The following is a 229,601-nucleotide window of genomic DNA, read 5'->3' as shown; positions in this document are numbered from 1 at the left end:
CACGCCCAGTGCAGCGCGAGCCCGGTCTTGCCGGCCCCCGCAGGGCCGCTCACCGCGAGCACCGTCGGCCCGCCCCGCCCGGCCGTCATCCCGTCGAGCAGGGCCAGCTCGGCTTCGCGTCCCACGAACGTCAAGGGCGGAGGCGGCAACGCGGCGGGCGCCGCCGGTATCGCCCCGCCGCGCCACTCGGGGGCTGCCGCCGCGGGGCTCGGGAGCGCGTCGTTGAGGATGGCGTGTTCGAGGCGGCGCAGCTCGGGCCCGGGCTCGACGCCGAGCTCGTCCGCCATCAGACGGCGCCCCTCGCGGAAGGCGGCGAGCGCGTCGGAGGCGCGGCCCAGGCGATACCACGCGACCATGAGCTGACCACGCAGCCGTTCACGGTACGGGTGGGCCGCCACGAGCGCCGCGAGCTCGTCGACGACCTTGTGGTGACGGCCCAGGTCGAGCTCGATCGCGAGCCGTTCCTCGATCACGGTGTGACGCAGCTCGTTGAGCCGCGCGGCCTCCTCCCGGACCAGTGGCAGCCCGTCGCATCCCTGGAAAGCGGGCCCCCGCCACAGGTCCAGCGCCTGCCGCAGCAGCTCTCCCCCCTCCTGCGCCCGCCCCGCCTCGGCTGCCGCCCGGCCTCGGCGGACCAGGCTCTGGAACCGGCCCGCGTCCCATTCGTCGGCGTCGATCCGCAGCCGCCAGCCGTACGCGCCCGAGCACAGACGCGGTCCCAGGTCCTTGCGCAGCCGGTACAGGTAGATGCGCACGCTGCGCACCGCGGAGGCCGGCGGGTCCTCCGGCCACACGGCGTCGATCAGGGACGGCATCGCGACCTCGGTGTTGGCCCTGGCCAGCAGGGCGGCAAGCAGACCACGTGGTTTGGGGGCGAAGGCAGCGAGCTCGGCCTCCACCGGGCCCAGCACCCGGAATCTCATCGGTGGCGGCCCGCCCGCCCTGGTTCCCTGTACGCCCTGGGCGAGTCGGCGGTCCAGCCGGAAAGGCTCGATGTCTCGTCCCGTTGTCAGTCGTTCCGTCATCCGCGTCGCCGGTCCCCCGTGTGGCAGCGTGAGACGTCGCCGGATCCACGGCACAGCGGCGTCTCCCCCGTAAGGCAACGCGTCCGCTCTCCCAGCGTCGGGTTGCCCGCCGCCCCGACATGGTCCCGCCCCGCGGGCCGATCGGGCCAGAACTTTCGGTTGAGCCCAAAACACACAGGTCAACGGCACGGCATGCCGCCGTCGAGGCGAGTGGCGCCGCACGAGCGGTGAGACCCCGCCTCTCGCCACCCATCGGCAAGGGGCCTTCCGAACGTTTCGCATAAGTCGGTCACGCGAGAGGGCGGAGATACTGGTAGGCATGATGGGTGGCCTGCTGAGGATCGTTTTCACCGCCGAGGATCTCGCCCGGGTACGCATCGCCTCCCGCGTCGATGTCATGTGGGAGACCGTGATGAGCCTCTACCGCCTGCGCGACCGTGGCGGCGGCCCGGACATGACCGGCTGGCGGCGTCGAGCGCGCACGAACCTCGCCTCGGCGGGCTTGCTCGAACCCGTACGGCGCACCCTGGTCCCGCTGGCCCCGACGGGCGCGTACTTCCCCGACTTCCTGACCCCGATCGAGGCTCAGGGCGGATTCGACGACGGCATCGCGGCGCTGGTCGACACGCCACGGGAACGCGTCCGGCAGGAGATGACCGTCCTGCACGCGCACGCCGGTCTGCCGGGCGGCCTGGACGACCTGGCCAGGGGCGATCAGCGAGCCATCCGCCGGCTGGCCGACCTGGTGGCCGGCTACAGCCGCACGGCGCTCGGCCCTCTGTACACGACGCTGGAAAGCGTCCTCGGCCACGAGCGCTCCACGCTGGCCCGCCTGCTGCTGGACCACGGCGTGGAGTCCATGCTCGCGGGCCTGGCGCCGGCGCTGCGCTGGCGCCCCCCTGCGCTGGAGGCCTCCTATCCCGCCGGCGACAGGGAGATCCAGCTGGGCGGCCGGGGCCTGACTCTCATCCCGTCGTACTTCTGCCAGATCACCCCCGTCGCGCTGGTCGACGAGCGGCTGCCCCCGGTCCTGGTCTACCCGGCCGTCAACCGCCCGGAGCCCGTGCCCGCGGCCGCTCCCCGGGACTCGCTGTCCGTGCTCCTCGGGGCCACCCGTTCCCGGATCCTGCGGTGCATCGCCTCGGGGATGGGTTGTACCACCACCGAGCTCGCACGGCGTACCGGAACGTCGCTCTCCAACGCCAGCCAGCACGCGCAGGTGCTGCACGGCGCCGGGCTGATCACCAGCACCCGTCACGTCAACATGATGGTGCACCAGATCACCGACCTGGGCGCCGGGCTGGTCCGCGGCGGCCGCTCCCGCGACGAGCGGCCTCTCTCGTCCTGACCCGGCGACCGTCGGCGGGGTAGGGCACGCGGGCCGTGACACCAAGGCGGCCGGGCCCCCTGCCGAGGTCATTCGAGGGCCGCGGCACTCCCCGGCGGCGCGGCGTCTTCCCTCCGGGCGGCCCGCAGGACGACGGCCATGAAGATCAGGCCCACGCCGATGCTCAAGGAGTGCTGAACGATGGCGAGCATCGTGTACTCGGCGGTCACGAAGCCTCCGGGTCGGAGGATGACCATGGGCAGCTTCCAACCGCTCCACGCGAACATCGAGCCGGAAGCCCCGAAGGCCAGCGTCATCGGCACCCACCGCCGAAGCCGGGCAGGCCGGCGGCGGATGATCGCCCAGATGCTCCAGGCTCCGAGCAAGGCCCACAGTCCCGCGCTCGCGTTCAGCAGCCGCCCGTGGAGATCCCCGTGTTCGCGGTGAGCCGGATCGAGGCCCAGCGTCCCGCCCAGCGCCCAGGAGGACCACAGCAGCCCCAGCCCGGCCGCCACGACCACTGCCGCCGTGACCAGCCCCGATGAGCGGGACGGGCCGTCTTCGACGTGGCCGAGGAAGGCCCGCGGCCACCGTTCCCGCAGATAGATCGGCAACGCCACGGCCAGCCCCACGGCCATCCCGGTGAAGCCGATGGTGAGGAAGACCGTATCCTCTCGCGCAGCCGATGCGATGCCGTCGCCTCCACCCGGATCGGCCTCGAGCACGCCGAGGACGCCGCTGATCACCGTGTAAGGAAGCATCGGGACCAGGAAGCCCGCACCCACCCAGGAGAAGAAGATCACCGGAGCGGCGGGCAGCCGGCGGCCCCATCGCTGGGCCAGCGCCAGCCCCAGCGCGATCCCGGTCACCGCCATCACCACGGTGACGGCGTTCAGCAGCACCCAGCCGGCGGTGCCGTAGGTGCCCGGCCCGTGGCCGAGCAGAGCTGCGGCGATCCAGACGATCTTCACTGCCAGGTAGAGCGACATGCTGAACGCCGCGGCGTAGCCCGCGAGCCTGCGCACCGCGCTCCATCGCGCACCCGTACTCATAGCAGCGGGGAACCCGCCCGACCCTGCGTCACCCGCACCCGAACCTCCCGAACCCACCGAACTGGACGCCGCCGAATCTCCCAGGATCGTCGTCCGGACGGGATCCCCCGACGGTGTGAAACACCGGCGGTCCCTTCCCCCGCGCAGGGGAGAGTGCAGGTCCGGCAGCGCGCGGTGGATCGGGCGCAGGACGCCGGCCAGGAAGAAGCCGGGCGTTCTGCCGCCGGCGTGCGATCTTCTCCCGCCTTCTCCCGCGTCCGGGCCGTGTCCGCTGGAATCGCCGTCGGCGCATACGTCCGCCTCGTCGGCACGCCCCTGTAAGGTGAGCGGCCATGGCGAGAAAGCTCGGCGTCCTGCTCGTGTCGCTGGCGCTCACCGGCTGCGCCGCCTCGGGCCCGGCCACGTCGCGGCCATCACCGTCGCCGCCCGTACCGCCGCCAGTACCGTCGCCCGGCGCGTCTTCTCCGGCCGCGTCTGCCCCGGCCGCGTCCAGCCCGGTTGTGGCCAGCCCGGTCGCGGTCACCCCTGCCGCTTCGCCGCCCGCGCCGCCGCGGTGCGCCGGGGATGCGGAGCCCGGTGACCTGAACGGCGACGGGTACGCCGACCTCGCCTTCGTCTGGACGGGCGCGACGGGCCAATCGCTGGAGCGGGGTCAGCTCGTGGTGGTGCACGGATCGGCGCGCGGGCTCGACCCGTCCACGGCGTACGTCGCCGGCGAGGCGAACATGACGGGTGAGGTGCTCCCCCAACTCGCGGATCTCGACGGCGACGGTTGCGCCGACGTCGTCATCCCGGACCGTTCGCTGTCGATCTTCTGGAGCGGCCTGGGCCCGGCCACCGTTCTGCCGTACGGCAGCCGCTCCGGCCTGGCCGACCTCGACGGGGACGACGCGATCGACATCCTGGCGGCCAGGTCGCGCGAAGGCGACACGGACGGCTCCCCGCTCGTCCTCCTCCACGGCCCGTTCACCAGGTCCGGCGGACCGGCCCGCGAGGCGAGCCGCCCGCTCCCCGAAGGCGAATGGCCCGGCAGGCTGGTCACCGATCCGCGCGGGTCCGGCGCCGTCCTGTACGGGCCCGACGACGGCGAGCAGGCCGACGCCTGGCTCCTGACCGGCGAAGCGTTCCGCGAGGTGGCCACGGGCAGCGCGGCCGTGTTCGGCGACTTCGACGGCGACGGACGCCGCGACGTGGCGATCGGCGACAGCGGGGCGCGCAACAACGAGCCCGGCAGCGACACGGAGGCCCCGTCCGTCGACGGCATCACCCGCGTCTTCTACGGCCGCGACCGCGAACCGCAGATCCTCACCGGCCTGCGGGGCAGCCTGGCCTGCGGCGACCTGAACGGCGACGGCCGGGACGACCTCGTCTCCGGCGAGGTCACCGGCAAGAACGCCGTCATCACCGGCAAGGCCGAGATCCTCACCGGCTCCCCGCAAGGCCTGCGCCGCCCCGGCCTGGTCACCACCCACGGCGGACCCGACCGCGCCTCCGCCGGCAAGCCCCTCAAGGAGTGGCAGCGCGGCGCCGTGAAGACCTGGGCCCTGGCCGACTACGACGGCGACGGCAAGGACGAGTTGCTGCGCGTCTGGCGTGGCGGCCTGGACCTCGCCCGCTTCTGGCGGCTCGACGCCGGGGGCAGGACCCGGCAGACCTTCGATCTGGGAGGCAGCGAGGCCGAGGGCCGGAACAGAGAGATGGGCGTCCGGCAATAGCGGGGCGGGCATCCATCCTCACTCCGGTCGCGCCGCGGCCTGGACCTGGCGGACCGCCTCCTGCACGCCCCCGCTCCAGGGTGCGCCGTGCCCCGGCAGCACCCACTTCGCCCGCACCTCCGCCAGCCGGTCGAGCGAGGCCAGCGCCTGCTCCCGATCGTCGGTGAACGGCGCCGGCTGCGGCCCGCGCCGTCCGGTCAGTACGTGCCGGGTCGTGAGCCCGTCGCCGACGAACACCGCGTCGGCCTCGGTCACGTGAACGGCGACGCTGCCCGGCGAGTGACCTGGCAACCGCAGGATGCGGGGCGAGCCCGGCAGGTCAAGAACGTCGCCGTCGGCCACCTCCGACACCTGGGTCAGGTACGTCGTGCGCAGGCCGCCCTTGCGGGCGGCGTACCAGAGGAAGCCGGCCGTGGCGCCGAGCCTGGCATGCCCCCAGCTGTTCTTGACCTTGACCTCGCCCCGGGCGCGCGCGGCGTCGGCGCTGTGGACGAAGACCGGGACGCCGTGGTCCCGGCGGAGCCGTTCGGCGAAGCCGAGATGGTCGGTGTCGCCGTGGGTGAGCACGACGCCGCGGATGTCAGCCGGGGTGCGGCCCAGGGCGGCGAGCTCGGCGGTCAGCTCGCGGAAGTGCCCGGCCAGCCCGGCGTCGACGACCGTCACGCCATCGTCGGTGACGACCAGATAGACCGCCACGATGTCGTTCCCGATGCGATGCAGGTGCCGATCAAGCCTCATGATCCGTCTCCTCGTCGATCCGCCATGATGGCTACGGTACATAGCCATCATGGCTAATGTCCATAGCTATACTGTGGAGGCGACACCGCACCGCCGGAGGAGAACGTATGCCGACGCCCGACCGCACCTCGCTGGACGCCATCGTCGAAGCAGCCCGCGACATCCTGGAATCGCACGGGCTCGCGCAACTGACCATGCAGGCGGTCGCCGGCCGGGTCGGCGTGCGCGCCCCCTCGCTCTACAAGCGGGTGCGCAACCGCGACGCCCTCGTCCGCCTCGTCACCGAGGCCACCCTCCTCGACCTGGAGAAGCACCTCGACGCCGTCCCGGCGACCACCGATCCCCGTGAGACGCTGGCGGCCCTGCTCCGCGCCTTCCGCGCGTTCGCCCACGCCCGCCCGGCCGCCTACCGCCTGATCTTCACGAACGTTCCGGCCCCGGCCAGACCCGATCCGGCCCTCCTGAGCCGCACGGCGACCCCCCTCCTGCAGATCGCCGCCGACCTGACCGGCCCCGGCCAGGCCCTCGAGGCGGCCCGCACGATCACCGCCTGGGCGCACGGCTTCATCAGCATGGAACTGGCCGCCGCCTTCAATCTCGGCGGCGACGTGGACCGCGCCTTCGAGTACGGCCTGACCCACCTGACGGCCGCCATCACCAAGCCGGCCTGACTCCACCCGACCGCGCACCGAGCCGTCGACGCCCGAGCGGCCATCGCCGAATGCAGCAAGCTTGTCTTTTACAATCATGCTTGGTCAATCCAAGCCAGCGGTACGATCTGCAGTATGGCGGCTCGCGAATACGGCCAGTTCTGCGGCCTGGCCCGTGCCCTCGAGATGGTCGGCGAGCGCTGGACCCTGCTGATCGTCCGCAACCTGCTGTCGGGGCCCCAGCGCTACACCGACCTGCGCAAGGGCCTGCCCGCCATCCCGACCAACATCCTGGCGGCCCGCCTCAAACAGCTCGAAGAGGCGGGTCTGGCCGTCCGCCGCGCGCTCCCCCACCCCGAGCGCGCGGTCGTCTACGAGCTCACCGACTACGGGCTCCAGCTCCAACCGGCGCTGATCGCGCTCGGCCGCTGGGGCGCCAGGACGATGACCGGGCCCCGCCCCGGCGAGATCGTCACCGCCGAGTCGGTGGCCATGGCCTTTCGCACCACCTACCGGCCGGAAACAGCCCGGGACACGACCATCGGCTACGAGGTCCGCATGGGTGGCTTCACCCTCCGCCTGCAGATCACCGACGGGGCACTGACCGTCGGCATCGGCCCGCATCCCGCCCCGGACCTCGTCATCGAGAGGCTGTCCGATCAGGGAATCCACGCCCTGATGACCGGCACCAGGACCGCCGGCCAGGCACTGGCCGACGGCAGCGTGCGGGTGGAGGGCGATCCCGAGCTTCTCCACCGGTTCGCCGAGACCTTCCGCTTCTGACCGGCCACTGGGCCGGTCACTGGGCCGGTCACTGGGCCGGCCGGTGACCGCCGGCCCGCCCGCACCCGGCCGTGGGTCATACGGGCTGCCCGATCGGCCGGATGGTCAGGGTGTTGAGGTCGACGCCCGCCGGCTGGTCGAGGGCGAAGCAGATGGACTCGGCGACGTGGTGGGGAGGCATGGCGAAGGAGGGTGCGCTGTCGCCTGGCCAGAAGGGGGTGTCGATCATGCCGGGATTGACGAGGGTGACGCCGATGCCACGGGTCGTGGCGTACATCCGCAGGTTCTCGGCCAGCCCGGTGACGGCCCACTTGGTGGCCGAGTAGAGGTTGGCGGGGCTGTTCTTCAGTCCGGCGACGCTGCCGACGAGCACCAGCCGCCCGCCGGTGGCCTCGAGGTGGGGCAGGGCGGCCCTGGCCAGCAGGGCGGGGCCGAGGACGTTGGTGAGGACCATGGGCGGCCACAACTCCGGGTCGCCGTCGCCGAGGGTCGCGCCCGCGGTGTGCTGGTAGTCGCTGGAGACGAATCCGGCGTTGGCCACCGCGGCGTGCAGGGCGCCGAAATGCTCCACGGTGCGGGTCACGGCGGCCTGGGTGGCCGGCCAGTCGGCCGCGTCGGCGATGACGCCGAGCAGCCGGTCGGGGTGGCCGGTCTCGTCGAGGAAGGCCCTGAGTCTGCTCTCGTCGCGGCCGGTGACGGCCACGCGGTGGCCGCGGTCGAGCAGCAACCGTGCGGTGTGGGCGCCGATGCCGCTGGTCGCGCCGGTGATCAGTACGGTCTTGCCGGTCATGGACATGCTCCCGGGTGATGGAGGTGGACGGTCTGCTGGTGGGGCGTCGCCCCGGTGGCACGCGGACGGTCTCCTCGTGCCAGGCGGACTGCCGGCGGCCGAGGTGGGCCGCGAGCCGCTTGACGCGCCGCGCCCCGAGCTTGATCGACGCCCACACCACGGTGAAGCCTGCTGGACACCCAGGTCGTGCTGTCCGCGACGCCATGGGCAATTCCAACAATCGTGTTGTTACTACGACCCTAACCCGGGCCGGTTCCAACTGCAACGTTGGTGTTGGACTAGGATGTGCCGCATGGCCTGGGATGTCGAGGGTACGAAGCGCCGCATCTACGAGGCGGCGCTGGCCGAGTTCGCCGAGCACGGACCGGACGGGACGACCGTCGACCGGATCGCGAAGCGCGCCCGGATCAACCGTGAACGGGTCTACAACTACTTCGGCGACAAGCCCAAGCTGTTCTCAGCGGTGATCCGCAGCGAGCTGGACAGGATCGCCGCCGCCGTGCCGCTGGTCATCACCCGCGCCGCGGACGTCGGCGAGTTCGCCGGCCGCACGTTCGACTACCAGCGGGCTCATCCCGACCTGGCCCGGCTGGTGCTGTGGGAGGGTTTGTCGGACACCGGCAGCGTGTCGGACGAGGTCGTGCGCACCGAGCTCTACTCCGGCAAGGCCCAGGCCGTGGCAGCGGCGCAACAGGCCGGGCTGATCGACGACACCCTCGACCCCGCCCATCTGATCTTCCTGGTCATCGCGCTGTCGAGCTACTGGTCCGCGGCGCCGCAGATCGCCCGGATGTTGTCCGGCAGCGACGTCCAGGACGGCGCCGAAGCCGCCCGCCGCCGTGCCGCCGTGGTCCACGCCGCCCAGCGGATCGCCGCGCCCCGACCGACCGACGGCACCACGACCGGCTGAAGCCTCTTCGAGATACGCCTCCTTACGCCGCACCGGACCGGCGGGCGGCTCTCAAGCGGGCCGGCTCGGGTTCGAGAGCGTTTGACCGAGTGCGCCCGCATTCTCTGCGACGCCTCGGAAACGTTACCGACGACACCCCCAAAACAGCAGGTCAGACACTGTGCCGCCCGGCCATGCCCGGGCCGTCGGCCTATCTGAGATCTTCGCTTCTGTGCCTGCCGCGCCCCTGCCCTGCCGGCACGGACCCGCTACGGCGAACCGAGACAGGAGCACCACCTCGTGCGACACATGACCGCAGCCGCCCTCACCGCCCTCACCCTCACCGGCGCCTTCGCCGCGGCACCTCCGGCCACCGCCGCCGCGCCGGCGGGCAACGCCCCCTCGTGTGTGGCCGTCTGGCAGACCACGGGCACCTTCACCAAGAAGGGATACGCGCGCAACGACTGCGACCGCCGGCTACGGCTGAAGATCAAGTGGGCGCGCGGCACCGACGGCGCCTGCCACACCGTCGACCCGGGACGCACCATCTACTCGCAGGTCGCTCGGGGCCCGCGCACCTTCGACGGAGCCGACACCTGCTGACCGGCACGCCCGGTGGAGGAGGCCGCCCGCCACGCGCGCTCAAGCCGCCCGGCGGCTCATGAGGAGATCCGCGGGGATGCGCACCGGCAGGCACAGGGTTTGACCGTGCTCGTCGAACAGGTCGTCACGGGAGCCGAAGAAGCCCAGGTCGGCCAGGACGTGACCTGAAAGGTCACATGAGGAGCAGGTGCTGCCGTCCCAGTCCACGGCCGTGCGCGCGATCGCGTCGAAGAGCGTCTCCCCACCCGCGTTGGTGAATCGGCCTCCCGCCCGCAGCATGCCGAGATCGCCGTAGAGCTCGGAAGCGGTCACCCACCGGCCATCGAGAAGGAACTCCGGCCAGGCCAGCACCACCCGCCGGGGAATCAGCGCGCGCAGCCGGGGGAACCGCGGATGCCAGAAGCGCCCGTCGAGCAAGAATCCTCTGACCCGAGTGGCGATCCCGCGGCCGCGCGCCACAGTGTTCGCCCCCGCTGTCCGCGAGGAGACGGCGGTGCGACAACCCCGTGATCGTGAAGGCGCCTGTCCCACCCGGCGATCCTAACGTGCCCCCTGCCGGTCAACACGTTACGACCTGGCGGAATGCATGGGATCGCCGACGCGTACGTCCTGTACGAGATCCTCGGACAAGACGTCGCCAGAACAGGGGGACATGCATGGGCACGTTGCAGCGGGTGGTGGTGCTCGATCACCCGGAACCGCACGGGCTGGATCCCGCGCTGGTCGGCTCCCAGGCGGAGCTGATCGACGCTTCCGGGCGGGCCGACGCCTTCGAGCTGTGCCACTCGGCCGACGTGGTCGTCACCGACGCCGTCCCGGTGACCGCCGCGCTGGTGGACAGGATGGAGCGCTGCCGGCTGATCTGCGAGTACGGCGTGGGCGTCGACAACATCGACGTGGCCGCCGCGACGGCGGCCGGGATCCACGTCTCGCGGGTGCCGTCTTACTGCGTCGAGGAGCTGGCCGACCACAGCCTGGCGCTGATCCTGGCGTCGACCCGGGGCATCGTCAGATACCACGATCACGTACGGCACGGCGGATGGGACTACCGCCAGGCCGGGACGCTCCGCCGCACGCGTGGGCAGGTCCTCGGCCTGTTCGGGCTGGGCCGTGCCGGCGGCGCCGTCGCGGCCCGGGCCGCCGCGCTCGGGTTCCGCGTCCTGGCGACCGACCCCGTGGTCGAGCCGGGCGACCCGCACGCGGCGTTCGCCGAACTGGTGCCGCTCGAGCGGCTGGTGGCGGAGGCCGACGTGCTCAGCCTGCACGCGCCGCTGACGCCCGCCACCCGGCAGGTCATCTCCGCCGCGAGGTTGGCGGCGATGAAACCGACGGCCTACCTCGTCAACACGGCACGAGGCGCCCTGGTCGACCAGCCGGCCCTGCTGGCGGCGCTGCGGGCGGGCCGGCTGGCGGGCGCGGCCCTCGACGTCCTGGCGACCGAGCCGCCGGGCGCGCACGAGGAGCTCCTCGCCCTGCCGAACGTGATCGTGACCCCGCACGCGGGCTTCTATTCGGAAGAGTCGCTGGCGGACGTCACCCAGGAGGTGTTCTCGGAAGTCCGTGCGGCTCTGAACGGACAACGGCCGCGGAACGCGATGAACCAACCCGGCGACGGGGGAAGGGTGCGATGACGCCGCGGACGGCTGCTCCCCCGGCGGAGTGACGACGCGGGCTGCAGGGCGACGGCGGACGCCGTCGACCTGACGCCGTTCACGTGAGTCAGCTCTTCTGCGTGCCTTGCCCGCGCGATCGCTGGATCCGAAGAACGTGCCTGCCCTCTTGATGAGTGCATACTGCGTATGCATACTTAGTACGCATGCCGGTCAGACACGGGTTGCTCGCCCTCCTCAGCACAGGGCCCCGGCATGGCTACCAGCTGCGCATCGAGTTCGAGGCGTCGACAGGGGCGACCTGGCCGCTCAACATCGGCCAAGTCTACACGACGCTGTCCCGCTTGGAGCGTGACGGCCTGGTCAAGCCGGGCGAGTCGGACGAGCAGGGCCGGGTCGTCTACATGATCACGGAGGCCGGCCGGGAGGAAACCGCGCGATGGTTCAGCACCCCGGTCGTCCACTCCGACCGGCCGCGGGACGAGCTGGTCATCAAGCTGGCCATGGCCGTCGCGGCCAGGAACGTGGACGTCGCCGAGGTCATCCACCGGCAGCGGACGGCGACCATGCGGGCTCTCCAGCAGCTGACCATGGCCAAGCGAGCGGCCACGGCAGGCGCGGCGCAGCGGCTGGTGCTCGACTCCATGATCTTCCAGGCCGAGGCCGAGCAACGGTGGCTGGACCACTGCGAGGCCGTTCTCGAGGAGGAAAGATGACGTTCCTGCGGCTGGCCGAGGTGGCCAGGGTCCATGGGGAAGGGGCGGCAGCCGTACACGCGCTGAAGGGCGTGAGCCTCGAAGTCGGCGAGGGAGAGCTGATCGCGGTCATGGGCCCGTCGGGGTCCGGCAAGTCGACCCTGCTCCACGTCGCGGGCGGGCTCGACCGGCCCACGTCGGGAACGGTGCACATCGGCGAGCACGACCTGGCCACCGTGCGCGACCTGGCGGCGCTGCGGCGCCGCGGCGTCGGCTACGTCTTCCAGGACCACAACCTGATCGCGTCGCTGACGGCGGCGGAGAACGTGATGCTGCCGCGCGAGCTGGACGGCGTGCGGCAACGTCCCGCCCGCGAGCAGGCCTTGGGCGTGTTGAGGGAGATCGGCGCGGAGCACCTGGCCGACCGCTTTCCCGACGAGCTGTCCGGTGGCCAGCGCCAGCGGGTCGCCATCGCCCGCGCTCTCGTCGGCGAGCGGCGCCTGCTGCTGGCCGACGAGCCGACCGGCGCGCTCGACACGCGCACCGGCGACGAGATCCTGCGGACATTACGCGCCCGCTGTGACGCGGGCGCCGCGGTCCTGCTCGTCACCCACGAGCCGCGCTACGCCGCCTGGGCCGACCGGGTGGTGTTCCTGCGCGACGGGGAGATCACGGATTCCACGGACGGCTCGCTGGTGAGCGCCCGATGAGCGCGCTCGTCGCCGCGCTGCGCATCGCCCGCAGGACCGCGTGGCGCTCCCGAGGACGAAGCGCGCTCATCATGGTGATGATCGGCCTGCCCGTCCTGGTGATCACGGGAGTCTTCACCCTCACCGAGACCATGTACGTCACCGCGCGGGAGGGGGTGGTGGCCGAGCTCGGCACGGCCGACGCCCGCCTCGTCCGGACGCCCGAGGGCACGGTGCTCCGGCAGCAGCCGAACGGAGCGGGCTGGAGCAGGGGCGGCGGCGACGGAACGGCCGCTCCGGAGCTCGGCAGCGCCGAGGTGGCGGCCCTGCTGGGACCTGGCACCCGGTTGGTCCCCTTCAGCACCGGCGTGCTCCGGCTGGGCGCCGAACGGGTCGACGCGGTGGAGACCGACCTGCGCGACCCCCTCACCAGGGGGATGCTGGCCTTGACCGAGGGCAGGTTCCCCGCCGCCCGCGAGGTCGCCGTGACTCCCGCGCTCGGCCTGCGCCCCGGCGACCTCCTGCGGCCGTCCGGCGCGGCGCCGCTCACGGTGGCGGGCGTGGTCGAGCATCCGCACCGGCCCTCGCTCCGCGAGGTGGTGGGCCCGGATCTGCCGCTGGAGCCCATGGATGACGGCTTCTCCTTCTCCAGGTACGGGCCGGGCTGGCTCGCCGACACCGCCGAGCCCGTGACCTGGGTCGACGTGCCCGCGCTGAACGCGGCCGGCCTGTACGTCACCTCCCGCGCCGCGCTTCCTGACTCTCCGCGCTCCCTCGTCAGGTTCTCCTCCTTGGACGTCCAGCACACGGTCGGGCTCGGCGCCATGGTGATCATGCTGGTGCTGGAGACGGCGCTGCTGGCCGGGCCCGCCTTCGCGGTCGGGCTCAGACGACGGCGACGCGAACTGGCCGAGATCACGGCGCAGGGTGGTTCGGCCCGGCACCTGCGGACGATCGTGCTGGTCGACGGGCTGGTCCTCGGGGGCGCGGCCACCGTCGTGGCGACGCTGCTGGGCGTCGGGGCCGGGGTGCTGGGCGCCCAGGTCGCCGCGCGATGGGGAGGCCAGGTCGGCCCGGCGGAGGTGCCGTGGGCGCCGGTGCTGGGCGTCGCCACCCTGGGGTTGATCACCGGGATCGCGGCGGCGCTGGTGCCCGCCGTGCAGGCGGCCCGGCAGGACACGGTGACCGTGCTGTCCGGACGCGCGTCCGGGGTGGCCGACCGGCCGGGGTGGCCCCTGGCGGGAGCCGTGCTGGTGCTGGCCGGTCTCGGAGCGACCGTGGTGGCGCGGCGCCAGCCGGGCCTGGTGTGGGTGTGGGCCTCCGCGCTGCTCGTCATGATCGGGCTGGTGGTGCTGACGCCGTGGCTGGTCCGCTGCACGGGACGGGTGGCCACACGGTTGCGGCTGCCGCTGCGGATGGCCGTCCGCGACGCGGTTCGCCACCGATCCCGTACGGCGAGCGCCGTGGCGGCCGTCATGGCGGTCACGGCCACGGTGGTGGCGATGGGCATCGGCGCCCACAGCGAGTTCATGGACCAGCGCGACGCCTACACCTCCGCGCGTCCGACCGGCACGCTGGCGATCTGGGGCGGGCCCATGGGCGACGCGACCTGGGACAGGCTGCGCGCCGAGGCGGTCCGCAGGTTGCCGGGCGTGCCGCTGGCCGCCGGCTACCACGCCGAGGACGCCCAGGGTCACCGCTACGCGTTGCGGTACAAGGTGCGTTGGAACGGCACCAGGACGCGCCGTACGGCGGCCATCGGGGACCAGGCTCTGCTGAGGCTGCTGCAGGGACGCCACGATCCGCGGGCGGCCGCCGCGCTGGCGAGCGGCAAGGCCGTGGTGTTCGACCCGGCCGCGGTGCGCGACGGCAAGCTGGCGCTGCGGGCGAGCTCGACGTCCGGCCCCGCACGCAGGCTCGAGGTGCCGGCGGTGGCGGCCACACCCGCCGGCGAGCACCAGGGCGGAGCCCTGCTGCCACGCGCGCTGGTCGAGCGGGCCGGGTTCGCGACGGCGGAGCGTCAGCTGTATGCCATGCACCAGCCGCCGGCCGGCTCGACGCTGGCGCGCGACCTGGCCAGGGTGACCCCTCGCGTGACGGTCGCCTCCGAACAGGGCTACCGCAACGTGCCCGAGCCGGGCTTGTGGGGCTGGCTGGCCGGAGCTCTCGTCCTCGTCGTCGGCGGCACGCTTGCCGCCACCCGCCTGGCGGCCGCCGACATGCGGCCCGACCGCGCGACGTTGCTGGCCGTCGGCGCGCGGTCAGGGACGTTGCGGATGGTCGTGGCCGGTCAGGCGCTCTACATCTCCGGGCTCGGCGCGCTGGTGGGGCTGGTCGCGGGGACGGTGACCGGCGTGGCGCTGACCCGGCCGATGACGACGCACGGCGCCGGAGATCCCGCGACGATCGCCGTACCGTGGCCCTTCGTGATCGCCGTGGTGGTGGGACTGCCCGCGCTGGCGACCGTGGCGGCCCTGATCACCCGCACCCGGCTGCCTCTCGCCCGCCGGCTCGTGTGAACACCGGGCCGGGGCGCCGGCGGTGCGGCGGGCCCGCCAGGCGTAACGGTCGCTCGCCGGAACTTCTCAGGCGTTCCTGACGCCCGGACGGGGACGTCCGACCTCCCGCCGCAGAGCATCCACTGTCGGCCGGCGCCACCGTGGCCGCCTTCCCCGGCCCGGCACGGTCTGGAACGCCAGGTCAGCGACCCTGCGACAGCCACGGCACCCGGGCACGCCGTTGCCGGTCCGCGCCGTATCCGTTCACTGGCGACCATTCCCTGTTCACCGATTTTTTGACATCCTCCGTTGGACGTAGGACGTCCCCTCACACTCTCATGCCAGGAAGGGCGAAGACATGCACGATGGTCACCCCCCGCAAAGCCGTGCCCGGCGCTCGCCGCGCCGCCGGGCGAGCGCCGTGCTGGTGCTCGCGGGCTTACTCGTCGGCGTGTTCGGCGCGCCCGCGGCGGCTGCGCCGGCAGAGGACTCCGCGACCGGCGGCACCGCACCGTTCGTGGACGAGCAGGTGCTCTACGAGCGGGGCGACTTCGGATACGCCTGCTTCCGGATCCCCGCCGTGGTGCGGGCCGCGGACGGCACGCTGCTGGCCTTCGCCGAGGGGCGGGTGAAGGACTGCGGCGACGACGAGGACATCGACCTCGTGCTGCGCCGTTCCGCCGACGGCGGGCGGACCTGGGGGCCGCTGCAGGTGGTCTCGGAGGGGAACGGCACGACCCACGGCAACCCGGTGCCGATCGTCGACGAGCGTACGGGGCGGGTCGTGCTGGTGAGCACCCACAACGGCGCCGAGCCGTGCCCGGACGGCTGTGACCGCGATCCCTGGGTGCAGGTCAGCGACGACCACGGGGCGACCTGGTCGGCCGCAAGGGAGATGACCGAGGGCAAGCGTCCGGAGTGGAACCACTGGTACGCCACGGGCCCCATGCACGGCATCCAGCTCAGGCACGGCCCGCACGCCGGCCGGCTGGTCGTCGGGGCGAGTTACGAGAGCTGGGACCGGGTGGGCGCGCACGCCTACGGCACGCACCTGCTCTACAGCGACGACAGCGGGGTGACCTGGAACATCGGAGCCGAGACGTCCTCCGACGACGGCACGATGATCGCCCAGGAGGTCACCGTCGTCGAGCTCGACGACGGGCGGATCTACGCCTCGGCCCGCGAGCGCGGCACCGACGAGGGCAGCCGGGCGTACGCGACCAGCAGCGACAGCGGCGAGACGTGGGACGCGCCGTTCCGCACCATGCCGGCCCTGGCGACGACCGACGTCCAGGCGTCGCTGCTGCGGTTCGGCGAGAAGCACATCCTCTTCTCCTCGCCGATGCACCCGGGCGCCCGGGAGGCGATGGGGATCCGGTCGTCCCACGACGAGGGGCGCCGCTTCGAGAGCTGGAACGAGGGCAAGGTCTTCCACTGGGGGCCGTCGGCGTACTCGGACATGGTGCGGCTGGACGGCGCCGAGGCGGCCCTGATGTACGAGGCCGGCGACGTGTCACCGTACGAGCAGATCCGGTTCGCCCGGTTCAACGAGGCGTTCCTGGAGACGCCGAACGGCACCCCGCCCGGGATCCCGGGGCCGCCCGCGCCCGGCCCGACGACGCCGGACAGGTCGCCGCACGGCAACACGGCGTACGTCCGCGGCGGCGCGCAGACCGCCGACGGGCGGTTCGGCGGCGGGCTGGCCCTGGACCGGGTGGACGACCGGGCGGAGGTGGCGTTCGACGCGTCCATCGACCTCGGCGCGAAGGACTTCACGCTGACCTCCTGGATCCGGTACTCGGAGACGGCCGGCTCGCACGCGATCCTCTGGTTCCACCGCGTGGACCGGGGCACCAACCCGCCTGGGCTGTGGCTGCGGGCGGAGCCGGCGAGCAACCGCATCCGGGCGGTCCTCGCCGTCGACCGGTTCGACGTGACCGTGCAGTCGCCGAGCGCGTACAACGACGGGCAGTGGCACTTCGTGGCGCTCCAGCGGGTACGCGGCGAGCTCAGGCTCCTGGTGGACGGCGTGCAGGTCTCGTCGGCGCCGGTGCCGGCCGGTTCGCTGACGCTCGGCAAGGAGTTCGGGCTCGAAGGGATCCACGTCGGGCAGCGGCTGGACGGCGCGGACCGGTTCCGCGGGACGCTGGACGAGGTACGCGTCTACCGGCGCGCTCTCACCGGCGCCGAGCTGGACCTGGTCCGGGAGCGGAACCTCCCGATCGGCGGCCGGCTCGGGCTGCGGCTGCCGTTCGACCACGTCGGCTGAAGGGCGCGAGCCGCCCGGCGACGGCGCCCGCGGAGACCCGCGGGCGCCACCGCCGCGCCCGACCATGCCTCCGGGACGTAGGACGTCCAGCGGGTTGAACGAGCGGCGTGCGTCCGGTGGCCCGTCCGTGTAGTCGGCGTAAAATCTCCTCCACCGCCTGGCTTTCGCAGACCGAGAGGTGGGATGTTCGACACGAGGTCTTCGACGAGCCTGGAGGCAGCATGCCTACGCGTGACGGCGCGTCGCTTCAGGAGCGCATCATCGCCCTGATCCACGAGCGCGGGCTGGCCCCCGGGGCGCCGATGCCCACCGAAGTGCAGCTGATGGACCTGCTCGGGGCGAGCCGCAACAGCGTGCGTGAGGCCGTGCGGGCCCTGCGGGCGCTGGGCATCGTCGAGATCCGGCACGGACATGGGACGTTCGTCGGGCACGCGTCGCTCGACGTGCTGACCCCGTCGCTCGCCTTCCAGGTGCGTTCGGGCCAGGGCGGCGGGATCCGCGCGCTGCACGATCTGGTCGAGGTTCGGGAGCTGCTCGAGACCGGGCTGATCGGCCAGGTGGCCCGGAGCACCAGCGTCACCCGCCTCGCCGCGCTGGACGCCCTGGTCAACGGCATGGACCGGGACCCTGGAGCCGATCGGGCGTTCCACGCGCTGCTGTACGAATCGTGCGGCAACGAGCTGGTGCTGCAGCTGATCGGCCTGTTCTGGGACGTCTACCACGAGGTCGAGCCGACGCTCGGCCCGCCGGAGGAGCGGACCGCGGAGATCGTCGTCAACCACCGCCGGATCGTGGCGGCGCTGCGCGCCCGTGACACCGAGGCCGCCCGAGAGGCGATGCGGCTGCACTTCCGCGACGTCAAGGCGCGCATCGCGCGGGCGAAGGCCCGGCCGCTCCCCGCGCCGACCTGACCCGGGCCGCACCCGACCCGGGCCGCACCCGACGCGGGCCGTACCCGACCCGGGCCGACCTGATCCGCGCCGACCTGATGCGGGCCGGGTGTTCTGGTGGTCAGGGGTCGCCCACGCGGAGGGCGTCGAGGTTCCGGCGCCGGCCCATGGCGATGTGCGCGTACGCCCCGAGCACGGCGCACAGGCCCATCCCGGCCACCAGCGCCACGGGCGTGAGCAGGCCCGGCGTGTGGCCGGCGACGGGCAGGCCACCCGCGAACGCGGACACGTCCACGCCCGGTCCGAGCGCGGCCGGCAGGACCAGCCCCAGAGCCAGGCCGACCGGCGCGGTGACGAGGACGACGGGCAGCAGCTCCAGCAGGACCAGCCGCCTGGCCTGCCTGCCGGACAGCCCGAGCGTGCGCAGGAGCGACACCGTCCTGGCCCGCCCTGCCGCCCCCGCGACCAGCGACAGGACGATCGCGACCAGCGCGTACGCCCCCAGCGCCACCGTCACCACGACCATCGTCGTGCGGACCGTGCCGGTGAGCGGGTCGGCCTGGATGGCCGCCAGCGCCGCCTCCTGCGTCTCCACGGTGGCCGACGGGACCAGCCGCGCCAGGTCGGCGGGCGAGGCGTCGCCCCTGATCAGCAGGGTGTTGGCCGCGGGCCAGGGCAGCACCTCCCGCGGCACGAGGAGGAACTGCCCGCTGGAGTAGAAACCCGGCACCGCGTCGATCATGCCCTGAGCGGTCAGCCGTACCGGCGACAGCCACATGATGTCGAAGGCGTCCCGGTCGCCCAGGGCGGGCGAGAGCAGCGCGGACCTGTCCCCGGACAGCGCGGGCAGGCTGATGGGCGCGTCCTCGTTGACCCGCCGCCACCGCGCGAGGTCCACGGCGACGGCGTACGGCCGCTCCCCCGTGGCCCCGATCTGCACCCGGCCCGTCAGCGCGAGCGCCACCTCCTCGACCCCGGGGGCCCGGCGTACGCGCTCGATGGCGCCGGGCGGGATGTCCGCGACGGACGTCAGCTTGATCGGCGCGCCCACCTTCTGCCAGGACGCGAGCCGCTGCGTGGTGGTGATCCCGTCGTGGACCACCGCGGCGTACACCGACAGGCTCAGCGCGGGCAGCAGGACCAGCACCGTCAGCGCGCCCGTGGATCGCCCTCTGGCCGCCCCGGCCAGCGCCAGGAACGGCACGGCCGCCCGCCCCCGCGCGGTCAGCCGGACGAGCAGCCGCAGCGGGTACGGGTAACACCGCAAGGTGATCAGCGCGGCCGCGAGCGCCAGCGCCACCGGGATCACCAGCAGGAACGGATCCTGCTGCGTGCCGGACGGTCCTCGGGCCCGCAGCAGGTACGCTCCCGCCAGCGCGAGCACGACGACCAGCGCCTCCACCGTCACCCGCCGCGCGGACGGCCGGGCGGTGACCAGGTCGGCACGGCGCTCCCCCAGCGGCGTGCGATGCGCGAGCACCAGGCGTGCCGCGGCGAAGGTCACGGCGGCGACGACCACGACCGCCGGTCCGAGGTGCACGATCGGCGGCACGGGCCCCGGCAGGAGGAACGACAGGGCGTACCCGGCCAGGGCCGCGGGCCCCACGGTGAGCGCGGTCAGCGCGGCCCCGGCCGCCGCCACCTGCCGCAGCGCGGCGCCGCGCGCCCGCGCCAGGGCCATCGTGCGCTCCATCCGGTCGGTCAGCAGCCGCACGCCCAGCGCGATCACGCCGAGCGCGACCGCGAACAGGCCTCCGAGCACCAGGTACATGACGGTCCGGGCGGCGGACAGCGTGGTCAGGAAGCCGGCGAGCAGAGGGGGCAGGCCGGTGACCAGGCGGTAGCTGATGCTGCCGGTCCCCTGGACGTCCACCTGCCGCCGGAACGCGGCGACCGCGGCTTCGACGCCCGGCACGCCGGCGGCGCTCGCGGCCCGCCCGTCGAGGGGAAGGACCCAGCGGTAGGCCAGCGTACGGGCTTTGTTGGTGAGCGCGCTGAGCCCGTCGTCCGACATCAGGGTCGTGGTGTGGAACTCCTCCGGCCCGTCCGCCGGCACGACCCTGGTGACGTGCAGGACGTCGGCGTCGTGGCTCCAGGATCGGTCGGCCGGGTCCTTGGCCCTGAAGACGCCGACGATCTTCGCGGCGGTGTGCGCGCTCTCGCCGAGCATCCTGGTCTGGCCGACGCGCAACCCCATCCGCTCCACGGCCTCCTCCACGACGCCCACCTCGATGACCGGGATCGTCGCACCCCGGTACCGCGTGGTGGACGGCTTGCCGGGCGGGCGGCCGCGCACCCAGTCCACCCGCCGATCGGCGTCGGACAGCCAGCCGAGGTTGACGAAGGTTCGGGTGTCGCCCGTCTCGTTGACGGGCGTGCGGAAGGTCTTGGCGCTGATGTGGCCGCCGCGCCCGACCAGGGGCCGCAGCTCCGCCGGGAGGAGCCGGCGCCAGTGGAGGCCGGCGCCCTCGAACTCCGCGCGTGAGTGCAGCTCCCCGGCGGGCAGGGCCGGAGCCGCGGTGACGGTCAGGTCGGTCCGCACCGCGACGGTCGCGGCCAGCGAGCGGCGCAGCGCCTCGTCGAACGACGCCTGCATCGTCCTCGGCAGCCCGGCGACGAGCAGGCAGGCGACCGCCGTCAGCACGACGAGCAGCGCCGACGTGCCCGCGTGCGCCCGGACGCCCAGGGGGATCCTCACCGCTCCTCCAAGGTCTGCCCCCGCCACATGCGCCGGGCCAGCCCGGCGACGATCGTGACCAGCACCGCCGTCACCAGGGCCAGCATCGCCGCGACGGCCGCCCACGGGATGTGGAACAGCACGCCGGGCGTGACCGCCGACGCCTGCCCGGTCATGACGACGCGCGGGACCACCAGGTTCCCGACCACCACGGCGAGCGCGGTGCCGGCGGCGAGCGACAGCCCTATGACGAACGCCTGCTCCGTGGCCAGCATCCCGAGCACCTGGCGGGGGCCGATGCCCAGCGCGCGCAGCACGGCGAACTCGGCCCGCCGCTCCCGCGCCGCGACCACGGCGTTCACCAGGAACCCGAGCACCGCGAACCCCAGCGCGGCGGCGAACGCCAGGGTCAGCGCGCCCTGCAGGGCGCCCGCCAGCGGATCGTCGCGCAGTTCCGCCGCCAGCTCCCGGCGGTCGACCGCGGTCACGTCCCACTGGGGGGTGCGGCGGAGGATCTCCCGCGCGGGAGCGGTGTCGGGGGCGGCGAGCCACCATTCGGTGGCGGGCCTGGACGGCTGAGCCGCGGCCAGCTCGTACGCCTGCAGCGTCTCCCAGTCGGCGAGCACGGCCTGCTGGTCCGGGGCGCTCGTGGGCATGCTCGTCACGATGCCGGCCACCTCGACCCGCACGACCCGGCCGGCGAGGCGAACCGTCCCGACCTGCCCGACGTCCAGCTCCAGGGTGGCGGCCAGGCCGGACGTGAGCACCACGGGCAGCGGGCCCGGCTCACGCGGCGGGCCGAAGGTGATCACGCCCCGCGGGCGGGCGACGGCCCCGGCCACCGGCACGTCCCGGCCGTCCGCGCTCAGCCCGGTCAGCCTCAGGGCGGCCTGCTCGCCCGCCACGAGGCCGCGTACGGACAGCGGATAGGTGATCGTGCCGGCGCGTCCGGCGAGCGGGGCCAGGTCGGCCTCGACCCGGTTGCCGCCCTCCCGCAGCTCGCCGAGCGGCAGGTCGAACCACACGCCCAGCGCGTCGGACAGCACCAGCCTGGCCGGCACGGCGGCGCGTGACTCGACCCGCACGGTGAGGGCGCGCGGCCGTCCGGGCAGCTGCAGCCGGGCCGCCCGGTCTCCGGCGAGCGCCGCGGACAGCTGCGGCACCGTCCGCGCCGACAGGTCGGGGCGCAGGCGGAACAGCTCGCCGAGCCTGCCCGCGTCCAGGGCGACGAGCAGCGCGCTCTCGCCGCCCACCCCGGTCGGCGCCCGGAAGGCGGGGGAGGCGGCGGTGACGCCGGGCAGCGCCGTGAACGCCGTGCCGCGGCCGAGCGTCCCCAGCTCGGGCCCCTCGGACGGGCCCGACAGGCGCAGGTCGGCCGCCGCCCGGTGGTCGGCCTGGTCGCGCTGCGAGGCCTGCCAGGTGGCGGTGGTGGCCATGGAGACGACGCCGATGGCGATCGCCAGGGTCAGCAGCAGCGCGGGGCCGGCGTACGTGAGCGGCCGCCTGCTGACCTGCCAGGCCCCCAGAGCGGGCGCGAGGTCAGGCCGGCGCGAGGTCAACCGCTCGGCCAGCCGCGACACGCGCGGCACCAGCCGCAGCCCCAGCAGGCCGCCCGCGAGCAGGGCCAGGGCCGGGCCGGAGACGATCAGCGGGTCGATGCCGAGCCCGCCCGCCGCCGTCGCGGTGACCGGCGCGCCGTAACGCTGGAGCTGCCAGATCGCCAGCCCGGCCACGACCAGCAGCGCCAGGTCCGCGCCCGCCCCCTGGACCAGCCCGCGCCGGCCGCCGCGCCCGCGCGCCGACTGCTCCTCCACGTACGTGCGCCGCGCGCCCGCCACGGCCGGCAGCGCCAGCAGCGCGGCCGCGGCCAGCGCCACCCCGGACGACACGAGGAACGTGCCCGCGTCAACCCGCGGCGCCAGCCGCACTCCCGAGGCGCTGATCCAGGGCAGCAGGCCGATCAGCGCGAGCAGCGGCGGCCCGAGGAACGGCGCCACGATCGCGCACGGCACCGCCACCAGCAGCGCCTCGCCCCCGGCCAGGCTCGCCAGCCGCGTCGTGCCCGCGCCGCGCGAGCGCAGCAGCGCCATCTCCATGCGCCGGTGGTCGGCGAGCAGCCGCGCGGTGAGCATCAGCGCGTACGCGGCCAGCACCAGCAGCTGCAACACCGGGATCAGCACCGTGGAGCGGGCCACCAGGGACGCGGTGTCGAGCTGGGTGAGGAGTTCGGGCAGGTCGCCGGCGGTCAGGCAGTTCACGCATCCGGCCGCCGCCAGCCGCTCGCCCACCCGGCCGACGGCCTCGGCCAGCGGGCGCAGCCGTTCGGGCGTCAGCGCGCCGAGCTCCGGCTCGGCCGCCCACACGGCCCGCACGCCGGTGGCGAAGCGCGCGACGAACGTCTCCTGCGTCACCATCAGGGGCCCGTACGTGGTGTACTCGCCACGCTCCACTCCCCTGCTCAGCAGCTCCTCACCGCCCCACCGCTCGCCCACGGGGTCGTCGAGCCGGAAGACGCCGACGACGTGGACCTCGACCGGGCGCCCGTCGAGCCGCGCCTTCGTGACGAGCTCCTCGCCGATCTCGAACCCGGTGGCGGCGGCGGCCGGCTCCGAGATCGCCGCCTCGACGGCCGGCCCGCCGGCCCGCGGCCACCTGCCCGCGGCCAGCCGGGCGTGCCGGTCGAGCCCGTCGTGGCTGCCGAACCGCAGCAGCTCGGGCCGCTCCTCGCCGTCCTGGCCCGGCATGACGTACGAGTCGGAGCGCAGGCTGGTGGTGACGGCCGGTGGGGCAGCCGGTGGGGCCCCGTGGGCCGCGGCGAGCTCGTCGCGCACCATCCGGTCGTACTCCGGGAAGGTCCCGGCGTTGACCTGGGCGGTGATCGTGGTGGTCGTCTGGCGGTACGAGGCTGTCTCCATCGCCCTGCGCACACCCGCGCCGGCGATGGAGGAGGCGTACATCGTCAGCGCCACCAGCGTGGTCGTCGTCAGCAGGATCGAGCAGAGCGCGGCCAGGAGGAGCAGCGGCTCGCCGAGCGCCCGCTTGACGACCAGCGGCCCCCGCATTCCTCTCTCCTTCCCCGATGTTTAGACCTTCGGGGCCCGGCGGGGCGGGGGCAAGGGTGACGGCACACCTGATATGCGCATGTGATCGTCCGATCTCCGGACGGCGTGAGCGCGCGGGAACGGCGGCGCCCGCCTGCCCGGTCGAAGGGCTCACCGTGGCCGTCGGGCGTTGACACCGACGGAGTTCCGCCCCCGGTTCGGGCAGCCGGAGTTCTACGCCGTCACGCTCTTCCGCGAGGGCCCGGGGGAGGCTGTTCGCGCTGCCGGCGCTGGTGGGCGCGCACCTTGGTCCGGTTGCCGCAGCGCGCCATCGCGCACCAGCGCCGGTTGTGCGCGGGTGAACGGTCGACGAAGCGCAGGGCGCAGCGGTCCGCGCCGCAGAGGCGGACCCGGCGGACCTCGTCCGACACCAGCAGGTCCACCGCGTCATGCGCGACCAGGCCCAGCCCTGCCGCGGCGCCCTCGGCCCTGTCGCGCGACTCCCCCGGAGCCAGGCGCCCGTCCACGATGGCGACCTGGGGTGCCGGACGGAGGGCCGCCATGGCCGCTTCGTTGATCAGGGACAGGTCTCCCGCGTGGGGGAGCTCGCCGCTCGCGGCCGCCATGACCGCCCGGTCGATGGCCTCGCGCAGTCGCCGGGCGAGAACGAGCACGCCCTCGGGCTCGGCGTGGGGCAGGGCCGGTTCGCCGGCCACTCCCGCGGTGTACAGCCAGCGCAGCACGTCTCCGGGCTCCCGGAGCGTCTCACGAGGTTCCTTCCAGCGGTCGCGCAGGGTGTTGACGAAGTCGAGGCACACGCTGCCGCCGTGCCAGAGCCACTCGTCGTCCGCGGTCACCTGTGCCTCCTGTCCACCGAATCGACGGAGGCGCACCGTGTCCTCTCCGGGACACGATCCTGATCGCCCACGCGTGGGACCACGAGGCCTTTCACGAAGGCGCGTCCTCTTCCTCCCGGTCTGGGGACGCACGCCGGGACGGGCGAGCGTCCTGCGCTCACGGGTGACTCCCCCGGGTGAGGAATCCGCGAAGGTGGTCGAGGAGGATGTCCGGACGCTCCTCGGGGATGAAGTGACCGCAAGCGGGGATCTGGCCACCCGTCACGTCGTCGGCGTACTCGCGCCAGATCTCCAGCGTCGGAAGGCGGGCGGGCAACCCGGCGGAGCCCCACAGGGCCAGCACGGGCATGGCGAGCCTGCGCCCCATGGCCGCGTCGGCGTCGTCGTCCACGAGGTCCTGCTCCTGGGCGCGGTAGTCGTCGAAGCCGGCCCGCAGGGCGCCCGGCCGGGAGAACGCGCGGACGTAGGCGTCCACGGCATCGGGGTCCAGGCCGTGACGGTTGTACGTCCAGCGTTCGAAGAAGTACTCCAGATATCCGCGTACGTCGTTGGCCACGAGGCGTTCCGGCAGGTCCGGCTGCATGTGGAACAGCCAGTGCCAGTAACCGGAGGCCACCGAGGCGTCCAGCCGCCGGAACATCTCCCGCGTCGGGACCACGTCCAGCACGACCAGCCGCTCCACCTGCCCGGGGTGGTCGAGCGCCCAGCGATGCGCGACGCGGGCACCACGGTCGTGCCCCACGACGACGGCCCGCTCGAAGCCGAGCTCCTGGACGAGCGCGGCCATGTCGGCGGCCATCTGACGCTTGTCGTAGCCGGTGGCCGGTTTGTCGCTGAGCCCGTATCCGCGCAGGTCGGGCGCGACGACCGTGTGATCGGCGGCCAGCGGCCCGAGCACCGCCCGCCAGCAGTGGCTCGTCTGCGGCCACCCGTGGAGCAACAGGATCAGCGGGCCGGAGCCCGCTCGGGTGTAGTGCACGCGGATTCCGTTCACGAAAGCCACGCCCGTCGTCGTCACGGCGCCGCCCATGGTGCCCCCGTCCCTCTTAACCGTCTTAGATGGTTAAGCTAGCCCTCACCCCTCCGGCGCGGCAAGGAAGCCGGCGCCGGGCGCGGCGTCACCAGCGCGGCAGGGGTTCGGCCTAGCCAGCGAGGTAGCCGCCGGTGGCGTCGAGGTCGTGACCGACGACGGCGCTCGAGTCGTCCGAGGCGAGGAACATGACGACCCTGGCGATCTCCTCGGCCGCGACGATCCGCTTGACGGGGTAGTCCTGGGCGATCTGCTCGTACGTCACCCCGAACGCCTCGGCCGCACGCCGCAACATGGGCGTGTCCACGGCGCCCGGCGCCAGCGCGTTCACCCGGATGCCGTCGGCCGCGTACTCCAGGGCCGCCACCTTCGTCAGCGACGCGACGGCGTGCTTGCTGGCGTTGTACGGCGCGATCGTGGCCCACCCGACCTCGGCGGAGACCGACGCGGTGTTCACGATGGCGCCGCGGCCCCGCTCCAGCATCCTCGGGACCTCGTACTTCATGGCGAGGAAGACGCCCGCGGCGTTGGTGCGCCACACGGCCTCCATGTCGGCGAGGGTCTGCTCGTGCACGCGGACCGCGCGGGGGCTTTCGATCCCGGCGTTGTTGACGGCGATGTCGATCCGGCCGTGGCGGCGTACGCAGGCTTCGACGAAGTCGCGCACCTGGCCCTCCTCGCGGACGTCGGCCCGCCGGAAGGTGGCCCTGCCGCCCGCGGCACGGATGCTCGCGGCGACCTTGTCGCCGAGCGCCTCGCGCCGGCCGCAGAAGAACACCGCCGCCCCCTCGGCCGCGAACGCGCGGGCGGTGGCCTCTCCGATACCGGACGTGGCGCCCGTGATCAGGACGACCTTGCCGGCGAACCGGTCACGTGGCTGCTGGAGCGTGCGGGCGGCGGCGCCGGGGGTGAGGGCTGTGGCCGCCGCCGCGGTGGCGCCCGCGGTGAGCAGGGCCCTTCTCGACGGCGTGCGGAGGTCTGGCTTGCGCGTGGTCATGCCGACAGGCAACCAGCCGGGGGACTCCACGGGCCAATACCTGTGCCCATACATTTCAGGCATGGACGTGGACACGCGGGTGCTGCGCTACTTCGTCACGGTCGCCGAGCGGCTGAGCTTCACGCAGGCCGCGAAGGAGCTGTTCGTGGCGCAGCCGTCGCTGTCCCGGCAGATCCGGCAGCTGGAGGAGCGGCTCGGCGCCGACCTGTTCACCCGGCCCGAGGTCCGGCTCACCCCCGCCGGCGAGCAGTTGCTGACCGCGGCACGCCGCCACATCGCCGAGTGGCAGGAGACGACGAGGCTCGTACGGACCACCGCCGCGGCCACGCGGAACGTGCTGCGGGTCGGGTTCGTCGTCGCGGGCGGCGGCCCGCTCGCCCGGCGGGCGCGGGCCGCGTTCGCCGTCCGCCGCCCGGAGGCCGCCGTCGAGCCGAAGCGGTTCGAGTGGGCGGGTGAGACGCGGGCGCTGCGGGACGGGCAGGTGGACGTCGCCTTCGTGTGGCTGCCGGCCGACCTGTCCGGGCTGCGCAGCGAGGTGGTCGCCAAGGAGCGCAGGTGGGTGGCGGTGGCCGCGGACCACCGGCTGGCGGGGCGGGAGTCCGTGGACATGGCCGACCTGCGTGACGAGCCGATCGGGTGGACCGAGGTGGCGCCGGCCGCGTGGGTCGACTGGTGGGCGGTGAACCCCCGGCCGGACGGGTCCGCGCCGGTCTGGGGGCCCAAGAACGACAACGTCGACGAGATGCTCGAGCACGTGGCCGCAGGAGCGGCGGTGTGCATCGGCGCCCGCTCGATGGCGGAGTACTACGCGCATCCCGAGCTGACGTGGCTGCCCATCACCGACGTGGAGCCGCTCCGGATCGCGCTGGCGTGGCCGCCCGGCACGGTGAACCCGCTGGTGGGCGAGTTCGTGCGGGTCGTGCGCGAGATCGTCGCGGAATGACCGGTACGGCTCGCCCGCCGGCGCGCGAGATCGCCACGCGGTGGCCTCGATCCCCCGTCGCCTGACGGCCGGTACGGCCGTCAGGCCCGCTGGTCCGGCTCCGCCGTCACGAGGGCGAAGGTCGCCACCGCGCAGGCGAACAGGCAGATGACGCCGAGAGCGAAGAGCCAGCCGGGTTCGGCGAGCACGGTCGCGCCCGCGCCGACGAGCAGGGTGGCGAGGGCGAAGCCCGCGAGCCGGCGGCGTCCGGCTCGGCGGGCGGCGGCGGGCGGGGAGGGGGTTCCGGTGTCGGTGGCGGCGCCGGGGTCCAGGGTGCCGCGGAGGAAGAGGCGGAACAGCAGGACGAGCGAGGGAACCAGCACGATCGCTCCGCCGGCGACGGCGACGACGACGGCGAGCAGCGTCGACGGGCCGGCGGCTGCCTGCTCGACCGTGAGACCGGGCAGGAAGCGCGGCCTCTGCGCCATCGCCCAGCCCGCCACGATCGCGGCCACGGCGACCGCCGCCGAGGCGCGGGCCAGGCCGAAGCGCTCGCGCCAGACGAGCAGCAGGGTCGCGATCCCGGCCACGCCGGAGACGGCGACCATCACGGCGCCGCCGTCGCTGGTCAGGCCGGCGAACAGCAGCGGGGCGTCGTACCTGGCGACGATGAGACCGGCCAGCGCGAAAGCGCCCGCGCACCCGCCCGACACGAGGGCGCGGGCGCGGAAGTCGTGCTCCAGGCGTCTGGAACCGAACCGGCGCGCGTCGGCGGCGAGGTAGACGGCGGCGAGATATCCCCCGGCGGCGACCGCGAGCCCGCCGATGAGCAGTGAGGTGGGGTTCAGCCAGCTGGTGACGAGGTTCCCCGCGGCGTTGCCCACCGGGACGCGGCCGGAGGCGATCGCGCCCGCGACCGTGCCCAGCGCGAACGGCGTCAGGATCGAGGAGAGGGCGAACAGGTACTCGATCGGCCGCTCGCCGGCGGCGCCCTCCAACTGGCCGCGCAGCGCGTATGAGGCGCCCCGGAGGATGATCCCGACCGCGGCGGCGAACAGCGGCACCGCCAGCGTGGACGTGATCGAGCCGAAGGCCACGGGATATGCCGTCCAGCACACGACCAGCACGAAGATCAGCCAGACGTGGTTGGCCTCCCACACGGGTCCCATCGCGTGGCGCGCGTGGTGCCGGATCGCCTGGTGACCGGCCTCTCCCCGGCCGGCCAGCAGCGTCCACAGCCCCGCGCCGAAGTCCGCGCCGGCCAGCACGGTATAGGCGGCAAGGCCGGCGAGGATGAACACCATGGGGATCTCAGCCATCGTGGTCCTCGATCGGCACGCGGCTGAAGCGGTGCAGCAGCCATGCGACGCCGCCGGCGAGTCCCAGGTAGACCACGATCAGGGTGCCGTAGCCGACGGGTATCCCGGACGCGTCGGTGACCGCCTGGCTGGTTCGCATGATCCCGTACACGATCCAGGGCTGGCGCCCGACCTCGGTGGTGATCCACCCGCAGATGAGCGCGACGACCGACAGCGGGCCGGCCAGGACGACCGCGCGGAAGAACCAGCGTGAGCGGGGCAGCCGTTTGTGACGCAACCGGACATAGAGGTAGACGAGGCTGAGCAGGGCGAGCAGCGTCCCGATGCCGACCATGCCCTGGAAGGCCAGGCGTACGACGTTGACCGGCGGCTGGTCCTCGACCGGCACCGCGTTGAGGCCCTGAACCGTCGCGTCCGGGTCGTGGAAGGCCAGCAGCGACAGCAGGCGCGGGATCGCGATGCCGTAGTCGACCTCCTTGCCGTCGTACCAGCCCAGCAGGTGCTCGGGCGCACCGCGGGTGGTCTGCCCCAGCCCTTCCAGCGCGGCCAGCTTCACCGGCTGGTGCCGCGCGACCTCCCGCGCGGCCCAGTCACCGATGATCACCTGCAGCGGCGCGGCCACCGCCGCGGCCGACAGCGCGACCGTCAGGGCCGTGCGGCGGTAACGGTCCCGGCGTCCGCGCAGGAAACCCCACGCGTACGGGACGGCGACGAGAAACCCCGCGACGATGAAGCCCGCGAAATACATGTGGACGAACTCGTGCCAGAAATAGCCGTTGGCGAACAACGCCGACCACGGGTGCGCGTCGACGGCGCGACCGTCCTGCATCCTGAACCCCACCGGGTGGTTCATCCAGCCGTTGACGGAGATCACGAACAGTGACCCCATGACCCCGGCGATCGCCACGGGGATGCCCGCCAGGAAGTGCGGCAGTGGCCGCAGGCGGTCCCAGCCGTACACGTAGATGGCGATGAAGATCGCCTCGGTGAAGAACGAGAACCCCTCCAGCGTGAACCCCAGCCCGAACACGTCGCCGAAGCCGGCCATGAAACCCGGCCACAGCAGCCCCAGCTCGAAGCTGAGGATCGTCCCGGTCACGACGCCGATGGCGAACAGCGCCAGCATCACCTTCGACCAGCGCCTGGCGAGCGTGCGGAAGAGCATGTCCCCGGTCCGCAGGTAACGCCACTCGCAGAACAGGACCATCGCGGGAAAGGCGATCCCGAAGCACACCAGCGGGATGTGCACGGCGAGCGACAGCGCCTGCATCTGCCGCGCCTCGAACAGGTAGTCCTGGTCGACGGATGTGAACGCGCCCCCGAGAGCCGCGATCGTCGCGCTCATGTCGTCTCTCACCTCTGGCCGTGTCGACCACGCCCACCGCCGACAGCTGGGTCCGGTCCGTGACGAAGACCTCCGGCATGGTGGAGGTGCCGGCGATCGACACTATAGGCAGCCTTTCGTTACTCTCTGCGAGACTCGCCGGGCCGTCGACCAGGCCGCGGACGCCTCATGCGCCGCAACGGACCTGATGACCGCCGGGCGGCAACCGCCACCGGCGGCTCACGCCTGGCGCGTCCGGGGGCGTACCACGGCCACCGGGCAGGTCACGTGGTGCAGCACCGCGTGGCTGACCGAGCCGAGCACCGCGGAGGCGAAGCCGCCCCGGCCGCGCGAGCCCACCACCAGCAGATCCGCCGTCCCGCCCGCCCGGATCAGGACGTCGGCCGGATGGCCGACCACCTGCTCGCCGACGATCGCGACGTCCGGGTTCTTCTCCTGCCAGGGCGCCACGCGCTCGGCCGCCCTGCGGATGTCCTCCTCGCGGCTGCTCTCGATGAGCATGCCGTATCCGGCCACCAGCGGCGGGGCGATCGGGATCTGCCAGGCGAACACGACGTGCAGCGGCAGGCCGCGGACGCGGGCCTGGTCGACGGCGTACTTCATGGCGGCCTCGGAGTCGTCGGAGCCGTCGTCCCCGACGACCACCCGCCCGTACTGCACGACGGACGGCCCGCGGACGAGCACGAGCGGTCCGGTGGCGTGCCCGGCGACCCCCAGGCCGACCGAGCCGAGCACGAGCCCGGCGAACCCCCCGAGTCCCCGGCTGCCCAGCACCACGCTGTCCGCGGACACCGACTCACCGATCAGGGTGTCGATCACGTTGCCGGGCAGCAGTTCCGTGGTGACCTCGACGTCGCGCGTCAGGCCCCGTGCCCGGTCGGCGGCCGCGGCCAGCGTCCCGGCACAGTACTTCGTCCCCTCATCCCCGTAGCGCCACTGCTCGCACACGTGCACGATCCGCAGGCCCAGCCCTCTGCGCTGGGCGTCGGCGGCGGCCCATTCCACGGCCGCCCTCGCCGGTACGGACCCGTCCACGCCTGCCACGATGTGTCCGGCCATCACGCACCTCCTCCGCTTTCCTCCAGCCTCGCGCGGCGCCGGCGCCCGGCGCAGGAGCACGAGGTCCCCGACCAGCAGGGCCATTGGTCCTCACCGGCCGCCCGCGGCGCACCCGGTGCACGGACCGGCGCCCACCTCCGGTCGCCGGAGGTGGCGCGCGGGCGTTCGCCCTACTTCAGGTAGGGGTTGCGCCGGATGATCGGCAGGTTGCCGAGTCCGAGCGTGGTGCCCGCGTCGGCGAGGGCGAGGCCGACGAGGACGATCGAGTAGACGATGTGGTCGTCCATGAAGGGGTTGGTGGCCAGGGGCAGCTCCGCCGCCCACATCAGCACGAGCATGAGGCTGCCCGCGCCGGCGGCGATGCGGGTGCCGGCGCCCAGGACGAGCGCCAGGCCGACTCCGAGCAGGCCGGCCATGAACAGCCAGTCCACCCACGCCTGTCCGGCGAGGATCGAGAAGAAGCCGCCGAGCGCGTGGTCGCCGGTGCCCTTGAGGAAGCCGGTCGTGGGGCTGCCGCCCGCGATCCAGGCGCGTCCGGCCGGGGTGGCTAACCCCCAGCCGAAGGTCTTGTCCAGAAACGCCCAGAGGAAGATCCAGCCGATCGAGATCCGGGCGATCGCCCAGACGTGGTCGACCGGCCGGCGTGCGGCGGTGGTGGCGCCCGTCTCCCCGATGGGCCTGGTGTCGGCGGCGGCCATGGCGGTCCCCTTTCGGTGCTGACTCGTCGTCCCTGTCGCACCTCCATCACACCGTTGGCGGCCCTCGCGAAGCAGTGCCGTAGGACCCGGGGACGAAGGACCTTCGTCCCGCCGTGGCCCCGGCAGGCGGGTTGACGTGAAGCTTGGGCGGTCCCGCGTCTTTGACTAGTGTCGGAGGCATGATTCGTGTGTTCCTCCTTGACGACCACGAGGTCGTACGACGCGGGGTGGCCGCCCTGCTGGAGTCCGAGGACGACATCGAGGTCGTCGGCGAGGCAGGAACCGCCGAGTCGGCCACCGCCCGCATTCCCGCGCTCCGGCCGGACGTGGCGGTGCTGGATGTGCGCCTGCCCGACGGCAACGGCGTCGACGTGTGCCGGGAGGTCCGCTCGCAGTTGCCCGGGCTGGCCTGCCTGATGCTCACCTCGTTCGCCGACGACGACGCTCTGTTCGACGCGGTGATGGCCGGCGCCTCCGGCTACGTGCTCAAGCAGATCCACGGCTCCGACCTGGTCGGCGCGGTCCGCACGGTCGCCTCCGGGCAGTCCCTGCTCGACCCGCAGACCACCGCGGCGATGTTGCAACGGCTACGCGAGCAGGCCGCCAGGAAGGACCCGCTGGCCGAACTGACCGAACAGGAACGCCACATCCTCGACCTCATCGGCGAAGGGCTGACCAACCGGCAGATCGGCGAGCGGCTGTTCCTGGCCGAGAAGACGGTCAAGAACTACGTGTCCAACCTGCTGTCCAAGCTCAACATGCAGCGCCGCACCCAGGCGGCCGCGTTGTCGGCCCGGCTGCGGGCCGGCAAGCGCGAATGAGCCTGGCGCCGTGCTCAGCACCTCACTGGTTGCCTCACTGCGTTGCCTCACTGGGCGCCGGCCCGGCACGCGTCAAGGGAGGGGGACGTGCCAGCGCAGCCTGGTGCCGCCGTCGTCCGGAGCTTCCAGCTCCGCGGTCCCGCCCAGGCGGCCGGCCCGTTCGCCGATGTTGCGCAGGCCGCTGCGGCGAGCGCTGTCTCCCAGGCCGACGCCGTTGTCGGTGACCACGAGGGCGAGCCGGCCCTTGGAGGTTTCGACTGAGACCTCCGCGCGGGTGGCGTGGGAATGGCGCACGACGTTGGACAGGGCTTCGCGGAGCACGGCGAGCAGGTGCTCGGCCACGGCATCGGGCACCAGGACGTCGATCTGGCCCTCCATGCGCAGCCCCGGCATGAAACCCAGGTGGCCGCTCGCTCCCTCCACCAGGTCGACGATCCGCGCACGCAGGCTCGGAGCCGCCTCCTCGCGCGGAGTCTGCAGGGCGAAGATGGACGAGCGGATCTGCCGGATCGTCTCGTCCAGCTCGTCGATCGCGTGCTGCAGCCGCTTGGCCGCCTCCGGCCGTTCCACCAGCCGGACGGTGCTCATCAGCGTCATCGCGGTCGCGAACAGCCGCTGGATGACCACGTCGTGGAGGTCCTTGGCGATGCGGTCCCGGTCTTCCAGCAGGCCGAGCCGTTCGGCGTCCTGGCGGGCCTCGGCCAGCTCCAGCGCGAGCGCCGCCTGGCCCGCGAACGACTCGACCATCTGCTGGTCGGCCCTGCTGAACGGCAGCCGTCCGCTCCGCTTGGCCAGCATGAGGACGCCTCGCACCCGCGGCGGCGTCCCCAGCGGCACCGCGAGGCCGGGCCCGTATCCCGGCCGTCGCAGCGGCGAGTCGGGGTAGGCGGCCAGATCCGGATCGGACCTCGGCTCGCCCCGGGTGAAAGCCTCGCCGGCCAGCGTCGCGCCGACCTCGAATCTCATCGCCAGCGACTCGTCCGCTCCCTCGCCCTCCGCCACGTCCACGGTCAGTGCCTGGCCGGACGGCTCGGGAAGCAGGAGCTGGACCAGGTCCGCGTCGCACATCCGGCGGGCGCGCGCCGCCATGGTGGTGAGCACCTCGCGGGAGCCGACGCCGGACAGCAGGCTCGTGGTGATCTCCGTGGACGCCTGCAGCCAGGTCTCGCGCCTGCGCGACTCCTCGTACAGGCGGGCGTTCTCCACCGCGACGCCCGCGGCGGCCGCCAGCGCGACGACGACGGCCTCGTCCTCCTCGTCGAACTCGCCGCCGCCGCGCTTCTCGGTCAGGTAGAGGTTGCCGAACACCTCGTCCCGCACGCGTACCGGCACTCCGAGGAACGTGCCCATCGGCGGATGGCCCGGCGGGAAGCCGTACGACTCCGGGTGGTCCGAGATGCGGCCGAGCCGCAGCGGCCGCGCGTCCTTGATCAGCAGACCGAGCAGGCCGAGCCCGTGCGGCCAGTGCTCGATCCTCGCGATCTCCTCCTCGCTCAGTCCCACCGGGATGAACTGGATGAGCGTGCGTTCCTCCCCGATCACCCCCAGCGCTCCGTAGCCGGCGTCGACCAGCCTGGTCGCGGTCTCCACGATCCGCCGCAGCACGGTCTCCAGGTCCAGGTCGCTGCCCACGGACACGACCGCCTCCAGGAGGGCGTGCACCCGATCGCGCGTGGCCAGCACGGCGTTCAGCCTCGTCTGCAGCTCGGCCAGCAACTCGTCGAGCCGCATCTGGGGGAGCAGCGGATGCTGCTCGCTCTCCGACATACCGCTCAGTTTCGCACCTGGACGGCACGTCGCCCACCGCGGGCCACGGGCTGGGCGGCGAGGTCAGGCGCGGACGACCGCCACCGGGCATCGGGCGTGGTGCAGGACGCCCCTGCTGACCGAGCCGAGCAACATCGCGCTCAGTGCGCCGCGTCCGTGCGAGCCCACCACCAGCAGGTCCGCTCGTTCGGAGGCGTCGGTGAGCGCGTCCACGGGATGCGCGGAGGGAACGTCCTCGATGGTCTTCACGTGCGGATGGCTCTCGGCGAAGGCTGCCAGCCGGACGCGCACGACCTGGTGCTGCGCCGTACGGATCTCGTCCATGTCGTAGACGAGCTCCGGCGCGTAGACGTGCACCGGGAGCTGCCAGGCGTGCACCGTGCGCAGGGCGGCTCCCCGCAGTTCCGCCTGCTGGAAGGCGTAGGCGAGCGCGGGCTCGCATTCGGGTGTGTCGTCCACGCCCACGACGACCTCCCCGTGCACCGGGCGGTTCCCGCCGCGCACGACCACGACGGGGCAGTGGGCGTGCCCGGCCACGTGCGTGCCGACCGAGCCCACCAGGGCGCCGGCGAATCCGCCGAGACCGCGGCTGCCCACCACGACCTCGGTGGCGCCTGCGGCCTGCTCGCGCAGGACCGCGGCGGGCCTGCCCTCGACGTGCCGGATGGTCACCTCGACGGTGGGCCGGCGCTCGTGAACGAGCTCCTCCGCCTCGCGCAGGATCGTCAACCCTTCGCGCAGCAGCAGATCGGGCAGGCCGATGCTCGCATATTTGCCGATCTGGTACGGGCTGCGGTCGACCGCGTACACGATCCGGAGCGGCACCCCCATGCGGAAGGCGTCGCCCGCCGCCCATTCCACGGCGGCTCGTGCGGCCACGGAGCCGTCCACTCCCACGATGATCATGACGTGTCCTCCTTCGTCGCACCTCCATCGGAACCCGCCCGCCCCGGCAGGGTGCAGGGCCGGAGGTCGGCTTTCCCCGGGCCGAAGGACCCTGTCTGCCGCGAGGGCACGTGGGTAGCGTCATCGTCGTGACCACCACCGGAAGGGAGACACCCGCATGACAAGCAGTGGCGACTTCGGGACGTCGCGCACGGGTACGGCCGGATCCCCACCGGAAGTGCTCGATCGCGAGGAGTGCCTGCGGCTGGTGGCGCCCGGCGGCATCGGCCGCGTGGCGTTCACCGGCTCGCAGGGGCCGACGGTGCTGCCTGTCAACTACACGGTCCACGACGGCGCCATCGTCTTCCGCACCTCCTACGGCGGGCCGATGGACCAGGACCTGCGCACGGGCCTGGAGGGCGTCGACATCAAGATCGGTTTCCAGGTGGACCAGATCGACGTGGCCCGGCGGGAGGGCTGGAGCGTCCTCATCCAGGGTCCGGCCCACCATGTGCCGCACGACGAGACGCCGGATGCCGACATCACCCCGTGGGCGGGCGGCGAGCGCCACCTGTACATCCGCGTCGTCCCGCACCAGGTCACCGGCCGCCGCATCCACGGCCTCTGAGGATCCCCGGGGTCAGCCCCGCTCGGCCCTCACCACACGACCTCGGACAGGGGACGGCGCACCGAGCCCTTCTCGTCGAAGGTGACGCCCAACCTCATGAGCATCTGCGGGTGCTCGCCCGAGCAGAGCCCCTGCCTCATGAACTCGCGCAGCAGGCCCATCTCCAACGCCTGGGTGTGGAAGGCGGCGCTGACGCCGTACGCCGAAGCACGCAGCAGAACGTGCTGCAGCGCCTGCCCCGCGGCGATCCACTCCTGGCGGCCGTCACCCCGCGTGGTGAGCAGCGCCACGACTCCGACGGCCGCCGCGCCGCGCGGGTCGGCGTCGTAGCCCCAGTCATGCCGCCAGGCGTAGTCCCGCTGGGGGAAGCGCGGCCCGGTCGGCGCCGCCGCGCGGGGGTAGCCGTCCGCGGGCACCCCGTCGGTGCGGCTGCTGCCGGGTGGCCTGGCCCAGCGGATCACCTCGAGGCTGAAGCGCCGGTCCTGCGCCTGGACGCCCTGGGCGGCCTGGGTGAGCGCGGCGAGCACGTCGACCGCCTCCGGGGCGCGGACGGGCGTCAGCTTGGCCCCTTCGCTCAGTGCCGCCGCGCTCAGCCGGTCGATGAGCCTGTCGGGCACCGGCACGTCGGCGAAGCCCGCCCGGTGGGTACGGCGGTGCCGGATCTCGCCGGCCAGCACCGCGGTGGACTCGTCGGGCTGGATCCCGGCGCCCGGCCGGAGCGTGGCGAGCAACGACGGGCGGTCCGGGTCCGGCAGGACGCGTACGACGGGCTCGAAACCTTCGTGGCGCAGCACCGTACGCATCGTGAACAGGGCAGCCCCGCAGCTGATCAGCACCTCGCGGCCCGTGGTGTCGCTGACGCGCAGTCTCCTGTCCGGGTCGGCCCGCAGGCTGATCGTCTCCTCCGACACCGAGAAGGTCCAAGGTTGCGTGTTGTGCACGGACGGTGCCCAGCGCGCCGCCTCCACCGCGGCGTCAAGCACCCGCTTCGCCGAAGGGATGGCCATGACTCTCACCTCCATAGGGGGGTCAGGCTCAGCGCATCACGCGGGAGGGGTGCCCGGTCAGGGCCGAAGGTCCCGGCCTGGAGGGCCGTCGGCCCTCCGGTCCGCGAGAGCCGCGGCGGGAACCAGCATGAACCCCGTGACGATCTCCGGCTCGATGCGGATCACCTGGTCCATCTCGCCCGCCACCCACGGGAGCAGCATGGCCTTGAGCCGGGTGGCCTCCCGGGGATCGGTCACGAGGCGCGCCACCCCGGTGACGATCACGCTCCAGCCCAGGCGCTCGTGCCCGTCCAGCTCGTCGGCTTCGAAGGCCACCACGGCCTGCGCGGGCGCCACATGGGTGCTCACGATCGTGCCCGGGTTGGACCGGATGACGATCCGCCCGTCCACCACGAGGTGGTTCACCGGCCGGACCGCGGGCAGGGCGTGGCGGGTGAAGACGATCCGGCCGAACGGCACGCCCGCCAGCAGGCGCATCGCCTCGCCCTCGGGCAGTTCCCGCAGGCGCCGAGCGCTCGCGCCGTCGAGCCGTTCGCCGGAGTGGTACGTCACCCCACCACCCTGCCGCCCCGGCCGCGGCGGAGAACAGGGACCAAAGTCCCTTTCCGCGGGAAAGCTCCTTGTGTGTCATCCAACGGCCGGCCAGCGACCGGTGATCAAGGCGGCGGTAGGCGTGAAGCGCCGCCGCCACGGTCCTGGCTTCCGTGGACCTACGTGAGCACGGCGCGGCAGGCGGACACCAGGGGCGAGCGCGAGGCGCGGGGCGGCTGCTGCGCGGATATGAGTCCAGATTCTAGAATATCGCTACCAGAAAGGGGATGACATGTCCACGACGACCGCTGTGGTCGAGCGGTCCGGGCACTACCGGGGCACCGCCCGCTGGCACCAGGCGCTCTCTCCTGAGGCGGCATGAAAGCTCGGACATCGGGTGGGAGGCCACGCCGGTGCGCGCGCTGGTGCTGACCGGCCCGGGCCAGGCCGACGTCCACGAGGTCGAGCCGCCGGCCGCGGCACCCGGGGAAGTGATCGTGGACGTCGAGCGGGTCGGCGTGTGCGGGACGGACGTCGAGCTGTTCACCGGCGGGATGAGCTACCTGCGCAGCGGCCGGTCCTGGTATCCGCTACGCCCCGGCCACGAGTGGTGCGGGCGCGTCGCCGCGGCCGGGCAGGGCGTGGACGGCGACTGGCTCGGCCGCCGCGTCACGGGCGACACCATGCTCGGTTGCGGACGTTGCGAACGCTGCCGCGGCGGCCGCCACCACGTCTGCGCCGACTCGGCCGAGATCGGCATCAGCCGGGGCCGCCCGGGCGCGCTGGCCGAACGGCTCGCGGTCCCCGTCACGGCCCTGCATCCCCTGCCGGACACCGTGGATCCCACGCTCGGCGCGCTCGTCGAGCCGGGAGGCAACGCGCTACGGGCCGTCCGCGCCGCCGAGCTCGGCTCGGGCGAGCGGCTGCTGGTCCTGGGCACGGGCACGATCGGCCTGCTCGTGGCGTTGTTCGCGCGCGCTGAGGGAGTCGACGTTCACCTGATGGGCCGCGACGAGGAGGCCCTGTCTCCGGCCCGGCGGCTCGGCTTCGCCAACGCCTGGACCCGCCCCTCGCTTCCGTCGCTGCGCTGGGACGCCGTCGTCGACGCCTCCAACGCGGCCGGGTCGCCCGGCCTCGCGGCGCGGCTGGTCGAACCCGCGCGGCGCGTGGTCTGCATCGGGCTGGCCGGCGCCCCGTCCACGATCGACAGCCGCGAGCTGGTGCTCAAGGACGTCACCGCCGTCGGCATCCTGGGCGGCTCAGCCGGGCTGGAGGGAGCCATCGCCGCCTACGCCCGCGGCTCGGTGGACGCCCGCCCGCTCGTGGCGGCCACGGTCGGCCTCGCCGAGACCGCCGGAGTCCTCGCCGGCCACCGTCCTCCCGGCGCAGGCCCCGGCCCAAAGATACACATCGACCCACGGCGCTGAACCGGCCGCGGCTGGACGGTCCCTGGCGTGGAGATCGTTTATGGCGTAAAAAGCCCATATGAGATCGTTTGCGCGTCGTTTATCTTCCCTGTCGGCCGCCGGGGTCGTCGCAGTGACCCTCGCCTCGGGCCCGGTGGCCGCCACGACCCCCGAAGGGGGCGACGGCCTGCGCTTCACCGTGCTCTCGTCGCGGCCGCAGGTCGTCTCAGCCGGTAACGCCCTGGTCCGGCTCGACGTCCCGGACGGATCCGCCCAGAAGGTACGGGTGACACGCGACGGGACGGACGTGACCTCGAGCTTCCGGCCCGTCGACGGCGGCAGGGCGCTGGAAGGGCTGGTGACGGACCTGCGGGCCGGGCGCAACGTTCTCACCGCGTCGGCGCGCGGCGTCCGGCCGGCGCGGATCGTTCTCGACGACCACCCGGTGACGGGACCGGTGTTCTCGGGGCCGCACGAGCAGCCGTTCATCTGCGACACGGCCGAGTTCACGACGGTGACCGGAAGCAAGCTCGGCCCGCCGGCGGACGAGGACTGCTCGATCGCCACCCGGGTCGACCACGTGTACCGCACCACGGCCGGGAAGTTCGCACCGCTGCCCGCGGGCCAGCCCCGTCCGGCCGACCTCGCCTGGACGACGACGAGCGAGGGCCGCCGGGTGCCGTACATCGTGCGGGTGGAGACCGGCACCGTCAACCGGGCCGTCTACGAGATGTCGATGCTGGCCGATCCCGCCGCCGATGAGCCGGATCCGTGGCGGCGCTCGCCCGGCTGGAACGGCCGGCTGATCTACACCTTCGGCGGCGGCTGCTCCAGCGGATGGTACGTCCAGGGCCGCAACACCGGCCACGTGATGGACGACAGGATGTTGCGCCAGGGGTATGCCGTGGCGTCGTCCTCGCTCAACGTCTTCGGCAACAACTGCAACGATCTCCTGGCCGCCGAGACGACGAGCATGGTCAAGGAACGCTTCGTCGAGGCGTACGGCGCCCCGGCGTTCACGATCGGCTGGGGCTGCTCGGGCGGGTCTTACCAGACGCACCAGATCGGCGACAACTATCCCGGCCTGCTCGACGGCATCGTCTCGGGATGCAGCTTCCCCGAGGTCGGCTTCGGCACGGTCAACACGATCACCGACGCGCGCCTGCTCGACCACTACTTCCGCGAGGTCGCGCCCGACGCCTTCAGCCGGGAGCAGCAGCAGGCGGTCTCCGGCTTCGGGCGCTGGGAGAGCATCGCGAACCTCGGCCGGGGCGGCGGCCGGATCGACCCGCGGATCTTCTGCCCCGGCCAGCTGCCCGCGCCGTTGCGCTACCACCCGGAGAGCAACCCGACCGGCGCCCGGTGCGACGTGTACGACCACACCGTGAACGTCTACGGCCGCGACCCGCGGACCGGGTTCGCCCGGCGGCCGCTGGACAACACCGGCATCCAGTACGGGCTGGGCGCCCTGCGGGACAAGGCGATCACGGTCGAGCAGTTCCTGGACCTCAATGAGCGGATCGGCGGCTTCGACGCCGACGCGAACCACGTGCCGGAGCGGACGCGGGCCGACCTGGCCGCGACGCGCGCGGCGTACCGGAGCGGGCGGCTGCTCAACGCGGGCGCCGGCCTGGCGCGCATGCCGATGATCGACTACCGCGCCTACACCGACGACGCGCCGGGCGGGGACATCCACATGCGGTTCCAGTCGTTCTCGACCCGGGAGCGGCTGCTGAAGGCGAACGGCACGTTCGACAACCAGGTCATGCTCGTCGAGGACAACCGGTACGGCGGGTTCTCGCTCAACAGCCCCGTCCTCCTGGACGCGCTGACGCAGATGGACCGGTGGCTCACCGCGATCGCCGCCGATCACGGCCCCGGCCGCCCTGCCGACAGGGTGGTGCGGAACAAGCCGCGCGAGCTCACGGACGCCTGCTGGACCCGTGACCCCGAACCCCGGAAGATCACCGAACCCCAGGTCGCGGGCAACGGCACGACCACCTGCAACACGCTGTACCCGGTGTGGACCTCGCCGCGGCTCGTCGCGGGCGGCACGATGGCGAACGACATCGTCAAGTGCCGGCTGCGGCCGATCGATCCCGCCGAGTACGGGACGCCCCTGACGAAGCCCCAGCTCGACCGGCTGCGGAAGATCTTCCCCGGCGGGACCTGCGACTGGAGCGCGCCCGGGGCCGGGCAGCAGGGCCTCGCGGGTACCTGGCAGTCGTTCGGCAAGCGCTGACGTGAGTCCGGCGCGGCGGCCGGCGCTCCGGCCGCCGCGCTGACATGTGACATTCGTCAGGGTTCGGCGGGAATGGTCGCTGGCTAGAGTGGAACGCATGAAGGGCCGCCTGTGGACCTCCGTCTATCTCGTCGTCCTGGTGTGGCCGGTGCCCGCGTTCCTGGCGTCCGCCCCTTCGGGCGTCATGGCCGGGCTGATGTTCGCGGGCGTGGCGTGCTTCGTGCTCCTCTACCTGCGGGTCGTGTGGACCGCGCTGGAGCGCCCGCACCGCAACGCCACCCCGTACGCCCTGATCCTGCTCTACCTGGTCGCGGCCGCGGTGGCGCCCCTTCTCGGTGAGATGTGGGTGTTCGCGACGTCGTACTTCCTCATCACCGCCGCGGCCACGGCGCTGCCCGCGCGGGCCCTCCCGGCGGTGACCGGGGCGGTCGTCGGGGCCGTCGCGCTCGCCCTTCCGCTGCTCGGCAGGTCGCTGGCCGACTACTGGTGGATGCCGCTGCAGACCGTCGTGTTCGCCGCCGCCATGCACGCCTTCCTCCAGCTGAACGCCGCGAACAGGGCGCTGAGCGAGGCGAACGTCGAGGTCGAGCGGCTGGCCGTGGACAACGAGCGCCTGCGCTTCGCCCGCGACATGCACGACCTGCTCGGACACAGCCTGGCCGTGATGACGGTGAAGAGCCAGCTCGCGGGCAGGCTCGCCGTCGCCGACCCGGAACGGGCCGGAGCCGAGATGCGGGACGTCGAAGAGCTCTCCCGGCAGGCGTTGTCGGAAGTGCGCGAGGCGATCGCGGGTTACCGGGAGCTGTCGCTGCCCGAAGAGCTCGACGGCGCGCGCCGCGCGCTCGGCACCGCGGGCGTGCGGCTGGAGGTGGCGGCGGACCCGCTCCCCGCCGACGCCGAACCCGTTCTGGCCTGGGTGGTCCGGGAGGCCACGACGAACGTCGTCCGGCACAGCGGCGCCCGCCGCTGCCGCATCCGCCTCGGCGTCGAGGGCGGGCAGGCGTACGCGGAGGTGCTCGACGACGGCCGCGGGCCCGCCGCGGCCGCGGACGCCGGCGGCAACGGGCTGCGCGGCCTCGCCGAGCGCATCCACGTGGCGGGCGGCACGTTGCACGGCTCGGCCGCCGAGGGCGGCGGTTTCCTGCTGACCGCCCGGCTGCCCGTGGCGGACGTGCCGTGATCCGCATCCTGCTGGCCGACGACCAGCACCTCGTACGCGAGGCGCTGGCGGCGCTGCTCGGCCTGGAGCCCGACATCGAGGTCGCCGGCCAGGTCGGCCGGGGCGACGAGGTCGCGGACGCCGTCGCCCGGCTCCGCCCGGACGTCGTGCTGCTCGACATCGAGATGCCGGGCCGCGACGGTCTCACCGCGGCGGCCGAGCTCACCGGCGTACGCGTGATCATCCTGACCACCTTCGGCCGCCCCGGCTACCTGAGGCGGGCCATGGACGCCGGTGTCGCCGGCTACGTGGTCAAGGACGCCAGGGCCGGGGAGCTGGCCGACGCCGTCCGTCGGGTGCACGCCGGCGAGAGGGTGTTCGACCGCAAGCTCTCCGCCGCCAGCCTCTCCGCCGGCACGAATCCGCTCACCAGCCGCGAGCGCGACGTGCTGCGCGCCGCCAACGAGGGCGGCACGATCGCCGACATCGCCCGCCGCCTCTACCTGTCCGACGGGACCGTACGCAACTATCTGTCGTCGGCCATCGGCAAGCTCGGCGCCCGCAACCGGGCCGAGGCGGCGCGCGCCGCCGAGTCCAAGGGCTGGCTCTGACGAATGTCACTACCGGCCGCACCCCTGGCCTGGCGAGGCTGGGAGGCATGGGAAGACGTATCGCGCCCGCGCTCGGGCTCTTCTTGCTGTCGCCGCTGATCGGCGAGTTCCTGCTGGGCAACCTGCCCGTCACCATGCTGGTCGCGCTGATCACGCTGGCCCCGCTGTACGGGGGCGGCGCGCTGCTCGTCCGTGAGCTGGCCAGGCGCCGGGGCGCCGGCTGGCCGGGCATCGTCCTGCTCGCCATCGCCTACGGTCTCGTCGAGGAGGGCCTGGCCACCCGTTCCCTCTTCGACCCCGGCTACGCCGGGATGGACCTCGTCTCGTACGCGTGGATCCCCGGCCTGGAGGTGAGCGCCTGGTGGGTGAGCTTCGTGCTGGGCGGCGTGCACGCCGTGGGCAGCATCTGCGTCCCCATCGCGATCATGGAGTCTTACGTGCCGGCCAGGGCGACGGAGCCGTGGCTCCGCCTTCCCGGGCTGGTGACCGCCGGGCTCCTGTTCGTCTGCGGGGCGGTGGCCGCCGCGCTGTTCGACCCGGCCGCGTACGAACCCTCCATCGCGCAGGCCGCCGCCGTCGTCGTCCTGGCCGGGCTGCTGGTCCTCCTCGCCCTGCGCCGCCGCGGCCGGGCCGTCGGGGCTCAGGTCCTGGCTCAGGGGCGGGCTCCCGGGCCGTGGCCGGTCCTCGGCTTCTCCCTGGCGGCCGGGGCGGTGTTCTGGCTGGCGGCCCTGGCTCTCGACACGCTCGGCGCGTGGCCCGTCGTGGCCGTCAACCTCGCCGTGTACGCCACGGTCTGCACCCTGGTGACCCGCTGGTCCGGGCGGCACGGGTGGGGCCCCGTCCAGACGTTCGCGCTGGCGGCCGGCGGCGTGCTCACCTACGCCTGGCACGGCTTTCCGCAACCGCCCGCCGTACCCGTGGAACCGGCGATCGACCTGGCGGGGAACACCGTCTTCGCGCTGGCCGCCGTCGCGCTGCTCGCCGTGGCCGCGGCCCGGCTGCGAGCACCGCGGCCGGGCCGGGAGGGAGCTCCCGCGTCCATGGAGGGATCTCCATGAACGCCTTGTTCCCCTGGATATAGTCACACCGTGTTCACCCTTCGTTCGCTGGTGGCTCGTTCGTCCCTCCACCTCACCGTGCTGGTCACGGGCAGGCCGGACGCGATGGACGAGCCGGTCGCCTGGGTGCACAACACCGAGCTGCCCGACCCGTCCCCCTACGTGCGCGAGCGGGAACTGGTGCTGACGAACGGCCTGTGGCTCGACCGGGTGTCACCCGCGCGGTTCGTCAGGAGCGTCAAGGGCGCCAGGGGCAGCGGCATCGTCTTCGGCCTGCGCGCCGAGCTGCCCGCCACTCCCCCGGACCTGGTCGAGGCCTGCCGGGAGGAGGAGCTGCCGCTGCTGGAGATCTCCATCGAGGTGCCGTTCACGGCGGTCTCCCAGGCCGTCGCCGACATGCTGGCCGACGAGCGGAAGCAGGCGCTGGTCGGCATGGTACGCCGGGGCGACGCGCTGGCCACGGCCATCTCCCGGGGAGCCGGCGCCTACGGGGTGCTCGACGTCATGCGGCGTGACTACGACCTGCCCCTCGCCGTGGTCGACAGGATGGCCCGCTCGCTCGCGGCGGTCGGCGCCGACCTCGACGCGGACCAGCTGCACGCGGTCGCCACGGGGCTGGCCAAACGCCCGCCGGCTCTGGAGGTGGAGCTGGGGGACGCGGGGCGTGCCGCGCTCTTCCCCGTAGGCGCCGTCGGCGACATCGACGCCGCCCTCATCTGCCTGCGACCCCTGCGCCGGCTCACCTCGGCCGAGCGGGAGGGGCTCGAGCAGGCGGCCAGGTTCCTGAGCCTGGAGGTCGCCAAGCAGCAGGCCGTCCAGGCGATCGAGATGCGCTTCGCCAGCGAGCTCCTGGAGATGGTCCTGTCAGGGGGCAGCCGGGCGGCCGAGGTGCCCGGCAGGCTGCGCGCCTTCGGCGTGGACCCGGGCGGCCCGCTGGCCGTGTGCGCCGTGGCGTTCGCCCAGCACGAGACCGCGACGATGCACGGGCTCGCCGAGGCGATCGGGGAGTTCTTCGCCGCCGAGGGTGTGCCGGTGGTGGTCGCCGGCGGCACGCAGGACGTCGTCGCCGTACTGCCGTGGCGCCATCCGGAACACGGGCTGCCGCCGTTCGCGCAGCGCCTGGTGCGCGGCGTCGAGCGGCGCTTCCCCGGCCTGCGCCCGGTCGCGGGGCTGGGCGGCATCGCCTCGCAGGCAGCCGAGCTGCGGCCCGCCCTCCTGCAGTCCAGGGAGGCCTGCCGCGTGCTCCTGCGCGCCCGCACCGGCCCCCGCGTGCGCGCCTTCTCCGAGCTGGGCACGCACCGGCTGCTCCTCGGGCTGCTCGACGCGGAGACGTCCCGCCGGTTCTCCGCCGGGCTCCTCGGACCGCTGAAGGACCACGACGCCCGGCGGGGCGGCGACCTGGAGCTGACGCTGCGCACGTTCCTCGATCACGACGGGCAGTGGGCGGCGACGGCCACGGCGCTGCATGTCCACGTCAACACCCTGCGCAACCGCCTGGCCAAGATCACCGAGCTCACCGGCAGGGACGTGGGACGCACCGAGGACCGGGTCGACCTGTTCCTGGCTCTGACCATCGACGCGATGGACTGAGCTCAGTCCGGGTAGACGTCCGGCGAGACCTCGGGCGGCCGGTGGCGGCGCACGGCCAGCCCGGCGTCCGCGGCGGCCGACTCGGCGACGTCGCGGCAGCGGGCGAACGACACGTCGGCGCAGCTTCGCGCGTACTCCAGGAAGCGCCGCAGCGCCAGGGCCCGCCCCGGCCGTCCGGACAGGAACGGATGCACGCACAGGTTGAACAGGCCGCCGTAGTGGCGCATCCCGTCCAGCTCGGCCCGCCACACCTCCAGCACCTTCGCCGGGGACTCGATGACCGAGCCGACGTGCGGAGCCGGCAGGAACGCGTACTGCTCCCAGTCGTCGAGCGACCAGTGGACGGGCAACTCGACGATCTCGCCCGCCGGCGTCCCCACCTTGTACGGCCGGTCGTCCCCCATGAGGGAGGAGTCGTAGTGCAGCCCGTGCTCCGCGACCAGGTCGCCGGTCTGCCAGGACGCCTCCCACAGGGCGGCCCGGTGCCCCCTGATCTCGATGCCCTGGCGGTCGAAGACGGCCAGCGCCCGCTCGAAGTCGGCGCGCTCCTCGCCGGCCGTCATCGACGTGGGCGGGCGATGGCTGTAGGAGTGGTGCGCCACCTCATGGCCCCGCCCGGCGATCGACGGCGCCAGCCACGGGCGGTGCTCGGCCACCCAGCCGGGCACGAAGAACGTGGCCGGCACGGACACCTCGTCGAGGAGGTCCAGGATGCGCGGCAGGCCGACCTCGGGCCCGTACGCCTGATGGGACATCGTGCTCGCGTGGCCGGCGTACCGGCGGCCCCGCGCCAGCACGGGCGTCTCGGCGTCCACGTCGAAGGTCAGCGTGACCACCGCGGCGAACCCCGCACGCCAGCCCGGACCACCGGGCCCCGAGTCCGCGCCCGGACGATCGCCCTGGACACCGGATCCCGGGGCCGCGCCGTCACCCCGGCCACCGGACCCCGGGGCCGCGCTCAAACCGTCACCCCGGCCGCGGGACGCCACAGCCTGGCGTTGTTCAGCGTCGCCATCGGCTGGAGCATGTGGTGGTCGAAGTCCGCCATGGGCAGCCCCTGAGCCAGGCGCCGCGGGAAGTCCGGGTTGGCGAGCGCGCCCCGGCCCAGGGCCAGCACGTCGGCGTGGCCGTCCGCCAGCACCGTGGCCGCCTGGTCGGCGTCGTGCATGCCGCCGTTCGCCAGCACCGGCAGCCCGGTGACCTTCCTGGCCAGGCCCGTGATCGTCATTCCCCCGTCCAGGGTCGCCGTCTCCACCCAGTCGCGTCCTTCGCTGGCGATGTGCAGGTAGCTCGCGCCCGCCTCGGCGAGCGCCGCGAAGATGATCTCCGCGTCCCTGGCTCCGCCCGCCCATCGGTGGGTGTGGTCGTTGACCTTGCCCTGGGACAACCGGATGCCCACGCAGAAGCGCGGGCCGACCTCCTCCCGGATGGCGGAGACGATCTCCGCCGCCAGTCGTACCCGGCGGGAGACCGCGCCACCGTATCGGTCGTCACGGGTGTTGGTGTAGTCGGTCAGGAACTGGTCGATCAGGTATCCGTTGGCGCCGTGCACCTCGACTCCGTCGAAGCCGGCCCGCTCGGCGCGGACCGCTGAGGCCACGAAACCCCGCACCGCCAGGTCGATGTCGTCCTGGCGCATCGCGCGGGGCGTGGACCAGGGCCCGTGACCGCCGTACTCGGGCATCTTCTCACCGCGCGGCGGCACCGCCGACGGCGCCATCGTGTCCTCACGGTAGCGGTTGCCCTGCGACAGCGCGCCCGCGTGCATCAGCTGGAGCACGATGGCCGCACCGGCGGCGCGCACCCTGCCCGCGATCTCCCGCCAGCCGGCCTCGTGGCCGTCGCTGACCATGCCGGGCTGGTTGAAGTATCCCTGGCTGTACCAGGTGTCGGTGTAGGTCCCCTCGGTCACGACGAGGGCGAACCCGCCGCGGGCGAACGCCGCGTAATAGTCGGCCATCTCCTCCGTCGGCGTGCCGTCGGAGGCGGCCGACACCCTGGTCATGGGCGAGACCGCCAGCCGGTTGGCGAGGCTCAGCTCGCCGATGGTCTCGGGACGCAGGGCGGGGTGCTGGACGTCCTTCATTTCACTCGCTCCTTGGCTGGTGTTCGTGGTCGCTGAGGAGATCGATCGCCAGCGGCGTCGGCCGGTGACCGTTGATCTCCACCAGGTCCTGGGGGCAGGCCGAGACGGCGAGGACGCAGTCCACGGCCGCCTCGAACGTGATCGCGTCACCCGGGCGGCTGATCGCGCTCAGCCAGCTCAGCCGGCCGTCGCCCGACACCGGGATCCTCATGAACAGGTTGACCGGCTGCGGGGTGCGCGGAGTCGCCAGGCCCAGCGAGGCCAGGCTCCGGCGCAGGTTGTCCGCGCACGAGGCATGGAATCCGGTCACGCCGAGGGCCCGGTAGCGCTCCGGGTCGCAGGCCGCGATGAGCATGTCGTGACAGCCCGGCGAGGTGTCGCCCACCAGGGTGAGAATCGGCCTGCGCCGATCGGTCACGAACTGCTCGCCCACCGCCGGGAACAGGCGGCTGGTGGCGGCCCGCGTGTGAGACGCGCTGAGCTGCTCGGCCGGGTCGTCGGCGGCGAACGCGAACAGGTCGCCCACCTGACCTCCTTCGAGGTCGGTGACGCGTACGCGCTGGCCGGCGCCGACCTTTACCGCCCGCCCTTCGGCGGCGGGCACGATGACTCGCATGGCCCCACACAACCAGCCGCCACCCGCCCACACCATGGAGATTCCCACCACGTCCAGCACCGCCGATGGACGAACCTCCACCACGGGTGCTCACCAGAGGCGACGCTCGCCCGCGCCGCCGTCCTTGCACGTGCACCTACCTACGGTAGTCACCGGTCGTGACGTCCATGAGAAATCACCCTATAAGTACACAAATCACGCGCCATCCATCCCTGACAGGAGAAGATCCTCATCCCTCGGAGGAAAATCCGTATCTGCACATGCATTAGCACGTGCGTCCGAGCTCCCCAACCGCCATAATTTGGGACCACGACGGACGAGAGCACCCAGAAGTACGGTTATCCATTCACGATTCATTTGACCGAAATGAGAAGAAATGAGCGTAACCACACGTATCGCGCTCTGCCTGGCCATCGACCTGCTGCTTTCGCTGGTGATAGCACTCATCGCACTCATCGTCGCGAGGGAGAACGACGTCCTGATGGCCGGAGCGCTTGTGTGGAGCGGAGGCACGTTCATCGCGACGGCCACCCTGGTGACATCGATCATGAACCATACGGGGGCATTCGACCGCGGACAGACGAGCCCCTGACCGGGCACCGCCCGGCCCGGGCGCACTACAGTGGAGCCGGATCCGGCGGGTGGGGAGCGAGGCCATGCAACGTGTGCTGACACCGAAAGGGCAGGCCACCCGGGCGCGCATCGTCGAAGGCGCCGCCGAGGTCGTCCGGGACAAGGGCGTCACCGACGTCACCCTGGACGACGTACGGTCGCGGACCGGCACGAGCAAGAGCCAGCTCTTCCACTACTTTCCCGAGGGCAAGGACGCCTTGTTGCTCGCGGTGGCGCAGTACGAGGCGGATCAGGTGCTGAGGGATCAGCAGCCCCACCTGGCCTGCCTCGACACCTGGGAGGCCTGGTACCGCTGGCGCGACGCCCTCGTGGAGCGTTACGAGTCGCAGGGCGACCAGTGCCCGCTCTATACGCTGTTCCTGCAGGTCGGGCGTAACACGCCGGGCTCGCGGGCGATCGTCGGCGAGCTGATGAGACGCTGGCAGCAGAGCCTGGCCGGCGGAATCATGGCGTTGCAGCGTAACGGCCTGCTGTCCGCGTCCGTCGACGTCGACGAGAGCGCCGCCGCGCTGCTCGCCGCCATCCAGGGCGGCGTGTCGATCATGCTGTCCACCGGGGAGTCCGCCCATCTGCGCACCGCGCTCGACTGGTGGATCGCACGGTTGCGGGCGGCGGCACCCCTGGCCGGATGACCTCTCGGTTCACGGCAGGAGCAGCAGCTTCCCGACCGTACGGCGGGATTCGAGGTCCGCGTGCGCCCGCGCCGCGTCCGCGAGGGCGTAACGCCCTCCGACGACCGGCCTGAGCCGTCCGTCGCCGACGAAGCCGAACACCTCGGCCGTACGCGTGAGCAGCGCCGTCGGGGTGGGCACGTGATCGCGGACGAGGGGATAGGACAGCAGGACGCTGTTGGGCAGTTCCGCCGGGGTGAGCGTGGGGACGCCCATGAACGGGCCGTAGAAGGCGTGCACACCGTGCCGGCGCAGGGCCGCCAACGACGACCGGAACGTCGGCGCTCCGCCTCCGTCGTACACCACGTGCGCGCCCTCCCCGCCGGTCAGGTCCCGCACCCGTTCCTCGAAGCCGCCGCCGCTGGAGACGATGACGTGGTCGGCCCCGGCCTCCTTCGCGACCGGCACCTTCTCCTCCCGCGAGACCAGCCCGATGACGGAGCCGCCCCTCGCCTTGATCAGCTGGGTCAGGACGAGCCCCACTCCCCCGGCGGCGGCGTGCACCACCGCCGTGTCACCCGGCCTGATCGGGTAGGTCTCGGTGGTGAGGTGGTTCGCGGTGAGACCCTGCATCATCACCGCCGCCGCCGTCTCGTCGTCCACGTTCTCCGGGACACGCACCAGCGACTCCGCCGGGATCGCGAGCCGCTCCGCGTAGCTGCCCCGGTGGTAGTACCAGGCGACCCTGTCACCGGCGGTGAAGCCCTGCACGCCGTCGCCGAGGGCGGCGACGTACCCCATGCCCTCGACTCCCACGATCGCGGGAAGGGTCCAGCCTGGAGCCGGGCCCGTCCGGACGCCGACGTCCATGTAGTTCACCCCGGCGACGCCCAGCCGGACGAGCACCTCTCCCGGCCGGGGTTCTGGATCGGGCAGCTCGGCCCAGCTCATGACCTCGGGACCGCCGTACTCGCTGACACGGATCGCACGCATGGTAAACCCCTCGTCTCTCGTCGCCCTGCGGCACGCCGTCCGGCGCCGCATCCCGGGACGGTCACAAGGTAATGAGCGAAAAATGGACCAGCAAGTCCAGAAAACCGCGGGGCGACCGTCACTCGCCGGCGGGGCCGCCGCGCTCCACCAGCCGGCCGCCGGACAGCTCCAGCCAGCGGCCGACGTTGATCTCCGCGAGGAACCGCTCGTCGTGGCTGACCACCACGAAGGCCCCCTCGTACGCGCCGAGCGCGCTCTCCAGCTGGCCGACGCTGACCAGGTCGAGGTTGTTCGTGGGCTCGTCCAGCAGCAGGAGCTGGGGAGCCTCATCCGCGCACAACACGCAGGCCAGCGTGGCGCGCAGGCGTTCGCCGCCCGAGAGCACCCCGACGGGCAGGTGGGCCCGCGAGCCCCGGAACAGGAAACGGGCGAGCAGGTTCATCCGTCCGGACTCCTGCATGCCGGGGGCGAACGCTGACAGGTTCTCGGCCACGGTGCGCTCGACGTCGAGCAGGTCGAGCCGCTGCGACAGGTAGGCGACCCGGCCGCCGGCCCGCCTGATGGTGCCGCCGTCCGGCTCCAGCTCACCGCTGATCATGCGCAGCAACGTGGACTTGCCCGCGCCGTTCGGACCGATCAGCGCGATGCGCTCGGGCCCGCGGATCTCCAGGTCGACGCCGGGCTCGGCGAACAGGCCGCGCGCCTGCAGGCGTTGGCCGAGGAAGACCGTACGCCCAGCGGGCACGTTGGTCCCGGGTAGCTGCAGCGCGATCCGCTGGTCGTCGCGCACGGCACGGCCCGCCTCCTCGAGCCGGGCCCTGGCGTCGCTGACGCGGGCGAGGTGGGTCTGGCCGGACCGCCCGGCCGACTCCTGGGCGCCGCGCTTCATGTTCCCCGCGAAGATCCTCGGCAGGCCGGCGTTCTTGAGGTTGCGGGCGGCGTTGCTCGCCCGGCGGTCGGCCCGCTCGCGGGCCTGCTGCATCTCCCGCTTCTCGCGCTTCAGCTCCTGCTCGGCACTGCGCACGGTCCGCTCGGCGGCCTCCTGCTGCGTGCGCACGGCCTCTTCGTACGCCGTGAAGTTCCCCCCGTAGAAGCGGACCTCGCCCTGGTCCAGCTCGGCGATGCGGTCCATGCGGTCGAGCAGGGCCCGGTCGTGGCTGACCACGAGCAGGCAGCCGTTCCACTCCCCCAGCACGTCGTAGAGCCTGCGGCGCGCATCGAGGTCGAGGTTGTTCGTGGGCTCGTCCAGCAGCAGGACGTCCGGCCGCCTGAGGAACTGCGCGGCCAGGCCGAGCGACACCACCTGGCCGCCGCTCAGCGTTCGCAGGGACCGGTCGAACGCGAGGCCCCCGAGGCCGAGCCGGTCGAGCTGGGCCCGGGTGCGCTCCTCGATGTCCCAGTCGTTGCCGATGGTGGCGAAGTGCTCCTCGCTCGCGTCGCCCGACTCGATGGCGTCCAGCGCGGCGATGACGGGGGCGATGCCGAGCACCTCGGCCACGGTCAGGTCGCCCGAGGCGGGCCCAGAAACAAGCGCAGAAACAGGCGCAGAAACAGGCGCAGAAACAGGCGCAGAAACAGGCCCAGAAACGGGCGCAGAAACGGGCGCAGAAACGGGCGCCGAGATGGTCAGGGTCTGCGGCAGGTATCCGAGCACGCCCTCGACGGACACGCCGCCGCCCTGGGGGCGGTGTTCGCCGGCGATCAGCTTGAGCAGCGTGCTCTTGCCCGCGCCGTTCGGTGCGACCAGGCCCGTACGGCCGGCGGCCACGGTGAAGGACAGGCCGGTGAAGACGGGGGTGTCGTCGGGCCAGGAGAAGGACAGGTTGGAGACGATGATGAACGCGTCGGACATGGAGAAGGACCTCGGAGGAGAACGCGGGGCGCGCCGAAAGCCGCCCGGCGGAAGGGGACAGGGATTCGGGAACGACGACCGGGGCCACGTCGGCGGCGGTCATAGCGCCTGCCGGGGCCCGTCACTCTCCGGTATCACCCGGAGATGTCGTCGTCACCTGCCACGTCTGGTCTCCTCGTCCGGTCACAAGTGCCCTACACCATAGCAGCCGCCGGAATCCGTACGACGCGCGGCGTACGCGTCGTCCCCGTCCGCTTCGCCCCTGCCGTCCACGGCGAGGAGGACCACGGCTTCGTCGCCATCGTCGCGCGGGCCGCCCGGCGGCGCGGAGCCTGCGCCTACCCCGGCGAGGGACACCACCGCCGGCCCGCCGTGCACCGGTCCGACGCCGCCCGCCTGGTCCGGGCCGGTTCCTGTCCGCCGACGTCCCCGCCACGAGCACGATCACCCGCCACCTCGCCAGGTGGGGCACGCCCGGACGATGAGTTTTCGCGCCCCCGCCGGTCACCACGGTCATGACAACCTTCGCTCTCATCCACGGCGGCGGTGGCAGCGCCTTCGACTGGCACCTGGTCGAAGCCGAGCTCCGCGACCGCGGCCATGACACGATCGCGGTGGACCTGCCCATGTCCGATCCGGGGGCAGGGCTCTGGGACTACGCGGACGCCGTCGTCCGGGCGGCCGGCGAGCGGCGGCCCCTCGTGGTGGTGGCCCACTCGTGGGGCGGCCTCGTGGGCCCGCTCGTCTGCGCGCGCACAGGAGCCGCGGCGCTCGTGCTGGTGACCGCCATGATCCCGAGCCCGGGCGAGCCGCCGGACGACTGGTGGGAACGCAGCGGCTGGGTCTCGCCTGACATCGACGACGAGCACGAGCTCTACCTGCACGACGTTCCGCGCGAGCTGGCCGATCGGGTGCTGGCCCACGACGGCGCGCTCGCCGAGACGATGAGCATGGAGCGGGCGTGTGGCGAGCCCTGGCCGCTGGCCGCCTGGCCGGACGTCCCGACGCGATATCTGCTCTGCCGCGACGACCGCTTCTTCACGCCCGGCTTCGTGCGCCGCCATGTCGAGGAGCGGCTCGGCATCACCCCGGACGAGATGCCCGGCAGCCACATGGTGATGTTGTCACGCCCGGCCGAGCTGGCCGGCTATCTGGTCCAGGTCCGGCCGTGAGGCCGCCCGCTCCGGTCAGGTGAGGCCCGCGTCGTGGGCGAGCAGCGCGATCTGGGTGCGGTTGCCCAGGTCGAGCTTGGTCAGGATGCTGGAGACGTGGGCCTTCACCGTCGTGATGCCCATGGCGAGGTCGGCGGCGATGTCGGCGTTCGTCCTGCCCTGGCCGATCGCCACCGCCACCTCGTGCTCGCGCGGGGTGAGGGCGGCCAGCGCGGCGCGGGCCTGCTCGTACGCCCCGGCCTGGGCGACCGTGCGCTCCATCAACCGCCTGGTGATGCCCGGGGACAGGATCGGGTCGCCTGCCGAGACCCGGGTGACCGCTTCCACGATCTGCGGTGGCGAGGTGTCCTTGAGCAGGAACCCGGCGGCACCCGCGCGGAGCGCGTGCAGGACGTTCTCGTCGGTGTCGAACGTGGTCAGCACGATCACCTCGGGCGGCCGGGCGCGGGCGCGCAGCCGGCGGGTCGCGGTGATGCCGTCCACGCGGGGCATGCGCAGGTCCATCAGGACGACGTCGGGGGCGTGGGCGTCGGTCGCGGCGATGGCCTCCTGGCCGTCGCCCGCCTCGGCCACGACGGAGATGCCGGCCGCGCCGTCGAGCATCATGGACAGGCCGGCGCGGACCAGGGCGTCGTCGTCTACCAGGAGCACGCGGATCACGCGGGCCATGGTAGCCGGGCCTGAAGCCGGAACTCACCCCCGGTGCTCTGGTGGTCCAGCTGCCCGCCGGCCAGGCGTACCCGCTCGGTGAGCCCGACCAGGCCGAGCCCGCTGCCCGGCGCGACGGGGGCCGCGTCCGCCGGGGGCAGCGGGTTGCGCATCTCGATCAGCAGGGGCGTGCCGGGGGTGCCGCGCAGCAGCACCTCGATCGGCTGGCCCGGGGCGTGTTTGCGGGCGTTGGTCAGCCCTTCCTGCACGACGCGGTACGCGGTCTGCGACGCGGCCGCCGGCAGGGCGTCGACGTCGGCAACCTCCTCGTGGAGCCGTACCGCCTGGTCGGCCTGCCGTGCGTCGGTGATCAGGCCGGGCAGGTCGGTCAGGCCCGGCCGGGGCTGCAGGTCGTCCGTCCGGTCGTCCTGCTCGCGGAGCAGGTTGATCACCTGGCGCAGTTCCTCCAGCGCCTGGTGCACGCCGGCGCGGATCACGCCGGCGGCCCGGGCGCGCTGTTCAGGGGAGGAGTCGGGGCGGAACTCCAGGGCCCCCGCGTGGGTGGCCACCAGGGAGAGGCGGTGGGCCAGCACGTCGTGCATGTCTCTGGCGAGCCGGCGGCGTTCGGCCATGCGCGCCTCGGCGATCCGCCGGCCCTGCTCGGCCTCGGCGCGGTGGGCGCGTTCGCGCAGCGACTCCAGCAGGGCGCGGCGGGAGCGGGCGAACGCGCCCCAGCCGAGCAACGCGCCGTAGGCGACGCAGATCAGCAGCAGCCACCAGCCGAAGGAGATGCCCGTGTTCGGCCGCCACAGCCCCTGGACCACGTGGGCCGCGATGCCCGCCCCCGTCACGGTCGCCGCGACCGGGAAGCGCCTGCGCTGGGCCACCTGCAGCGCCCCCATCGAGGCCGCGGGCGTGGCCACCGGGGAGAGGGTGGCCAGGAGGGTGGCGGCCAGCGCCCCGGACGCCGGCCACCGCAGCTGGGCGAGCGCCGCGCCCACGCTCACCGCCGCGAGAGCGAGGTCCATCCCCCAGGTGGGCCGGCCCGCCAGGCTCCACAACGACACCGCGGTCAGCGCGCCCATCACGATGAGCACTCCGGCGACCGCGGCCAGGTGCGGGGGTCGGGTCTCGTTCACCGGCCCAGGCTAATCTCCGGTACGGCGGAGCCGTCACCTACCAAAGTCGGACCCGCGCCCCACCGGTGGAGGAGAGGGCGCGACGCGCGCCCGATGCGGCGGACCGGGCCGGCGGCATGAACCTCTCCGTCAGGCGGGAGAGCCGGGTTTCCTGGGGCCGGGCCGTGCAGCCGTCGCACGGCGCATCCTCGCGGGTGTCCGTTACGCCGGCCACGGCCTACGCTCGACAGCACCAGGCACAGGGAGGTCTCGGCGTGGACGACGGGCTCGCATCGCCGCAGCCGCCGCCCGGCTACCTCTTCCGGCCCTGTGCGGGCGGCGAGGACCACGGCGCGATGGCCGCCGTGCGGCGGGGCTGCGCGGCACAGGATCGGATCGACGCCCGATCGGTGGTCGAGGGACTTCCCACAGCAGCCGAGATCGCGGATTCCTGCGCCACGCTGACCAACGCGTCCGAGAACCAGGTCCTGGTGGAGCACGGCGGTGATGTCGTCGGCCACGCGACGATCACGTGGTGGGAGGAGCAGGACGGCACGTGGTTATACCTGCACCGGGGCTATCTGCTGCCCGGCCACCGGGGCCGGGGCGTGGGCTCGGCCATGCTCGGCTGGGCCGAAACCCGTATCCGCCGGCTCGTGCGACAGCACGGCACCACGCGGACGGCCGTGTTCGGCGCGAACGCCACGGCTCACGAACATGAGGCGACGGCGTTGCTCCTCGACGCCGGATACCGGCGTGTCTTCAGCCTGGTGGAGCTGGTTCTGCCGGACCTGCGTCACCTGCCCGGCGGCAGCCGCGTGCCGGGTGGCGTCCGGCTCGGCGCCGTCGGACCGGACGACTTCCACGCGGCATGGACGACCGTGACCGACGCGTACGCGGATGCCGCCTTCACCGGGACGTGGACGTTCGACAGCTTCGTCGCCACGGCCGACCCCGCCTGCTGGCGGGGCGCCTGGGCCGGGACCGCATGGTCGGCGTCGTCCTGTGCTCCGTCCGCCGGCGGGACCACGCAACGGTGGGCGAAGTCGAGGAACTGAGCGTCCGGGCCGGGTCGAGACGTCAGGGACTCGGCCGAGCCCTGCTGCTGGACGGGTTGCGGTGCCTGCGGGAGCACGGAGCCGAGACCGCCCGGTTGTACACCGGCACGTCGAACCCCTACCGGTCGTACGACCTCTACGAGAGTGTGGGCTTCCGGCGCCGGACCGAGCACGTCCGCTATCGCGGCCGTCTCAGCCGCAGGCCTTGCCCGTGGTGCCGCTGCCCTTGTTGGTGCGGCCGATCCCGTTCGTCACGCTGCCCGAGGCCTTGGCGCAGACGCCGCTCGGGGCGTAGACCATGTTGCCCCAGTGGTGCCCGCCGTTGCCCGCGCGGTAGGTGAAGGACCGGCTCCTGGAGCTGGTGAAGACCGTGATCTGGCCGGTCGCGTGCTTGGACACCCTGGCCTCGCCCCAGTTGGTGCCGCACTTGCGGGAGTAGTAGAGCCGGATCGTGCCCAGGCTGTCACCGATCTCGTTCTTCAGCGAGGCCTTCTCGCCGGTGTACACCTTGGAGGCGGCGCACCCGCTCCGGTAGGGGTCCTTCCCGTCGTACGGGTGGGCGCTGGCCGGTCCCGCGGCCAGCAGGAGCGTCGAGATCGCCGTGACGGACACCGCGGCCGCTGCTACGTGGATCTTCATGTCGGACGGACTCCTTCATGGTGAGGCGGGCGTGGGGCCGCCCGGGAAGCTTGTGGTGAAGGGTTGCCGGGGATCATGGACCCCGGCCGTCAGCAGTTCTTGCTGATGTTGGTGAGGTCCTCGGCCAGGCCCTTGCGGAACTTCTTCTTGCCGTTGGTGCCGCCGTTCGTGGCGAGGCACTCCGTCCTCGTCCCCGCGGGGCCCTTGAAGTGCACCTTGGCGTACACCCGGTGGGAGCAGTGGTTGTTGAAGTAGACCGTCGTGGAGGAGTTGCCGTTCTTCCAGGAGTAGTTGGTCTTCCTCCCGCTGGGCTTGATGCAGGCGGTGCTGTCCCGCTGGACCGCCTGGGCGGCGGCCGCCGCGGCGGTGACCGTCCCCGCCGCGGCGGGCGCGGACAGCAGCGCCAGCGCGGCGCCGCAGCCCGCCAGGGCCGTGGTCAGCTTCTTGCCATTCACGTTCTCATCCTTTCTTTCCACGAGAAAATCGCGCCGGTACGGCACAGCACGCAACACGGCGCCGTACCGGAGTAAGGGGGGAACGGTTCCGACTATGCCGGGCCCGCTCGGGCAGCGGCAAGCGCCATTCGTCTGAGAATTGTCCAAACAATGTCCAGCCATCGGCTTGGACAATGAAACAGCAGCTCAGCAGCCCGATGAGGAATTATTGGAAAAACAATGGGCGCCTGCTCATGACGGCCGAGAGCGCGTTACTCGGGTGTATTCCCGTTGGCGCCGCACGCGTCGATACGGGCGACCGAGGCGCGCGGCGCCGGCACTTCACCAGGTGACCGGGAGTTCGTGGGCGCCGTAGATGATGGACTCGGTCTTGAGGGGCAGCTCCTCGACCGGCACGGCGAGCCGCAGCGTGGGGATGCGGCGGAACAACGTGTCGAAGACGATCTGCAGCTCCGTCCTGGCGAGGTTCTGCCCGAGGCACTGGTGCGGGCCGAACCCGAAGGCGAGATGGTGGCGGGCCTCGCGTTCGACGTCCAGGGCCTCCGGGTCCTCGAACACGGCGGGATCCCAGTCGGCCGACAGGCTGGAGATGACGACTCCCTCGCCGGCCTGGATGTCCGCCCCGCCGATCCGCACGTCCTCGGTGGCCACCCGCGAGGTGACCGTGTCGGTGATGGTGAAGAAGCGCAGCAGCTCCTCCACGGCCATGGGTGTCCTGGCCGGATCGGTTCTGATCAGGTCCAGCTGTTCGGGGTGGGTGAGCAGCCCGATCACGCCGAGCGAGATCATGTTCGCGGTCGTCTCGTGCCCGGCGGTCAGCAGCAGGAAGGCCATGCTGGTCAGGGCCGCGTGGTCGACGGCGCCGTCCTGGCGTTGCCGGGCGATCTGCCGGCTGAGCAGGTCGTCGCCCGGCTCGGCCTCCTTGCGGGTGACCAGTTCGCCGAGGTAGGCGCGCAGTTCGAGGAAGGCCCGCTGCCGCTCCTCCGGCGACGAGGTCCGGCGCACCGCCACGGCGGTGCGGCTCTGGAAGTAGTCGTGGTCGGCGTAGGGCGCGCCGAGCAGTTCGCAGATCACCAGGGACGGCACCGGCAGCGACAGCGCCTGCACCAGGTCGACCGGCCGCTGCTCGGAGGCGAGCATGCCGTCGATGAAGCGGTCGACGACGTCCTGGATCCGCGGGCGCAGCGCGGCCAGCCGCCGCACGGTGAACTCGCTGATCAACGGGCGCCGCGCCGCGGCGTGTTCCGCGCCGTCCATGCCGACCATCAGCGGCGGCTGGCTGCGGAACTGGCGCAGGGTCGCCGCGTCGACGTTGAGGATCGGGAAGCCGTCCTTGCGCCGGTCGGAGGAGAAGCGGCGGTCGGCGAGAACGGCTCGGCCTTCCGCGTGCCCGGACACCCACCACGCCTCGGCGCCGTTCACCAGCCGGACCTTGCTGATCGGCGCCTGCTCGCGCAGCCCTTCGTAGGCGGCGGGCGGCGCGAACGGGCAGCCCCGCTCGACCGGCAGCTGCACGCCGGCGAGATCGCCCGGTGCGTCCTTCGTCATCGATGACCTCTCAAAAGTCGGATCGGATCGAGCCCGGCGGGCAGGGCGAACGCCTGCTCGCCCGCCGGCGTCACGTGCGGGCCGGTGTTCATCGCCGGGTGAGCAGGGTCTCGGACTCGACGCGGGTCAGCTTCTCGGGGTTGCGGACGTAGTAGAGGCCGGTGATGCGGGCCCCGTACCCGGTCCCCTCCTCGGCGGCGTCCTCGACGCTGATCGTCAGCACGCCGTCGAGCTCGCCGTCCAGGCGCAGGACGAGTGCCGGGTTGCCGTTGACCACGGTGGGAGCGGTGGTGATCGTGCCGTCGTACCTGCCGATGCCGCCGACGATCAGGCGGCTCACCTTCCAGGCGCCGATGACATGCTGCATCGCGGCCTGCTTGACGCCGCCGCCGTCGGCCACCAGGACGACCTCAGGAGCGAGCACGTCGAGCAGGCCCTGCAGGTCCCCGGTCTCGACCGCGCGCTGGAACGACTCCAGAGCCGCCCGGGTCTTGCTCGGAGGGACCCCCTCGCGCGGGCGCCGGGCGCTGACGTGCCGGCGGGCGCGGTGGGCGATCTGGCGGACGGCCGCGGGGCTCTTGCCGACGGCGGCCGCGATCTCGTCGTAGCCGACGTCGAAGGCCTCGCGCAGGACGAAGACGGCGCGCTCGGTCGGTGAGAGCGTGTCGAGGACGAGCATGAGCGCCATCGACACGCTCTCGGCGAGCTCGGCGTCGTCGGCCACGTCCGGCGCGGTGAGCAGCGGTTCGGGCAGCCAGGGACCGACGTAGGCCTCCTTGCGGCGCGTCATCGTGCGCAGCCGGTTGAGCGACTGCCTGGTCGTGATCCTGACCAGGTAGGCGCGCTGGTCGCGCACCTGAGCGAGGTCGGCCTTCACCCACCGCAACCAGGTCTCCTGGAGGACGTCCTCGGCGTCGGCCGCCGACCCGAGCATCTCGTAGGCGACGGTGAAGAGCAGATTGCGATGGGTGACGAAGGCTTCGGTCGCCGGATCAGTGGTGTGGTCGCTCATGCCTCGACTCCTCTCCGTCGCGGCAGGCGCTCGCGTCTGTTCACCACGGTAAGGTCCTTTCGCTGGTAGCCGGCCGGCCGCCCCCGGCGGCCGGGAACGGGACCGGTCAGCGGATGGCCGTCGCATCGCCGCGCCTGGCCGCGAGTGCCTGCCCGCGCTTGGTGTCCTTGGCCCAGCTCGGGAAGTTCAGCGAACCCGGCCTGCGTGCCTGGTTCGCCAGCTGCCAGAGGATGCCCTTGCAGATGGACTCCTTGAGCATCGCGCCGGGGCGGCCGCCGATGTGGAGGCCCATCGCGACGTCGTCCCTGTGGGCGAGCTGCATGATGCCGGCCCGGCGCCCCAGGCTGATGCACTGCGAGACGAGCGCCATGGCCAGGGGCGCGGGGCGCCCGCCCGCGATCCGGCTGAGCACCGTGTCGGCGGCGTGCGGGCCCAGCTGGACGGCGGCCTGGCAGCTCATCCGGAACGGCAGGTCCGACGGCGCCGCCGCGTCGCCGGCCGCGACGATACGCGTGTCGTCCACGCTGGTCAACGTCTCGTCCGTACGCAGCCGGCCCAGGGCGTCGGTGCTCAGCCCGCTGCGTGCGGCCAGGTCGGGCACGCCGAAGCCGGCCGTCCAGATGGTCACGTCGCTCCGCAGTTCGCGGCCGTCGCCGAGCCGCACGGCGTCGCCGGTCACGGCCGTCACCGTCGTGCCGGGGCCGTCGAGCACGGTGACGCCGAGCTTGGCCAGCTGCCTGGCGACGGAGCGCCGCCCACGGGGGTGCAGGTAGGGGCCGAGCGCCCCGCCGCACGCCAGGGTGACGGCGCGGCCGGCCTCCGCCAGTTCGGCGGCGGTCTCGATGCCGGTCGGACCGGCTCCCACCACGGTGATCGCGGCCGTGGCGGGCGCGGCGCCGAGGTTCTCCCGCAGCCGCCGCGCCTCCTCCAGGGTGGCGATCGGGTAGGCGAACTCGGCCGCTCCCGGCACACGCGGGTCGGCGCTGCCGCTGCCCACCGCGTAGATCAGGTAGTCGTAACCGGCCGTGTCGCCGCTCGCCAGCATCACGCGGCGCCCGGCCGCGTCGATCCGGGTCACGGTGTCGACCACCAGCCTGACCTTCTCCGCCAGGACGTCGCGGTAGCCGGCGACCGCGCTGTGGGACCCGCCCACCAGCTGGTGCAGGCGGATCCGCTCGACGAAACGCGGGCGCGGGTTGATCAGGGTCACCGTCACGTCGTCGCGCTGCGTGAGGCGATTGGCGGCCAGGACGCCGGCATATCCGCCGCCTATCACAACGACCTGGGCGTTCTCGGTCATGGTGCTCCTTCATCCCGAGAGGGGTTCGGGCATAGGACACCACCCGCTCCCCCGGTGTGACCTGGTGTGAGACAGATCACTCCGGGAGCTCGCGGCCTCCCGGACGTGCACGACTGCTTCCGGGCCCTGACCGCCCCGCACGCCGGAAGGACGGCTCGGTGACGGGTGGCCCCGCAGCGCCGCGGTCACCGTCCGGGATCAGCGGTAGGTCAGCCCGCGCAGCAGCGTCTCCGCCGGACCGCGTACGCCGGCGCGGTCCATCAGGAACGCCGCCGCCACGGTGAGCAGCCAGGTGCCGAGGGCCACGAGTGCCGCCGACCAGCTCGACAGGTGCGCGCCCAGGCCCAGGCCCCAGGCCGCCAGGAACGGCCCGAACACCAGCGACTGGGCGAGGTAGCCGCTGAGGGAGCGACGGCCGAGGGCCACCAGCGCACGGACCGGCAGCGGCTCCCGGGTGCCGCACGCGGCGATCCGGTGGACGACGAGGCCGAAGAGCGCGGCGTAGCCCACCCCGGTGAAGATGCCGGTGTAGAAGTGCGGCGCGGACAGCGCCGCCCCGGAGGGGAGGCCGAGGACGCCCACGTGCCGCAGGGCGAGCGCCGCTCCGGTGAGCCAGCCGGCCGAGATGCCGAGCACCGCGACCCGCCGCAGCAGCGGCAGGTGCCGGGACGGCTCCTCGAGGATCCGGTGCCGTGCCGCGAGGACCCCGATGAGGAACGCCGCCGGCAGGGCGAGGGTGACCAGCCCCGAGACCAGCTGGGCCAGCCACTGGGCCACGCGGATCGCGGCGGAGAGCAGGTAGGCCGGCTCGGCGATGCTGATCCGCTGCGCTTCGGCCGCGACGGCCGCGGATCCGCCCGGGACCGCCAGGGCCATGATCGTCGTGACGGCCGCGGCCAGGGCGCCCAGGGCCAGCAGGGCGCCCACCCAGATCCCGAGGGTGCGATCGCTCCGGCCGAGGAACAGCGGCACCATGACGAGCCCGATCAGGCCGTACATCCCGATGATGTCGCCCTGCCACAGCAGGGCGGCGTGCACCGCGCCGAAGACGAGCATCCACAGGTGCCGCCGGCGCAGGAGCCGGCGGGCCTGCTCCGGGCTCGTGCCGCGCGACCTCTGCCGGGCGTACAGCTGCCCGATGCCGTAGGCGAACAGGAAGCCGAACATGGTGTGCGTACGGGCGTCCACGACGATCAGGGTCAGGGCCTGCGCGATCCTGTCCGCGAGGTTCCCGTCGACGGGGTGCAGCATGATCGTGCCCGCCGGTGACTCGTAGAGGAACCACGGCACGTGGGCCAGCGCGATGAGCACCAGCATCATGCCGCGGGCGAGGTCCGGCGCGAGAACCCGTTCCGCCATCGGGGTCGGGCGCGGCGGGGCTCCGGCGGCGGGCTTCGAGGGCGGGCCGGTATGGGGTGTCGAGGACATGCCGTCGATCTCAGCCGTCGCCGCGCTCATCTGCCAGTGAGCCCATGTCACGACCTGGCCGTGACATTCCCGCAGGTGAAGTCATGACGTGATGTCACTGGTGACGCCGCGGGGCAGGCAGAATGATGGAGCACGCGAACCGGCGCCCGGCCACCAGGAGAGGACCAGTGAGCCCGACGAACGCGGTCTCCGAGGAGTCCGAACCCGCGCGCGGGCAACTGCGCAGGCTCAACCTCACCATGTTCCTGCCGATGCTCGTCGCCGCCGGTGCGCTCGTGGTGGCGACGGACGCCCGCTCGTGGTGGGACATCCTCGTCCTGGGCGCGGGCGTGGTGGCGGCCCTGGTGGCCTTCGTACAGTGGGCGGCCGGCGACGTCCTGCGCGTCGCGCTCCCCTGCCTGGTCGTCGCCGCGGCCGTGTGGCCCTTCTCCGTGCTGGTGATCGACGGCAGCGCGGCGTTCTTCGCCCTCTCCTGCGTGGGCGCCTTCGTCGTCCCTCAGCTGCCGCGTCACCGGGGCGCGGCGGCCTTCGCGCTGACCGCCTACATCGCGGTGGTGGGCGCGTTGAGGCTGCCAGGGGCGCACGACGTTTCCGCCGTGCTGATCCCGTACGTCCTCATCCCCACGGGCGTCACCGCGGCGCTGATCGGTCTGAGGTTCCCCAACAAGCGCTTCTACGACGTCGTCACGGAGCTGGAGGAGGCACGGGAGCGGGAGGCGGAGCTGGCCGTCATCCGCGAGCGCGTCCGGTTCGCCGGCGACCTGCACGACATCCAGGGCCACACCCTCCACGTGGTGAAGCTGAAGACGGCGCTCGCCCGGAAACTCGTCGACAGCGACACCGAACGCGCCAAACAGGAGCTGCGGGAGATCCACGCCTTGGTGAGCGACACCATCACCCAGACGAAGGAGCTCGCCTACGCGCAGCGGCGGCTCAACCTCTCCGCGGAGCTGGAGAACGCGAGAAACCTCTTCGAGGCCGCGGGCATCCGGGTGCGCGTCGATCGCGAAGCGGACGTCGACCCGGCCGCGGGCGAGCTGCTCGGCCAGGTTCTGCGCGAGACCACGACCAACATCCTGCGCCACGCCCAGGCGACGCGGGTGCGGATCACCCTGTCGGAGTCGAGCATCACCGTCGTCAACGACGGGGCCCAGCAGGCGCCGCTGCCCGAGCTGCGGGGACTGGCCGCCCTCGAGCAACGCCTCGCCGCCGACGGAGGCGAGCTTACGGTCCGCCAGGACGGCGGGGAGTTCCTGACGGCGGCGGCGTTCCCGCACCGGCGTTGACGACAGCGCCGCCCGGCGGCGCGCGGCCGTCCGGGCGCCGCGGGGCCCGGACGGCCGCCGAGCCTGGGGGGCGGACGTCCTGCGGTGGACGCCCGCCCCTGCCGTCACTGCTCGACGTTGGCGTTGTACTTCTGGATGGGCGTCTGCAGCGTGGCGGCGGCGTTCTGCATCGCCTGCTCGGCCGGGGTGCGAGGCTCCTGCCCCTCCCCGGCGGGCACGGCCTGCTCGAGGCCGACCTCGGCCGCCTTCCTGGCCTCGGGCATGACGCCGAGGAGGCAGCCCGACGTGGCCGCCGACGGCTGCTGGGCGCGCAGTTGCGTCACCGCGACCTGGAAGTTGGGGTTGTCGTTCGCCTTGGCCTGCGGGTTGACCGGCACGTATCCGGTCGCCTCGTGCCATTTCGCCTGCTGCTCGGGCGTGTTGGAGAACTTCACGAACTCCCAGGCGGCCCGCTTCTCCGCGTCGCTGTGCCCCGCCGCGTTGATCCACAGGGAGGCGCCGCCGATGATCGTGCCGCCGCTGGAGGAGTCGGACACCTTGGGGAACGGGGCGGTCTTCAGCTCGAACTTGCCCTTCGCGGCCTCGGTGTAGCCGCCGAGGGCGGAGGTCGACTCCAGGTGCAGGGCGATCGTCCCGGTCTTGAACGCGTTCTGGGCCTGGTCGGTCGGCCGGCCGGTGTTGGTGGCGTAGCCCTCCTTCACCAGGTCGCCCAGCCACTGGGCGAACTTGGGCCCGGCGCCGGTGCCGAAGTTCACCTTGGTGGCCAGGCCGTTCCTGCCGTTGCCGTTGTCGCAGTACTCGGCGTTGTCCTGGGCGGTCAGCTGCTCGACGAACCAGCCGTAGAGCGCGGCGTTGAAGCCGAACTGCTTGACCGTTCCGCCCTCCTTGACGGTGAGCTTCTTCGCCCACTCGCCGACCTCGTCGAGCGTGGCCGGCGGCTTGTCCGGGTCGAGCCCGGCCTCCTTCACGGCGTCCGCGTTCATGTAGAGCAGCGGCGCCGAGGAGTTGAACGGCATCGACCAGAGCTTGTTCTTGATCGTGTAGTAGCTGGCGATGTTGGGCTCGATGTTCGCGTTCTGGTCGAACTTGTCCTGCTCGATGAACTTGTACATCGGGACGACCTGCTGGGAGTCGTACATGAACCGCGAGCCGATGTCGTAGATCTGGACCAGCGGGGGCGTGGCCTCCTGCTGTACGGCCTGCTTGTAGGCGACGACCATCTGGTCGTAGTCGCCCTTGAAGACCGGCTTCACGGTGATCTTGTCGTTCACCTTCTTGAAGTCGTCCACCATGGCCTTGATGGCGAGCTCGTTCTTCTCCTTCATCGAGTGCCAGAACTCGATCTCGATCGGTTCGGTGATCGCGTCCGCGCCGGGCGCCGTGGCGGCCTCGCCGCCTTCGCCCGAGCCGGCGTCGCCACCGCAGCCCGTCAGAGCGAGGGAGAGCGCGGCCGTGACCACCAGCCCGTCGCGCGTACGCCGAAATCGGGGTCGTGCCATCTGGGAACTCCGTTTCTTGTTCACGATTACTTCACCGCGCCTGCGGTGAGGCCGCGGATGATGAAGCGCTGCCCGAAGATCACGAGTACGAGGGTGGGCAGCAGCGCGAGGGTGACCCCGGCCAGGATGAGCGTCGGGCTGGACGATTCGGCGTCGTTCAACATGGAGACGCCGATCTGCAGCGTCTTGTACTGGTCGTCGTTGCCGAGGATCAACGGCCAGAAGTACTGGTTCCACGTGGTCATGAACACGTAGACGCCGACGGCGGCGATGGCCGGTTTCGACAGGGGAAGCAGGATCCGCCACAGGAACCGCAGGTGGCCGCATCCGTCCATCACGGCGGCGTCCCGCACCTCGATCGGGAACTGCAGGAACGACTGCCGCAGCAGGAACGTGCCGAAGGCGTGGGCGAGGAAGGGCAGCGTGAGCCCGAGGTAGGTGAGCGGCCCCTTGGTCAGCCCCAGGTCCGAGATCAGCAGGTAGTTGGGCAGGATGATCGCTTCCCACGGCACCATGAGCGTCACCATGAACAGCGCGAACATCGCCGTCTTGGCCCACATCCGCAGGAACGCGAACGCGTAGGCAGCCAGGACGCTCGACAGGAGCTGGCAGATGGTGACGATGCCGGTCTGGATCGCCGAGTTGAGGTACTGCCTGGCCAGCGGGATGGTGTCGAGCGCCGAGCCGTAGTTGCCGAGGTCGATCCCCGTCGGGAGCAGCTTCGGCGGATAGCTGGCCAGGTCGCTCGGCGTCATGATGCCGCCGATGAACGCGTAGTAGAGCGGGAAGACCACCGGGATCGCGCACACGATGAGCACGAGATAGACAACGATCTTGCTCGCGACCGAGGAGGAGGTGGTGCTCATCGGTAGTGGACTCTCCTTTCCAGCACACCGAACTGGATGCCGGTACACGCCAGGACGACCACCAGGAGCACGATCGCCGCGGCGCTGGCCGTGCCGAAGTCCGACGACCCGTAGCTGAAGGCCTTCTCGTAGATCCAGTAGACCAGCGTGGACGTCGCGCCGTCGGGTCCGCCCTTGGTGAGGATGTGGATCTGCCCGAAGCTCTGCAGCGCGTGGATCGTGGAGATCACGATGAGGAAGAAGAGCTGGGGGGAGAGCATGGGAACGGTGATCCGGCTGTGCAACCGCCATCCCGTCGCGCCGTCGAGCCTGGCCGCCTCCACCACCTCCGTGGGGATCGCGCCGACGCCCGCGGAGAGCACGAGGACGTTGTAGCCGAGCGTCATCCAGACCGTGGTGATCGAGATGGAGATCAGGGCCAGGTCCGGCTCGGTCAGCCAGCCGATCCGGTCGACGCCGACGTAGCTGAGGATGCCGTTGGCCATGCCCACGGCCGGGTTGTAGATGAGGGCGAAGATCACCGACGCGGTGGCCACGGAGAAGGCGAACGGCAGCGCGAACACCGTACGGAACATCCGCTGCCCGCTGATGCGCGACTCCAGCAGCAGGACGACCACGAGCGCGCCGACGATCGCCGGGACGACGGTGAAGAGGGCGAACAGCGCCGTGGTCCCCAGCGCCTTGTAGAAGGCCTGGTCGCTGAACATGCCCGCGAAGTTGTCAAGCCCGACGAACTTGTTGGCCCGCCCGATGATGTCCGTCCCCATCGTGGACAGGTAGAACGTCCTGCCCAGCGGATAGAAGACGAAGATGGCAAAAATGATCAGCGAGGGCGCCAGATAGAGCAACGACAACCGGCGCTCGCCCGTCGGTCCCCGTTGCCTGATGGTGCGAGCTTCCATCGTCGCGCAGTCTCACTTTCCGTCAACCTGGGAGGTTATCTTCGTGCTCGCTGGATTCTTCCTACTCAGGACCTGTTTCGGTAGTCCTGGGGACCGAAGCGCATGATGAACGTTCGCGGAACGTTATCCGCGGCGGCAGCCACCACCGTCGGGCGATACGGGTACGCTGGCGCGCGCGAGGCCGGGCCGGCGCGCCCTCACGCGTCGGCGGCGGGGGCAGCCGGGGTGCCGGCCCCTCGACCCTCGGGAACGCGGCCGAACTCGACGTCATGGAGCGGCGCGGGCCGGCCGTCAGGTGGGGGTCTCGCGCAGGCGCTCCACGCGGATGCCGCGCAGCAGCAGCTCCGACACGACCACCGCGGCCAGCAGGCTGATCAGGAGGGCGGCGCCGGCGACGAGGACGACGGGCACCGCCGCCACCTCGTGCGGCAGCGGCGGCGTGACGGGCGGCGAGGTGAACTGCGGGATCCTGCCGAGCGCCACCCGCGCCGCCACCAGCCCCGCCAGCAGCCCGGCCAGGGTGCCCGCCGCGATCGTGATCACCTGCTCCAGCAGGAGCGCCACCCGCAGCGCCGCCACCCTGGCACCGGACGCCTCCAGCGCGGCCAGCTCGTACCCGCGCCTCCTGGCCGACGTGTGGAGCGCGAGCACGGTGCGCCCGAGCGCCAGCGCCGCCGCCGCCAGCGCGGACGCCAGCAGCAGCAACAGCGCGAGCCCCGGCCCCTGCCCGGCGAACGACGCGGTCAGGTCGGCCACGTGCCGCCGCGACACCACCGACAACCCCTGCCGCTCCAGCTCGCGCTCCAGCGCCGCCGTGTCGGTCAGGCCGGTCCACACCTGGTACGCGGCCTTGTCGTGGACGCCGTACGCCATCCGGTCGGCCTGCTCCAGGTTCACCAGGACGCCCGCGTCGGTCAGGCCGGGCGCGGCGGCGGACGCCACGACGGTGCGCACCGGGCCGGCGTAGGCGTTGTCGAGCCCCGGCACCACCCGGGTGCCGATGTCCCCGACCGCGACCGCCGGCGGCCGCTCGTCGTACGTGGCGGGGCGCAGCGTCTGGTTGTCGACCATGGTGATCGCGAACGTGCCGTCGCGCCGGCCCGGGTCGGCGTCCCAGCGCGGCATGGCCAGGGAGCGCCAGCGGCCCTGATCGCGTACCGCCATCCCGGTGACGGTCACCCGTACGAACGCGGGGTCCTCGAACTGCTCGGGCGGGACCGGCTGCCCCCGGAAGGCGCGCAGCTCGCACCGGGCCTGCCGGCAGGCCGGCGGCAGGTTCCATTCGTGCACGCCGGAGCGTCCGGCGAGGTCGCCGAGCGGGAGCTGGGCGGGCCGCAGCTGACCGGGCACCCGGAACGTGACGAACAGCTTCATCGTCCAGCCCTCGGGCGGCCGGTCGTGCTTCACCTCGGCACGGAACCTGTCGCCGCGCACCCACACCCGCGGCTCGGACGGGGTCGGCAGCCTGGCGGCGGCCTGGGCCAGGGACGCGCCGGCCGCCAGGTCGGGCCGCCAGGCCGCGCCCACGGCGGCCAGCCGCTGCGGGTCCGTGGCGATCAGCTGCGGCGGTCCCGGCACCTTGATCACCGGCGCGGCGGTCCGGCCGCCGGGGTCGGCGGCGGCCACGGCGTCGATCAGCCTGCTCGGCTCGACCGGCCGGACCGTGATCGCGGTGGCCGCGCCGTTGTGGAAGCGCGCCGTCTCCGCGTAGTCGCCCGACGTGGCGCTCCACGCCGACACCGCGAACGTGGCCAGCCCGAACGCCGCTCCCAGCACGATCACGCTGCCCGCGGTCACCGGCCCCCTAGCCACCTGCCGCAGCGCCAGGAACGGCCCGAGCCCGCCGCGCCGCCTGGTGACCGGGAACAGCCGCCTGGTCAGCACCGGCAGCGCCCGGGCGGCCAGCAGCGCCACGCCCAGCGCGATCAGCCCGGGCACCGCCAGCGCGCCCGAACTGCTCCCCGACACGTCCGTGATCAGACCGGTGGCCAGCAGCTCGACCAGGCCCACCGCGGTGACCGCGAGGACCACGGCGTCCAGCACCCAGCCGCGGGCCGTACGGCGGGGCGTGCGCCGCCACTCCTCGGTGACCGGCCGCGTCGCCGTACGCCAGGCGGCCATCGCCGCCGCGAGCACGCCGCCCAGCATCGCCGCGACGCCGGCCAGCGCCGCTTCCGGCGGGAAGGTCACCGGGATGCCCGCGGGCAGCAGCGCGCCGATCATCACGCCCGCCGCGGCGTGCCCGGGCAGCAGCCCGAGCGGCACGGCGGCGGCGAGCAGCAGCAGCGGCTCGGCCAGCGCGAACAACCACACCCGCGCCCGCCCGTGCCCGCGCAGCCGGGCCAGCGCGATCTCCGCGCCGCGCGCCCTGACCAGGTCGCCCACGGTCTGGAAGAGCAACATCCAGCCGAGCGCCACCACCTGCGCGATCACCAGGAGCGTCGGCACGCCCAGCGCGCCGGCGCCCGCGGTCACGGCTCTGACCGTGTCCGCCACCCGGGAGAACACGATGTCGCCCGAGGTCCGGCCCGTGGACTCGGCGGTGGCCTGCATCGCGGCGAGTTTCGCGAGGTCGGTCCCCTCCAGCCGGTCCGCGACGATGGAGACGACGGCGTAGTCGGTCCAGCCGCCCTCCTCCCCCTGCCCGCCGGAGACGTTGTACGTCTCCAGCCGGGTCTCCGGCACGGTGAACAGCGCGTCGGCCTTGTCCTGGCTCGGCTCCCCTGTCGGCGAGAACAACGTCCTGCCGAACCAGAACGGGTCGCCGGCCGGCCCCGGCCGGTAGATCCCGACCACGGTGAGCGACGCCGGCTTCCGCCCGGTGGGGGTGTACTCGACGTCCACCACGGCCGACAGCCTGATCTTCTCCCCCACCTTGAACCCCGACGCCTGGCTGGCCATCACCTCCTTGGCCGCGTCCGGGCAGCTGCCCTCGACCAGCGGCAGGTGCCGGCACTGCCCGTCCTGCCAGACCAGCGAGAACGCGCGCCGGTCACCAGGCCGGCCGCTGCTCGCCTCCATCCCGAGCACCGGCGGGCCGGTGAAGTCCGCGCCCGCGGTGAACGCCGCCACCTTGGCCTCGATGCCGCCCTGGGTGGTCGTGTACCGCCAGCCGCGCCCCTCCAGCGGCGCCGCCTTCACCGCGTCCCTGGCGATCGTCGTGCGGGCGGCCGCCGAGTAGATCGGCCCCACGGCCGCCGACGCGATCGGCACGATCGCGATCAGCAGGACGACCAGCGAGAGCGTACGGCGTTCCCAGAGGCCGCGCAGGATCACGGCTCCGCCCTCCTGAGCGCGATGCCGTCGTCGAGCGTCTCGATCCGCGCCATGGAACCGGGCGGCAGCAGGTGGTGGTATTCGGGCGGCACCTGAACGGCGCCCTCCCGGCCGACGACCACGAAGTCCTCGCCGCGCCTGCCCTCCGCGCCGACCCGGCCGTCCCTGATCGTCACCGTACGGCTCAGCGCCTCGCTCACCGCGGTGTCGTGCGTGACCACGACCGCGGTCGTGCCGTCGGCCGCGGCGACGTCCTTGATGAGCTCGATCACCCGCGTGCCCGACTCCTCGTCGAGCTGGCTGGTGGGCTCGTCGGCCAGCAGCAGCCTGGGCGCGTTGGCCAGCGCCACGGCGAGGGCGAGGCGCTGCTGCTCGCCGCCGGACATCCGCCCGGCCGGCCGGTTGCCCGCGTCCGCCAGGCCGACCCGGGCCAGCAGGTCGCGGGCACGCCGGCGGGCAGGGACGCGGGCCCCATGGCCGGCCCTATGACCGGCCCTATGACCGGCGCTGTGACCGGCGCTGTCGACGGCGCCGGCGCCGCGGCGGGCACGTCCGACGGCGCGCTGGGCGAAGGCGATGTTCTGGGCCGCGGAGAGGTAGCCGATGAGGTTGCGTGCGGGGTTCTGCACCATCATGCCGATGTGCGCCGCCCGCAACCGGTCGAGCCTGCGCTGGTCGAGCCGCCCCACGTCGGTGCCGTCCAGCCACAGGCGGCCCGCGCTCGGGCGCAGCAGCCCGGCCAGCAGCCACAGCAGCGTCGACTTGCCCGCGCCAGAGGGTCCGAGCAGCGCGACCGTCTCGCCCGCCTCGATCGTCAGGTCCACGTCGCGCAACGCGACGACCTCGACGTCCTGCGCCTTGTAGATCTGCACGATCCCGTCGCACCTGACGACGCTCATGTGCGGCCCTCCCGGGTGCCGCGGTCGCGGCTCATGGACGGGCACGGCTCATGGGTGCCCGCCGCGCTCACAGGGCGCTCCTCGACTGCCGGTGGGCCCGGGCGCGCAGCTCGATCACCCGGTCGCAGCGCTCGGCCACCTCGGTGTCGTGCGTGGCGATCACCAGCGTGGTGCCGTCGTCCGTCGCCGCGAGCAGCTCGTCCAGCACGAGCGCGCGGTGCGTCTCGTCCTGCTCGGCCGTCGGCTCGTCGGCCAGCAGCACCTGGGGCCGCAACGCCAGCGCCCTGGCCACCGCGACGCGCTGCTGCTGCCCGCCGGACAGCTCCTCGACCAGGTGGTCGGCGAACTTCGACACCCGCAGCCGCGCCAGCGCCTCCGACGCCAGGCGTACCGCCTCGCGCGGCGTCCGCCCCGACGCCCTGAGCGCCACCTCGACGTTCTCGGCGGCGGTGAGCAGGCTGAGCAGCCCGTACGACTGGAACACCAGCGCCAGCCCGGCCCTCAGCTCCGGCTGCTCGTCGAGGGGCACGCCGCGCACCAGGACCCGGCCGGCGGCGGGCGGGAGCAGCCCGGCCAGCGTGGTCAGCAACGTGGTCTTGCCGGACCCCGACGGGCCCATCAGCGCCACGCGCTCGGCTCGGTCCAGTTCGAGGGTGAGGTCTTCGACGATCGTACGCCCGCCCGCCCGGCAGCTGAGAGCGCGGCAGGCGAGTGTCGGTCCAGGCACCACCCGCGGATCATCCTCCCGACCGGTGATCCACGTCAACGGCGGGGAGGACGCGACCGGGTTGCGAGTCGGCCACGCCGCCCGCCTCCACGCGCCGGGCCGTACGGCTCGGGTGGATCGGCGGGTGAGCCGGAAAGCTCTTCGAGCCCGCTCAGCGCCGCCAGACGACGGGCTTGTCGCGGTAGTCGTCGTCGTCGAACTTGGCGCCGGCGATCGCGATGCCGGTCCTGGCGCCGCCCAGCCTGCAGGACGTGAAGGTCGCTCCGGCCGTGGCGAAGTCCCTGGGCGCGCTCTCGCGCTCGCAGCCCGGCATGCCGCCGGTGACGATCGCGCCGGTGCCGCTGCCGTCCGCGGTCACCAGCGACAGGCTGGGGCCCGACGAGTAGGAGTGGTCGGTGCCGTCCACGTTCTCGACGGTGAAGCGGATGTAGTAGGGCGTGATGCCCTTGGCCTGCTGGCCGCGTTCGCGTACGAGGTCGGCCGGGTCGCCCTTCTCCACGGCGGTCACGGTGACGCCGATCGTGCCCTTCCTGAACGGGACCACCGCGCGCTCGCCGAGCTTGAGCCGCGTGCCCGCCGCAGTGGTCTCCGTGGTGGTCTCCGTGGTGGTCTCCGCGCTCGTCCGCCCGGTCTCCTGCTCGGTGCTCTCCTGCTCCGTGGCTTCCTGGGGGGCCGGCTCGCTCTCCTCCGTCTCGGCGGGTGCCGCCGACTCGCGCGCCGGAGGCGCCGGTGCCCGGTTCTCGGCCGAAGGCTGGAGCGCGCCGCAGCCGGCGACCGTGAGGGCGGCGGCCATGCTCAGAACGCCTGCCAGCGCCCGTCGCGGGACCGCGGGGTCATGGGTGATGAACATGGCAAACGATCTTCACGCACCCGTGCGGCGGACGTCGATGGCACAGAGTCCACGATTGTTTAACCGAGCGTCCCCGGCCGCTGTCAGGCGGGCAGCAGGCGCATCAGGAGGTCGCGCGCTCCCGTCAGGCGGCCGGCGACGGCCACGCGGGTCATCCAGCGCGACGCGGTGACGATGCGCTGGGCGGCCGGGCGCCTCCGGGCGTCGTAGGAACGCAGTGCCCGCGCCACGTCGCCCGCGGACGCGTGCAGGCGGTCGGCGAGTTCGATCGCGTCGAGCAGCGCCTGGCAGGCACCCTGTCCCAGGGCCGGCGCCATCGCGTGCGCCGCGTCGCCGATCAGCGCCACGTTTCCCTTCACGTACGACGCCGGCGGCGGCGCCAGTTCGTGGACCTCGTGCCGCAGCACGGCTCCGTCGTCCGCCTCCGCCAGCACGCGGGGAATGGGATCGTGCCAGTTCGCGAAGCGGGCACGCAGGTCGTCGAGGCTCTCGTCGTTCCCCTCAGGGACCCGTACGGCCGCGTACCAGTTGGTCACCCCCGGAGCCTGCGGCGTCATCCCGAACATCTGCCCGTGTCCCCACGTCTCGCCGTAGTGCGGGGGTTGGTACCCTTCGATCACGCCGCGCCACGCGACGATGCCCGCGTAGCGCGGCCGGGTCTCATCACCGAAGAACGCCTGGCGGACGGTGCTGCGCACCCCGTCGGCGCCGATCACCAGGTCGTGGCAGACACGCAGGGCGGAGGGGTCGGTGATCTCCACGCCTGTGCTGATCGTCGCGGGGTCCACCTGCCGCAGCAACATCTCGATCAGCGAGGCTCGTGACAACATCCGGACCGGTGTCCCCGCTCGCCGTTCGATGCGTTCCAGGGGCAGGCCGGCCAGGCGCCTGCCGTCAGGCCTGCGGACCTGGGCCTGCCGGTAGGGGACGGTGCGCTTGTGCAGGTCGGCTCCCAGCCCCAGGCTCGCCAGCCCGGCCTGGGCGTCCGGCTGGATGCCGAGCGCGGTCCCTTCGGCGACGACCTCGGGCCACCGCTCGTAGATGGAGACCTTCCAGCCGATCGCTCGCAGGGCGATCGCGGTCGTCAGCCCGCCGACGCCGGCGCCGACGATGACAGCTCGTTTCATTCGATCACAGTCCTACAGTCCTATGGTCGGACCCCGGCTCACGCGCCGGTGCTCCTGCTCTGCTCTTCCTCGGCCTGGGACGCCACGCGGTCGCCCGGGCGTGACATCCCGTTGGCCGCCGGCGGGATTCTTCTCTCCAGGGCGAGCGCCATGGCACAGAGCGCCAGGCACCCCACGACCATCAGGCCGACGTACGCTGCGGCCAGGTCGAGGCCCAGCAGCAGGCCGGCGAGCGCCGGCGCGGCCATCGCCCCGCCGTTGAACGCCGCCGCGTTGAGCGCGTTGTACCGGCCGCGGGCGTCGTCGGTGGCCAGGTCGTTGGTGACCGCCGGAACCGTTGGCTGCAGCAGGGTCTCGCCGAAGGCGAACACCGCCATGAAGGCCAGGAGCCCGGCGGTCGCGACCGCGCTGCCGAGCCCGGACCCCGCGGCGCCGAGCAGCAGCCACGCCCCGGCCCACGAACCCGCCATCACGATCATCACCCTGGTGCGGCGGCGGCCGCTGATCCGCGCGAGCACCGGCAGCTGCAGGACGACGATCATCGCGGTGTTGACCGCGTACGCGACGCCGATGGCGCTGGTGGAGACGCCGGCGACCTCCCGCGCGAAGCTGGGCACGCCGGCCTGGAACTGGCCGTACCCCACGAGGACCCCGGTGAAGGTGAGCGCGGCGAGCCAGCGCACCGGCGGCCGCCTGAGGATGGCGCGGTAGCCGGGCGCCGCCGCACGCGGTCCCGGGTCGCGCCGGTCGGGCCCGCGCACGTTCCTGAGCGGTCCCAGCAGCACCACGATCGGCACCAGGGCGGCGGCGGCCTCGGCGAGGTAGATCGTGGTGAACGTGGCCGGGACGTCCACGTCGACGAACAGCCCGCCGACGACGCCTCCCACGCCGATGCCGGCGTTCATGAGCGCGAAGTGCACGCCGAAGAACCGTTGCCGCACGTCTCCGTCGACGACCGCCGCGATCAGCGTGTTGAAGGCGGGAAGCGCCGCACCGAAGTTGAGCCCGATCAGGACGAGCGCGACGGCCGCTGTCCAGGGCCCGGTGGCGAACGCGAGCAGCACGCTGCCGGCCGTCATGGCGCCCTGCCCGCCGATCAGGACGGCGCGGGTGCCGTACCGGTCCACGAGCGAGCCGCTCGGGACGGTGACGACGAATCCGGCGATCGCGACCAGCGACATCAGCGCTCCGGCGACGCCGAGGTCGAACCCGCGGACCTCGCGCAGGTAGATGATCGTGAAGGGGAGCGTGAGGCCGCGCCCGAGCGTCTGCACGGCGATGATCGCGAGCAGCCACCGCCCCTCGGTCGGCAGCCCTCGCCAGAACGTGCGCAGCCAGGCCACGCGGCATCACCTTTCCCGGCCCGCTTGCCGTCAGCTCGCGCGGGCGGCGAACTCGGCGAGGCCGGCCGCTCCCGAGGCGGCGCGGACGGCGATCTCCTCCCCGTCCTCGGTGCGCAGGCCCACGCCGTGCAGGCCGGGACCGCCCGGGACGAACCGCAGCGGCAGCGCGTCGAAGGTCTCCTTGCCCACGTGCTCCTCGACCTCGGCGGGATCGTTGCCGATCTCGAGCCAGGCGACCGCGACCAGGGGACGCTCGTGCGTCATCGGCGCCCTGCGCGCCGGGTGCCCGCTCATGTCCTCGTGGTAGTACCAGTTCGGCAGCCCGCGCGCCCAGGTCATCCCGGCGTCGCCGGGCGCCATGACCGTCGTCGCGGACGATCCGTCGGGGTGCTGGGCGCCCTGGGAGGTCACCACTTCCCCGCCGAGGCGGCGTGCCACCTCCTCGAGGTCGGCGTAGCTGCGCGCCCGCAGGTTCCACGTCATCCAGTGGTCGGCCTGCCGGGTGGTCTGCTCGAACCAGGTGCGGAACGCGCCGACCCCCGGGGGCAGCTCGGCGTAGTGGTCGATGACCGACTCGACGTTGATGAAGGCGTCGCCCGGCAGCGGGATGACCCGGTGAGCGGTGGGCATGACCTGCAGCCACCCTCCCTCGTGGCTGCGCAGCCCGGTTTCGCGGCGCAGCCGCTCCGCGCTCTCGTAAAGGTGACGTACGCCGAGGGTGACGTGGTCGAGATCGTACATAGGCATGTGGGGCCTCCAGGTGGTCCGATGACACCAAAATCAAATCAGGTTTGAAAGCAAACCTAATGCCCTCGCCGGCACGCCGTCAACGCGCTCACAGGTTTCGCGGAATTCGCCGGCGGATCGTATGCCGATCGGAACACGGTCCCCATTTCCCGGAAGAGCGTTCCGTTTCAGTCGCTGACGCTGTTCGGCAGCGGAGCACGGCCTCCGCCCGAAGGGGTCCGCCGGCACGGCTCCGGCCTCCGCCGTCGCGCCGGGCTATTCTCCGCCGTCGCCGTCGCCGTCGCCGTCGGAGCCGCCGGGCCAGCCCGAATGGCGCTCGGCGTCCCCGCCGCTGTCCGGCCAGCCGTCCTGTCCCTCATCCGGCCAGCCGTTCTCGAACGTGTAGCGCGTCTCCTCCGTCACGGCCAGATCGCCGTTCCGCGCCGCGAACGCCCAGACCACGCCTCCGTGGCGCGGGCGCAGCCGCGCCGGGCCGCGTACCGAGGGGCCGTCGAACAGATCGACCTGCACCGAGCCCGCCGGCAACATCGCCGCGTCGTCGGCTCGCGCGAACGCCAGACGGATGTACTGCGCGCGCCCGTCCACCCGGGCGACGACGGTACGCACCGGGTAGCCCGCCACCGTCCGGCCACGTCGCAGCGCCACACCGGTGAGACCCCGCACCGCCTCCCCGCGGCTCGCGCGCCGCCACGCCCGCCGCATCCTCAGCCTGACGGAGGCCTCGCGCACGCCCGAGGTCCCCGTGATGGCGGCGAGCACCGCCGGGAAGAGGATGAAGACCACCGAGTCGGGCGTGAGGGACCCGTCGCCCTGCCCCGACACCATCATGGTCACGAAGTACACCAGCAGTCCCGTGGCGACGGCCGCGACGCCGAGTGCCGAGGTGGGATCGGGCGCCCCGCGCATGCCGGCACGGCGTGCCGCCCGGAACGCCCTGCTGTCCTCCCGCACGCCGGTCATGCCGAGCCGGCGGCCGGCAGACGAAGTGTCATATGGATCACGAGACATTAGATGCCGGTTCGATGGGCTCGGTTCTCGGTCTCCGGCCTCCGGCGCCGCGCCCTTGCCGGCTCTTTGGCCCGGCTTCCTGCGGTGGTGAGGGCCGGGTCCTGCGGACGCCGGTCAGTCGGGCTGGCGGGTGCGCTTCATCGTCTCGCGCTCGTAGGTGAGCAGCGCGTCGATGACCAGCTGCCGCTCCGAGGGAGCCAGGGGCTCCAGCGCGGTCCGCCACGCGTCCGCACCCGCGGCCAGCCAGCCCTCGATCGCCCCGCGGTGCTCGTCGGTGATGCTGACGATGGTCCGCCGCCGGTCGCGCTCGTCCTCGTGCCGGGCGAGGATGCCCTTGCGGCTCAGGTCGCCGACCATGAGGCTGACCGTCGTCGAGGCGACCTCCAGCCCTTCCGCCAGCGTCTTGACCGTGGCCGGGCCGTCGTGCAGCAGGAGAGCCAGCAGCGACAGGTGGCGCGGCGTGAGCGCGAAGTCCTGCAGCTGCTCGGGAACCGGCATGCGCTTGGACCGCGCGATGAGCCGCGGCATCAGCAGGATCATCTCTCGCACACCTTGATCGACGGTCGGGCCGTCCGTGGGCATCGAGTGGTCCCTCTGACTCGCTGGCGGATGTGTCGTGGCTGCTCGGGCACCAAGTATCACGGAGGACGCGGCCCGTTGTCCAACGATCTCCATGGCCGCGTGCCCCTCAGTCCCACCAGCCTCCGGCGAGCTCGACGCCCTCCTTCTCGAGCGCGTCGTGCCAGACGGGGTCACGCAGCAACCGCGCCTCCCAGGCGCGTACGACGCCGTCGGGTCCCGTGACCGCGTCCTCGCGCGACGGGTGCAGGAACAGCTCGCTCGTGCCCTCGGGGAGCGCGGCGAGCCGGCGGAGGTAGTCGTCGCGGAGCCGCTCGTAGGCGCCGAGCTCGTGCGCCGTGCGCCGGTTGGTGGCGATGGTCTGCGGGATGGCCACGCCGAGCGCGTAGGCGAGGGCGACGGCGCGCTCGTGCGCCTGCGCGAGCTGCGGCGGGAGCGGCCCTCCGATGTACGGCTCGGGGTCGCGCGGCAGCCGGAAGGCGAGGCCGTGGCGCGCGCACCATTCGAGCGTCTCGGCGAGCCACGACCGGCCGTGCAGGCCGTAGAGGGTGCCGGCGTGGGAGTCGGCCGCCTCGGGCGCCAGGCTCCGGCCGCGCATCCAGTGCAGCTGCGCGTCCGCCTCCGCCATGACGTCGCGCGCCTCGCCTCGGGCTCCGAGCACGAACGGATCGTCATGGAGGGTCCCGTCGGAGCCGACCAGGCCGGCCGCGCCGTGGGCGACGGGACCGTCAGCACCGACCAGGCCGGCCGCGCCGTTGAGCGGCCGCCAGCGCGGGAGCCCGCGCTCGCTCGTGAGGGTCACGTGCAGCCGGGGCACGACGCCGAGCTCCTCGACCCGGGCCGCGGCCTGCTCGGAGGCCGGCGAGACGCAGATGAGCGTCGTGGCGGTGACGTGGCCCTCGGCCAGCAGCGCGACGATGACCTCCGTCGTGCCCTGCTCCCTGCCGAGGTCGTCGGCGGTGATCACGACGCGGCGGGTCATCGGGGACGCTCCGGGGCCGGCTCGTCCGCGGGGCCGGCAGGCCGGCCCGGGGGCCCGGTGGGCGGTGGCCCGGCCGGCTCGGCTGCTTCGGGCGGCGTCTCGGCCGGGACGGAGACGAGTCGCGCCGCGACCGCGCCGATCGCCGTCAGCACGAACGGATAGACGCACAGGTACATCCGGAACGCGAGGCCCGGGTCGGCGCCGGGGTCGTCACCCGAGTTGTAGCCGAAGAACACCCCCAGCGAGGTGAGCGCGAGCCCGGTCACGATCCCGTTGAGCCGGCCGAAGAAGCCGAACGCGGACAGGAAGAGCCCTTCGCGGTGCTCCCCGTTGCGCGCCGCGTCGGCGTCCAGCACGCGCGCGACGATGAGGTCGTTCGTCGCGAGCATGCCCGACCAGCCGGCCCCGACGAGCACGCCCGCGGCGATCGCGGTGACGAGGCCGGTGGCCAGGAACAGGGCGGCGAAGCCGGCCGCGAGGACCGCGAAGGCCAGCCGCCAGGCCCACAGGGCGCCGCGGCGCGCGACGACGCGCGTCCACACGACGAGGCCGCCCGCCGAGATGAGGATGACGATGCCCTGCAGATAGAGCGCGTTGCCGACAGGGAGCCCGAGCGAGTAGCGGACGTACAGCTGGATGCCCGACAGCACCAGCGCCATGGCCATCCCGTAGCAGGCGCCGGTGAGCCCGACCGTCCAGAACATCGGGTTGCGCACGATCGACCACACGCTGGGCAGCAGCCGCGGCCGCTCGCGCGTGGAGTAGCGGGGACGCTCGCGGGCGCCGAGCGCCATGAACACGATCACGACGAGCGCGATCGCACCGTAGATGACGGCGGTGATCTGGAAGCCCCGGGTGGACTCCTCGGTGCCGAACACGCTCGTCGTGAGCAGCGGGGTGACCGCGAGCGAGATCACCAGCGCCACGAGCTGGAAACCCTGGCGCAGGCTGTTGGCGACGGCGCGGTCGCGCTCGCGCGGATAGAGCTCGGGGAGCAGCGCGCCGTAGTTCGCGTTGAGCATCGAGTCGAAAGCCTCACACAGGATCGCGAACACCGCGAACCAGAGCACGAGGCCGATGCCCCGCAGGGAGTCGGGCGCGGAGAAGAACGCGATCATGCAGGCGGCGAGCATCGGCGCGCCGGCGAGCAGCCAGGGCCGGCGCCTGCCGAACCGGCTCCTGGTGCGGTCGGAGAGGTGGCCGAGCAGCGGGTTGTCGAGCGCGTCGATGACCGCGTAGATCACCATGACCACGCCGTACGCGCGCACGTCGAGCCCGAGGATGTCGACGTAGAAGAGGATCGTCGATCCCTTGATCATGTTGATCGGGATGGACGTGCCGAACATCCCGATGGCGTAGCGCCACGCGGGAGTCCGCCCCTGGGCGGCGCCCTCACCGGGCTGGGACACACGATCACCTTCCTTGCTGAGCCGACGATGCAGACAACCGGCACAGGATGTCAATGGTGGGATCGTGGCGCTCGCGACGCCCCTGCCGGGGTCAGAGGCCGTAGACGCGGGTGGCCGTCGCCGCGAAGACGTCGCGGATCTCCCCGGCGGATCGCCCGGCGAGCGCGTCCTGCCAGGTGGACAGCAGCGTGGGCAGGTCGGTCCAGAGCTTCTCGACGGGGAAGTTGCTGCCCCACATGCAGCGGCCGGAGCCGAACAGGTCCAGGCACGTGGCCGCCACCCGCTCGATGAGCGGCCGGTCCACGCGGTGCACGAAGGTGCCCTGGCCGGTGAGCTTCACCACGACGTTGGGCTGTTCGGCGAGGAGCCTCATGCCCCGCGTCCACCGCGCGACGGCGGGCGGGGCGGAGTCCACCGGCATCCCGGCGTGGACGAGCACGAACGTCAGCTGCGGGAGGCCGGCCACCAGCTCGGCGGCGTCGTCCATCTGGGCCGGGAACACCTGGAGCTCGAACAGCCAGCCGAGGTCGGCGACCACGGCGAGGTTGCGCCGGAAGACGGGGTCCCGCATGCGGTCGGGGGCGGCGGCGAAACGGAACTCGGGCCGCTCGTGCCAGTGCAGTTGCAGCCGGGTGCCGCGGACGAGCGGGGTGAGGGCGGCCTGGCGGCGCAGCACGTCGGGGGCGTCGTCGGCGAAGAGGTCGGCGCAGCCCACCACGGCGGTGGGCCAGCCGGTCTCGGCATGGACGTCCCGCAGCCAGCGCACCTCGTCCACGGAGCGGTCGAGCGGCCAGTTGGCCTGGACGTAGACCGCCGAGGAGATGCCGCAGGGGGCCGCCTCCGCGACGTACTCGGAGACGAGGTAGTCGCGGCGGATCGGCTCGTACGGGCCGAAGATGCGCGGGACCATCTCCCCTTGCAGCCAGGGCAGGTCGGCGGCGCGCCAGATGTGGTGGTGCGAGTCGACGATCCCGGTCATCGCGGTGCTCCCGAGGGGGTCGTGGGCCAGTGGCGCGCCGCGGTGTGGCGGCGGCCGGACAGGACGGCGGGCAGGCGGCGCACCTCGTCCAGCGCGGTGGCCAGGTCGCGGACGCCGCCGAGGTGATCGAGGCTCGGGAGCTGGGCGGACATGGCGCGCGTGGCGGGGCGGTAGGCGGGCGAGCAGGCCAGCGGGGACCACCAGACGAGCCGGTGGCCGAGCCGCGACAGCCGGGCGGTGGCGCGGACCATGGGGGCGGGGTCGCCGCGTTCGAGCCCGTCGGACAGGACGATCACGAGCGCGCCGCGGGCGAGCGCGGCGAAGCGCGGGTTGGCCAGGAAACGTTCCAGCGACGCGCCGATGGCCGTGCCTCCGTCGGCGTCCGTGACCAGCGCCGACACCGACGCCAGCGCCTGGCCGGCGTGCGGGTGCGCCAGCGCGGCGGTGACCCGGGTGAGCCGGGTGCCGAAGGTGAACACCTCGGTGCGGGCCGGCGCGGCGCGCAGCGCGGTGTGCGCCACCCGCAGGAGGTCCGGGGTGTGCTGCCGCAGCGAGCCCGAGACGTCGACCAGGATCAGCAGGCGGCGGGGGCGGGGCGGGCGGACGAGGTGGCGCAGCTCGATGATCTCCCCGTCGTGGCGGTGGGCGCGCCGCCACGCGTGCCGCACGTCCAGCCGGTCGCCCGACCCGCCCGACCGGGCCGGGCGGCGGCGCCGTGACGCGGTGGCGGGCAGCGCGGCGGGCCAGGCGGCTTCGAGGGCGCGCATGAGCGTGCCCTCGCGGGTCCGGCCGAAGTCCCGCGTGCCGTAGGTGCTCAGGGTGCTGGCCTCGGTGCCGTCACCCGGCCGGGCCTCGCCGGCCGGCGAATCGTCCTCGCCGGGACCGCCGGGGGACGGTACGCCGTCGTCCCTCGGGACCGGCGGGTCACCGGGGGCGCCGTGCCGGAACCAGGCGCCGAAGACGCGGTCGAAGGCGGGCAGGTCGGCCACGTCCTGGAGCAGGGTGACCCGGGCGGACCAGTACAGCGCGGTCATGCCGGACGGCGGGGACTCCGCGATCACCCGCAGCAGGTCGGCCCGCTTGGCCGGCGCGGTGCGGAGCCCGGCCTCGCGCAGCGCGGCCAGGAACCCCCACAGGTGATCCGCGGCGAGCCCGGCCGGATCGGCCCCCGTCCAGCCACTCGGGCGGGCGTCAGGCATCGCTGAACACGTCCTCGGCGTGGCCGAGGAGGAGCCGGGTGTCCTCCTCGTCCTTGATCAGCAGGCCGAGGGCCCGGCGCAGGGCCAGGGGCCACGGTTCGCCGCCCTCCGCCAGCGCCAGGGCGCCGCGGGCCCACTCCACCGACTCGGCGATGCCGGGCCGCTTGAGCAGCGGCAGCCCACGTACGCGCTGGACCGCCCGGACGAGCCCGTCGGCCGCGCGCTCCTCCAGCCCGGGCACGGACGCGCGGAGGATCGCCCGCTCGCGTCCCGGTTCGGGGAAGGCGATCCAGTGGTAGAGGCAGCGCCGCTTGAGCGCGTCGTGCAGCTCGCGCGTCCGGTTGGAGGTCAGCACCACGATCGGCGGCGTGCTCGCCCGCACGGTGCCGAGCTCCGGGATCGTGATCTGGTGGTCGCCGAGGAACTCCAGCAGGAACGCCTCGAACTCGCTGTCGGCCCGGTCGATCTCGTCGATCAGCAGCACCGCGCCCCGCTCGGCCTGTACGGCGCGCAGCAGCGGGCGGCGCAGCAGGAACTCCTCTCGGTACAGGTCGCCGACGTCCTGGCCGCGGCTCTCGGCCACCCGGACGTGGAGGAGCTGCTTGGGGTGGTCCCACTCGTAGAGGGCCTGGCCGGAGTCCAGCCCTTCGAAGCACTGCAGGCGGATCAGCTCCAGGCCGGTAATCCGCGACAGCACCGAGGCCACCTCGGTCTTCCCGACGCCCGGCTCGCCCTCCAGCAGCAGCGGCCGTCTCAGGCGCAGCGCCAGGTGGATGGCCGTGGACAGCCCTTCGTCCGCGAAATAGCCCTCCCTCTCGAGCGCCGCGGCCAGCTCGCCGGGGCCGGGGGTCACAGCTGCGCGTGCTCGGTGGTCAGCAGGTGGATGCGCGAGGAGGTGTGCGCGGACGCGTCGGCCGCCGCCGCCTTGCCGTGCTCGGAGCCGAACGCGGCGGCACGGGCGTCCTCGTCGTCGAAGTACAGCTCGTGCACCGAGTCGTACGCCGCGCCGTCGCCGTTGACGACGTTGACCGTGTACTTGCGCAGGCCGGGCAACTTCCTGGCGAACTCGACGTGTTCCTCCAAGGCCCACGTGGCGTAGTCGTCACGGGACAGGCCCTCGGCGCGCTTGAGCAGCGACATGACCTTCAGCATGGTTCCTCCGTCCTCAAGGCGTCCAGCCCTCGCAGGACGCGTTCCGGGGTGAACGGCATCGCCGTCAGGCGCACGCCGCAGGCATCGAAGATCGCGTTGGCGATGGCCGGGATCGGGGCGTTGGCCGTCATCTCGCCGATCCCCTTCGCTCCGTACGGCCCGTTCGCGGCCGGGCGTTCCAGGAGCAGGCTGTGCTGGACCGGGAGGTCGGCGGGCCCCGGCATCAGGTAGGAGGCGAAGTCGCGCGGACCGTGGTCGCGGAGCGGGTAGTACGGCTCGGTGGTCTCGAACAGGGCGTGCGACACGCCCATCCACGCCCCGCCCTCCACCTGCTGCGTCGCCATGGCCGGGTTGAGCGCCCTGCCCACCTCGTAGGTGTTGAACAGCTCCAGCACCTCGACCATCCCGGTCTCGTCGTCGACCTCGACGACGGCGACCGTGCACGCGTGCGCCTGGCAGGAGTCGGGGTCCATCTCCCCCGTCTCGGGGACGGGCGCGCTCGGCTCCTTGAGGTAGACGCCGCGGCCGGAGATCGTCCGCCCGTGCCTGAAGTGCGCGGCCATGGCCAGGTCGGTGACGTGGATGCGCTTGTCCTGCGCGCCCTTGACCATGACGAAGCCGCTGCCGTCGGTCTCCAGGTCCGCGGCGTCGACCTCCAGCTCCTCGGCGGCCACCTCCAGCATCACGCCGCGCGCCTCGGCCGCGGCCATGATGACGGCGTTGCCGACGCGGTGGCTGCCGCGGCTGGCGAAGGTGCCCATGCAGTGCGGGCCGGTGTCGGTGTCGGCGGTGTCGACGAGCACGTTCCCGATCGGCAGGCCGAGCGTCTCCGCGGCGCACTGGGCGGCGATCGTCTTGATGCCCTGGCCCAGGTCGACCGAGGAGAGCGAGACCACGAACGTGCCGGTGGTCGTGGCGTGGACCAGCGCCTGCGAGGGGTCGCCGCCCAGGTTCATGCCGGTGGGGTAGTTCACCGACGCGTACCCCCGGCCGCGCAGCTTCGCCATCGCTACAGCCCCTCTCGGGTCGTGGAGGACATCCTGCGGTACGCCTCGGGAAGCTCGTGGCCGGCCAGCTCCGCCGCCTTCTGGATCACCTCGACCAGGGCCGTGCCCTCGGCGATCTTGCGGTGGGCCTTGAGGTCGCCGTCGCGGTAGGCGTTGAGCAGCCGGAGCTGGAGCGGGTCCATGTCGAGGGCGCGGGCGATCCGGTCCATCTGCGACTCCAGCGCGAAGTCGGCTATGGTCACGCCGAACCCGCGCATGGCGCTGGACGGCGTGCGGTTGGTGAACACGCAGTGGCAGTCGGCCCACACGTTGGGGATGGCGTAGGGGCCGGGCAGGTGCGCGGCGGCCTTGGTGGTGCCGTACGGGCTGTGGCGGGCGTACGCGCCGGCGTCGACGTACAGGGTGACCTTGCGGCCGATGATGCGGCCGTCGTCCATCACGGCGTCCTTGATGGAGATGCGCTCGGCCGCGCGCGGCGAGGAGACCTGCATCTCCTCGGCCCGGTCGTAGACGAACTTGACCGGGCGGTCGACCGCCATCGCGGCGACGCACGCGATCGGCTCGGCCACCACGTCCACCTTGCCGCCGAAGCCGCCGCCGACCGTTCCGCCCACGATGCGCAGCCTGTTGAACGGCACGCCCAGGATCAGCGCGGTGTTGTCCAGGGTGAAGAAGCACGCCTGGGTGTCGGAGTGGATGCGCAGCCGCCCGTCGGCCTGCGGGACGACGACGCAGCCGGTGGTCTCGACGGGCGCCTGCTCGATCGGCGACGACTGGTAGCGCCACTCGAAGACGTGGTCGGCCCGGCCGAACGCCTCCTCCACGTCGCCGAACCGGATCCGCCGGCAGTGGTGGCCCTCGTAGACGAAGTGGTTCTGCCCCTGGTACTCGTTGACCAGCGGCGCGCCCTCCTTCAGCGCCTCCTCGACGTCGAAGACGGGCGGCAGGTCCTCGTAGCCGACCTCGATCCTGGCCGCGCCCTCCAGCGCGGCCGCCTCGGTCTCGGCGACCACGGCGCAGATGGGCTCGCCGAGGTAGCGCACCTTGTCCACGGCGAGGACGGGCTCGTCGTCCGGCTCGACGCCGATCAGCTTGAGCACGGTGTAGACGTTGTTCGGGACGTCGGCGTGGGTGAGGACGCGCAGCACGCCGGGCACGGCCAGCGCCCCGGTCACGTCCACGTGGGCGATCCTCGCGTGGTGCCGGGCCGAGCGGTGCATCCTGAGGTGCGCGAGCCGCGGCGGAGCCACGTCCTCGAAGAACTCGGTGCGTCCCGTGACGTGCCCGCGCGCGTCGGCGCGCTGCACCACCGAGCCGATGACGGTGAGGTGGCCGCCGTCCCGCTCGGCCGCGAAGGCGCCGGTGTCGATGGGGGCGGGCCGGTACGTCATCGCGGCACCTCCTGCTCCCGGCGCCGCCTGGCCGCCTCCATGATGGCGACCACGATGGGCCGGTAGCCGGTGCACCGGCAGACGTTGCCCGAGATCGCCTCGATGACGTCGTCCTCGCCGGGGTCGGGGTTCCGGTCGAGCAGCGCCTCGGCGACCATGATCATGCCGGAGGTGCAGAAGCCGCACTGGGTGGCGAAGCAGTCGATGAAGGCGCTCTGCACCTCGTCCAGCTCGCCTCCGGCGGTGACACCCTCCAGCGTGCGGACGGATCCGCCCGCGACGGTCTCCACCGCGACCAGGCAGGCGGCCTCGGGCAGGCCGTCGACGAGGACCGTGCAGGTGCCGCAGGCGCCCTGCGCGCAGCCTCGTTTGGCCGCGATCAGCCCCAGCGATTCGCGCAGGCAGGCGAGCAGCGTGGTCCCCGGCGCGGCGATGAACTCCCGCCGCTCACCGTTGACGACGAGCGAGACGATCTGTGACGGCACGATCCCACCTCTTCTGGTGCGGGCGCTTCACGGGGGAGGACACGGCTGGTGCCGGCGCTTCACGGGAGGAAGGCACGGCGCAGGTGCACGGGCAGGACTCGCGCCCGGTACCACGCGCTGGCGTAGGCGTCGTCGAAGGGGTCGATGTCGGCGCGGGCCGCCTCGCCCGCCTCGGTGAGGCTCTCCGGTGTCAGCGGCCGGCCGCTCAGCAGGCGTTCCGCGGACACCGCGCGCACGGGACGCGGGGCGAGGCCGCCCAGCGCGATCCGGCGGTCGCCGGCCGAGGTCACGGAGGCGACGGTGACGATGGCCGCCGAGTTCAGGCGGCGGCGCATGGCCTTGTGGTAGTGCCAGGCTCCCGGCTCCGGCAGCGTGACCCGTACGGCGACGACCACCTCGCCCGCGGCGATCCCTGCGGCCAGGACGTCGGCCACCGGCGCTGCTCTCCGGCCTGCCGGGCCGGCGATCTCGCAGGTCGCGTCGAGGGCGAGCAGGCAGACGGCCAGGTCGCCGTACGGCTGCGCGACGAACAGGTTGCCGCCCACGGTGGCCTGGTTCCTGATGGTCGGCGAGGCGATGGTGCGCAGCGCCGGCCGCAGGAAGGCGAGGCCGGGGTGCTCGCCCACGGCGGTGAGCGTGGCCGCGGCCCCGATGGTGGCCACCCCGTCGTTCACCTCGACGCCGCCGAGCCCGGCGCGGCGCAGGCTGACCAGTTCGGTCGCTGCCGCGGACCCGCCGGCGACCAGGGGCATGACGACCGTGCCTCCGCCCATGATCTGACCGCCCCGCGCCGAGCAGGCGACCACGCCGTCGAGGGACTCCGGTACGTGCACCGCCTGGATCGCCATGCGCGGCCTCCTTGCGCCGAGGTTCCCCTGATTATCGATAATTGATTATCGACAGGAAGGCGTCAAGAGATCGTGCTTCATCGATAATCGGTAGGATCGTTCCCGTGACCGAAGAGCCCTCCAAGCTGCCGCGTCTCACGCTGGCCCGGCAGATCCGCGACTCGCTGGTCGGCAGGATCGTCTCCGGCCAGGTCAGGCCCGGTGAGCGGCTGGTGGAGACGCGGCTCGCGGCCACCTACGGCACCAGCCAGGCGCCCGTACGCGAGGCGCTGCGCGAGCTGGAGGCCATGCGGCTGGTGGAGACCCAGCCGCGCAGGGGCACCTTCGTGCGGCCCTTCATCCAGGAGACGCTGCGCGAGAGCTATGTCGTGCGCGCCGCGCTGGAGGAGACGGCCACCCGGCTGGCCCTGCTGGCCGGCACCGTGCCGGTGGAGTCGCTGCGGGCCGACGTGGAGGCGATGCGGACCGCCGCCGCACGCGGCGACAGCGAGGCGGCGACCCGGGCGAGCGTGTCCTTCCACCGGCACATCGTCGAGGCCGCGCACAACGAGCTGCTCAAGCTCACCTGGGAGGGCCTGCAGATCGAGGCACGCACGTCGGTCACGATGGTCGCGACCGAGGTCGACCTGCACGACATCGTCCGCGACCACGCCGAGCTGCTGGCCGCGATCGAGGGCGGTGACCTGGAGACGGCGTGCCGTCAGGCCCGCGACCACCAGTGGCACTACGCCGACCTCCCGCACGACGCCCACGGGCGCATGCGCGACTCAGCGACGGGCTGACCGCGCCGCCCTGGCCGCCCTGGCCGCCCTGGCCGCCCTGGCCGGCGGCGTGCTTTCCGGCTCGGCGACGGGCCGGTCGGGTCACGCGCCGCCCGGCCCGGTGGTGCGCTTCGCAGGCTCGGCCACGGGGTGGCCGGGTCACGCGCCGCCCGGCTCGGCGGCGCGCTCCCACATCGACCTCATCTCGTCGAACCCCTGCTCCATGATCTCCACCATGGCCTGCCTGGCCCGCTCGCCGTCGCGCCGCTGGATCGCGTGGGCCACGTCGGTGTGCAGTTGCAGCGCCTGCTCGTCCGGGTAGTGGGGCATCAGGTGATAGTGGTGACGGCCGGCGAGCACCTCGGCGACGATCAGCTGCAGCTCCTCGAACATCTCGTTGCCCGAGGCGGCCAGCACCCGCCGGTGGAAGTCGATGTCGAGGACGAGGAAGCGCGCCTCGTCACCGGCCTTGCCGGCGGCCCACAGCTTGGCCGAGACCCCGACTAACTCGCTCGCCTCGTCGTCGTCGATCCGCTCGGCGGCGAGCGAAGCGGCGTGCGGCTCGATCGCGGTGCGCAGCTCGGTGATCGAGCGCAGCTGCGCCATCCGGGCGTCGGAGGCGAGCCGCCAGCGGATCACCCGTGGATCGAAGACCTTCCACGCCTTGGCCGGCTGGATCATGACACCGACCCGGCGCCGGGACTCGATGAGCCCCATGGAGGCGAGCACCCGCAGCACCTCGCGGATCACCGAGCGGGAGACCTGGCAGCGGTCGACCAGGTCGTCGATGCTCAGGACGGAACCGGCGGCCATCTCGCCGCTGCAGATGGCGGTGCCGAGGTGGTCGAGGACACGCGCGTGCAGCCCAGCCTCGGCAGGGGCACGCTGGGTGGGTGCGCCCCCTGGGGCTGAAGACTGATCCACAGGATAAAGCATATCAGTTAGAAGTCAGCTCTTGAATAAATCAGCTTATTTGTCCTAGCATCCCGGCATTAAGCGGATGCTATGAGAGCGTGGCGCTGTTCCGGGGGGGCTGCGGCCATGACAGAAAGGCGATATGACGTGCGACGACGTCGATCGATACTCGGTACATCTCTGGCCGTGGTCGTGGCCATGGGCCTGTCCGCCTGCGGCGGTGGCGGCGACGACGCCGGCGCGTCCAAGACGATCCGGGTCACCCTGGCCAACCACGTGTGGACGGAGAACGTCAAGAAGGCGCTGCCCGAGTTCGAGAAGCAGACCGGGCTCAAGGTCGAGGTCACCCAGCTCGGCGAGGACCAGCTCTCCGACCAGTACAACGTCAAGCTGAACGCGGGCTCGGCCGACATCGACGTGATGATGTACCGCCCGCTGCAGGAGGGCAAGCTCTTCGCCAAGAACAAGTACCTCGCCGACCTGTCCGCCCAGGTGAAATCCGAGACCTGGGACTTCAGCGACTTCCAGGCCGGCCCGGTCGAGGCCACCACGTACGAGGGCAAGCCGGTCGGGATCCCGATCATCACCGAGCAGGAGGTCCTCTACTACCGCAAGGACCTGCTCGACAAGGCCGGCCTGAGCGCCCCGCCGAAGACCCTCGACGAGCTGAAGGCCGCGGCCGCCAAGATCAAGGCCGCCGAGCCCGACGTCGCCGGCTTCGTCTCCCGCACCGGCAAGTCCACGGCGGTCACCCAGTTCTCCAGCTTCCTCTACAGCTTCGGCGGCGACTTCGTCGACGGCGGCGGCAAGGCCGCGGTCAACAGCGCGGCGGCCAAGCAGGCCTACGCCTACTACGGCGGGCTGATCAAGGACTCCGGCCCGGCGAACGTCAGCACCGACATGGGCTGGCCCGAGGCGATGGCCATCTTCACCCAGGGCAAGGCCGCCTTCTACACCGAGGCGAACTCGCTCTACAAGAACGCCACCGACCCGGCCAAGTCCAAGGTCTCGGACAACGTGGGCTTCGCCCCGTTCCCGGCCGGTCCCGCCGGTTCCAAGCCGTACAACATCCCGTCGTGGGCGCTGGGCATCAACGACAGCTCCGAGAACACGGACAACGCCTGGAAGTTCATCGAGTGGGCCACCGGCAAGGAGCAGACGCTCGCCCAGCAGAAGTCCGGCGTGCCGGGCGCCCGCACCTCCGTCTGGGCCGACCCCGAAGGCACCTCCACCTTCCCGGACGACCTGGCGGAGGCCATCGCGGCCAGCACCAAGGACGGGGTCGGGCATGACCGGCCGCTGGTCGTCCAGGTCGCCGAGGCCCGCGAGATCGTCGGCCAGCCGATCGTGGACGCGATCACCGGCAAGGACGCCGGCGCGTCCGCCGACACGGCCAACGCCGCGTTCCAGAAGTTCCTGGACGACGAGGCCAAGTAGGCGGAACACGCGGGTGGCGAGGGCGAGCGCCCGCCACCCGCGTACCCCGCCCCTCCCTGGAGACCCCATGGCAACGATCACGACCAAGGCGCCGCGCGGCACGCCCACCGCCCCCGGCACGCCCGGCTGGGTGAGCTGGGTCAACGACCACCGCAAATGGCTCTTCGCCGCGCCCGCGATGACCTTCGTCGCCGCGCTGCTCGTCTTCCCCCTGGCCTGGACCGGCTACCTCAGCCTGACCGACGCCGAGGGGTCCGTGCGCGCGGAGAGCGAGTTCGTGGGCCTGCAGAACTACCTCGACGTGCTCTCCGACACCGCACGGTTCTGGCCCGCCGTCGGCAGGACCGCCGCCTTCACCGGCGTCGCGCTGCTGTTCGAGGTGGTCCTCGGAATGGCGATCGCCCTGCTGCTCTGGCGGCCGTTCAAGGCCCAGAAGTGGGTACGCGTCGCCATCCTGCTGCCGCTGGTCGCCACCCCCGTCGCGGTCGGCATGATGTGGCGGCTCATCTTCGACCCGAACATCGGCCTGGCCAACCAGCTGCTCGGCTGGTTCGGCATCGGGCCGCAGCCGTGGCTCGCCGGCCAGTACACGGCCCTGCCCACCACGATCTTCATCGACGTGTGGCAGTGGACGCCGATGGTGACGCTGATCCTGCTGGCCGGGCTGACATCGCTGTCGGACGAGCCGCAGGAGGCGGCGCGCATCGACGGCGCCAGCACCTGGCAACGTTTCCGGCACGTCACCCTGCCGCTGCTGGCGCCCACGCTGACCGTGGCGATCCTGCTGCGCGGCATCGACGCGCTGAAGACCTTCGACATCCTCTACGCCACCAAGGGGCGGGGCGGCGGCTCGTTCCACGAGGTGGAGACCCTCAACGTGTACGCCTACGGCCTCAGCTTCGACTACAACGAGTACGGCGTCTCCTCCACCGTCCTCATCCTCTTCTTCCTGATCATCATCGGGGCCATGTGGGCCCTGACCGCCCGGCGCAAGGAGGCCGACCGATGAGGCCACGGCCCGCGTACCGGGTGTTCCGGGTGGTGGCGCTCACCGTGGTGGTGCTCACGCTGATCGCGCCACTGGTCTGGATGGTCGCCGCGTCGTTCAAGACCAACGTCGACATCTACGATCCAGGCAAGGCGCTGGTCTTCTCCCCCACCGTGGCCAACTACGCCAAGGTGCTCCAGCAGGCGAACTACGTCGAGTTCATCGCCAACAGCCTCTGGGTGGCGTTCGCCGCCACCGTGGCGTCGCTGGTCCTCGGCCTGCCGGCGGCGTACTCGATGAGCCGGTTCAACATGAAGAAGTCCGCGCTGGTGGTGCTGATGGCCCGGGTCATCCCCGGCGTCTCGCTCCTGGTGCCCTGGTTCTACGTCTTCTCCAACCTGAAGATGGTCGGCGGCTTCGGGGTGCTGATCATCAGCCACATGTTCGTCTCGCTGCCGCTGGTCGTCTACATCATGATGGGCTATTTCGACAGCCTGCCGGCGGAGCTGGAGGAGGCGGCGCTGGTCGACGGGCTGACCCACATCGGCGCGTTCCGGCGCATCACGCTGCCGCTGTCCATGCCGGGGATCGCCACCGCCGGGATCCTGTCCTTCATCTTCTCCTGGAACAACTTCATGTTCGCGCTCGTGCTCTCCGACGCCGGCACCAAGACCCTGCCCGTGGCGATCTTCGACTTCGTCGGCTACGCCAGCATCGACTGGGGCGGCCTGATGGCGGCCACCACCGTGGTGACGCTGCCGATCATGGTGATCGCGCTGTTCGTGCAGAAGTACGTGGTCTCCGGCCTCACGGCCGGCGCGACGAAGGGCTGACCGGCATGACGACCATCGCACGCATCGAGACCTTCCTGGTCGCCCCCCGCTGGCTCTTCGTCCGGGTGGAGACCGGCTCCGGGATCGTCGGATGGGGCGAGGCCACCTGCGAGGGGCGGTCCGAGACCGTCCGCGCCGCCGTGCACCAGCTCGCCGAGCTGCTGGTCGGCCGGGACGCGCTGCGCATCGAGGACCACTGGCAGGTGATGACCAAGGGCTCGTTCTACCGGGGCGGCCCGATCCTGGCCAGCGCCGTGGCGGGCCTCGACCAGGCGCTCTGGGACATCGCGGGCAAACACTTCGGCGCGCCCGTGCACCAGCTGCTCGGCGGCCCGGTCAGGGACCGCGTCCGGGTGTACGGCTGGGTCGGCGGCGACGAGCCCGCCGAGGTGCGCGACCACATCGCCGCCCAGGTGGAGGCCGGGCTCACCGCGGTGAAGATGAACGCCTCCGGCAGGATGAGCCCGGTCGCGTCGGCCGCCGAGCTGGACGGCGTGGTCGCCCGGGTGGCCGCCGCCCGCGAGGTGCTCGGCGACCACCGCGACGTCGCCGTGGACCTGCACGGGCGGTTCACCCTGGCCAACGCCCGCCGGCTGGCGCCGCTGCTGGAGCCGTACCGGCCGCTGTTCATCGAGGAGCCGGTCGTCCCGGAGAACTCCCACCTCATCGGCGAGTTCGTCCGCTCGACCACGGTCCCGGTGTCGACCGGGGAACGGCTCTACAGCCGGCAGGAGTTCCTGCCCGTCCTCCAGGCCGGCATCGCGGTCGCCCAGCCGGACCTCTCGCACGCCGGAGGCATCACCGAGGTACGCAAGATCGCCGCGCTCGCCGACGTGTACGACGTGCAGCTCGCGCCGCACTGCCCGCTCGGCCCGATCGCGCTCGCGGCCTGCCTGCAGGTCGGCTTCGCCACGCCGAACTACCTGATCCAGGAGCAGAGCCTCGGCATCCACTACAACCGCGGCGCCGACGTGCTCGACTACTGCGCCGACAAGACCCCGTTGACCTTCGTGGACGGGCACGTCGAGCGGCTCACCGCGCCCGGCCTGGGCATCGAGATCGACGATGCGCAGGTCCGTGCCGCCGACAAGAAGGGGCACGCCTGGCGCAGCCCCGTGTGGCGGCACCGGGACGGCTCCTACGCGGAATGGTGACATGTCCCAGCATCACCAGCGGGGCTGCCGCGCGTACGCGGCCCGCGGCCCGGCCCCGTCCCCCGCTCGCACCACCCGTGAGAAAGGCACCACGTGAAGATCACCGCTGCGGACGTCATCGTCACCAGCCCCGACCGCAACTTCGTCACCCTCAGGATCACGACGGATGACGGGATCACCGGACTGGGCGACGGCACCCTCAACGGCCGTGAGCTGTCGGTCGCGTCGTACCTGGCCGACCACGTCGTCCCCCTGCTGATCGGGCGCGACCCGCACCGTATCGAGGACACCTGGCAGTTCCTCTACCGCTCGGCGTACTGGCGGCGCGGGCCCGTCACCATGGCCGCCATCGCGGCCGTCGACGTGGCGCTCTGGGACATCAAGGCCAAGGCCGCCGGGATGCCGCTCTACCAGTTGCTCGGCGGCGCCTCCAGGAACGGGATCATGGCGTACGGGCACGCCTCGGGCCGGGACCTGCCCGAGCTGTTCGACTCGATCCGCCGGCACCTGGAGCTGGGATACCGCTCGATCCGGGTGCAGACCTCCGTTCCTGGCATCGACGCCGTGTACGGCGTGGCCGCCCAGCCGAGCGTCGACGGCAGGCGCTACGACTACGAGCCGGCCCAGCGCACCGCGCTCCCCGCGGAGGAGGACTGGGACACCCGCGCCTACCTGCGCCACCTGCCCGGCGTGTTCGAGGCGGTGCGGGGCGAGTTCGGGCCCGAGCTGCCGCTGCTGCACGACGGGCACCACCGGATGACCCCCATCCAGGCCGCCAAGCTCGGCAAGGCCCTCGAACCGTACGACCTGTTCTGGCTGGAGGACTGCACGCCGGCGGAGAACCAGGAGGCGCTGCGCCTGGTCCGGCAGCACACCACGACCCCGCTCGCCATCGGCGAGGTCTTCAACACCGTGTGGGACTACCAGACGCTGATCCGCGAGCAGCTCATCGACTACGTGCGCTCCGCCGTCACCCACACCGGCGGGATCACGGCCATGCGGAAGCTGCTCGACTACGCCGCTCAATACCAGATCAAGTCCGGCATCCACGGCCCGACCGACATCTCGCCGGTCGGCATGGCCGCCGCCCTGCACCTGGATCTCGCGATCCACAACTTCGGCATCCAGGAGTACATGCAGCACGGCGCCGCCACCGACGAGGTGTTCCGGCAGTCGTTCACCTTCGCCGACGGCTACCTGCACCCGGGCGAGCTGCCGGGGCTCGGCGTGGAGCTCGACGAGGAGGCCGCGGCGCGCTTCCCGTACCAGGCGGCGTACCTGCCGTTCAACCGGCTCAAGGACGGCACCGTCCACGACTGGTGAGCCGCGGTCCGCCCGGCTCATCGCGGTGCCGGGGGGACGCGCTTGTCCCGGGTGCTACCAGAACTTCACTTCGGGGTACTTCCCTGATGGCTTGTCCAGGACGGGCCGGCGCTCGCCCTTGAGGTGCGTGTCGAGGAACGCGGTGACGTACGTACGCGTGATCTTCAGGGCGCGCCTGCCGTCGATCGGCGTCTTGGGCAGCCCGAGCTGCGGCTGCAGCACCGCAAAGTCCATGAAGCTCATGTGGTCGGCGCCGGTCACGGTCAGCCAGCGCTTCCCGTCGCCCTTCACGTGCGGCCAGAACTGGTCCCACGAGCCGTCCTTGCCGCCCGACTCCGGCTGGTGCCGGGGATTGCCGATCATCATGAAGGGCTTGGCCACCGGCTTGGCCGGCGTCTTGGGGTTGTAGGTGCCGTCGAGGTTGACCGCGGCCTTGATCCGCCCCGACACCGGCAGCAGGTGCGCCGCGCTCTGGCCCCCGACCGAGTGGCCCACCATGGCGATCCTCCTCTCGTCGATCAGCCGGTTCCAGCGCTTGTCCGCTTTCAACCGCTTGAGAACGAACTCGGTGTCCGCGGCCCGCACCCGGGCCACCTTCTCACCCGTCTCAGGAGTCTGACCGGCCTTGCCCGCCTCGAAGGTGACGGTCCTGCCGTCAGGGAAGGTGGTGGCCAGCGACTCGTAGGTGTGCTCGATCCCCGCCACCAGGTAGCCGCGGCTGGCGAACTCCTCGGCCAGCGAGGTCATGCTCGCGCGGGGCAGCGTCATGCCGGGAGACAGGACCACCAGGGGCCAGCCGCCTTTCCGCTGCCGCGCGGGAGCTCCGGCGCGGGCGTGCGTCACGGTCCTGGCGAGCGTGTCCGCCGGCACGTCCTCCAGCCGCGGCTCGCTCCTGATGATCAGCTCCGACTCCTGCGGCGTGAGGTACGGGGCGCGCTTCCCCGCCGCCTTCCGCGCCGGGTACCAGATCGAGACCATCAGCTCGCGCGCGTCCCGGTCGGCGACCCAGGGGTCGGGACGGCTGGAATCGATCAGGTGCAGGTCGGTCTTGCCGACCGGGTGGTCGCCGGTCGGCGCCGGCAGGGCGGTGGCGGGCGCGGCGGCCTCGGCCGGGGTCACGCCCAGGGTGGTCAGTGATGCGGAAAGCGCGAGCACGCTCGCGGCCACGGTCTTCTTCATGCGCTCAACCGTGCCGCGCGGCGGCGGGGAACCGTCCCCGGCGAAAGTCACACGGCCCCTGCGACTTTCGTAGGGGATGGCCGATCCGGCAGGCGCATCGCCGCCGTCAGGGGCGCTCGGGCGGCCGCGGGACCAGCAGCCCCCGGTTGAACGCCTCGCTGACGGCGGCGGCACGGTCGTTCACCCCGAGCTTGGCGTAGATGTTGAGCATGTGCGACTTGATGGTCGCCTCGGTGAGGAACAACCGCGCCGCCGCCTCCCGGTTCGTGGCCCCGGCCGCCACGAGCTGGAGCACTTCGACCTCGCGCGGGCTGAGCGGCCCGGGAACGGGCGCGCGCACGCGGTTCATCAGCAGCGCCGCCACCGACGGCGCGAGCACCGCCTCGCCGCGGGCCGCCGCCCGGACCGCGCGCGACAACTCGTCGCGGGGAGCGTCCTTGAGGAGGTATCCGGTGGCGCCCGCCTCGATCGCAGGAAGCACGTGGCTGTCGGTGTCGTACGTCGTCAGCACCAGCACGCGGGCCTCGCTCCCTCGCTCGGCGAGCTGCCTGATCGCGCTCACGCCGTCGATGCCGGGCATCCGCAGGTCCATGAGGATCACGTCGGGGCGCAACGTCAGGGCCAGCCGTACCGCCTCGGCTCCGTCGGCGGCCTCCCCGAGCACGTCGAACTCGGGGTCGCGGGCGAACATGCTGCTCAGCCCGTCTCTGACCACCGGGTGATCGTCCACGATCAGCAGCCCGATCGGGTGGCTCACGCTCATGCCTCCGCCCGCTCCGAGGGGACGCGGGCCGAGATGCCCGTCCCGGCGCCCGGCTCCGACTCGATCTGCAGGGTGCCGGCGACGCTCTCGATCCGCTGCCGCATCGCGATCAGCCCGAACCCGCCGCGATCGGCCCGCGGGCTTTCGCCGGCGGTGTCGAGCCTCGCCGGGTCGAAACCGCCGCCGTCGTCGCGGACGTCCAGAGCCGCCTCGTGCTCCAGATACGACAGGGTCACCCCCACCCTGGTCGCCCGCGCGTGCTTGGCCACGTTGGCCAGGGCCTCCTGCGCGATCCTGAGCAGCGCGGCCTCGGCCTCCGGCCGGATCGGCCGCGCCGTACCGGTCGTCGTGACCTGGACGCGGATCTCGTGCAGCACCGACCAGCGCTCGGCGACGCCCGCCAGCGCCTCGCCCAGCCGCGCCGAGCGCAGCGGCTCCGGACGCAGCGCGTGCACCGACCGCCGCGCCTCCGACAGGCTCTCCCTGGCCAGCCCGGTCGCGGCGGCGACGTGCCGGCGCCATCCCGGCGGGTCGTCGCCGGCGTGCTCGGCCGCGCGCAACTGGCTGATGATGCCGGTGAAACCCTGCGCCAGCGTGTCGTGGATCTCCCGCGCCATCCGCTGCCGCTCGTCCTGCACCCCGGCGTCGCGTGCCCGCGCCAGCAGTTGCTCGTGCAGGGCCGCGTTCTCCGCCAGCGACGCCACCAGTTTGCGGTTCGCCTCGCGCGCCTCGTCGAGCGCGCGGTCCCGCTCCTCGTTCCGCTCGTCGTCGCGCCAGGCGAACCAGGCGAAGGTGCACATGGGAATGACGTTCGCGGCGATGACGGCGCCGTAGGTGACCAGGCCGGCGACCGTGGTCTTGTCGACGCCGTACGCCTGCGCCGTGCCCGCCACCGCGCCCACCGCGGCGATGCCGACCGGCTGCCACGGCCACGGCAGGACGTGGAAGCCGTAGATGTAGACGGCGGGGGTGAAGAAGCCGAACCACGGCGACCTCACCACGAGGACCGCCCAGAGCACGACCAGCACGGCGAAGAAGACCGCCATCACCCGCACCCGCCGGCGCCAGGCCGGGCGGAGCGTGTAGACCCCCAGCATCCACGCCGCCAGCAGCGCGGGCAGGACGAGGTCGGTGAGCCCGGACGCGTCGGACGCCGGCCGGCCGGCCACGGTGACCGCGGTCAGGAACGCCAGCAGCGCGTACGGCCCGACGGCCGTCAGCACGGGCCACCGTGCCACGGGGTCGTTCATCCGCCTCCTCCTCCCGCGCGGCTCGCTCCCAGCCGACAATCTAGCTCCGGCACGTCGTCAACCGGTCATCCGGCCCGGGGAGGCTCGACGGCCAGGGCGTGCCTGAAGACGTTGCGCGGGTCCCACCTGGCCTTCACCCGCTGCAGGCGCGGGTAGTTGTCCTTGTAGTAGAGCGTCTGCGCGGGCACGCCCGAGGTGTTCCACTTCGGGTCGGCCAGGTCGGCGTCGGCGTAGTTGATGTAGGAGCCGTCGTCGACCGCGCCGGGCACGGGCACGCCGCCGGTGCCGGCGTACACGTCGCGGTAGAGGCGGCGCACCCAGGCGAGGTTGGCCGCGTCGTCCTTCTCGTCGCTCCAGATGGTCTGGTAGACCGCCTTCATGACCACGTCGCGCTGGGCGATGGCCGTGGCCCCTGGCGCGACCGTGCCGACCTCGCCGCCGTAACCGATGAGCAGAATGCCGGACTCCGGCCCGCCGGTGGTGTTCGTCAGGTTGCGGTGCACGGCTGCGAGCTGGGCCTCGGTGAACCCCCGTCGCAGATATCCGGCCTTGATCTTGTACCGGCGGGTGAGCAGGTCGCCGGCCTCGCCGGTGCCCGGCCAGGTCATCGGGTGCAACCACGGCAGCGTACGCCGGAGGTCGAGCACCGGCGTCAGCCCGGCGCCCGCGGTCACCGCGGACACGAACTCGCTCACCAGGTCGTCGGCCTCGGGAAGGTCCGCGTCGATCTGGACGTTCAGCATGGCGGTGCCGCCGGCGCGGTGCGAGACATGGAGGATGCCGTACAACCCGGCGTGCGGCGAGCCGGGCGCGCTGTTGCGCTCATGCCAGTCCCCGAAGTTGCGCAGCAGCCCGGTGAGCGCCCGTTCCGTCATGCGCTCCCAGGACCAGATGACCGTCTGCTGCAACATCCGCTGCGGCGACGGCGGCAGCAGTTTCGCCGGATCGGCGCCGGCAGCGCCGGGCGAGCGCAGCCAGTAACGGGTGACCACGCCGAAGTTGCCGCCGCCACCGCCGGTGTGCGCCCACCACAGATCACGGTTCGGGTCGCCGGGCTCGCGGGTGGCGACCACGGCGCGGGCGGTGCCGTCGCGGTCGACCACCACGACCTCCACGCCGTACAGGTGATCCACCACCGAGCCGTACCGCCGGGACAGGGCGCCGTAGCCGCCGCCCGAGAAGTGCCCGCCGGCGCCCACTCCCGGGCAGCTGCCCGCGGGGATCGTCACGCCCCAGCCCTTGAACAGCGTCCGGTACACGTGGCCGAGCGTCGCTCCCGGCTGCACGGCGAACGCCCGCCGGCGGGCGTCGTAGGCGACCTCGTCCATCGGTGACAGGTCCAGCAGCATGCGCACCGCCGGGTCGCCGGTGAGGTTCTCGAAGCAGTGCCCGCCGCTGCGCACCGCGACCCGCCTGCCGGACCGCGCCGCGTCCGACACGGCACGCACCACCTGGTCGGTCGAGCCGCACACGCGGATCTCGTCCGGCCGGCCCGCGAACCGGAAGTTGTTGCCCCGCAACAAGGTGTCGTAACGGGGGTCACCAGGACGTATCGTCACCGGCCCGAACGCCGCCGCGCCCGTTTCCGCCGACGCGACCTCGGCACCCCACGTGCCGGCCACCCCCGCGACCGCCCCCGTGACCGCGCCGGCACCCGCGCCGGCGAGCAGTCCACGACGGCTCATCGCCCTGCGGCCGGGCGCATTCGTGTTCCCACCGCTCGTCTGCGACATGTGTCTCGTTCCTTCCGACCTGCTGGAGTTGAGGTCGTCAGCCTCCCAATCCGGCAGCGAGGCGCACATCCACCCATGCCATGAACCGGCGGCTGAACCCGCCGCCCCACCGGACGGCTGACCCGCTCCACCGGACGGCTGACCGGTCCGTGTTGAGCGGGCTCCCGCGAGTGGCGATGATCGAGTGCCGGATTCGACGAGAGGACCGTCATGGGGCATGTGCTGGTGACCGGGGCGACAGGAGGGATCGGCGGACCGCTGGTCGGCGCGCTGACGGAGGCGGGGCATCGGGTGACCGCCGTGGGACGCGGCGTCGGACGGCTCGACGTCCCCGGGGTGGAGGCGGACCTGGCCGATCCCACAACGCTGGCCGCCGCCGTCGGCGCGCTGGAGGGCGGTCTGGATGACGTGCGGGCGCTGGTGCACTGCGCCGGGATCTCTCCCGTGGAGGCCGTCGCGGACGCGGACCCCGAGACCTGGCGGCGAACGCTGGCGGTGAACGTGGCCTCGGCGGCCGAGCTGGTACGCCTGACGTTGCCCGCCCTACGGCGGTCGAGAGGTCATGTGATCTTCGTCAACGCCTCGCCTGGGATGACCGGGGTCCCCCGCTGGTCGGGGTTCGTCGGCAGCAAGGCGGCGCTGCGGGAGCTGGCCGATTCCCTGCGTGAGGAGGAGGCCGCCCATGGGGTGCGCGTCACCACGGTCTATCCCGCGGCGACGGCGACCGACCTGCTGGGGGAGGTCAGGCGGGCCTTCGGGCGCGCGTACGATCCGGCGTCGTGCATCCGGCCGCAGACGCTGGCGGCGATGATCGTCTGGGTGCTGGGCGCGCCGGCGGACGCCTATCCCGGCGAGCTGTCCGTACTGCCGTCGCCGCGCTGAGCAGGGCCGGTCCCTTGAGCGGGCCGCAAGGCAGCGAAACACCCGACCGGGACGGTGCTCGGCCGGATGCTTCTGAGGTCGATGGTCAGCTCACCGGCGGCGCCGACGCCGCCGGCGCGCACTCGCGCCGGAGCTGTCCGGATATAGATCCGGATTGGGCACTGGCTGGCGTGCAATGCCGAAGTAGCGCAGAAGAGACATGGTGCCCTCCGTCGTGCTCGTGCCGTTCGCGGGACGGTGATGTGCCCGCTGCCAGCGACAACACCCAGCGCTTCCCGAGTCTGCCCATTCGGACAGCTTCTGACCTGGTTTTTACCCCTGAGCTGGGCACGAACACCGCCACTCCTCCACCCTTGATCGGCTGAGGCTCCGCGCATACTCTGCCCGTGCGGATCACCCAGCCCGGCCCCCCACGGACGGAGTCGCATGTGATGCTGATCAGGACGAAGGCTGCGTTCGTGACCTCGCTGGCCGCGATCGCCGTCGCGGTCACGCCGCCCGCGGCGCACTCCCAGGCGACGACGGCCCGCGCGGCCTCCTGTCCGCTCGTCTTCGGGCACGGCGGCTATCCTTCAGGGCCCAACCCGTGGGAACGCGACCAGATCCGCCAGCCCAACAACGTCCGCGGCGTGAACGACCAGAAGGCCAGGGGCGCCGACGGGGTGGAAGGCGACCTCCAGCTCACGCGGCACGGCACCAAGGCCGTCATGTGGCACAACACCTCCACCAACGGGCTGACGGGCACGAGGAAGAACATCACCGACCTCTGGTGGGCGGCCGGAAGCGACAACCTGCGCGACCGCCGCATCGCACGCGGCCCGTACGCGGGAGAGCAGGTCTACACGCTGCGGCAGTGGCTCGACCACGTGCGTTCAACCGGGCTGATCGCCCTGCTGGAGGTCAAGCCCGAGGCCAGAGCCGTCCTGTCCGACCCCGCCTACGCCACGACCGCCTGGAAGGAGATCTCCGACCCGATCAAAGAACGCCAGTCCTCCCAACGCATCCTGGTCTACTCGCTGGACTCCTGGATCCAGGCCGAGCTCGCCACGCGCCACCCCGGCCTCCTCAAGGGCTCCGAGGCCCGCTGGACCGACAGCGTGAGCTGGACGGAGCCGCCACCCTCCTGGAACGGCAACGTGAGCCGCTGGCAGGAGGTGCTGGCGCAGGCGCCGAAGAGTGTGATGACGAACTTCACCAGGGAATATCGCGCCTGGCTCACCGGCGCCTGCGGGTAGGCCGGCCGCCGCGCGTCCGGTGGCCGCGCCCCGGATCTCTCAGTCGTAGAGACGCCAGGGCATTCCGTTCGTGGCATGCACCAGCTCGAGCGTCCCCTGCGCGGAGCATTTCGGTGGACCTTCCTCGAACAGCTCCACCCCGCTCACGATTTTGTCGAAATGGTCGTGCTGGGTGGAGCCCCACAGGTAGAGCCTCTTCTTCCGCGTGTCCAGATAGAGCAACGCCGCCCTGTCCCGATCGGCTCGGATATCCTGGACATGCACCAGGGCCGGGTTTTCGGCCGTGAGCTCGTCAGCGAAGTCGGGGTCCGATTTCATGCCATGGACAAGCGCCAGAGAGAGCGCGCCGCCGTCCGCGAAGTGCTTTTTCGCCAGGTCGAGTGCACCCTGGGTGGCCTCGATCAGATAGTTCTTCTTTCTCGCCTGCCGCTCGTCCTCACCGTCCGCTGCCCCCCGCCCGATCCCGTGTCCGAGCTGGGAGACGTGAGAGACCAGGGCTCCGCCGCCCTCCTTCGAGGTGATGATCACACCGGTGCATCCCGCGAATCCTGTGGTGTAGATATCGATGGCGCCCGTCCGTGAGACGCCGACTCCGCCCTGACTGACGGTGAAAACCTTCACGTCGTCACGCTGAAAATCATTGTTTTCAATCGGATATCGGATCTCCATGATCCGCATGGTAGGGCGGCGCCCCGAACACGGTCAACCCCTGCAATCGCGCCTGAACAATGATGCACGCTTACTTGACATGTGCCATGACGAGCTCGCCATCCGCGCGGCGGCGATAGAATTCACCGCGCCGCACCGGCCCGAAATGGCGTGGAAATGTTGAAATGAACGACCGATTTCGGAGTGTGGTCAGACCTGGGCCTGCCAATCCTGGCGGCATTCCGCACATCGGCATTTCACGCATGCACGTGTCGGAGGCCCTGGGCGCCCACGTGCGGCTCGAGTATCGCTGGAGCGGGCCGGCGGGCCCGGTCCAGCGACGCTCGACGGGCCGTCGTCCGGCCGGCGCGAGCGTCGGGCCATGGGTACTTTCAACGAAGGTTCTGTGACCGGACGCGTGGCGGTGCTGGGCGCGAGCGGCTGCGTGGGGCGGCAGGTGTGCGCCGCCTTCGCCCGCCAGGGGCGGCCGCCGGTGGCGGTGGCCCGCCGCCGCGCCGCCCATCTGGACGCGTACCGGTTCCTGCCGCTGGACGTCGCCGCGCGCTCCGGCGGGGAGCTGGCCAAGGTGCTGGCCGACGAGGGCGTGGAGGCGGTCGTCAACGCCACAGGCGGCTGGGTCGCGGGCGACGAGGAGATGCACCGCACCTACGTCCGGCTCGTCGACCAGCTCATCGAGGCCATGACGATGCTGCCGGGCCCGGCCCGTCTGGTGCACGTGGGCAGCGTGCACGAGTACGGCCCGACGCCGCACGGGCTGACCATCACGGAGCAGCTGCGCCCCGCGCCGCAGAGCGTCTACGCGCGCACGAAGCTGGCGGGCTCCCGCCGCATCCTCGACGCGGTCCGCGCCGGGGAGCTCGACGCCGTCGTGCTGCGGGTGGCCAACGTCTACGGCCCGCACCCGGCCGCGGCCAGCTTCCTCGGCGGCCTCCTCGGCAAGCTGCGCGACGGCGCGGAGCTCGACCTGACGATCGTGGACGCATGGCGCGACTTCGTCGATGTCAGGGACGTCGCCGACCTCGTGGTGGAAGTGACGGCCGACCGCGCCGCCGACCCGCTCGTCAACGTCGGCAGCGGCCAGGCGATCAACATCCGCACCATCGTCGAGGACCTCCTGGCCGCGGCGGGGCGGTCACCGGAGTCGGTACGCGAGCGGGCGGGCGCCGTCCAGGCCAGGGGCGGCGACTGGACCCAGGTGGACATCACGCATGCGACACGCCTGCTCGGCTGGCGGCCACGCCGCCCCCACCTGGAGTCCGTACGGGCCATGTGGGAGGCCGCGGGCGCGCCCGCCGGCGTGCTGTCGTCGCACTCGACCGCCTGATCACCGGGGCCCGCGGGCTCTCCACGGGTGCTCGATCGGTTCTCCACCGCATCTCCACCGCATCTCCACCGGCCCTGCGCACGGTCGCTCCCATGCGCATACTCTTCACCACCATCGCAGCCGCGGCCCACTACCACCCGACCGTCCCCCTCGCCTGGGCGCTCCGCGCCGCGGGACACGAGGTACGGGTGGCCTGCGAGCCCGGTTTCACCGCCACCGTGACCCGGTCGGGGCTGCCGGCGATCGCCGTGGGACAGGACGTCGACCTGCGTACCTTCTGGCAGGGCCACGACCTCGGCCCGCGGGAGGACATGACCGCCGAGGAGCACCAGCGGCTGCGCCTGACCCGCGCCATCGGGATGTTCTCCGGCATCGCGGCCGCGGCCGCCGACGACCTCATCGCCTTCGCCGGGAGCTGGCGTCCGGACCTGGTCGTCTTCGAGGCACGCGCCTACGCGGGACTCATCGCCGCCCGCCGCCTGGGTGTGCCCGCCGTACGGCACCTGTGGGGTCTGGACACCACCTACGGGCGCCGCGACTTCGAGGCGCCGGTCCTGGAAGAGCTGTGGTCGCGGTACGGCCTGGAGGGCGTGGACCCGCTCGGCGACCTCACGGTGGCCCCGTGCCCGCCCAGCCTGGCGGAGCCCGCCGAGCTGCCCAGGAAGCACATCCGGTACGTGCCCTACAACGGGCCGGGCGTCATGCCGTCGTGGCTGCTCCGGCCCGTCGAGCGTCCCCGGGTGTGCGTCACGTGGGGGCACATGTTCGCCCAGCGCACCGGCACCCTGCACGGCCTGGAGCTGGCCGTCGCGGCCCTGCGGCAGCTGCCCGTCGAGGTGGTGGCCGCGATCACGCCCGGCCAGCGGGCCCTGCTGGGCGAGGTCCCGCCCGAGGTGCGGATCGTCGAGTCGATGCCGCTGAACCTGCTGCTGCCCACCTGTGACGCCGTGGTCAACGGAGGGGGCGCGGGCACGATGATGACGGCGCTGGCGTCGTCCGTAGCGATGATCATGGTTCCGTCGCACGCCGACGAATACCACTACGCCGAACGGCTGGGCGGCGCGGGCGCCGCGGTGAGCGTGGACTACCGCCAGGCCGACGCGGCCGCCATCGAGCGCGCCGCCGCCACCGTGCTCGGCGATTCCGCGTACGGCACGGCCGCCACCCGGCTGCGCGACGAGAACGCCCTGCTGCCCACGCCCGGCGACCTCGTCGCCGACCTGGAGAAGCTGGCCGTCGCCTGAAGGACCCGGCGGTGTTCCGCCACCCGCGGGTCCATGACCGTCCCGCCGGCGGCGGCCTGACGTGCGCCGGCCGACGCCGGCCGCACAGCGGTCATGACGGCGCCTGTACGCCGGGCGTGCGCCTCACCAGGCGCTCGGGACCGGCGCCCGGGCGGGCGGGCCGGCGCCGGGGCAGGAAGGCGGAGATGGTCATCCCGGCCACCCCGGCGGCCACCGAGATGATCAACGCGTAGTGCAGGCCGTCCCGGGAGGGCAGCGCGGCGGCGCCCAGCCGCACGGTGTGCGCGGCCAGCACGGTGCTGATCACCGCGCTGGCCGTGGCGGTGCCGATGGAGCGCATCAGCGAGTTGAAACCGTTGGCCGCGGCCGTCTCCGAGACGGGGACCGAGCTCATGATCGAGGCGGGCATCGCGGCGTAGCCGAGGCCGGCCCCGGCCGAGACGATGGTGGCGGCCAGCACGACCTGCCAGACCTCCGTCATCGCCGCCAGCGCGCCGGCGTAGCCCGCGACGGCGAGCAGGGCGCCGAGCACGAGGGTCACCTTGGGACCGTAGGCGCCGGTGATGCGGGCCGAGACGGGCGAGAGCACGATCATCATGCCGCCGCCGACCGCCATGCACAGCCCGGCCTCGAACAGGGACAGCCCGAGCCCGTAGCCGGAGGCGGGCGGGGACTGCAACACCTGGGGGAAGACCAGCTGGGTGCCGAACATGGCGAATCCGAAGGCGACGGACGCCAGGTTGGTGAGCAGCACCTGCCGCCGGGTGGTCGTCCGCAGGTCGACCAGGGGGTTCGCGACCCGCAGCTCCACGAACGCCCAGACGGCGAAGATGACGGCCGCCGCGGCGAACAGCCCCAGGGTCAGCGGGCTGGTCCAGCCCCAGCCGCCGCCCTTGCTGATGGGCAGCAGGAAGCACACCAGGCCGGCCGTCAGGCCCGCCGCGCCGGGGAAGTCGAAGCGTCCGCCCGCGCGCAGCGACGAGTCGGGGACGACCGTGAGGGTCAGGACCAGGCCCGTCGCGCCCATCGCCGCGGCCACCAGGAAGAGCATGTGCCAGTCGGCGTACTGCGCGACGACCGCGCCCAGCGGGAGCCCGATCGCGCCGCCCGCGCCCAGCGTCGCGCTCATCAGGGCCATGGCCGAGCCCAGCCGCCCCGCCGGCAGCAGGTCGCGCATGATGCTGATGCCGAGCGGGATCACGCCGACCGCGCAGCCCTGGAGCGTACGGCCGAGCACCACGAGGGGCAGCGCGCTGGTGAAGACGCAGATCGCCGAGCCGATGACCATCAGGGCGAGGCTGATCACCATCATGCGGCGCTTGCCGTACATGTCGCCGAGCCGCCCGCTCACCGGTGTGAACACCGCCGAGGACAGCAACGTGGAGGTGATGGCCCAGGACGCGTCCTCCGCCGAGGCCGACAGCAGCCGCGGCAGGTCGGGGATGATGGGCACCATCAGGGTGAACATCATCGACACGACCATGCCGCTGAAGGCCAGGGCGGCGGTGACGAGCGCGCTCGATCTGCTGGGGGTGGGGGGAGGCGCCACCGGGCTCCGTTCGGTCGGGGACGAGACAGCACAAGGCTGTCAGAGACCCCGAAAGGGATACCCATCCCCCGCCTACGGCAGACCTCCGCCCGGCCACCCGCGCGCCCGGCCAGGAGGCCGCCCGGTCACGGCCGTCCGCCGTCGTTCTCGTCGCGTTGCGCGCGTGCGTACCAGACCCACACGGCCAGCGCGGCGAACAGCAGGGCGAGGAACGGCGATCCGGCCAGCAGCAGGATCACCCCGAATCCCGAGCTGACGACGAGCATGGCGGTATACGCCCGTCTCGACAGGTCGGTGGCCGCGGCGCGGCGCAGTCGTCGCGTGCCGGTGCCGAAGGACTTCGCGAAGTCGGGGTCGTCGACCCGCAACCGGCGCTGGATATCGCGCAACGTTTCACGTTCGTGGTCGTCGAGCACGGCACACCTCCGGGGGCCAGGTGCGATCCATCACCCTTCTGGACGATTTCTATCGTAACACGATATAAACTGGAGTCCACGGGTACGTCGGCGGAGGAGGACGGCAGGGCGATGGACGACCAGGCAGCGGAGCGCACGCCCCTGACCAAGGACGACTTCGAGGCGCTGGCCCGCTTCCGCTTCGGCATCCGCAGCTACCTGCGCTTCAGCGAGGAGGCGGTGCGCGCCGCCGGCCTCACGCCGCAGCAGTACCAGCTGCTCCTGGCCCTCAAGGGGTTCCCGGGACGCGACTGGGCCACCGTGCGGGAGCTCGCCGACCGGCTGCTGCTGCGCCACCACAGCGTGGTCGAGCTGGTCAGCCGCGCCCAGGGTCAGGGGCTCGTACGCCGGGACGCCCATCCCAGCGACGGCCGGGCGGTGCGGGTGACGCTGACCCGCGAGGGGGAACGGGTTTTGGGGCGCCTGAGCGCGCTGCACCGCGACGAGCTGCGGCGCATGGACACCGCCCTCCTGCCCCCGACCTGGCACGGAGCTTCTCCCGACGCCCGGGCAGACGGCCCCGGCACGCCGCCTTCGTAGGAGTTCCACGGCACCGGCCACCCACACGGTTGAGGAAGGGATCATGGACACTGCGACCACGCCGACCACGCTGACCTCGGAGCACGCTCTCCTCCTGGCCCACGTCACCGACCGCGCCCGTCGCGTCCTGCGGATCGCCTCGGAGAACCGGTGGCCCCGCGGGGAGCTGGCGGCCCTGGCCCGCTATCTGCGCGCCGAGCTCATCAGGCAGGTCACCGACGAGGAACGGCTGCTCTTCCCCGCCAGCGAGGCCACCCCCGAGCTGTCGCGCCTGGCCCGCGACCACGCCCGGCTGCGCGCCTGCGTGGACACCATCTCCGTCGCGGCCCGCGGCGACGGCACCCGCTCCCCCGCGCAGCTGGCCACCATCGTCCGTGACCTGCTCACCCAGCTCGAACGCCACTTCGCCGTGGAGCAGGCGACCCTGGCCGCGCCGGGCAGGCCGACGATCTCGACCGCCTCCCTCGGCGCCTGCCCGCACCGGTGGTTCGCGCTCACCGAAGGCCCCGTCGTCGAGCTGGACGCGCTGCCCGCGGACCGGCTGCTCGACGCCGTCGGAGACCGGCTGCGCAGGCTGGCTCCGGGCGAACGGCTCGACCTGTACGCGCGCACCGACCCCGCCGGGCTCTGCGCCGCCCTGGCGGCCGGCGACCCGGACGTCGGCTTCGCCTACCTGGCCTGCGGGCCGGTCCGGTGGCGGGTGCGCGTCACGCGCCGGCCCGGCAGATGATCCGGACGGCCGCGCAGCGCCCGCGTGCGCTCCGGCCGTGCACGCCCGCCGGCCATCCCGCCCCGCGTCCCCGGGCCGCCGCGGCCGGGAACGGTCTCACTTCTGCGGGCTGATCCCCCGCACGGCCAGCTCGAGCAGCCGGTCCGCCGCGGCGGGGGGATCCGGCCGGCGCTCCGTGGCCAGGACGATGCCGGTGATCAGCGCGAGCAGGTCGGCGACGGTCACGCCGGGATCGACCGCGGCGGCGCGTACCGCGCGTCGCAGCAGCGGCTCCCCCGCCTCGGTGAGTGTCACCGCGCAGGCGCTCACCTGCCCGGATCCGAGCAGCCCGTCCTCCACCAGCGCGGCGGCCATCCCCTGCGCGCCGGCGGCGTACGCGGTGACCGCGCCCAGCCACTCCAGCAGCGCGGCCCGCGCGTCCGTCGCTCCGGCCAGCTCGTGGGCGCGGGCGCTCAGGGCGTCGATGCGCTCGCGGAAGACCGCCTCCAGCAGCGCGCCCCGGCTGGGGAAGTGCCGCCGCACGGTGGCCGAGCCGACACCCGCCGTACGGGCGATCTGCTCCAGGGAGGCGTCGGCGCCGCGCGCGGCGACCTCCGCCTCCGCCACGGCGAGGATGCGCGCGTAGTTGCGCCGGGCGTCCGCACGCCGGCCGGGCATGGGCGTCACCTCCGGGAACGTCAAGTGGCGGGCCCTCCGCACCGTAGCGGAAACAAGCGGCGCGCGGGACGCGGGTACCGCGAGCCGTCAGGGACGGCCCGCGCTACCCCTGTCAGGCGCAGGCGATGGAGCCGGTGAACGGGCAGGGGTCGCCGGGGGCGGTGTAGGCGACCCGGTCCACCTGGAACGTGAGCGTCCTGCCCGGGTCCTCGAACGGCCCCATGTGCTCGGTCAGCGTGTCGCTCCCCCACACGTTGAGGAACAGGTTGGCGTCGAGCTGGGGCAGCCGCGCGGCGTCCGTCACGGAGTGGACCTTCGTGCCGTTGACGTAGTAGTCGATCTTGCTGTCCGACCACACCATGCCCACGTCCACGAACCCTTCGGGGATCGGCGCCAGCGTCTCGCCCAGCGGCGTCCTGTCGTCCCAGGCCATGAGCTTGACCTTGCCGGGGTCTCGGCCCATGACCTTGATGTCGATGGCCTCGCCGGTGACGTAGGTGAACATCGCCGACATCAGACCGGACCCGGCGACCCCTTTCAGCCTGGCCTCGTAGGTGCCGTGACCCAGCCGCCGGCGGGTCTGGACCTCGGCGCAGGCGTACTGCCGGTCGCCGGTCGCCTTCTTGGTGAACGACAGGTTGAGCATGCCTCCGGAGGCGGAGACCTGGTCGCGGGCCCAGGTGCAGTTCTGCTGGGCGCCGTTGTTCCAGCCGTCGGAGACGTACCAGCGCGAAGTGTCGAGGGTGTCGAAGTCGTCGACGAACGACGGGGTGACCGCGCAGGCGACCGAGCCGGTGAACTGGCACGGGTCACCGAGCCTGGTGTAGGCGATGTGGTCGTAGGACGCCTCGACGGGGTGGCCGGGGTAGGCGAAGGGGCCCATCCAGCCGGTCAGCGTGTCGCTGCCCCAGATCTGGGCGAACAGGATCTGCTCGTGGGTGGGCACCTGGCCACCGGTCAGCGTCTTGACCAGCGTGCCGTTGACGAAGAAGCGCAGCCGGCCGGGCTCCCACACGTACGCGAAGTCGACGTACGCGGAGGCCGAGTCGGCGGGCAGCGCGACGGGGAATCCGCCGGAGGAGGTGCCGTTGACCCACGAGTTCACCTCGACCTTGGTGGTGTCCTTGCCGAGCACCTCGAAGTCGATCTCGTCCCACGGCTGGTCGTGCACCGGGCCGATGTAGGAGAAGAAGGCGGAGTTCAGTCCGCTGCCCTTGCCCGCCTTCATCCGGGTCTCGAACGTGCCGTAGCCGAGCCGGGCCCGCGACTGCACCTCGGCGCAGGAGTAGTCGCGCTCCCCGTACGCCTTGTCGTCGAAGGCGATGGTGAGCGCTCCGCCCTCCACCCGTACGTTGTTCCTGTTGAACTGGCAGTTCTGGTGGTCGCCGTTGTTCCAGCCGTCGGAGACGTACCAGCGGCTGGTGTCGAGGGCGCCGTCGAAGCGGTCGATGAACGACTCCCCCGCGGCGGCGGTGGCGGGCTGGACGGGGATCAGGGCCAGCAGGCCGAGGACGAGGGCGGTCACGGTGGTGGTCACGGTGGCTGTCACGGTGGCTGTCACGGTGGCGCTCAAGCGGGACATGGGCTCCTACTCTCGATGGGTACGGATCTCTTCCGGCCAGGCGAGCGTGATGCCGAGCGTGTCGCTCAGCAGGTGCTGGTAGTCCGACAGCTGCGCGGCGTCGGAGCGGACCTTGCGCGGCGGCAGGTCGCGGTCCAGGCAGAAGGCCGCGAGCGCGCCCACGGCCTCGCCGATGGCCCACTCGACGGGATGCAGCCGGTAGCAGCCGTTGGTGATGTGGGTGGTGCCGATGTTCTTGTTGGCGGGCAGCAGATTGTCCACGCGCACGGGGACGAGCGCCCCGAGCGGGATCTGGAAGGGGTACGCCTCGATGTCGACGTAGGTGCGCCCCGCGGTGCTGGGGTGCAGGTCGATGCGGTAGCGGCCGAGGCCCACGCTGTCGTGGAAGACCTCGCTGCCCGCGCCGTCCGGCCTGGCCTGCACGCCGACGTGCTGCTCCAGGACGGTGAACTCGGCGACGATGCGGCGCGACTCGCGGATGTAGGGGGTCTTGGCCAGCCCGTCGCGGGTGCCGGTCACGTCGGGCCGCAGCCGCAGGCCGGGGTAGCCGCCCTCGGTCTGCATCCAGTACAGGAACGACAACGACAGCTCCCGGCTGCCGGCCAGGGCGACGGCGGGGTCGGCGCCGAGCAGCGGGCTCTCCCAGTAGTCGATCTGCGGCCAGTTCACCATGGTCAGGTCGGGCAGCCCGGTGAACTGCTCGCCGGCCAGGATGCGCCGGAACTGCCACAGGTCGAAGTGCCCGGTCCCGTCGCCGAACAGCCGCCACTCGCGCCGCTCCAGCGTGATGGGCACGACGTCCGTCCAGGACAGCTGCGGCCCCGGCCAGAACGGCGCGGCGGTGTCGCGCCAGTGCTCGTAGCCGGCGGGCCGGTCGATGACGTGCTCCTCCCCCGGCCGGTGCTCCAGCGCGAAGCACCACGAGATGGCCTGCTGGTCGAGGGGGTCGGCGGTGTCGGGGGCGTGCGGCTCGCCGGTCGTGTCGCGCCCTTCCGCCCCGACGACGTGCTCGACGTCCGCGAGGTGCAGCAGCTCGCCCAGCTCGGTGGCGTCGACCACGTACGGCGCCGCCACGGTCAGCTCCCCGCCCGTCTCCAGGTCGCGCAGCGTGACGGCGTCGATCCGGTCGCCGCTCGTCCACGCGGAGACCGGCTCGTGCCGGAGCAGGACGGTGATCAGACCCGACGCCCGCCAAGGGGCGAGCATCTCGTCGAGGACGGCGACGGCCACGCGCGGCTCGTGGTTCATCCTGCTGACGATGCCGAGCCCGGGGTCCGTCAGCGGGCCGGCGCCCGGGCGCACCGGGTAGTTGCGCCGGTAGTAGGCGCGCACCCGGCGCCGCAGGTCGGCGTAGCCCGGCGGGGCGAACTCCCGCTCGATCCAGGGGTGCTCGTCCGGCGGCACGGCCTGCGCGGTCAGCTGGCCGCCCAGCCAGCCGGTGTGCTCGGTGACGATCACTTTCCGGCCGAGTTCCGCGGCGGTGAGCGCGGCCGCGACGCCTCCCAGGCCGCCGCCGACGATGAGCACGTCAGTTCGGAGTTCCGTCATTCCCCGTGGGCTCCTTCGTGTTGTGTAGGGGGCCGCGTCGATGAGGACAGGGGCCATCGCCGGGTCGCGGCGCGGCCCGGGTGAGGTGGTCGCCAGGGTCTAGAGCCGCTCGTCGCGGGCGGCGGCGATGGTCGTGCCGGGGACGATCGGGCAGGGGACGAGCAGGCTCTCGGGTGGCTGGTCGGGGTGGTCGAGCATGGCGATGACCCGGTCGACGGCGATGCGGCCGATGGCGACGCGCGGGATCTCCAAGGAGTCCCACCGGGCGGAGGTGCCCTCCCAGGTGGCTTCGAGCACGGCGACGGAGACGTCCTCGGGCACGCGTACACCGCGCTCCCTGAGCCCGCCCAGCAGTTGCTCGGCCAGCCGGACGCTCTCGGCGACCACGGCCGTCTCGCCGCCGCGGACCAGCTCGTCGATCCAGTCACCGGTCAGTCCGCTCTCGCCGCGGAAGCCGGGCGACCTGTCGGTCAGGCCGAGCCGCTCCACCGCCTCGCGGTAGCCGTCGCGCCGGTCGGCGTACGGCTCCATCTCCATGGGCTCGCGCAGGTACGCGAAGCGGCGGTGGCCGTGCCCGGCCAGCTTGTCGACGATGCCGATGGCGGCGCCGCGGTAGTCGGGGATCACGCACGGGATCTCCGCGCCGGGCACCTCCCTGCGGCCGATGTGCACGAACGGGTAGCCGTCGGCCCACAACCTGGCCAGCTCCGCCCGGTCGGTGGAGACGCCCAGCAACACGCTGCCGTCGGCCAGGTTGAGCCGGTTGGTGCCGTCGCGGTAGACCCTGCGCCGCCCGTCGCCCGCCCCCGTCGAGGTGAACAGCACCAGGTCGAAGCCGGTCTGCTCGGCCCGCTCCTCGATGCCGAGCAGGAACTCGAAGTAGAAGTCGTCGCGGGCGTGCGGGAAGACCGCCTCGAAGGTGTGCACGCCGATCAGGCTGTTGCGCTTGTTGCGCAGGTTGCGCGCGGACGCGTTGGGGACGTACCCGAGCTCCTTGATCGCCGCGAGCACCCGCTGGCGGGTCTCCTCGGGGATGCGCGCGGAGTCCACGTCCCCGCTGATCACGCGGGACACGGCCGACTGGGACACCCCGGCCAGCCGGGCCACGTCGGACTGGCGCGGGGCCTGCCCGCGGCGCTTGGGCGTCATGGCCCTTCCTCCTCTCCCGAGCCGCCGGCACCGGCGGCTCGCAGGGCCGGGGCGGCCGCGTGGGTGGTGGCATCGAGCTCGCCGGCCCGGCCCTTCTGGTGCAGCCAGCAGTGCGCCCAGTGCCCGCCGCCCAGGTCGGTGCGCGGGGGCGCGCTCCGCTCGCACTCGGGCATCGCGAACGGGCAGCGCGGGTGGAAGCGGCACCCGGCGGGCGGGTCCACCAGGCTCGGCGGGCTGCCGGGGATGCCGGTCAGCGGCCGCAGCGGGGCGTGCAGCGGCGGGAACGAACAGCGCGGCGCGGTCGTCCTCGCCGCGCTGTTCGACGGGGCCGGGGTCGGGCGAGGACTCGACGAGCAGCTTGGTGTACGGGTGCCGGGGCCTGGCGATCACGTCGTCCTTGGGCCCGCCCTCGATCATGCGCCCGGCGTACATGACGACGATGTCGTCGCAGAGGTAGCGGGCGCTGGCGATGTCGTGCGTGATGTAGAGCATCGCCAGCCCGTCCTCGTCGCGCAGCCGGGCGAGCAGGTTGAGCATGTCGAGCCGGATCGACACGTCCAGCATCGAGATGGGCTCGTCGCCGAGCAGCACCTTCGGCCGTACGGCGAGCGCGCGGGCGATGACGACCCGCTGGCGCTGGCCGCCGGACAGCTCGTGGGGGAACTTGTCCACGAAGTCGGCGGCGGGGCTGAGGCTGACCCGTTCGAGCAGTTCCAGCACCTGCCGCTCCAGCTCCCGCCGGTCGCGGGTGCGGTGGTGCAGGCGCAGGGCGCGTTCGAGGTTGTAGCGGACGCGGTGCAGCGGGTTGAGCGACCCGAACGGGTCCTGGAAGATCAGCTGCACGTCGCCGTGGTAGCGGCGGCGGCCGGTGTCCGCGCGGCCGCGCAGCAGCACCTCGCCGCTGGTGGGCGGGTAGAAGCGGGCGAGCACGCGGGCCAGCGTGGTCTTGCCGCTGCCGCTCTCCCCCACCAGGGCCACGATCCGGCCGGGCAGCAGCGCCAGGGTGGCGTCCTCCACGGCCCGCACGACGCCGCGCCTGCCGGCGGGGAAGTGCTTGGCGACCTCACGCGCCTCGAGCACGGGCTCGCTCATCAGTGATCACCTCCAGCAGGGTAGAGCAGGCAGGCGACCTCGTGACCGGCGGCCGGGACGAGCTCGGGCAGGGTTGCGTCGCAGCCGTCGAAGCGCTCGGGGCAGCGGGGGTGGAACGCGCACCCCGGCGGTGGCCTGCGCAGGTCGGGCGGGCTGCCGGGGATGCCGGTCAGCGGCCGCAGCGGGGCGTGCAGCGGCGGGAACGAGTCGCGCAGGCCCTGCGTGTACGGGTGTTTCGGGTCGGTGTGGAGGGCCCGGGCGGTGCCGATCTCGACGATGCGGCCCGCGTACATGATGGCGATCCGGTCGGCCACCTCCAGCAGCAGCGACAGGTCGTGGGTGACGAACACGACGGCGAAGCCCAGCTCGTCGCGCAGGCGCAGCACCTGGGAGAGGATCTGGCGCTGCATGACCACGTCCACGGCGGTGGTCGGCTCGTCCATGACGACCAGGTCGGGCCGGCAGGCCAGGGCGAGCGCGATGGCCGCGCGCTGCCGCATGCCGCCGGAGAGCTGGTGGGGGTAGCCGCGCACCCGGTCGGCCGAGATGCCGACCATGGCCAGCAGCTCGGCGGCCCGCTGCCAGGCCTGCTTCCTGCTCATCCGCCGGTCGTGGGCGCGCAGCGCGTCGGCGAACTGGGCGCCGAGCCGCATCACCGGGTTGAGCGCGTCCATGGCGCTCTGCAGGACGATGGACAGGCTCGTCCAGCGCAGGTCCCGCAGGGCGTGGTCGTCCAGCGTGACGAGGTCGACCGGGGGGCCGCCGTCGCGGCCGTGGTAGAGGATGCGGCCGGCGGTGGTCACGGCGGGCGGGCGCTGGAGCCGGGTCAGCGCCGTGATCAGGGTGGACTTGCCCGACCCCGACTCTCCGGCCACGCCCAGGATCTCGCCGCGGCGCAGCGTGAACGACACGTCCACGCACGCCCGCACCTCCCCGGCGTACTCGACGCTGAGCCCGTCCACCCGCAGCACCGCGCGGTGGGCGGCCGGGGTGGCCGGCGCGTGTTCCTGTGTCTGGGAGGTCATGCCGCCTCGCTCCTCGCGATCCGTGGCCGGCGGGTCCTGACGACCCGGAGTTTGGGGTTGGCCACCTCGTCCACGCCGAAGTTGACCAGGGCCGCCGCGGTGCCGATGAGCGCGATGCACAACCCCGGCGGCACGAACCACCACCACAGCCCGCGCAGCACCGCGCTCTGCTGCTGCGCCGCCTGGATCATGGTGCCCCAGCTGATCGCCGCGGAGTCGGAGATCCCCAGGAAGGCCAGCCCGGCCTCGGCCAGCACCGCGCCGATCAGCGCGTGCAGGAACATCGAGGCGATCAGCCCGGTCAGGTGCGGCAGCACCTCGAAGAAGACGAGCCGGCGGTTGCTCTCGCCGAGCAGCCGCATGGCGCGGACGAAGTCGCGTCCCGCCACGCTCATGGCCTGGGCGCGCAGCGTGCGGGCGCCGCCGGCCCAGCCGAACAGCCCGATGATGAGCGCGATCGTCCACAGGCCCGTGCCCCGCAGGTAGCCGGCCACGACGAAGATGAGCGGCAGCACCGGCATGACGAGGAAGAGGTTGGTCAGGAAGTTCAGCACGCCGTCCACGCCGCCGCCGAAGTAGCCGGCGGTCACGCCGACCAGCACCGCCAGCGCCGTGCCGATCGCGGCGGCCAGGAAGCCCACGAACATCGAGCCGCTCGCCCCCGCGATCACCTGGGCCAGCACGTCCTGCCCGAACTGGGTGGTGCCGAGCAGGTGCTCCGCCGACGGCGGCTGGGCGATGGCCTGGATGTCGTTGGCCCGGGGGTCGAGCCCCAGCACGGTCTCGCTGAACCAGCCGCCGAAGATCGCGACCAGCGCGAAGAAGGCGATGATGGCCGAGCCTGCGCGTACCTTCATGCGCGCTCCCTGATACGCGGGTCGAGCAGCGCGTACACCGAGTCGGCCGCCAGGTTGGCGAGGAGCACGGTGAGCGTGATGAGGAAGAAGACGCCCTGCATCACCGGGTAGTCGCGCTGCTGGAGCGAGATGAACAGCAGGTAGCCGATGCCGGGGTAGCTGAAGACGATCTCGGTCAGCAGCGCGCCGCCGACGACGCCGCCCAGCGCGAGGGCGAAGCCGGTGAAGTTCGGCAACATGGCGTTGCGGGCGGCGTACCGGAGCATGACCCTGCGCGGCGACAGGCCCTTGGCCAGGGCGAGCAGCACGTAGTCCTCGCGGACCGTGGTGACGGTCATGTTGCGCATCCCGAGCAGCCAGCCGCCGAACGCCGAGAACACGATCGTGGCGGCGGGCAGGGCGCCGTAGTGCAGGACGCTCAGCAGGAACGGCGCGTTGAACCCGACGGGCAGGTCCGGGTCGTAGCCGCCGGCCAGCGGGAACCAGCCGAGCAGGAACCCGAACGCCCACAACGCCAGCAGCGCCACCCAGAAGTACGGCACCGACGACACGAACGTGGTCAGCGGGCTGACGATCGAGTCGAACCGGCCGCCGGCCCGCCACCCGGCGATCACGCCGAGCCCGGTGCCGGCCAGGAACGCCACCACGGTGGTGCTGCCGACCAGCAGCAGCGTCCACGGCAGGCCCTGCCAGACCAGGTCGCTGACCGGGGTCGGGAAGTTCCTGATCGACACGCCGAGGTCGAGCCGGGCGAGCTGGCCCAGATAGTCGAGGTATTGGGAGCCGAGGTTGGCGCTCGGGTCGCCGAACAGACGCTGGATGGACTCCAGCGTGCGCGGCGGCAGCGACTGGCCGCTGACCCGCTCCAGCTCCTCGATGATCGCCAGCGACGGGTCTCCTGGCATGAGGCGCGGGATGAGGAAGTTCAGGGTGACGGCCGACCACACGGCGGCGGCGTAGAAGCCGAGCCGTCCGGCCAGGAAGCGCCTGCCGGTCACGGGGCGGCACGCTTGAGGTTCATCAGCGTCATCGTGGTGTCGGGGCCGAGGCCGGGGAACGGGACGTGGGTGAACTTCCCGGGGGTGGGCCAGCCCGTCCACCGCCCGGCGTTGATCGCCACGAACCAGTACGAGTTGTAGATCGGGCTGAAGGGCACCTGGTCCACGACGATCGTCTGCATCTCCTGGGCGTACTGCCTGAGCTCGCCGGTGTCGGCGGTGCCCATCAGCTCGGCGAGCACGGCGTCGGTCTTCGCGTCCTTCCAGCGGCCCGGGTTGGTGGCGGCCTTCTTGCCGACGGGCTTGGCGGCGCGGCCGGCCAGCATGCTGTAGACGCCGCTCACGCCGGCGCCGCCGGTGGTGGCGATCGTCAGGTCGAACGTGCCGAGCTGCTGGCTCTCGTACAGGTTGGCGCCGGGGGCTCCGGCGGACTTGACCTGCAGGCCGAGCGCCGACTTCCAGCTGTTGATCATGATGTCGGCGTAGGGGGCCCAGCCGAAGTCCTGGTTGAAGGAGAGGGTGGGCGCGTACGCCTCGCCGTCCTTGACCAGTTTGCCGTCGGTGACCGTCCAGCCGCCCTCCGCCAGCTCGCGCCTGGCGCCCTCGGCGTCGACCTGCTGCACCTTGCCGCGGTACTCCGGCTTGATCCAGTCCCGGTAGACGAGGTCGACGAGGCCGGTGGGGCCCGCCTCGGTGCCGGGCCGGTTGAGCGTGGTGACGATGTCGCCGCGCGGGATCGTCATCGCCAGCGCGCGGCGCACGTGCACGTCGTCGAAGGGCGGCTCGGCGGTGTTGTAGAGCATCGAGTACGCCCCGCCGGTGGCGTACAGCTGGTAGAGGTGCCTGCCCGGGTCCTTGGCGACGTACTCCTGCTCGGCGCCGGGCCACGACTGGATCGCCCAGTCGACCTCGCCGCGCAGCAGCTGCGCCTTCACCGCGTCCTGGTTGGTCGGAATGATCTTCAGGTGCGTCATGGGGAACGTGCCGCCCCAGTAGTCGTCGCGGGCGCGCAGCGTGATCTGCTGGGCGGCGAACGACTCCAGGACGAACGGGCCGGTGCCCACGGGGTCGGGGTTCGTCCAGGTCTTGAGGTCCTGCTTCTCCCAGATCTTCTTCGGCACCATCGGCAACGACGGCGAGGCGAACTGGTTGACCTCGCTGAACCCCGGCTTGGCGAACGTGACCGCGACCGTGGACTCGTCCACCTTCTCCACGGCCGTGTACGTGGTGCCGCCCAGGTTGAAGTCCGGGTTCTCCAGGGGGAGGCTCAGGGAGAACACGACGTCGTCGACCGTCAGCGGCGCGCCGTCGGAGAACGTCACGCCCTGGCGCACCTTGATCGTGAGCCGGGTGCCCTTCTCGTCGAACTCGAGGCTCTCGGCCAGCCACGGCTTGACGGTGCCGCCGTCGCTGTAGTCGATGCGGGCCAGCGGCTCGTAGATCATCTCCGCGTTCGGGGTCTTCTGCGTCGCGGGCCCGACGACGTTGTAGTTGCGGATGTACGTCGTGCCGGCGTCGGTCTTGCCGAAGACGATGGTGTCCGCGCGGGCGCCGCCGGCCGGCTGGTTCTGGACGCCCGCCGTGCACGCGGTGGCGAGCACCATCACGACGGCGACCAGGAGTCCTCTTGTTCGCATGTGTGTCTCCAGGGGGTGCGCATACGTATGCGCAAACCGGCCGGACGGGGGAAGGGCCGGTTGCTTCTACGTATGAACAGGGACGGTATGGACGTTACGGCCAGGCGTCAAGGGTGTGACCGGAACTTTTCGTCTCCCCTTGACGGGCGAGCGTTCTGTGCTTAGCGTCCCGGATCAACCCATTCTGCAGAGGTGCTCATACGTATGAGCAGCGGGAGGCATCCGTGCACCAGATCGACCGGCTCCTGGAGAAGCTCACCCTGGAGGGCAAGGTCCGCCTGCTGACCGGCGCGGACGAGTGGAGCACCCACGCCGACCCCGACATCGGGTTGCGCGCCATGGTGCTGTCCGACGGGCCGTCCGGCATCCGCGGCGTCACCTGGGACGAGCGCGACCCCGCGGTGAACCTGCCGTCCGCCACCGCGCTCGCCGCCACCTGGGACGTCGCCACCGCCCACGCGTACGGGGCGGCGCTGGCGGCCGAGGCGCGGCGCAAGGGCGCCCACGTGGTACTCGGGCCGACGATCAACCTGCACCGCAGCCCGCTCGGAGGGCGGCACTTCGAGGCGTACTCCGAGGACCCGCTGCTGACGGCCGACCTGGCGGCGGCGTACGTGCGCGGAGTCCAGAGCCTCGGCGTCGCCGCGACCCCCAAGCACTACGTGGGCAACGACTTCGAGACCGAGCGCTTCACGGCGAACGTCGTGGTGAGCGAGCGGGCGCTGCGGGAGCTGTACCTGGCGGCGTTCGAGAAGGCCGTGGTGGAGGCGGGGGCCTGGGTGGTGATGTCGGCGTACAACGCGGTCAACGGCGCCACCATGACGGAGAACCCGCTGCTGGCCGAGCCGCTGTGCGGCGAATGGGGGTTCGACGGGGTGGTGGTGTCCGACTGGTGGGCCGCGCGGTCGACCGTAGCGGCCGCGCTGGCCAGGCAGGACCTGGCGATGCCCGGACCGGACGGGCCGTGGGGAGACGCGCTGGTCGCGGCGGTGCGCGACGGGCTCGTCCCGGAGGCCGCGGTCGACGAGAAGGTACGGCGCCTGCTGCGGCTGGCCGCCCGCGTCGGCGCCCTTGACGACCTCACCTCCGGCCTCACCCCCGGCCTCGACCCGGCCACCGGCACGCGGAATGCTTCCACCCCCGTCCCGGCCACCGGCGCGCAGGACGCCTCGGCCCCCGCACCCGACCCGGGTACCGGAACGCGGGACGGCCGCACGCCCGCTTCCTGGACGGCCGCCGGCGTGCCCCCGGCGGCGGCTTCCGCCGAGGAGGGCGCCGCGCTGGCGCGGCGGGTGGCGGCCGACGGGATGGTGCTGGTGCGCAACGAGGGCGAGCTGCCGTGGCCCGCTCCCGGCCCCCGGTCGGTCGCGGTGATCGGGCACAACGCCCTCCAGTTCCGCAGCCAGGGCGGCGGCAGCGCCACCGTGACCCCGCCGTACGTCATCTCCCCGCTGGACGGGCTGCGCGCCGCGCTGCCGGACGCCGCGATCACGTGGACCCTCGGCGCCGTCACCCAGGAGGGCCTCGCGGCGCTGCCGATCGCGCGGCTGACCGACCCCGTCTCGGGCGAACCCGGGGTGCGCGCCCGCTTCCTCGACTCCGGCGGCCGGGAGCTGCTGAGCGAGAACCGCCGCTCGTCCGACCTGGCCAGGTTGGGCGGATCCCGCCCCTCGGGCACGACGTCGGTGGAGGTCACCACCCGCTACCTGGTACGCGAGCCGGGCACCGCGCGGCTCGGCATCGCGGGAGCCGGGTTCGCCACGCTGGCCGTCGACGGTGTGCGGGTGCTGGAGCGGGAGCTGGTGCACGGGGGCGAGGACTTCGGCGGCGGCCTGGTCTCGCCGCCGCACGCCTCGGTCACGGTCGAGCTCGCCGCCGGAGCGGCCGAGCTGACGGCCAGGCTGGACGGCGTGCCGCAGGGCAACGGCCTGACCCTCACGCTGGGCGAGGACCTGGCCCCCGCCGGCACGGCACGCGCCGGCGGCATGGACGCCGGGAAGGCCGGGACGGACGCCGAGGGGACGGGCGCCGGCGAGACACGGGCGGGCGCCGGCGAGGCGGCGGTCGAGGCGGCGGTCGAGGCGGCGGTCGAGGCGGCGGTCGAGGCGGCGGTCGAGGCGGCGCGGCGGGCGGAGGTGGCCGTGGTCGTGGTCGGCACGAGCCCGGAGATCGAACGGGAGGCGGCCGACCGGGCCACGCTGGCGCTTCCCGGCGCGCAGGACAGGCTCGTGCGTGCGGTGGCCGCCGCCAACCCGCGCACGGTCGTCGTCGTCAACGCGGGCGCGCCCGTGCTCATGCCGTGGCGGAACGAGGTGGCCGCCGTGCTGCTGGGCTGGTTCGGCGGGCAGGAGTTCGGCGACGCCCTGGCCGACGTGCTGCTCGGGACGGCCGAGCCGGGCGGCCGGCTGCCCACCACCTGGCCCGGTGAGGAGGCGGACGTGCCGGTCCTGCGGACCGCTCCTGCGGACGGGGTGGTGGTCTACGAGGAGGGCGTCCATGTCGGCTACCGCGCATGGCTGCGCGCCGGAACCGCGCCCGCCTACCCTTTCGGGCACGGGCTCGGCTACACGAGCTGGGAGCTGACCGACCTCGCCGCCACCAACGGCGAGGTGAGCCTGACCGTGCGCAACACCGGCGGGCGCGCGGGCAAGCACGTGGTGCAGGTGTACCTGTCACGGGAGTCGAGCGCGGTGGACCGGCCGGTGCGCTGGCTCGCCGGATACGCGGTGGTGCGCGCCGTCGCGGGGCAGTCCGATCGGGTCACGATCCCGCTCCCGCGCCGCGCGTTCCAGCATTGGGACGGCGGCTGGCGGACCGAGCCGGGCGAGTTCACCGTCCACGCCGGCTCCAGCGTCGCCGACCTCCCCCTCACCGCCCGGATCAGCGCGCCGCAGGGCGACCGGCCCTCCCCGACCGGTCCTCCCCCACCACCCCGATCCGCGTTCCGCAGGGCGACCGGCGGGTAGGCGCTCTCCCGATCCCGCCGGCGGGCGCGGATGCGCGCTAGCGCGGGAAGTCGTCGAGTTCGCGCACGGCCTGGTCGAGGTCGTCGGCGACGCCGCGGCGCAGCAGCCTGGCGTAGAGCCCGTCGCCGGTGACGCCCAGCCGGCGGATCAGGGCCGCACGAGCGCGCATCTGCGCCTGGGCGTCGTCGATGAGGGTCTTCGTGCGGCCCTTCCATCCGTACGCGTCCAGGAACCGGCGCAACCGCGCGGGCCGCGTGTCGAACTGGGTGAACCCCTCCGCGGCGGCCACGTGACGGGCGTGCAGCGGCACCCAGCACAGCGCCAGCGCCGCCACGTCGGAGTCCACCGTGGCGGGGCCGGCGAAATCCCAGTCGAAGAAGCCGACCAGCCGCCCGGCGTGGTAGGCGGCGTTGAACGGGCTGGCGTCGTTGTGCGCGATGACCAGCCCGGGCTCCCACGGCCGGCCGGTGCGCCAGTGAGCGTCCGCGGGGGGCACGAAGTCGGCCACCGTCTCGTGGTACGACCTCAGCCATGACGCCACCTGCACGAGCGTGTCCTCGGTGCGGGTCCACCGGGGCCACACCAGGGCGTCGCCGACGGTGTCGCCTTCGAGATAGGTGAGGATCTCGCATCCGTCCGCGTCGATGCCGAGCACGCGGGGAGCGCCGTCGAATCCTCTGTTCTCCAGGTGCCGCAGCAGCTGGTGAACGGACGCCGTCCACGCTCGCACCGGCCGCCGGACCTGGGATCCCACGCGCACGGCGCCCCCGTCGTTTCCGCCTCCGAGCCGACTCCCGGTCACGAGCGCCTCCCAACGGGCTCCGGCCGGGCGGCTCACGTCGATCGATGGTTCCCTGCTCCGTCCTTGCCCCCCGTGAAATCTCGCACGGGACCGCGTCCGCAGCAAGGCCACGGACGGCCGTTCCCGGACGCCCGGGAGGCGGGCGTGCTCACGACGCCGGCGCGTGAGGACGGTGGTTCGCGAACGGAAACAGAAAGGAAACACCGGCCGCCCTAGAAAGATCGTGTTCCGCAATGCCGCGATCGAGGAGGTTTCCTGGTGAGGCATGCTCCCCGTCACCACCGGACGGCCACGGGCGTGGTCGTCGTGGGGCTGGTCGCCGCTGTTGTACCGCTGTCCGCCACCCCTGTGTCGGCGCACAGGAAGGACTACGGGCAGAAGTGGTCGAACTTCAGCTATCACCACGTGACCGGCTACAACGATCAGTGGAAACCGCCCATGACGAAGGCGCCGCAACGCTGGTCGAATCACGCCAGGGTGGCCCTGCGCAACGCTTCGGGCGCCAACTGCAACGTCAAGGTGGGACGCTACAGCTCGTCAAGCTTCGGGCACTACTACAGCTACCACGTCAACGGCGGGTCCACGGGCTGCTACATCACGCTCAACGCCCGCACGATCGCCAACAGGGCCAGCCGGTTCCAGAACTACGTGCACAGCGTCTTCACGCACGAGCTCGGCCATGCGCTGAGCCTGGGGCACAACGAGCGCAACGACTCGATCATGTGTAAGTGCCGCAACCGGAACACCATGACGCGCCGCCAGTCGCACGACAACAGCGACGTGACGGATTACTACACCACCGGCTACACGAGGAAGTTCTGATGGCGAAGCGACACCTTGCCACGCTCGCCTTGGGCGCGGGCCTCGTCTTCTCTGTGGCGGGATGCGGAGGCGGAGCCGCCACGACGACGGCGGTCTCCATGGACCGGGCCGGCGCGCGGGAGGCGGTCGTGTCGGCCGACTATCCGGCCTTCGCCTCCGTGAAGGAGATGTGGGACGACGCCGACCTCGTGGTGCAGGCCAACGTCACCGGCATGCGAACCGCGAGGGACAAGCCCTCGAAGATCCTCGAACCCGGCGACGAGGGATACGACGACCCCAAGGCCAACCCCCTGTACGGGCTCACCCCCGATGAGCTGGCCGAGGCCAGGAAGGTGGCCGAACAGGAGGTCGGCGACATCGTCACCATCGCCACGGCGGACATCACCCACGTGTTCAAGGGCGATCCTGCCGGCGTGCGCTCCGTCGAGGTCCGGCAGCTCGGCGGAGAGCTCGGCGGAGAGAAGCTGACCGCGCTCGACGAGGTCAAGCTCGCCCAGGACAGGAGTTACCTGCTGTTCCTGCACGCCTGGGACGACACCGGGGACCACACCATGGTGAGCCCGGAACAGGGGCAGTACGTCGCGACGGGCCCGGACGGCAGGGTGGCGACGTCCGCGAAGCCGGGCGACACGTACGCCCCGCTTCCCGGCAACCGGCTCCAGGTCACCCGCGCCGCCCTTGACGAGCTCGCGAAGTCGGACTGATCGGCGCCCCGGCCGGGCCGGCGACCCAAGGCTCTATAAAGTGTAGTACTACATTTTGTAGAGTCTGGGAGGCCGCCGGTGCGGGTGCTTGTAGCGGGAGCGGGGATCAGCGGGCTGGCGGCGGCGCGGGGACTGCTCGCCGCCGGGCACGAGGTGGTGGTGCTGGAGCAGGCGCCGGGGCTGCGGCTGGGGGGCGGGGCCATCACCCTGTGGTGCAACGGCACCGCCATCCTCGGGGACGTCGGCGTCGACCTGGAGGGCACGGGGCAGCGGCTGACGGCGATGCGCCTGCGGACCGCGGGCGGCCACCCGGTGCTGGAGCTCGACCTGGAGGCGCTGGCGGAGCGGTTCGGGTCGGCGGCCCGGGTGCTGCCGCGCGGCTCGCTGATCACCCTTCTGGACCGCGGGCTGCCGGAGGGCACCGTACGGTTCGGCGCGCGGGTCACGGAGGTGCGGGCCGACCGCGACGGCGTACGGGTGCGGACACGGGCGGGCGAGGAGCACAGCGGCGACTTCCTGGTGGGCGCCGACGGCGTGCACTCGCGGGTGCGGGCCCACGTCCTGGGCGACGCCCCGGCGGCGCTGACCGGCGCGGCGATCTGGCAGGGTCTGACGCCGGCCCCGTTCGACCTCGGATCGGTCACGACGCTGATGGTCGGCCGGCAGGGCGACTTCGGGTACGCGAGCGCGGGCGACGGGCTCATGCAGTGGTTCTTCGACGTGCCGTGGTCGCCTGACGCGCCGAGGGAGGACAAGCCGCTGGAGATGTTGCGCCGGCGGTTCGCGGGGTGGGCCTCCCCGGTCGAGCAGGTGCTGGACTCGCTGCGCGACGGCGACGCCGAGTTGTTCCCGCACACCCGGCACAAGGTGCCGTGCCGCTGGGGCGAGGGGCGGTGCGTGCTGCTCGGGGACGCGGCGCACGGCATGCCGCCCGTCGGGGCGCAGGGCACCAACCAGGCGCTGGAGGACGTGGCGACGCTGGTGGACTGCCTGGCCGCGGTGGCCGATCCGGCCGACGTCGTCGGCGTGTACTCCGCCAGGCGCAGGCGGCGGGCGGCCCTGGCCTCCACCGTCGCCTCGAACACCCTCGCCGTGTCCGGTCCGCGGACGCTGATGCAGAGCGAGCGCCTCATGCGCATGAACGGCGCCGCGCCGCCGCGGCTGGCCACCCGGGGGTTCGGCCGCCTGCTGAGCGCCCTCAGCGACCGGATCTGACACCCTTCGGCGGCGGGGGTGTCAGTCCCGCCGCCCCATCTCCTCGATCACGCGCCGGGCCCACGCCACTTCGAGCTTTCCCGTGGGCGTCCTGCGCAGCGCCGGGAGGAGCACGACGGCGCGCGGGACCTTGTACCCGGCCAGGCCGCGGCGGACCCAGCCCTGGAGCTCCCGCTCCGTCAGGGTGCCGTCCGGGGTGGCGACCACCGCCGAGACGCGCTCGCCCCACGTCTCGTCCCGGACGCCCACCACGATGCAGTCCGTCACGCCCGGGTGGGCGAGCAGCGCGTTCTCGACCTCCTGGGGGAACACCTTCTCGCCGCCCGTGTTGATCACACCGGAGCCCCTGCCGAGGAACCGGATCGCGCCGTCCGCCTCGACCTGCGCGAGGTCGCCCGGGATGGAGTGGCGGACACCGTCGATGACGCGGAACGTGGCCGCGGTCCTGGCCGGGTCCTTGTGGTAGCCGAGCGGCAGCGGGCCGGCGTAGGCGAGCACCCCCGTCTCCCCGCTGCCGGGGACGACCTCGGCGCCCTCGGGCGAGACGACCTTGGTCGCGGGGACCGGCAGGAAGCGGCTCGGCAGGTCGCCGGCGGAGGAGGTGACGGCGAAGGCGAACGGCCCGCCCTCGCTGGAGGCGAGCGCGTCGATGACGGTGACGTCGGCGCGCGCGTGCAGGGCCCGCTTGAGGCCGTCGCTGAGGACCGTACCCGAGCTGATCACCGACGTGAGCGACGTGAGGTCGTGCGGCCTGCCAGCCTCCTCCGCCGCGACGAGCTCGTCGACGAGTGGCCGGCAGACCGCGTTGCCCGCCACGATGATCGTGCCCGCCCGCTGCGCGGCGACGGTCTCCCAGACGTGCCGCGCGTCGAGCCCGCCCTCGCGCGTGGTGATGACCCGGCCGCCGGTGAGCAGGGCGCCCATCGCGTTGAACAGCCCGGTGGCGTGCATGAGCGGGACCACCGGCATCGTCGCGGGCGCCCGGCCCCGCGCACGCGCGCTCTCCGCGATCCGCGCCGCCTCGTCGAGCGTCGAGGGCGGCTCGGACACGCCCAGCGGCCGGAAGACCGGCACCGTCAGCGAGTGCAGCAGATCGCCCTGCCGCCAGATGACGCCCTTCGGCCGGCCCGTGGTGCCGCCGGTGTACATGAACAGCCGGTCCGAGCTCGGCCGCGACGCCGCGGGCCTGGGCTCCGTGGCGGCGAGGAGATCGTCCAGGCCGACCGCGGGAGGGCCGGCGGCGCCGTCCGCGGGCGCGCCGGCCCGTACGAGCAGGCGCAGCGTGGGCACCGTACGCGCGGCGTGGCCGACGTGGGCGGCCAGCTCGCCGCTGAAGACGATCGCCGCCGCGTCGGTGTCCCTGAGCACGGCGGACAGTTCCTCCCCGGTGTAGCGGTAGTTCGCGTTGACCGGCACGGCGCCGAGCTTGAACGCCGCGAACACGGTCTCGAGGTAGGCCGCGCCGTTGTGGAGGTAGCAGGCCACCGTGTCCCCCGGCCCGACCCCGGCCCGCTCCAGCGCCGTGGCCAGCCGGGCCGCCCGGTCCTCGAACTCGGCGTAGGTGCGGTCGCCCCCCGGCTCCGCGATGGCCACCGCGCCGGGAAGGCGGCGGGCGACGGCCTCCCAGATCGTGCCGATGGAGACGTCCATGGATCAGTCTCCCTCCCGGCCGCGCCGGCGCCGCCCGCGCCACATGGTAGGCACGGACCTGATCCGGGCGACACCGCCCAAATGACCGGGCGGTGGGTGGACAAATGACGTAGCCGCCTGGATTCTCCCTCTCGCGGGGGACGTTCCTCCCCGGGCCAGGGGAAGAGGACCGCGGCGAGCGGCGTCTACGGTGACGGCCATGACGCGTTCTGATCGGCCACGACGCTGGCCCGCGTACGCGGTGGCGGGGCTGTTCCTCGGTTACGCCGCCGGGAAGGCCGCCTTCGCCACGCAGGCCCGGCTCGGGTTCCCCGGCGGCCCGCCGGTTCCGGCCTCCGAGGCCGCGAGCTACTTCATGGACGCGGCCACGGCGCAGTGGCTCGCGACCGCGTCCGGGGTGGCGGGGGCGGGGATCGTCCTCCTCACGGTCCTGCCGCTGGGCCGCCGGGTGCCCAGATGGCTGATGCTGCTCGTGCTCGCCGGGATGGCCGCGGCCGTCGGCGGCGGCGCCGGCATCATGGCCGTGGACGGGTTCGTCGGCGTCGGCGTGGGCTGGCAGTGGTACCACGGGCTGCTCGGGATCGCCGTGATCGTGTTGTTCCTGGAGACGATCCGGTCCTACGCCACGTCGACCGGGCGGCGGCGATTTGTCGGCGGTCGGACCGGGCCCTAAAGTCACGCCACGTGAGACTTTTCATGATCACGGCGCTGGCGGGCACCCTCGCCGCGCCGCTGACCGGGCCGCCGACGAGCGCGGCCGCCGGGGGAACGACGGTCCACCCCGTCGACCGCAAGGAGCTGACCGCCAACCCGCTCTACCAGGCGGGTCCGCTGCCCAGGACGACCTGCGGGGAGTCCCCGGTCAGGCGCGGCGACCGCAAGCTGGCGCGCGCCTACGTCAACGCGGTCGTCGCCTGCCTGGAGCGCACCTGGAAACGGCACCTCACCGGCGCCGGGCTGCCGTACGAACCGGTCCGGGTGCGGCACATGAACCGGATCCCCAGGAACCACTGCGACCTGGCGGTGGACGGCGCCGACTCCCAGGCGTGGTACTGCGAGGAGACCCGCACACTGATCTTCCAGATCGGCGAGGAGTGGGCCGCCAACCCCTCCGACCTGTGGCTGTTCCACACGGCCGCCTCCATGTACGCCTACCACGTGCAGTATCTGACCGGCATCTCGGCCGCCCTCGGCGAGTTGTCCGCCGACGGAAAGGCGGAGTACCGCGAGCAGTCCCGGCGCTACTTCCTCCAGTCCGCCTGCCTGGGGGGCGCCTTCATGAAAAGCGTCTGGCCCATGAAGGGGCGCTCCGCGAAAGACTGGCACCGCTTCAAGTCCCTTCCCGTCGGCGACCAGGACGGCAGGAACAGCTGGTACGGCACGACCGCCACGGTCCGCTCCTGGGTGGCGCGCGGTTTCGCCACCGGCCACCCGGGTTCGTGCAACACCTGGGAGGCCGCGTCCGCCAAGGTGACCTGACCTGCTCCTCCCCCCCCGCGCCGGTCAGCCGGGGATGCGCAGGGCGAGCATGGCGACGTCGTCGTCGTTGTCGGAGGGGCGCACGCCGGCGAGGAGCGCGTCGCAGATCGAGCCGAGCGGCTGGTCGACCAGGGACGAGGCGTACCTGGCGAGCCTGGCCAGCCCGTCGTCGAGTGAGTGGCCAGGAGACTCGATCAGCCCGTCCGTGTAGAGCAGCAGGACCGAGCCCGGCGGCAGCTCGACGGCGGCGTCCTCGCGCGCGGCAGGCAGCCCGGTGCCCAGCATCAGGCCGCTGCCGTCGTCCAGGAAGCGGGCCCGCCCGTCGCGTTCGACCAGGAGGGGCGGCAGGTGGCCCGCGTTGGTCCAGCGCAGCCGCCAGGCGCCGGCCGGCTGCTCCACCCGGGCGAAGATGACGGTGGCCATCGTCGTCTCGGCCATCCGCACCACCGCCTCGTCCAGCCGGTTCACGATCTCGCTGGGAGGCTTCTCCACCTCCCCGGCGTACGCGCGCAGCATGTTGCAGACCTGGGCCATGCCCGCCGCGGCGTCGAGGTCGTGGCCGACGACGTCGCCGATCACCAGGCCAGTCGCTCCGTCGGACAGGACGAAGGCGTCGTACCAGTCGCCGCCGACCTGGGAGGCGTCCGGCGCGGGCAGGTAGCGCCCGCTCATCAGCACGCCGGGCACGCGGGGCAGCGTCGGCAGCAGGTGGCGCTGCATGGTCTCCGCGACCCGTCGCTGCCGCTCGTACAGGCGGGCGTTGTCGAGCGCGAGCCCGGCACGGCGGGCGATGTCCTCGACCAGCAGGAGGTCGGCCGACGTGAACGCCCCGGACCGCTCGGAGCGCCCCAGGGTCAGGGCGCCCACCACCTCCCGGACGCCGCGGATCGGCACGATGGTCGCGGAGTGCATGCCGGTCTCCTCGAACAGCTCACGCTGCCTCACCGCGATGTCCGAGTCGGGACTCCCCTGGTAGTCCTGCGGCCCCACCAGCGCGGGGGTGACTCCGCGCAGCGCCCGCGACAGGGGCATCGACGATTCCTGCGGCACCGGCGGCATCGGTCCTTCCAGGTCCCGCCGGTGCACCCGTACGCCGTGCTCGTAGTGCACCACGGCGACGCGCGCCACCCCGCCCTCCTCGGTGAGCAGGTCCACCACCCCCCAGTCCGCCAGCAGCGGCACGACCAGGCGGATGAGCTGGCGCACGGTCTCGTCGACGTCCAGGCTGGAGGTGAGGGTCGCGGTCGTCTCCGCCAGCAGGGCCAGCCGGTCCAGCTCCGGCATCGACGACGCGGACGGCCTGGGTTGCCCCTCGGCGTGGGTGGGGGCGGATTCCCCGTGGAAGAGCACCAGCGCGCCCTCGCCTCCCTCGCCGATCCGGCAGGGAGTCACCATCCAGGAGACCGCGATCAGCGAGCCGTCCCCGCGCTCCATCCATTCCTGGTGGCCCTGCCTGGTCTCGCCGGAGATGAGGGCCTGCCGCATCACGCACCGGCTCCGCGGCAGGGATTCGCCGTATTTCCCGCGGTGCAGCAGGTCGTGGGCGTCCTTTCCCAGCAGGGTCGAAGCGGCGCGGTTGAGCATCTGCTCCGCCCGGGGGTTGATGCCGACGATGTGCCCCGCGTCGTCCACCACGTACGTCGCGGCGTCGGAAAGGTCTCGCAGCTGGAAGGTGCGCTCTCCCTCCGCCGCCAAGGACCGTCCGGCGTCCCCTGCTGGAACGTTCATGGGCGGCTCCTTCCCCCGTGCTGCGATCTCTACCCAGCGACCTCCCATATCACCATCTACCTATTACGGACATTTCATGACAGCGTGCGCTTATCGCGCGAACCGGCGCCGGCAGGGCTCCTCAAACGCGACCGGCCTACCAGTCGCCCCCTGCGACGCCGTCGACCCCGGCCGGCAGGCCCTTCTTCGCGGCGAAGAAGGGCATGGAGGGTGCGCAGGTTCATGATGGCCCCTTCGGTGGTCTCCCGGCCTGGTACGGCCCCCTCCCCCGCCGAGGTTCAACCACCGTCAGACCGGGCGCTGGCGCCCGTGATGAGCCTGCGTTCCAGATGGAGGATGGGCTTGGTGGCCGTGCTGTCGTAGTTGCCGAGGGTCACCGACACCCAGTCCAGGTCGGGATAGACGTTGTACGTGTCGCCCACGCCCGGACCGCCTCCCGTGTGGCCGAAGAGGCGCCGGCCATCGAAGATGTTCGCCGCGAACCCGTACCCGTAGTGGGAACACAGCAGCAGCGGGTCCTGCCCCTCCTCGGGAGGCACGACGGTCTTGCCGCTGGTCGCCATCTCGACGGTAGCGTGATCGAGCAGCTTGCCGTCCTCCGCCAGAGCCTGCACGAACGTCAGCAGCTCCCCTGTGGTCGAGTAGGAGCCGCCGGCGGGCAGGCCGACGAACGGGGCCCGCTCGCTCGCCGTGAAGTCGTAACGCTCACCGGTTTCGCGGTCGGTCGTGTAGGAGTGCGCGATGTCGTCCGCGGCCAGGATCTGCGGCCTGGTGTAGAAGTCCGTACGCTTCATGCCGGCGGGGGCGAACACGTGCTCGCGTACGTAGTCGTAGTAGTCCTGCCCCGACACCTCGGCCACGATGGCCCCGAGCACGATGAACCCGTCGTTGCTGTACTTGTACCTGGTGCCCGGTGTGAACTGCGTCGGCAGCGGACGGATGGCCTTCAGCGTGCCCTCCCACACCTCCTCGACCGAGTCCCACGCCTGCTCGTCCTGGTCCGGCGGTCCGCTCGTCTTCGGCGGCCTGCCCACACCGGAGGTGTGCGTCAGCAGCTGGTGGACGGTCACGTTCGCGGCCACCTCGGCGTGGAACCCGTCCAGGTAGGCGCCCAGCTTCTCGTGGAGTGCCACCTTGCGCCGCTGCACCAGCTGCAGCAGGGCCGTGGCGGTGAAGCACTTGCCGATCGAGCCGAGGTTGAAAAGGGTGTCCGTGCGATTGGGCGTCTTCCGCGCCCTGTCGGCCATGCCGTAGGCGCGCTCCAGCACGGGTCTGCCGCGGTGGGCCAGCAGGACCGTGCCGGAGAACTCGCCGGCCCTGGCCCGGGCGGCGATGTACCGGTCGTACTCTCCGCCGGGGCGCAGCTCCTTCGGTATCCGGCCGCGGCGGGACGGGGCGGCCGACGCGGGCCCCGCCACCATGCCACCGGCGACCGCGAACGGCGCGGCTCCCATCACTCCCAGTAAGGACCGTCGCGATGCCACAGGTGATCGCCGTTCCATGACCATGTCTCCTCCAAAAAACGACCGGCGCGGTTTCCCTCCTGGCCCGCGATCCAACACGGGAAGGCGTTTCCCGCGCGTTACCGCCGCCGCCGGGTGGGGCGCGGGCATGGGGGCGGGCTGCCGGCCCGGAAGGACGCCCGCCGCCCCCTCCGGAACCCGGCCGGCGCCGGCCTGGCACGCTATGCCTGACACCCGGCCGTAGGGAGACGTATATGAAGATCGTGGTCGACGACCTGTCCAGCCCGGAGATCGCCAGATTCCTTGACGAACACGTCCAGCAGATGCGGTCCATCACGCCCTTGGAGAGCAAGCACGCGCTCGACCTCGACGGGCTGCGCGAGCCCGGAGTCACGTTCTGGTCGGTCATGGACGGTGACGCGGTCGTCGGCTGCGGAGCGATCAAACGGCTGGACGCCGGCCATGCCGAGGTGAAGTCGATGCGCACCTCGCAGGCGCGACGGCAGAGCGGGATCGCGTCCCTCCTGCTGGATCACATCATCGCCGAGGCCCGCCGCATGGGTTTCACCCGGTTGAGCCTGGAGACCGGCTCGGCCGAGTTCTTCCTGCCCGCCCGGAGGTTGTACGAGAAGTTCGGCTTCGCCTACTGCGAGCCGTTCGCGGACTACGAGCCCGACCCGCACAGCGCGTTCATGACGAGAACCCTCTGACGCGCGATCGGCGCACGGTACGGGCCCGCCAGGGACGCCGGCCCCTTCGCCCGGCGGTTCCTCCTGCGTGATCGTCACTTCCGCGGGGGGAGCCCGCCGGAGCCGCAGCAGGGTCCGGAGCGGGCGTACAGCGCCCTGCCGGTGATGGCGGACGCGGCGTCCGAGCACAACCACAGAACGGTATGCGCGACACCGTCAACGCCGCCGTCCGGACCGATCTCCGCGCCGCCCGGACCGACGCCCGCGCCGGCGAGCGGACCTGCGACCGGGCCGGTCGCCACGGCGTTGACCCGGACGCCGGAGCCGGCCAGGTCCAGCGCCGCCTCGCGGGTCATCTCGATCACGGCGGCCCGCGGGGCACCGGACGGCACGAGGTTGACGATGCACCCGCCGGTCCGGCGCATCGCCGGGATCTCGTACTTCAACGCCAGGGACAGGCCCCGCACCTGAGCGGCACAGTCGCACCCGCCGTCGCACCCGGCAGCGGCACAGGGAGCGGCGGCGCCGGAGGCGGCAGGGCGGCAGGCGATGTCGTTGCAGGCGGCGTCGAGGCGGCCGAACGCGCCGAGCGTCTGCTCGACCAGCCGCCGCACCGACACCGGGCTGGCCAGGTCCGTCGGGACGGCGACCGCCTGGCCGCCCGCCGCGCCGAGGTCGGCGGCCAGCGCCGCGAGGGCCTGGCCGTCGCGGGCGGCGAGCACCACGCTGGCGCCCGCCCTGCTCAGCGCGCAGGACGTGGCGGCGGCGCCGTGACCGATGCCGTGCCCGGCGCTGGCGACGATGGCGGTACGGCCGCTCAAGGCTCCGCGCGTCATGGTGGCCTCGCCCCCGGTTCGTCTCGCAGGTCCGGTACGCACCCGACGCTAGGAGCCCACCGCCGCACCCCGCATCGGCGAAATCGCCGGTCTCGTTGCGGGGCACGGAACAGCCGCTTCGAAGCGTTCACACCACGCACGCCGAAGAAGGTCCCGGCTTGGGATGTTTGTCATGGGTGCCGGTGCTTTCTATGCTCGGCGTGTGCTGGGGCGAGCCGACGAGACGGAATTGCTGGACTCGTTGTTGCGGCGCGCCGCGGACGGGCACGGCGGCGGGGTGGTGCTGCACGGCGAGCCGGGCATCGGCAAGACGGCGCTGCTGTCGTACGCGGAGGAGCGGGCCGCCGGTTTCCAGGTGCTCCGCGCGGTCGGCGTCGAGCCCGAGGCGGATCTCGCGTACGCGACCCTGCACCAGCTCCTCATGCCCGTGCTCGGTTCGGTCGGCGCGTTGCCTGGGCCGCAGGCGCAGGCGCTGAACATCCTGTTCGGGCGGGCGCACGGCGGCGCGCCCGATCCGTTCCTGGTGGGCCTGGCGAGCCTGTCGCTGCTGTCCCTGCTGGCCGGGGAGCGGCCGGTGTTGTGCGTCGTGGACGACGCGCACTGGGCGGACCAGCCGACGCTCAAGACGCTGGCGTTCGTCGCTCGCCGGCTGGACGACGAGCCCGTCGCGCTGATGCTGGCCGCGCGGGCCGACGAGGGCCACGGCACCGACCTGCCTCACCTGCGCAGGGTCCCGCTCATGGGCCTCGGCGGGGAGGCGGCCACGGCGCTGCTGGCCGAGCGCGCGGGCGGGCGGCGGCTGACCGACGGCGAGCGCCGCCACCTGCTGGCCGCCACCGGCGGCAACCCGCTGGCCCTGCTGGAGCTGGCGGGCAAGGAGCTCCCGCCGGAAGGAGCGCAGGAGCCGCCGGCGTTGACCGACGAGTTGCGGCGCTCGTTCCTGAGCCGGGTCCGTGCCCGGCACGCGGAGGCGTTGCCGCTGCTGCAGCTGGTCGCCGCCGACGGTTCAGGCAGCGTGGAGACGATCGAGAAGGCGGCCGTCGAGCTGCGACTCGACGCCGGGCCGCTGCACCGGGCGGAGCTCGACGAGCTGCTGACGTACGACGGGCCGAGGCTGGTGTTCCGGCATCCGCTGATGCGGTCGGCGATCTATCACAGCGCCACGCAGGGGCGGCGCGCGGCGATCCATCGTTCCCTCGCCTCGGCCTTCGACGCTCCGGCCGACCAGCACCGGCGGGCCTGGCACCGCGGTCAGGCCGCGACCGGCCACGACGAGGAGGCCGCGGAGCTGCTCGAACGCTCGGCCGAGCAGGCCGCGCTGCGCGGAGGCCCGGCGGCGGCCATGGCCGCGCTGTCGCGCGCCGCCGAGCTCACCGCGGCCGGCCCGCACCGGGGGCGGCGGTTGTGGAGCGCGGCGCGCGCCGCCGTTCGCGGGGGGTTCACCGCCACCGCCGGGGAGTTGCTCGACCGGGCCGAGCGCGAGCCCCGTCTGGACGAGGTGGACCGGATCTCCGTGGCCGCGATGCGGGCCGTGGTGACCGAGTTCATCGGCTCTCCCGAGGACGCGATGGACCTCGTCAGGCCGTGGATCCCGCGGGCGCTGCGGGTCGACCGGCGCCGCTTCACCCCGACCGTCGCGATGTACGGCGACCTCGGAACCCGTACCAACCGGCCAGGGGCCTGGTCCGAGCTCGCCGGCTGGCTCGACGAGGGCATGCCGGAGCAGGACGCCCGGGACGGAGGGGGCGGTCCTGAGGAGGCGGTGCTGCGGCTGCTGCGCGCCGCCTGCCTGGCCCGCGCCGGCCACGACCCGGGACCCGCCGTACGGGACGGCGCCGGCGTGGACGCGCTCACCGATCCGATCACGATGACCCTGGCAGGGGCGATCGCCCGGGGGCTCGGCGACCGCGAGCTGAGCCGGCGCCTGTACCAGAACGCCGGGCGGCTGGCCCGCGCCGGCGGCTCGCTGGGCGCCCTCGCGTGGAACCTCGAATACCAGGCGGCCGACGAGCTCGCCCGCGGCAGGCTCGGGCTGGCGGAGGCCCACGCCGAGGAGGGCTGCGCGTTCGCCGCCGAGGTCGGCCAGCCGAACACGGCCTGCCGCAACCGAGGGCTGCTGGCCTTGTGCGCCGCGATCCGCGGCCGTCCCGAGGCCGGTGAGCTGGCCGCGGAGGTGCTGGCCGAGGCGAGCGAGCGCCGGCTGGCGGATGCGACGGCGTACGCCAGGCGGGCCCTCGGGCTGGCGGAGCTGGTCGCGGGCAGGCACGGCGAGGCCGCGCGGCACTTCGAGGCGGTCGGCGGGTGGGACGCGGACCAGCCTTCGGACCTGGCGATGGGTTTGGTCCCCGATCTCGTCGAGGCTCTGGTCAGGGCCGGCGAGCACGACCGGGCCGCCGTGGCCGCCGCCCGCTACGCGCGGTGGACGGAGCACACCGCGTCGCCGGAGCTGGGCGCGCTCACGGCGCGCTGCCGGGCGCTGGTCCGCGACGACGGCGGGGCCCACTACGCGGAGAGCCTGCGCCTGCACGCGCTGGCCGACGCCCCGCTGGAGCAGGCCCGTACCGAGTTGCTGCTGGGCGAGCAGTTGCGGCGCGACCGGCGGCGCTCCCAGGCGCAGCAGCACCTGCGCGGCGCCGCGGAGACCTTCCGCCGCATCGGCGCGATCGCCTGGGCCGATCGCGCGCTGGGCGAGTTGCGCGCCACCGGCGAGTCGGCGCGCGCCCCCGAGGCGGGGGCGCTGACCACGCTCACCCCCCAGGAACTGCGCATCGCGCTGGCCGTCGGCGAAGGGCTGACCAACCGGGAGATCGCCGCGCAGCTGTTCCTCAGCCCGCGCACCGTGGACTACCACCTGCGCAAGGTCTTCCAGAAGGCCGGCCTCACGTCGCGGGCCGAGCTCATGCGCATGGTGCTCGCCGAACGCCCGACGTAGGGCCCGACGTGGGCCTGACGTGGGGCCCGACGTGGGGCCCGACGTGGGGCCCGACGTGGGGCCCGACGTGGGGCCCGACGTGGGGCAGGGCGCAGGACCGGCGTGATGACCGGCGACTTCACTGATTCGGTGGCGCGCCTGCCTTCCTAGCGTGAGGGGCCTCAACGTCCTTCACGTCAGGAGCCCGGCATGACGAACCACGAACGTCGTCCCGGCGGGGTACGCACCGCCGCCCGCCTCGTCTGGCACTACCTCGAACTGGTCATCGCGGCGGCCCTCGGGATGGTGCTGCTCGACCCCCTGTGGATCTCGGTGCTGGAGGTCGCCCGGTTCGACGTCTACCTCCTGCTCATGGCGGCCGGCATGGCCGCCGGTGTGGCGCTCTGGATGCTGGTGCGCCGGCATGCCTGGCCGCGGATCGCCGAGATGAGCCTCGCGGTGTTCCTGCCGTTCCCCGTGCTGCTCGTTCCCTTCTGGCTCGGTGTGTTACCGGCCGGTCCGGTGACGCTCATCGGGCATGTGATCCCGATGGCGCTTCTGGCGGCGGCGATGATCTGGCGGCGCGCGGAGTACGCGGATCCCCGGCACCGGTTCAGGTTCCGGGGCAGGTGGCTCCGCGGGACGGCCGTCGTCCTGGCGGCGCTGTTGCTTCCCGGCGCGGTCTCCGCGGTGAACACCGTCGGCAAGTTCGGCGACCTGTACACGGCCCGCGCGGACGCGGTGACCGTCCGGCCGGCGCCGAAGGAGCACGACCCGGCCAAGCCGACGGTGGCCCTGCTGGCCGGCGGCAGCGGCACGAACGTGGCGGACCTGCTCGGGCCGTACGAGGTGCTGGCGGGCACCGGCCGGGTCAACACCTACGTCGTGTCTCCCGGCTCGCGGCCGGCGCCCCTGACCGGCGGCCTGGATCTGGTGCCCGACCTGACCTTCGGCGGGCTCGCGCGGCTGCTGAGCGACCGGAACGACAAGCTCGACGCCATGGTGGTCCCCGCCATGGACGACCCCGGCCCCGCCGAGCTGGGCTCGATCACCCGCTGGCTGCGGGAACAGTCGGCCGCCGGCGCGGTGGCGATGAGCGTCTGCAACGGGGCTCGCACGCTCGCGGCCAGCGGGCTGCTGGACGGCAGGCCCGCGACCTCCCACTGGTTGCGCATGGCCGGGCTGCGCGACGACTTCCCCCGTGTCGGGTGGGTGACCGGCGTGCGCTACGTCGACGACGGGAACCTCATCACCACGGCCGGCGTGTTGTCCGGCATCGACGGCGCCCTGCGCGTGCTCGAACGGCTGGTCGACCCCGGCACCGCGCGGGAGGCGGCGCGCAGGGTGCACTGGCGGCACTACTCCCCCGGCGCTTCCACGCGGATCCCCGCGTCCGAGCTCCAGCCGCCTGACGTGGTGGTCGCGCTCAACTCCTCCTACCAACCGGGGCCTTCGTCCATCGGCATCCGGGTCGCCGGCGGCATCGGGGAGCTGGAGCTGGCCTCCGCGTTCATCTCGTACACCGAGCACGCCATGGTCGGGCGCACCGTCGCGCTGGGCGACGGGCCGTTCCGCTCCAGGCACGGGCTGACCTTCGTGCCGCGCTCGACGGTCGCGGCCGCGGCGGACGGGCTCGACCGCCTGCTCGTGCCCGGACTGGACGCCGCGCGCGCGAAGGCGGTGGACGGCGTGGCGGGGCTGCGGCCGGAGTACCTCCACACCGAGGAGGAGTTCGCGTTCGATCCGGTGCTGCGCGACATCGCCCGTACGTACGACGTGCAGACGGCCCGCTGGACGGCGAAGACCTTGGAGTATCCGGTGGCCGGCGTCGGGCTGAGCGGCAGCGCCTGGCCGTGGCCGGCGACGATCGTGCTGCTGGTGCTGGTGCTGCTGGGGGGCTCCGCCGCCGTGGTCGCCCGGCTGGTGGTCCGCCGGATCCGCACGCGCCACTGATGGGCGAGTCGCTCCTGCGCGCGGGCTGACCTCCCGCTCCCGGAACCCTGCCCGGAACCCTGGCCGCCCGGCGCGTGCCTTGGCCATGTCAGGGCATGTGCCGACGTTGGGGGTCGAGACCGGTGGAAGCCGGCCTGACAGGAAGGAGACGGGGATGGACCGCGAGAAGGTCAACGAGTTCCTGGGGCGGGTCGTGGCCGACATGGCGGCCACCGAGGCCGCCGGCTCGGTGGTGGTCGGCCAGCGGCTGGGCCTCTACCGCGCGCTCGCGCAGGGCCCGGCGACACCCGAGGAGTTCGCCGAGCGCACCGGCTGCCACCCGCGCTACCTGACCGAGTGGCTGCGGGGCCAGGCCGCCGGCGGGTACGTCGGCTACGAGCCGGAGACCGGCCGGTTCTCGCTGAGCGAGGAGCAGGCGTTCTGCCTGGCCGACCCGGACGGCCCGAACGTGCCGGCGGCGTTCCTCATCGCCCTGGGGATGCTGCGCTCGGAGCCGCGCATCACGGAGGCGTTCCGCACGGGCGCCGGCGTCGGCTGGCACGAGCACGACGAGGACGTCTTCGTCGGGTGCGACGCGTTCTTCCGCGCGGGGTACACGGCGGAGCTGATCCCGCACTGGATCCCGGCGCTGGAGGGGGTCGACGCGAAGCTCACCGCCGGGGCCAGGGTCGCCGACGTCGGCTGCGGCCTCGGCTCGTCGTCGCTGCTGCTCGCCAAGGCGTACCCGCGCACCACGGTTCTCGGCTCTGACTACCACACCGAGTCGATCGCGCTGGCGCGCAAGCGGGCCGCGGAGGCCGGGCTGGCCGACCGGGTCGGCTTCGAGGTCGCCGGCGCACAGGACTTCAGCGGCACGGACTTCGACCTGGTGGCGATGTTCGACTGCCTGCACGACATGGGCGACCCGCTCGGCGCGGCCCGGCGGGTGCGCGGGGCGCTGGCTCCTGACGGTACGTGGCTCCTGGTGGAGCCGCTGGCCGCGGACCGGGTCGAGGAGAACCTCCACCCGCTGGGGCGGCTGTACTACAGCGCGTCCACGTTCCTCTGCGTGCCCAGCGCCCTGTCCCAGCCGGGCGGGTACGCGCTGGGCGCGCAGGCCGGGAGCGCCGCGATCCGCGAGGTCGTCACGGAGGCGGGCTTCACCCGGTTCCGCGAGGCGGCGCGGACGCCGTTCAACCTCGTGTACGAGGTGCGCCCTTAGGCGGGCGCGCCAGCCGCCCGGAGGTCACAGGCCGTACTCCTTCGCGGTGACGTACGTGACGCCGTCCTGGCGGGGGGCCGGGCCTACCGCAGGGGATCCCGCCGCCACATCGGACATTTGTCGCGGTGAGGCCGGTTCCGATGCCCGACGACACGCGCTCACGCGTCCGGTTCTACTGGTGGGCCAGGACGTCGCCGCCCCGTCGACAGGAGAGCCATGGAATTCCTGGTGCGCACGGAGAACCTGCTGCCGCCCGACACGCCCGACCACACCCGCGACCGCCTGCGCAGCGCCGAACGCGAGCGGGCCCAGGAGCTGCGCGACGCGGGCGTGCTCAAGCGGCTGTGGCGGGTTCCCGGCCGCAACGCCACCGTCGGTCTCTACGAGGCCGGCGACCCGGCCGAGCTGCACGACGCGCTGGCGTCGCTGCCGATGTGGAAGTGGATGGACGTGACCGTCGAGGCCCTGGCCACCCACCCGCAGGAGCGGAAGGAGCCTCGCGGCTTACAAAAGTGACACGAGTCATCCTGCTCCTGGCATAGAGCATCCGGGCCGTCCGCCGGGCCGGCCAAGTGTTGGCCAAGCCCTCTCGGGAGCGTGCCGGCCTGCGGGACTTCTCCCTCCATGAGCGGTCACAGTGGGTGAGTTCACGCCTTTCTTCCCGGAGCGGAACCAACACCCACGACACGGCGAGCGCTCCGGGCTCTTGCGGACAAGGGAGTCAGACATGCTCGAGCGCGTCCTCACCGCTACCGCGGCGACCGCGGCGACACTCGCTCTGGCCGCCGCCCCCGCCCTGGCGGGTGACGGGCCCCGGGTGGCCACCTACGACGCGCGCGAAGGCTCCGTCCTGGTGGACGCCGACCGCAAACGGATCACCGTGTGCGACAAGGTCCGCGACGACACCTCCATCAGGACCGAGTACACCACCACCCGCGACCAGGAGTGGACCGCCCAGGCGCCCCAGGGCGGCTGCCGCACGCGCCGCACCTGGCTCACCAGGATCACCGGCTTCCGCTTCTGCACCGGCCACATCAACCTGGGCCGCATCGCGTGGGACGGGTGCCGCCAGCGCGTCAGGACGCCCGCGGAACTCCGAGCCTGGCCCAGGCGCCGCTGAACCCGGTGGCCCTTCGGCCACCACTTTCGTGGCCCTGGACGAGACCCCGCAATCGAAAGTTTCGGCTACAGATTAAAATTTTCCCTGTTGCATCGGCCCCCGAATTGCCTATTCTGCCGGAGAAGAAGAGCGATCCGGGGCGTCGGCCGGCCTGGATCGTGCGCGCGGACCGCCGATGTTGCCGATGCCGCCGATGCTGCAGATCAGGGAACAGATCATGGTGTCGAAACTTTTCGGGAAACGATCGTGGTAGGTCACGACCCCCGGCTCACGCTCCCCGACGTGCTGGCACGCCGCGCGCAGGAGGAGCCCGACCGTCTCGCGCTCGTGGTGGCCGGGGCCGGGGAGCTGTCGTTCGGCGGCTGGGACCGGCGCGCCGACACCATCGCCCACGCGCTGATCGACCGCGGGCTGCCGGCAGGGCACCGGGTCGGGCTGCTGTTCGACGAACGGGACTGGATCGACTTCGCCGCCGCGTGGTGCGGCGTCATGCGGGCCGGGTGCGTCGCCGTACCGCTGTCCGGCCGCCTGGCACCCGCCGAGGTGCGGCACGCGCTGACCGACTGCTCCGTGACCGCCGTCCTGCACGGCTCCGGCGCCGAACCGCCCGACGTCGGCGTGTGGCAGGCCGTCGCGGCCGAGCTCGGCGGCGACGGCACCCCCGTACGGCGCGGCGTCTCCCCCGGCGCGCTGGCGCAGATCATCTACACCTCCGGCACGACCGGGCGGGCCAAGGGCGTCGGCGCCACCCACGCCAACCTCGCCTACGGCGTCACCACGAACCCCCGGCGTCGCAAACTCGCCCACTCCCGGCACTTCCTGCACGCGTTCCCGATCGGCAGCAACGCCGGCCAGACCATGCTCGTCAACGCCCTGGAGGCCCGGCCCGCCGCGCTGACCCTGCCGATGTTCACGCCGGCCCGCTTCGCGCGGCTGATCGAGTCGTACCGCGTGGGCACGGTGTTCGTCGTGCCCGCCATGGCCATCGAACTGCTCAACGCCGGGGTGCGGGAGAGGTACGACCTGTCGAGCGTGCGGCTCCTCGGCTCCACCGCGGCCGGCCTGCCGCCCGCCGTGGCCGCGGGCATGGCGGAGGCGTTCCCCAAGGCGACGATCGTCAACTACTACACCTCCACCGAGGCGGCACCGGCGCAGACCGTGATGATCGTCGACCCGGCCAGGCCCGCGTCGGTGGGCCGCCCTTCGGCCGGCGGTGAGCTGAAGATCGTCGGCCGGGACGGCGGGCCCGCCCGGCCCGGCGAGCAGGGAGAGGTCTGGTTGCGCTCCCCCGCCGGGACCCGCGCCTACTACCGGGACCGGCGGCTGACCGACGACGTCTTCAAGGACGGCTGGGTGCGCATGGGCGACGTCGGCTACCTCGACGAGGACGGCTACCTCTATCTGGTCGACAGGGAGAGCGACGTCATCAAGTCGGGCGCGCACAAGGTCTCCACACTGCAGGTCGAGGCCGCGCTGTACGAGCATCCCGCGGTCGCCGAGGCCGCCGTGGTCGGGATCCCGCACCCGGTGCTCGGCCGCGTCACCGGCGCCGCCGTCGTCACCCGCCACCCCGTCACGGCCGCCGACCTGCGCACGTTCCTGCTCGACCGGCTCGCCGGGCACGAGCTGCCGAGCCGGCTGTTGTTCCTGCCCGAGCTGCCGAAGAACCACGTCGGAAAGGTGGTGAAGCCCCGGCTCCTCGACCTGCTCGGCCCCACGGACCCGCCTCCGGCGGCCGGCTCCCCGTGAGACCCCCTGGCAGCGCCGGCCGGCTCATGAAACGGCGGCCCGGCCAGCGGACGGAACAGAGAGAATGCACATGACGCACCGCCAGGAAAGCCTTCCCGCTACCTTCGCCCAGCAGGGCATGTGGATCGGCGCGCACATGGGCGCCGGCCCGGCGTACCACATGCCGCTCGCCCTCTGGCTCCACGGTGACCTCGACGTGGCCGCCCTGGTCGCCGCGTGCGCCGACGTGGTCGCCCGGCACCCCGTGCTGGCCACCACCGTCGTGCGGCAGCGTGACGAGCTCCGCCTGGCCCCCGCCGCCGAGCCTCCCGTGACGTTCGCCGCTCCGGCCGGGCGCGACGCCCTCGACCGGCTGGTCGCGGACGAGATCGCCCGCCCGTTCGACCTGGAGACGGGGCCGACCGCCCGGTTCACCCTCGCGCCCGCCGGGCCGGCGCGGCACCTGCTGCTGTTCGTCGCCCACCACCTCGTCTTCGACGGGATGTCGAAGGACATCCTCGTACGGGACCTCGCCCGCTGCTACGCCGCCCGCCGCGACGGGCACGACCCACGGGTGCGGCCGCTGTCCTTCGCCGAGGCGGCCGCCGCCGGCCACGAGCGCGTCGCGGGCGCGCTGCCCGCCGCCAAGGAGTTCTGGGCTCGGCGCCCCGCTGAGCCCGGCCGGATCGTGCTGCCGGGGCCGCTGCGTCCCACGCCCCGGTTCGGGATCGGCGTGGAGATCGGCGCCGGAGTCGACCGCGAGCTGGGCGGGCACGCCGCCGAGGTGGCGAGGGCGGCCGGGGCGACGACGTTCGAGGTGCTGCTCGCCGCCGTCCACGCGCTGCTGTTCCGGTACGGGTCGGGCGGCGGCGCGGACAGCGACACCGGAAACGACGCGGGCGGCGGTGCCGGGACGGTGGCGGTGGCGATCGACGTGACCACGCGCGGGCCCGAGACCCGGGAGCACATCGGCCCGTTCGTCACCGAGCTGCCCGTGTCGTCCCGCCCGGCCGGCGAGCAGCCGTTCCGCGAGCACGTCGGCGCCGTACGGGCCGAACTGCGCGAGCTCTACCGTTTCCGCGAGGTGCCGCCCGCCCGCGCCCTCGGCGGGCCTCCGGCCGTCCTTCCCGTGTCGATCAGCTACCGCAGGCGGGAGACGGCGTCCGAGCCGGAGTTCCCCGGCCTGGAGGTCACGGTCGACCGCATGATGTTCGCCGGAGGATCGCGCAACGCCCTGCACCTGCAGGTCGTCGACGGGCCCGGCGGGCCGGCCGCGAGCCTGCGCTTCGACCCGGCGGCCCTCGACCGCGGCACCGCCACCCGGTTCGCCGGCGGCCTGCGCGCCCTGCTGCGGCACGCGGCAGAAGACCCGGGCGTACGCCTGGCCGACCTGGACGTCCTGCCCGGCGACGAGCGGCGGCTGATGGTCACCGGGTGGAACGACACGGCGGCCGCCTATCCCGCCGGAGCGACTCTGCTGGGACTGTTCGCCACGCAGGTGGACGCCCGCCCGGACGCGCCCGCCGTGACGTTCGAGGGCAGCTCGCTCACCTACGCCGAGCTGGACGCCGCCTCCGACCGGCTCGCCCACCGGCTGCGGCAGGCGGGCGTGGAGCGCGGCGAACTGGTCGCCGTACACCTGCCGCCCTCTTCCTTGCTGCCGGTCTGCCTGCTCGCCGTGCTGAAGGCCGGCGCCACGTACCTGCCGCTCGACCCCGGCCATCCGGCGGAGCGGCTGTCGATGATCGTGGCCGACGCCCGGCCGCGGCTGCTGCTGTCGGAGACGACCGCGGCCGGATACCTGCCGGCGCCCGTGCTGGTCGTGGGCGAGGAGCACGGGAGCGCCGTCACCGGCGGGCGTCGTACGGCGCCGCGGCCTCCCGCGCCGGCCGCAGGCGACGAACCGCGGACCGGCCCGCCGGCCCCGCCGCCCCGGCCGCCGTCGGCCGGCGACCTCGCGTACGTGATCTACACCTCAGGCTCGACCGGCCGGCCGAAGGGCGTCGAGGTCGGCCACGGCAACCTCGCCAACCTGCTGCTCGCGATGCGCGACCGGCTCGGCGCCGGGCCGGGCGACACCTGGCTGGCCCTCACCTCGCCCGCCTTCGACATCAGCGCCCTCGAGCTCTACCTGCCCCTGATCACCGGCGGCCGGGTGGTCGTCGCCCCCCGCGGCGCCGTACGCCGGCCGGAGACGCTGGCCCGGCTGGCCACGGAGCAGGGCGTCACGCACGTGCAGGCCACCCCGTCGGTCTGGCGGCTGCTGCTGCCCGGCGGGCTCTCGGGGACGACCGCGCTCGCGGGCGGCGAGGCGCTGCCGCCCCGGCTCGCCGCCGAGCTGCGCACCCGCTTCGACCGGGTGGTCAACGTGTACGGCCCCACGGAGACGACCATCTGGAGCACCGCCGGCGAGCCGGGCGAGACGGTCACCATCGGCCGGCCCATCGCCAACACCCAGGTCCACATCCTCGACGCCCTGCTGCGTCCCGTCCCGGTGGGGGTCACGGGTGAACTGTGCGTCGGCGGCGCCGGCGTGGCGCGCGGGTACCGGGGCAGGCCCGGCCACACGGCCGAACGGTTCGTCCCCGACCCGTACGGGCCGCCCGGCGCCCGCCTGTACCGGACCGGTGACCTGGCCCGCTACCGGGCCGACGGCGAGATCGAGTTCCTCGGCCGGGCGGACGGCCAGGTCAAGCTGCTCGGCCACCGGGTGGAGCTCGGCGAGATCGAGGCGCGGCTGCGCGAACACCCGCACGTCGCCGAGGCGGCGGTGATCGTCAGGAGCGAGGGGCCCGACGATCACCGCCTCGTCGCGTACGTGGTGCCCGCGCCCGGCCAGGCCCCTGAGCCCGCCGCGCTGGCCGCCCACCTGGGCCGTACCCTGCCGTCCGCGATGTCGCCCGCCGCCTACGTCCTGCTGGACGGCCTCCCGCTGACCCCCGTCGGCAAACTCGACCGTGCCGCCCTTCCCGGCTCCGCGCCCCGCCCCGCCGCCGCACCTCCCACCGGTCCGCCCCAGGACGCCGGCCGGGCCGAACGGGCCGGGGGGATCGAGGGAGCCGGGAGCCCCGGCCGGGTCGGCGAGGACGGGCCTGCCGACGAGGTGCGCCGGATCTGGCGGGAGGTGCTCGAACTGGATGACGGGGACGAGATCGGCATCGGCGACGACCTGTTCGACCTCGGCGGCCACTCGCTCACCATGACCCAGATCACCGCGAGGATCGGCGAGAGCCTCGGCGTCGAGGTGTCGCTGGACGCCTTCTTCGACGACCCCACGATCGGCGGGCTCGTCGAGGAGATCGCCCGCCTGCGGGAGGAGGACACCGGCGCCGGCGGGGAGGGGCACGCCGCCCGGCAGGAGATCCGGCCCCGGCCGGCGGGGACGAACCCGCCGTTGTCGTCCGCGCAGGAGCGGCTGTGGTTCCTGCAACGGTTCGACCCGGACGACGCGTCGTACACCATGTATCTCGTGCTCCGGTTACGCGGGGCGCTCGACACCGGCGCGCTCCAGGCCGCGCTGGACGCGGTGGTGGCGCGGCACGAGAGCCTGCGCACGTCGTTCGCCGACGTCGACGGCGGGCCGGTCGCCGTCGTCCACCCGCCGGGGCCCGTGCCGGTCGAGCGTCTCGACCTGACCGGCTCGCCCGGCGCGGAGGAGCGGGCCAGGAGGCTGGTCGCCGAGCGCACCAACGCGCCGTTCGACCTGGCCGGGTCGCCGCCGCTGCGGGTGAGCCTGCTCGCGCTCGGCCGCGACGACAACGTGCTCTGCTTCGCCCTGCACCACATCATCGCGGACGGCGCGTCGCTGGGCGTGCTGTTCGACGATCTGTTCGCCCTCTACCTGGCCGAGGTCGAGGGGCGCGAGCCCGTTCTCGCGCCCCTGCCCGTGCAGTACGGCGACGTCGCCCTGTGGCAGCGCGAGCGGGAGTCCGGCGCGGCGGCCGGTGAGTCGCTGGAGTACTGGCGGCGCCGCCTGGCCGACCCGCCCGCGCTGGACCTGCCCGCCGACAAGCCGGGCGTGGAACGGCCCGTGGGGGCCTTCCACCCGTTCCGGATCCCCGAGGACGTCGTGGAGCGCCTGGACCGGCTGGCGCAGGAGCACGGCGCGTCCCTGTTCATGGTGCTGGTGGCCGCCTACCAGGTGCTGCTGGCCCGGCACACCGGCCAGAGCGACGTCCTGGTCGGCACGCCGTGGGCGTCCCGTGACCGGGTGGAGCTGGAGCCGGTCATCGGCTATCTCACCGACACCCTGGTGCTGCGCGGCGACCTCTCGGGCGATCCGGCCTTCCGCGATCTGCTGGCCGCCACCCGCCGCGGCGTGCTCGACGCCCACACCCACCGCACCGTGCCCTTCGAAAGGCTCATCGGCGAGCTCGGCGTGCCGCGCGACCTCCACCGCAACCCGCTGTTGTCCACCATGATCATCCTGCACAGCCAGGCGGGCGACGGCACCCCGCCCGAGCGGATCGGCGAGCTGGACGTACGGTTGTTCGACGGCGGGTACCGGCAGGCCAAGTTCCCGCTGTCCCTGGAGACCTGGCGGGACGACGACGGGCTGCGCGCCGTGCTCGGCTACGACTCCACCCTGTTCCACGCGGCCACCGCGGAGGGCCTGGCGGACCGTTTCACCGTGCTGCTGCGCGGCATCGCGGACGCCCCCTGCACCCCGGTCTCCCGGCTCCCGCTCCTGACCGGCGCCGACACGGCCGCCCTGGCCGCCCGCGCCACCGCACCCCCTCACCACACGACTGGACCGGGCCACGGCTCGCCCGCACCAGCCCCCGACGTGCACCGCCCGGCCGGCGGCATGCCGGAGCCGGGGTACGCGGCGGCCGGGCTGGTGCCGGAACTCTTCGCGAGGGTCGTCGCCACCGCGCCCGAAGCCACAGCGCTGGTGTGCGGCGAGGAGCGGGTGAGTTACGCGGAGCTGGACGCCAGGGTGGCGCGGCTGGCGGCGGCGCTGCGGCGGCGCGGCGTGGCCGACGGGTGCGTGGTCGGCGTGTGCCTGCCTCGGTCGGTGGACGCGGTGACCGCGCTGCTGGCCGTCTGGCGGGCCGGCGGCGCGTACCTGCCGCTCGATCCCGATCATCCCGGCGAACGGCTGGCCTTCCTCGTCGAAGACAGCGGCGCCCGCCTGGTGGTGAGCGACGCCGCGCTGGCCCCCCTGATGCGGAGCACGGTTCCCGTGCTCGTCCCCGCCGGCCGGCCGGACCGAGGGGACGGGCGGTGGCTCGGCGGGTGGGAGAGCGTCGAGCCGGGCGACCCGGCCTACGTGATCTACACCTCCGGTTCGACGGGCACGCCGAAGGGGGTGCTGGTGGAGCACGGCGCCCTGGCCGCGCGGGTGCGCTGGATGCGGGAGGCGTACGGACTGGGCCGGGACGACCGGGTCGTGCAGTTCGCGTCCCTCGGTTTCGACGCCCACGCGGAGGAGCTGTACCCGGCGCTGGCGGCGGGCGCGTCCGTGCTGCTGCTCCCCGGCGGCGCCCTCACGTTGCCGGACGTGCTGCGGACCCCGCACGGCCGTCAGGTCACCGTGCTGGACCTGCCGACCGCGTACTGGCACCGCCTGACCGAGGCGCCCGGCGACGTGGCCTGGCCGGACGCGCTGCGGCTGATGATCATCGGCGGCGAGCAGGCGCAGGCCGCGGCCGTGGCACGGTGGCGGGACCGCTTCGGCGACGCGGTCACGCTGATCAACACGTACGGGCCGACGGAGGCGACGATCGTCGCGACGGCGGCCGTCCTCGGCGCCGCCGGCGCCGGCCGGCCGCCCATCGGCCGGCCGGTGGCCGGCGCGACCGCGCGTGTGCTCGGCCCCGGCGGGGAGCCCGTGCCTCCCGGAGCCCCCGGCGAGCTGTGCCTGGGTGGCGCCGGGCTGGCCCGCGGCTATCCGGGCTCTCCCGCGCTGACCGCTGAGCGGTTCGTGCCCGACCCGTACGGCCCGCCGGGGTCGAGGCTGTACCGGACCGGGGACCGGGTGCGGTGGCGACCGGACGGGAACCTGGAGTTCCTGGGCCGTTTCGACGGCCAGGTGAAGGTGCGCGGCTTCCGGGTGGAGCCCGGGGAGGTGGAGGCGGCGCTGCTGGCCTGCCCGGGGGTGCGCCAGGCGGCGGTGCGGGCGGACGGCGAACGCCTGGTGGCGTACGTGACCGGGCCTGCCGAGCCGGACGAGCTGCGCCGGCGCCTGGCGGCGAGCCTGCCACCCCACCTGGTCCCCGGCGGCTGGGTACGCCTGGACGCGCTGCCCCTGACGATCGCCGGCAAGGTGGACGTGTCCGCCCTGCCGCAGGCCGCGCCCGAGCCGGCCCCCGCGCACGTGCCGCCCCGTACGGACGCCGAGACGCTCGTGGCTGAGGTGTGGGCACAGGTGCTCGGCCTGGACGCCGGCCGGATCGGCGCGCTGGACGACTTCTTCGCCCTCGGCGGCCACTCGCTGCTGGCGACCAGGGCGGCGGCGCTGCTGCGGAACGCGGTCGAGGTCGACGTGCCGATCCGCACCCTGTTCGACCAGCCGACCGTCGCGGGGCTCGCGTCCGCCGTCGAGGGCCTGCTGATCGAGCAGCTGTCAGGCCTGTCCGACGCGGAGGCGGCCCGCCTGCTGGAGACGGAGGTGCCGGGATGAACGAGGCACGCGGACGGGCGAACCGCCCGGACGACGCGGAGGAGAGTACGTGACGCGCCCTGATGCCCTTTCCGGCGCCAAACAGGAGTTACTGGCGCGGCGGCTGCGACGGGGTACGGCGGCGGCGCCCCGCCGTACCGTCCCGCCCCGGCCCTCCGGGGAGCCGCCGCTGTCGCACGCGCAGGAGCGGCTGTGGTTCCTGGAGCAGTTCGCGCCGGGCACCACGCAGCTGACCATCCCCATCCGGCTGCGGCTGCGCGGCCCGCTGGACGTGCCCGCGCTGGCCGCCGCGCTCGACGCGGTGGCGGCCGGCCACGACGCGCTGCGCACGCGGTTCCCCGCGACGTGGGACGGCCGGCCGAGGGTGGAGCTGGCCGAAGGGGGCACGCTGCCGCTGACCGTGAGCGACGCTCCCGACGAGGCCGGCGCCAGGGCACGGGCGGAGGAGTTCCTGGCGGCGCCGTTCGACCTGGCCGCCGGGCCGGTGGCGAGGGCGCTGCTGGTACGGCTGGCCGCCGACGACCACGTGCTGGTGATCGCGGTGCACCACATCGCCGCCGACGGCTGGTCGGCCGACCTGCTGCTGCGCGAGGTGTTCGCCCGCTACGACGGCGCCGCGCCGGCCGCCCCCGAGGTGGAGTACGCCGACTACGCGGCCTGGCAGCGCGGCCTGCCGCCGTCGCGGCGCGACCTGGACTTCTGGCGGGAACGGCTGGCCGGGCTGGAGCCGCTGGACCTGCCGGCGGACCGGCCGCGACCGCCGGAGCGCACCTACGCCGGCGCGGCGCACACGTTCCCGCTGGACGCCGAGGTCGCCGCCGCGCTGGCGCGGCTGGGCCGCGAGCACAGCGCGACGCCGTACATGACGATGCTGGCCGCGTTCGCCGCGCTGCTCGGCCGGTACGCGGGCACCGACGACGTCGCGGTGGGCTCGCCGGTGGCCGGCCGTCGGGTTCCGGAGCTGGACGGCGTGATCGGTTGTTTCGTCAACATGCTGACCATGCGGGTGGACCTGTCGGGCGACCCGGCGTTCGCGGAGCTGCTGGAGCGGGTGCGCGACGCCGCCGTGGACGCGTACGCCCACCAGGACCTGCCGTTCGAGCAGCTCGTCGCGGAGCTGGACCTGCCCCGTGACGTGTCCAGGTCGCCGTTGTTCGGCGTCATCCTCGCGATGCAGAACTACCGTGGCGCCTCCGTCGAGGCGCCGGCCGGGCTGTCCGTGGCGGACTTCCCCGTGGACTCCTGGGCCACCCGCTACGACCTGGAGCTCTACGTCGGCGACGGCTCCGGCGGGATGTTCGTCTACAACAAGGACCTGTTCGACGCGGCCACGATCGAGCGGCTGGCCGGGCACCTGCGCGCCCTGCTGGAGCAGGTGGCGGGCCGGCCGGGGCTGCGGCTGTCCGAGATCGACCTGCTCTCCCCCGGCGAGCGCCGCCTGGTCGTCGAGGGCTGGAACGACACCGCCTGGAGGTTCCCCGGCGAGGCCACCCTGCACGGCCGGATCGAGGCCCAGGCGGCGCTCACGCCGGACGCGGTCGCGGTGCGCTTCGAGGGGCGGTCGCTGACGTACGCCGAGCTCTCCGCGCGGGCGGACCGGGTCGCGCACACGCTGCGCGATCTCGGCGCGGGTCCCGGCTCGGTGGTCGCCGTCTGCGCGGAGCGTTCGCTGGAGCTGCTGCCCGGGCTGCTGGGCGTGCTCAGGGCCGGCGCGGCGTACCTGCCGGTCGATCCCGGCTATCCGGCGGAGCGGGTGGCGTTCATGCTGGCGGACGCCGCGCCGGCCGTCCTGCTCACCCAGAGCACGATCCGCCCGTCACTGCCGGAAACGGCGGCCGTCACGCTCGACCTGGACGACCCGGACGCCTGGACCGGCGGCCCCGGGCCGCTTCCCGCGGTGCGGCCGGACGACGTCGCCTACGTCATCTACACCTCGGGCTCCACCGGCCGGCCGAAGGGCGTGGCGAACACGCACGGCGGCATCGCCAACCGCCTCGACTGGATGCAGGAGCGGTTCGGGCTGGGCCCTGGCGACGTGGTGGCGCAGAAGACGCCGCTCAGTTTCGACGTGTCGGTGTGGGAGCTGTTCTGGCCGCCGCGCTGCGGCGCGAGCCTGGTGCTCGCCACGCCGGGCGGCCACAAGGACGCGGCGTACCTGCGCAAGCTGATCGTCACCGAGGGCGTGACCACCGCGCACTTCGTGCCGTCGATGCTGGCGGTGTTCCTCGGCGAGGAGGGGGCGGCGGGCTGCGGCTCGCTGCTCCGGGTGATCTGCTCGGGTGAGGAGCTGCCCGCCGACCTGGCCCGCCGCTGCGTCGCCACGCTGCCGGGAGCCGAGCTGCACAACCTGTACGGCCCCACGGAGGCGGCCGTCGACGTGTCCGCCTGGCACTGCCTGCCCGGCACGCTCGCCTCGGCGGCCCGGGTGCCGATCGGCGCGCCCATCGCCAACACCGCCCTTCACGTGCTCGACGCGACGATGGCCCCGGTGCCGGTCGGGGTGCCGGGCGAGTTGTTCATCGGCGGTGCGGGACTGGCCCAGGGGTACCTGAACCGGCCGGGGCTGACCGCCGAGCGGTTCGTCCCGGATCCGTTCGGACCGCCGGGCTCGCGGCTCTACCGCACCGGCGACCTGGCCAGGCGCCGCCCCGACGGCGCGCTGGAGTTCCTCGGCCGGCTGGACGGCCAGGTCAAGCTGCGCGGCCTGCGGATCGAGCTCGGCGAGATCGAGGCGGCGCTGCGCGCGCTGCCCGGGGTCAGGGACGCGGCCGTGGTCGTGCGCGAGGACCGCCTGGCCGCCTACCTCGTCCCGGACACCCCCGAGAACGAGCCGCCCGGCCGGCCGCACGACGAGCCCGGCGGCCAGCCCGACGACCGGCCCGACGACCGGCCGCACGACCGGCCGCCGGACCACGCGGCCGTGCGGGCCGGGCTGAAGCGCACGCTGCCCGACTACATGGTGCCGAGCGCGTACGTCACCCTGGACTCCCTGCCGCTCAACCCGAGCGGCAAGCTGGACCGCCGGGCCCTGCCCGCTCCGGTCGCCGGCCGTGACGCCGGCGTCGAGCTCGTCGCGCCCGGGACTCCCACCGAGGCGGCCCTGGCCGCCATCTGGGCGGACCTGCTGGGTCTCGACGTGGTCGGCGTGCACGACGACTTCTTCGACCTCGGCGGCCATTCGCTGCTGGCCACGCAGGTGGTGGCGCGGCTGCGGGCGCAGACGGGCGCCGGGGTCAGCGTGATGGACGTGTTCAAGCACCGCACCGTGCGCGAGCTGGCGGCGCTGGCCGACACCCCGGCCGAGCGGCGCGGGCCGCGTACGCTGCTGCACCGGCTGACGCCCGAGCGCGGCACGCCGCCGGTGCTGACGTACGTGTGCGTGCCGTACGGCGGCGGCAGCGCCGTCGTCTACCAGCCCCTGGCCGACGCCCTGCCCGACGGGAACGCGTTGTGGTCGGTGGCGATCCCCGGCCACGACGTCGGCGTGGACGAGGAGACGTCGTCCTTCGACGATCTGGCCGCCGGGTGCGTGCGGGAGATCCTGGACAAGGTCGAAGGGCCGGTCGCGCTGTACGGGCACTGCGGCGTCGGCTCGGCCCTGTCCGTGGAGATCGCCCGCAGGCTGGAGGCCGCGGGCCGGCGGCTCGTCGCCGTCTACATCGGCGGGATCTTCCCGTTCGCCCGGCCGAAGGGCGCGCTGCTGTCGCGGATCGCCCGGTTCGCCGAGGCCGAGCGGCTCCGCGGCGACCAGCGCTACGTCAACTGGCTGATCTCGCTCGGCCTCGACATGAACGAGGTGGATCCCGCGCAGGCCCGCCGCATCGTACGGAACATGCGCCGCGACTCGCGGGAGGCGGAGGACTACTACACGCGCCTGTTCGCGGCCGGCACCGAACGGCTGGACGCGCCCGTGATCAGCATCGTGGGCAGCGAGGACCCGGCGACCGACTACTACGAGGAACGTTTTCGCGAATGGCACTTCCTGTCGTCGACGTCGGCCGTGGTGGTGCTCGCGGAGGCGGGCCACTTCTTCCTGAAATATCGGGCGGACGAGCTGGCCGCGATCATCACCGCCACCCATGACGCGCTGGACGAGCCGCCCCGGGACCGCGACCCCGGCGCCACGTGGTGGCTGCACGACGTGTCACGCTCCGGCACGCCGCGCGCTCCGGCGGGAGCCCAGCCGAGCATCCCGAGGTTCCTGGCCGTCGCGCTGAGCCAGCTCGTGTCGGTGACCGGGTCGGCGCTGACCGAGTTCGCCGTGCCCCTGTGGATCTACACCACGACGGGCTCCGTGGCGAAGTTCGCGCTGATGGCCGTGGTCGGCCTGGTGCCGGGCATGCTGGTCGCGCCGCTCGCGGGTGCGATCGTCGACCGGGCGAACCGGCGCACGGTCATGCTGGCGGGCGACGTCGCGGCGTTCGCCATCCAGCTCACGATGGGCGTGCTGCTGTGGACGGGGAACCTGTCGGCGGAGATGATCTACCCGTTGCTGGGCTGCCTGTCGGTCGCGCTCACGTTCCAGCGCATCGCGTACTTCTCGGCGATGCCGCAGCTCGTGCCCAAGGTCTATCTCGGGCACGCGGTCGGCATCATGCAACTGGGCAACGGCACCGCCCAGCTGCTCGTACCGATCTTCGCGGTCGGGCTGCTCGCCACCGTCGGGCTCGGCGGCATCCTCCTGCTGGACGTGGCCGGCTACGCGGTCGCGATCGCCGTGCTGCTGGTGGTGCGCTTCCCCGGCAGCATGCCGTGGCGGCGCAGGGAGTCGATGAAGGCGGAGATCCTGGGCGGGCTGCGCTATTCGCTCGGCCACCGCGGCTTCCGCGCGATGTTGCTGTTCTTCGTCGTGCTGAACGTGTTCCTCTCGCCGCTGCTGCTGATGTTCGGGCCGCTGGTGTTGTCGTTCGCGGGGCTCCCCGACGTGGGCCGGATCTCGTTCCTGGCGGGCGTCGGCACGTTCGCGGGCGCGCTCATCATGATCGTCTGGGGTGGGCCGCGCCGCCTGCGGCTGCGCGGGGTGCTGCTGTGCACGCTGGCCCTGGGCGTCTTCTGCCTGGTCACCGGCGTACGCGCCGACCTGGTGGTGATCGCCGCCGGCGTGTGCGGCATGACGGCCTGGCTGACCCTGCTCAACGGCATCTACGCCACCATCGTGCAGGTCAAGGTGCCCCAGCGGTTCCACGGCCGGGTGTTCGCCATGAACACGCTCGTCGCCTGGTCCACGCTGCCGATCGGTTTCGGCCTCGTCGCCCCGTACGCCGCCTCCGTACTCGACCCGCTGCTCCTCGACGGCGGCGCGCTGGCGCCTACCGTCGGCGCGCTCATCGGCACCGGTCCCGGCCGCGGCATCGGGTTCATGTACGTGCTCTTCGGCGTCGCCATCCTGGTGATCGCGCTGGTCGCGATGCGGATCCCGGCGCTGACCCGGTTCGACCGCGACGTGCCCGACGCCGTCGCCGACGACCTCGTCGGCGTCCAGGCCCTGCGCGGCGCCACCCCCACGAAGCCGCTGGAGAAGACGACGACGGAGGCAGCACCGTGACGCAACGACACCAGGTGGTCGTCAACGACGAGGACCAGTACTCGCTGTGGCCGGCCGACCGGCAGCCCCCTGACGGGTGGCGGGCCGAGGGGTTCGCCGGCTCGAAGGAGGAGTGCCTGAGCCACATCGACCAGGTCTGGCGCGACATGCGCCCGCGCAGCGTACGGCTGCGCCAGGAGGACGCCGGGGGCGACACCGGGGGCGACACCGCGGGCGACGCCCCCGGGGGTGCGTGGTGACGGCGGACGCGGGACGGCTGGAGCGGGAGCTGGCCGACCTGATCGCCGGCGTGTCCGGCGGCGAGATCAGCGCCGAGGAGGTGCTGGCGGGCGAGCATCCGCTCTCGGCTCTCGGCCTCACCTCGCTGGCGCGCATCCACCTCATCGACGAGATCGAGGACGCGTACGGCGTCGACGTCGACCTGCGCGGCGATCTGCCGTCCTTCGAGCACGTCGCCACCCTTGCCGCCGCCCTGGCTTCGCTCCTGGAAGGAGACCCGGCGTGACCGGGCGCGCCACGGTGACGTTCGGCGGGCCCCGGGCGGGCGAGGCGGCCCTGACGTGGGGGCAGCGGCTGATGTGGCGGGCCGTGCACCTGATGGGGGACAGCCAGTCGTTCCTCAACTGCCCGTGGGTGCTGCCCGTCTACGGGCGGCGTGACCTGCCCGCCGTGCTGGAGGCGCTGCGCACGCTGATGGAACGGCACGAGAGCCTGCGCACCACGTTCGCCGGCACTCCGGACGGGCCCGTCCAGCGGGTGGCGCGCGGCGGCGAGCTGACCGTGGAGCTGGTGGAGGCCGGGCGGGAACGCCCGTTGAGTGCCGCCGAGCGGATCGCCGGCGAGCTGGGCAGGACGGTCTTCGCGCACGGCGAGGATCTGCCGCTGCGCTGCGTGGTCGTGCTGGACGGCGGCCGGCCGAAGGCGCTGGCGTTCGTCTTCTCCCACCTGGCGGTGGACTTCCAGGCGCTCGGCCTGCTGTCCGCGGAGTGGCGGGCGCTGCTGCGGGGTGAGGAGCTGCCGCCGCCCGCGTGGCAGCCCATGGACCAGGCGGTCCTGGAGCGCGAGGAGGCGTTCCAGGCGCGTTCCGCGCGCTCGATCCACCACTGGCGCTCCGTGCTGGACGAGGTGCCGCTCGACGTGTTCGACCATGCGCCCCACGAGCCGGAGGAGCCCCGGTTCATCGAGGTCGGCATGGAATCGGTGGCGCTGGCCGCCGCGGCGGAGCGGCTGGCGGCGCGCTGGACGATCGGCACCACCAGCGTGCTGCTCGCCGCGTGCGCCACCGTTCTCGCCGAGGTGAGCGGCCGCCGGCGGGCCGTCATGCAGCTGGTGCACAGCAACCGGCGCGACGCGCGTACCCGCTCCATGGTCGGGACCGTGGGGCAGGACGGCCTGTTCGTGCTCGACCTGCCCGCCACCGACTTCGCCGCGACGTGCCGGGCCGCGCAGCGCAACGCCCTGGTGGCCTACCGCAACGCGCACTACGACCCGTTCGCGATGCGGGCCATGCGGGAGGAGGTCGGGCGGCGCCGCGGTCGCGAGCCGGACCTCGACGCGTTCTTCAACGACCGGCGCGGCGCCGGCTCCTGGCCGAGCCTGCCGCGCGCCGGCTCCGACGAGGACGTGGCCGGGCTCACCGGGAAGACCCGTCTCCATGTCGCGGACGCGTGGCCGGGGGTGCGGTTCAAGGTGTTCTTCACCGTGGGGACGGCCACGGACACCGGTCAGCTCAGCCTCATCGTCGACACCGCCTGTCTGCGGCGGGACACGGCCAGGGCGATGTTGCTCGCCGTCGAGACGCTGCTGGTCCGCAGCCTGGCCGGGGACGTGATGATGGGCGAGGTGCCCCGGCTCTGCGGGATCGGCGGGGCCGGGCCATGAACGCCTGCCGCCGCGGGCGCACCGCCTCCGCGCGCATCCGGGCCTCCCAGGAGCTGCGGCATCCGGCCCTGGCCGAGGCCGGCGACGACCCGGCCGCCGCTGAGCCGGTCGAGCGGCGAACCGCTTGGCCGGCACGCCGGCCGGGTTCCGCAGGGCGTCGATGATGCTGGTGTCGAGCTTGACGCGCTCCGTGAGCGCGGGTGGTGCGCTATGACGGACGACGTGCCGATCAGGTCGGGAAGTCCTTCGGGTTGACCGAGCGCGTCCTGGCGTTGCCGCCCCTGACCTGGTTGAGCGTCAGGCTCCAGCCGCTGGTGGAGGTGAACCTCAGCCGCTGGTCGAACCGCTGGTAGGAGGCGTTCCTGGTGAACTTGCGCTGCTTGGTGTTGAAGCGGTAGCCGGTGGTGAAGTAGATCCGGTAGGTGCCGTTCCTGATGTCGTTGATGCTCGCGGACGACCGCGCGCGGACGTAGATGCTCACCGCCTTGGTCCTGCCCTTGACCAGGGTGACGACGCCGTCCTTCGAGGTGCCGTTCCTGATCTTCAGCCGTCCGCCGCCACCGGTGTAGCGGTCATAAATGATCTTTCCGTTACGCGGGCGCGCAGCGGCGGTCGAGGCGGCCGCCTGCGACACCGAGACGACCGCCTGCCCGCCGGTCGCCGCGGTCGCCCCCGCGGAGGGCGCGGCCAGCATGCCGCCGGCCAGCGCGACGGCGACAACACCGGCGCGCAGTGGGGTTCCTTCGAGAAGTCGCTTCACGGTGAACATCTCCCTAGGGGTATGTGATCATGCCAAATGTAAAGAAACTAATCATGATCGGCCACCTAGTAGATACCAGGATGGACAGGGCGGCCATCGCCGAACCGCAGGAGTCTTCGGCTGTTCACCCGTACGTCACCCGAAAGTCTGTCGCATTTGTTAGCCGTCGTCCGGAACACCCAAGTTTCCGCAACCTTGTCATCAGAACCCGGTAATGCGGGTTCTTGATCTGAAGTAGGGGCACTTAACGTTGGCCTATGGCTGGTCATGGGAGCGCAGCACCGTCGTCGTCACGAGCCGGAGCGAGGTAGGCCGTGCAGGACGGCGTCGTCAGCGCTGCCGCGCACCATGCCTTCGAAGTGGACGAGGTGCTGGCCCGGGCCGTACGCGACACAGGGGCGCACATCGGGGCGGTCTACCTGCTGGCCGACGACGGCCAGGTCCTGCTCATGGAGACGGAGACCGGGCTGCCCGCCCAGATCGTCAAGCCATGGACGCGGGTGCGGGTGAGCGCGGGCGTCCCGGTGTCGGCCTCCGTACGCGAGCGCCGGCTCGTCTGGGTTCCGGGTTACCAGGAGCTCGCCCACCGTTACCCGGCGACGGCGATCGCGCTGCCGTACCCGTTCGCCGCGGTCGCCACCCCGATCCAGTCGAACGGGGACGTGTGGGGCTCCCTGGTCCTGATGTGGCCGCCGTCGCACCCGCCGGACCTCGCCCCGCACGAGCGGGACACCATCGACTACGCCACCCGCAGGCTCGGCGACCTCATGGAGCAGGCGACCCGCGGCGGGCGCCCGCCGCGCTCCGGGGACGAGCCGCGCGTCCTCACCCCCCCGTGGGCCGGGGTGCCGGACGTGCACCATGCCCTGGCCTCGGCCGGCTATCTGGACCGGCTCCGCGACGGCTGCGTGGGCCTTGACCTGGACGGCCGGCTCACCTTCGTCGGCGCGGGGGCGGCCGGCCTGCTCGGCGAAGACCTGACGGGCAAGCTGGGCGAGCCGCTCTGGGAGGCGGCGGCGTGGCTGAAGGACCCGCTGTTCGAGGACCGCTGCCGCGCGGCGGCCGTCAGCCAGGAGGCCACGTCCTGCCTCGTCCGGGGTCCGGCCGGCCGGCCCCTGCACATCAGCCTGCATCCGGACCCGTCCGGCCTCAGCCTGTACATCACCGAGGCGGCGGCCGACCGATCGGCGCGGCGGCGGGACGCGCCCGGCGCCGGCAGCGTCAGCCTGCCCCGCGCCGACGTCTTCTACAACCTGCTCCACCTCGCGGCGGCGCTGAGCCGGACCCTCGACGTGCAGGAGATCGTCGACATGGTCGCCGACCACGTCATGCCGGTGTTCGACGCGCAGGCGCTGGCGATCATGGTGGCCGAGGGCGGGAGGCTGAAGGTCGTCGGCTCGCACGGCTACGATCCCGGCGTCCCCGAACATTTCAACCGCCGGCGGCTGACCTCGGCCAGCCCTTCGCAGGACGTCCTGCGCACCGGCGAGCCCGCCTTCCTCTCCGACGCGGACGAGTTGCGCCGGAAATATCCGCGAGCCGAGGTCCGCGACGGGATGGCCGCCTGGGCGTTCCTGCCGCTGCGCACCTCCGAGACCGTCGCCGGCGTGTGCCTGGTCTCGTTCGACGAGCCCTACGCGTTCACCGACGAGACGCGGGCCAGCCTCACCGCGATGGCCGGGCTCATCGCCCAGGCCCTGGACCGGGCCCTGCTCTACGACGCCAAGGACCGGCTCGCCCACACCCTCCAGACCTCGCTCCTCCCCCGCAGGCTGCCCCGGATCGACGGGCTGGACGTGGCCGCCCGTTACGTGCCCGCCACCCGCGGCGTGGAGATCGGCGGCGACTTCTACGACCTGATCCGTCTGGGCGACACCAAGGCCGCGGCGATCATCGGAGACGTCCAGGGCCACAACGTGACGGCCGCCGCGCTCATGGGGCAGGTCAGGACCGCCATCCACGCCTACGCGGCCGGGGGAGCGAGCCCGGGCAACGTGCTCAAGCTCACCAACCGCCTGCTCATGGACCTGGACCCCGACCTGTTCACCAGCTGCCTGCTCATCTACTTCGACCTGCGGCTGCGCACGCTGTGGGCCGCCAGCGCGGGGCACCCGCCGCCCCTGCTGCGCCCGCCGGGCCAGCCCGCCGAGGTCATCGACGTGCCCGCCGGCATCCTGCTCGGCGTCCAGGCCGACGCCGAATATCCCACCGTCCAGGTGCCGTTCCCGCCGGGCGCCGTCCTCGCCCTCTACACCGACGGCCTCGTCGAAACCCCCGGCGTCGACCTGGGCCAGGCCATCGGCGAGCTCGCGGAACACTTCGGCCGCGCCGCGGGCGAGCCCGTCCACGAGCTCAGCGACACGCTGCTCAACCACGCCCCGCACACCAGCCAGCGCGTCGATGACATCGCGCTCCTCCTGGTGGAGCACCGCGCGCCCGCGGGCTGACCCGTTTCGCCCCCGCCGTACGGGGCAGGGGCGGGGCCGCCTGAGGCGGACCGAGGAGGTGTGACCCATGGCGAAGATCTGGCGAGGGCGCCCCGCGGCCGGCGGGGACCGCGGCCGGCCGGGCGTTCACGGCGCACCGCACACGACCGGCAGCCGGTCCCCGGGCATTCCCAAGCCGGACGAGGGGCCCACGTACGGGCGGGGAACCGGTGGCCGGCCCCTGTGGAGCGAACGCGACCGCGACGCCGAACGCATCCGCGCGCTCCTGCGCCGGTCGGGGTGCGCCGCGACGGGCGGCGCCGACGGGTTCGCCGTCGAGGGCGGGCACGACGGCGTCTTCCTGGTCACCTTCGCCGAGCGGTACCCGCCTGCCGGGGACGGGCTGGGCGCCTGCGTGCGCGCGCTGGTCCGGGCCGGCATGTCGGTGGAGCGGCAGCCGGGCGACGGGCGCGCGCTCCGCGTCAGAACCCGCGGTGCGCTCCCGACCGCGATGAGAGCCCGCCGCCCGCGCTCCTGACCGCGGGACGGGAGGCGGGCGGTCAGTCCAGCAGCTGGGGCGCGTGGTCCTTCAACACCTGCAGGAACGCCGCCGCCGGCCCGCTCTGGTAGCCGCGCCGCCTGCGGATGACGACCACGGGCAGTGCGGCGTCCAGGTCCGCCACCTCGACCGCCCGCAGGCTGCCGATCCGCAGCTCCTCCCGGACGCTGCTGACGGGCATGAGGGCGACGCCGAGACCGGCCTGCACCAGGCGCTTTTGCGCGGTGAGGCTGTCGACCCTGGTGATCGGCGCGCCCACCAGCCCCGACGCGGGCAAGCGGTGGTCGAGGAGGTGGCCGAAGGAGTCGGGCTGGCCCCGCTCGGGCGGGAAGCCCAGCCACCGCTCGCCCTCGAACGCCCGCAGGTCCGGCAGGCGGCGGGCGGTGACCGGATGCGCGGCGGGCACGACGACCAGGAGCTTCTCGACGCCGAGCGGGATCGACTCCAGCTTGGGGTCGGCGTCGGGGAAATAGCGCAGGCCGAGAGCCGCCTCGCCGCCGCGGACGAGCGCGCTCACCTCGCGGCTCGTCGCGGTGCGCAGCTCGACCGAGGCCTCGGGGAACCTCGACTCGAACGTGCGCAGCGCGTCGACGATGTGCGAGTCGGCCAGGGTGCCGACGATCGCCAGGCTGAGGGTCTGGGCGCCGCCGGGCCGCTCGACCGCGTCGCGTACGGCCCGCTCTCCGTCGCGCATCGCGGCCAGGGCGGCCTCCGCGTACGGCAGGAGCGCCCGGCCCGCGTCGGTGAGCGCCACCCGGCGGCCGGTCCGCTCGAACAGGGCGGCGCCCAGCGACTGCTCCAGCTCGCGGATGCGGCGGCTGATGGCGGGCTGCGACCGGTTGAGCTTCCTGGACGCCTCCGTGAACCCGCCCAGCTCGGCGATGGCGGCGAACGCCTCGATCTCCTCGACTGTCACTCCATCAGTATTCCTGATAGGACGCATCATTATCATGCATTTGACTGATACATCGAGGAGGGGCGAGAGTGAAGCCGTCACCGCAGCTCACGACGGGAGAGCACCATGACCGACCAGACGGCCCGCGCGACGCGGTTCCGGGCCCTCCACGAAGGCCCCGGGCCGCTCCTGCTCCCCAACCCGTGGGACGCCGGCACGGCCCGGCTGCTGGCCTCCCTGGGCTTCGACGCCCTGGCCACCACCAGCCTCGGCGTGGCCAACCAGGCCGGCCGCGCCCGTGCCACCCGGCAGGACGTCCTCGACAACTGCCGCGTCCTCAGCGAGGCGACCCCGCTGCCCGTCAACGCCGACCTGGAGAACGGCTTCGCCGACGACCCCGCCGAAGCCGCCGAGATGATCGCGGACGCGTGCGCGTGCGGGGTGGCCGGCGCGTCCATCGAGGACGCCACCGGTGACCGCAGGGCACCGATCTACGACTTCGGGCTCGCCGTCGAGCGCGTGCGGGCGGCCGTCGAGGTCACGCGCGGGCTGCCCGTCCCGCTCGTCCTGACCGCCAGGGCGGAGGGCCTGCTGTACGACGCCGGCGACCTCGACGACGCCATCAGGCGCCTCCAGGCCTTCGAGGAGGCGGGCGCCGACGTCCTCTACGCACCGGGGTTGCGCACGCTGGACGAGATGCGGGCGGTCGTCTCCTCCGTCGGCAGGCCGGTGAACGTGGTGATGGGCTTCGCCGACCCGGCGATCACGCTGGAGCAGCTCGCCGAGATCGGGGTGCGGAGGGTGAGCATCGGGGGCGCGCTCTCCCGGTTCGCGCTCGGCTCGTTCCTCGACGCCGCCAGGCAGATGCGCGACGGCCGGTTCGGGTTCGTGGCCGACGTGCCCCCGATGTCCGAGATGTACCGCGCGTTCCAGCCGTACTCCACCCCCTGAAGGCCGCCTCGACGGCCCATGGCATGATCGGCCGCAGGACCATCGCCGGGCGCGTGACAAGGAGCGGGACATGACGGATCAGCAGGGCCGCCGGGTGCCCGGCCTCGACGGGCCCCTCCAGCCGCTGACCGTCGGCACGTCGGCGCTCGGCGCGAACCCCGGCGACGAGGCGCTGGCCGAGAAGATGGTGTCGGGCCGCTTCCGCCAGCTGGACACCTCCAACAACTACGCAGGCGGGCGCTCGGAGGCGCTGATCGGCGCCGCGCTCAAGCAGGCGCCCGACGGCGTGACGGTCTTCTCCAAAGCCGACCGCGACACCGGCACCGGCGTGTTCGACGGTGACCGGGTCATGCGGTCCTGGGAGGAGACGATCTCCCGCCTCGGCGTCGAGACGTTGCCGATCTACCACCTGCACGACCCGATGACCATCACGGTCAGCGAGGCGATGGCCCGCGGCGGCGCCGTGCCCGCCCTGGTGGCGCTGCGCGAGCAGGGGCTCGTCGGCGCGATCGGCATCGCCGTCGGGGGCGGCACCATGGTGGAGGACTACATCCGCACCGACGCGTTCGACGCGGTGCTCACCCACAACCGCTACACCCTGGTCGACCGGCGTGCGGAGGAGATCCTGCGGCTCGCCACGGAAAGGGACATGACGGTCTTCAACGCCGCTCCGTTCGGCGGCGGCATCCTGGGCGGCTCGCCACGGCACGCCACACGCTACGGTTACCGGCGGGTCTCCCCCGAGTTCGCGGCGCACGTCGAGCGGCTCAAGGCGCTGTGCGAGCGGTGGGGCATCACGCTCGCGGCGGCGGCCCTGCACTTCTCCCTCGCCGAGCCACGCATCCACTCCACGGTCGTCGGCGTCACCTCGGCCGAACGGCTGGCCCAGCTGGAGAGCCTCGCCGGCACGGTGATCCCCGACGGGTTCTGGGCGGACCTGGCGGCGCTCGGCTCCCCGCCTCCCTCCCCGATCGACTGACTGCCGCCGTTTGGCCACCCGCCGCCGGATGGCGGAGAATCTCCCGGCATGACCCACCAGTCACGCGAACAAGGAGCTGGGGCAGGCATGACGGTTGACATCGTGGACTACGACGCGGCGTGGCCATCGCTGGCGGAGCAGGCGTGCGAGGAGCTGGTCGCGGCGCTGCCGGGCGTCTTCCTGGAGATCGAGCACGTGGGGAGCACGTCCGTGCCCGGCCTCGCGGCCAAGCCGATCATCGACCTGATGGCCTCGGTGCCCGCCCTGGAAGCGGTGGCCGACCGCGAGCGGGCGCTGACGGGCCTCGGCTACCGGAGCGAGGAGACGGGCATGCGGGAGCGGCTGTTCTACTTCCGTGCCGACGCCTCTGGCCGGCGCAGCCATCACCTGCACGTGGTGACGGCCGGCACGTGGGACACCCGTAACGAGCGGCTGCTGCGCGACCACCTCAGGGCCGACCCGCGGGCGGCCGCCGAGTACGCCGCGCTCAAGCGCCACCTGGCCGGCGGCGACGTGGACGCCGCGGCCTACACCCGGGGCAAGACCGACCTGATCCAGCGGCTCGTCGACGAGGCCCGCGATGCGCGCGGCCTGCCCCGCGTCCCGGTGTGGGAGGAGTGAGCGTCAGCCGCCGCGCGGCTCCGCGATCCGGGTGCGGGCCCGCACCCGCGCCGCCTGCCGTTCCAGGGCCAGCCGCACCGCCAGCGGCGCGAAGGCGAGCAGCGGCACGATCAGGTAGACGGCCCCGGCGAGGCGCTGGTCGGCCTCCGGCACGCCGGCCGGGGCCACCTGCAGGAACCAGGCGGCCGCGACGCGGGGCCCGGCCAGCAGGTACGCGCCGAGGGCGAGGTGCACCGCGGCGGCCACCGCCAGCAGCCGGGCCCGCGCGGCCCACGGGAACGGCCGGGGCAGCGGGTCGGCGCCCGCCAGCACCCACGACACGGCCAGCCCGAGGCCGAGGAACAACGCCTCGGTGGCCAGGTGGGAGCCGTAGGCGGACAACGACCAGGGCAGCCACGCGGTCCCGTACAGCAGCAGGAACAGCACCGGGTAGGCGGTCAGCAGGAGGGCCGGCCGGGTGATCCGCCGGCCGAAGGCGCGCGAGCCGAGGTGGCCGTACTGGGAGGAAGCGGTCGTGGCCCGGCCCGCCAGGGTGACGGGCGCGCCCAGGCAGAGCAGCAGCGGAGCGATGACGGTGAGCGTGACGTGCTGCAGGGCGTACGCGGACGCCATCGCCCGCGCGTAGCCGCCGACCCCGCCGACCAGCACCAGCGCGACCAGTGCCAGACCGGCGTGCCAGGCGATCGCCCGGCCCGCGGGCCACGCGGCCGTCCTGCGCATGCCCGCGAGATATCCGGCGGCGGGCAGGGCGAGCAGCAGCAGGACCAGCGGATCCAGCCGCGCCTCGGTGACCAGCGCGCCCGGGGTGAACGGCGCGAGCGTGAACTCCAGCATGCCGTGCGCCACGTGGCCGCCGTCGCCGCCCCCGGGCGGCGGGGTGCGGGACAGGCCGACGGCCAGCCCCATCGCCGCCGCCATCACGGCCGCCTCGCCGACCGCCAGCCGGACGAAGGTGCGCCGCACCCCGCGGTCCGCCACGCCCGTGACGGTGCGGCGGCGGTGGTTCCAGCCGAACCATCCGAGGACCGCCAGCACGGCGACCTTGCCGAGCAGGAGCAGGCCGTACGCGCTCTGCCACAGGTCGGACGGCGTCCCCAGCCGCACCCACCCGCCGGCCAGCCCGGAACAGGCCACCGCGACGAAGCAGCACAGCGCGATCGTGCTGAACCGGGACAGCACCACGGGCAGATCGCCGGACCGGCGGAAGTGCACCAGCACCGCGCACAGTCCGCCCGCCCACACCGACACGCCCACCAGGTGCGCCATCAGCGCGGAGATCGCGATGTCGTGATCGGCCGCCGAGGAGGCGTGGCCCACGTACGCGGGCGGCAGCAGCGCGCCCACGGCCGGCACCAGCGGGATCCACCGGGGCAGGCGCGGCACGAGCGTGGCCAGCGCCACGACGAACGTCGCGGCCACCACGACCAGCAGCGCCCGGGTCTGCGGGAGCGACGTGCCGTAGCCGAGGAGGTGCGCGGCGGCGACGACCCGCGCCGGAGGCAGGGCGAAGAAGGTCGACAGGGTCAGCACGTAGCCGGCGAGGGAGGCGAACGCCCAGCCGAGCGCCCACCAGCCGGCCGCGCGCACGCATCGCGCCGGCTCCGGCGAGCCCGCGGGGGCCAGGACGCCCGCGGCCAGCAGGGTGCCGACGCACCCCACGGCGCACAGATCGTGCCCCAACCGCACCAGCGGCAGGCCCCACTCGGCCAGCGGCCCCGCGGAGGGCAGCCCGGCGATCTCCGGCGTGCCCGCGCCGCCGCCGAACCACAGGACGGCGACCAGCACCACGACGCCCACGCCGACCACGACACCGGCATGGACTCGCGCGGAAGCCCTCATAGCCACCCCGCAACGTCCGTCGGGACCACCCGGCCGAGGACGCCAGCGGTCCCGGCGACCGTGGTGCGTGGCCCACATGCTCCCACAGCGGACGACCCGTGACCATGCTGGCGGCAACGCACATTTGAGGTACGCACCGTCCGGCAGGGCGGTTCACCGCCATCCTCACCAAAGGCGGCAAATAGTCACTTATGACCTAGAATCCGTCAGATGTTCGCGGCCCCCCACCGGCTGGCCTGGCTGGACGCCCTGCGGGGGCCGGCAGCGCTGGCCGTCACCATGCACCACGCCGGCTGGACCTACATCCCCGCCGCCTGGGCCGAAGTGGACCGCCTGATCGATTTCGGCACGTGGGGCGTGTTCGTGTTCTTCCTGGTCAGCGGGTACATCATCCCCGCCTCCCTGGAGCGGCGCGGGGACCTGCGCGCCTTCTGGGCCGGCCGGGCCTTCCGCCTCCTCCCCCTGCTGCTGGCCGCGTGCGGCCTGGTGCTCCTGCTCGCCTGCGCCGGCCTGCTCGCCCTCGAACCCGGACTCGGCCGGCGGCCACTGGCGCTGGTCCTGCTGGGCAACCTGACGATGCTGCAGGAGCTGCTCAACCTGCCCGCCGTCATCGGCGTGATGTGGACGCTCTCGTACGAGATGGCGTTCTACCTGATGTGCGTCGCGCTGTTCACGGTCCGGCAGGCGCAGCGGTCGGCCGGGCTCGCCGCCGGCCTCGCGCTGCTGGCCGTCCCCCTGGGACTGCTGCTGCCGAAAGCCTCGATCAACGGCGCCGCCGACCTGGCGGCAGCGCTGCTCGGCCTCTCGGCCGTCGCCGCCATCGCGGCGACCGCCTTCGGCCGGGGCCGGGCCCAGGCCGTCGCCGCGGTCGCCGGCGGCCTGCTCGGGCTCGCGCTCGTGATCCTCGGCAGCCGGGGCGGCACCTGGCAGGGCGTGATCATCCTGGCGTCGATGTTCGCGGGCACTGCGGTCTACCGGGCCGAGCGCGGCACGATCTCCTGGCGTGCCGCCGTCCTCGCCACGGCGGCGGTGCTGGCGTGCGGGATCCCCGCCAAGGACGATCCCGCCTGGGCGACGGCGCTCGTGCTGGCCTTCGGCACCTTCGCGCTCGGGCTCGCGCTGCGCGGGCGGGCGTTCCCCCGCTGGCTGCCGCAGCTCGGCGTGATCAGCTTCTCCCTCTACCTGCTGCACCCGATCCTGCTGCACGTGCTCCCGGACCTGGCGCTGTACTTCCTCGTCCTGATCCCGCTCAGCCTCCTGACCCACCGTCTCATCGAGGCCCCCGCCCAGCGCCTCGGCAGACACCTGACCGCCGCCCGCCCGTGACGCCCGGACACCTGTGCCCGCCGGCACCGCACCTTCCCGACGCGCCCGGCGGGGGATTGACCTGGAGCGCACTCCAGCCGACAAGGTGTACTCATGCGCAATTCCCGCACAACACGCGCCATCGGCCGGCGCCAGGTCTCAGCCATCGGGCTCGGCGCCATGCCCATGTCGGTGGCCGGGCACATGCCCGACGAGACCCAGTCGATCCGTACCATCCTCGCTGCCCTGGACGCCGGCGTCACCCTGATCGACTCGGCGGACGCGTACACCCCTTCGCACGACGACGTCGGCCACAACGAACGCCTGGTCGCCAAGGCCCTGGGCCTGTGGGCGGGCGACGCCGGCACCGTGCTCGTCGCCACCAAGGGCGGGTGCATCCGCACGCCGGACGGCGGCTGGGGCAGGGACGGCCGCCCGTCGCACCTCAAGCAGGCCTGCGACCGCTCGCTCAAGGCCCTCGGCGTCGACAGCATCGGCCTCTACCAGCACCACCGGCCCGACACGGCGGTCCCGTACGAGGAGACCATGGGCGCGCTGAAGGACCTGCTCGACGCCGGCAAGATCCAGATGGCGGGCATCTCGAACGCCGATCCGCAGCAGATCAGGCTCGCCCGCGACATCCTCGGCGACGGCCTGGTCAGCGTGCAGAACGAGTACTCGCCGCGGTTCCGCTCCAGCGAGCCCGAGATCGACGTCTGCGCCGAGCTGGGCCTGGCCTTCCTGCCCTGGTCTCCGCTGGGCGGCATCGGGCGCGCCGGTGAGCTGAGCGAGCGGTACGCCGCCTTCTCCGAGATCGCCAAGGACCGCGGCGTCTCCCCGCACCAGGTCTGCCTGGCCTGGGAGCTCGCCCGCAGCCCCGTGGTCATCCCCATTCCCGGCGCCAGCCGCCCGGAGAGCATCCTCGACTCGATCGCGGCCGTGGATCTGGAGCTCAGCGCGGAGGAGCTGGCCCGCCTCGGCTGAGGCACCCGGCGGGCGGCGGTGGCTACAATCCAGGCATGAAAGCCGCGGTGCGATTACGGTACGGCTCGCCCGACGTGGTCAGCGTGATCGAGGTGGAAAAACCCGAGGTCAAGCCGGACGAGCTGCTCGTCAGGGTGCACGCGACCACGGTCAATCGCACCGACTGCGCGTTACGCGCCGCCAAGCCGTTCCTCTGGAGATTCTTCGCGGGTTTCTTCCGGCCAAGGATGCGCGTTCTCGGCAACGAGTTCGCCGGGGAGATAGCGGCCGTCGGCGACGAGGTCACCGCTTTCGAGGTCGGCGAGCGGGTGTTCGGCTACAACGACGCCACGTTCGGCGCCCACGCCGAGTACATGACCATCTCCGCGCACGGCACGCTCGCCACCATCCCCGACGGCCTGGGCTACGACGAGGCCGCTCCCAGCACCGAGGGTTCTCACTACGCGCTGTCCATCATCACGGCCGCGCAGGTCAGGGAGGGCCACGACGTCCTGGTCCACGGCGCGACCGGCGCCATCGGCTCGGCCGCGGTCCAGTTGCTGAAGGCCCGCGGGGCCGTCGTGACGGCGGTCTGCGACACGCGCACCATGGAGCTGGTACGCGGTCTGGGCGCCGACCGGGTCATCGACCGCACCGCCGTCGACTTCACCCGCGACACGGAGAGGTACGACGTCGTGATCGACGCGGTCGGCAAGAGCACGTTCGGCCGCTGCCGCCGGCTGCTGAAACCGCGTGGCGTTTACGCCGCCTCCGACGTCGGCCCGTTGTGGCAGAACGTGTTCCTCCCGCTCGTCACCCGGCCGCTCGGCGGCAGGAAAGTGCTCATGCCCCTGCCGAGAAACGACCGGGAAACGGCCCTGTATTTCCGCGACCTGATCGAGTCCGGCCGTTTCACCCCGGTCATCGACCGGCGATATCCGCTGGCCGACATCGTCGAGGCGCACCGTTATGTCGACTCCGGCCGGAAAATCGGCAACGTCGTGATCACCATTGACCATTCCAGCTGACCGCCGCCTCCGGACCGGCCGTCACGGCCGCCCGGCCGGGTACCCGTCAGAGGCCCATCGGGTGCCAGACGGTCTTCGTCTCCACGAAGGGCCGGATGCGGGCCACGCCGGGGTCGGCGGCGGACCAGTCGTCGTGGCGGCCCGGCCGTACGACCCGCTTGAGCGTGCCCGCCGCCAGCTCCTCCAGCTCGGCGGCCAGGCCGCCCGCCCCTGCCAGGTCCAGGGCGTTCACGTCGGCGTGCCCGGCCAGCGGCGGCGCCAGCTCGCCGAGCCGGCCGGTCAGGACGTTGACGACGCCGCCCGGCAGGTCGGAGGTGGCCAGCGCCTCGGCGAGCGTGACGGCGGGCAGCGGCGCCCGCTCGCTCGCCACCAGCACCGCCGTGTTGCCCGCGGTGATCACCGGCGCGAGCACCGCGACCAGGCCGAGCAGCGGGGAGCCGTCGGGCGCGAGGACGCCCGCGACCCCGGCCGGCTCGGGCTGGGAGTGGTTGAAGTAGGGGCCCGACACCGGGTTGGCCGCCCCGAGGACCTGGCCGAGCTTGTCGGCCCAGCCGGCGTAGTAGACCCAGCGGTCGATCGCGGCGGACACCACCCCCTGGGCCCGCGCCTCGCTCACGCCCTGGGCGGCGGCCACCTCGGCGGCGAACTGGGCGCGCCGCCCCTCCATCATCTCGGCGATCCGGTAGAGGATCTGGCCGCGGTTGTAGGCGGTGCGGCCGGACCAGCCGGGAAAGGCCTTGCGCGCCGCCACGACGGCGTCGCGCACGTCCTTGCGCGACGCCAGGGCGGCGTTGGCGAGGTGGACTCCGCAGGAGGATGTCACCGGGTACGACCTGCCTGATTCCGAACGCGGGAACGCCCCGCCGAGATAGAGCTTGTACGTCCTGCGCACGGCCACGCGGGCCGGCGCGGAAGCGGTCCTGTCAGCCAAGGTATGCCTCCAGCCCGTGCCGGCCGCCCTCGCGGCCGTAACCGGACTCCTTGTAGCCGCCGAACGGGCTGGCGGGATCGAACACGTTGAAGGTGTTGGACCACACGACGCCGGCGCGCAGCCGGCTCGCGGTCCACAACATGCGGGAGCCCTTCTCCGTCCACACCCCGGCGGACAGCCCGTACGGCGTGTTGTTCGCCTTGGCGACGGCCTCCTCGGGGGTGCGGAAGGTGAGCACCGACAGCACCGGGCCGAAGATCTCCTCGCGGGCGATCCTGTGCGCCTGCGTGACGCCGGTGAACACGGTGGGCGGGAACCAGTAGCCGCGCTCCGGGATCGGGCACGCGGGCGACCAGCCGCTCGCGCCCTCCGCCTCGCCGGCGGCGGCCAGGTCGCGGATCCTGGCGAGCTGCGCGGCCGAGTTGATCGCGCCGATGTCGGTGTTCTTGTCGAGCGGGTCGCCGAGCCGCAGCCGCTCGATCCTGGCCCGCAGCCTGGCCAGCAGTTCCTCGGCGATCGACTCCTGGACCAGCAGGCGGGAGCCCGCGCAGCACACGTGGCCCTGGTTGAAGAAGATCCCGGAGACGATGCCCTCCACGGCCTGGTCGATCGCCGCGTCGTCGTACACGATGTTGGCGCCCTTGCCGCCCAGCTCCAGGGTGAGCCGCTTGCCGGTGCCCGCCACGGCGCGGGCGATCTCCTTGCCGACGCCGGTCGAGCCGGTGAAGGCCACCTTGTCCGCGTCCGGGTGGGCGACCACGGCCCGGCCGGTGCCGCCCGCGCCGGTCACGATGTTGACCACGCCGGGCGGCAGCTCCGCCTCCTGGCAGATCTCCGCGAACGCCAGGGCCGTCAGCGGGGTGGTCTCGGCGGGCTTGAGCACCACCGTGTTGCCGGTCGCCAGCGCGGGCGCGACCTTCCACGCGAGCATCAGCAGCGGGAAGTTCCAGGGGATGACCTGCGCGGCCACGCCGAGCGGGCGCGGTGAGGGGCCGAGCCCGGCGTGCGCGAGCTTGTCCGCCCAGCCCGCGTGGTAGAAGAAGTGCGCCGCGACCAGGGGAAGGTCCACGTCGCGGGTCTCCTTGACGGGCTTGCCGTTGTCGAGCGATTCGAGCACGGCCAGCTCGCGGGCGCGTTCCTGGATGATGCGCGCGATCCTGAACAGGTATTTGCCGCGCTCCGCGCCGGGCAGCGGCGACCACACCCGTTCGTGGGCCCGGCGGGCGGCGGCGAAGGCGCGGTCCACGTCGGCCTCGGACGCCGCGGCCACCTCGGCGAGCGGCTCCTCGTCGGCCGGGTTGACCGTCACGATCCGCTCGTCGCTCTTGGCCTCGGTGAACTCGCCGTCGATGAACAGGTCGTACGCCGGCCGGATCGTCACGATCGACCGTGATTCCGGCGCGGGCGCGTAGTCGAAGATCTCCACGGGTCCCCTCAGTCGATCGTGTAGTAGTCGGGCCCTGCGTAGTGCCCGGTGTCGAGCTTGGCGCGCTGCATGAGCAGGTCGTTCAGCAGCGTCGAGGCGCCGAGCCGGAACAGCGCAGGGTCCAGCCAGCTCTCCCCGGCCACCTCCTTGACCAGAACCAGGTAGCGGATCGCGTCCTTGGTGGTGCGGATGCCGCCGGCCGGCTTCACCCCGGCCTGCCGTCCCGCGGCGGCCCGGTAGTCCCTGACCGCCTCCAGCATGACCAGGGTGACCGGCAGGGTGGCGGCGGGCGCGACCTTGCCGGTGGAGGTCTTGATGAAGTCGGCCCCGGCGTGCAGCGCGAGCCAGGACGCCCGGCGTACGTTGTCGTAGGTGACGAGCTCGCCGGTCTCGAGGATGACCTTCAGGTGCGCTGGGCCGCAACACTCCTTGACCGCCACGATCTCGTCGAAGACCTTGCGGTAGTCGCCGGCGAGGAACGCGCCCCTGTCGATGACCATGTCGATCTCGGTGGCTCCGGCGGCGACCGCCGTACGCGTGTCGGCCAGCTTCACCTCCAGCGACGTGCGCCCGGCGGGGAAGCCGGTGGCGACCGAGGCGAGCCCCACGCCGCTGCCCGCCAGGACGGGTGCGGCCACCGGGATCATGTCGGGATAGACGCAGACCGCGGCGACCGGGGGCGCGGTGTGGTCGGCCGGGTCGGGCCGCATGGCCTTGGCCGCCAGGGCGCGGACCTTGCCGGGGGTGTCAGCCCCTTCGAGCGTGGTCAGGTCGACCATGCGGATGGCCAGGTCGATCGCCTGGCGCTTGGCCGTGGTCTTGATCGACCGGGTGGCCAGGTCGGCGGCGCGGCGGCGCACGCCCACCTCGTCGACGCCGGGCAGCCCGTGCAGGCAGGCCCGCAACGAGCCGGGTGGAAGGGTGTCAGGCACGGGCGCCACGCCTTTCGATCAGCATGTTGAGTACGAGGGCGACCAGCAGGATCAGGCCGGTCACCACCATCTGGAAGAAGGAGCCCAGGCCGAGCAGGTTGCACAGGTTGCGCAGCACCGACAGCAGCAGCACCGCCACGAAGGTGCCGAACACCCCGCCCCTGCCGCCGAACAGGTTGGTGCCGCCGAGGACGACGGCCGCGATGGCGTCCAGCTCCAGCCCGTTGAACGCGGTGGGCTGGCCGACGGTCAGCCGCGAGGTGAGCAGCACGCCCGCGAGCGCCGCCAGCGCGCCGGACACCGCGAACACGGTGGTGATCACGCCGCGCACCGGCAGCCCCGACAGCCGCGCGGCCTCCTTGTTGCTGCCGACGGCGTAGACGTACTCGCCGAAGGTGGTGCCGCGCAGCACCACGGCGGCGAGGATCGTGATCGCCACGAAGATGATCCCGACGATCGGGACGTAGCCGACGAACCCGCCGCCGAGCAGCTGGAACGACTCCGCCCCCGCCGCCTCCGCGGGCTTGCCGTCGGTCAGCAGGTACGTGAGCCCGCGGATCGCGGTGAGCCCGGCCAGCGTGGTCATGAAGGCCGGCAACGCCAGGTACGCCGACAGCCCGCCCATGATCGCGCCGAACACGGCGCCGGCCAGCACGCTGAGCAGGATCGCCGGGAGCACGGGCACGCCCGAGGTCATGAGGATGGCGACCGTCATCCCGCCGAAGGCGGCCACGCTGCCGACCGACAGGTCGATGCCCGCGGTCAGCACCACCATGGTCATGCCGATGGCGACGATCCCGGTGAGCGACGACTGCTGCAGCAGGTTGGCGATGTTGCGGCCGGTGAGGAACTGCGGGGCCAGCAGCGTCGCGACCACGCACAACGCGAGGAAGACCAGCAGCAGGTTGGACTTGACGATCAGGTCGGCGCCGCGCCGCGACCGGGCGCCGCCGGCCTGCTCGGCGGACGCGGCCACCGAGGATCCGATCGAGGTGGTCATGGTGTCGCTCCTGTGATGACGGCGTGCGCTATGGCGCTCTCCGGGCTGACCCTCGGGTCGAAACGGGCGATGTTGCGGCCCTCGTACAGGACCTGGATGCGGTCGGCGTTGGCGGTCAGCTCGTTGAGCTCGCTGCTGGCGAGCAGGACCGCCACGCCCTGGCCGGCGAGGTCGCGTACCTGGCGGTAGAGGTCGGCCTTGGCGCCGACGTCGAGCCCGCGGGTGGGCTCGTCCAGCAGCAGGACCCTGATGCCGCCCCTGGTGATCCACTTGGCCAGCACGACCTTCTGCTGGTTGCCGCCGGACAGCTGGCCGACGACCTGGCCCTGCCCCGCGGTCTTGACGCCGAGCCCGGCCAGCGCGGGTGCGGCCAGGCGCCGCCCGAGCCGCCCGGGCAGCAGCCACGGTGGCCGGCCGAGGGCCGCGATCGCCGCGTTGCGGCCCACCGAGAGGCCCAGCATCAGGCCCTGTTCCTTGCGGCTCTCGGGCACCAGCGCGAGGCCGGCCCGCACCGCGGCGGCCGGGTTGCCCGCCCTGAGCGGCCGGCCGTCCAGCCGGGCGGTGACGTGCGCCTTCAGGTCGCCGAAGAGCGCCCGCAGCAGCGTGGTACGGCCCGCGCCGCCCAGTCCGGCCAGCCCGACGACCTCGCCGGGGCGCACCTCGATGTCGCGCACGTCGAGCAGCCCCGGCACGTGGACCCGGTCGACGACCAGCAGCGGCTCGCCCTCGGGGGCGGGATGACCGGCGGGGCGCACGAGCTCCTTGGCCTCGCCGATCATCGCGGCCACGATCTCGTCCTGCGTGGTCGAGGCCAGGTCGTAGACGCCCGCTGTCCGGCCGTCGCGCAGCACGGTGGCGCGGTCGCCGATCTCCTTGACCTCGTCGAGCCGGTGCGAGATGAAGATGACCGAGCGTCCTTCCTCCGTGAGCGACCGGATGACGCCGAACACCGCCGCCAGCTCGCTCTCGCCGAGCGTGGCGGACGGCTCGTCCATGACGATCACCCGCGCGTCGGCGGTCAGCGCCTTGGCGATGGCGGTGAGCTGCTGGGCCGCGATGGGCAGGTCCCTGACGCGGGTGGTCACGGGGAAGCGCGCGCCGACCCGGTCGAGCGCCTGGCGGGCCAGCCTCGCCCGCCGCGCCCTGCGGACGAACGGGCCGAGCCGGGGCGAGCGGCCCAGCAGCAGGTTCTGCGCCACGGTGAGGTCGGGCAGCAGGTCGAGCTCCTGGTAGATGACGGCGACGCCGGCGGCCAGCCCGGCGTGCGGGGTCGAAGGGCTGAACGGCTCGCCGTCCAGCAGGATCGTCCCCTCGTCCGGACGGTAGGAGCCGGACAGGATCTTCATCAGCGTGCTCTTGCCCGCGCCGTTCTCGCCCAGCAGGCAGTGCACCTCGCCGGCCCGTACGGTCAGCTCCACGCCGTCCAGGGCGACCGTGCCGGGGAACCGTTTGACGATCCCCGACATCCGCAGCCGCTCGTCCGTCATGCGCCCTCCTTCCACGTGTCCAGCAGGTACGTCGCGCTCTGGTCGTCGGTGATCAGCACGTCGCAGAGGCGGCTCGCCACGACGGCCCGGCACACCGCGTGCTTGGCCTCGCCGCTGACGAGCGCGACGGAGGCGGTGGACGCGCGCAGGACGTCCAGTGACAGGCCGAGGGTGCGCCCGTCCAGGCCGGGGTCCACGATGCGGCCGTCGCGGTCGATGAAGCGGCCCAGCACGTCGCCCACCGCGCCGGCCTCCGCGAGCCTGGACAGGTGGCCGGCGTCGATCTGGCCGGAGTCGACCAGCACGGAGTCGCTGCCCATGCCGCCAGGGCTGAACAGGAACAGGTCGGCCCGGGTGGCGAGGGCGAGCACGTCGGAGACGGCCCGGTCGCTCTCCAGCACGGCCCGGGTGCTCTGCTGCTCCAGGATGGCCGGGGCGGGCAGCAGCGTGGCGGTGCCGCCGCCGTGATGGGCGATCAGGCTCGCCATGCTGTGCGCGCTGGTCGGCTGCCGCGACCGGCTGAGCGCGCCGTTGATCTGCACGACGTTGACGCCGGTGGCCCATCCGGGTTTGAGCCCGCCGGCCAGCCGGTCGAGCGTGCGCCCCCACGACACGCCGATCAGCCGGGGTGTGGGCCGCATCGCCATGAGATGGTCGGCGCCGGCCGCGGCGACCCGGTCGCGCAGGTCCTCCGCGCCGCTGTTGCCGCCGCCGGCCACCACGACCGCGTCCCGCAGCCCGCAGCGCTCCTTGAGCGACTGTTCCAGGGCACGCACCCGGGACCTCGGGTGCAGCACCTCGATCCGGACGATCCCGGCCTGGCGCGCCTCGGCCAGCATCCTGCCCACCTTCCAGCGGGTCAGGTGCAGGGCGTGGGCGATCTGTTCCTGGGTCTCCCCGCCTTCGTAGTAGCGGATGGCGACCTCGTAGAGCTGGTCGTCGTAGTCGGCAGGGACGGTCATGGGTCCTGCCTCCGTTCCGGCGCGTTCATGCGGTGCGCGAGCGGCGTGGTGGCCTCGGTGGCCGCCCGGTAGTCGGCATAGCCCTGCCGGTAGGCGTCCCGGTGCTCGGGGATCGGCTCGATGGTGCGGGTGCGCGGCGCGTACTCGGCCGCCGCCTCGGCGAGCGAGGCGTGCCGCCCGGCGCCGACCGAGGCGATCACCGAGCAGGCGCGCAACGTCAGGTTGTCGCCCGCGACCAGGCTGACCGGCCGGCCGAGCACGTCGGCGGTCGTCTGGAGCCACAGCTCGTTGTGCCGGATTCCGCCGGACAGGAAGATCTCCTCCACGCCGATCCCGCCCTCGGTGAACGAGTCGATGACCTGCCTGGTGCCGTACGCGACGCCCTCCACGGCGGCCCGGTAGACCTGCTCGGGCGAGCTGGCCAGGGTCAGCCCGAGCACCGCCCCGCGCAGCAGCGGATCGCGCAGGGGCGTGCGGTTGCCCATGAAGTAGTCGAGGACGATCAGGCCGTGATCGACCGGCGGCAGCGCCGACGCGGCCTCGATGAGCCCGCCGATCTCGGCTCGCGGCCGTCCCATGAGCCGCTCCCCCGCCCAGGCCAGCACCGAGCCCGCGCTCACCTGGCCGCCCTCGACGAGCCAGCGCCCGGTGCGCAGCGCGTCCGGGTACGGCCCCCACACGGTGGGCGGGAAGACCGGTTCGGCGATCTCCGTGACGAACGCGTTGGACGTGCCGCAGACGATCGACACCCGGCCCTCGGGCGCACCGCCGACGGCCAGCAGCGACAGGTGCGCGTCGATCCCGCCGGACGCGACGACGGCCGGGCCGGTGATCCCCAGCTCCTCGCGGGCCTCGGCGCCGACGGGCCCGATCGGGTCGCCGACGGGGACGATCTCGTCCGGCAGCTTGCCGGCCAGGTCGCCGACGCCGAGCTGCTCGTACAGGTCGTGCGGGAACCCGGCGCCGCGCGGGTCGTAGTTGCTCTTGCAGACCGCGTTCATCCGCGATCCCGCCCACCGCCCGGTGAGCCGCCACACCATGTAGTCGACCGCCTCGGTGATGCGCGCGGCCCGGCGGTAGGTCTCGGGCTCGTGGCGGGCCAGCCACATGGCCTTGGGCACCAGCCATTCCACCGCGTCCGAGCCGCCCGAGTAGCGGAGCACCGGGTGGCCGCTGCGCGCGGTCAGCGCCGACTCCTCGCCGGCCCGGCCGTCCATCCAGAGCAGGGCGGGCCGCAGGGGGCGCCCGTTCCGGTCGAGGACGGCCACCGTGGAGGCCGTGGTGGCCACCGCGACCCCGGCGATCTCCGGGTTCCCCGCCTCGGCGAGCGCCGCGCGGGCGGCGCGGACGCTCGCCCGCCACCAGTGCTCCGGGTCCTGCTCGGCCCAGCCGGGCCGGGGGAAGCTGGTCGGGTAGGCGTCGTCACCCGTCCCGGCCTGCGTGCCCTCCACGGTGTAGACCGCCGCGCGAGCGCCCTCCGTGCCGAGGTCGAGGGCGAGGAAAGCGCTCATCGTCACTCCTCGTTCGGCAGGAAGAGCACCTTGGAGCTGAAGATGGAACGTTCCCCGAGTCCGGCCATGGTCTCGGGCAGCGCCTCCAGCCCCAGCTCATGCGTGATCATGAACTTCCAGGCCAGCTCGCCGGAGGCGAGCAACCTGGCCGCCTCCCGCCACTCCTCGCCGGGGAACGGCGCCGAGAAGGAGTTCCACGCGCCGTGCAGCGTGACCTCGCGGCGCAGGAAGGAGCTGAACGTGGCCTTGGGCAGCACCACGGGCTCGTGCGGGATGCCGATGAACACCGCCTCGCCGTGCCGGGCCGTCAGCGCCACCGCCTGGTCGACGGTGGCCGGCACGCCCGCGGACTCGACGACCACGTCGTACCCCTCGCCGACCAGGTCGGCGGCGGCCTCGGAGCTGGTGGCGGTGTGCGTGGCGCCCGCCTCCGTCGCCATGGCGGCCTTCTGCTCGTTCAGCTCGATCACGAGCACCTCGGCGGCGCCGGCGATGCGCGCCCACTGCACGGCGAACAGCCCGATGGGGCCGGCGCCGACGACCGCGACCCGGTGGCCGCCGCGCATCTTCGTCCGCCACAGGGCGTGCAGGGCGATCGCCGCCGGGTCCAGCATGGCCGCCGCCCTCGGGTCGAGGTCGGCGGGCAACACCATGAGGTTCTCGTCGGGGACGGTGACGTACTGGGCGTACGCGCCGTCCCTGCGGCTGCCGAAGTAGCCGTAGTTCTGGCACAGGCTGAAGTGCCCCTGGCTGCACGGCGCGCAGGCGTGGCACGGGATGAGCGGGGGCACGGTGACCAGGTCGCCCTCGCGCACGCGCCCCGTGGCGGCCAGGCGTTCGCCCATCCGGACCACGTGACCCGAGAACTCGTGGCCGCAGATGATCGGGAAGTGGTACGCCCCCGCGGACAACATGCGCGGGATGTCCGATCCGCACACCCCGCAGGCGGCGACGCGGACGAGCGCCTCGCCGGGGCCGGGCTCGGGTACGGGCACCTGCTCCACCCGGATGTCCCCGGGCGCGTGGAGCACTGCGGCCTGCATGGTCATGTCTCCGCCTTCCTGGTATTCGCCGGTCGTCACTGCTCGCGCGCCTGGGCGAACTCTCCGGACCCGGTGTACTGGGCCGCGTTGTCCGGGTCGATCAGCTCGGTACCCGCGTCGATGGAGGGCTCGACCTTCTCGCCCTTGCCGACCTTGAGCACCGTCTCCACGGCCTTCGAGCCGAGCGAGATGGGGTCGTTGAGCGCCGTGGCGACGTACTGCCCGCCGCCGGCGATCTCCTTGACCGCCTCCATGAGCCCGTCCACGCCGGCGACGAGGACCTTGCTCTTGCCGCTCTCGTTGAGCACCTTCAGCGCGCCGAGCGCCATGTCGTCGTTGTGCGCGTAGACGGCGGCCACGCCGGGGTTGACCTGGAGCAGGTCCTGCATGGCCGTGACGGCCTTGGCCCGGACGTAGTCCGCGTACGGCCCCTCCACGATCTTGATCTTCGGGTTGGCCTTGACGGCCTCGTGGAATCCGGCGCTGCGGTCGCGTGCCACGGCGCCGCCCGCGTCTCCCTTGATCTCGATGACGGTGCCGCCCTTGGCGCCGAGCTGCTCGCTGAGGCGCTTGCCGACGAGCTCGCCCATCGCCTTGTTGTCGCGCCCGACGTGGGCGACCGCGCCCTCGGCGACCGGCCGGTCCACGGTCACCACCGACACTCCGGCGGCCTTGGCGGCGGCGAGGCCGGGCTGCACGCCCTGCGGGTCGACCGGGTTGATGAGCAGGACGTCGACCTGCCGGGTGATGAGGTCCTGGACGTCGTTGTTCTGCTTGGTGACGTCCCCGCCCGCGTCCGCGAAGTAGAGCGTGGCGCCGGCCTTCTCGGCGGCGGCTTCGGCTCCTTCGCGCAGCTGCACGTAGAACGGGGACTGCTGGGTCGCCTGGCTGAAGCCGATGACGAGCGGGCCGTCGCCGGCCTCCTGGCCGGCGTCGGCGGTGGACCCGCCGGGGGTGGTCGACACCGAGCACGCGGCCAGGGCGATGGCGGAAAGAAGGAGGACAGGCATTTTGAACAGCCGGAATCCACGCATAGGGACCTCCGTATGTGACGTGGTAACGCACGCTAAGTCGCCCGTTCACCTGGCAGCAACACATGAGCCGAAATTTGCTCATATGAGCACGCGCTACCCGCCACAGCACAAACTGCCTGCACAGAGGTCCCTGCGGCCACCGCCCCCTCTGGGGGGAGGGGCGGTGGGCCGGTCAGCGTTCGAGCACCACGGGCAGCGCCTCCAGCCCGCGGACGATCACCAGAGGGCTCTGGTAACGCAACCGGAGCTGCTCCGCCGGGCACGCCAGCCGGATCCCGGGGAAGCGCCCGAACAGGGACGCGAAGGCCACCATGCCTTCCAGCCTGGCCAGCGGCGCCCCGAGACAGAAGTGCATGCCGTGCCCGAACGCCAGATGCGGGTTGTCCCCCCTGGCCAGGTCGAGCTCGCCCGGGCGGTCGAAGCGCAGGGGATCGCGGTCGGCCCCGGCCAAGGAGACCAGCACCAGGTTTCCCGCGGGGATCGTGAAGCCGCCGAGCTCGACGTCCTCCAGGGTGAAGCGGAACGTGGCGTTCTCGACCGGGCTGTCATAGCGCAGCAACTCCTCCACGGCCGAAGGCAGCAGCCCGGGGTCGGCGATGAGCGCGTCGAGCTGGTCCCGGTTGCGGAGCAGGGCGAGCGTGCCGTTGCCGATGAGGTTGACCGTGGTCTCGTGCCCGGCGATGAGCAGCAGCATGAGCGTGCCGCGCAGTTCGTCCTCGTCGAGCTCGCCCCGTTCGTCCGCGGCCACGATCAGAGCGCTGAGCAGGTCGGGCTGGTCCTCGTGCGGCACCTCGCGGTCGACGCCGCTCCTGCACCGCTCGATCAGGCCGGACAGGTAGACCTCCAGCGCCGCCATGCCTTCCTCACGCCGCCGCCTCTCGTCAGGCGTCGAGACGACGAGGGTCATGGCGCGGGTCCAGGCACGGAACCTGTCGCGGTCCTCGACGGGGACGCCGAGCATCTCGCAGATCACGGTGATCGGGAGCTGGAAGGCGAACCGGTCGATGAGGTCGATCTCCTCCCCCGTGGGCAGCGCGTCGAGCAGGTCGTCGGTGATCTGCTGGATGCGCGGGCGCAGCGCCTCCACGCGTCTCGGCGTGAACGCCCTGCCGACGACCCGGCGCAGGCGGGTGTGGTCGGGCGGGTCGCTCGACAACATGTTGACGCCGACGGGTCCCGCCGCCTCGGTGACGAGCCCCGAGTCGCGCAGGAAGCCAGGGGCGTTCTTGGGGTGTTTGGACAGCCGCTGGTCGTGCAGCGCCGCGCGGGCCTCCTCGTATCGGGTGATCATGTACGCCTCGCCGCCCAGCGGCGTGGCGACACGGTGCACGGGACCGGCCTCGCGAAGCGTCGCGTAGCGGGAATACGCATCGTCCATGTCGCTCTCTTCCCTCTGTAGAAACGGTGTCGTATCTATAAGACGCTACGACTCGGCGTATAGATACGCAAGCGTTGCTATAATGGGCAGGGTGAGCGACGAGGAAAGCCCGCCCCGCGCCAAGCGTCGCGGCCGCGAGGCCATGCGCCAGGCCATCCGGCAGGCGATGCTCGACGAGCTGGTGGAGCACGGCTACGGCGATGTCTCCATCGAAGGGGTGGCCCTGAGAGCCGGCGCGGCCAAGACCTCGGTCTACCGCTACTGGCCCAGCAAGGAAGACCTCGCCATCGACGCGCTGGAGCACGTCCTGCCCTCGACGGAAGGGCATGAGAGCACCGGCAGGATCCGCGAGGACTTCCGTGCCGCGTCCCGCATGATGGCCCGCTCCCTCGCCGGGCAGGCCGGCGACGTCCTGATGACCCTGGTGGCGGAGCGGCGGCGGCACCCTGCGGTCGCCGAGGCCGTCATGGAGAGGCTCGTCCGCCCCCGCCAGCGGGCCATGCTGGAGCTGCTGCGCCAGGCCGCCGCCCGCGGGGAGATCACCGCCGGGTCGGCCTCCGCCATCCCGGTGCTGGTCGGAAGCGGCCTGCTGCTGCAGCACTTCATGCACCACGGCACGTCACCCGACGACGAGCAGATCGACGAGTACATCGACCAGGCCGTCATGCCGCTGCTGGCCAGGCCGGGGCCCTCCGGCCCGCCGGCCTGACGCCGTGCCCGTCCGTCAGGAGCGCGCGGGCCGCCTCACCCGCGTTCCGCGGTCACGCCGAGGGCCCGCAGCAGCTCGGCGCGGATCTGGCCGGCGCCCGCGCCGGCGCCGAGCCGCTGCTCCGCCGCGATCCGGCCCCTGTCGAGCACGAGAACGCGATCGGCCAGCGCGATCGCCTCGTCCACGTCGTGGGTCACGAGGAGCACGGCGGGCCGGTGCTGCTCGACCAGGCGGCGCAGCAGCCCGTGCATCCTGAGCCTGGTCAGGGCGTCGAGCGCGCCGAAGGGCTCGTCGGCGAGCAGCAGCCTGGGCTCGCGCACCAGCGACCGGGCCAGCGCCACCCGCTGCTGCTCGCCGCCCGACAGCTCGTTGGGCCAGGCGCGTTCCCGCCCGGCCAGGCCCACCTCGGCCAGGCTCTCCCGGCCGCGCTCCACCGCGCCGTCGAGGCCGAGCACGACGTTGTCCAGCACCCGCTGCCAGGGCAGCAGCCTGGCGTCCTGGAAGACGACCGACACCTGCGCCGGCACCTCGATCAGCCCGTCGCCCGCCACGTCGAAGTCCAGCCCGGCCAGCGCCCGCAACAACGTGCTCTTCCCCGACCCGCTCTGCCCGAGCAGCGCCACGAACTCTCCTGGCGCGATCTCCAGGTCCAGCCCGTCCAGGATGGCCCGCGAGCCGTAGTGGCGGGTCAGGCCCTCGACGCGGATCAGCTCGCCAACGTCCGTCGCCACGACAGCGCCCTCCTCTCGACGAGCTTGACCCCGGCGTCGGAGAAGAGGCCCAGCAGGCCGTACAGGACGAGCCCGACGAGGATGACGTCGGTCTGCCCGTACGTGCGCGCCAGGTCCATCATGTAGCCGATGCCGCTGGTGGCGTTGATCAGCTCGGCCACGACCAGGTAGAGCCAGGCCGTCATGACGGCGAACCGCAGCCCGAGCAGGAACCCGGGCAGCGCGCCCGGCAGCACCACCTTCCGCACGAACGCGCCACGCCCGAGGCCGACCGTCTCGGCCAGCTCGACGTAGCGGCTGTCGATGGCGCGCAGGCCGTTGTGGGTGTGGATGTAGATCGGCACGAGCACGCCGACGGCGATGACCGTCACCTTCATCACCTCGCCGATGCCCAGCCAGAGGATCAGCAGCGGCATCACCGCGAGCGACGGGATGGCCCGCTTGAGCTGGACGGGGCCGTCGATCAGGGCTTCACCCCAGCGGCTCAGCCCGGACACCAGCGCGAGCAGCGTGCCGAGCGGGATGCCGATCGCCAGCCCCAGCACGACCCGCTGGACCGAGGCGAGCAGGTGGTCCTGCAGCCGGCCGGTACCGACCAGGTCGTACGCGGTGGCGACCACGGTCCACGGAGCGGACAGGAAGCGGGGGTCGAGCCGGCCCGTGGCCGAGGCGGCGGCCCAGAGCGCGAGCAGCAGGAACGGGCCGAGCAGGAACCCGAGCCTGATCCGCCGGCCGGGACGCAGGCGGCGGCGGGCACGCGGGCGCGGTGCGGCGCTCGCCGGGCGGGAGGTGACGAGCGTCATCAGGCACCGTCCTTGACCGCGTCGGCGCCGACCGTCTGGAAGCGCGAGTCGTACAGGTCCTGGGCCTTCAGCGGCGGGTTGCCGGTCTCCTCGGCCAGGAGGTCGATGGTCTCCTGGTGCCGGGCGACGACCTGCGACCAGTCTGCCGGGATCTCGGGCTCGCCCGCCTGGTCGACCAGATATCGGCCGTCGGCGGCGGACAGGCCCTGGTCCTTGACGTAGTAGCCGTCGATCCATTCCCTGGGGTGCTCGTAGGTCCAGCGGGTGGCGCGCGCCCAGGCGGCGACGTACTCGCGCAGCGCGGCGGCCTTCGCCGGGTCCTCCAGCACCTGCCGGCGCACGTACAGGTGGGCCGGGTCGTCGCGCAGGCCGTGGCGGACGGTGGTGGCGCCGTCCTTGCCGAACTTCGTGAGGTACCGCTTGATGTTGACGCCGCCGATCGGGGCCACGTCCACCTGCCGGGAGGCCAGCGCGTTCGGGTAGACGTCGCCGGTGCTCGGCAGCTCGACCAGGGTGACGTCGTCCTTGGTCAGCCCAGCCCGCTTCAGGACCCTGAGCATCAGGGCGCCCTGCGCCTGGCCGGGGCTGAAGGCGATCTTCTTGCCGCGCAGGTCGGCCAGGGTCTTCACGTTCGCCCCCGGCGCGATGCCGAGCTCGTAGATCGGGTGGTTCAGCGGGTCCTTGCGGAACTTCGCGGCGACGATCTTCACGGACAGCCCGGTCCAGGTCGCGTGGACGGGCGGGATGTCCGCGACCGCGCCGACGTCGAGCGCCTCCGCCCGGAACGCCTCGCTGGTCTGCGGGCCGCCGCTGATGTTGGCCCATTCGATGGCGAACGAGAACGCGTCGATCTCACCCGAGAGCTGGAGCGCGACCTTGGTCGAGGGGTCACCGATGATCAGCTTGGTGCCCTTGGGAACGGAGCTCGGCAGCGGCGCGTCCGCCGGGAGCGCCGCCGCCGGCCGCTCTCCCGCGCCGGCCTGGGCACACGCGGTCAGAGCGGCGAGCAGGAGCATGGCGAGCGCGGGGCGCGACAGGGAGGGAACAGGCATCCGGCATGGCCCTTCGACGTGCGACAGGAGATCAAGTCCTCCTCACGATAGGCACGCCCCACCCTTAAATCAATATTTCCTACCAATTTTATTGGTAATTACGGGACGGAGGAGGTCGTGAGCCCGTGGGGTCGCAGGTCAGCCGGTGCGCCGGAGCCCTCGGGCCAGGGCGGCGGCCTCTCCCCGGGTGGTGACGCCGAGCTTGCCGAGGATGTTGGCCACGTGGAACTTGACGGTGTTCTCGCTGATGCCCAGCCGCTCGGCGATCGCGCGGTTGCGACGGCCCAGCGCCAACTCGTCGAGGACGTCGTGCTCCCTGGGGTTCAGCGCGTCCAGCGGGGCCGCGGGCGGCCCGGCGGCGATCGGGACGGACGCGACGATCGTCGTGCCCCAGCCGGGAACCGGGTCGGCCTCCAGCACCCCGCCCAGCCCGGCCAGGCGGTCGCGGAGCCGGTGGACCGGCAGCGCGTCGGCGGCGATCGTGCCCGGCCCGTCGTCGCGCACCGTCACCCGCAGCACGAGATCCGCCACCTGCCAGGACACCCTGATCCGGCTCACCCCGCCCTGCTGGAGCATGGCCAGCACCGCGCCGAGCGCCACGGATCTGGCGGCGCGCGCCACCACCCCCGGCAGGGGACGGCCCGGCGGCTCGGGCGCCACCAGGTCGAGGGCGATGGCGTCGTACCGGGTGAGCAGCGACAGCTTGTCGGTGAGGATGCCGAACGCCTCGCCCGCGCGCTCCTCTCCGGCCTCCCGCTCGCCGCCGTTGCGCGTCTCGATCAGCGCGGGTACGGCCAGCTCGATGGCGGTACGGCGGGCCGCGGCGTCGTCGAGCCTGCGCGAGCGCAGCACCCCGAGCAGCGCGGTGAGCGTGGCGGCGTGCGCGTCGGCCAGATCGGTGTCGGGGACCGCCGTGAGCGCGCCGACGCGTTCGGCGCCGGTGACCAGGTCGGCGAGGTGCAGGACGGCGACCTCCACGAGCTGCTGGACGAGGCCGCGCACGGCGGGCGAGGGCTCGGCGTCGTCGCCGAGGACGATGGCGGCCATGCCACTTCGTGACTCGGGCGGCCTGACCGCGACCGCCAGCACCTGGCGCGGCTCACCGCCCAACCGGAGCCGCCCGAGCCACGGCGTGCGCACGTCGACCCGGCCGAGCAGCGGCTCCATCTCATCGGCGGTCACCTCGTCGAGGCCGTGGGTCAGCAGCGGAGACATGAGCACGCAGTCGCCGGCGAGCAGGGCCAGCCCGTCATGCGGCAGCACGGTCGCCAGCACGCGTGACAACCGCGGCAGGATCTCGTCGAACGGCGCCCGCAGCACGTCCAGCACCGCGGACATGGCGCCCGACCACGACGCATCGGCCATGGCGTTCAGATTAGCCCGGCCGTCCGCGGCAACGGCCACCCGTTCGGGTGGGCGCGGACCACCCGAACGGCCGGTTCGCCCGGGACGGCCGCCGCGCCAGGCTGTCGGCATGAGGACATTGAGGAGAACATGATGACTCTTGTGGCGGTGGCCTACCACAGCGGGTACGGGCACACGGCGCGGCTGGCCGAAGCGGTGCGCACCGGGGCGACGGCGGTGGCCGGCGTCAAGGCCGAGACGGTGCCGGTGAACGGCATCACGGAGGCGCAGTGGTCGATTCTCGACGCGGCCGACGCGATCGTCTTCGGCACGCCCACCTACATGGGCTCGGCCAGCCCCGACTTCCACACCTTCGCCCGCGACTCGGTCAGCCGCTGGCAGGACCAGGCGTGGGAGGGCAAGCTGGCGGCCGGGTTCACCAACTCCGGATCGATGAGCGGCGACAAGCTGCACACGCTCGAATACCTCGCCCTGCTGGCCGCGCAGCACGGCATGCTCTGGGTCGGCCTCGGCCTGAAGTCCGGATGGAACGCCGGCACCGCCTCCGAGCACGACCTCAACCGGCTCGGTGTCTGGCTCGGCGCGGCCGCCCAGTCCAACATCGACGAAGGGCCCGACCTGATGCACGACTCCGACCTGCGCACCGCCCAGCACCTCGGCGCCAGGGTCGCCGGGTACGCCGCCCTCCTCGCCGCCGCGAAGGCGGCCTGAGAGGGGGACGGCGCGCCGCGGGTCACGTGTCGAGATGCGGGCGATCATGGTCTTCCCCTCCCGCTCACGCGTTCCTGCCGTACGGGCACACATGAGGATTCGCCGAATCCGTCACCTTCGCCGGGCCCGTTCCGTCAAGGAAGGGAACGACCCTGATCGAAGGATGATGTGACCGTGGACGCTGACGAGTTCCTGGCCGGACGATTCGCAGAACACCGCACCCACCTGAAGGCGGTGGCGTACCGGATGCTCGGCTCTCTCACCGAGGCCGACGACGCGGTGCAGGAGGCGTGGCTGCGGCTCAGCCGTACGGACTCCGGCGCGATCGGCAACCTGGGCGGCTGGCTCACCACGGTGGTCGGCCGGGTCTGCCTGGACATGCTGCGCGCACGCGCCGCGCGCCGCGAGGCGCCTCTGGAGCACCGGCTGCCCGATCCGGTCGTCAGCCCCGAGGACGGAGGCGACCCCGAGCAGGAGGCGCTGATCGCCGACGCCGTCGGCCTGGCGCTGCAGGTGGTGCTGGACTCGCTGCGCCCGGCTGAACGGCTGGCTTTCGTGCTGCACGACATGTTCGCGGTGCCGTTCGAGCAGATCGCCACGATCGTGGACCGCTCCCCCGACACGGCCAAGAAGCTGGCCAGCCGGGCCAGACAGCGGGTACGGGGGACGATCCCGTCGGCCGACCGCGACCCCGTACGCCAGCGCCGGGTCGTCGACGCCTTCCTGGCGGCCGCTCGCGGCGGTGACTTCGCCGCGCTGCTCGCCGTCCTGGATCCCGACGTGGTCCTGCGCATCGACGCGGGCGCCTTCGCCGAGGGTGGTTCGTGGACGATCAGCGGCGCCGCCGCGGTGGCCGGGCACGCCCCGAACTTCCAGCGGTTCACGACCACCCACACCGTGCAGCGCGTGCTGGTGAACGGGGCGGCCGGGCTGATCAGCAGCGAGGACGGCCGGCCGCGATCGGTTCTCGGCTTCACCATCGCCGACGGCAGGATCGCCGCGATCGACATCCTCTCCGACCCCGAACGTGTCGCACGGCTCGACCTGGCCCTGCCGCGGGGCTGACGGGTGGAGTCCGGAACCACGCGGTGCCCCCACCGGCCCGGACGGTGCGCTACGCGGACGGGCCTCAGAGGGCCGGAGCCGGTGGGCCGGCTGCCGCGTCCGGTTCTCCTGATGGCTCTGGGCTGGTCATTTCTCGGAAAGACGGCACCCGGCGCAAGGGTGCGAACCGGGACATCGCCGTAGCGTCGGTGGCATGAAGATCGACGTGGTGCTGCCCTGCCTCAACGAGGCGGCGGCCCTGCCGTGGGTGCTCGGGCGGATGCCGCACGGCTTCCACCCGATCGTGGTCGACAACGGCTCGGCGGACGGATCAGCGAAGATCGCCGCCGAGCTCGGCGCGACGGTGGTGAGCGAGCCGCGGACCGGGTTCGGCGCCGCCTGCCACGCCGGGCTCGCCGCCGCCACCTCGGACGTCGTGTGCTTCATGGACGCCGACGCGTCGCTGGATCCCGAGCAGCTGCCCCGGGTGAGCGGGCCCGTCATGGCCGGCGAGGCCGACCTCGTCCTGGGTCGCCGGGTCCGCCGGCCCGGCGCGTCGTGGCCGGCGCACGCCAGGCTGGGCAACGCCGTGCTGGCCAGGCGGTTGCGCCGCCGTACCGGTGCCCGGCTGCGCGATCTGGGGCCGATGCGCGCCTGCCGGCGCGTCGCGCTGCTCCGGCTGGGGATCGTCGACCGGCGCTTCGGCTACCCGCTGGAGATGGTCCTGCGCGCAGGGGCGGCGCGCTGGCGCATCGTCGAGGTCGACGTCGACTACCTGCCCCGCAACGGCCGGTCGAAGGTGACCGGCACCGTACGCGGCACCCTGCGGGCCGTCGGCGACATGCGGCGGGTCATGACCCGCCAGGACGGAACCGCGTGAACCGGACGCAGATCGTCGTGATCGCCAAGGAGCCCGTGCCGGGGAAGGTCAAGACCCGGCTCGTCCCGCCGCTCACCTCCGAGGAGGCGGCCGCCGTGGCCGGGGCCGCGCTGGAGGACACGCTGCGCGCGGTCGCCCGGGCGCCCGCCGTACGCCGGGTGCTGGCCCTCGACGGCGCGCCCGGAACGTGGCTGCCCTCAGGATTCACCGTGCTCCCGCAGCGCGGCGGCGGCCTGGACGAGCGGCTGGCGGCGGCCTTCGAGGACGCGTACCGGCTGCTGCCCGTCCCCGTCGTGCTGATCGGCATGGACACCCCGCAGATCACCCCGGACCTGCTGGCCGAGGCCGTGGCCCTGCTCGACGGCCGCGACGCGGTGTTCGGCCCCGCGAACGACGGCGGCTTCTGGCTGCTCGGGCTGCGCGACCCCGACCCCGCGCTGCTGCTCGGCGTGCCCATGTCGGAGCCGGACACCGGAGAGGTGCAGCTGCGGCGGATGGAGGAGGCGGGGATGAGCGTCGCGTCGTTGCCGTGCCTGACCGACGTGGACACCATGGCGGACGCGGTCGAGGTGGCGGCGCTGGCCCCCCACTCCCGTTACGCCGCCGCGCTCGCCGGGACCGGGACGCGGTTGTGACCGGCGCCCGTGACCGGACGGTGGTGGTGACGGGCGCCGCCGGGTTCATCGGCAGTCACGTGGTGGCGGCGCTGGAGGCGTCAGGTCACGAGGTCGTGCCGCTCGACCTGCGCTCCGGCGGGGACGTACGCGACCCCGTACTGCTCGACCGGGTGCTGGCGGGCGCCGGCGCGGTCGTGCACCAGGCGGCCAGGGTCGGCCTCGGCGTGGACGTGGCCGACCTGCCCGGCTACGCCTCGACCAACGTGTACGGCACGGCCGTGCTGCTGGCCGCGATGGCCGCCCGCGACGTCAGGCGCCTGGTGCTGGCCTCCTCCATGGTGGTCTACGGCGAGGGCGCCTACGACTGCGCGCGGCACGGCCGGGTGCGGCCCGGCCCGCGCTCGGCCGAGGACCTGGCGCGGGGGTCGTTCGAGCCGTGCTGCCCCCGCTGCGGCGACCAGGTGCGCTGCTCCCCCATCGACGAGGACGCGCCGATGGATCCGCGCAACGCCTACGCCACCACGAAGCTCGCGCAGGAACACCTCGCCGCGAACTGGGCGCGCGAGACCGGCGGCACCGCGGTCGCCCTCCGCTACCACAACGTGTACGGCCCCAGGATGCCCAGGGACACCCCCTACTCGGGGGTCGCGGCGATCTTCCGGTCGGCGCTGGAGGCCGGTCGTGCGCCCCGGGTGTTCGAGGACGGCGGGCAGACACGCGACTTCGTCCACGTCCGCGACGTCGCCGGCGCCAACGTGGCCGCCCTCGCCGGTGGCCGGGCGGGGTGCCTGGCGGCGTACAACATCGCGAGCGGGGAGCCGCACACCGTCGGGGAGCTGGCCGGGGAACTGGCGGCCCAGCGCGGCGGCCCCGAGCCGGTCACCACCGGGGAGTACCGGCTGGGCGACGTGCGCCACATCGTGGCCGCGCCGCACCGGGCCGCCGCGGAGCTCGGCTTCCGGGCGCGGATCCGTTTCGCGGAGGGCATGAAGGAGTTCGCCACCGCACCACTCGCCTGAGCCGGACCAACCCCCCACCACACCACTCCGCCCGAGCCGGAGCACCACCGCCACCACACCACTCCGCCCGAGCCGGGCCACCACCGCCACCGCACCACTCGCCGGAGCGAGAGCGTCACGGCTTCCGCAGCCACTCGCTGGAGCCGGGCCACCGGCGTCACCGCGGCGCCTCGCCCTGCCCGGGAAGACCGGCTACGGTGTCGGGCCGGTGCAGGTGGCGAACCAGCGGCCGGCGACGGTCCACAGGTCGACGGTGGGGAAGCCGCAGCCTGCGGCGAGCGGGCCGATGTCGTCGGCGCAGACGGTCGCCCACCGGAACCAGTCGCCGGTGCGGCCACCCTGGCGCAGCCGTACGCGGTCCACCGTGCTCCCCGAACCCGGCGCGCGCACCTCGGCGAGCACGGACCCGCCCGGCCTGACCAGCTGCCGCAGGCGCCGCAGCAGCGCCACGGGATCGCCGCCGATCCCGATGTTGCCGTCGGCCAGCAGTGCCTCGGCCCACAGCCCGGCGCAGGGAACGGGTTGGAAGACGCACCCGAGCAGGGCCAGGCCGCCCGCGCGCCGGGTCAGCTCGACCGCCAGGGGGGTGATGTCGATGCCGAGGGCGAAGACGCCCCTGCGGGCGAGCGCCGCGGTCAGCCGGCCGGCTCCGGAACCGACGTCCAGGGTGGGGCCGCCGCACCGGTCCAGCACGTCGTCGTCGCCGTCGATGGGCCGCAGCCAGCGTTCGGCGGCGAGCGGGCGGACCCGGCCGTCGGCGTACTCGACCTCGACGTACCGTCCTCGCAGGTTGTGCTCGTAGAACGCGCCGATCATGGCGCCCCGGCTCCCGCGGGGGATCGGATCCGTCTCCCCCGAGCGTCCGGCACGATGCCGCGCGCGTCCGGACGCGGGCCGGACGGACCCGGACGCGGGCCGGGTGGGCCGGTGCGCGTTCTCGGTCGCGCGGCCTCGTGACGTGGTGCCGCGGACGCGTCAGGCGCGCGACCGGGCGGCGTATCCGGCACTCATCCCCCCGAATCCGATGTCGGATGCTGGTGTCCTTACCGGATATACTGTCTGTTATTCCTCGTTCACCCTGCGCATTCGCGTGCGCGGGAAAAGCGTTGGCACGCGCGTTCGCCCCGTCGCTAGCGTGTCGCCGTGACGTACGAGAACCCCCTGGCCTACGTGCTCGGCCTCGAAGGCATGGCTCTGATGCGCTCCTTCACCGGCGAGCACGACCGCGCGTTCGTCGAGGCGCGCATCGCCGAGATCCGGCGCCTGCTGGACGATCCGGCACTGGCCGATGCCGCCGTCGACGTCGTCCGCGTCGACACCGTCGAGGGTTACCGGATCTGGTCCCGCACGTACGACGATCCCAACTCGGCCTTCTCCTACGACGAGCCGATCATCGAGGAGATCGTCGGCACGCTGCCGGCGGGCCTCGCCCTGGACGCCGCGTGCGGCACGGGCAGGGTCGCCGCGGCCCTGGCCGGTCGCGGCCACCGGGTCATCGGCGTCGACAGCTCCCCCGACATGCTCGCCCGCGCTCGCGAGCGGGTGCCGGAGGGCGACTTCCGGCTCGGCCCGCTCGACCGGTTGCCGGTCGATGACGCCTCCGTCGACCTGATCGTCTGTTCCCTGGCGCTCACCCATGTCCCCTCGCTGGATCCGGTGCTGGTCGAGTTCGCCAGGGTGCTGCGCCCGGGCGGGCACGTGGTGCTCTCCGACATCCACCCGGAGGGCGTGGCCCGCGGCATCATCCCGTCGTTGCGGCTGCCGGACGACCGGCCCGCCCGCGTGGCCACCTACCACCACCGGATCGGCGACTACGTACGCGCCGCGCTGGGGGCGGGGCTTGAGGTGCGCCGTTGCGAGGAGCCTCGGGAGCCCGGCGCCGAGGTTCCCGAACCGCAGGATCCGCCGAACGAGCCGGGGTCCCTGGGTCCCTGGGACCTGTGGCCGTGGGTCCTGGTCGACCACGCGCCCGAGGCGGCGCGGGCAGCCATCGACGGCGTCCCCGCCGTCGTCGTCTGGCACCTCCAGCGCCCGGCTCTTCGATCGTGAACACGTTCCTCACCGCCTGCTCGCGCGCGTAGGCGGGGAGGCCCGGCGGCCGGTGGCCGGGCGGTCCTCCGTCCGAGACCCTCCGTCCCGTCCACGACGGGACGGAGGGCCGAACCGTCGCACGCCTACGGCAGGCCGTCGAGCCCGCCGGCGAGGGAGCGCAGGGCCACGGGCGGAGGGCGTTCGCAGGTGCTCGCGATGGTCACCGCCGTGCCGGAGCGCGCCGCGTCCAGCAGCGACTCCATGACGTCGAGCACGTGGAAGGCCAGCGATCCGCCCGCGCGCGGCTCCGCGCCGCCGGCCGCGTGGAGTCCGGCCGACTCGAGGTCCGCCAGTCCCACGCCGCGCCCGGCCTCGACGTAGCCGGCCGCCGCCGGCAGCTCCCGCCAGCCCTCCTCCCCCAGCACCGACGCCAGGACGGCGCCGTCGAAGTGGTTCGGGTCGGGTACGACGAGCGAGCCCTTCTCCCCGTGCACCTCGATGTTGGGTGACCTGGTCGCGACCCCGTCGAAGCTCATCACGAGCGTGGACAGCGCACCTGACGCGTGCACGAGCACCCCGGTGACGTGGGTGTCGACGCTGACCGGGATCTCCTCGCCCTGCCGGGGGCCCGAGCCGATCGTGCGTTTGGCCCGGGTGCGCCCGGCGGCGCCGACGACGGTCGCGACCGGCCCGAGCAGCGTCACCAGGCAGGTGATGTAGTAGGGGCCCATGTCGAGCAGCGGGCCGCCGCCGGGGGCGTAGTAGAAGTCGGGGTTGGGGTGCCAGCGCTCGTGACCCGGCGTCATCATCGTCGCGGTGGCCGCGACGGGCCGCCCGATCAGGCCGTCGTCGATCGCCTTGCGCGCGGTCTGCGTGCCCGTCCCTAACACCGTGTCGGGCGCGCAGCCGACGCGCACCCCGGCCTCGCCGGCCGCCTGCAGCACCCGCGCCGCGTCGGCCACGTTCGCGGCCAGGGGCTTCTCGCAGTAGACGTCCTTGCCGGCGGCGATGGCCTGCAACGCGACCTCGGCATGGGCCGCCGGGACGGTCAGGTTGAGCACGACGTCGACGCGCGGGTCGGCCATCAGCCCGGCCACGCTCAGCACGTCGGTGCCGGGGTAGGGCCGTACCGCCTCCCGCGCCCTGTCGAGGTCGAGGTCGGCCACCGCGACCAGCCGCACCTGCGGCAGCCGTTCGATGGTGCGGAAATACTGGGCGGAGATCGCGCCGCACCCGACGACGCCCACGTTCACCGGCTCGCCCACACCATGCCCCTTTCGATGACGGTGCGTACGCTGTCGTGCTGGAGCACGTCGACGCTGTGCCCCGGGGTCGCGACGAAGATCCGGCCCTTCCCCCACCGGCGGGTCCAGATGGCGGGCGAGGTCACCTCGCGGTGCCACGGGTCCCACGGGCGCACCCGCTGCGTGGTCGTGGCCAGCACGTCGACGTAGTCGTCCGTCAGCACCCAGTACTGCTCGGTGACGAGGTCGAAGTCGGCGATGCCCTCGGTGATGGGGTGGCCGGCCGCCTCGGGCGACATGTTCACGGTGTACGGGACGAAGTAGTGCTCCTGCCTGCCCACGTCGTCGGCGTCCGGGCCCTTGCCCGGGTGGCAGGCGAACTGCCCGCCGACGAGGTGCAGGTAGTCGGATGAGTTACGGAAGGAGTCGGCGATGCCGCCGTGCCAGCCCGCCATCCCGGTGCCGGCGCGGATCGCGGCCTCCAGCCCCTGCAGCTCGGCACGCTCGATCGTGCCCATGGTGTAGCACTGCACGACGAGGTCGACGCCGGACATGAACGCGGGGTCCGCGTACGGTGCGGGAGAGTCCGCCTTGACCACCTCGAATCCCTGCTTCTCCAGGAAGGGCACGAAGAGTTCCGTGGCCTCGACGGGGGCGTGCCCCTCCCAGCCTCCCCGCACCACAAGGGCCTTCCTGCCGTTCTCACCTGTCATGCCATCACCCATCGTTCTGTGGTCAACGACTCCGATGGTCGCATCCCGCCCCGCGTTCCAGGAGGCCGGGCCGGTGAAAGGATCGTGACCTCAGCTGAGCGAAAGGCACAGGAGATGGCTCCGAACATCGCTACCGCACGCCGCGTCGAGCTGCCCGAGCTGCTCGACTTCCTCCGCCCCAGGCATCACGGCCTGCTGTCCACCACCCGCGCCGACGGGCGGCCGCAGCTCTCGCCGGTCTCCTGCGGCGTCGACGCGGGCGGCACGATCGTGGTCTCCACCTATCCCGACCGTGCCAAGGCGCGCAACGCCCGCCGTGACGAGCGGGCGTCGATCTGCGTGCTGTCCGACGACTGGAACGGCCCGTACGTCCAGGTGGACGGCCGCGCCGAGGTGCTCGACATGCCGGAGGCCCTGGAGGCGCTGGTCGAGTACTACCGGTGCATCGCCGGCGAGCACCCCGACTGGGACGAGTACCGGGCGGCCATGCGGCGCCAGGACAAGTCGCTGATCCGCCTGCACATCGAGCGCTGGGGGCCCATCGCGACCGGCGGGTTCCCCGCGCGTCTGGTGTCCGGGGACTGAGACCCGGACGTCTCGACGATCGGGCGGCGGCACCGGCCGCCGCCGCCCGATCCCCTGAACACGGCGCTGAGCACGGCGCTGAGCACGGCGCTGAGCGGCTGGGCACGGCGCGCGAAGCCACGACCTCTCGTCGGAATGTCCGCGTAGGTCCCTTGACATCCGCAATTGGGCGAGTTAGCGTCCTCGAAACCTGGAATTAACGTTCACGTGAACGTTCATCCTCCCCAGGGAATTGTCGACGAGAAGGACGCCCCCTTGAGCGTGGACACCACCCGTGTTCCGGCCGACGACCTCCGGCGCGCGCTGATCGCAGCAGACCCCAAACTCTCCAAGTTCAACCCGCTCCCCCGCATACTCGCCTTCGACGAGTTCAATACAGGAACGCACGGCTGGTGCGAACTCATCGGAAACCACGACGGCCACGGAAATCTCGACACGGTCGACGTGCACATGCGCGACTTCCGCCCGCCGCAGCTCAGCGCGTGCGATTTCTTCGACATCGGCACGCACGCCGCGATGAGCGGGAATTACGCGCTCAAGGTCGCCACCCGGCCGGTGACCGGCCACACCGCGGTGGCGATCCGCCGGCTCACCATGGCCAGGCGCGGGGTGGTGCAGTTCGAGACGTACTTCACCTACAAGAGCGAGGCGGCCACCGCCGAGTCCTCGCTCGGCAACAGCTTCGGCGACATCGAGTGGGACGGCAACCTGCACCCGTCCGAGGCCCAGTTCGGGGCATTCACCGTGGCCACGGACCTGTGCGACGGCGAGGGCATCCGCTATCACTGCGTCGCCCGCTACCAGAACACCGACCTGGACCACAACTTCACCAGGCGCTGGATGTACCCCGTGGTGCCCGAGCCGACGCCCAGGGAGAACCTGCACAACCAGGAGAACCTCTCGCCCACCGAGGACTTCACCGCGCCGAACCCCGAGGACTGGCGCCCGCTCGACGAGGAGCCGCAGTTCCTCTGCTACAACGAGGTGCCGACCAAGGTCAACTGGCACTATCTGCGCTGGCAGTTCGACACCAGGACGCGGACGAACATCGAATTGCAGGTCAATGACCGGATCATGGACATGCGCCAGGTCCCGGTGCCGGCCTATCCCGACAAGTACGACGGCCTGGAGAACCTGCTCAATTTCTACGTCAGCGTGCGCACCCATTCTCCGGTACGCAACTTCCTTTTCCTTGATTCCGCACTGATTTCCGTGGATTGGTGAGCACCGGCATGAGGCACGCTCTTACCGCCGTTCTTGAACGCAACACCACTTTCACCGCAGATTTCGCGACCGAGCCGTACGAAGCGGGCTGGGCCGCGGAGGCGCGCTGGTTCGTCCGGACCCTGGCTCTGGAGGGCGACGCGCCCGCCCTGCGGCTGACCGCCCAGATCTCCCCCGACGGGCTGCACTGGTGCGACGACGACGGGAGCACCGAGCAGATCGCCACGGAACCCGGGCTGGTGTCCATGCGGGTGCGCGAGTTCGGCCACTGGTTGCGCCTGCGCGCCACGCTGACCGGCGGCGACCCGAAGGCCAAGGTCCTGATCTACCTGGCACTCAAGAGCTGAGAGGAGCTCGACATGACGGCAACGGAGGGAGTGGGCAGGCGGCGGTTCCTGGCCCTCCTGGGAGCCGGGGCCGCCGGCGCCTCCCTCCCCGCCCTCGTCACCGGGTGCGCCCCCGGCGGCAAGGGGACGGGACCCGCCGCAGGAGGGAACCGGCCGCTCAGCGCCGCGTTCTACCAGGCGATCAACGACCTGGACCCGCACGGCCCGAGCGCCGTGGACGAGGCGTCGCTGCTCGCCAACCGGCAGATCTACGACACGCTCGTCGCCTGGGACGGCGAGAAGGCGGCGCCGAGCCTGGCCACGTCGTGGCGCCAGCCCGACGAGACGACGTGGGAGTTCACCCTCCGCGACGGCGTCGTCTTCCACGACGGCGGCAAGCTGACCTCGGCCGACGTCAAGGCGTCGCTGGAGCGCCTGGCCGCCTCCGACGGCCCGCAGAAACCGCTGTGGTCCACGGTGGACACGATCAAGGCCCCCGACCCGCGCACCATCACGATCACCACGAAGGAGCCCGCCGGCACCCTGCTGGTGAACCTGGCCCTCGCCTTCATCCTGCCGGCCGCCCAGATCGGCAAGGGCGACCTGTCGCGCAACGCGATCGGCAGCGGCCCCTTCGCCGTCGAGTCGTTCACCCCCTCGTCGCAGCTGCTGCTCAAGCCCGCGCCCGGCTACTGGGGCGGGGCGCCCAAGCTGGCCGGCCTGCGCCTGCCGTACATCCCCGAGTCCTCCACGCGCATGACGTCGCTGCAGAACGGCGAGGTGGACGTCACCTGGATCATCCCGCCCGACGAGCTCGGACGGCTGCGCGGCGTCGACGGCGTGAAGATCGAGAGCAAGCCGGGCGTCAACTACTTCCTCACCTGGTTCAACTGCGGCAGGAAACCCTTCTCCGACCCGCGCGTGCGCCGCGCGCTGCTCCACGCGCTCGACGTCAAGACCATCGTCTCCAACCTGTACGGCGACGCCGCCGCCGTCATGGACGCCCCGATCCCGTCCGCCGTCTTCGGTCACGCCCCCCAGAAGCCCTACGAATACGACCCCGACCTGGCCAGGCGCGAGCTGGCCGAGGCCGGTCACGGCTCCGGGATCCGCACCTCGATGATGTGGTTCAAGGACACCGGGCCCCTCGCCACCGAGCTGGCCCAGTCGATCATCTCGGCCTGGGCCAAGGTCGGCGTGGTCGTCGAGCCGCAGCAGATCGAGAAGGCGGCCTGGCTCAAGCGGCTCACGGCGCTCGACTGGGACATCGAGCTCCAGGTCAACACGGTGACCACCGGAGACGCCGACTACACCCTCGGCCGGCTCTACACCAGCGAGGCCAACCGCATGGGCTACGCGAACAAGGAGCTCGACGGCATCCTCGCCAAGGCCAAGGCCACCTCCGACCAGGACGAGCGCAAGTCGCTGTACGGCCGGGCATGCGAGATCATCTGGCGTGACGCGGTCGGCGTCTTCCCCGCGGCGCTGGCCGCCACGTACGGGCTGCGCTCCACCGTCGCGGGATTCGTCCCCGCGGCCAACAGCCAGCCCGAGTTCCGCACGGTGTCGGCCACCGGGTGACCCGTGCGAGACCAGACCCCAGCCCGGGAGCGCCATGCGTGAGGCACGCCGTACGACACTGAAGGACATCGCCGAGAGCCTCGGCGTCTCCGTGAACACCGTCTCCAGAGCCCTCGCCGACAAGGACAGCGTCGGCCTGGAGACGCGCAAGCGGGTGAAGGCCGAGGCCGAGCGGCTGGGCTACGTGCCCAACTCCACGGCCAGGTCGCTGGTCCTCGGCTCCGCGAGCACGCTCGGCATGGTGATCACCAATCCGTCCAACCCGTTCTACGCCCAGCTCATCAGCGGGATGGAGCAGCACTGCCGGCGGCACGGCTACTCCTTACTGCTGATGGCGACGGAGGAGAGCCTGGCCAACGAGCGGCGCGCGGCCGAGGAGCTGCTGCGGCGCGGCGTGGACGGGGTGCTCGTGGTGACGGTGCAGGAGGGGGCCGAGCACTGGCGGCGCTTCCGCGCGGCCGGCGTCCCGCTGGTCCTGATCAACCGTGACGTGCCCGAGCTGAACGCCGACCTGGTGGGCGTCGACCACGTGAAGGGCGGCTACGAGGCCGCCAGGCACGCCGTCGCCCAGGGCGCCAGGAAGATCTACTTCCTGGAGGAGGACCTGGGCGTCTCGGCGGTCGCCGACCGCGTCGAGGGTTACCGGCGGGCCATGGCCGACAGCGGCCTGCCCGTCGAACCCGACACCGTGATCAGGGTGCCGACCCGGCGGCTGGAGCAGAGCGCGATGCCGTGGGACCCGAGCGAGGCGTACCGGCTGGCCAGGGAGGTCGTGCGGTCCGCGCAGCGCCCGATGGCGTTCGTGGCCGGCAACGACTACTTCGCGCTCGGCGTCTACCGGGTCGCCGACGAGGCCGGGCTGCGGATCCCCGACGACATCCTGGTCGTCGGCTACGGCGGCCACCCGTTCGCCCCCTACGTGATCCCCTCGCTCACCACCGTGGAGCTGCCCGCCGCGGACATCGCCGTGTCCGCCGTCGACCGCATGTTGCGGCGGCTCGGCGCGGCGGCGGGGGCGCCGGAGCAGGTCCTGTTCCCGCCCCGGCTGGTCGTGCGGGCGTCGAGCGGCGGGGGCGGCACATGACCGCCTACCTCGGACGGCGGCTCGCCCAGGCGCTGCTCCAGATCTGGGGCGCGATCACGATCGTCTTCATCGCCCTGCGGGTGCTGCCCGGCGACCCGGCCGAGCTGATCCTCGGCAGCCAGGCCACGCCCGAGGCGCTGGAGGAGCTGCGCGGCAACCTCGGGCTCGACGAGCCCCTGCTCGTCCAGTACGCCACCCACATGCGGGACGTCGTCGCCCTCGACTTCGGCCACTCCTGGCGGCAGAGCGTCAGCGCCCTGGACGCCTGCCTGGAGCGCCTCGGCTCGACCCTGTCCCTGTCGGCGTGGGCGATGGTGATCACCATCGTGCTGGGCTTCGCGGCCGGTACGTTCGCCGCCCGCCGCGCGAACACCTGGGCCGACCACCTGGTCTCGGTGTCCTCGCTGGTCGGCCAGGCGCTGCCGCCGTTCTGGATCGGCATCATGCTCTCGCTCATCTTCGCGCGCTGGTTGCAGATCCTGCCCAGCACGGCCGACGGCACCATGGTCAGCCTGCTGCTGCCCGCGTTCACGCTGGCGCTGCCGTTCGTGGGCTGGCTGGGCCGGCTCGTACGCACCGGAATCCTCGAGGAGATGAACCAGGACTACGTCCGCACGGCCCACGCCAAGGGCATGAGCCCGCGGGTGGTCTTCTCCATCCACGTGCTGCGCAACACCCTGGTGCCGGTGGTGACCATGCTGGGCCTGCTCATGGGCTACTTCATCGCGAACGGCGTCATCGTCGAGGTGATCTTCGCCTGGCCCGGGATCGGGTCGCTGCTCATCGACTCGATCACCTTCCGCGACTACGCCGTGGTCGAGGCCGTCCTGACCGTGATCACGGTCTGCTACATCCTGCTCAACCTGCTGGTCGACGTGCTCTACGTGTATCTCGACCCCAGGATCCAGTTGGAGAACGCCTGATGACAGTGAACGTGCGAGGCGCGACGCTCGCCGGCCGGCTGGCCGCGCTGCCCCTGCGCGCGCACCTGGCGCTCGGGACCGTGCTGCTGTTCGTGCTGGCCGGCCTGCTCGGGCCGCTGCTGGCGCCGTACGACGCGGCCCGCACCAGCCCGGTCGACCGGCTGCTGCCGCCGGGCGCCCGGCTGTCCGACGGCGCGACGGCGTGGCTCGGCACCGACCAGGTCGGGCAGGACCTCCTGGCCGAGGTGCTGGCCGGGATGCGCACCTCGCTGACCGTGGCGCTGGTGACCGTGGCCGTCGGCGGAACGGTCGGGCTGCTGCTCGGCCTGCTCGCGGGCTACTTCGGCGGCTGGGCCGACGGGATCATCTCCAGGGTCGGCGACATCCAGCTCGCCTTCCCCAGCCTGCTGCTGGCCATCCTGCTGGCCGGGGTCCTGGGCCCCAGCATGGTGAACGTGATCATCGCCCTGGCGGTCACCAGATGGGTGATCTTCGCCAGGGTGGTGCGCGGCTCGGCGCTCGCCGTGCGCGACCGGGAGTTCGTCGACTCGGCGCGGGTGATGGGCGCCTCCCACGCCCGCATCCTCGCCGGCTACATCCTGCCGTCGTGCCTGCCGCCGCTGATGGTCGCGGCCACCGTGCAGGTCGGCCTGACCATGGTCGCCGAGGCGTCGCTGAGCTTCCTCGGCCTCGGCGTGCCCGCCGGGCAGGCGTCCTGGGGCTCGACGATCGCCGAAGGCCGCGACTACCTCGCCTCGGCCTGGTGGATCGCGGCCGTGCCGGGCGCCGCCCTGGCGCTCGTCGTGGTCAGCATCGGCGTCCTCGGCGACCTGCTGCGTGACGCCTCCGACCCGATGACGGAGCTGTGACGATGAGTGAAAGGACGAACGGATCCGCAGCCCCGCTGCTGGAGGTCGAGGACCTGGCCGTGGAGTTCGACACGCCGGCGGGGCCGCTGCGGGCCGTGCGCGGGGTGTCCTTCGAGGTCGACGAGTGCGAGACGCTCGCGATCGTCGGCGAGTCCGGCAGCGGCAAGAGCGTGACCGCGCAGGCGCTGATGGGGCTGGTGCCGCAGTCGGCGCGCATCGCGGGAGGGCGCGTCTCGATCGAGGGCCGCGACGTCGCCGGGCTGTCCGGCCGCGAGTGGCAGGCGCTGCGGGGCGAGCGCATCTCCATGATCTTCCAGGATCCGCTGAGCGCGCTGAACCCGTCGCTGACGGTGGGCTACCAGATCGCGGAGATGTTCCGCAGGCACCGCGGCACCGGCCGGGCGGAGGCCCGCCGCCGGGCGGCGGAGCTGATGGCGCAGGTGGGCATCCCCGATGCCGAGCGGCGGCTCGACGACCATCCGCACCGCTTCTCCGGCGGCATGCGGCAGCGGGTGATGATCGCGATGGCGCTGGCGCTCGACCCGCGGCTGCTCATCGCCGACGAGCCCACCACCGCGCTGGACGTGACCGTCCAGGCGCAGATCCTGCGGCTGCTGCGGCAGCGGCAGCGGGCCGAGCGGCTCGGCATGGTCCTCATCAGCCACGACCTCGGCGTGGTCGCGCGGGCGGCCGACCGGGTGGCCGTCATGTACGCGGGCCGCATCGTCGAGACCGGCACCGTGGCCGAGGTGTACGAGCGGCCCGCCCACCCGTACACGCTGGGCCTGATGCGGGCGGTGCCCGACCCCCGCGACCTCGGCGCCCCGCTGGAGGCGATCGACGGCCGGCCGCCCGACCTGGCCGCGCGGCCCGCCGGCTGCGCCTTCCACCCGCGCTGCCCGTTCGCCAGGGACGTCTGCCGCACCGACGACCCCGCCCCGCGCGAGCTCCGCGCTCGGCGTACCAGTGCCTGCCACTTCGCGGAGGAGGTGATCGCGCATGGCCGGGGCTGAACCCCTGCTGGAGCTGTCCGACCTGGTGACGAGCTACCGCCTGCGGCCGGGGATCGGCCGGCGCGGGGGCGAGGTGCGGGCCGTGGCCGGCGTGAGCCTGACCGTCGGCGCGGGCGAGACCGTCGGGCTGGTCGGCGAGTCCGGGTGCGGCAAGTCCACGATCGCGCGGACCATCGTCGGCCTGGTGCGCCCGTCCGGCGGCAGGGTCCTGTTCGACGGCCGCGACCTCGGCACCCTGCCCGCCAGGGAGCTGCGCAGGCTGCGCCGCGACATCCAGCTCGTCTTCCAGGACCCGTACGCCTCGCTGAACCCGCGCATGACCGTCGCCGCCCTCATCAAGGAGGCGTGGCGCATCCACCCCGGGCTGGTGCCGCGCGAGCGGTGGGACGAGGAGGTGCGCGCCCTGCTGGAGCGCGTCGGCCTGCGCCCCGAGCACGCCGGCCGCTACCCCCACCAGTTCTCGGGCGGGCAGCGCCAGCGCATCAGCATCGCCAGGGCGCTGGCCGTGCGGCCCCGGTTGATCGTCTGCGACGAGGCCGTGTCCGCGCTCGACGTCTCGGTGCGGGCGCAGATCCTCAACCTGCTGCAGGAGCTGCAGCGCGACCTGGGCGTGTCGTACCTGTTCATCTCGCACGACCTGGGCGTCGTCCGGCACCTGTGCGACCGGGTGGCGGTGATGTACCTGGGCAAGATCGTCGAGACCGGTTCCAAGGAGGACATCTACCGGAACCCGGCCCACCCGTACACGCAGGCCCTGCTGTCGGCGGCGCCCAGCCTGGACGACTGGCGGCCCGGCGGCGGGCGCGACGAGATCGTCCTGACCGGAGATGTTCCCTCACCGTTGCGCCCGCCGACAGGCTGCCGTTTCCGTACACGCTGCTGGCAGGCCCAGGATCGATGCCGCGACGAGGAACCGGCGCTGGTCGAACGGGACACGGGTCACCCGGTCGCCTGCCACTTCCCCGGAGCGCTTCCGCCCCCCGCAACGACGGCGCCCGAGAGCGGCCGTCTCACGAAGGAGTGATCCATGCCAGGCACGTTCCTGCCCGCGCTCGCCACAGGCGCCCTGATGGCCACCACCGTGCTCGCGGGCGCGGGCCCGGCCGCCGCCTCCGCGAGCACCTGCGCGGACGCGCCCGCCACGCCGGTGACGACGGCGGCCGTCTTCAACGACCCGGTGAGCGGGGACGGGGCGGCGCTCGTCCAGAAGCTCTGCGGCCTCGTCAAGCAGACGCCCGCGGGCGCCCGCATCCAGGTCGCCCACTTCGTCATGTCGGGCGCCGCGGGCACCGAGTTCGCCGACGAGCTCGTCAAGGCGCACCAGCGCGACGTGGACGTGCGGGTCGTCCTGGACGGCGACAGGCGCGGCGCGGCCGTCGCGGAGAAGCTGGCGGCGGCGCTGGGCACGGACACCTCGGCGCGCTCCTGGCTGCACGTGTGCACCGGCCCGCCCTCCGGCGGCACCGCCGCCTGCATCGGCAACAAGGGCCAGCACAACAAGTTCTACCTGTTCTCGCGCACCGGCCACGCCTCCGAGGTGGTGGTGCAGTCGTCGGCCAACCTGACCGACCTCAACTCCACCACGTACTGGAACAACGCGGTCGTCCTGCCCGGCAACCGGCGCCTGTACGACGCCTACGCCGGCTACTTCTCCGACCTCGCCGCGGAGCGCAAGAACCTCGACTACTACCGGGTCGTCCAGACCGGCGGGCCCGGCGGCTCCGTACGGGCCGGCTTCTTCCCCAAGGCGAGCGGCGACCCCGTCGTCGACGAGCTCGGCAAGGTGTCCTGCCGGGGCGGGACGACGATCAGGGTCGGCATGTCGGAGTGGGACGCCTACCGCGTGGCGATCCCGCGGCGGCTGCGTGACCTGGCGGCCCAGGGCTGCACGGTGCGGATCGTCTACGGGATCATGGACGACGAGGTCAAGGAGCTCCTGCTGGCCGAGCCGCGCGTCGAGCTGCGCGCCCTCGGCGACGGGGCCGCGCTGCCCGGCCGCGTGCACTCGAAATACCTGCTCGTCGAGGGCTCGTACGACGGCGACCGCCACGCCCGCCGGGTGTTCACCGGCAGCCACAACTACAACGAGACCTCGCTGCGCCGCAACGACGAGGTGCTGTTGCGGTTGAACAACCGGAAGGTCTACGAGCAGTACGTGGCGAACTTCGAGCGCATGCGCGAGGTGGCCGCGCCGGCGACCCAGCCGTAGCAGGACGCCCGTGGCGGGACGGGCGGCCCGTCTAGCCGCTGCGGCCCTCCAGGCCCGTGATGGCGATCGTGCCGGACGTGCCGCGCAGGCCGAAGCCGTGGCGGAAGCCCTCGCGGGCCTGCGGCGTGGCGAGGGTGCCGCCGATCGAGGCGGTGCGCAGCCGCCGCCACTCGCCGGGTGCGCCGCCCGTCGTGGACCCGCCGGCCGTGCCCGCCGTCCGGGCGAAGGAGGTGATGGTGTCGCCGGACAGCACCAGCGCCAACCGGTCGCCGGGCGCCAGGGTCAGCGCGGCGTCACCGGGCGTGTCGAGGAACCGGCCGCCCACCCGCACGTTGATGCCCGACTGCTTGCGGGTGTGGTTGTACCAGGCGGTCACGTAGTTGTCCTGGTCCTTCACCCAGCCGACGAACACGCTGTCCTCGGCGCTGCCGGTGCCGGCGAAGGAGCCGGCCGTCACCACGCTGATCGCGTCGGCCGACGACGGCCCCGCCGGTCCCGCGACCACGCCGAAGAACGGCCGCGCGCCGCTGCCCGCGAACCTGCCCCCGCCGACCGTGATCTCCGGCTCGGCCTCGCCGCCTTCCGGCCGGTGCACGGTGTAGCCCGCGGAGGTGTCGGTGGCGAACGTGTCCTCCACCTCGACCTTCGCGTACGCGGCCGGGTCGAGCTCCCGCTCCACGTGCGCGTACGCGCTCACCGCCCGCACCTGCCGGTCGTAGGTCGCGAAGGCCCGCACGGGGTGAACGTCGGGGCGCGGCCCTTCGCCGTCCGGCGGCGACACCCGCCAGCGCACCGCGAACTCGCCGCCCGGCCGCACCACGGGGGTCTCCGTCCTGCCGCGCGGCTCAGCGGACCAGCCGGGCGGCACGGCCAGCTCGACCTTCACCTTCGTGGCCGGCCTGCGGCCGTGGTTGGCGAACGTCGTGGTCACGGCGGCGGGCGTGCCCTGCCCGGTGACGGTCGCGTCGAGGCTGGTGTCGCCGGCGGCGGGCGACCACGCCTGCAGCTCGGTGACGCCGACGTACGCGCCGGGCTGCGGCGCGAACACCAGCCGGATCGCGGTCGTGGTCAGCTCGGGGAACGTGACCCGGTTCAGCGCCGCGCCTGCGGGCCGCTCCGGCGTGCGCGCCTGGCCGGGCACCTCGCGCCACGCCCCGCCGTCAAGGAACTCCAGCCGGTACGACGCCGGCGCCCGCACCTCGCCGCCGTCGTCGTAGCTGTGGAACCGCACGTCGCTCACCCGGGTCGGCACGCCGAAGTCGACGCCGAGATGGTCCTCGGGGTTCGGCGAGCGGTGGTTCGTCCACCGGCTGTGCGGGATGTCGTCGTAGAAGATCCGCCCGTCCACGGCGTCCCACACGCTGTCGATGGCGCCCGTGTAGGAGGCGAACGGCTTGGGGTGGCCGGTGCCGTGCGGGTTCGCGGCGTCGTTGCTCGGGCGCTCGGCGCGGTGGGGAGCCGGGCCCGGCACGCGGGCGGCCAGCTCGCCGAGCCCCGGCCGGGTGGCGGCGAGCCTGCCGTCCACGTAGAGGCGCAGGCCCTTGCCCTGGCCGTACCTCGTGCCGTCGCGGTCCCACAGGACCGTCACGTTGTGCCCGTGGTAGGGCACGTTCTCCAGCGCGAAGTGCGTCCACCCCGCGGGGGCCAGCGGGTTGACCACGACCTTGCCGCCCGCCTGCGGGCGCAGCCCGATCAGGCCGCTGATCACCAGGTCGTTGAAGGTGGAGTGGTTGTAGTGCTCGCTGTGGCCCTTGCCGTCGTAGATCCAGCGCGGCTCGTCGGGGTGGTGCGCCTCCGCGACGTACGGGCGGCCGTCCTTGTACTGGGTGAGCGCGTACCCGCGCAGCAGGCGGTAGTAGTCGGCGGCGGTCACCACGTCCTGGTCGCGCCCGTTGAGCAGGTTGGCCAGCCCGGTCAGCGTGGTCGACGTCGAGTACGGCCAGCTCGGCCCGTTCCAGCGGCAGCAGCCGCTCAGCGCGTCCTTCATGAACAGCGGGCTGCGCCGCTCGGCCGTGGCCGGCCCGTACGGCGCGGCGAACCCCTGCGGGTCGAGCAGTTGCGCCCACGCCCGCTCGGTGCCGGGCCTGGCCATGCCGAACGCCCACGGCACGAACCCGATCTGCTCCCTGGTGGTCACCAGCTTCTGCTCGGGGTCCAGGTCGGCGCGGGCCTTGTGGTAGAAGAACCGCCGCTCCGGGTCCCACAGGTGGCGGTGCAGGGCGTCGCGCAGCGCGTCGGCCCGCCGCTCGAACGTCTCGGCCAGCGACCTGTCGCCGCGCATCCCGGCGATCGCCGCGATGGCCCTGGCGTCGCCGTACTGGTAGGCGTTCAGCGTCGGCCGGTAGCCCGCGCCGCCGTGATAGGGGTCCTCGGGGTCGGTCTCGTAGGAGGAGGCGGTGTACTCCATCGCGTCCCACACCGGCACCGACCAGTAGAGGCCGAGCCCTTCGTCGTACTGGCCGCCCCACTTGTCGTACTGGCGGACCAGGTCGGGCAGCAGGTTCTCGACGAAGGACGCGTCGCCGGTCACGAGGTAGCGCTGGTAGGCGGCGTCGGCCGCCCACCACGCGTACTGGTGGGCCCAGTCGTCGGTGTCCTCGTTGACGAAGTCCTCCTTCGGCTTGGGCCCTGCGCCGGGGCCCCGCAGCCAGTAGGTGAGGTAGTCGTCGATCGGGCGGGGGTCGCGCAGCCAGCGGCCCTCGTACACGTGGTGGCCCGCGGCGGCGACGATGCCGCCCAGCGGCGCGGCGTAGCCGGGGGCGTTGTGGAACTCGGTGATGATGTGGCCGGTCGCGGAGCCGGTGTAGCGGATGTGCCGCTTGAAGGTGCTCCAGCGGTAGTAGTAGACGTCCTGGATCTCCTGGTCGGGCACGTCCAGGAAGGGGATGTTGGCTTCGTACCACTCAGGTTCGGCGAGGCCGGCCAGCAGCGCGCGGTGGTCGAGGAAGTCCGTGCCCCTGCCGACCTCGGGATACGTCGGCGAGGGCTCGGGGGCGGCGGCCGCCGGGGCGGGGATCAGGGCGTGCGGCGCGGCGAGCACCGCGAGCATCGCCAGCGCGGCGGCCGTGCGTCTCATGGTCACCTCGGGCGTTCTCGGGGGGTGACGGCGACCGGGCGGCACCCGGGCCCGCTCAGTTCCGGTCAACTGATCGACCGAACCTGACCGATATTGCTCAACTATTGACCACTCGCCGGCGATACGCAAGATTCGCCCGTCCGGGAAACCGCCGTCGTCGCCGTGGTGGCGCTCGGCGCGGTGGAGCAGGCGCCGATCCGTGCGGGCGGGCTCCCCGGCGTCAGCCGCTCCCCGGCGCCTCCGCCGGGGCCCCCGTGGGCACGCGGGAGGTGGCCGGGAAGGCGCCGGAGCGGCGGTGGCCGGGGAGGAACGCCGCGATCGCGAGCGCGACCAGTGCCGCGCCGCTGCCGATCGCCATGACCAGGCGGAAGCCGTTCTCGGACGGCGCGGTGAGCGCGCCGAAGGTGACCGTCAGCTGGGCCAGCACCACGCCCGCCACCGCGCTGGAGACGGACGTGCCGATGGAGCGCATCAGCGTGTTGAGGCTGTTGGCGGCCGCCGTCTCCGAGACGGGGACGGCGGCCATGATGAGCGCGGGCATGGCGCCGTACGCGATGCCGATGCCCGCGCCGATCACGGCGGAGACGAGCACGAGGTGCCAGATGGCGGACATCAGCACGACGCTCAGGCCGTAGCCGGCGGCGACCACGGCGGCGCCGAGCATCAGCGTCACCTTGGGGCCCCTGGCTCGGGACACGCGCGCCGACACCGGCGCCATGGCCATCATCACCAGGCCGGACGGCGCGAGCACCAGGCCCACGGCCAGCATCGTCTGCCCCAGGCCGTAGCCGGTGGCGACCGGCAGCTGCAGCACCTGCGGGAGCACCAGGGACATGGCGAACATCGCGAAGCCGAACACGGCGGAGGCGAGGTTGGTGAGCAGCACCTGGCGGCGCGCGGTGGCGCGCAGGTCGACAAGCGGCTGCCTGGTCCGCAGCTCCCACCATCCCCAGGCCGCGAACACCACGGCCGACGCGGCGAACAGGCCGATCGTCAGGCCGCCCGCCCATCCCCAGTCGGCGCCCTTGGAGATGGCCAGCAGCAGGCAGATCAGCCCGGCGGACAGGCCGGCGGCGCCGACCAGGTCGAATCGCCCTCCGCTGCGCACACTGGACTCGGGCACGAGCTTCACCACGAGCACGGCGGCGAGCACGCCGAAGCCGGCCGACGTCCAGAACAGCACGTGCCAGTCGGTGCTCTCCGCGAGCAGGGCGGCCGCGGGCAGGCCGAGCGCGCCGCCGACGCCCAGCGAGGCGCTCATCAGCGCGGTCGCGGAGCCGAGCCGCTCGGGTGGCAGCTCGTCGCGCATGATGCTGATGCCCAGCGCGATGACGCCGGCCGCCAGGCCCTGCAGGGCGCGTCCCACGACCATGGGGGCCAGCGTGTCGCTGAGGCCGCCGATGGCCGAGCCGGCCACCAGCAGGGCGAGGCTGACGAGGAGCATGCGGCGTTTGCCGTACATGTCTCCGAGCCGCCCCACCACCGGCGTCGCGACCGCGCCCGCGAGCAGGGTCGCGGTGATCGCCCAGGTGGCGTCGGACGCGGTGGCGCCCAGGAGCGCGGGCAGCTGCGGGATCAACGGGATGATCAACGTCTGCATGAGCGCGACCACGATCCCGGCGAAGGCCAGCACCGCCACGACGACGGTGGGCCGGCGTGGCGGTGCGGCGGGCTCGGCAGGGACGTGGGGCATGTGGTGCCTCCGTGGGTGGCGAAACAGGACGTCGCGCCATTTTAAATCAGTCGCTTGACTTAAGCTAACCGGCCCGGTTAACTGGCGGCGAAATCCGCGGTCAGTCCAGAGGAGGTCGTGATGGGCCACGACGACGTGGAACAGGCGTTGAACTACCCCATTCCCAGCGAGGCCGCACTCGAGCCGCCCGCCGAGTGGGCGCGGCTGCGCGAGCGCTGCCCCGTCGCGCGGGTGACGCTCCCCAGCGGCGACCAGGCCTCCCTGCTGACCAGGTACGACGACGTCAAGCTGGTGTTGTCGGACCCGCGCTTCACCCGGCAGCTCAACGCCGACGACGCGGCCCGCATCGCGGCCAACGAGTCGGGCGGCGTGTTCAACAGCTCGATGGCCACGACCATCCCGCAGGGCGGCGAAGGGCACCAGCGGTGGCGGCGCATGGTCGGCAAGTGGTTCACGGCCAAGCGCATGGCCGCGCTGAAGCCCGGCATCGAGGAGATGGCCGAACGGCTCATCGACGACATGGTGGCCCAGGGCCATCCGGCCGACCTCAAGGCGAGCCTGGGCTTCCCGCTGCCCGTGTGGGTGATCTGCGACCTGCTCGGGGTCCCCGACTCCGACCGCGACAAGTTCGCGTACTGGTCCGACACGCTGCTCAACCTGACCCGCTACACGCAGGCGGAGATCGACGCGGCGCAGACCGAGTTCGTGGCGTACATGGGCGAGCACGTCGCCGCCAGGCGCGCGCGGCCGGGCGACGACCTGCTCAGCGAGCTCATCAAGGGCGCCGACGCCGCCGGCGAGACGATGCCCGACACAGCGTTGGTCGCCACCGGCATGGGGCTGCTGGTCGCCGGGCACGAGACGACGGCCAACATGATCGGCAAGATGGTGGCCATGCTGCTCGCCGACCGGCGGCGCTGGGAGCGGCTGCTCGCCGATCCTTCGCTGGTGCGCTCCGCGGTGGAGGAGTCGCTGCGGTTCGACGCCAACCCGGGCTTCGGCATGCCGCGCTACATCGGCGAGGAGGTCGAGGTCGCCGGCGCCGTCATCCCCCGGGGCACCACCGTGGTGTGCAGCATGGCCGCCGCCAACCGCGACGAGAACGCCTTCGAGCGCGCCGGGGAGATGAGGCTGGACCGCGTCCCCAACCCGCACCTGGCGTTCGGCTCCGGCGCGCACTCATGCCTCGGGCAGTCGCTGGCCCGCACCGAGCTGCAGACCGTGCTCGAGGTGCTGCTGCGCAAGCTGCCCTCGCTGGAGCTCGCCGTCCCCGCGGAAGACCTGCACCGCGTCGAAGGGCTGGCCGTCGGCGGGTTGCGCGAGGTCCCGGTGCGGTGGTGACCGTGGCCGCCAGAACCCCGAGGGCCGGACGGGCCAGCGCGACCCGGGAGCAGATCCTGGTGGCGGCGGAGCGGCTGTTCGCCGAGCACGGGGTGTTCGCCGTGTCCAACCGCCAGGTCAGCGAGGCCGCCGGCCAGGGCAACAACGCCGCCGTCGGCTACCACTTCGGCACGAAGGCGGACCTGGTGCGGGCGATCGCCCGCAAGCACGCCGAGCACACCGAGCGCATCCGCGGGCGGATGGTGGCCGAGGTCGGCGACTCCGCCGAGGTGCGCGACTGGGTGGCCTGCCTCGTACGCCCGATCGCCGAGCATCTGGCCTCCCTGGGCAGCCCGACCTGGTTCGCCCGGTTCGGCGCCCAGGTGATGACCGATCCCACGCTCCGCGAGATCATGGTCGAGGAGTCGCTCACCTCCCCCTCCCTGCAGCAGATCATCGACGGGCTCGACCGGTGCCTGCCCGCGCTGCCCGCGGACGTGCGCGCCGAGCGCAACGACATGGCCCGCCAGCTGATGGTGCACATGTGCGCCGAGCGCGAGCGCGCCCTGGCCGAAGGAGTCCCGACACCCCGGGCCAGCTGGCAGGACGCCGCGACCGGACTGATCGACGCGATCGTCGGAATGTGGCAGGCGCCGGTCACGCGCGCTCCCTGACCTGCCCCGTCGATTGGCCCTGTCGATTGGCCCTGTCGATTGGCCCCGTCGATTGGCCCTGTCGACCAGTCCTGTCCCGACCGATGCACGAACGAAGGGGAACCATCATGAGAATCACCGTCGATGAGGACAAGTGCTGCGGCGCCGGCCAGTGCGTGCTGCTCGCGCAGGAGGTGTTCGACCAGCGGGAGGACGACGGGGTCGTGGTCCTGCTCGACGCGGCACCACCCGAGCGGCTGCACGCCACCGTGCGCGAGGCGGCCGACGTCTGCCCGGCGGCGGCGATCGAGCTGAGCGAGTGAGCGTACCCTCCGGCGTCCTGGTGGTCGGGGCCGGCGCCGCCGGGCTCGCCACCGTGGAGGCACTGCGGCGCAAGGGCTACCGGGGCGAGCTGACCGTCATCGGAGCCGAGCCGCACCCGCCCTACGACCGGCCGCCGCTGTCGAAGCAGGTCCTGTCCGGCGCCTGGGAACCCGGGCGCGCCCGGTTGCGGACGGAGGCCGCGCTGGCGGCGCTGGAGGCGGAGTTCGTCCTCGGCGACCCGGCCACCGGCCTGGACGTCGCCGCGCGCACGGTCCGCACCGCGTCCGGGCGGGTCCTGCGGGCGGGCGCCGTCGTCATCGCCACGGGGCTGCGGCCCCGGGCGTTTCCCGGGCAGGACGGGCTGGCCGGGGTCCATGTGGTGCGCACCCTCGACGACGCGCTGGCGCTGCGGGCGGAACTGCGTCCCTCCGTCCGGCTCGTGGTGGCCGGGGACGGGGTGCTGGGCGCCGAGATCGCCGCCACCGCACGGGGGCTGGGGGCGGAGGTCACGCTGGTCGGGCCGCAGCCCGCGCCGCTGGCCGGTCAGCTCGGCCCGGCCGCCGCGGCGCTGCTCGCCGGCCTGCACACCGGACGCGGGGTCCGCCTGCGGCCCGGCACGGGGGTCGCCGGGCTCGCCGGGCTCGCCGGGCTCGCCGGCGAGAACGGGCCGGGCCGGCGGAGGGGGCGGGTGACGGGCGTGTGCCTGGACACCGGCGAGGTGCTGGCGGCCGACGTGATCGTGGTGGCGATCGGCGCCGACCCGGCGACCGGCTGGCTCGCGGGCAGCGGCCTGCGCCTGGAGGACGGCGTGGTGTGCGATCCGCGCTGCCGGGCGGCCGAAGGCGTCTACGCGGCCGGCGACGTCGCCCGCTGGCACCACGACGGGCTCGGCACGTCGTTGCGGCTGGAGAACCGGACCAACGCCACCGAGCAGGCCGGGATCGTCGCGGCCGGCATCCTCGGCGAGGATCGTGCCTACCGCCCGGTGCCGTACTTCTGGACCGACCAGTTCGACGCCAGAATCCAGGTGCACGGGACGCCGTCCGGCGAGGCGACCGTCGTGGAGGGGGACCCGGCGGAGCGCCGGTTCGTGGCGCTCCACCGGGAGGGCGGCAGGGTCACCGGCGTGCTCGGCTGGAACATGCCCAAGCAGGCCCGCCTGCGCCGCAAGGAGATCGACGCGTTCGCGGGGCTCACCGCGGCCCGGTGACCGACCACTGTGGAAGGACACATCACACGATGACGGCCATTTCTGACGAAAAAGGGATTCCTGGGTTCCCGATGGACCGGGCGGCCGGGTGCCCGTTCGACCCGCCGCCGGAGCTGCGCTCCCGGCAGGAGGAGGGCCCGCTCACGCGGGTCCGGCTCTGGGACGGCAGCACGCCGTGGCTGGTGACGCGCTATGCCGAGCAGCGGGCGCTGCTGGGCGACCGGAGGGTCAGCGCCGACGTCACCCGTCCCGGCTATCCGAGCCCGGCCAGGATCAGCGGCGGCTCGTCCATCGGCTTCATCCTGATGGACGACCCCGAGCACGCCCGGCTGCGGCGCATGGTGACCGCGCCGTTCACGGTCCGGCGGGTCGAGGCCATGCGGCCTGACGTGCAGAAGATCGTGGACGACCTGATCGACGAGCTGCTGGCCGGTCCGAAGCCGGTGGACCTGGTCGAGGCGTTCGCGCTGCCGGTGCCCTCGCTGGTGATCTGCCGGCTGCTCGGGGTGCCGTACGACGACCACGAGTTCTTCCAGGACAACAGCAAGGTCGTCATCAGGCGGGACGCCACCCCGGAGCAGCGCGCCGCCGCCGTCGGGCGGCTGGCCGCGTACCTGGACGGCCTCGTGGGCGACAAGCTCGCCGCGCCCGGCGACGACCTGCTGTCCCGGCTGGCCGAGCGGGTCAAGGCCGGGGAGCTGTCGCGGCAGGAGGCGGGCCAGATGGGGGTGCTGCTGCTGATCGCCGGGCACGAGACCACCGCCAACATGATCGCGCTCGGCACGCTCGCCCTGCTGGAGCACCCCGACCAGCTCGACCTGCTGCGCAGCGCCGACGACCCCCAGCTGATCGCGGGGGCCGTGGAGGAGCTGCTGCGCTACCTGCACATCACGCACAACGGGCGCCGCCGGGTCGCGCTGGAGGACATCGAGATCGCCGGCCAGGTCATCCGCGCCGGCGAGGGCCTGATCCTGGCCAACGACATCGGCAACCGCGACCCGGCCGCCTTCCCCGACCCCGACCGGCTCGACCTGCGCCGCGAGGCCCGCCACCACGTGGCCTTCGGCTTCGGCGTGCACCAGTGCCTGGGCCAGTCGCTGGCCCGGATGGAGCTGCAGGTCGTGTACGGCACCCTCTACCGGCGCATCCCCACCCTGCGGCTGGCGGCGGATCTGGAGCGGATCCCGTTCAAGCACGACGGGTCCGTCTACGGGGTCCACGAACTTCCCGTGACCTGGTGAAACTCGCCCGTGCCCGCCGCCCGGCGGGCACGGTCACGCGCGGTCGGTGCAGATCGTGAGCGGCGGATCCGGGTAGACCAGGTAGATCGGGCGGGCCAGGTCGTTGCGCACGGGGTAGGCGGCGTCCTCGCCGCACAGCTCCTTGTCGGCGGTCCCGTCGACCCGCTTGACGATCTTGTACGTCGCCGACGGCCCGCACGCCACCTTGGTCGCCTTGCCGGTGGGGAAGCCGACCTCCTGATGGAAGCATTCGCCCACCTCGGCGTTGAGCGTCAGGCACAGATGCCAGCCGCCGCCCCTGACGTATCCGCTGCTCGCGTAGCCGTAGGTGGTGCTCCCGCACGACCGCTCGCCGCGCTTGAGCCGCATGGCCACCCGGTACGCCGCCTCCGGCGCGGCACAGCCGACGATCCGGAAATCGGTGGTCTTCTTTCCCTCCCCGACCGCCTCCAGGCAGTCGCCCTGCCGCGCCCGCGACGGGTCGTTCTCCGCGGCGCATCCGGTCAGGACCGACGCGCCGATCACCGCCAGTAACACGATCTTGCCCTTCACCACCGTCCCATCTTGGCAGCAGACCGGACCGGATCCTCATCTTCGGTTAAGAATGACCGTTTACCGTGCGACTGTGCTGGTTCAACAGGACGCGGAGGCGGCGCCGGAAGCGCCGCCCCGTCGCCGCCGGGTGCGGGGAGCGCGGCCGGCCATCGCGGTGGCCGTGCTGTTCGCGCTGGGAACGGCCGTACGGGCCGGAGGGCTGGAGACGGGCGCCTTCCTGGTGCCGATGGTCTCTTTCACGCCCTATTTCACGGTCGCGGCACTGGCGATGCTGGCGGTCGCGGTCGCCGTGCGCAGCAGGGCCGCCATCGCGCTCATGCTGGCCGTGTGCACGTGCCTCATCTGGTGCGTGGCGCCGCGGACGCTGGGCGGCCCCGGCTCCGCCGAGGGGCGGCCGCTGCGCGTGCTCACCGCCAACCTCAACGGCGGCCGCGGGGACGCCGCCGTGCTCGTCGACCTGGTGCGCCGGCTGAACGTCGACGTGCTGAGCCTCCAGGAGGTGACCTGGTCGGCCGGTGCGCGGCTGGCCGCCGCCGGGCTGCCGGCGCTGCTGCCGTACCAGGTGAGCCGGCCGATGTTCCGCGGCCCCGAGGGCAGCGGCGTGTACGCGCGCCACCCGCTGCGGGAGCGGACCGGCCTGTTCCAGCCGGTCGGGCACCACATGCCGGTGGTGGAGGTGACGCTGCCCGGCGGCTCGGCCGTGGAGGTCGTGGTCGTGCACCCGGTCGCGCCCGTGCCCTCGACGGTGCCGGAGTGGCACGCCGGGGTCGCCGCGCTGCCTCCCGCACCTGCCTCCGGGCCGCCGCGCATCCTGGCCGGCGACTTCAACGCGACCCTCCACCACGCCGTCTTCCGCCGGTTGCTGGCCACCGGCTACACCGACGCGGCCGCGGCCACCGGGCAGGGCCTGGTGCCCACCTGGCCGCAGGGCCGGGGGCTGCCCCCGCTGGTGGCCATCGACCACGTGCTGACCGACGGCCGGGCCGGCGCGGTCGCCGTCCAGGTGCACGACCTGCCGGGCTCCGACCACCGGGCGCTCTTCGCGGACCTGCGGCTGCGACCGTAGCCGGCCCGTCATGTCCCCCGCGGGCGGGCGCCGTATTTCCAGCCCTTGAGCAGCAGATCTGTTATCGGGGGGAACTCAGCGACGGAGCGGCCAGGGGCCAAGGCCACCACAAGGATCACGAGGAGGGCGTCGAGCGCGATCAAGATGAGCCCGAACACGACGGCGACACTCGCGATCAACGCCATGACCGTGGCGACAACCAGCAGTATGAGCAGGGGTATCACGATCCGCCGCCGCGCGGCCCGGCTCTTGCAGCGAGCACAGCGCGGCACGGGGATCGTGGCCGTCCGCCACGTGGTTTTCCACTGCAGGTGGTTGACATCCCCGTACATCTTGTGCTCCAGGGCGGCCGACGGGTCCGCGTCCCGGCCGCAGAAGAAGCAGGCGTGCAGGGAGAGGTTGCCGCTGATGATGTCGATGTTCTCCTGGACCCGGTCGCGGACGGGGTCCGTGACCGCCAGGGCCAGCGCGTGATCGAGCAGGTCCAGTGCACGCCGGTTCTCCTTCGTCGCGTTGACGAAGGCCACCACGCAGGCGAGTGCCGCATGGGCGAGATCGTCGCCGGCGTCCCGCACCGCCCAGTGGTCGTCGGGCAGCACCTCGGTGAGCACCCTGAGCAGGGGCTTGGCCTCGTCGAGGAGCCGCTCGGCGATCTCGTCGCCGCGGCCGGGATCCGGCTTGAGCTGCTGGTACGCGTCCTCGCAGAGCGCCTTCATCCTGGACGCCTCCGGCTCCAGCGCGGCCCGTAGGGCGTCGTCGACCAGCTGGGACGCCTGCCCCAACCCCCTCATGACTCCGGCGTGCCTGCGCGCGTCCCGCAGCCGCCCTTCTCTGACGGCCCTGGCCGCGAGTTGGGCGCTGATCGACAGCAGCGCCGCGGGCAGGTCGTCGCGCATCCGCCGGACCGTGCGCGCGGTCAGCCGCGGATCGTCGATCTCCTCCGCCCGGGCCCGCACCAGGTCCCAGAAGGTGTCGTCGGCGATCACCTTGGCCCAGCACGCGTACGCCCGCCGCCACGACCGCAGGCGATCGTCGTCCAGCTCGTCCGATTCGAGCGCCTTGACGAGGGAGAACACCGCGAGGTTGTGCGTGGCGACGGCCCCGGCAGGCCCTCGCTCCGCGTGCTCCCACATGTGGAGCGCCTCGTCCGGTTCGCCCCGCAGCAGCGCGGCCATGGCGGCGTCGTCACCGTCCACGGGCCACAACCAGAAGAGCTCGTCCACCAGCCGGACCACCGGATCTCTGAGGCGCTGCACCGCCCGCTGCGTGGCGTCGTCGTCGAACGGCCGCTCCGGCGGCAGCATCCCCTGGGTCGTGCCCGCTTTGCCGAGGCGTTCCATGACAAGCAGCCGGTCGGTGTGCCGCCGGACCTCGCGCGCCGTCGCGCGCACGGGCAGCCCGGTGATCCGGAAGGCGTTCTGCCGGTAGAGGTCCGGCTTGAGGTCGGCAAGCGTCATCGGGTGGCTCCGGAGATGCGCAGGGTCACCGTGCGGTTGCGCGCGTCGTCCCGGAACGGCGGCATGAGCCCGCCCATGGACGACACCGCGAACCTGGTGGTGGGGATGCGCGACGCGGCGCGCAGCACCTCACGCACGTAGACGGCTCTGGCCAGGCCGAGGTCGGTGTTGCTGGCGTACTCGCCGCCCGGCAGGATCGCGTTCCTGTCGGTGTGGCCGATGACGGCGACCTCGATCTCACCCGCGTACGGGCGCAGGCGCGCTCCCAGATCGCCGAGCACGGCCCTCCCCCTCCGGGTCAGGGTGGCGCCCTCGCTGAACAGGGCGTCCTCGAAGGCGACGGAGATCTCCTGCCGCGACCGGCTCACCCGCACGCCCGGAACCTGGAGTCGCACGCCGGCCAGGACGTCACGTTCGGCCGGCGGGGAGGGCGAGGCCGGGACCGTCCGCGTGACGACGACCGGCGCGGCAGGCGGCTGCGCCGCCCCCAGCCTGGCCGTCTCCATCCGGATGTCGACGAGCAGGGCCAGCGCGCCGGCCGTGACCAGCACCGTGCAGCCGGCCAGCAGCGCCCGGCCGGTCCCGCGCCGCCGGCCGGCCGGGCGCATGGCCGCGATCCGACGCCGCCCCGCCGCGATCTCGGTGGCGCCGGGCGCGATCTTTTCCGCCTCCGCCCAGCACTGGTCGGCGCGGTCCAGGTCGCCCTGCTGGGCGTGCACGCGGGCCAGCAGGTCCAGCACCGCCACGCTGGTGTCCCCCGGGAGGTCCTCCAGCAGGTCCACGGCCTCGGCGTACCGTCCTTCCCTGGCCAGGGCCCTGGCCTGGGCGAGGGTCAGCTCGCGGGTGATCGACGGCGGCATGGTCACGAGCCGTTCACGACCGTGCTGCTGAGGTCGAGCGGCGGGGGCTCCGGCAACATTTGCTCCAGCTGGCGGTTGACGTCGCGTACCGTCCTGACGTCACCCTGCTCGACCGCCTTCCTGCCGGTGGCGATGAGCTGCGCGGCCTCGCCCCTGTCACGCATCTCCGGCTGCAGGCTCCGGAGATGGTCGAAGCGGATCACCGGCAGCTCGTTCGTGCGGTCCAGTACGTCCCCCGCGAGCTCCCAAAGGTCCCGCATGCGCCTGCCCAGCAGGGCGGTGTCGTGCGCCGTGATGGCCTCCCGCGTCGCGGACTCGAGGGAGGACAGCGTCCGCTCGTCGTTCGAGTCGCCCCTGGCCAGCACGATCTCCCTGACGCCCGCCATCGCCTCCTTCGCCTCCGCGACCAGCTTCGGCCACTCCATCACCTCCTCCACCCCGTCGACGGCGGCCTGGAGGTCGCGCAGCCGCTTGCCGCAGGCCGTCGCCGCGTCCGGATCGGCGCGTGCCGCGTCGGCCAGCGCCTCGACGTCCGCGACCGTCGCCTCCGCGTCGATCGTGGCGAGCAGCGCCTGGGCCCGCGCGTCTCCGAGGTCGGCGGCCTGGGTGCGGGCCTCGCTCAGGCGGTGCTTCTCCGCGCGGATCCTGCCCGCCAGCTCGTCGTACGTGGGGGCCGTCTCCGTACGGAGGTCGGCGACGTGCTCGAACTCCTCGTCGAGCAGGGGGATGTAGGCCCGGGCGACGACCAGCCTCGACTGGTCGATCACCACGGAGAACTCCACCTCGCTGCCCGCCGGCACGTCGCGGGTGACCTGGCCCGGATCGATCTGCAGCCGGCCGATCCCCCGGTTGCGGTCGGCCCGCGGGTGCTCACCCTCCAGAATGGGGATCCTGATGAAGCCCTGGTTCTCGCTCCTGCTGAGCGCGACGGTGGTCCACAGCCGGTGGCTGCGCCGCGCCGGCAGCGGGGTGCCCCGCTTGACCAGCTCGCTGAACTCGTTGTTCTCCAGCCCGACGCCGATGGAGTTGGTCAGCACCGGCTGGGAGTCGACGGTGCCGACGCGGTAGGTGAGCCGGTCGGGAGAGAGCTTCCGGCGCGTCCCCGCGGCGTCGGTGAGCTCGATGTGGAACGTGTTGGCACGCCCGCGCTCGGCCCAGAGCGTGGTGGTGAACGTCCCGTCGGAGTCCAGCACGATCTTCCCGCTCGACCAGGGCGGCTGCGCCTCGGGGTTGACCAGCCGGATCGCGAACCCCTCGGTGCCCGCCCCCGACACCCGGCCGCCGATGAGCGGCTCGGTCTCCGGTCCCATCGGCTCGTAGGCCAGGTCGACGGCGTACTCGCCGGCGGCCGGCACGCGCAGCGGCTCCATGCTGTCCAGACGCTGCGTCCCCGCGAAGACGGCGGCGCCCGTGGCGACGGCCGTGATCGGGTCCCTGCTGTGGTCGAGCGGGATCCCGAGCCCGTCCCTGGGGTCGGCTAGCCGCTCCCTCAGGTAGGGCGACAGGGTGGGCCCGCCCACCAGCAGCACCTTCTCGATGTCGGCCGCGCCGAGCCCGCGCTCCTCCAGCGCCTTCCTGCACAGGTTCACCGACCGCACGACGAACGGCTCGGTGAGCCGCTCCACGTCCGCCCGCCGCAGGTCGTACTCGAACTCGACCAGCTCGCCGCGGTCGTCCTTGAGCTCGATGGTGATGTCCGCGAACTCCGCCCGCGAAAGCCTGATCTTGGCCTGCTCGGCGGCCTGCTTGAGCTGGGCGATGACGGCGAGCGACCGCGGGTTTCCCCTGCGGAGGTCGGCGAACCGGTGCTGCCGGGCCAGCGCGGGGATGAGCAGATCCTCGACGATCTTCCAGTCGATCAGCTTGCCGCCGAGGGTGTTGTCGCCCCGATGGTTGACGACGGTGAACTCGCCGTCCCTGATGTTGACCACGGCCGCGTCGAACGTGCCGCCGCCGAGGTCGTACACCAGCCAGAAGGCGTTGTCCGCGATCGACTGGAACCCGTAGGCGAGTGCGGCGGCGGTCGGTTCCTGCAACAGCGGGGCGTGCGCCAGTCCGGCGAGCCGGGCGGCCTGCTCGGTCGCCTCGCAGGCGCTGAGCTCGAACGCCGCGGGAACCGTGATGACCGCCGCCCGCAGGTCCTCGCCGTACCGCTGGGCGACGTCGCCCTTCAGCGACTTCAGCACCTCGGCCGACAACTGCTCGGGGGTCATCGACCGGTCGCCGTTGGGGAAGACCTTGGCCTGGCCGGTCATGCCCATCTTGCTCTTGAACTCGATGCAGGTGTTCGCGGGGTCGATCTCGTTCTTCTTCTTGGCCCGGTCACCCACGTAGAGCCGGTCCCTGCGGTCGATCCAGATCGCGGAGGGGGTGCTCTCGGACTGGTCGTCATTGTTCTTGATCACCTCGACGTCGACGCCGTTCAGCACGGCGATCGAGCTGTTCGTGGTGCCAAGGTCGATGCCGTAGTCGATCGTGGTCCTGGTCACTGAGCGGCTTCCTTCGCGACGGGGTCGGGGGTGCCCACGATCACCTCTCCTCGCTGGATCATCTGGTCGTTCAGGTAGATGCTGGGCCGGATCGTCTCGACCACGCGGTCGCGGTCGAGCTCCGGCGCGGGCTGGTAGGACAGCACCTTGATCGAAAGTCCCGGGTCGAAGGGGTCGTTCAGATGGTCCTGGATCTTGACGCCGGCCTGGACGAGCGAGTCCCACGCCATTTCCAGATGGCGGGTCGCGGATCGGGTCACCCCGGGCACGCGTCGTACCCGCCGGTCGAGCCGCCAGATGCTCGTCACCACATCGGCGACGGATGAACCGGAAAGGGTGTCGTGCTGGATCCGCTCGGAGCCGCTCCGCGCGGGTTCCGCCGGCATGGGCTCATGAGCCGTTCTCACGAGCTCGTCGGCTGCCAGCCGTTCGAACGCCGCAAGGGCGTCCGCCGGCCACACGGCGGCGTGGATCCTGAACTCCCGAGGATGCTGCAGTTGCCGCATGTGGGCTCTGATGGAGCTCAGCAGGGCCACGTCAGCCCCCCTTTTCTGATTGTGCAGGTTGGCAAAGCAAGATAGTGCGGTGGCCCTGGGACCGGTCCCAGGGCCACCGTGCTACGAAGGAAAGTTCAGGCGCGTCAGGTGGCGGACCGCCGGCAACACGCGTGCGGAGGATTCGGCCAGAACGGCCTGGGCGTTCGCCCTATGTCCTCAGTCATCGGAGAGAACCAGAACCCCCAGGCGGGCATGCTTTACCCGGTTTTATACATACATATGTCCCTTTTGCGGTGCACCGGGCAGTGAGCCAGGGGCTGCGACAAGCCACCCGAGGGGAAGACATGTCCGAAAACCTGCCGGAGCCGGCTGCAAGCCGCCCGGCGCCGTCTGAGGCGAACTCTTCAGGCGGTGCCGTGGACCCGGACGTCTACCTCGACGTGCCGATCGTCAAGGTCGACGAGATCAAGCTCGAGGTCGATGATCTGCGGGCACGCGTGTCGCTGGACGCGGACGTCCTCGACCTGCTGCATCTGCACGTAGGGGCGGACGTCGCCCTGGGCCGGGTGAACCTCGAGATTCTGGGGGTCGAGGCGCAGGCGCTGCTCAAGGTCCGGCTCGACAACGTCGCCCTCATCATCAGGGACGTCCTGGAGACGATCGACGACAATCCCCAGCTGATCGAGAACATCACCCGGGGGGTCGGTGCCGCCGTCCGCGACGTCGGCTCCGGCGCCGGCCGGGCGGTGCACGACGTCGGCACGGGCGCGGGACGTGCTGTGAGCGACGTCGGAGCAGGCGCGGGACAGGCCGTGGGAGACGTCGGAGCAGGCGCCGGACAGGCCGTGGGAGACGTCGGAGCAGGCGCCGGACAGGCCGTGGGAGACGTCGGAGCAGGCGCCGGACAGGCCGTGGGAGACGTCGGAGCAGGCGCGGGCCGCGCGGTCGGCGATGTGGGCGCGGGCGCCGGGCAGGCCGTGGGAGAGGTGGGCTCGGGCGCCGCGCAGGCGGCCGGCGATGTGGGAGCAGGCGCCGGGCGAACCGTCGGCGACGTCGGCGAGAGCACGGGCACAACGCTGCGGGGCACGGCGGAGCAGGTGGCGGGCACCGCCGGTGGCACGGCGGAGCAGGGGGCGGGCGCTGCCGGTGGCGCGGCGCGAGAAGTCCCGGCCACCGCTCAGCAGGCCGCCGAGAACGCGGCGGGCACCGCCCCGGCGAACGCGGAACCCGCGAAGCCCCAGGGCGCGGACGGGCGGCCCGGCGAGGACGAGAAGCAACGCACGCCGCATGACGAAGAGCCGGAGCTCCGGGAACCACAGGACGGGGGACCACAGGACGGAGAGCCGCGGAAACCGGCACCGACCACGCTCGGCCCTGCCCTGCGCGAGCTGGGGAGAGCCGCGCGGCGCGCAGGCGTACGCCGGCTACGCAACCTGGCTCAGAGCCGCAGCCGCAAGTGAGGACAGGACGGCAGCGCGACCGGAGGAGGCGGGACGGACATGGGTGACGAGCGCCGCGACAGGCGAGCCGGCGAACCGCACGAAAGGCGTCCCGACAGGCGACCCGACAGGCGGCCGGGTGCGCGGCTTGTCGCGGATGCGGACATCGTCTTCTCCGCGACGGTCCGCGCCGACAGCGTGGCGTTCGAGGAGGCGCCTTCGGTGGCGGTCACGTTCTCTGGTGAACCGGCCCACGAGTCCGGGTCCGGCAGCCGCCGTACCGGCCTGCCCGAACACGTCTCCGAGGGAGAGACCTACCGCGCGGTCCGCGTCGACTACGTGATAGCGGCCAGGGTCATGGCCGACGAGACGCCGGCGGCGGACGAGGACGACCCGTGACCCGGCTCGTTCCTCGGGTCGCTGCGCGAAGAACACGCACTCCCTCCCGGGCCGGTCCGGAGCCCCGCGAACCTCCTTCACCGTCTACCCGTGCTCGACCAGCCGCGCCCCGGCCTCGTCCCGCTCGCGGAAGCGCAGCGTCGAGTTCGACGTCACCACCGCGCCGTCTCAGCACCGCGACGTCCGCCGCGAACGCGCGCCCGGCCGGATCCCGGGTCTCGGACACGAGGTGACCGCCTGGGCGGACGCCGGACGCGCCGAGGTCAGGAGGGCGCGGTGCGCGTGCGGGCGATGAGGAGCGCGATGTCGTCCTCGGAGGGCGTGTCGTCCACCATCGTGCCGATCACCCGGGCGCACAGGTCGTCCAGCGGGAGGGTGGGTGCGGCCAGGGCGGTTCCGAGGCGCTGCAGGCCCGCGTCGATGTCGGCCCCGCGCCGCTCGACCAGGCCATCGGTGTAGAGGGCGATCAGGCTGCCCTCGGCGATTTCGACCTCGACGCGTTCGTAGGAGCCGAGCCCCAGGCCGACCGGTGTGCCGCTGGGCAGGCGGGCGAAGCGCACCTCCCCGGACGGGTGCACGATCGCGGGCGGCGGGTGCCCGGCCCCGGCCATGGCGCAGCGCCGGGTGACGGGATCGTAGACCGCGTACACGCAGGTGGCTCCCGTGGTGTCGAGGGGCGCGTCGCCCGCGCCCGCGTCCTCCTCCGCCAGGCGCACCACCATGGTGTCCAGGAACGCGAGCACCTCGTCGGGCGGCAGCCCCTGGTACGCGAGGGTGCGCACGGCCGTGCGCAGCCGTCCCATCGTCGCCGCGGCGTTGATGCCGTGGCCGGTCACGTCGCCGACCACCAGGGCGACCCGGCCGTCGCCCAGCGGGATCACGTCGTACCAGTCGCCTCCGACGGTGCCGATCACGTTGGAGGGCAGGTAACGCCAGGCCAGGTCGACGGCTCCCCCGCCCGAGAGGTTGCGCGGCAGGAGGTCGCGCTGCAGGGCCAGGGCGGCGGTGCGCTCGCGGGTGTACTGGCGGGCGTTGTCCAGGCTGAGCGCGGCGCGGGCGGCCAGCATCTCCGCGAGGTTCAGGTCGTCCTCGGTGAACGGCGCGGGATTCTCGGTGCGGACGAACACGGCGACGCCCAGGATGTCCCCCCTGGCCTGGAGCGGGACGATGATCAGGCTGTGCATCCCCGTCTCGTGGATGACCTCCGCCCGGTCGGGGTCGACGTCGAGCCAGGTGCAGGGCGAGGTGTCCATCACGGGCTCGAAGTGGGACCGGCCTGAGGACAGGACCGCGGTGAAGGGGGACGACGGGGGGACGAAGACCACCTCGCCGCGCCGCCAGAGGGACTCGGGGAACTCCCGGTGGATCGAGGCCGCGCCCGCGCGGTGGAACACGGGGACGCTCACCTCGGTGGCGTCCATCCGGCGCAGGGGCTCGTCGTCGGGCAGGACGTGTTCTGACACGTCGACCGTGACGTAGTCGGCGAGGCCCGGCACGGCCAGCTCGGCGAGCTCCTGCGCGGTCTTCATGACGTCGAGCGTGCTGCCGATCCTGATGCTGACCTCTCCGAGCATGGCCAGCCGGTCGCGGGCCCGGCTGCGGCTCGTGTCCATGGCCAGCGCGCACACGCCCAGCGGCCGCCCGTCCGCCCCGTCGAGGCGGTAGAGCGAGGTCGACAGGGTCTGCTCGGCGGACTCGTCCTCGGACGCCCATCGGCACTCGCGGTCGAGCACCGGCGTCCCGTCGTCGAGCACCCTCCGCATCGCTCCCGCGATGGCCTCCCCGTCGAGGCCCGGTGTGCTCTCGGGCCGGCTGCCGAGCCGGTAGTGGGGAAAGACGTCGCCCAGGCGCCGGGCCGTCTCGTTGAGCCAGACGCACCGCAGGCCGGCGTCCCAGACGCCGATGGCCACGGGCGCGCGGCTGAGGATCGGCTCCGTCACCGGCGGGCCGTCCGCTGCCAGCGTCAGGAGCCAGCTCTCGCGCTGCGCCGCGGCGTGCAGACGGGCGCCATGGACGTGCAGGAGGAGCGGGCCGTCGTCGCGGTGGCGGGCCATGACGAGACCGGACCAGCGCCCGCCGTCGCCCCGAGCGCTCCGGTCGCCCGGCTCCAAGAAGATCGAGCTCGAACGGTGCAGGACCTCGCCGGCGTGGTATCCGAGCAGCTTCTCCGCGGCATCGGTCCAGCCGGTCACGATGCCTTCGGCGTCGGTCATCACGACCGCGGGGACACCTGACTCGTCCCAGGAAAAGGGATTCATCACTCTTATTGTAGCGATGACCTGCGATGATACCGGTTGTGATCATGATCCTGTCACGCCTGGCGGCGCAACCCGTCGACGAGGTCGGACAGCGTGAACGTGGCCGCGGTCAGCGCCGCGGCTCCCGGCGTGCTGACATAGGGGACGGTCATGAAGTCGGCGCTGAGCGCGCCGGGCGTGACCACGACCATGAGGTAGCCCCTGCGCCGCAGGTGGAACTTCAGGTGGGGGTTGGCGGCCAGCAGCGGGTCCGTGGCCGGATCGTCGTCGCGGCCGTCCCCGCCGCTGGCGATGGAGGTGACCGCGAGCTCGGCCCCGACGGGACGCGCGCCGGGATCGTCGTAGTCGAGGACGAGGTCGCCCGCCCAGTGCGCGTGCACGTCGCCGGTGAGCACGACGACGTTGCGCACGCCCGCCTTGACCCAGCCCTCGGTGATCCGCTGCCGGCTGCCGGTGTAGCCGTCCCAGGCGTCCTGCCGGACCAGCCGGCCCTCGCCGGGGTCGCGGTCACGCTGGCCGAAGAAGACCTGCTGCCCGACGAGCTCCCACCGGGCACGGGAGCGCCGGAACCCCCTGAGCAGCCAGTTCTCCTGGTCCAGGCCGATCATCGTACGGGCGGGGTCGGCCGGCGCCGGGCACGAGCTGTAGCCCGCGCCGCACAGGTGCGGGTCGCGGTACTGGCGGGTGTCCAGCATGTGCAGCGTGGCGAGCCTGCCCCAGCGCAGCCGCCGGAAGAGCTGGACGGCGGTGCTGCCGGGACGGGCGGGCGGGCGCAGGGGCATGTGCTCGTAGTAGGCGCGGAAGGCCGCCTCCCGGCGCTGCGGCGGGATCAGGTTGGTCCAGTTGTTGAGCACCTCGTGGTCGTCCAGGATGGCCGCCCACGGGGCGGCGGCGTGGGCCTCCCTGAGGTCGGGGTCGGTCTTGTAGAGCGCGTGCCGGCGGCGGTACTGGGCCAGGGTGACGACCTCCGGCCCCTCGTGCGCGCGGACGTTGCCGCCGGGCAGCGCCACGTGGTCGCTGCCCTGCTCGTAGATGTAGTCGCCGAGGTGCACGATCAGGTCGGGGCGCTCGCGCGCCATCCTGGCGTACGCGGTGAAGTGCCCGTGCTGGTAGTTGGCGCACGAGCAGACGGCCACGCGCAGCGACCTGGGCATCGAGCCCGGCACGGGAGCGGTCAGCGCCCGCCCGGCCGGCGAGACGTGGGGGCCGGCCTTGAACCGGTACCAGTATTCCCGTCCCGGCTGCAGGCCGGTGACCTCGACGTGCACGCTGTGCGCCCATGCGCGGTACGCCACCTGCACGCCGTGGCGCACCACGTTCCTGCCCGCCGGGTCGCTGGTGACCTGCCAGTGCACGGGGACGGGCGCCGCGGGCATGCCGCCGAACCCGTCCTCGGCCAGCGGCTGCGGGGCCAGGCGGGTCCATGCCACGAACCCGCCGGGCTGGGGGTCGCCGCAGGCCACCCCCAGGGTGAACGGCTCGCCGAAAGCGGCGGACGGCACCAGGGGCGGCAGGCCCGACGCCAGCCCCATCGCGAGAAACGACCTCCGGTTCAGCACAGGAAGAATGATCGCCACAAGCGCGGGTTACCGGTGCGCGGACACGCCAGCCGGCGCCGCCCCGCATGACACCCGTCACGGCCATGCGCGATGACCCGGCAAGATAGGACGATGACCGACATCAGGGAGGAAGGCCGCCGCCGCCGGACGTTCGCCGTCATCAGCCATCCGGACGCGGGCAAGTCCACGATGACCGAGGCGCTGGCGCTGCACGCCTCCGCCATCACCGCGGCGGGGGCGGTGCACGGCAAGGCCGGCCGGCGCGGCGTCACCTCCGACTGGATGGAGCTGGAACGTTCTCGCGGCATCTCGATCACCTCCGCGGCGCTCCGCTTCGACTACCGGGGCCACGTGTTCAACCTCGTCGACACCCCGGGCCACGCCGACTTCTCCGAGGACACCTACCGGGTGCTGGCCGCCGTCGACTGCGCGGTGATGCTGATCGACGCGGCCAAGGGCATGGAGCCGCAGACCATGAAGCTGTTCCAGGTGTGCCGCCATCGCCGCATCCCGGTCATCACCTTCGTCAACAAGTGGGACCGTCCCGGCCGCGACGCCCTGGAACTGCTCGACGAGATCGAGGAGCGCACCGGGTTGCGGCCCACCCCCGTCACCTGGCCCCTCGGCGCCGCCGGCCACTTCCACGGCGTGATCGACCGGGCCACCGGGCGCGCCGTCCGCTACACCCGCACCCCCGGCGGGGCCACCCGGGCCCAGCAGGACGAGCTGACCGCCGAGCGCGCCCGCGTCGAGCTGGGGCATGACTGGGAGCAGGCGAGCGAGGAGGTCTCGCTGCTGGCGGCCATCGGCGCCGACCACGACCAGAAGTCCTTCGAGGCCCACGAGTCGACCCCGGTGCTGTTCGGCGCGGCGCTGCCGAACTTCGGGGTGGCCCGGCTGCTGGACGCCATGGTCGAGCTGGCTCCCCCGCCCGACGACCGGTCCGACGTCGCCGGCGCCGTGCGCCCGCTGGACGCGCCGTTCTCCGGGCTGGTGTTCAAGGTGCAGGCCAACATGGACCGGGCGCACCGTGACCGGATCGCGTTCGTACGCGTCTGCTCGGGCCGGTTCGAGCGGGGCATGGTGCTCACCCACGCCGCCACCGGACGGCCGTTCGCCACCAAATACGCGCAGAGCGTGTTCGGCCAGGAGCGCACCACGCTGGACGAGGCGTACCCCGGCGACGTGGTCGGCCTGGTCAACGCGACCGCGCTGCGCCCCGGCGACACCCTCTACGACGGGTCCGCGGTGACCTTCCCGCCGATCCCCAGCTTCGCGCCCGAGCACTTCGCCGTCGCCCGCGCCCGCGACTCCAGCAAGGCCAAGCAGTTCCGGCGCGGCATCGACCAGCTCGACGCCGAGGGCGTCATCCAGGTGCTCCGCTCCGACCTGCGCGGCGACCAGGCGCCGGTGCTGGCGGCGGTCGGGCCGATGCAGTTCGAGGTGGTGCAGCACCGCCTGTCCGCCGAGTTCGGCGCGCAGATCAGCCTCGACCGGCTCGACTACACCCTGGCCCGGCGCACCGAGGCCGCCTCCGTGCCGCTGCTGGCCGGCCGGCGGGGCGCCGAGGTGCTGGAGCGCGGCCGCGACCAGGCGCTGCTGGCGCTGTTCACCGACCAGTGGCGGATGCGGTCCATCATGCGCGAAAATCCCGGGATCGTCCTGGAGCCGCTGATCGCCGACACCAGCCAGGAGCCCGGGTGATTCCCCGCCGTCTGGTGCCGCGCCCGGCGCAGTGATATGAACCCTTTCGGAGAGCCCGGCCCGCAGGGGGAGTGAGACGTTGGTCAAGATCGCGTTCCTGCTGCTCCTCGTCGGGCTCGGCTGGGCGGCGGCCGACCTCGGCGACGTCACGGGCCTGGAGCATTCGGGCGCCTACCTGCTGCTGAGCAGCCTGCTGCTGGCGGTGGGGCTGTACGGCAGCACGCACGGCATCGACCGCACCGAGGCCCGCCAGCACGGGAAGCTGATCCTGCTCGCGGTGACCGTCGGCGTGCTGCTGAAGGCGGCCTTCATCGCCGGCGTGATGTATCTCGTCACCGGCGACCCGCGGGCGATGATCCTCGCGATCGCCGTGGCCCAGATCGACCCGCTGTCGGTCGCCGCGGTGATGGCCGACAACCGGTTGTCGTCACGCGCCAAGACCATTCTCGGGGCGTGGTCCTCGTTCGACGACCCCGTCACGGTGATCCTCGCGTTCTACGCCGTGTCGCTGACCAGGCCCGCCGAGGGCGGGCTCACCCTCTCCTACCTGGCCGACCTGGGGCTCAACGCGCTGTTCGCCGCCGCGGCGTACGGGGTCTGGCGGCTGATCAGGAAGGCTCCGCCGCTGCTGAGCTACCTGGCGGCGGCCACCGCGGTCGTCTCCGCGGCCTGGAGCTCCCTCATGCTGGGCGTGGCCACCGCCGGCCTCTACCTGCGGATGCCCGACTCGCGGTGGCTGGCGCGAGCGGTGACCGCGGCGTTCGCGCTGTCCGCGTTCCTGATGGGGCTGCTGCTGGTGGGCGGGGCGAACCTGATGAAGGGCATGCTGCTGGGCCTCGCCGCGTTCGCCGCGCAGATGCTCGCGGCGCTGGTGCTCACCCACGGGCTGCCCGTCACCGACCGTGTGCACCTCGGGCTGGCGCAGCAGAACGGGATCACGGCGGTGATCCTGGCCGTGGCGTTCGAGCGGGAGTTCGCCGGCTTCGTGGGGGTGATCGCCCCGGCGATCGTGACGGTCAACCTCATCTACGTCGTGGCCAACCGCATCGCCGACCGCTGGGGCCCGTTGCGTCCCCTGCCTTCGTCGCCGGAGTGATCCGGTGGCGCCCGCCGCGGCTCAACCGACGATCACGGGTTCCTCCGGAAGTTCGTAGCGGCGGGTGCGCTGTTTCAGCGCGAGCGCCGAGCCCAGCGTCAAGGGCCCGATGCGGCCGACGAACATCAGCAGGCTGAGCAGCACGTGCCCGGCCAGCGGGGTGCTCGCGGTGATGCCGGTGGACATCCCGTTGGTCGCGAACGCCGAGATCACCTCGAACAGCACCCGGTCCAGGCCGTGGGAGGTGATCGTGAGCATCAGCAAGGTCGAGACCATGACCAGGAAGACGCCCAGCAGGCTGATGGACAGCGCCTGGCGCTGGGTGGCGGCGGGCAGCCGGCGGTGGCCGATGTTGACCTGGCTCTCACCGCGCAGCTCGGCCCAGACCATGAACAGCACGAAGCCGAACGTGGTGACCTTGATGCCGCCCGCCGTGCCCGCGCTGCCGCCGCCGATGAACATCAGCACGTCGGTGACCAGCCACGACGACGGGTTCATCTGGCCGATGTCGAGGGTGTTGAACCCGCCGGAGCGCGGCATGACCGCGGCGAAGAAGGCCGACAGCAGCTTGGCGGAGTCGTCCAGCGGGCCCATCGTGCCGGGGTTGCGCCACTCGGCCGCGAGGAACGCGATCGTGCCCGCCGCGATCAGCAGGGCGCTGAGCCCGACGGTGACCCGGGTCAGCAGTGACCAGCGGCTGGGGCGCCGCCAGTGGCGCAGCAGGTCGAAGACGACCGGGTAGCCCAGCCCGCCGACGACGACGGCCACGGCGACGGTCAGGCAGATCCACGGATCGGCCACGAACCGCATCAGGTTGTCCGGCCACAGCGCGAAACCGGCGTTGTTGAACGCCGACACCGCGTGGAAGACGCCCAGGTAGGCCGCCCGGCCCGGCGGCTCGCCGTACCCGACGACGAAGCGGACGGTGAGCACGGCGGCCACGGCCGCCTCGCACACCAGGCTGAACAGCACCACCTTGCGCAGCACCTGGCGCAGGTCGGCGGCCACCACGGACTTCGTCTCCAGCTGCGCGCTCAGGCGGGCGCGCAACCCCACCCTGCCGGAGACGATGACCATGATCAGCGTGGCGAGCGTCATGATGCCCAGCCCGCCGACCTGGATGAGCAGCGCGATGACCACCTCGCCGAACACCGACCAGTGCGTGGGCGTGTCCACCACGACCAGGCCGGTCACGCAGACCGCGGAGGTGGCCGTGAACAGCGCGGTCAGCCAGTGCGAGGGCTCGCCGCCGGCGGTGGCCGCAGGGGTGGCCAGCAGCAACGTGCCGACCAGCACCGCCAGCCCGAAGCCGGTGGCGATCACCACGGCCGGATGCCGGCCGCGCCCCGGCACCGCCGGCCGGCGCGGCGTCATCCCGCCTCCCGGCCGCAAGGGCCGCCCGCCCCACCGCCGCTGTCACTCATGTGGAGCCTCCGTCGAGTCGCCCGGGCTGACGCGCCGACCTCACCCGCGGCACTCCGGGCCATACGCTAGCGCAGCCCGCGGCGGCGC

194 protein-coding genes and 2 pseudogenes (1 of these 196 running past the window's edge) are annotated in these 229,601 nt (G+C 72.9%); 91 read left to right on the top strand and 105 right to left on the bottom strand.

All coding sequences use genetic code 11. The features are described from left to right. Nucleotides 1–911, bottom strand: partial view of a BTAD domain-containing putative transcriptional regulator gene (locus ABGB14_RS05180; protein WP_347642368.1) — the beginning only. The gene continues 961 nt to the left of window position 1, outside the view; 911 of the gene's 1,872 nt are visible here — the first part of the coding sequence; the start codon lies at nt 909–911; its stop codon lies off the left edge, out of view. A gap of 433 nt (nt 912–1,344) precedes the next feature. Here ABGB14_RS05180 and ABGB14_RS05175 point away from each other — a divergent pair, with 433 nt between their 5' ends. Beyond that, complete coding sequence (locus ABGB14_RS05175) at nt 1,345–2,373, top strand: winged helix-turn-helix domain-containing protein (RefSeq protein ID WP_347642367.1); 1,029 nt, start codon at nt 1,345–1,347, stop codon at nt 2,371–2,373. A gap of 68 nt (nt 2,374–2,441) precedes the next feature. On the opposite strand, the gene ABGB14_RS05170 is transcribed toward ABGB14_RS05175, so the two are convergent. Continuing rightward, complete coding sequence (locus tag ABGB14_RS05170; RefSeq protein WP_347642366.1) at nt 2,442–3,377, bottom strand: hypothetical protein; 936 nt, start codon at nt 3,375–3,377, stop codon at nt 2,442–2,444. A gap of 359 nt (nt 3,378–3,736) precedes the next feature. Here ABGB14_RS05170 and ABGB14_RS05165 point away from each other — a divergent pair, with 359 nt between their 5' ends. Next, complete coding sequence (locus ABGB14_RS05165; protein WP_347642365.1) at nt 3,737–5,119, top strand: VCBS repeat-containing protein; 1,383 nt, start codon at nt 3,737–3,739, stop codon at nt 5,117–5,119. 18 nt (nt 5,120–5,137) lie between these two features. Here the strand turns inward: ABGB14_RS05165 and ABGB14_RS05160 are convergent, their stop codons facing one another. Continuing rightward, nucleotides 5,138–5,857 carry an MBL fold metallo-hydrolase gene (locus tag ABGB14_RS05160; RefSeq protein WP_347642364.1) on the bottom strand — a complete coding sequence of 240 codons (720 nt, stop codon included), beginning with the start codon at nt 5,855–5,857 and terminating at the stop codon, nt 5,138–5,140. A gap of 107 nt (nt 5,858–5,964) precedes the next feature. Here ABGB14_RS05160 and ABGB14_RS05155 point away from each other — a divergent pair, with 107 nt between their 5' ends. Both ABGB14_RS05155 and ABGB14_RS05150 read left to right on the top strand, forming a co-directional pair. Next, entirely contained in the window at nt 5,965–6,528 is a 564-nt protein-coding gene (locus ABGB14_RS05155; RefSeq protein WP_347642363.1) for a TetR/AcrR family transcriptional regulator, read from the top strand. A gap of 114 nt (nt 6,529–6,642) precedes the next feature. Then, entirely contained in the window at nt 6,643–7,290 is a 648-nt protein-coding gene (locus ABGB14_RS05150) for a winged helix-turn-helix transcriptional regulator (RefSeq protein WP_347642362.1), read from the top strand. Between the two features lie 76 nt (nt 7,291–7,366). Here the strand turns inward: ABGB14_RS05150 and ABGB14_RS05145 are convergent, their stop codons facing one another. Then, nucleotides 7,367–8,080, bottom strand: coding sequence for an SDR family NAD(P)-dependent oxidoreductase (locus ABGB14_RS05145; protein ID WP_347642361.1), 714 nt, complete (start codon nt 8,078–8,080; stop codon nt 7,367–7,369). A gap of 292 nt (nt 8,081–8,372) precedes the next feature. Here ABGB14_RS05145 and ABGB14_RS05140 point away from each other — a divergent pair, with 292 nt between their 5' ends. Next, nucleotides 8,373–8,990: a TetR family transcriptional regulator gene (locus ABGB14_RS05140; RefSeq protein WP_347642360.1), complete on the top strand. Its 618-nt coding sequence runs from the start codon at nt 8,373–8,375 to the stop codon at nt 8,988–8,990. A gap of 288 nt (nt 8,991–9,278) precedes the next feature. After that, nucleotides 9,279–9,572 (top strand): hypothetical protein, encoded by a 294-nt coding sequence (locus tag ABGB14_RS05135; RefSeq protein WP_347642359.1) that lies wholly within the window; start codon nt 9,279–9,281, stop codon nt 9,570–9,572. 39 nt (nt 9,573–9,611) lie between these two features. Here ABGB14_RS05135 and ABGB14_RS05130 read toward each other — a convergent pair whose 3' ends face one another. After that, a complete protein-coding gene (locus tag ABGB14_RS05130; protein WP_347642358.1) occupies nt 9,612–9,989 on the bottom strand; it encodes a hypothetical protein in 378 nt (125 codons plus the stop codon). Between the two features lie 239 nt (nt 9,990–10,228). On the opposite strand from ABGB14_RS05130, the gene ABGB14_RS05125 reads away from it, so the two are divergent. From ABGB14_RS05125 to ABGB14_RS05100, 6 genes are all read left to right on the top strand, one after another. Continuing rightward, nucleotides 10,229–11,203: a C-terminal binding protein gene (locus ABGB14_RS05125; protein ID WP_347642357.1), complete on the top strand. Its 975-nt coding sequence runs from the start codon at nt 10,229–10,231 to the stop codon at nt 11,201–11,203. Nucleotides 11,204–11,388: 185 nt separating this feature from the next. Next, nucleotides 11,389–11,898, top strand: coding sequence for a PadR family transcriptional regulator (locus ABGB14_RS05120; RefSeq protein ID WP_347642356.1), 510 nt, complete (start codon nt 11,389–11,391; stop codon nt 11,896–11,898). Further along, nucleotides 11,895–12,587: an ABC transporter ATP-binding protein gene (locus tag ABGB14_RS05115; protein ID WP_347642355.1), complete on the top strand. Its 693-nt coding sequence runs from the start codon at nt 11,895–11,897 to the stop codon at nt 12,585–12,587. Before ABGB14_RS05120 ends, ABGB14_RS05115 begins: the two co-directional genes overlap by 4 nt. Then, nucleotides 12,584–15,085 carry an FtsX-like permease family protein gene (locus ABGB14_RS05110; protein ID WP_347642354.1) on the top strand — a complete coding sequence of 834 codons (2,502 nt, stop codon included), beginning with the start codon at nt 12,584–12,586 and terminating at the stop codon, nt 15,083–15,085. Before ABGB14_RS05115 ends, ABGB14_RS05110 begins: the two co-directional genes overlap by 4 nt. A 337-nt stretch (nt 15,086–15,422) precedes the next feature. Beyond that, nucleotides 15,423–17,333 carry a sialidase family protein gene (locus tag ABGB14_RS05105; RefSeq protein WP_347642353.1) on the top strand — a complete coding sequence of 637 codons (1,911 nt, stop codon included), beginning with the start codon at nt 15,423–15,425 and terminating at the stop codon, nt 17,331–17,333. A gap of 221 nt (nt 17,334–17,554) precedes the next feature. Beyond that, complete coding sequence (locus ABGB14_RS05100; protein WP_347642352.1) at nt 17,555–18,244, top strand: FadR/GntR family transcriptional regulator; 690 nt, start codon at nt 17,555–17,557, stop codon at nt 18,242–18,244. Nucleotides 18,245–18,344: 100 nt separating this feature from the next. Here the strand turns inward: ABGB14_RS05100 and ABGB14_RS05095 are convergent, their stop codons facing one another. The 5 genes from ABGB14_RS05095 to ABGB14_RS05075 all read right to left on the bottom strand — a co-directional run bounded on the left by ABGB14_RS05095 (nt 18,345) and on the right by ABGB14_RS05075 (nt 26,825). After that, nucleotides 18,345–20,921 carry an FtsX-like permease family protein gene (locus ABGB14_RS05095; RefSeq protein WP_347642351.1) on the bottom strand — a complete coding sequence of 859 codons (2,577 nt, stop codon included), beginning with the start codon at nt 20,919–20,921 and terminating at the stop codon, nt 18,345–18,347. After that, nucleotides 20,918–23,962, bottom strand: a complete 3,045-nt coding sequence (locus ABGB14_RS05090; RefSeq protein ID WP_347642350.1) for an ABC transporter permease — start codon at nt 23,960–23,962, stop codon at nt 20,918–20,920. The genes ABGB14_RS05095 and ABGB14_RS05090 overlap by 4 nt, the downstream gene beginning before the upstream one ends. Before the next feature lie 221 nt (nt 23,963–24,183). Then, entirely contained in the window at nt 24,184–24,798 is a 615-nt protein-coding gene (locus tag ABGB14_RS05085; protein WP_347642349.1) for an ABATE domain-containing protein, read from the bottom strand. 157 nt (nt 24,799–24,955) lie between these two features. Then, on the bottom strand, nt 24,956–25,828 hold the full coding sequence (locus tag ABGB14_RS05080) for an alpha/beta hydrolase (RefSeq protein ID WP_347642348.1): 873 nt from the start codon (nt 25,826–25,828) through the stop codon (nt 24,956–24,958). A gap of 112 nt (nt 25,829–25,940) precedes the next feature. Continuing rightward, on the bottom strand, nt 25,941–26,825 hold the full coding sequence (locus ABGB14_RS05075) for an SDR family oxidoreductase (RefSeq protein ID WP_347642347.1): 885 nt from the start codon (nt 26,823–26,825) through the stop codon (nt 25,941–25,943). Nucleotides 26,826–26,886: 61 nt separating this feature from the next. Here ABGB14_RS05075 and ABGB14_RS05070 point away from each other — a divergent pair, with 61 nt between their 5' ends. Continuing rightward, nucleotides 26,887–27,768 (top strand): LysR family transcriptional regulator, encoded by an 882-nt coding sequence (locus tag ABGB14_RS05070; RefSeq protein WP_347642346.1) that lies wholly within the window; start codon nt 26,887–26,889, stop codon nt 27,766–27,768. Between the two features lie 80 nt (nt 27,769–27,848). Here ABGB14_RS05070 and ABGB14_RS05065 read toward each other — a convergent pair whose 3' ends face one another. The 4 genes from ABGB14_RS05065 to ABGB14_RS05050 form a co-directional block, all read right to left on the bottom strand. Beyond that, nucleotides 27,849–29,066 (bottom strand): cytochrome d ubiquinol oxidase subunit II, encoded by a 1,218-nt coding sequence (locus ABGB14_RS05065; RefSeq protein WP_347642345.1) that lies wholly within the window; start codon nt 29,064–29,066, stop codon nt 27,849–27,851. Beyond that, on the bottom strand, nt 29,059–30,411 hold the full coding sequence (locus ABGB14_RS05060) for a cytochrome ubiquinol oxidase subunit I (protein WP_347642344.1): 1,353 nt from the start codon (nt 30,409–30,411) through the stop codon (nt 29,059–29,061). The genes ABGB14_RS05065 and ABGB14_RS05060 overlap by 8 nt, the downstream gene beginning before the upstream one ends. 219 nt (nt 30,412–30,630) lie before the next feature. Then, nucleotides 30,631–31,470, bottom strand: coding sequence for a universal stress protein (locus ABGB14_RS05055; RefSeq protein ID WP_347642343.1), 840 nt, complete (start codon nt 31,468–31,470; stop codon nt 30,631–30,633). 170 nt (nt 31,471–31,640) lie between these two features. Beyond that, nucleotides 31,641–32,168, bottom strand: a complete 528-nt coding sequence (locus ABGB14_RS05050) for a hypothetical protein (protein ID WP_347642342.1) — start codon at nt 32,166–32,168, stop codon at nt 31,641–31,643. Nucleotides 32,169–32,347: 179 nt separating this feature from the next. Here ABGB14_RS05050 and ABGB14_RS05045 point away from each other — a divergent pair, with 179 nt between their 5' ends. Next, nucleotides 32,348–32,989: a response regulator transcription factor gene (locus ABGB14_RS05045; RefSeq protein ID WP_347642341.1), complete on the top strand. Its 642-nt coding sequence runs from the start codon at nt 32,348–32,350 to the stop codon at nt 32,987–32,989. Between the two features lie 72 nt (nt 32,990–33,061). Here ABGB14_RS05045 and ABGB14_RS05040 read toward each other — a convergent pair whose 3' ends face one another. Together ABGB14_RS05040 and ABGB14_RS05035 are read right to left on the bottom strand one after the other, a co-directional pair. After that, nucleotides 33,062–34,756: a GAF domain-containing protein gene (locus tag ABGB14_RS05040; RefSeq protein WP_347642340.1), complete on the bottom strand. Its 1,695-nt coding sequence runs from the start codon at nt 34,754–34,756 to the stop codon at nt 33,062–33,064. A 63-nt stretch (nt 34,757–34,819) separates the two neighbouring features. Beyond that, the gene (locus tag ABGB14_RS05035) at nt 34,820–35,662 is read right to left on the bottom strand and encodes a universal stress protein (protein ID WP_347642339.1); all 843 of its coding nucleotides are present in this window, start codon (nt 35,660–35,662) and stop codon (nt 34,820–34,822) included. A gap of 157 nt (nt 35,663–35,819) precedes the next feature. Here ABGB14_RS05035 and ABGB14_RS05030 point away from each other — a divergent pair, with 157 nt between their 5' ends. After that, complete coding sequence (locus ABGB14_RS05030) at nt 35,820–36,269, top strand: pyridoxamine 5'-phosphate oxidase family protein (protein ID WP_347642338.1); 450 nt, start codon at nt 35,820–35,822, stop codon at nt 36,267–36,269. Between the two features lie 29 nt (nt 36,270–36,298). On the opposite strand, the gene ABGB14_RS05025 is transcribed toward ABGB14_RS05030, so the two are convergent. Both ABGB14_RS05025 and ABGB14_RS05020 read right to left on the bottom strand, forming a co-directional pair. Beyond that, nucleotides 36,299–37,276 carry a hypothetical protein gene (locus tag ABGB14_RS05025; protein ID WP_347642337.1) on the bottom strand — a complete coding sequence of 326 codons (978 nt, stop codon included), beginning with the start codon at nt 37,274–37,276 and terminating at the stop codon, nt 36,299–36,301. Nucleotides 37,277–37,333: 57 nt separating this feature from the next. Then, nucleotides 37,334–37,828 (bottom strand): pyridoxamine 5'-phosphate oxidase family protein, encoded by a 495-nt coding sequence (locus ABGB14_RS05020; RefSeq protein ID WP_347642336.1) that lies wholly within the window; start codon nt 37,826–37,828, stop codon nt 37,334–37,336. Nucleotides 37,829–38,220: 392 nt separating this feature from the next. On the opposite strand from ABGB14_RS05020, the gene ABGB14_RS05015 reads away from it, so the two are divergent. The 6 genes from ABGB14_RS05015 to ABGB14_RS04990 all read left to right on the top strand — a co-directional run bounded on the left by ABGB14_RS05015 (nt 38,221) and on the right by ABGB14_RS04990 (nt 45,873). Continuing rightward, nucleotides 38,221–39,234, top strand: coding sequence for an alcohol dehydrogenase catalytic domain-containing protein (locus ABGB14_RS05015; protein WP_347642335.1), 1,014 nt, complete (start codon nt 38,221–38,223; stop codon nt 39,232–39,234). 58 nt (nt 39,235–39,292) lie between these two features. Further along, a complete protein-coding gene (locus ABGB14_RS05010; protein WP_347642334.1) occupies nt 39,293–41,455 on the top strand; it encodes a DUF6351 family protein in 2,163 nt (720 codons plus the stop codon). A gap of 97 nt (nt 41,456–41,552) precedes the next feature. Continuing rightward, nucleotides 41,553–42,635, top strand: coding sequence for a sensor histidine kinase (locus ABGB14_RS05005; RefSeq protein ID WP_347642333.1), 1,083 nt, complete (start codon nt 41,553–41,555; stop codon nt 42,633–42,635). After that, nucleotides 42,632–43,225: a response regulator transcription factor gene (locus ABGB14_RS05000; RefSeq protein ID WP_347642332.1), complete on the top strand. Its 594-nt coding sequence runs from the start codon at nt 42,632–42,634 to the stop codon at nt 43,223–43,225. The genes ABGB14_RS05005 and ABGB14_RS05000 overlap by 4 nt, the downstream gene beginning before the upstream one ends. Before the next feature lie 47 nt (nt 43,226–43,272). Further along, on the top strand, nt 43,273–44,283 hold the full coding sequence (locus ABGB14_RS04995; protein WP_347642331.1) for a hypothetical protein: 1,011 nt from the start codon (nt 43,273–43,275) through the stop codon (nt 44,281–44,283). Between the two features lie 30 nt (nt 44,284–44,313). Further along, nucleotides 44,314–45,873: a PucR family transcriptional regulator ligand-binding domain-containing protein gene (locus tag ABGB14_RS04990; protein WP_347642330.1), complete on the top strand. Its 1,560-nt coding sequence runs from the start codon at nt 44,314–44,316 to the stop codon at nt 45,871–45,873. 2 nt (nt 45,874–45,875) lie between these two features. Here ABGB14_RS04990 and ABGB14_RS04985 read toward each other — a convergent pair whose 3' ends face one another. From ABGB14_RS04985 to ABGB14_RS04975, 3 genes are all read right to left on the bottom strand, one after another. Next, nucleotides 45,876–46,709 (bottom strand): polysaccharide deacetylase, encoded by an 834-nt coding sequence (locus tag ABGB14_RS04985; RefSeq protein ID WP_347642329.1) that lies wholly within the window; start codon nt 46,707–46,709, stop codon nt 45,876–45,878. A gap of 122 nt (nt 46,710–46,831) precedes the next feature. After that, nucleotides 46,832–47,959 carry an NADH:flavin oxidoreductase gene (locus ABGB14_RS04980; protein WP_347642328.1) on the bottom strand — a complete coding sequence of 376 codons (1,128 nt, stop codon included), beginning with the start codon at nt 47,957–47,959 and terminating at the stop codon, nt 46,832–46,834. Nucleotide 47,960: 1 nt separating this feature from the next. Next, entirely contained in the window at nt 47,961–48,575 is a 615-nt protein-coding gene (locus ABGB14_RS04975; RefSeq protein WP_347642327.1) for an urea carboxylase-associated family protein, read from the bottom strand. A 376-nt stretch (nt 48,576–48,951) separates the two neighbouring features. Here ABGB14_RS04975 and ABGB14_RS04970 point away from each other — a divergent pair, with 376 nt between their 5' ends. Both ABGB14_RS04970 and ABGB14_RS04965 read left to right on the top strand, forming a co-directional pair. Then, complete coding sequence (locus tag ABGB14_RS04970; protein WP_347642326.1) at nt 48,952–49,167, top strand: hypothetical protein; 216 nt, start codon at nt 48,952–48,954, stop codon at nt 49,165–49,167. A gap of 64 nt (nt 49,168–49,231) precedes the next feature. Further along, complete coding sequence (locus ABGB14_RS04965; RefSeq protein ID WP_347642325.1) at nt 49,232–49,840, top strand: helix-turn-helix domain-containing protein; 609 nt, start codon at nt 49,232–49,234, stop codon at nt 49,838–49,840. A gap of 9 nt (nt 49,841–49,849) precedes the next feature. Here ABGB14_RS04965 and ABGB14_RS04960 read toward each other — a convergent pair whose 3' ends face one another. Next, nucleotides 49,850–50,812: a quinone oxidoreductase gene (locus ABGB14_RS04960; protein ID WP_347642324.1), complete on the bottom strand. Its 963-nt coding sequence runs from the start codon at nt 50,810–50,812 to the stop codon at nt 49,850–49,852. A 118-nt stretch (nt 50,813–50,930) separates the two neighbouring features. Next, nucleotides 50,931–52,664 carry an ABC-F family ATP-binding cassette domain-containing protein gene (locus ABGB14_RS04955; RefSeq protein ID WP_347642323.1) on the bottom strand — a complete coding sequence of 578 codons (1,734 nt, stop codon included), beginning with the start codon at nt 52,662–52,664 and terminating at the stop codon, nt 50,931–50,933. A gap of 515 nt (nt 52,665–53,179) precedes the next feature. On the opposite strand from ABGB14_RS04955, the gene ABGB14_RS04950 reads away from it, so the two are divergent. After that, complete coding sequence (locus tag ABGB14_RS04950; protein ID WP_347642322.1) at nt 53,180–53,836, top strand: alpha/beta hydrolase; 657 nt, start codon at nt 53,180–53,182, stop codon at nt 53,834–53,836. Nucleotides 53,837–53,851: 15 nt separating this feature from the next. Here the strand turns inward: ABGB14_RS04950 and ABGB14_RS04945 are convergent, their stop codons facing one another. Together ABGB14_RS04945 and ABGB14_RS04940 are read right to left on the bottom strand one after the other, a co-directional pair. Then, entirely contained in the window at nt 53,852–54,505 is a 654-nt protein-coding gene (locus ABGB14_RS04945; RefSeq protein WP_347642321.1) for a response regulator transcription factor, read from the bottom strand. Next, nucleotides 54,493–55,623 carry a histidine kinase gene (locus ABGB14_RS04940; RefSeq protein WP_347642320.1) on the bottom strand — a complete coding sequence of 377 codons (1,131 nt, stop codon included), beginning with the start codon at nt 55,621–55,623 and terminating at the stop codon, nt 54,493–54,495. The genes ABGB14_RS04945 and ABGB14_RS04940 overlap by 13 nt, the downstream gene beginning before the upstream one ends. 254 nt (nt 55,624–55,877) lie before the next feature. Between ABGB14_RS04940 and ABGB14_RS04935 the strand changes: the two genes are divergently transcribed. Beyond that, nucleotides 55,878–56,660 carry a GNAT family N-acetyltransferase gene (locus ABGB14_RS04935; protein ID WP_347642319.1) on the top strand — a complete coding sequence of 261 codons (783 nt, stop codon included), beginning with the start codon at nt 55,878–55,880 and terminating at the stop codon, nt 56,658–56,660. A gap of 192 nt (nt 56,661–56,852) precedes the next feature. Here ABGB14_RS04935 and ABGB14_RS04930 read toward each other — a convergent pair whose 3' ends face one another. From ABGB14_RS04930 to ABGB14_RS04905, 6 genes are all read right to left on the bottom strand, one after another. Then, entirely contained in the window at nt 56,853–57,299 is a 447-nt protein-coding gene (locus ABGB14_RS04930) for a DUF2690 domain-containing protein (RefSeq protein ID WP_347642318.1), read from the bottom strand. A gap of 89 nt (nt 57,300–57,388) precedes the next feature. Beyond that, complete coding sequence (locus ABGB14_RS04925) at nt 57,389–57,754, bottom strand: hypothetical protein (RefSeq protein WP_347642317.1); 366 nt, start codon at nt 57,752–57,754, stop codon at nt 57,389–57,391. 321 nt (nt 57,755–58,075) lie between these two features. Continuing rightward, complete coding sequence (locus ABGB14_RS04920; protein ID WP_347642316.1) at nt 58,076–59,302, bottom strand: cytochrome P450; 1,227 nt, start codon at nt 59,300–59,302, stop codon at nt 58,076–58,078. Between the two features lie 88 nt (nt 59,303–59,390). Then, nucleotides 59,391–60,314 (bottom strand): RNA polymerase sigma-70 factor, encoded by a 924-nt coding sequence (locus tag ABGB14_RS04915; RefSeq protein ID WP_347642315.1) that lies wholly within the window; start codon nt 60,312–60,314, stop codon nt 59,391–59,393. A gap of 106 nt (nt 60,315–60,420) precedes the next feature. Continuing rightward, the gene (locus tag ABGB14_RS04910; protein ID WP_347642314.1) at nt 60,421–61,614 is read right to left on the bottom strand and encodes an FAD-dependent oxidoreductase; all 1,194 of its coding nucleotides are present in this window, start codon (nt 61,612–61,614) and stop codon (nt 60,421–60,423) included. A 198-nt stretch (nt 61,615–61,812) separates the two neighbouring features. Then, on the bottom strand, nt 61,813–63,042 hold the full coding sequence (locus tag ABGB14_RS04905; protein WP_347642313.1) for a DUF418 domain-containing protein: 1,230 nt from the start codon (nt 63,040–63,042) through the stop codon (nt 61,813–61,815). A 167-nt stretch (nt 63,043–63,209) separates the two neighbouring features. On the opposite strand from ABGB14_RS04905, the gene ABGB14_RS04900 reads away from it, so the two are divergent. Then, nucleotides 63,210–64,328, top strand: a complete 1,119-nt coding sequence (locus ABGB14_RS04900) for a histidine kinase (protein ID WP_347642312.1) — start codon at nt 63,210–63,212, stop codon at nt 64,326–64,328. Nucleotides 64,329–64,432: 104 nt separating this feature from the next. Here the strand turns inward: ABGB14_RS04900 and ABGB14_RS04895 are convergent, their stop codons facing one another. The 22 genes from ABGB14_RS04895 to ABGB14_RS04790 form a co-directional block, all read right to left on the bottom strand. Further along, entirely contained in the window at nt 64,433–65,827 is a 1,395-nt protein-coding gene (locus tag ABGB14_RS04895; RefSeq protein WP_347642311.1) for an ABC transporter substrate-binding protein, read from the bottom strand. Between the two features lie 26 nt (nt 65,828–65,853). Further along, nucleotides 65,854–66,693, bottom strand: coding sequence for a carbohydrate ABC transporter permease (locus tag ABGB14_RS04890; RefSeq protein WP_347642310.1), 840 nt, complete (start codon nt 66,691–66,693; stop codon nt 65,854–65,856). Beyond that, entirely contained in the window at nt 66,690–67,595 is a 906-nt protein-coding gene (locus ABGB14_RS04885; RefSeq protein ID WP_347642309.1) for a sugar ABC transporter permease, read from the bottom strand. Before ABGB14_RS04885 ends, ABGB14_RS04890 begins: the two co-directional genes overlap by 4 nt. Before the next feature lie 291 nt (nt 67,596–67,886). Next, nucleotides 67,887–70,871, bottom strand: a complete 2,985-nt coding sequence (locus ABGB14_RS04880) for an FtsX-like permease family protein (RefSeq protein WP_347642308.1) — start codon at nt 70,869–70,871, stop codon at nt 67,887–67,889. Next, the gene (locus ABGB14_RS04875) at nt 70,868–71,770 is read right to left on the bottom strand and encodes an ATP-binding cassette domain-containing protein (protein WP_347642307.1); all 903 of its coding nucleotides are present in this window, start codon (nt 71,768–71,770) and stop codon (nt 70,868–70,870) included. The genes ABGB14_RS04880 and ABGB14_RS04875 overlap by 4 nt, the downstream gene beginning before the upstream one ends. A 67-nt stretch (nt 71,771–71,837) precedes the next feature. Continuing rightward, nucleotides 71,838–72,497 carry an ATP-binding cassette domain-containing protein gene (locus tag ABGB14_RS04870; RefSeq protein ID WP_347642306.1) on the bottom strand — a complete coding sequence of 220 codons (660 nt, stop codon included), beginning with the start codon at nt 72,495–72,497 and terminating at the stop codon, nt 71,838–71,840. A gap of 151 nt (nt 72,498–72,648) precedes the next feature. Next, complete coding sequence (locus ABGB14_RS04865; RefSeq protein WP_347642305.1) at nt 72,649–73,347, bottom strand: hypothetical protein; 699 nt, start codon at nt 73,345–73,347, stop codon at nt 72,649–72,651. Nucleotides 73,348–73,430: 83 nt separating this feature from the next. Beyond that, nucleotides 73,431–74,474 carry an FAD-dependent monooxygenase gene (locus tag ABGB14_RS04860; protein WP_347642304.1) on the bottom strand — a complete coding sequence of 348 codons (1,044 nt, stop codon included), beginning with the start codon at nt 74,472–74,474 and terminating at the stop codon, nt 73,431–73,433. A 38-nt stretch (nt 74,475–74,512) separates the two neighbouring features. Further along, the gene (locus ABGB14_RS04855; RefSeq protein ID WP_347642303.1) at nt 74,513–75,817 is read right to left on the bottom strand and encodes an MFS transporter; all 1,305 of its coding nucleotides are present in this window, start codon (nt 75,815–75,817) and stop codon (nt 74,513–74,515) included. Between the two features lie 30 nt (nt 75,818–75,847). Next, complete coding sequence (locus ABGB14_RS04850) at nt 75,848–76,564, bottom strand: VOC family protein (RefSeq protein ID WP_347642302.1); 717 nt, start codon at nt 76,562–76,564, stop codon at nt 75,848–75,850. Nucleotides 76,565–76,819: 255 nt separating this feature from the next. Next, on the bottom strand, nt 76,820–77,524 hold the full coding sequence (locus ABGB14_RS04845; RefSeq protein ID WP_347642301.1) for a hypothetical protein: 705 nt from the start codon (nt 77,522–77,524) through the stop codon (nt 76,820–76,822). Nucleotides 77,525–77,686: 162 nt separating this feature from the next. After that, nucleotides 77,687–78,112: a MarR family winged helix-turn-helix transcriptional regulator gene (locus ABGB14_RS04840; RefSeq protein ID WP_347642300.1), complete on the bottom strand. Its 426-nt coding sequence runs from the start codon at nt 78,110–78,112 to the stop codon at nt 77,687–77,689. Between the two features lie 148 nt (nt 78,113–78,260). Then, a complete protein-coding gene (locus ABGB14_RS04835) occupies nt 78,261–79,133 on the bottom strand; it encodes a ChbG/HpnK family deacetylase (RefSeq protein WP_347642299.1) in 873 nt (290 codons plus the stop codon). Next, a complete protein-coding gene (locus ABGB14_RS04830; protein ID WP_347642298.1) occupies nt 79,130–80,542 on the bottom strand; it encodes an MFS transporter in 1,413 nt (470 codons plus the stop codon). Before ABGB14_RS04830 ends, ABGB14_RS04835 begins: the two co-directional genes overlap by 4 nt. A 91-nt stretch (nt 80,543–80,633) precedes the next feature. Next, nucleotides 80,634–81,521, bottom strand: coding sequence for an amidohydrolase family protein (locus ABGB14_RS04825; protein WP_347642297.1), 888 nt, complete (start codon nt 81,519–81,521; stop codon nt 80,634–80,636). Further along, complete coding sequence (locus ABGB14_RS04820) at nt 81,518–82,720, bottom strand: VWA domain-containing protein (protein ID WP_347642296.1); 1,203 nt, start codon at nt 82,718–82,720, stop codon at nt 81,518–81,520. The genes ABGB14_RS04825 and ABGB14_RS04820 overlap by 4 nt, the downstream gene beginning before the upstream one ends. Further along, nucleotides 82,713–83,573: a MoxR family ATPase gene (locus ABGB14_RS04815; RefSeq protein WP_347642295.1), complete on the bottom strand. Its 861-nt coding sequence runs from the start codon at nt 83,571–83,573 to the stop codon at nt 82,713–82,715. Before ABGB14_RS04815 ends, ABGB14_RS04820 begins: the two co-directional genes overlap by 8 nt. Continuing rightward, nucleotides 83,570–83,872 (bottom strand): EthD family reductase, encoded by a 303-nt coding sequence (locus tag ABGB14_RS04810; protein WP_347642294.1) that lies wholly within the window; start codon nt 83,870–83,872, stop codon nt 83,570–83,572. The genes ABGB14_RS04815 and ABGB14_RS04810 overlap by 4 nt, the downstream gene beginning before the upstream one ends. Next, nucleotides 83,866–84,879 carry a molybdopterin cofactor-binding domain-containing protein gene (locus ABGB14_RS04805; protein ID WP_347642293.1) on the bottom strand — a complete coding sequence of 338 codons (1,014 nt, stop codon included), beginning with the start codon at nt 84,877–84,879 and terminating at the stop codon, nt 83,866–83,868. Before ABGB14_RS04805 ends, ABGB14_RS04810 begins: the two co-directional genes overlap by 7 nt. A 2-nt stretch (nt 84,880–84,881) precedes the next feature. Further along, complete coding sequence (locus tag ABGB14_RS04800) at nt 84,882–86,270, bottom strand: molybdopterin cofactor-binding domain-containing protein (RefSeq protein ID WP_347642292.1); 1,389 nt, start codon at nt 86,268–86,270, stop codon at nt 84,882–84,884. Next, nucleotides 86,267–86,755 carry a (2Fe-2S)-binding protein gene (locus ABGB14_RS04795; RefSeq protein WP_347642291.1) on the bottom strand — a complete coding sequence of 163 codons (489 nt, stop codon included), beginning with the start codon at nt 86,753–86,755 and terminating at the stop codon, nt 86,267–86,269. The genes ABGB14_RS04800 and ABGB14_RS04795 overlap by 4 nt, the downstream gene beginning before the upstream one ends. Nucleotides 86,756–86,814: 59 nt before the next feature. After that, a complete protein-coding gene (locus ABGB14_RS04790; protein WP_347642290.1) occupies nt 86,815–87,603 on the bottom strand; it encodes an FAD binding domain-containing protein in 789 nt (262 codons plus the stop codon). A 104-nt stretch (nt 87,604–87,707) separates the two neighbouring features. On the opposite strand from ABGB14_RS04790, the gene ABGB14_RS04785 reads away from it, so the two are divergent. Beyond that, nucleotides 87,708–88,385, top strand: a complete 678-nt coding sequence (locus ABGB14_RS04785) for a GntR family transcriptional regulator (RefSeq protein WP_347642289.1) — start codon at nt 87,708–87,710, stop codon at nt 88,383–88,385. A 138-nt stretch (nt 88,386–88,523) separates the two neighbouring features. Here the strand turns inward: ABGB14_RS04785 and ABGB14_RS04780 are convergent, their stop codons facing one another. After that, the gene (locus ABGB14_RS04780) at nt 88,524–89,288 is read right to left on the bottom strand and encodes an FCD domain-containing protein (RefSeq protein ID WP_347642288.1); all 765 of its coding nucleotides are present in this window, start codon (nt 89,286–89,288) and stop codon (nt 88,524–88,526) included. A 138-nt stretch (nt 89,289–89,426) separates the two neighbouring features. Here ABGB14_RS04780 and ABGB14_RS04775 point away from each other — a divergent pair, with 138 nt between their 5' ends. The 5 genes from ABGB14_RS04775 (at nt 89,427) to manD (ending at nt 95,014) form a co-directional block, all read left to right on the top strand. After that, a complete protein-coding gene (locus tag ABGB14_RS04775; RefSeq protein WP_347642287.1) occupies nt 89,427–90,716 on the top strand; it encodes a sugar ABC transporter substrate-binding protein in 1,290 nt (429 codons plus the stop codon). Nucleotides 90,717–90,783: 67 nt separating this feature from the next. Next, nucleotides 90,784–91,725, top strand: a complete 942-nt coding sequence (locus ABGB14_RS04770; protein ID WP_347642286.1) for a sugar ABC transporter permease — start codon at nt 90,784–90,786, stop codon at nt 91,723–91,725. Beyond that, the gene (locus tag ABGB14_RS04765) at nt 91,722–92,537 is read left to right on the top strand and encodes a carbohydrate ABC transporter permease (RefSeq protein WP_347642285.1); all 816 of its coding nucleotides are present in this window, start codon (nt 91,722–91,724) and stop codon (nt 92,535–92,537) included. The genes ABGB14_RS04770 and ABGB14_RS04765 overlap by 4 nt, the downstream gene beginning before the upstream one ends. A 5-nt stretch (nt 92,538–92,542) precedes the next feature. Beyond that, complete coding sequence (dgoD, locus tag ABGB14_RS04760; RefSeq protein WP_347642284.1) at nt 92,543–93,691, top strand: galactonate dehydratase; 1,149 nt, start codon at nt 92,543–92,545, stop codon at nt 93,689–93,691. A gap of 93 nt (nt 93,692–93,784) precedes the next feature. Further along, nucleotides 93,785–95,014, top strand: coding sequence for a D-mannonate dehydratase ManD (manD, locus tag ABGB14_RS04755; protein ID WP_347642283.1), 1,230 nt, complete (start codon nt 93,785–93,787; stop codon nt 95,012–95,014). A 54-nt stretch (nt 95,015–95,068) separates the two neighbouring features. On the opposite strand, the gene ABGB14_RS04750 is transcribed toward manD, so the two are convergent. From ABGB14_RS04750 to ABGB14_RS04735, 4 genes are all read right to left on the bottom strand, one after another. After that, nucleotides 95,069–96,193: an alpha/beta hydrolase gene (locus ABGB14_RS04750; protein WP_347642282.1), complete on the bottom strand. Its 1,125-nt coding sequence runs from the start codon at nt 96,191–96,193 to the stop codon at nt 95,069–95,071. Between the two features lie 106 nt (nt 96,194–96,299). Beyond that, the gene (locus ABGB14_RS04745; protein ID WP_347642281.1) at nt 96,300–96,956 is read right to left on the bottom strand and encodes a response regulator transcription factor; all 657 of its coding nucleotides are present in this window, start codon (nt 96,954–96,956) and stop codon (nt 96,300–96,302) included. After that, a complete protein-coding gene (locus ABGB14_RS04740; protein ID WP_347642280.1) occupies nt 96,953–98,206 on the bottom strand; it encodes a sensor histidine kinase in 1,254 nt (417 codons plus the stop codon). Before ABGB14_RS04740 ends, ABGB14_RS04745 begins: the two co-directional genes overlap by 4 nt. A gap of 65 nt (nt 98,207–98,271) precedes the next feature. Next, entirely contained in the window at nt 98,272–99,939 is a 1,668-nt protein-coding gene (locus tag ABGB14_RS04735) for an FAD-binding protein (protein ID WP_347642279.1), read from the bottom strand. A gap of 210 nt (nt 99,940–100,149) precedes the next feature. Between ABGB14_RS04735 and ABGB14_RS04730 the strand changes: the two genes are divergently transcribed. Together ABGB14_RS04730 and ABGB14_RS04725 are read left to right on the top strand one after the other, a co-directional pair. Further along, the gene (locus tag ABGB14_RS04730; protein WP_347642278.1) at nt 100,150–100,821 is read left to right on the top strand and encodes an SDR family NAD(P)-dependent oxidoreductase; all 672 of its coding nucleotides are present in this window, start codon (nt 100,150–100,152) and stop codon (nt 100,819–100,821) included. Nucleotides 100,822–101,207: 386 nt separating this feature from the next. Beyond that, nucleotides 101,208–102,056: a glycerophosphodiester phosphodiesterase family protein gene (locus ABGB14_RS04725; protein WP_347642277.1), complete on the top strand. Its 849-nt coding sequence runs from the start codon at nt 101,208–101,210 to the stop codon at nt 102,054–102,056. A gap of 39 nt (nt 102,057–102,095) precedes the next feature. On the opposite strand, the gene ABGB14_RS04720 is transcribed toward ABGB14_RS04725, so the two are convergent. Next, nucleotides 102,096–102,725 (bottom strand): hypothetical protein, encoded by a 630-nt coding sequence (locus ABGB14_RS04720; RefSeq protein ID WP_347642276.1) that lies wholly within the window; start codon nt 102,723–102,725, stop codon nt 102,096–102,098. A gap of 385 nt (nt 102,726–103,110) precedes the next feature. On the opposite strand from ABGB14_RS04720, the gene ABGB14_RS04715 reads away from it, so the two are divergent. Together ABGB14_RS04715 and ABGB14_RS04710 are read left to right on the top strand one after the other, a co-directional pair. Next, on the top strand, nt 103,111–104,049 hold the full coding sequence (locus ABGB14_RS04715; RefSeq protein WP_347642275.1) for an NAD(P)-dependent oxidoreductase: 939 nt from the start codon (nt 103,111–103,113) through the stop codon (nt 104,047–104,049). A gap of 92 nt (nt 104,050–104,141) precedes the next feature. Further along, nucleotides 104,142–105,293: a nucleotide disphospho-sugar-binding domain-containing protein gene (locus tag ABGB14_RS04710; protein WP_347642274.1), complete on the top strand. Its 1,152-nt coding sequence runs from the start codon at nt 104,142–104,144 to the stop codon at nt 105,291–105,293. A gap of 91 nt (nt 105,294–105,384) precedes the next feature. On the opposite strand, the gene ABGB14_RS04705 is transcribed toward ABGB14_RS04710, so the two are convergent. Both ABGB14_RS04705 and ABGB14_RS04700 read right to left on the bottom strand, forming a co-directional pair. Beyond that, the gene (locus ABGB14_RS04705) at nt 105,385–106,842 is read right to left on the bottom strand and encodes an MFS transporter (protein WP_347642273.1); all 1,458 of its coding nucleotides are present in this window, start codon (nt 106,840–106,842) and stop codon (nt 105,385–105,387) included. Nucleotides 106,843–106,967: 125 nt separating this feature from the next. Then, nucleotides 106,968–107,258 carry a DUF3040 domain-containing protein gene (locus ABGB14_RS04700; protein WP_347642272.1) on the bottom strand — a complete coding sequence of 97 codons (291 nt, stop codon included), beginning with the start codon at nt 107,256–107,258 and terminating at the stop codon, nt 106,968–106,970. A gap of 111 nt (nt 107,259–107,369) precedes the next feature. Between ABGB14_RS04700 and ABGB14_RS04695 the strand changes: the two genes are divergently transcribed. Both ABGB14_RS04695 and ABGB14_RS04690 read left to right on the top strand, forming a co-directional pair. Next, on the top strand, nt 107,370–107,837 hold the full coding sequence (locus ABGB14_RS04695; protein ID WP_347642271.1) for a MarR family winged helix-turn-helix transcriptional regulator: 468 nt from the start codon (nt 107,370–107,372) through the stop codon (nt 107,835–107,837). A gap of 43 nt (nt 107,838–107,880) precedes the next feature. Continuing rightward, nucleotides 107,881–108,567, top strand: a complete 687-nt coding sequence (locus ABGB14_RS04690; RefSeq protein ID WP_347642270.1) for a hemerythrin domain-containing protein — start codon at nt 107,881–107,883, stop codon at nt 108,565–108,567. A gap of 96 nt (nt 108,568–108,663) precedes the next feature. Here ABGB14_RS04690 and ABGB14_RS04685 read toward each other — a convergent pair whose 3' ends face one another. The 9 genes and pseudogenes from ABGB14_RS04685 to ABGB14_RS04645 all read right to left on the bottom strand — a co-directional run bounded on the left by ABGB14_RS04685 (nt 108,664) and on the right by ABGB14_RS04645 (nt 119,112). Continuing rightward, a complete protein-coding gene (locus tag ABGB14_RS04685; protein WP_347642269.1) occupies nt 108,664–109,224 on the bottom strand; it encodes a TetR/AcrR family transcriptional regulator in 561 nt (186 codons plus the stop codon). 112 nt (nt 109,225–109,336) lie between these two features. Further along, entirely contained in the window at nt 109,337–110,806 is a 1,470-nt protein-coding gene (locus ABGB14_RS04680; protein ID WP_347642268.1) for a family 16 glycosylhydrolase, read from the bottom strand. A 6-nt stretch (nt 110,807–110,812) separates the two neighbouring features. Further along, on the bottom strand, nt 110,813–112,354 hold the full coding sequence (locus tag ABGB14_RS04675; RefSeq protein WP_347642267.1) for an FAD-dependent oxidoreductase: 1,542 nt from the start codon (nt 112,352–112,354) through the stop codon (nt 110,813–110,815). A gap of 99 nt (nt 112,355–112,453) precedes the next feature. Then, nucleotides 112,454–113,452 (bottom strand): annotated as a pseudogene (locus ABGB14_RS04670) (LacI family DNA-binding transcriptional regulator); the annotation flags it as partial. 47 nt (nt 113,453–113,499) lie between these two features. Further along, a pseudogene (locus tag ABGB14_RS04665) lies at nt 113,500–114,595 on the bottom strand (ABC transporter ATP-binding protein). Then, nucleotides 114,595–115,620: an ABC transporter ATP-binding protein gene (locus ABGB14_RS04660; RefSeq protein ID WP_347642266.1), complete on the bottom strand. Its 1,026-nt coding sequence runs from the start codon at nt 115,618–115,620 to the stop codon at nt 114,595–114,597. Before ABGB14_RS04660 ends, ABGB14_RS04665 begins: the two are co-directional and overlap by 1 nt. Continuing rightward, nucleotides 115,617–116,477 carry an ABC transporter permease gene (locus ABGB14_RS04655; RefSeq protein ID WP_347642265.1) on the bottom strand — a complete coding sequence of 287 codons (861 nt, stop codon included), beginning with the start codon at nt 116,475–116,477 and terminating at the stop codon, nt 115,617–115,619. Before ABGB14_RS04655 ends, ABGB14_RS04660 begins: the two co-directional genes overlap by 4 nt. Further along, the gene (locus ABGB14_RS04650; RefSeq protein ID WP_347642264.1) at nt 116,474–117,475 is read right to left on the bottom strand and encodes an ABC transporter permease; all 1,002 of its coding nucleotides are present in this window, start codon (nt 117,473–117,475) and stop codon (nt 116,474–116,476) included. The genes ABGB14_RS04655 and ABGB14_RS04650 overlap by 4 nt, the downstream gene beginning before the upstream one ends. Then, a complete protein-coding gene (locus ABGB14_RS04645; protein WP_347642263.1) occupies nt 117,472–119,112 on the bottom strand; it encodes an ABC transporter substrate-binding protein in 1,641 nt (546 codons plus the stop codon). The genes ABGB14_RS04650 and ABGB14_RS04645 overlap by 4 nt, the downstream gene beginning before the upstream one ends. Before the next feature lie 224 nt (nt 119,113–119,336). Between ABGB14_RS04645 and ABGB14_RS04640 the strand changes: the two genes are divergently transcribed. Then, entirely contained in the window at nt 119,337–122,078 is a 2,742-nt protein-coding gene (locus ABGB14_RS04640; protein ID WP_347642262.1) for a glycoside hydrolase family 3 C-terminal domain-containing protein, read from the top strand. A 37-nt stretch (nt 122,079–122,115) separates the two neighbouring features. Here the strand turns inward: ABGB14_RS04640 and ABGB14_RS04635 are convergent, their stop codons facing one another. Beyond that, nucleotides 122,116–122,838: a phosphotransferase gene (locus ABGB14_RS04635; protein ID WP_347642261.1), complete on the bottom strand. Its 723-nt coding sequence runs from the start codon at nt 122,836–122,838 to the stop codon at nt 122,116–122,118. A 300-nt stretch (nt 122,839–123,138) separates the two neighbouring features. Between ABGB14_RS04635 and ABGB14_RS04630 the strand changes: the two genes are divergently transcribed. The 3 genes from ABGB14_RS04630 to ABGB14_RS04620 all read left to right on the top strand — a co-directional run bounded on the left by ABGB14_RS04630 (nt 123,139) and on the right by ABGB14_RS04620 (nt 125,621). Then, nucleotides 123,139–123,702 (top strand): matrixin family metalloprotease, encoded by a 564-nt coding sequence (locus ABGB14_RS04630; RefSeq protein WP_347642260.1) that lies wholly within the window; start codon nt 123,139–123,141, stop codon nt 123,700–123,702. Next, on the top strand, nt 123,702–124,406 hold the full coding sequence (locus ABGB14_RS04625) for a hypothetical protein (RefSeq protein WP_347642259.1): 705 nt from the start codon (nt 123,702–123,704) through the stop codon (nt 124,404–124,406). The genes ABGB14_RS04630 and ABGB14_RS04625 overlap by 1 nt, the downstream gene beginning before the upstream one ends. A gap of 78 nt (nt 124,407–124,484) precedes the next feature. Then, nucleotides 124,485–125,621, top strand: coding sequence for an FAD-dependent monooxygenase (locus tag ABGB14_RS04620; RefSeq protein WP_347642258.1), 1,137 nt, complete (start codon nt 124,485–124,487; stop codon nt 125,619–125,621). Between the two features lie 21 nt (nt 125,622–125,642). On the opposite strand, the gene ABGB14_RS04615 is transcribed toward ABGB14_RS04620, so the two are convergent. After that, nucleotides 125,643–127,271 (bottom strand): AMP-binding protein, encoded by a 1,629-nt coding sequence (locus tag ABGB14_RS04615; protein WP_347642257.1) that lies wholly within the window; start codon nt 127,269–127,271, stop codon nt 125,643–125,645. A gap of 199 nt (nt 127,272–127,470) precedes the next feature. Here ABGB14_RS04615 and ABGB14_RS04610 point away from each other — a divergent pair, with 199 nt between their 5' ends. Then, entirely contained in the window at nt 127,471–127,944 is a 474-nt protein-coding gene (locus ABGB14_RS04610) for a hypothetical protein (RefSeq protein WP_347642256.1), read from the top strand. Between the two features lie 11 nt (nt 127,945–127,955). Next, nucleotides 127,956–128,750 (top strand): hypothetical protein, encoded by a 795-nt coding sequence (locus ABGB14_RS04605; RefSeq protein ID WP_347642255.1) that lies wholly within the window; start codon nt 127,956–127,958, stop codon nt 128,748–128,750. Between the two features lie 24 nt (nt 128,751–128,774). Here the strand turns inward: ABGB14_RS04605 and ABGB14_RS04600 are convergent, their stop codons facing one another. After that, nucleotides 128,775–130,478 (bottom strand): SpoIIE family protein phosphatase, encoded by a 1,704-nt coding sequence (locus ABGB14_RS04600; protein WP_347642254.1) that lies wholly within the window; start codon nt 130,476–130,478, stop codon nt 128,775–128,777. A 278-nt stretch (nt 130,479–130,756) separates the two neighbouring features. Continuing rightward, nucleotides 130,757–131,932: a serine hydrolase domain-containing protein gene (locus ABGB14_RS04595; protein WP_347642253.1), complete on the bottom strand. Its 1,176-nt coding sequence runs from the start codon at nt 131,930–131,932 to the stop codon at nt 130,757–130,759. A gap of 263 nt (nt 131,933–132,195) precedes the next feature. Between ABGB14_RS04595 and ABGB14_RS04590 the strand changes: the two genes are divergently transcribed. After that, nucleotides 132,196–132,651 carry a GNAT family N-acetyltransferase gene (locus tag ABGB14_RS04590; protein ID WP_347642252.1) on the top strand — a complete coding sequence of 152 codons (456 nt, stop codon included), beginning with the start codon at nt 132,196–132,198 and terminating at the stop codon, nt 132,649–132,651. 74 nt (nt 132,652–132,725) lie between these two features. Here the strand turns inward: ABGB14_RS04590 and ABGB14_RS04585 are convergent, their stop codons facing one another. Beyond that, nucleotides 132,726–133,466, bottom strand: a complete 741-nt coding sequence (locus tag ABGB14_RS04585; protein ID WP_347642251.1) for an SDR family oxidoreductase — start codon at nt 133,464–133,466, stop codon at nt 132,726–132,728. Between the two features lie 202 nt (nt 133,467–133,668). Between ABGB14_RS04585 and ABGB14_RS04580 the strand changes: the two genes are divergently transcribed. From ABGB14_RS04580 to ABGB14_RS04530, 11 genes are all read left to right on the top strand, one after another. Continuing rightward, nucleotides 133,669–136,398 carry an AAA family ATPase gene (locus tag ABGB14_RS04580; protein ID WP_347642250.1) on the top strand — a complete coding sequence of 910 codons (2,730 nt, stop codon included), beginning with the start codon at nt 133,669–133,671 and terminating at the stop codon, nt 136,396–136,398. 189 nt (nt 136,399–136,587) lie between these two features. After that, a complete protein-coding gene (locus tag ABGB14_RS04575; RefSeq protein ID WP_347642249.1) occupies nt 136,588–138,330 on the top strand; it encodes a DJ-1/PfpI family protein in 1,743 nt (580 codons plus the stop codon). A 154-nt stretch (nt 138,331–138,484) separates the two neighbouring features. Further along, complete coding sequence (locus tag ABGB14_RS04570) at nt 138,485–139,531, top strand: class I SAM-dependent methyltransferase (protein WP_347642248.1); 1,047 nt, start codon at nt 138,485–138,487, stop codon at nt 139,529–139,531. 216 nt (nt 139,532–139,747) lie between these two features. Beyond that, complete coding sequence (locus tag ABGB14_RS04565) at nt 139,748–140,047, top strand: muconolactone Delta-isomerase family protein (RefSeq protein ID WP_347642247.1); 300 nt, start codon at nt 139,748–139,750, stop codon at nt 140,045–140,047. A 211-nt stretch (nt 140,048–140,258) separates the two neighbouring features. Beyond that, nucleotides 140,259–140,651 carry a hypothetical protein gene (locus tag ABGB14_RS04560; RefSeq protein ID WP_347642246.1) on the top strand — a complete coding sequence of 131 codons (393 nt, stop codon included), beginning with the start codon at nt 140,259–140,261 and terminating at the stop codon, nt 140,649–140,651. Nucleotides 140,652–140,897: 246 nt separating this feature from the next. Then, entirely contained in the window at nt 140,898–142,400 is a 1,503-nt protein-coding gene (locus ABGB14_RS04555) for an AMP-binding protein (RefSeq protein ID WP_347642245.1), read from the top strand. A 70-nt stretch (nt 142,401–142,470) separates the two neighbouring features. Continuing rightward, nucleotides 142,471–149,004 (top strand): amino acid adenylation domain-containing protein, encoded by a 6,534-nt coding sequence (locus tag ABGB14_RS04550; RefSeq protein WP_347642244.1) that lies wholly within the window; start codon nt 142,471–142,473, stop codon nt 149,002–149,004. 49 nt (nt 149,005–149,053) lie between these two features. Next, nucleotides 149,054–154,549 carry an amino acid adenylation domain-containing protein gene (locus ABGB14_RS04545; RefSeq protein WP_347642243.1) on the top strand — a complete coding sequence of 1,832 codons (5,496 nt, stop codon included), beginning with the start codon at nt 149,054–149,056 and terminating at the stop codon, nt 154,547–154,549. Continuing rightward, nucleotides 154,546–154,788: an MbtH family protein gene (locus tag ABGB14_RS04540; RefSeq protein ID WP_347642242.1), complete on the top strand. Its 243-nt coding sequence runs from the start codon at nt 154,546–154,548 to the stop codon at nt 154,786–154,788. The genes ABGB14_RS04545 and ABGB14_RS04540 overlap by 4 nt, the downstream gene beginning before the upstream one ends. Continuing rightward, the gene (locus tag ABGB14_RS04535; protein WP_347642241.1) at nt 154,785–155,054 is read left to right on the top strand and encodes an acyl carrier protein; all 270 of its coding nucleotides are present in this window, start codon (nt 154,785–154,787) and stop codon (nt 155,052–155,054) included. The genes ABGB14_RS04540 and ABGB14_RS04535 overlap by 4 nt, the downstream gene beginning before the upstream one ends. Continuing rightward, nucleotides 155,051–156,430 (top strand): condensation domain-containing protein, encoded by a 1,380-nt coding sequence (locus ABGB14_RS04530; RefSeq protein WP_347642240.1) that lies wholly within the window; start codon nt 155,051–155,053, stop codon nt 156,428–156,430. Before ABGB14_RS04535 ends, ABGB14_RS04530 begins: the two co-directional genes overlap by 4 nt. A gap of 229 nt (nt 156,431–156,659) precedes the next feature. Here the strand turns inward: ABGB14_RS04530 and ABGB14_RS04525 are convergent, their stop codons facing one another. Further along, nucleotides 156,660–157,190, bottom strand: a complete 531-nt coding sequence (locus ABGB14_RS04525; RefSeq protein ID WP_347642239.1) for a hypothetical protein — start codon at nt 157,188–157,190, stop codon at nt 156,660–156,662. Between the two features lie 314 nt (nt 157,191–157,504). On the opposite strand from ABGB14_RS04525, the gene ABGB14_RS04520 reads away from it, so the two are divergent. Then, entirely contained in the window at nt 157,505–159,637 is a 2,133-nt protein-coding gene (locus tag ABGB14_RS04520; protein ID WP_347642238.1) for a SpoIIE family protein phosphatase, read from the top strand. Between the two features lie 67 nt (nt 159,638–159,704). Beyond that, nucleotides 159,705–160,154: a hypothetical protein gene (locus ABGB14_RS04515; RefSeq protein ID WP_347642237.1), complete on the top strand. Its 450-nt coding sequence runs from the start codon at nt 159,705–159,707 to the stop codon at nt 160,152–160,154. A gap of 22 nt (nt 160,155–160,176) precedes the next feature. On the opposite strand, the gene ABGB14_RS04510 is transcribed toward ABGB14_RS04515, so the two are convergent. Next, a complete protein-coding gene (locus ABGB14_RS04510) occupies nt 160,177–161,091 on the bottom strand; it encodes a LysR family transcriptional regulator (RefSeq protein ID WP_347642236.1) in 915 nt (304 codons plus the stop codon). Nucleotides 161,092–161,196: 105 nt separating this feature from the next. Here ABGB14_RS04510 and ABGB14_RS04505 point away from each other — a divergent pair, with 105 nt between their 5' ends. From ABGB14_RS04505 to ABGB14_RS04495, 3 genes are all read left to right on the top strand, one after another. Further along, nucleotides 161,197–162,021, top strand: coding sequence for an isocitrate lyase/phosphoenolpyruvate mutase family protein (locus tag ABGB14_RS04505; RefSeq protein ID WP_347642235.1), 825 nt, complete (start codon nt 161,197–161,199; stop codon nt 162,019–162,021). A gap of 70 nt (nt 162,022–162,091) precedes the next feature. Then, entirely contained in the window at nt 162,092–163,000 is a 909-nt protein-coding gene (locus ABGB14_RS04500; protein ID WP_347620477.1) for an aldo/keto reductase, read from the top strand. An 87-nt stretch (nt 163,001–163,087) separates the two neighbouring features. Then, nucleotides 163,088–163,621 (top strand): GrpB family protein, encoded by a 534-nt coding sequence (locus tag ABGB14_RS04495; protein WP_347642234.1) that lies wholly within the window; start codon nt 163,088–163,090, stop codon nt 163,619–163,621. A gap of 3 nt (nt 163,622–163,624) precedes the next feature. On the opposite strand, the gene ABGB14_RS04490 is transcribed toward ABGB14_RS04495, so the two are convergent. Further along, nucleotides 163,625–165,460: a cytochrome c oxidase assembly protein gene (locus tag ABGB14_RS04490; protein ID WP_347642233.1), complete on the bottom strand. Its 1,836-nt coding sequence runs from the start codon at nt 165,458–165,460 to the stop codon at nt 163,625–163,627. A 210-nt stretch (nt 165,461–165,670) separates the two neighbouring features. Between ABGB14_RS04490 and ABGB14_RS04485 the strand changes: the two genes are divergently transcribed. From ABGB14_RS04485 to ABGB14_RS04475, 3 genes are all read left to right on the top strand, one after another. Next, nucleotides 165,671–166,786 (top strand): acyltransferase, encoded by a 1,116-nt coding sequence (locus ABGB14_RS04485; protein WP_347642232.1) that lies wholly within the window; start codon nt 165,671–165,673, stop codon nt 166,784–166,786. A gap of 93 nt (nt 166,787–166,879) precedes the next feature. Next, nucleotides 166,880–167,749, top strand: coding sequence for an aldo/keto reductase (locus ABGB14_RS04480; RefSeq protein ID WP_347642231.1), 870 nt, complete (start codon nt 166,880–166,882; stop codon nt 167,747–167,749). A 35-nt stretch (nt 167,750–167,784) separates the two neighbouring features. Beyond that, nucleotides 167,785–168,756 (top strand): NAD(P)-dependent alcohol dehydrogenase, encoded by a 972-nt coding sequence (locus ABGB14_RS04475; RefSeq protein WP_347642230.1) that lies wholly within the window; start codon nt 167,785–167,787, stop codon nt 168,754–168,756. Nucleotides 168,757–168,802: 46 nt separating this feature from the next. Here ABGB14_RS04475 and ABGB14_RS04470 read toward each other — a convergent pair whose 3' ends face one another. The 10 genes from ABGB14_RS04470 to ABGB14_RS04425 form a co-directional block, all read right to left on the bottom strand. Beyond that, complete coding sequence (locus ABGB14_RS04470; RefSeq protein WP_347642229.1) at nt 168,803–169,687, bottom strand: aldehyde dehydrogenase family protein; 885 nt, start codon at nt 169,685–169,687, stop codon at nt 168,803–168,805. Continuing rightward, nucleotides 169,680–171,107, bottom strand: a complete 1,428-nt coding sequence (locus ABGB14_RS04465) for an aldehyde dehydrogenase family protein (protein WP_347643123.1) — start codon at nt 171,105–171,107, stop codon at nt 169,680–169,682. The genes ABGB14_RS04470 and ABGB14_RS04465 overlap by 8 nt, the downstream gene beginning before the upstream one ends. Before the next feature lie 14 nt (nt 171,108–171,121). Further along, nucleotides 171,122–172,045: a deoxyribose-phosphate aldolase gene (gene deoC, locus ABGB14_RS04460; RefSeq protein WP_347642228.1), complete on the bottom strand. Its 924-nt coding sequence runs from the start codon at nt 172,043–172,045 to the stop codon at nt 171,122–171,124. Continuing rightward, nucleotides 172,038–173,045, bottom strand: coding sequence for an ABC transporter permease (locus tag ABGB14_RS04455; RefSeq protein WP_347642227.1), 1,008 nt, complete (start codon nt 173,043–173,045; stop codon nt 172,038–172,040). Before ABGB14_RS04455 ends, deoC begins: the two co-directional genes overlap by 8 nt. After that, nucleotides 173,042–174,532 carry a sugar ABC transporter ATP-binding protein gene (locus tag ABGB14_RS04450; RefSeq protein WP_347642226.1) on the bottom strand — a complete coding sequence of 497 codons (1,491 nt, stop codon included), beginning with the start codon at nt 174,530–174,532 and terminating at the stop codon, nt 173,042–173,044. The genes ABGB14_RS04455 and ABGB14_RS04450 overlap by 4 nt, the downstream gene beginning before the upstream one ends. Further along, nucleotides 174,529–175,494, bottom strand: coding sequence for a sugar-binding domain-containing protein (locus tag ABGB14_RS04445; protein ID WP_347642225.1), 966 nt, complete (start codon nt 175,492–175,494; stop codon nt 174,529–174,531). The genes ABGB14_RS04450 and ABGB14_RS04445 overlap by 4 nt, the downstream gene beginning before the upstream one ends. Then, nucleotides 175,491–177,005, bottom strand: a complete 1,515-nt coding sequence (locus tag ABGB14_RS04440) for an FGGY-family carbohydrate kinase (RefSeq protein ID WP_347642224.1) — start codon at nt 177,003–177,005, stop codon at nt 175,491–175,493. The genes ABGB14_RS04445 and ABGB14_RS04440 overlap by 4 nt, the downstream gene beginning before the upstream one ends. 2 nt (nt 177,006–177,007) lie before the next feature. Continuing rightward, nucleotides 177,008–178,054: a galactitol-1-phosphate 5-dehydrogenase gene (locus ABGB14_RS04435; RefSeq protein WP_347642223.1), complete on the bottom strand. Its 1,047-nt coding sequence runs from the start codon at nt 178,052–178,054 to the stop codon at nt 177,008–177,010. A 29-nt stretch (nt 178,055–178,083) separates the two neighbouring features. Further along, nucleotides 178,084–179,058, bottom strand: coding sequence for a substrate-binding domain-containing protein (locus ABGB14_RS04430; RefSeq protein ID WP_347642222.1), 975 nt, complete (start codon nt 179,056–179,058; stop codon nt 178,084–178,086). 196 nt (nt 179,059–179,254) lie between these two features. Beyond that, nucleotides 179,255–180,460: a cytochrome P450 gene (locus ABGB14_RS04425; RefSeq protein WP_347642221.1), complete on the bottom strand. Its 1,206-nt coding sequence runs from the start codon at nt 180,458–180,460 to the stop codon at nt 179,255–179,257. A gap of 91 nt (nt 180,461–180,551) precedes the next feature. Between ABGB14_RS04425 and ABGB14_RS04420 the strand changes: the two genes are divergently transcribed. Then, nucleotides 180,552–181,169: a TetR/AcrR family transcriptional regulator gene (locus tag ABGB14_RS04420; protein WP_347642220.1), complete on the top strand. Its 618-nt coding sequence runs from the start codon at nt 180,552–180,554 to the stop codon at nt 181,167–181,169. A 35-nt stretch (nt 181,170–181,204) separates the two neighbouring features. Here ABGB14_RS04420 and ABGB14_RS04415 read toward each other — a convergent pair whose 3' ends face one another. The 4 genes from ABGB14_RS04415 to ABGB14_RS04400 form a co-directional block, all read right to left on the bottom strand. Further along, nucleotides 181,205–181,900, bottom strand: a complete 696-nt coding sequence (locus ABGB14_RS04415; RefSeq protein ID WP_347642219.1) for an ABC transporter ATP-binding protein — start codon at nt 181,898–181,900, stop codon at nt 181,205–181,207. After that, nucleotides 181,876–182,703 carry an ABC transporter permease gene (locus ABGB14_RS04410; RefSeq protein WP_347642218.1) on the bottom strand — a complete coding sequence of 276 codons (828 nt, stop codon included), beginning with the start codon at nt 182,701–182,703 and terminating at the stop codon, nt 181,876–181,878. The genes ABGB14_RS04415 and ABGB14_RS04410 overlap by 25 nt, the downstream gene beginning before the upstream one ends. Next, nucleotides 182,703–183,755 (bottom strand): ABC transporter substrate-binding protein, encoded by a 1,053-nt coding sequence (locus tag ABGB14_RS04405; RefSeq protein ID WP_347642217.1) that lies wholly within the window; start codon nt 183,753–183,755, stop codon nt 182,703–182,705. The genes ABGB14_RS04410 and ABGB14_RS04405 overlap by 1 nt, the downstream gene beginning before the upstream one ends. Before the next feature lie 138 nt (nt 183,756–183,893). After that, entirely contained in the window at nt 183,894–185,120 is a 1,227-nt protein-coding gene (locus tag ABGB14_RS04400) for a LuxR C-terminal-related transcriptional regulator (RefSeq protein WP_347642216.1), read from the bottom strand. 129 nt (nt 185,121–185,249) lie between these two features. Between ABGB14_RS04400 and ABGB14_RS04395 the strand changes: the two genes are divergently transcribed. The 5 genes from ABGB14_RS04395 to ABGB14_RS04375 all read left to right on the top strand — a co-directional run bounded on the left by ABGB14_RS04395 (nt 185,250) and on the right by ABGB14_RS04375 (nt 189,391). Continuing rightward, nucleotides 185,250–185,831: a flavodoxin family protein gene (locus ABGB14_RS04395; RefSeq protein ID WP_347642215.1), complete on the top strand. Its 582-nt coding sequence runs from the start codon at nt 185,250–185,252 to the stop codon at nt 185,829–185,831. Nucleotides 185,832–186,005: 174 nt separating this feature from the next. After that, a complete protein-coding gene (locus ABGB14_RS04390; protein WP_347642214.1) occupies nt 186,006–186,896 on the top strand; it encodes a sigma-70 family RNA polymerase sigma factor in 891 nt (296 codons plus the stop codon). A gap of 193 nt (nt 186,897–187,089) precedes the next feature. Beyond that, nucleotides 187,090–187,755 (top strand): glycosyltransferase family 2 protein, encoded by a 666-nt coding sequence (locus tag ABGB14_RS04385; RefSeq protein ID WP_347642213.1) that lies wholly within the window; start codon nt 187,090–187,092, stop codon nt 187,753–187,755. Then, on the top strand, nt 187,752–188,390 hold the full coding sequence (locus ABGB14_RS04380; RefSeq protein ID WP_347642212.1) for a TIGR04282 family arsenosugar biosynthesis glycosyltransferase: 639 nt from the start codon (nt 187,752–187,754) through the stop codon (nt 188,388–188,390). The genes ABGB14_RS04385 and ABGB14_RS04380 overlap by 4 nt, the downstream gene beginning before the upstream one ends. Beyond that, nucleotides 188,387–189,391 (top strand): NAD-dependent epimerase/dehydratase family protein, encoded by a 1,005-nt coding sequence (locus ABGB14_RS04375; protein ID WP_347642211.1) that lies wholly within the window; start codon nt 188,387–188,389, stop codon nt 189,389–189,391. The genes ABGB14_RS04380 and ABGB14_RS04375 overlap by 4 nt, the downstream gene beginning before the upstream one ends. A 192-nt stretch (nt 189,392–189,583) precedes the next feature. On the opposite strand, the gene ABGB14_RS04370 is transcribed toward ABGB14_RS04375, so the two are convergent. Continuing rightward, nucleotides 189,584–190,207 (bottom strand): class I SAM-dependent methyltransferase, encoded by a 624-nt coding sequence (locus ABGB14_RS04370; protein ID WP_347642210.1) that lies wholly within the window; start codon nt 190,205–190,207, stop codon nt 189,584–189,586. Nucleotides 190,208–190,534: 327 nt separating this feature from the next. Here ABGB14_RS04370 and ABGB14_RS04365 point away from each other — a divergent pair, with 327 nt between their 5' ends. Next, on the top strand, nt 190,535–191,440 hold the full coding sequence (locus tag ABGB14_RS04365) for a class I SAM-dependent methyltransferase (protein ID WP_347642209.1): 906 nt from the start codon (nt 190,535–190,537) through the stop codon (nt 191,438–191,440). 125 nt (nt 191,441–191,565) lie between these two features. Here ABGB14_RS04365 and ABGB14_RS04360 read toward each other — a convergent pair whose 3' ends face one another. Both ABGB14_RS04360 and ABGB14_RS04355 read right to left on the bottom strand, forming a co-directional pair. After that, nucleotides 191,566–192,687, bottom strand: a complete 1,122-nt coding sequence (locus ABGB14_RS04360; protein WP_347642208.1) for a Gfo/Idh/MocA family oxidoreductase — start codon at nt 192,685–192,687, stop codon at nt 191,566–191,568. Continuing rightward, nucleotides 192,672–193,379 carry a ThuA domain-containing protein gene (locus tag ABGB14_RS04355; protein ID WP_347642207.1) on the bottom strand — a complete coding sequence of 236 codons (708 nt, stop codon included), beginning with the start codon at nt 193,377–193,379 and terminating at the stop codon, nt 192,672–192,674. Before ABGB14_RS04355 ends, ABGB14_RS04360 begins: the two co-directional genes overlap by 16 nt. Before the next feature lie 114 nt (nt 193,380–193,493). On the opposite strand from ABGB14_RS04355, the gene ABGB14_RS04350 reads away from it, so the two are divergent. The 10 genes from ABGB14_RS04350 (at nt 193,494) to ABGB14_RS04305 (ending at nt 203,193) form a co-directional block, all read left to right on the top strand. After that, complete coding sequence (locus tag ABGB14_RS04350; protein ID WP_347642206.1) at nt 193,494–193,964, top strand: PPOX class F420-dependent oxidoreductase; 471 nt, start codon at nt 193,494–193,496, stop codon at nt 193,962–193,964. 261 nt (nt 193,965–194,225) lie between these two features. Beyond that, on the top strand, nt 194,226–195,188 hold the full coding sequence (locus tag ABGB14_RS04345; RefSeq protein ID WP_347643122.1) for a DUF6772 family protein: 963 nt from the start codon (nt 194,226–194,228) through the stop codon (nt 195,186–195,188). Between the two features lie 8 nt (nt 195,189–195,196). Then, nucleotides 195,197–195,535: a hypothetical protein gene (locus tag ABGB14_RS04340; protein WP_347642205.1), complete on the top strand. Its 339-nt coding sequence runs from the start codon at nt 195,197–195,199 to the stop codon at nt 195,533–195,535. A 12-nt stretch (nt 195,536–195,547) separates the two neighbouring features. Then, nucleotides 195,548–197,095 (top strand): ABC transporter substrate-binding protein, encoded by a 1,548-nt coding sequence (locus tag ABGB14_RS04335; protein ID WP_347642204.1) that lies wholly within the window; start codon nt 195,548–195,550, stop codon nt 197,093–197,095. 34 nt (nt 197,096–197,129) lie between these two features. Next, nucleotides 197,130–198,179 (top strand): LacI family DNA-binding transcriptional regulator, encoded by a 1,050-nt coding sequence (locus tag ABGB14_RS04330; protein WP_347642203.1) that lies wholly within the window; start codon nt 197,130–197,132, stop codon nt 198,177–198,179. Then, nucleotides 198,176–199,102, top strand: a complete 927-nt coding sequence (locus ABGB14_RS04325; RefSeq protein ID WP_347642202.1) for an ABC transporter permease — start codon at nt 198,176–198,178, stop codon at nt 199,100–199,102. Before ABGB14_RS04330 ends, ABGB14_RS04325 begins: the two co-directional genes overlap by 4 nt. Beyond that, entirely contained in the window at nt 199,102–199,971 is an 870-nt protein-coding gene (locus ABGB14_RS04320) for an ABC transporter permease (protein ID WP_347642201.1), read from the top strand. Before ABGB14_RS04325 ends, ABGB14_RS04320 begins: the two co-directional genes overlap by 1 nt. A gap of 2 nt (nt 199,972–199,973) precedes the next feature. After that, complete coding sequence (locus tag ABGB14_RS04315; protein WP_347642200.1) at nt 199,974–200,984, top strand: ABC transporter ATP-binding protein; 1,011 nt, start codon at nt 199,974–199,976, stop codon at nt 200,982–200,984. Continuing rightward, complete coding sequence (locus tag ABGB14_RS04310; RefSeq protein WP_347642199.1) at nt 200,971–202,008, top strand: dipeptide ABC transporter ATP-binding protein; 1,038 nt, start codon at nt 200,971–200,973, stop codon at nt 202,006–202,008. Before ABGB14_RS04315 ends, ABGB14_RS04310 begins: the two co-directional genes overlap by 14 nt. A 3-nt stretch (nt 202,009–202,011) precedes the next feature. Beyond that, a complete protein-coding gene (locus tag ABGB14_RS04305; RefSeq protein ID WP_347642198.1) occupies nt 202,012–203,193 on the top strand; it encodes a phospholipase D-like domain-containing protein in 1,182 nt (393 codons plus the stop codon). 31 nt (nt 203,194–203,224) lie between these two features. Here ABGB14_RS04305 and ABGB14_RS04300 read toward each other — a convergent pair whose 3' ends face one another. After that, nucleotides 203,225–206,269, bottom strand: coding sequence for an NEW3 domain-containing protein (locus ABGB14_RS04300; RefSeq protein ID WP_347642197.1), 3,045 nt, complete (start codon nt 206,267–206,269; stop codon nt 203,225–203,227). A gap of 220 nt (nt 206,270–206,489) precedes the next feature. Next, nucleotides 206,490–207,962, bottom strand: a complete 1,473-nt coding sequence (locus tag ABGB14_RS04295) for an MFS transporter (RefSeq protein WP_347642196.1) — start codon at nt 207,960–207,962, stop codon at nt 206,490–206,492. Between the two features lie 120 nt (nt 207,963–208,082). Here ABGB14_RS04295 and ABGB14_RS04290 point away from each other — a divergent pair, with 120 nt between their 5' ends. The 5 genes from ABGB14_RS04290 (at nt 208,083) to ABGB14_RS04270 (ending at nt 212,710) form a co-directional block, all read left to right on the top strand. Beyond that, nucleotides 208,083–209,303, top strand: coding sequence for a cytochrome P450 (locus ABGB14_RS04290; protein ID WP_347642195.1), 1,221 nt, complete (start codon nt 208,083–208,085; stop codon nt 209,301–209,303). Then, entirely contained in the window at nt 209,297–209,956 is a 660-nt protein-coding gene (locus tag ABGB14_RS04285; RefSeq protein WP_347642194.1) for a TetR family transcriptional regulator, read from the top strand. The genes ABGB14_RS04290 and ABGB14_RS04285 overlap by 7 nt, the downstream gene beginning before the upstream one ends. A 107-nt stretch (nt 209,957–210,063) precedes the next feature. Beyond that, nucleotides 210,064–210,258 (top strand): ferredoxin, encoded by a 195-nt coding sequence (locus ABGB14_RS04280; RefSeq protein WP_347642193.1) that lies wholly within the window; start codon nt 210,064–210,066, stop codon nt 210,256–210,258. Continuing rightward, nucleotides 210,255–211,469, top strand: coding sequence for an FAD-dependent oxidoreductase (locus ABGB14_RS04275; protein WP_347642192.1), 1,215 nt, complete (start codon nt 210,255–210,257; stop codon nt 211,467–211,469). The genes ABGB14_RS04280 and ABGB14_RS04275 overlap by 4 nt, the downstream gene beginning before the upstream one ends. Nucleotides 211,470–211,540: 71 nt before the next feature. Continuing rightward, nucleotides 211,541–212,710, top strand: a complete 1,170-nt coding sequence (locus tag ABGB14_RS04270; RefSeq protein WP_347642191.1) for a cytochrome P450 — start codon at nt 211,541–211,543, stop codon at nt 212,708–212,710. Between the two features lie 33 nt (nt 212,711–212,743). Here the strand turns inward: ABGB14_RS04270 and ABGB14_RS04265 are convergent, their stop codons facing one another. After that, entirely contained in the window at nt 212,744–213,265 is a 522-nt protein-coding gene (locus ABGB14_RS04265) for a hypothetical protein (protein ID WP_347642190.1), read from the bottom strand. A 70-nt stretch (nt 213,266–213,335) separates the two neighbouring features. Here ABGB14_RS04265 and ABGB14_RS04260 point away from each other — a divergent pair, with 70 nt between their 5' ends. Beyond that, complete coding sequence (locus ABGB14_RS04260) at nt 213,336–214,331, top strand: endonuclease/exonuclease/phosphatase family protein (protein WP_347642189.1); 996 nt, start codon at nt 213,336–213,338, stop codon at nt 214,329–214,331. Nucleotides 214,332–214,339: 8 nt separating this feature from the next. On the opposite strand, the gene ABGB14_RS04255 is transcribed toward ABGB14_RS04260, so the two are convergent. From ABGB14_RS04255 to ABGB14_RS04240, 4 genes are read right to left on the bottom strand one after another with little or no spacing between them, the layout of a single operon-like run. Continuing rightward, on the bottom strand, nt 214,340–215,788 hold the full coding sequence (locus ABGB14_RS04255; protein ID WP_347642188.1) for a hypothetical protein: 1,449 nt from the start codon (nt 215,786–215,788) through the stop codon (nt 214,340–214,342). Beyond that, complete coding sequence (locus tag ABGB14_RS04250) at nt 215,785–216,648, bottom strand: OmpA family protein (protein WP_347643121.1); 864 nt, start codon at nt 216,646–216,648, stop codon at nt 215,785–215,787. Before ABGB14_RS04250 ends, ABGB14_RS04255 begins: the two co-directional genes overlap by 4 nt. Before the next feature lie 2 nt (nt 216,649–216,650). Next, entirely contained in the window at nt 216,651–219,137 is a 2,487-nt protein-coding gene (locus tag ABGB14_RS04245) for an Hsp70 family protein (protein WP_347642187.1), read from the bottom strand. Then, on the bottom strand, nt 219,134–219,673 hold the full coding sequence (locus tag ABGB14_RS04240) for a hypothetical protein (protein WP_347642186.1): 540 nt from the start codon (nt 219,671–219,673) through the stop codon (nt 219,134–219,136). The genes ABGB14_RS04245 and ABGB14_RS04240 overlap by 4 nt, the downstream gene beginning before the upstream one ends. 377 nt (nt 219,674–220,050) lie before the next feature. On the opposite strand from ABGB14_RS04240, the gene ABGB14_RS04235 reads away from it, so the two are divergent. Next, nucleotides 220,051–221,094 (top strand): hypothetical protein, encoded by a 1,044-nt coding sequence (locus ABGB14_RS04235; RefSeq protein ID WP_347642185.1) that lies wholly within the window; start codon nt 220,051–220,053, stop codon nt 221,092–221,094. A 39-nt stretch (nt 221,095–221,133) separates the two neighbouring features. Next, nucleotides 221,134–221,472, top strand: a complete 339-nt coding sequence (locus tag ABGB14_RS04230) for a hypothetical protein (protein ID WP_347642184.1) — start codon at nt 221,134–221,136, stop codon at nt 221,470–221,472. Between the two features lie 263 nt (nt 221,473–221,735). Here ABGB14_RS04230 and ABGB14_RS04225 read toward each other — a convergent pair whose 3' ends face one another. Further along, nucleotides 221,736–223,730: a SpoIIE family protein phosphatase gene (locus tag ABGB14_RS04225; protein ID WP_347642183.1), complete on the bottom strand. Its 1,995-nt coding sequence runs from the start codon at nt 223,728–223,730 to the stop codon at nt 221,736–221,738. A 53-nt stretch (nt 223,731–223,783) separates the two neighbouring features. Then, a complete protein-coding gene (locus tag ABGB14_RS04220; protein WP_347642182.1) occupies nt 223,784–225,289 on the bottom strand; it encodes an alkaline phosphatase D family protein in 1,506 nt (501 codons plus the stop codon). Between the two features lie 111 nt (nt 225,290–225,400). On the opposite strand from ABGB14_RS04220, the gene ABGB14_RS04215 reads away from it, so the two are divergent. Together ABGB14_RS04215 and ABGB14_RS04210 are read left to right on the top strand one after the other, a co-directional pair. After that, the gene (locus ABGB14_RS04215) at nt 225,401–226,993 is read left to right on the top strand and encodes a peptide chain release factor 3 (RefSeq protein WP_347642181.1); all 1,593 of its coding nucleotides are present in this window, start codon (nt 225,401–225,403) and stop codon (nt 226,991–226,993) included. 79 nt (nt 226,994–227,072) lie between these two features. Beyond that, on the top strand, nt 227,073–228,089 hold the full coding sequence (locus tag ABGB14_RS04210) for a hypothetical protein (RefSeq protein ID WP_347642180.1): 1,017 nt from the start codon (nt 227,073–227,075) through the stop codon (nt 228,087–228,089). A gap of 21 nt (nt 228,090–228,110) precedes the next feature. Here ABGB14_RS04210 and ABGB14_RS04205 read toward each other — a convergent pair whose 3' ends face one another. Then, on the bottom strand, nt 228,111–229,463 hold the full coding sequence (locus tag ABGB14_RS04205; protein ID WP_347642179.1) for a potassium transporter TrkG: 1,353 nt from the start codon (nt 229,461–229,463) through the stop codon (nt 228,111–228,113). Between the last annotated feature and the right edge of the window lie 138 nt (nt 229,464–229,601).

Source organism: Nonomuraea sp. B10E15 (assembly GCF_039871615.1).
Lineage (GTDB): Bacteria > Actinomycetota > Actinomycetes > Streptosporangiales > Streptosporangiaceae > Nonomuraea.
This window is presented reverse-complemented; position numbering and strand designations above follow the sequence as displayed.

What these genes read in the sequence shown, in the direction of transcription:
- ABGB14_RS04330 (WP_347642203.1), top strand. Translation starts at nt 197,130, where the DNA reads ATGCGTGAGGCACGCCGTACGACACTGAAGGACATCGCCGAGAGCCTC.
- ABGB14_RS04820 (WP_347642296.1), bottom strand. Translation starts at nt 82,720, where the DNA reads ATGCCTGACGCCCGCCCGAGTGGCTGGACGGGGGCCGATCCGGCCGGG.
- ABGB14_RS04825 (WP_347642297.1), bottom strand. Translation starts at nt 81,521, where the DNA reads ATGACCGGGATCGTCGACTCGCACCACCACATCTGGCGCGCCGCCGAC.
- ABGB14_RS04485 (WP_347642232.1), top strand. Translation starts at nt 165,671, where the DNA reads ATGTTCGCGGCCCCCCACCGGCTGGCCTGGCTGGACGCCCTGCGGGGG.
- ABGB14_RS04950 (WP_347642322.1), top strand. Translation starts at nt 53,180, where the DNA reads ATGACAACCTTCGCTCTCATCCACGGCGGCGGTGGCAGCGCCTTCGAC.
- ABGB14_RS05050 (WP_347642342.1), bottom strand. Translation starts at nt 32,168, where the DNA reads ATGGCCGCCGCCGACACCAGGCCCATCGGGGAGACGGGCGCCACCACC.
- ABGB14_RS04865 (WP_347642305.1), bottom strand. Translation starts at nt 73,347, where the DNA reads ATGTTCATCACCCATGACCCCGCGGTCCCGCGACGGGCGCTGGCAGGC.
- ABGB14_RS04740 (WP_347642280.1), bottom strand. Translation starts at nt 98,206, where the DNA reads ATGAACGACCCCGTGGCACGGTGGCCCGTGCTGACGGCCGTCGGGCCG.
- ABGB14_RS04735 (WP_347642279.1), bottom strand. Translation starts at nt 99,939, where the DNA reads ATGTCGCAGACGAGCGGTGGGAACACGAATGCGCCCGGCCGCAGGGCG.
- ABGB14_RS04490 (WP_347642233.1), bottom strand. Translation starts at nt 165,460, where the DNA reads ATGAGGGCTTCCGCGCGAGTCCATGCCGGTGTCGTGGTCGGCGTGGGC.
- ABGB14_RS05120 (WP_347642356.1), top strand. Translation starts at nt 11,389, where the DNA reads ATGCCGGTCAGACACGGGTTGCTCGCCCTCCTCAGCACAGGGCCCCGG.
- ABGB14_RS04290 (WP_347642195.1), top strand. Translation starts at nt 208,083, where the DNA reads ATGGGCCACGACGACGTGGAACAGGCGTTGAACTACCCCATTCCCAGC.
- ABGB14_RS04255 (WP_347642188.1), bottom strand. Translation starts at nt 215,788, where the DNA reads ATGACGCTTGCCGACCTCAAGCCGGACCTCTACCGGCAGAACGCCTTC.
- ABGB14_RS04570 (WP_347642248.1), top strand. Translation starts at nt 138,485, where the DNA reads ATGGACCGCGAGAAGGTCAACGAGTTCCTGGGGCGGGTCGTGGCCGAC.
- ABGB14_RS04505 (WP_347642235.1), top strand. Translation starts at nt 161,197, where the DNA reads ATGACCGACCAGACGGCCCGCGCGACGCGGTTCCGGGCCCTCCACGAA.
- ABGB14_RS04995 (WP_347642331.1), top strand. Translation starts at nt 43,273, where the DNA reads ATGGGAAGACGTATCGCGCCCGCGCTCGGGCTCTTCTTGCTGTCGCCG.
- ABGB14_RS04335 (WP_347642204.1), top strand. Translation starts at nt 195,548, where the DNA reads ATGACGGCAACGGAGGGAGTGGGCAGGCGGCGGTTCCTGGCCCTCCTG.
- ABGB14_RS04790 (WP_347642290.1), bottom strand. Translation starts at nt 87,603, where the DNA reads ATGGCGATCCAGGCGGTGCACGTACCGGAGTCCCTCGACGGCGTGGTC.
- ABGB14_RS04770 (WP_347642286.1), top strand. Translation starts at nt 90,784, where the DNA reads ATGGCAACGATCACGACCAAGGCGCCGCGCGGCACGCCCACCGCCCCC.
- ABGB14_RS04680 (WP_347642268.1), bottom strand. Translation starts at nt 110,806, where the DNA reads ATGTCCCGCTTGAGCGCCACCGTGACAGCCACCGTGACAGCCACCGTG.
- ABGB14_RS04310 (WP_347642199.1), top strand. Translation starts at nt 200,971, where the DNA reads ATGGCCGGGGCTGAACCCCTGCTGGAGCTGTCCGACCTGGTGACGAGC.
- ABGB14_RS04400 (WP_347642216.1), bottom strand. Translation starts at nt 185,120, where the DNA reads ATGGCCGATGCGTCGTGGTCGGGCGCCATGTCCGCGGTGCTGGACGTG.
- ABGB14_RS04550 (WP_347642244.1), top strand. Translation starts at nt 142,471, where the DNA reads ATGACGCACCGCCAGGAAAGCCTTCCCGCTACCTTCGCCCAGCAGGGC.
- ABGB14_RS04430 (WP_347642222.1), bottom strand. Translation starts at nt 179,058, where the DNA reads ATGCCTGTCCTCCTTCTTTCCGCCATCGCCCTGGCCGCGTGCTCGGTG.
- ABGB14_RS04965 (WP_347642325.1), top strand. Translation starts at nt 49,232, where the DNA reads ATGCAACGTGTGCTGACACCGAAAGGGCAGGCCACCCGGGCGCGCATC.
- ABGB14_RS04845 (WP_347642301.1), bottom strand. Translation starts at nt 77,524, where the DNA reads ATGACCGGCGTGCGGGAGGACAGCAGGGCGTTCCGGGCGGCACGCCGT.
- ABGB14_RS04270 (WP_347642191.1), top strand. Translation starts at nt 211,541, where the DNA reads ATGGACCGGGCGGCCGGGTGCCCGTTCGACCCGCCGCCGGAGCTGCGC.
- ABGB14_RS05055 (WP_347642343.1), bottom strand. Translation starts at nt 31,470, where the DNA reads ATGGCCGGACACATCGTGGCAGGCGTGGACGGGTCCGTACCGGCGAGG.
- ABGB14_RS05110 (WP_347642354.1), top strand. Translation starts at nt 12,584, where the DNA reads ATGAGCGCGCTCGTCGCCGCGCTGCGCATCGCCCGCAGGACCGCGTGG.
- ABGB14_RS04280 (WP_347642193.1), top strand. Translation starts at nt 210,064, where the DNA reads ATGAGAATCACCGTCGATGAGGACAAGTGCTGCGGCGCCGGCCAGTGC.
- ABGB14_RS05125 (WP_347642357.1), top strand. Translation starts at nt 10,229, where the DNA reads ATGGGCACGTTGCAGCGGGTGGTGGTGCTCGATCACCCGGAACCGCAC.
- ABGB14_RS04480 (WP_347642231.1), top strand. Translation starts at nt 166,880, where the DNA reads ATGCGCAATTCCCGCACAACACGCGCCATCGGCCGGCGCCAGGTCTCA.
- ABGB14_RS05155 (WP_347642363.1), top strand. Translation starts at nt 5,965, where the DNA reads ATGCCGACGCCCGACCGCACCTCGCTGGACGCCATCGTCGAAGCAGCC.
- ABGB14_RS04765 (WP_347642285.1), top strand. Translation starts at nt 91,722, where the DNA reads ATGAGGCCACGGCCCGCGTACCGGGTGTTCCGGGTGGTGGCGCTCACC.
- ABGB14_RS04315 (WP_347642200.1), top strand. Translation starts at nt 199,974, where the DNA reads ATGAGTGAAAGGACGAACGGATCCGCAGCCCCGCTGCTGGAGGTCGAG.
- ABGB14_RS05065 (WP_347642345.1), bottom strand. Translation starts at nt 29,066, where the DNA reads ATGGCTGAGATCCCCATGGTGTTCATCCTCGCCGGCCTTGCCGCCTAT.
- ABGB14_RS04600 (WP_347642254.1), bottom strand. Translation starts at nt 130,478, where the DNA reads ATGAACGTTCCAGCAGGGGACGCCGGACGGTCCTTGGCGGCGGAGGGA.
- ABGB14_RS04495 (WP_347642234.1), top strand. Translation starts at nt 163,088, where the DNA reads ATGACGGTTGACATCGTGGACTACGACGCGGCGTGGCCATCGCTGGCG.
- ABGB14_RS04720 (WP_347642276.1), bottom strand. Translation starts at nt 102,725, where the DNA reads ATGGAGATCCGATATCCGATTGAAAACAATGATTTTCAGCGTGACGAC.
- ABGB14_RS04385 (WP_347642213.1), top strand. Translation starts at nt 187,090, where the DNA reads ATGAAGATCGACGTGGTGCTGCCCTGCCTCAACGAGGCGGCGGCCCTG.
- ABGB14_RS04410 (WP_347642218.1), bottom strand. Translation starts at nt 182,703, where the DNA reads ATGACGCTCGTCACCTCCCGCCCGGCGAGCGCCGCACCGCGCCCGCGT.
- ABGB14_RS04915 (WP_347642315.1), bottom strand. Translation starts at nt 60,314, where the DNA reads ATGAGCGACCACACCACTGATCCGGCGACCGAAGCCTTCGTCACCCAT.
- ABGB14_RS04405 (WP_347642217.1), bottom strand. Translation starts at nt 183,755, where the DNA reads ATGCCTGTTCCCTCCCTGTCGCGCCCCGCGCTCGCCATGCTCCTGCTC.
- ABGB14_RS04450 (WP_347642226.1), bottom strand. Translation starts at nt 174,532, where the DNA reads ATGACGGACGAGCGGCTGCGGATGTCGGGGATCGTCAAACGGTTCCCC.
- ABGB14_RS04560 (WP_347642246.1), top strand. Translation starts at nt 140,259, where the DNA reads ATGCTCGAGCGCGTCCTCACCGCTACCGCGGCGACCGCGGCGACACTC.
- ABGB14_RS05115 (WP_347642355.1), top strand. Translation starts at nt 11,895, where the DNA reads ATGACGTTCCTGCGGCTGGCCGAGGTGGCCAGGGTCCATGGGGAAGGG.
- ABGB14_RS04475 (WP_347642230.1), top strand. Translation starts at nt 167,785, where the DNA reads ATGAAAGCCGCGGTGCGATTACGGTACGGCTCGCCCGACGTGGTCAGC.
- ABGB14_RS05100 (WP_347642352.1), top strand. Translation starts at nt 17,555, where the DNA reads ATGCCTACGCGTGACGGCGCGTCGCTTCAGGAGCGCATCATCGCCCTG.
- ABGB14_RS04860 (WP_347642304.1), bottom strand. Translation starts at nt 74,474, where the DNA reads ATGAAACGAGCTGTCATCGTCGGCGCCGGCGTCGGCGGGCTGACGACC.
- ABGB14_RS05045 (WP_347642341.1), top strand. Translation starts at nt 32,348, where the DNA reads ATGATTCGTGTGTTCCTCCTTGACGACCACGAGGTCGTACGACGCGGG.
- ABGB14_RS04850 (WP_347642302.1), bottom strand. Translation starts at nt 76,564, where the DNA reads ATGCCTATGTACGATCTCGACCACGTCACCCTCGGCGTACGTCACCTT.
- ABGB14_RS04960 (WP_347642324.1), bottom strand. Translation starts at nt 50,812, where the DNA reads ATGCGTGCGATCCGTGTCAGCGAGTACGGCGGTCCCGAGGTCATGAGC.
- ABGB14_RS04300 (WP_347642197.1), bottom strand. Translation starts at nt 206,269, where the DNA reads ATGAGACGCACGGCCGCCGCGCTGGCGATGCTCGCGGTGCTCGCCGCG.
- ABGB14_RS05080 (WP_347642348.1), bottom strand. Translation starts at nt 25,828, where the DNA reads ATGGGCGGCGCCGTGACGACGACGGGCGTGGCTTTCGTGAACGGAATC.
- ABGB14_RS04710 (WP_347642274.1), top strand. Translation starts at nt 104,142, where the DNA reads ATGCGCATACTCTTCACCACCATCGCAGCCGCGGCCCACTACCACCCG.
- ABGB14_RS05010 (WP_347642334.1), top strand. Translation starts at nt 39,293, where the DNA reads ATGAGATCGTTTGCGCGTCGTTTATCTTCCCTGTCGGCCGCCGGGGTC.
- ABGB14_RS04325 (WP_347642202.1), top strand. Translation starts at nt 198,176, where the DNA reads ATGACCGCCTACCTCGGACGGCGGCTCGCCCAGGCGCTGCTCCAGATC.
- ABGB14_RS05025 (WP_347642337.1), bottom strand. Translation starts at nt 37,276, where the DNA reads ATGGCCATCCCTTCGGCGAAGCGGGTGCTTGACGCCGCGGTGGAGGCG.
- ABGB14_RS04745 (WP_347642281.1), bottom strand. Translation starts at nt 96,956, where the DNA reads ATGAGCGTGAGCCACCCGATCGGGCTGCTGATCGTGGACGATCACCCG.
- ABGB14_RS04370 (WP_347642210.1), bottom strand. Translation starts at nt 190,207, where the DNA reads ATGATCGGCGCGTTCTACGAGCACAACCTGCGAGGACGGTACGTCGAG.
- ABGB14_RS05090 (WP_347642350.1), bottom strand. Translation starts at nt 23,962, where the DNA reads ATGCGGGGGCCGCTGGTCGTCAAGCGGGCGCTCGGCGAGCCGCTGCTC.
- ABGB14_RS04205 (WP_347642179.1), bottom strand. Translation starts at nt 229,463, where the DNA reads ATGACGCCGCGCCGGCCGGCGGTGCCGGGGCGCGGCCGGCATCCGGCC.
- dgoD (WP_347642284.1), top strand. Translation starts at nt 92,543, where the DNA reads ATGACGACCATCGCACGCATCGAGACCTTCCTGGTCGCCCCCCGCTGG.
- ABGB14_RS04970 (WP_347642326.1), top strand. Translation starts at nt 48,952, where the DNA reads ATGAGCGTAACCACACGTATCGCGCTCTGCCTGGCCATCGACCTGCTG.
- ABGB14_RS04615 (WP_347642257.1), bottom strand. Translation starts at nt 127,271, where the DNA reads ATGGACGTCTCCATCGGCACGATCTGGGAGGCCGTCGCCCGCCGCCTT.
- ABGB14_RS04885 (WP_347642309.1), bottom strand. Translation starts at nt 67,595, where the DNA reads ATGGAAGCTCGCACCATCAGGCAACGGGGACCGACGGGCGAGCGCCGG.
- ABGB14_RS04515 (WP_347642237.1), top strand. Translation starts at nt 159,705, where the DNA reads ATGGCGAAGATCTGGCGAGGGCGCCCCGCGGCCGGCGGGGACCGCGGC.
- ABGB14_RS04440 (WP_347642224.1), bottom strand. Translation starts at nt 177,005, where the DNA reads ATGAGCGCTTTCCTCGCCCTCGACCTCGGCACGGAGGGCGCTCGCGCG.
- ABGB14_RS04355 (WP_347642207.1), bottom strand. Translation starts at nt 193,379, where the DNA reads ATGACAGGTGAGAACGGCAGGAAGGCCCTTGTGGTGCGGGGAGGCTGG.
- ABGB14_RS04810 (WP_347642294.1), bottom strand. Translation starts at nt 83,872, where the DNA reads ATGCTGAAGGTCATGTCGCTGCTCAAGCGCGCCGAGGGCCTGTCCCGT.
- ABGB14_RS05135 (WP_347642359.1), top strand. Translation starts at nt 9,279, where the DNA reads ATGACCGCAGCCGCCCTCACCGCCCTCACCCTCACCGGCGCCTTCGCC.
- ABGB14_RS04575 (WP_347642249.1), top strand. Translation starts at nt 136,588, where the DNA reads ATGACGAACCACGAACGTCGTCCCGGCGGGGTACGCACCGCCGCCCGC.
- ABGB14_RS04215 (WP_347642181.1), top strand. Translation starts at nt 225,401, where the DNA reads ATGACCGACATCAGGGAGGAAGGCCGCCGCCGCCGGACGTTCGCCGTC.
- ABGB14_RS04975 (WP_347642327.1), bottom strand. Translation starts at nt 48,575, where the DNA reads ATGCGAGTCATCGTGCCCGCCGCCGAAGGGCGGGCGGTAAAGGTCGGC.
- ABGB14_RS04305 (WP_347642198.1), top strand. Translation starts at nt 202,012, where the DNA reads ATGCCAGGCACGTTCCTGCCCGCGCTCGCCACAGGCGCCCTGATGGCC.
- ABGB14_RS05175 (WP_347642367.1), top strand. Translation starts at nt 1,345, where the DNA reads ATGATGGGTGGCCTGCTGAGGATCGTTTTCACCGCCGAGGATCTCGCC.
- ABGB14_RS04905 (WP_347642313.1), bottom strand. Translation starts at nt 63,042, where the DNA reads ATGTCCTCGACACCCCATACCGGCCCGCCCTCGAAGCCCGCCGCCGGA.
- ABGB14_RS04585 (WP_347642251.1), bottom strand. Translation starts at nt 133,466, where the DNA reads ATGACGCGCGGAGCCTTGAGCGGCCGTACCGCCATCGTCGCCAGCGCC.
- ABGB14_RS04425 (WP_347642221.1), bottom strand. Translation starts at nt 180,460, where the DNA reads ATGGACGATGCGTATTCCCGCTACGCGACGCTTCGCGAGGCCGGTCCC.
- ABGB14_RS04455 (WP_347642227.1), bottom strand. Translation starts at nt 173,045, where the DNA reads ATGACCACCTCGATCGGATCCTCGGTGGCCGCGTCCGCCGAGCAGGCC.
- ABGB14_RS05070 (WP_347642346.1), top strand. Translation starts at nt 26,887, where the DNA reads ATGGACGTGGACACGCGGGTGCTGCGCTACTTCGTCACGGTCGCCGAG.
- ABGB14_RS04800 (WP_347642292.1), bottom strand. Translation starts at nt 86,270, where the DNA reads ATGACGTACCGGCCCGCCCCCATCGACACCGGCGCCTTCGCGGCCGAG.
- ABGB14_RS04930 (WP_347642318.1), bottom strand. Translation starts at nt 57,299, where the DNA reads ATGAAGATCCACGTAGCAGCGGCCGCGGTGTCCGTCACGGCGATCTCG.
- ABGB14_RS05040 (WP_347642340.1), bottom strand. Translation starts at nt 34,756, where the DNA reads ATGTCGGAGAGCGAGCAGCATCCGCTGCTCCCCCAGATGCGGCTCGAC.
- ABGB14_RS05035 (WP_347642339.1), bottom strand. Translation starts at nt 35,662, where the DNA reads ATGATCATCGTGGGAGTGGACGGCTCCGTGGCCGCACGAGCCGCCGTG.
- ABGB14_RS04225 (WP_347642183.1), bottom strand. Translation starts at nt 223,730, where the DNA reads ATGAATCCCTTTTCCTGGGACGAGTCAGGTGTCCCCGCGGTCGTGATG.
- ABGB14_RS04655 (WP_347642265.1), bottom strand. Translation starts at nt 116,477, where the DNA reads ATGAAGGTACGCGCAGGCTCGGCCATCATCGCCTTCTTCGCGCTGGTC.
- ABGB14_RS04890 (WP_347642310.1), bottom strand. Translation starts at nt 66,693, where the DNA reads ATGAGCACCACCTCCTCCTCGGTCGCGAGCAAGATCGTTGTCTATCTC.
- ABGB14_RS04840 (WP_347642300.1), bottom strand. Translation starts at nt 78,112, where the DNA reads ATGATCCTGCTGATGCCGCGGCTCATCGCGCGGTCCAAGCGCATGCCG.
- ABGB14_RS04660 (WP_347642266.1), bottom strand. Translation starts at nt 115,620, where the DNA reads ATGACCTCCCAGACACAGGAACACGCGCCGGCCACCCCGGCCGCCCAC.
- ABGB14_RS05160 (WP_347642364.1), bottom strand. Translation starts at nt 5,857, where the DNA reads ATGAGGCTTGATCGGCACCTGCATCGCATCGGGAACGACATCGTGGCG.
- ABGB14_RS04750 (WP_347642282.1), bottom strand. Translation starts at nt 96,193, where the DNA reads ATGAAGAAGACCGTGGCCGCGAGCGTGCTCGCGCTTTCCGCATCACTG.
- ABGB14_RS04350 (WP_347642206.1), top strand. Translation starts at nt 193,494, where the DNA reads ATGGCTCCGAACATCGCTACCGCACGCCGCGTCGAGCTGCCCGAGCTG.
- ABGB14_RS04590 (WP_347642252.1), top strand. Translation starts at nt 132,196, where the DNA reads ATGAAGATCGTGGTCGACGACCTGTCCAGCCCGGAGATCGCCAGATTC.
- ABGB14_RS05165 (WP_347642365.1), top strand. Translation starts at nt 3,737, where the DNA reads ATGGCGAGAAAGCTCGGCGTCCTGCTCGTGTCGCTGGCGCTCACCGGC.
- ABGB14_RS05005 (WP_347642333.1), top strand. Translation starts at nt 41,553, where the DNA reads ATGAAGGGCCGCCTGTGGACCTCCGTCTATCTCGTCGTCCTGGTGTGG.
- ABGB14_RS04910 (WP_347642314.1), bottom strand. Translation starts at nt 61,614, where the DNA reads ATGACCGAGAACGCCCAGGTCGTTGTGATAGGCGGCGGATATGCCGGC.
- ABGB14_RS04320 (WP_347642201.1), top strand. Translation starts at nt 199,102, where the DNA reads ATGACAGTGAACGTGCGAGGCGCGACGCTCGCCGGCCGGCTGGCCGCG.
- ABGB14_RS04805 (WP_347642293.1), bottom strand. Translation starts at nt 84,879, where the DNA reads ATGGCGAAGCTGCGCGGCCGGGGGTACGCGTCGGTGAACTACCCCACC.
- ABGB14_RS04695 (WP_347642271.1), top strand. Translation starts at nt 107,370, where the DNA reads ATGGACGACCAGGCAGCGGAGCGCACGCCCCTGACCAAGGACGACTTC.
- ABGB14_RS04920 (WP_347642316.1), bottom strand. Translation starts at nt 59,302, where the DNA reads ATGACGAAGGACGCACCGGGCGATCTCGCCGGCGTGCAGCTGCCGGTC.
- ABGB14_RS04955 (WP_347642323.1), bottom strand. Translation starts at nt 52,664, where the DNA reads ATGTCCGACGCGTTCATCATCGTCTCCAACCTGTCCTTCTCCTGGCCC.
- ABGB14_RS04945 (WP_347642321.1), bottom strand. Translation starts at nt 54,505, where the DNA reads ATGGCCCGCGTGATCCGCGTGCTCCTGGTAGACGACGACGCCCTGGTC.
- ABGB14_RS04730 (WP_347642278.1), top strand. Translation starts at nt 100,150, where the DNA reads ATGGGGCATGTGCTGGTGACCGGGGCGACAGGAGGGATCGGCGGACCG.
- ABGB14_RS04230 (WP_347642184.1), top strand. Translation starts at nt 221,134, where the DNA reads ATGGGTGACGAGCGCCGCGACAGGCGAGCCGGCGAACCGCACGAAAGG.
- ABGB14_RS04835 (WP_347642299.1), bottom strand. Translation starts at nt 79,133, where the DNA reads ATGACCCGCCGCGTCGTGATCACCGCCGACGACCTCGGCAGGGAGCAG.
- ABGB14_RS04675 (WP_347642267.1), bottom strand. Translation starts at nt 112,354, where the DNA reads ATGACGGAACTCCGAACTGACGTGCTCATCGTCGGCGGCGGCCTGGGA.
- ABGB14_RS04875 (WP_347642307.1), bottom strand. Translation starts at nt 71,770, where the DNA reads ATGAGCGTCGTCAGGTGCGACGGGATCGTGCAGATCTACAAGGCGCAG.
- ABGB14_RS04295 (WP_347642196.1), bottom strand. Translation starts at nt 207,962, where the DNA reads ATGCCCCACGTCCCTGCCGAGCCCGCCGCACCGCCACGCCGGCCCACC.
- ABGB14_RS05030 (WP_347642338.1), top strand. Translation starts at nt 35,820, where the DNA reads ATGACAAGCAGTGGCGACTTCGGGACGTCGCGCACGGGTACGGCCGGA.
- ABGB14_RS04690 (WP_347642270.1), top strand. Translation starts at nt 107,881, where the DNA reads ATGGACACTGCGACCACGCCGACCACGCTGACCTCGGAGCACGCTCTC.
- ABGB14_RS04340 (WP_347642205.1), top strand. Translation starts at nt 195,197, where the DNA reads ATGAGGCACGCTCTTACCGCCGTTCTTGAACGCAACACCACTTTCACC.
- ABGB14_RS04565 (WP_347642247.1), top strand. Translation starts at nt 139,748, where the DNA reads ATGGAATTCCTGGTGCGCACGGAGAACCTGCTGCCGCCCGACACGCCC.
- ABGB14_RS05060 (WP_347642344.1), bottom strand. Translation starts at nt 30,411, where the DNA reads ATGAGCGCGACGATCGCGGCTCTCGGGGGCGCGTTCACATCCGTCGAC.
- ABGB14_RS05075 (WP_347642347.1), bottom strand. Translation starts at nt 26,825, where the DNA reads ATGACCACGCGCAAGCCAGACCTCCGCACGCCGTCGAGAAGGGCCCTG.
- ABGB14_RS04645 (WP_347642263.1), bottom strand. Translation starts at nt 119,112, where the DNA reads ATGCGAACAAGAGGACTCCTGGTCGCCGTCGTGATGGTGCTCGCCACC.
- ABGB14_RS04610 (WP_347642256.1), top strand. Translation starts at nt 127,471, where the DNA reads ATGACGCGTTCTGATCGGCCACGACGCTGGCCCGCGTACGCGGTGGCG.
- ABGB14_RS04595 (WP_347642253.1), bottom strand. Translation starts at nt 131,932, where the DNA reads ATGGGAGCCGCGCCGTTCGCGGTCGCCGGTGGCATGGTGGCGGGGCCC.
- ABGB14_RS05150 (WP_347642362.1), top strand. Translation starts at nt 6,643, where the DNA reads ATGGCGGCTCGCGAATACGGCCAGTTCTGCGGCCTGGCCCGTGCCCTC.
- ABGB14_RS04625 (WP_347642259.1), top strand. Translation starts at nt 123,702, where the DNA reads ATGGCGAAGCGACACCTTGCCACGCTCGCCTTGGGCGCGGGCCTCGTC.
- ABGB14_RS04895 (WP_347642311.1), bottom strand. Translation starts at nt 65,827, where the DNA reads ATGGCACGACCCCGATTTCGGCGTACGCGCGACGGGCTGGTGGTCACG.
- ABGB14_RS04500 (WP_347620477.1), top strand. Translation starts at nt 162,092, where the DNA reads ATGACGGATCAGCAGGGCCGCCGGGTGCCCGGCCTCGACGGGCCCCTC.
- ABGB14_RS04445 (WP_347642225.1), bottom strand. Translation starts at nt 175,494, where the DNA reads ATGACCGTCCCTGCCGACTACGACGACCAGCTCTACGAGGTCGCCATC.
- ABGB14_RS05140 (WP_347642360.1), top strand. Translation starts at nt 8,373, where the DNA reads ATGGCCTGGGATGTCGAGGGTACGAAGCGCCGCATCTACGAGGCGGCG.
- ABGB14_RS04250 (WP_347643121.1), bottom strand. Translation starts at nt 216,648, where the DNA reads ATGCCGCCGTCGATCACCCGCGAGCTGACCCTCGCCCAGGCCAGGGCC.
- ABGB14_RS04685 (WP_347642269.1), bottom strand. Translation starts at nt 109,224, where the DNA reads ATGCCCGGCCGGCGTGCGGACGCCCGGCGCAACTACGCGCGCATCCTC.
- ABGB14_RS04980 (WP_347642328.1), bottom strand. Translation starts at nt 47,959, where the DNA reads ATGAAGGACGTCCAGCACCCCGCCCTGCGTCCCGAGACCATCGGCGAG.
- ABGB14_RS04395 (WP_347642215.1), top strand. Translation starts at nt 185,250, where the DNA reads ATGATGACTCTTGTGGCGGTGGCCTACCACAGCGGGTACGGGCACACG.
- ABGB14_RS05105 (WP_347642353.1), top strand. Translation starts at nt 15,423, where the DNA reads ATGCACGATGGTCACCCCCCGCAAAGCCGTGCCCGGCGCTCGCCGCGC.
- ABGB14_RS05145 (WP_347642361.1), bottom strand. Translation starts at nt 8,080, where the DNA reads ATGACCGGCAAGACCGTACTGATCACCGGCGCGACCAGCGGCATCGGC.
- ABGB14_RS04435 (WP_347642223.1), bottom strand. Translation starts at nt 178,054, where the DNA reads ATGACCATGCAGGCCGCAGTGCTCCACGCGCCCGGGGACATCCGGGTG.